General features: G+C 68.0%; 177 protein-coding genes, 2 tRNA genes and 3 rRNA genes. 89 read left to right on the top strand and 93 right to left on the bottom strand.

The genetic code is table 11. From position 1 onward, the window contains the following. Positions 1 to 148 precede the first annotated feature (148 nt). The 3 genes from QSJ30_RS14205 to QSJ30_RS14195 all read left to right on the top strand — a co-directional run bounded on the left by QSJ30_RS14205 (position 149) and on the right by QSJ30_RS14195 (position 2,425). On the top strand, positions 149 to 1,372 hold the full coding sequence (locus QSJ30_RS14205; protein WP_285610326.1) for a hypothetical protein: 1,224 nt from the start codon (positions 149 to 151) through the stop codon (positions 1,370 to 1,372). Positions 1,373 to 1,525: 153 nt separating this feature from the next. Further along, complete coding sequence (locus QSJ30_RS14200; RefSeq protein ID WP_285610324.1) at positions 1,526 to 1,966, top strand: hypothetical protein; 441 nt, start codon at positions 1,526 to 1,528, stop codon at positions 1,964 to 1,966. Positions 1,967 to 2,107: 141 nt separating this feature from the next. Continuing rightward, positions 2,108 to 2,425 carry a hypothetical protein gene (locus QSJ30_RS14195; protein ID WP_285610322.1) on the top strand — a complete coding sequence of 106 codons (318 nt, stop codon included), beginning with the start codon at positions 2,108 to 2,110 and terminating at the stop codon, positions 2,423 to 2,425. A gap of 27 nt (positions 2,426 to 2,452) precedes the next feature. Here QSJ30_RS14195 and QSJ30_RS14190 read toward each other — a convergent pair whose 3' ends face one another. Further along, positions 2,453 to 3,346, bottom strand: coding sequence for a CPBP family intramembrane glutamic endopeptidase (locus tag QSJ30_RS14190; protein ID WP_285610320.1), 894 nt, complete (start codon positions 3,344 to 3,346; stop codon positions 2,453 to 2,455). Positions 3,347 to 3,537: 191 nt separating this feature from the next. Between QSJ30_RS14190 and QSJ30_RS14185 the strand changes: the two genes are divergently transcribed. From QSJ30_RS14185 to QSJ30_RS14115, 15 genes are all read left to right on the top strand, one after another. Beyond that, complete coding sequence (locus QSJ30_RS14185; RefSeq protein ID WP_285610318.1) at positions 3,538 to 4,002, top strand: GyrI-like domain-containing protein; 465 nt, start codon at positions 3,538 to 3,540, stop codon at positions 4,000 to 4,002. Between the two features lie 151 nt (positions 4,003 to 4,153). Next, the gene (locus QSJ30_RS14180; RefSeq protein ID WP_285610317.1) at positions 4,154 to 4,453 is read left to right on the top strand and encodes a YciI-like protein; all 300 of its coding nucleotides are present in this window, start codon (positions 4,154 to 4,156) and stop codon (positions 4,451 to 4,453) included. A 310-nt stretch (positions 4,454 to 4,763) separates the two neighbouring features. Continuing rightward, positions 4,764 to 6,752, top strand: coding sequence for a M1 family metallopeptidase (locus tag QSJ30_RS14175; protein ID WP_285610315.1), 1,989 nt, complete (start codon positions 4,764 to 4,766; stop codon positions 6,750 to 6,752). Positions 6,753 to 6,839: 87 nt separating this feature from the next. After that, the gene (locus QSJ30_RS14170; RefSeq protein ID WP_285610314.1) at positions 6,840 to 7,226 is read left to right on the top strand and encodes a DoxX family protein; all 387 of its coding nucleotides are present in this window, start codon (positions 6,840 to 6,842) and stop codon (positions 7,224 to 7,226) included. Further along, on the top strand, positions 7,223 to 7,447 hold the full coding sequence (locus QSJ30_RS14165) for a hypothetical protein (protein WP_285610312.1): 225 nt from the start codon (positions 7,223 to 7,225) through the stop codon (positions 7,445 to 7,447). The genes QSJ30_RS14170 and QSJ30_RS14165 overlap by 4 nt, the downstream gene beginning before the upstream one ends. Next, the gene (locus QSJ30_RS14160; RefSeq protein WP_285610311.1) at positions 7,447 to 7,980 is read left to right on the top strand and encodes an NADPH-dependent FMN reductase; all 534 of its coding nucleotides are present in this window, start codon (positions 7,447 to 7,449) and stop codon (positions 7,978 to 7,980) included. Before QSJ30_RS14165 ends, QSJ30_RS14160 begins: the two co-directional genes overlap by 1 nt. Further along, a complete protein-coding gene (locus tag QSJ30_RS14155; protein ID WP_285610309.1) occupies positions 7,977 to 8,453 on the top strand; it encodes a YaiI/YqxD family protein in 477 nt (158 codons plus the stop codon). Before QSJ30_RS14160 ends, QSJ30_RS14155 begins: the two co-directional genes overlap by 4 nt. A 51-nt stretch (positions 8,454 to 8,504) precedes the next feature. After that, positions 8,505 to 8,696, top strand: coding sequence for a hypothetical protein (locus QSJ30_RS14150; protein ID WP_285610307.1), 192 nt, complete (start codon positions 8,505 to 8,507; stop codon positions 8,694 to 8,696). A 66-nt stretch (positions 8,697 to 8,762) separates the two neighbouring features. Next, complete coding sequence (bla, locus tag QSJ30_RS14145) at positions 8,763 to 9,629, top strand: class A beta-lactamase (protein ID WP_285610305.1); 867 nt, start codon at positions 8,763 to 8,765, stop codon at positions 9,627 to 9,629. Between the two features lie 124 nt (positions 9,630 to 9,753). Next, entirely contained in the window at positions 9,754 to 10,233 is a 480-nt protein-coding gene (locus QSJ30_RS14140) for a HugZ family pyridoxamine 5'-phosphate oxidase (RefSeq protein ID WP_285610304.1), read from the top strand. 166 nt (positions 10,234 to 10,399) lie between these two features. Continuing rightward, positions 10,400 to 10,873, top strand: a complete 474-nt coding sequence (locus QSJ30_RS14135; protein ID WP_285610302.1) for a rubrerythrin family protein — start codon at positions 10,400 to 10,402, stop codon at positions 10,871 to 10,873. Then, the gene (locus QSJ30_RS14130; RefSeq protein WP_285610301.1) at positions 10,866 to 11,429 is read left to right on the top strand and encodes a DUF3501 family protein; all 564 of its coding nucleotides are present in this window, start codon (positions 10,866 to 10,868) and stop codon (positions 11,427 to 11,429) included. Before QSJ30_RS14135 ends, QSJ30_RS14130 begins: the two co-directional genes overlap by 8 nt. Positions 11,430 to 11,439: 10 nt before the next feature. Then, a complete protein-coding gene (locus QSJ30_RS14125) occupies positions 11,440 to 11,883 on the top strand; it encodes a Dps family protein (RefSeq protein ID WP_285610299.1) in 444 nt (147 codons plus the stop codon). A gap of 105 nt (positions 11,884 to 11,988) precedes the next feature. Further along, positions 11,989 to 12,567, top strand: a complete 579-nt coding sequence (locus QSJ30_RS14120; RefSeq protein WP_285610297.1) for a Fe-Mn family superoxide dismutase — start codon at positions 11,989 to 11,991, stop codon at positions 12,565 to 12,567. A gap of 291 nt (positions 12,568 to 12,858) precedes the next feature. After that, entirely contained in the window at positions 12,859 to 13,560 is a 702-nt protein-coding gene (locus QSJ30_RS14115) for a DUF2461 domain-containing protein (protein ID WP_285610295.1), read from the top strand. A gap of 4 nt (positions 13,561 to 13,564) precedes the next feature. On the opposite strand, the gene QSJ30_RS14110 is transcribed toward QSJ30_RS14115, so the two are convergent. The 11 genes from QSJ30_RS14110 to QSJ30_RS14060 all read right to left on the bottom strand — a co-directional run bounded on the left by QSJ30_RS14110 (position 13,565) and on the right by QSJ30_RS14060 (position 20,574). Further along, positions 13,565 to 14,608 carry a prephenate dehydrogenase/arogenate dehydrogenase family protein gene (locus QSJ30_RS14110; RefSeq protein WP_285610293.1) on the bottom strand — a complete coding sequence of 348 codons (1,044 nt, stop codon included), beginning with the start codon at positions 14,606 to 14,608 and terminating at the stop codon, positions 13,565 to 13,567. Between the two features lie 27 nt (positions 14,609 to 14,635). Then, a complete protein-coding gene (locus QSJ30_RS14105; protein ID WP_285610291.1) occupies positions 14,636 to 14,866 on the bottom strand; it encodes a thioredoxin family protein in 231 nt (76 codons plus the stop codon). A gap of 143 nt (positions 14,867 to 15,009) precedes the next feature. Then, positions 15,010 to 16,080 carry a permease gene (locus QSJ30_RS14100; RefSeq protein ID WP_285610289.1) on the bottom strand — a complete coding sequence of 357 codons (1,071 nt, stop codon included), beginning with the start codon at positions 16,078 to 16,080 and terminating at the stop codon, positions 15,010 to 15,012. Between the two features lie 10 nt (positions 16,081 to 16,090). Next, positions 16,091 to 16,942 (bottom strand): arsenite methyltransferase, encoded by an 852-nt coding sequence (gene arsM / locus QSJ30_RS14095; protein ID WP_285610287.1) that lies wholly within the window; start codon positions 16,940 to 16,942, stop codon positions 16,091 to 16,093. Positions 16,943 to 17,009: 67 nt separating this feature from the next. After that, positions 17,010 to 17,345, bottom strand: coding sequence for an ArsR/SmtB family transcription factor (locus QSJ30_RS14090; protein WP_285610285.1), 336 nt, complete (start codon positions 17,343 to 17,345; stop codon positions 17,010 to 17,012). 71 nt (positions 17,346 to 17,416) lie between these two features. Next, complete coding sequence (locus QSJ30_RS14085; protein ID WP_285610284.1) at positions 17,417 to 17,842, bottom strand: arsenate reductase ArsC; 426 nt, start codon at positions 17,840 to 17,842, stop codon at positions 17,417 to 17,419. Positions 17,843 to 17,846: 4 nt separating this feature from the next. Next, a complete protein-coding gene (locus tag QSJ30_RS14080) occupies positions 17,847 to 18,329 on the bottom strand; it encodes an arsinothricin resistance N-acetyltransferase ArsN1 family B (RefSeq protein WP_285610282.1) in 483 nt (160 codons plus the stop codon). Then, complete coding sequence (locus tag QSJ30_RS14075) at positions 18,326 to 18,739, bottom strand: rhodanese-like domain-containing protein (protein WP_285610280.1); 414 nt, start codon at positions 18,737 to 18,739, stop codon at positions 18,326 to 18,328. The genes QSJ30_RS14080 and QSJ30_RS14075 overlap by 4 nt, the downstream gene beginning before the upstream one ends. A gap of 3 nt (positions 18,740 to 18,742) precedes the next feature. After that, complete coding sequence (gene arsB, locus QSJ30_RS14070; protein ID WP_285610278.1) at positions 18,743 to 19,837, bottom strand: ACR3 family arsenite efflux transporter; 1,095 nt, start codon at positions 19,835 to 19,837, stop codon at positions 18,743 to 18,745. 9 nt (positions 19,838 to 19,846) lie between these two features. Further along, entirely contained in the window at positions 19,847 to 20,188 is a 342-nt protein-coding gene (locus QSJ30_RS14065; RefSeq protein WP_285610276.1) for a hypothetical protein, read from the bottom strand. Next, on the bottom strand, positions 20,185 to 20,574 hold the full coding sequence (locus tag QSJ30_RS14060) for an ArsR/SmtB family transcription factor (RefSeq protein WP_285610274.1): 390 nt from the start codon (positions 20,572 to 20,574) through the stop codon (positions 20,185 to 20,187). The genes QSJ30_RS14065 and QSJ30_RS14060 overlap by 4 nt, the downstream gene beginning before the upstream one ends. 103 nt (positions 20,575 to 20,677) lie before the next feature. Between QSJ30_RS14060 and QSJ30_RS14055 the strand changes: the two genes are divergently transcribed. Next, a complete protein-coding gene (locus QSJ30_RS14055) occupies positions 20,678 to 22,168 on the top strand; it encodes a M20/M25/M40 family metallo-hydrolase (RefSeq protein WP_285610272.1) in 1,491 nt (496 codons plus the stop codon). A 6-nt stretch (positions 22,169 to 22,174) separates the two neighbouring features. Here QSJ30_RS14055 and QSJ30_RS14050 read toward each other — a convergent pair whose 3' ends face one another. Genes QSJ30_RS14050 through QSJ30_RS14040 form a run of 3 tightly spaced genes read right to left on the bottom strand, consistent with a single transcriptional unit; the run spans position 22,175 to position 25,701 of the window. Further along, positions 22,175 to 24,208 (bottom strand): cation:proton antiporter, encoded by a 2,034-nt coding sequence (locus QSJ30_RS14050; RefSeq protein ID WP_285610270.1) that lies wholly within the window; start codon positions 24,206 to 24,208, stop codon positions 22,175 to 22,177. 4 nt (positions 24,209 to 24,212) lie between these two features. After that, positions 24,213 to 25,202 (bottom strand): potassium channel family protein, encoded by a 990-nt coding sequence (locus QSJ30_RS14045; RefSeq protein WP_285610268.1) that lies wholly within the window; start codon positions 25,200 to 25,202, stop codon positions 24,213 to 24,215. A gap of 55 nt (positions 25,203 to 25,257) precedes the next feature. After that, positions 25,258 to 25,701 carry a PaaI family thioesterase gene (locus QSJ30_RS14040; RefSeq protein ID WP_285610265.1) on the bottom strand — a complete coding sequence of 148 codons (444 nt, stop codon included), beginning with the start codon at positions 25,699 to 25,701 and terminating at the stop codon, positions 25,258 to 25,260. A 98-nt stretch (positions 25,702 to 25,799) separates the two neighbouring features. Here QSJ30_RS14040 and QSJ30_RS14035 point away from each other — a divergent pair, with 98 nt between their 5' ends. Next, the gene (locus tag QSJ30_RS14035) at positions 25,800 to 26,801 is read left to right on the top strand and encodes a PstS family phosphate ABC transporter substrate-binding protein (protein ID WP_285610263.1); all 1,002 of its coding nucleotides are present in this window, start codon (positions 25,800 to 25,802) and stop codon (positions 26,799 to 26,801) included. A 7-nt stretch (positions 26,802 to 26,808) separates the two neighbouring features. Further along, positions 26,809 to 27,324: a hypothetical protein gene (locus tag QSJ30_RS14030; RefSeq protein WP_285610261.1), complete on the top strand. Its 516-nt coding sequence runs from the start codon at positions 26,809 to 26,811 to the stop codon at positions 27,322 to 27,324. A 13-nt stretch (positions 27,325 to 27,337) separates the two neighbouring features. On the opposite strand, the gene QSJ30_RS14025 is transcribed toward QSJ30_RS14030, so the two are convergent. Both QSJ30_RS14025 and ppk1 read right to left on the bottom strand, forming a co-directional pair. Further along, positions 27,338 to 28,372, bottom strand: coding sequence for an Mrp/NBP35 family ATP-binding protein (locus QSJ30_RS14025; RefSeq protein ID WP_285610259.1), 1,035 nt, complete (start codon positions 28,370 to 28,372; stop codon positions 27,338 to 27,340). Positions 28,373 to 28,538: 166 nt separating this feature from the next. After that, the gene (ppk1, locus tag QSJ30_RS14020) at positions 28,539 to 30,671 is read right to left on the bottom strand and encodes a polyphosphate kinase 1 (protein WP_285610257.1); all 2,133 of its coding nucleotides are present in this window, start codon (positions 30,669 to 30,671) and stop codon (positions 28,539 to 28,541) included. 172 nt (positions 30,672 to 30,843) lie between these two features. Between ppk1 and QSJ30_RS14015 the strand changes: the two genes are divergently transcribed. The 6 genes from QSJ30_RS14015 to rpsR all read left to right on the top strand — a co-directional run bounded on the left by QSJ30_RS14015 (position 30,844) and on the right by rpsR (position 34,261). Then, the gene (locus tag QSJ30_RS14015; protein WP_285610255.1) at positions 30,844 to 31,488 is read left to right on the top strand and encodes a 50S ribosomal protein L25; all 645 of its coding nucleotides are present in this window, start codon (positions 30,844 to 30,846) and stop codon (positions 31,486 to 31,488) included. 87 nt (positions 31,489 to 31,575) lie between these two features. Then, a complete protein-coding gene (locus QSJ30_RS14010; RefSeq protein ID WP_285610253.1) occupies positions 31,576 to 32,169 on the top strand; it encodes a TetR/AcrR family transcriptional regulator in 594 nt (197 codons plus the stop codon). Between the two features lie 25 nt (positions 32,170 to 32,194). After that, on the top strand, positions 32,195 to 32,824 hold the full coding sequence (locus QSJ30_RS14005; protein ID WP_285610251.1) for a DUF6448 family protein: 630 nt from the start codon (positions 32,195 to 32,197) through the stop codon (positions 32,822 to 32,824). An 89-nt stretch (positions 32,825 to 32,913) separates the two neighbouring features. Next, positions 32,914 to 33,489, top strand: a complete 576-nt coding sequence (pth, locus tag QSJ30_RS14000) for an aminoacyl-tRNA hydrolase (protein WP_285610249.1) — start codon at positions 32,914 to 32,916, stop codon at positions 33,487 to 33,489. 119 nt (positions 33,490 to 33,608) lie between these two features. After that, positions 33,609 to 33,998, top strand: coding sequence for a 30S ribosomal protein S6 (rpsF, locus tag QSJ30_RS13995; protein ID WP_285610248.1), 390 nt, complete (start codon positions 33,609 to 33,611; stop codon positions 33,996 to 33,998). Further along, complete coding sequence (gene rpsR, locus QSJ30_RS13990; protein ID WP_026853069.1) at positions 33,995 to 34,261, top strand: 30S ribosomal protein S18; 267 nt, start codon at positions 33,995 to 33,997, stop codon at positions 34,259 to 34,261. The genes rpsF and rpsR overlap by 4 nt, the downstream gene beginning before the upstream one ends. A gap of 376 nt (positions 34,262 to 34,637) precedes the next feature. On the opposite strand, the gene QSJ30_RS13985 is transcribed toward rpsR, so the two are convergent. Next, entirely contained in the window at positions 34,638 to 35,753 is a 1,116-nt protein-coding gene (locus QSJ30_RS13985; protein WP_285610246.1) for a hypothetical protein, read from the bottom strand. A gap of 290 nt (positions 35,754 to 36,043) precedes the next feature. Between QSJ30_RS13985 and QSJ30_RS13980 the strand changes: the two genes are divergently transcribed. Continuing rightward, positions 36,044 to 36,544, top strand: coding sequence for a DUF6677 family protein (locus QSJ30_RS13980; protein WP_285610244.1), 501 nt, complete (start codon positions 36,044 to 36,046; stop codon positions 36,542 to 36,544). A gap of 274 nt (positions 36,545 to 36,818) precedes the next feature. On the opposite strand, the gene prfB is transcribed toward QSJ30_RS13980, so the two are convergent. Then, positions 36,819 to 37,925 (bottom strand): peptide chain release factor 2, encoded by a 1,107-nt coding sequence (gene prfB / locus QSJ30_RS13975; RefSeq protein ID WP_285610243.1) that lies wholly within the window; start codon positions 37,923 to 37,925, stop codon positions 36,819 to 36,821. Between the two features lie 85 nt (positions 37,926 to 38,010). Here prfB and QSJ30_RS13970 point away from each other — a divergent pair, with 85 nt between their 5' ends. From QSJ30_RS13970 to QSJ30_RS13920, 11 genes are all read left to right on the top strand, one after another. Beyond that, positions 38,011 to 39,012 carry an alpha/beta hydrolase gene (locus tag QSJ30_RS13970; RefSeq protein WP_285610241.1) on the top strand — a complete coding sequence of 334 codons (1,002 nt, stop codon included), beginning with the start codon at positions 38,011 to 38,013 and terminating at the stop codon, positions 39,010 to 39,012. Next, positions 39,009 to 39,938 carry an outer membrane protein assembly factor BamD gene (bamD, locus tag QSJ30_RS13965; protein WP_285610240.1) on the top strand — a complete coding sequence of 310 codons (930 nt, stop codon included), beginning with the start codon at positions 39,009 to 39,011 and terminating at the stop codon, positions 39,936 to 39,938. Before QSJ30_RS13970 ends, bamD begins: the two co-directional genes overlap by 4 nt. Before the next feature lie 115 nt (positions 39,939 to 40,053). Further along, on the top strand, positions 40,054 to 41,043 hold the full coding sequence (locus QSJ30_RS13960) for an aldo/keto reductase (protein WP_285610238.1): 990 nt from the start codon (positions 40,054 to 40,056) through the stop codon (positions 41,041 to 41,043). Next, positions 41,040 to 41,597, top strand: a complete 558-nt coding sequence (locus QSJ30_RS13955) for a thiamine phosphate synthase (RefSeq protein ID WP_285610237.1) — start codon at positions 41,040 to 41,042, stop codon at positions 41,595 to 41,597. The genes QSJ30_RS13960 and QSJ30_RS13955 overlap by 4 nt, the downstream gene beginning before the upstream one ends. A gap of 16 nt (positions 41,598 to 41,613) precedes the next feature. After that, complete coding sequence (locus QSJ30_RS13950; RefSeq protein WP_285610236.1) at positions 41,614 to 43,038, top strand: mechanosensitive ion channel family protein; 1,425 nt, start codon at positions 41,614 to 41,616, stop codon at positions 43,036 to 43,038. Between the two features lie 34 nt (positions 43,039 to 43,072). Further along, entirely contained in the window at positions 43,073 to 43,336 is a 264-nt protein-coding gene (locus tag QSJ30_RS13945; protein ID WP_285610234.1) for a hypothetical protein, read from the top strand. Between the two features lies 1 nt (position 43,337). Continuing rightward, positions 43,338 to 44,450: a dual-specificity RNA methyltransferase RlmN gene (gene rlmN / locus QSJ30_RS13940; RefSeq protein ID WP_285610233.1), complete on the top strand. Its 1,113-nt coding sequence runs from the start codon at positions 43,338 to 43,340 to the stop codon at positions 44,448 to 44,450. Positions 44,451 to 44,528: 78 nt separating this feature from the next. After that, entirely contained in the window at positions 44,529 to 45,125 is a 597-nt protein-coding gene (locus QSJ30_RS13935) for an exopolysaccharide biosynthesis protein (protein ID WP_285610231.1), read from the top strand. Beyond that, positions 45,122 to 45,913, top strand: coding sequence for a tRNA (guanosine(37)-N1)-methyltransferase TrmD (gene trmD, locus QSJ30_RS13930; protein ID WP_285610229.1), 792 nt, complete (start codon positions 45,122 to 45,124; stop codon positions 45,911 to 45,913). The genes QSJ30_RS13935 and trmD overlap by 4 nt, the downstream gene beginning before the upstream one ends. A gap of 107 nt (positions 45,914 to 46,020) precedes the next feature. Beyond that, positions 46,021 to 46,380 carry a 50S ribosomal protein L19 gene (gene rplS, locus QSJ30_RS13925; RefSeq protein WP_243303260.1) on the top strand — a complete coding sequence of 120 codons (360 nt, stop codon included), beginning with the start codon at positions 46,021 to 46,023 and terminating at the stop codon, positions 46,378 to 46,380. A gap of 210 nt (positions 46,381 to 46,590) precedes the next feature. Then, the gene (locus QSJ30_RS13920; RefSeq protein ID WP_285610227.1) at positions 46,591 to 47,124 is read left to right on the top strand and encodes an outer membrane beta-barrel protein; all 534 of its coding nucleotides are present in this window, start codon (positions 46,591 to 46,593) and stop codon (positions 47,122 to 47,124) included. Positions 47,125 to 47,264: 140 nt separating this feature from the next. Here the strand turns inward: QSJ30_RS13920 and QSJ30_RS13915 are convergent, their stop codons facing one another. Beyond that, complete coding sequence (locus QSJ30_RS13915; RefSeq protein WP_285610225.1) at positions 47,265 to 48,734, bottom strand: menaquinone biosynthesis decarboxylase; 1,470 nt, start codon at positions 48,732 to 48,734, stop codon at positions 47,265 to 47,267. A 207-nt stretch (positions 48,735 to 48,941) separates the two neighbouring features. Between QSJ30_RS13915 and rplU the strand changes: the two genes are divergently transcribed. The 9 genes from rplU (at position 48,942) to QSJ30_RS13870 (ending at position 57,038) form a co-directional block, all read left to right on the top strand. Continuing rightward, positions 48,942 to 49,253, top strand: coding sequence for a 50S ribosomal protein L21 (gene rplU / locus QSJ30_RS13910; RefSeq protein WP_285610223.1), 312 nt, complete (start codon positions 48,942 to 48,944; stop codon positions 49,251 to 49,253). A 65-nt stretch (positions 49,254 to 49,318) separates the two neighbouring features. Beyond that, complete coding sequence (gene rpmA / locus QSJ30_RS13905) at positions 49,319 to 49,579, top strand: 50S ribosomal protein L27 (RefSeq protein ID WP_285610222.1); 261 nt, start codon at positions 49,319 to 49,321, stop codon at positions 49,577 to 49,579. 170 nt (positions 49,580 to 49,749) lie between these two features. Next, entirely contained in the window at positions 49,750 to 50,799 is a 1,050-nt protein-coding gene (gene obgE / locus QSJ30_RS13900) for a GTPase ObgE (RefSeq protein WP_285610220.1), read from the top strand. Continuing rightward, entirely contained in the window at positions 50,799 to 51,413 is a 615-nt protein-coding gene (nadD, locus tag QSJ30_RS13895) for a nicotinate (nicotinamide) nucleotide adenylyltransferase (RefSeq protein WP_285610328.1), read from the top strand. The genes obgE and nadD overlap by 1 nt, the downstream gene beginning before the upstream one ends. 17 nt (positions 51,414 to 51,430) lie before the next feature. Then, positions 51,431 to 51,805: a ribosome silencing factor gene (gene rsfS, locus QSJ30_RS13890; RefSeq protein ID WP_285610218.1), complete on the top strand. Its 375-nt coding sequence runs from the start codon at positions 51,431 to 51,433 to the stop codon at positions 51,803 to 51,805. A 12-nt stretch (positions 51,806 to 51,817) separates the two neighbouring features. Next, a complete protein-coding gene (locus tag QSJ30_RS13885; protein WP_285610216.1) occupies positions 51,818 to 53,071 on the top strand; it encodes a Glu/Leu/Phe/Val family dehydrogenase in 1,254 nt (417 codons plus the stop codon). Continuing rightward, positions 53,068 to 53,988: a DUF535 family protein gene (locus QSJ30_RS13880; protein ID WP_285610214.1), complete on the top strand. Its 921-nt coding sequence runs from the start codon at positions 53,068 to 53,070 to the stop codon at positions 53,986 to 53,988. The genes QSJ30_RS13885 and QSJ30_RS13880 overlap by 4 nt, the downstream gene beginning before the upstream one ends. Before the next feature lie 126 nt (positions 53,989 to 54,114). After that, positions 54,115 to 55,467 (top strand): OmpP1/FadL family transporter, encoded by a 1,353-nt coding sequence (locus QSJ30_RS13875; RefSeq protein ID WP_285610212.1) that lies wholly within the window; start codon positions 54,115 to 54,117, stop codon positions 55,465 to 55,467. A 2-nt stretch (positions 55,468 to 55,469) separates the two neighbouring features. Then, on the top strand, positions 55,470 to 57,038 hold the full coding sequence (locus QSJ30_RS13870; protein ID WP_285610211.1) for a serine/threonine-protein kinase: 1,569 nt from the start codon (positions 55,470 to 55,472) through the stop codon (positions 57,036 to 57,038). A 7-nt stretch (positions 57,039 to 57,045) separates the two neighbouring features. On the opposite strand, the gene QSJ30_RS13865 is transcribed toward QSJ30_RS13870, so the two are convergent. The 9 genes from QSJ30_RS13865 to QSJ30_RS13825 form a co-directional block, all read right to left on the bottom strand. Next, positions 57,046 to 57,828, bottom strand: coding sequence for an NADH-quinone oxidoreductase subunit B family protein (locus tag QSJ30_RS13865; RefSeq protein ID WP_285610209.1), 783 nt, complete (start codon positions 57,826 to 57,828; stop codon positions 57,046 to 57,048). Then, on the bottom strand, positions 57,825 to 59,339 hold the full coding sequence (locus tag QSJ30_RS13860) for a hydrogenase large subunit (protein WP_285610207.1): 1,515 nt from the start codon (positions 59,337 to 59,339) through the stop codon (positions 57,825 to 57,827). The genes QSJ30_RS13865 and QSJ30_RS13860 overlap by 4 nt, the downstream gene beginning before the upstream one ends. Next, entirely contained in the window at positions 59,336 to 60,814 is a 1,479-nt protein-coding gene (locus QSJ30_RS13855; RefSeq protein ID WP_285610205.1) for a proton-conducting transporter transmembrane domain-containing protein, read from the bottom strand. The genes QSJ30_RS13860 and QSJ30_RS13855 overlap by 4 nt, the downstream gene beginning before the upstream one ends. A gap of 3 nt (positions 60,815 to 60,817) precedes the next feature. After that, a complete protein-coding gene (locus QSJ30_RS13850; RefSeq protein ID WP_285610203.1) occupies positions 60,818 to 61,453 on the bottom strand; it encodes a hypothetical protein in 636 nt (211 codons plus the stop codon). Positions 61,454 to 61,455: 2 nt separating this feature from the next. Next, positions 61,456 to 62,382 carry a respiratory chain complex I subunit 1 family protein gene (locus tag QSJ30_RS13845; protein WP_285610202.1) on the bottom strand — a complete coding sequence of 309 codons (927 nt, stop codon included), beginning with the start codon at positions 62,380 to 62,382 and terminating at the stop codon, positions 61,456 to 61,458. A 1-nt stretch (position 62,383) separates the two neighbouring features. Next, entirely contained in the window at positions 62,384 to 64,321 is a 1,938-nt protein-coding gene (locus tag QSJ30_RS13840; RefSeq protein ID WP_285610201.1) for a proton-conducting transporter transmembrane domain-containing protein, read from the bottom strand. Continuing rightward, positions 64,318 to 66,288: a proton-conducting transporter transmembrane domain-containing protein gene (locus tag QSJ30_RS13835; RefSeq protein WP_285610196.1), complete on the bottom strand. Its 1,971-nt coding sequence runs from the start codon at positions 66,286 to 66,288 to the stop codon at positions 64,318 to 64,320. Before QSJ30_RS13835 ends, QSJ30_RS13840 begins: the two co-directional genes overlap by 4 nt. A gap of 227 nt (positions 66,289 to 66,515) precedes the next feature. Beyond that, entirely contained in the window at positions 66,516 to 67,673 is a 1,158-nt protein-coding gene (locus QSJ30_RS13830; protein WP_285610194.1) for a DUF4382 domain-containing protein, read from the bottom strand. Positions 67,674 to 67,806: 133 nt separating this feature from the next. After that, positions 67,807 to 70,296, bottom strand: a complete 2,490-nt coding sequence (locus QSJ30_RS13825; RefSeq protein ID WP_285610192.1) for a serine/threonine-protein kinase — start codon at positions 70,294 to 70,296, stop codon at positions 67,807 to 67,809. A 104-nt stretch (positions 70,297 to 70,400) separates the two neighbouring features. Between QSJ30_RS13825 and QSJ30_RS13820 the strand changes: the two genes are divergently transcribed. Next, complete coding sequence (locus QSJ30_RS13820) at positions 70,401 to 71,588, top strand: type II secretion system F family protein (RefSeq protein WP_285610191.1); 1,188 nt, start codon at positions 70,401 to 70,403, stop codon at positions 71,586 to 71,588. Positions 71,589 to 71,591: 3 nt separating this feature from the next. Here the strand turns inward: QSJ30_RS13820 and QSJ30_RS13815 are convergent, their stop codons facing one another. The 3 genes from QSJ30_RS13815 to QSJ30_RS13805 are packed head-to-tail and all read right to left on the bottom strand — an operon-like array spanning position 71,592 to position 73,934. Then, positions 71,592 to 72,731 carry a murein hydrolase activator EnvC family protein gene (locus QSJ30_RS13815; RefSeq protein ID WP_285610189.1) on the bottom strand — a complete coding sequence of 380 codons (1,140 nt, stop codon included), beginning with the start codon at positions 72,729 to 72,731 and terminating at the stop codon, positions 71,592 to 71,594. A 4-nt stretch (positions 72,732 to 72,735) separates the two neighbouring features. Next, a complete protein-coding gene (locus tag QSJ30_RS13810) occupies positions 72,736 to 73,476 on the bottom strand; it encodes a hypothetical protein (protein WP_285610187.1) in 741 nt (246 codons plus the stop codon). Between the two features lie 53 nt (positions 73,477 to 73,529). After that, on the bottom strand, positions 73,530 to 73,934 hold the full coding sequence (locus tag QSJ30_RS13805) for an arginine repressor (protein WP_285610185.1): 405 nt from the start codon (positions 73,932 to 73,934) through the stop codon (positions 73,530 to 73,532). A gap of 163 nt (positions 73,935 to 74,097) precedes the next feature. Here QSJ30_RS13805 and QSJ30_RS13800 point away from each other — a divergent pair, with 163 nt between their 5' ends. From QSJ30_RS13800 to QSJ30_RS13760, 9 genes are all read left to right on the top strand, one after another. Next, on the top strand, positions 74,098 to 75,240 hold the full coding sequence (locus QSJ30_RS13800) for an aspartate aminotransferase family protein (RefSeq protein ID WP_285610182.1): 1,143 nt from the start codon (positions 74,098 to 74,100) through the stop codon (positions 75,238 to 75,240). 14 nt (positions 75,241 to 75,254) lie between these two features. Further along, positions 75,255 to 76,244, top strand: a complete 990-nt coding sequence (locus tag QSJ30_RS13795; RefSeq protein WP_285610180.1) for an N-acetylornithine carbamoyltransferase — start codon at positions 75,255 to 75,257, stop codon at positions 76,242 to 76,244. Between the two features lie 24 nt (positions 76,245 to 76,268). Continuing rightward, the gene (argB, locus tag QSJ30_RS13790) at positions 76,269 to 77,189 is read left to right on the top strand and encodes an acetylglutamate kinase (RefSeq protein ID WP_285610178.1); all 921 of its coding nucleotides are present in this window, start codon (positions 76,269 to 76,271) and stop codon (positions 77,187 to 77,189) included. After that, entirely contained in the window at positions 77,189 to 78,250 is a 1,062-nt protein-coding gene (locus QSJ30_RS13785) for a M20/M25/M40 family metallo-hydrolase (protein WP_285610177.1), read from the top strand. Before argB ends, QSJ30_RS13785 begins: the two co-directional genes overlap by 1 nt. Continuing rightward, on the top strand, positions 78,247 to 79,605 hold the full coding sequence (gene argH / locus QSJ30_RS13780; protein WP_285610176.1) for an argininosuccinate lyase: 1,359 nt from the start codon (positions 78,247 to 78,249) through the stop codon (positions 79,603 to 79,605). The genes QSJ30_RS13785 and argH overlap by 4 nt, the downstream gene beginning before the upstream one ends. A 10-nt stretch (positions 79,606 to 79,615) precedes the next feature. Next, complete coding sequence (argG, locus tag QSJ30_RS13775; protein ID WP_285610174.1) at positions 79,616 to 80,803, top strand: argininosuccinate synthase; 1,188 nt, start codon at positions 79,616 to 79,618, stop codon at positions 80,801 to 80,803. A gap of 183 nt (positions 80,804 to 80,986) precedes the next feature. Then, on the top strand, positions 80,987 to 82,039 hold the full coding sequence (locus QSJ30_RS13770) for a hypothetical protein (RefSeq protein ID WP_285610172.1): 1,053 nt from the start codon (positions 80,987 to 80,989) through the stop codon (positions 82,037 to 82,039). Further along, a complete protein-coding gene (gene argC / locus QSJ30_RS13765) occupies positions 82,036 to 83,034 on the top strand; it encodes an N-acetyl-gamma-glutamyl-phosphate reductase (RefSeq protein WP_285610171.1) in 999 nt (332 codons plus the stop codon). Before QSJ30_RS13770 ends, argC begins: the two co-directional genes overlap by 4 nt. 79 nt (positions 83,035 to 83,113) lie before the next feature. Beyond that, on the top strand, positions 83,114 to 84,490 hold the full coding sequence (locus tag QSJ30_RS13760; RefSeq protein WP_285610169.1) for a M20/M25/M40 family metallo-hydrolase: 1,377 nt from the start codon (positions 83,114 to 83,116) through the stop codon (positions 84,488 to 84,490). 49 nt (positions 84,491 to 84,539) lie between these two features. Here QSJ30_RS13760 and QSJ30_RS13755 read toward each other — a convergent pair whose 3' ends face one another. Then, the gene (locus tag QSJ30_RS13755) at positions 84,540 to 85,328 is read right to left on the bottom strand and encodes an SDR family oxidoreductase (protein WP_285610168.1); all 789 of its coding nucleotides are present in this window, start codon (positions 85,326 to 85,328) and stop codon (positions 84,540 to 84,542) included. A 55-nt stretch (positions 85,329 to 85,383) separates the two neighbouring features. Here QSJ30_RS13755 and QSJ30_RS13750 point away from each other — a divergent pair, with 55 nt between their 5' ends. The 5 genes from QSJ30_RS13750 (at position 85,384) to QSJ30_RS13730 (ending at position 90,743) form a co-directional block, all read left to right on the top strand. Next, a complete protein-coding gene (locus tag QSJ30_RS13750; protein ID WP_285610166.1) occupies positions 85,384 to 86,130 on the top strand; it encodes an ABC transporter ATP-binding protein in 747 nt (248 codons plus the stop codon). Further along, entirely contained in the window at positions 86,121 to 87,722 is a 1,602-nt protein-coding gene (locus tag QSJ30_RS13745) for a hypothetical protein (RefSeq protein WP_285610164.1), read from the top strand. Before QSJ30_RS13750 ends, QSJ30_RS13745 begins: the two co-directional genes overlap by 10 nt. Continuing rightward, the gene (locus tag QSJ30_RS13740) at positions 87,719 to 88,522 is read left to right on the top strand and encodes a hypothetical protein (RefSeq protein WP_285610162.1); all 804 of its coding nucleotides are present in this window, start codon (positions 87,719 to 87,721) and stop codon (positions 88,520 to 88,522) included. The genes QSJ30_RS13745 and QSJ30_RS13740 overlap by 4 nt, the downstream gene beginning before the upstream one ends. A gap of 294 nt (positions 88,523 to 88,816) precedes the next feature. Further along, the gene (locus QSJ30_RS13735; RefSeq protein WP_285610160.1) at positions 88,817 to 89,377 is read left to right on the top strand and encodes a hypothetical protein; all 561 of its coding nucleotides are present in this window, start codon (positions 88,817 to 88,819) and stop codon (positions 89,375 to 89,377) included. Positions 89,378 to 89,618: 241 nt separating this feature from the next. Further along, a complete protein-coding gene (locus tag QSJ30_RS13730) occupies positions 89,619 to 90,743 on the top strand; it encodes an LPO_1073/Vpar_1526 family protein (protein WP_285610158.1) in 1,125 nt (374 codons plus the stop codon). A gap of 206 nt (positions 90,744 to 90,949) precedes the next feature. On the opposite strand, the gene lpdA is transcribed toward QSJ30_RS13730, so the two are convergent. Continuing rightward, positions 90,950 to 92,353, bottom strand: a complete 1,404-nt coding sequence (gene lpdA, locus QSJ30_RS13725; protein ID WP_285610156.1) for a dihydrolipoyl dehydrogenase — start codon at positions 92,351 to 92,353, stop codon at positions 90,950 to 90,952. Between the two features lie 57 nt (positions 92,354 to 92,410). After that, complete coding sequence (locus QSJ30_RS13720; protein ID WP_285610154.1) at positions 92,411 to 93,574, bottom strand: fatty acid desaturase; 1,164 nt, start codon at positions 93,572 to 93,574, stop codon at positions 92,411 to 92,413. A 92-nt stretch (positions 93,575 to 93,666) separates the two neighbouring features. Between QSJ30_RS13720 and QSJ30_RS13715 the strand changes: the two genes are divergently transcribed. The 7 genes from QSJ30_RS13715 (at position 93,667) to QSJ30_RS13685 (ending at position 102,017) form a co-directional block, all read left to right on the top strand. Next, complete coding sequence (locus QSJ30_RS13715; RefSeq protein ID WP_285610151.1) at positions 93,667 to 94,971, top strand: dicarboxylate/amino acid:cation symporter; 1,305 nt, start codon at positions 93,667 to 93,669, stop codon at positions 94,969 to 94,971. 120 nt (positions 94,972 to 95,091) lie between these two features. Beyond that, positions 95,092 to 96,696: a phosphoglycerate dehydrogenase gene (gene serA, locus QSJ30_RS13710; protein WP_285610149.1), complete on the top strand. Its 1,605-nt coding sequence runs from the start codon at positions 95,092 to 95,094 to the stop codon at positions 96,694 to 96,696. Between the two features lie 30 nt (positions 96,697 to 96,726). After that, complete coding sequence (locus QSJ30_RS13705; protein ID WP_285610148.1) at positions 96,727 to 97,380, top strand: HAD family hydrolase; 654 nt, start codon at positions 96,727 to 96,729, stop codon at positions 97,378 to 97,380. A 2-nt stretch (positions 97,381 to 97,382) separates the two neighbouring features. After that, positions 97,383 to 97,883: a cyclic pyranopterin monophosphate synthase MoaC gene (gene moaC, locus QSJ30_RS13700; protein WP_285610147.1), complete on the top strand. Its 501-nt coding sequence runs from the start codon at positions 97,383 to 97,385 to the stop codon at positions 97,881 to 97,883. A 158-nt stretch (positions 97,884 to 98,041) separates the two neighbouring features. Then, positions 98,042 to 99,103, top strand: coding sequence for a LysM peptidoglycan-binding domain-containing M23 family metallopeptidase (locus QSJ30_RS13695; RefSeq protein WP_285610146.1), 1,062 nt, complete (start codon positions 98,042 to 98,044; stop codon positions 99,101 to 99,103). A gap of 142 nt (positions 99,104 to 99,245) precedes the next feature. Further along, complete coding sequence (locus tag QSJ30_RS13690) at positions 99,246 to 101,180, top strand: hypothetical protein (RefSeq protein ID WP_285610145.1); 1,935 nt, start codon at positions 99,246 to 99,248, stop codon at positions 101,178 to 101,180. Positions 101,181 to 101,201: 21 nt separating this feature from the next. Then, on the top strand, positions 101,202 to 102,017 hold the full coding sequence (locus tag QSJ30_RS13685; protein ID WP_285610144.1) for a purine-nucleoside phosphorylase: 816 nt from the start codon (positions 101,202 to 101,204) through the stop codon (positions 102,015 to 102,017). A gap of 66 nt (positions 102,018 to 102,083) precedes the next feature. On the opposite strand, the gene acs is transcribed toward QSJ30_RS13685, so the two are convergent. Both acs and QSJ30_RS13675 read right to left on the bottom strand, forming a co-directional pair. After that, on the bottom strand, positions 102,084 to 104,036 hold the full coding sequence (acs, locus tag QSJ30_RS13680; protein ID WP_285610143.1) for an acetate--CoA ligase: 1,953 nt from the start codon (positions 104,034 to 104,036) through the stop codon (positions 102,084 to 102,086). Positions 104,037 to 104,319: 283 nt separating this feature from the next. Further along, positions 104,320 to 105,981 (bottom strand): MFS transporter, encoded by a 1,662-nt coding sequence (locus QSJ30_RS13675; RefSeq protein ID WP_420798798.1) that lies wholly within the window; start codon positions 105,979 to 105,981, stop codon positions 104,320 to 104,322. Positions 105,982 to 106,508: 527 nt separating this feature from the next. On the opposite strand from QSJ30_RS13675, the gene QSJ30_RS13670 reads away from it, so the two are divergent. Both QSJ30_RS13670 and QSJ30_RS13665 read left to right on the top strand, forming a co-directional pair. Further along, complete coding sequence (locus tag QSJ30_RS13670) at positions 106,509 to 107,249, top strand: metallophosphoesterase family protein (RefSeq protein ID WP_285610141.1); 741 nt, start codon at positions 106,509 to 106,511, stop codon at positions 107,247 to 107,249. 2 nt (positions 107,250 to 107,251) lie between these two features. Then, on the top strand, positions 107,252 to 108,709 hold the full coding sequence (locus QSJ30_RS13665; protein ID WP_285610140.1) for a serine/threonine protein kinase: 1,458 nt from the start codon (positions 107,252 to 107,254) through the stop codon (positions 108,707 to 108,709). 57 nt (positions 108,710 to 108,766) lie between these two features. Here QSJ30_RS13665 and rplQ read toward each other — a convergent pair whose 3' ends face one another. The 34 genes from rplQ to QSJ30_RS13495 form a co-directional block, all read right to left on the bottom strand. Then, positions 108,767 to 109,159, bottom strand: a complete 393-nt coding sequence (gene rplQ / locus QSJ30_RS13660) for a 50S ribosomal protein L17 (RefSeq protein WP_243303195.1) — start codon at positions 109,157 to 109,159, stop codon at positions 108,767 to 108,769. 9 nt (positions 109,160 to 109,168) lie between these two features. Further along, a complete protein-coding gene (locus tag QSJ30_RS13655; RefSeq protein ID WP_052571446.1) occupies positions 109,169 to 110,140 on the bottom strand; it encodes a DNA-directed RNA polymerase subunit alpha in 972 nt (323 codons plus the stop codon). A gap of 9 nt (positions 110,141 to 110,149) precedes the next feature. Beyond that, positions 110,150 to 110,782 carry a 30S ribosomal protein S4 gene (gene rpsD / locus QSJ30_RS13650; protein WP_285610139.1) on the bottom strand — a complete coding sequence of 211 codons (633 nt, stop codon included), beginning with the start codon at positions 110,780 to 110,782 and terminating at the stop codon, positions 110,150 to 110,152. Between the two features lie 15 nt (positions 110,783 to 110,797). Continuing rightward, entirely contained in the window at positions 110,798 to 111,205 is a 408-nt protein-coding gene (rpsK, locus tag QSJ30_RS13645; RefSeq protein WP_243303191.1) for a 30S ribosomal protein S11, read from the bottom strand. A gap of 12 nt (positions 111,206 to 111,217) precedes the next feature. Beyond that, entirely contained in the window at positions 111,218 to 111,586 is a 369-nt protein-coding gene (gene rpsM, locus QSJ30_RS13640; protein WP_257305869.1) for a 30S ribosomal protein S13, read from the bottom strand. A gap of 9 nt (positions 111,587 to 111,595) precedes the next feature. Further along, positions 111,596 to 111,712 carry a 50S ribosomal protein L36 gene (gene rpmJ / locus QSJ30_RS13635; RefSeq protein WP_243288424.1) on the bottom strand — a complete coding sequence of 39 codons (117 nt, stop codon included), beginning with the start codon at positions 111,710 to 111,712 and terminating at the stop codon, positions 111,596 to 111,598. Between the two features lie 13 nt (positions 111,713 to 111,725). Beyond that, positions 111,726 to 111,944, bottom strand: a complete 219-nt coding sequence (gene infA / locus QSJ30_RS13630) for a translation initiation factor IF-1 (RefSeq protein WP_026852734.1) — start codon at positions 111,942 to 111,944, stop codon at positions 111,726 to 111,728. Beyond that, the gene (locus QSJ30_RS13625; RefSeq protein WP_285610138.1) at positions 111,941 to 112,600 is read right to left on the bottom strand and encodes an adenylate kinase; all 660 of its coding nucleotides are present in this window, start codon (positions 112,598 to 112,600) and stop codon (positions 111,941 to 111,943) included. Before QSJ30_RS13625 ends, infA begins: the two co-directional genes overlap by 4 nt. After that, entirely contained in the window at positions 112,597 to 113,952 is a 1,356-nt protein-coding gene (gene secY, locus QSJ30_RS13620; protein WP_285610137.1) for a preprotein translocase subunit SecY, read from the bottom strand. Before secY ends, QSJ30_RS13625 begins: the two co-directional genes overlap by 4 nt. A 6-nt stretch (positions 113,953 to 113,958) precedes the next feature. Next, positions 113,959 to 114,420, bottom strand: coding sequence for a 50S ribosomal protein L15 (gene rplO / locus QSJ30_RS13615; protein ID WP_285610136.1), 462 nt, complete (start codon positions 114,418 to 114,420; stop codon positions 113,959 to 113,961). 3 nt (positions 114,421 to 114,423) lie between these two features. Beyond that, positions 114,424 to 114,621 carry a 50S ribosomal protein L30 gene (rpmD, locus tag QSJ30_RS13610; protein ID WP_243288428.1) on the bottom strand — a complete coding sequence of 66 codons (198 nt, stop codon included), beginning with the start codon at positions 114,619 to 114,621 and terminating at the stop codon, positions 114,424 to 114,426. A 1-nt stretch (position 114,622) separates the two neighbouring features. After that, positions 114,623 to 115,147: a 30S ribosomal protein S5 gene (gene rpsE / locus QSJ30_RS13605; RefSeq protein WP_285610134.1), complete on the bottom strand. Its 525-nt coding sequence runs from the start codon at positions 115,145 to 115,147 to the stop codon at positions 114,623 to 114,625. A gap of 9 nt (positions 115,148 to 115,156) precedes the next feature. Further along, on the bottom strand, positions 115,157 to 115,519 hold the full coding sequence (gene rplR, locus QSJ30_RS13600; RefSeq protein ID WP_257305886.1) for a 50S ribosomal protein L18: 363 nt from the start codon (positions 115,517 to 115,519) through the stop codon (positions 115,157 to 115,159). Between the two features lie 9 nt (positions 115,520 to 115,528). Beyond that, positions 115,529 to 116,065, bottom strand: a complete 537-nt coding sequence (gene rplF / locus QSJ30_RS13595) for a 50S ribosomal protein L6 (RefSeq protein WP_285610127.1) — start codon at positions 116,063 to 116,065, stop codon at positions 115,529 to 115,531. A 49-nt stretch (positions 116,066 to 116,114) separates the two neighbouring features. Further along, entirely contained in the window at positions 116,115 to 116,510 is a 396-nt protein-coding gene (gene rpsH, locus QSJ30_RS13590) for a 30S ribosomal protein S8 (RefSeq protein ID WP_026852742.1), read from the bottom strand. Positions 116,511 to 116,522: 12 nt separating this feature from the next. Continuing rightward, positions 116,523 to 116,708 carry a type Z 30S ribosomal protein S14 gene (locus tag QSJ30_RS13585; RefSeq protein ID WP_026852743.1) on the bottom strand — a complete coding sequence of 62 codons (186 nt, stop codon included), beginning with the start codon at positions 116,706 to 116,708 and terminating at the stop codon, positions 116,523 to 116,525. A gap of 18 nt (positions 116,709 to 116,726) precedes the next feature. Continuing rightward, complete coding sequence (rplE, locus tag QSJ30_RS13580) at positions 116,727 to 117,290, bottom strand: 50S ribosomal protein L5 (RefSeq protein ID WP_285610124.1); 564 nt, start codon at positions 117,288 to 117,290, stop codon at positions 116,727 to 116,729. A gap of 188 nt (positions 117,291 to 117,478) precedes the next feature. Continuing rightward, positions 117,479 to 117,754, bottom strand: a complete 276-nt coding sequence (gene rplX / locus QSJ30_RS13575) for a 50S ribosomal protein L24 (protein ID WP_285610123.1) — start codon at positions 117,752 to 117,754, stop codon at positions 117,479 to 117,481. Next, entirely contained in the window at positions 117,754 to 118,122 is a 369-nt protein-coding gene (rplN, locus tag QSJ30_RS13570; protein WP_026852746.1) for a 50S ribosomal protein L14, read from the bottom strand. The genes rplX and rplN overlap by 1 nt, the downstream gene beginning before the upstream one ends. Before the next feature lie 9 nt (positions 118,123 to 118,131). Then, entirely contained in the window at positions 118,132 to 118,389 is a 258-nt protein-coding gene (rpsQ, locus tag QSJ30_RS13565; RefSeq protein WP_026852747.1) for a 30S ribosomal protein S17, read from the bottom strand. A gap of 8 nt (positions 118,390 to 118,397) precedes the next feature. Beyond that, on the bottom strand, positions 118,398 to 118,598 hold the full coding sequence (rpmC, locus tag QSJ30_RS13560) for a 50S ribosomal protein L29 (RefSeq protein WP_026852748.1): 201 nt from the start codon (positions 118,596 to 118,598) through the stop codon (positions 118,398 to 118,400). A gap of 5 nt (positions 118,599 to 118,603) precedes the next feature. Then, positions 118,604 to 119,023 carry a 50S ribosomal protein L16 gene (gene rplP / locus QSJ30_RS13555; protein WP_285610121.1) on the bottom strand — a complete coding sequence of 140 codons (420 nt, stop codon included), beginning with the start codon at positions 119,021 to 119,023 and terminating at the stop codon, positions 118,604 to 118,606. Between the two features lie 9 nt (positions 119,024 to 119,032). Continuing rightward, on the bottom strand, positions 119,033 to 119,680 hold the full coding sequence (gene rpsC, locus QSJ30_RS13550) for a 30S ribosomal protein S3 (RefSeq protein WP_243303177.1): 648 nt from the start codon (positions 119,678 to 119,680) through the stop codon (positions 119,033 to 119,035). Positions 119,681 to 119,682: 2 nt separating this feature from the next. Beyond that, positions 119,683 to 120,039, bottom strand: coding sequence for a 50S ribosomal protein L22 (rplV, locus tag QSJ30_RS13545; RefSeq protein WP_285610119.1), 357 nt, complete (start codon positions 120,037 to 120,039; stop codon positions 119,683 to 119,685). A 2-nt stretch (positions 120,040 to 120,041) separates the two neighbouring features. Beyond that, on the bottom strand, positions 120,042 to 120,326 hold the full coding sequence (rpsS, locus tag QSJ30_RS13540) for a 30S ribosomal protein S19 (protein WP_285610117.1): 285 nt from the start codon (positions 120,324 to 120,326) through the stop codon (positions 120,042 to 120,044). Between the two features lie 11 nt (positions 120,327 to 120,337). Beyond that, on the bottom strand, positions 120,338 to 121,159 hold the full coding sequence (rplB, locus tag QSJ30_RS13535; protein ID WP_285610116.1) for a 50S ribosomal protein L2: 822 nt from the start codon (positions 121,157 to 121,159) through the stop codon (positions 120,338 to 120,340). 74 nt (positions 121,160 to 121,233) lie between these two features. Continuing rightward, positions 121,234 to 121,509, bottom strand: a complete 276-nt coding sequence (locus QSJ30_RS13530) for a 50S ribosomal protein L23 (RefSeq protein ID WP_285610114.1) — start codon at positions 121,507 to 121,509, stop codon at positions 121,234 to 121,236. Then, the gene (gene rplD, locus QSJ30_RS13525; RefSeq protein WP_285610109.1) at positions 121,506 to 122,141 is read right to left on the bottom strand and encodes a 50S ribosomal protein L4; all 636 of its coding nucleotides are present in this window, start codon (positions 122,139 to 122,141) and stop codon (positions 121,506 to 121,508) included. Before rplD ends, QSJ30_RS13530 begins: the two co-directional genes overlap by 4 nt. Position 122,142: 1 nt before the next feature. Continuing rightward, positions 122,143 to 122,769, bottom strand: coding sequence for a 50S ribosomal protein L3 (gene rplC / locus QSJ30_RS13520; RefSeq protein ID WP_243303172.1), 627 nt, complete (start codon positions 122,767 to 122,769; stop codon positions 122,143 to 122,145). A 14-nt stretch (positions 122,770 to 122,783) separates the two neighbouring features. Then, entirely contained in the window at positions 122,784 to 123,110 is a 327-nt protein-coding gene (gene rpsJ, locus QSJ30_RS13515; protein ID WP_043483643.1) for a 30S ribosomal protein S10, read from the bottom strand. A 286-nt stretch (positions 123,111 to 123,396) separates the two neighbouring features. Beyond that, entirely contained in the window at positions 123,397 to 125,505 is a 2,109-nt protein-coding gene (fusA, locus tag QSJ30_RS13510; RefSeq protein ID WP_285610105.1) for an elongation factor G, read from the bottom strand. 105 nt (positions 125,506 to 125,610) lie between these two features. Continuing rightward, entirely contained in the window at positions 125,611 to 126,081 is a 471-nt protein-coding gene (gene rpsG / locus QSJ30_RS13505; RefSeq protein ID WP_285610103.1) for a 30S ribosomal protein S7, read from the bottom strand. Positions 126,082 to 126,093: 12 nt separating this feature from the next. Further along, a complete protein-coding gene (rpsL, locus tag QSJ30_RS13500; RefSeq protein WP_243303169.1) occupies positions 126,094 to 126,492 on the bottom strand; it encodes a 30S ribosomal protein S12 in 399 nt (132 codons plus the stop codon). 179 nt (positions 126,493 to 126,671) lie between these two features. After that, a complete protein-coding gene (locus QSJ30_RS13495; protein ID WP_285610100.1) occupies positions 126,672 to 126,935 on the bottom strand; it encodes an FmdB family zinc ribbon protein in 264 nt (87 codons plus the stop codon). Positions 126,936 to 126,991: 56 nt separating this feature from the next. On the opposite strand from QSJ30_RS13495, the gene rfaE2 reads away from it, so the two are divergent. Together rfaE2 and QSJ30_RS13485 are read left to right on the top strand one after the other, a co-directional pair. Beyond that, positions 126,992 to 127,489, top strand: a complete 498-nt coding sequence (gene rfaE2, locus QSJ30_RS13490; RefSeq protein ID WP_285610098.1) for a D-glycero-beta-D-manno-heptose 1-phosphate adenylyltransferase — start codon at positions 126,992 to 126,994, stop codon at positions 127,487 to 127,489. Positions 127,490 to 127,572: 83 nt separating this feature from the next. After that, positions 127,573 to 128,163 carry an outer membrane beta-barrel protein gene (locus QSJ30_RS13485; RefSeq protein ID WP_285610096.1) on the top strand — a complete coding sequence of 197 codons (591 nt, stop codon included), beginning with the start codon at positions 127,573 to 127,575 and terminating at the stop codon, positions 128,161 to 128,163. Between the two features lie 62 nt (positions 128,164 to 128,225). On the opposite strand, the gene QSJ30_RS13480 is transcribed toward QSJ30_RS13485, so the two are convergent. Next, the gene (locus tag QSJ30_RS13480; RefSeq protein ID WP_285610095.1) at positions 128,226 to 130,385 is read right to left on the bottom strand and encodes a glutamine synthetase III family protein; all 2,160 of its coding nucleotides are present in this window, start codon (positions 130,383 to 130,385) and stop codon (positions 128,226 to 128,228) included. Positions 130,386 to 130,711: 326 nt separating this feature from the next. On the opposite strand from QSJ30_RS13480, the gene nadA reads away from it, so the two are divergent. The 4 genes from nadA (at position 130,712) to QSJ30_RS13460 (ending at position 135,665) form a co-directional block, all read left to right on the top strand. Beyond that, a complete protein-coding gene (gene nadA / locus QSJ30_RS13475; RefSeq protein ID WP_420798799.1) occupies positions 130,712 to 131,674 on the top strand; it encodes a quinolinate synthase NadA in 963 nt (320 codons plus the stop codon). Between the two features lie 60 nt (positions 131,675 to 131,734). Then, positions 131,735 to 133,303, top strand: a complete 1,569-nt coding sequence (locus tag QSJ30_RS13470; RefSeq protein ID WP_285610093.1) for a sensor histidine kinase — start codon at positions 131,735 to 131,737, stop codon at positions 133,301 to 133,303. Positions 133,304 to 133,580: 277 nt separating this feature from the next. Next, positions 133,581 to 134,306 carry a response regulator transcription factor gene (locus QSJ30_RS13465; RefSeq protein ID WP_285610091.1) on the top strand — a complete coding sequence of 242 codons (726 nt, stop codon included), beginning with the start codon at positions 133,581 to 133,583 and terminating at the stop codon, positions 134,304 to 134,306. Positions 134,307 to 134,330: 24 nt separating this feature from the next. Further along, positions 134,331 to 135,665: a class II 3-deoxy-7-phosphoheptulonate synthase gene (locus tag QSJ30_RS13460; protein WP_285610090.1), complete on the top strand. Its 1,335-nt coding sequence runs from the start codon at positions 134,331 to 134,333 to the stop codon at positions 135,663 to 135,665. Between the two features lie 17 nt (positions 135,666 to 135,682). Here QSJ30_RS13460 and QSJ30_RS13455 read toward each other — a convergent pair whose 3' ends face one another. Then, positions 135,683 to 136,396, bottom strand: a complete 714-nt coding sequence (locus QSJ30_RS13455; protein ID WP_285610088.1) for a hypothetical protein — start codon at positions 136,394 to 136,396, stop codon at positions 135,683 to 135,685. 40 nt (positions 136,397 to 136,436) lie between these two features. Next, positions 136,437 to 136,832 (bottom strand): acyl-CoA thioesterase, encoded by a 396-nt coding sequence (locus QSJ30_RS13450; RefSeq protein ID WP_285610086.1) that lies wholly within the window; start codon positions 136,830 to 136,832, stop codon positions 136,437 to 136,439. Between the two features lie 51 nt (positions 136,833 to 136,883). On the opposite strand from QSJ30_RS13450, the gene QSJ30_RS13445 reads away from it, so the two are divergent. After that, complete coding sequence (locus QSJ30_RS13445; RefSeq protein WP_285610084.1) at positions 136,884 to 137,252, top strand: thiol-disulfide oxidoreductase DCC family protein; 369 nt, start codon at positions 136,884 to 136,886, stop codon at positions 137,250 to 137,252. A 9-nt stretch (positions 137,253 to 137,261) separates the two neighbouring features. Continuing rightward, positions 137,262 to 138,608 (top strand): CPBP family intramembrane glutamic endopeptidase, encoded by a 1,347-nt coding sequence (locus QSJ30_RS13440; RefSeq protein WP_285610082.1) that lies wholly within the window; start codon positions 137,262 to 137,264, stop codon positions 138,606 to 138,608. 21 nt (positions 138,609 to 138,629) lie between these two features. On the opposite strand, the gene QSJ30_RS13435 is transcribed toward QSJ30_RS13440, so the two are convergent. Continuing rightward, positions 138,630 to 139,844 carry a serine/threonine-protein kinase gene (locus QSJ30_RS13435; RefSeq protein WP_285610080.1) on the bottom strand — a complete coding sequence of 405 codons (1,215 nt, stop codon included), beginning with the start codon at positions 139,842 to 139,844 and terminating at the stop codon, positions 138,630 to 138,632. Positions 139,845 to 139,919: 75 nt separating this feature from the next. Here QSJ30_RS13435 and efp point away from each other — a divergent pair, with 75 nt between their 5' ends. From efp to QSJ30_RS13415, 4 genes are all read left to right on the top strand, one after another. Beyond that, positions 139,920 to 140,495, top strand: a complete 576-nt coding sequence (gene efp, locus QSJ30_RS13430) for an elongation factor P (RefSeq protein ID WP_285610077.1) — start codon at positions 139,920 to 139,922, stop codon at positions 140,493 to 140,495. Positions 140,496 to 140,511: 16 nt separating this feature from the next. Next, positions 140,512 to 141,651: a ribosome small subunit-dependent GTPase A gene (rsgA, locus tag QSJ30_RS13425; protein WP_285610075.1), complete on the top strand. Its 1,140-nt coding sequence runs from the start codon at positions 140,512 to 140,514 to the stop codon at positions 141,649 to 141,651. A gap of 8 nt (positions 141,652 to 141,659) precedes the next feature. After that, positions 141,660 to 142,616: a lysophospholipid acyltransferase family protein gene (locus QSJ30_RS13420; RefSeq protein WP_285610073.1), complete on the top strand. Its 957-nt coding sequence runs from the start codon at positions 141,660 to 141,662 to the stop codon at positions 142,614 to 142,616. Between the two features lie 103 nt (positions 142,617 to 142,719). Next, a complete protein-coding gene (locus QSJ30_RS13415) occupies positions 142,720 to 143,472 on the top strand; it encodes a hypothetical protein (RefSeq protein ID WP_285610071.1) in 753 nt (250 codons plus the stop codon). Positions 143,473 to 143,482: 10 nt separating this feature from the next. Here the strand turns inward: QSJ30_RS13415 and QSJ30_RS13410 are convergent, their stop codons facing one another. After that, complete coding sequence (locus tag QSJ30_RS13410) at positions 143,483 to 144,259, bottom strand: YiiX/YebB-like N1pC/P60 family cysteine hydrolase (protein ID WP_285610069.1); 777 nt, start codon at positions 144,257 to 144,259, stop codon at positions 143,483 to 143,485. An 18-nt stretch (positions 144,260 to 144,277) separates the two neighbouring features. Continuing rightward, positions 144,278 to 145,726, bottom strand: a complete 1,449-nt coding sequence (locus QSJ30_RS13405; protein WP_285610067.1) for an NADH-quinone oxidoreductase subunit G — start codon at positions 145,724 to 145,726, stop codon at positions 144,278 to 144,280. Between the two features lie 285 nt (positions 145,727 to 146,011). On the opposite strand from QSJ30_RS13405, the gene purH reads away from it, so the two are divergent. The 5 genes from purH to QSJ30_RS13380 all read left to right on the top strand — a co-directional run bounded on the left by purH (position 146,012) and on the right by QSJ30_RS13380 (position 156,426). After that, entirely contained in the window at positions 146,012 to 147,556 is a 1,545-nt protein-coding gene (gene purH / locus QSJ30_RS13400) for a bifunctional phosphoribosylaminoimidazolecarboxamide formyltransferase/IMP cyclohydrolase (RefSeq protein ID WP_285610066.1), read from the top strand. Between the two features lie 131 nt (positions 147,557 to 147,687). Next, complete coding sequence (gene alaS / locus QSJ30_RS13395; protein ID WP_285610064.1) at positions 147,688 to 150,309, top strand: alanine--tRNA ligase; 2,622 nt, start codon at positions 147,688 to 147,690, stop codon at positions 150,307 to 150,309. Between the two features lie 62 nt (positions 150,310 to 150,371). Continuing rightward, complete coding sequence (locus tag QSJ30_RS13390; protein WP_285610063.1) at positions 150,372 to 152,708, top strand: hybrid sensor histidine kinase/response regulator; 2,337 nt, start codon at positions 150,372 to 150,374, stop codon at positions 152,706 to 152,708. Positions 152,709 to 152,800: 92 nt separating this feature from the next. Then, a complete protein-coding gene (locus QSJ30_RS13385) occupies positions 152,801 to 155,785 on the top strand; it encodes a sensor histidine kinase (RefSeq protein ID WP_285610062.1) in 2,985 nt (994 codons plus the stop codon). Further along, positions 155,782 to 156,426 carry a response regulator gene (locus QSJ30_RS13380; RefSeq protein ID WP_285610061.1) on the top strand — a complete coding sequence of 215 codons (645 nt, stop codon included), beginning with the start codon at positions 155,782 to 155,784 and terminating at the stop codon, positions 156,424 to 156,426. The genes QSJ30_RS13385 and QSJ30_RS13380 overlap by 4 nt, the downstream gene beginning before the upstream one ends. A 9-nt stretch (positions 156,427 to 156,435) precedes the next feature. Here QSJ30_RS13380 and QSJ30_RS13375 read toward each other — a convergent pair whose 3' ends face one another. The 16 genes from QSJ30_RS13375 to QSJ30_RS13300 all read right to left on the bottom strand — a co-directional run bounded on the left by QSJ30_RS13375 (position 156,436) and on the right by QSJ30_RS13300 (position 173,849). Further along, on the bottom strand, positions 156,436 to 156,765 hold the full coding sequence (locus tag QSJ30_RS13375; RefSeq protein WP_285610060.1) for a DMT family protein: 330 nt from the start codon (positions 156,763 to 156,765) through the stop codon (positions 156,436 to 156,438). Between the two features lie 3 nt (positions 156,766 to 156,768). Beyond that, complete coding sequence (locus QSJ30_RS13370) at positions 156,769 to 159,360, bottom strand: hybrid sensor histidine kinase/response regulator (RefSeq protein ID WP_285610059.1); 2,592 nt, start codon at positions 159,358 to 159,360, stop codon at positions 156,769 to 156,771. Positions 159,361 to 159,479: 119 nt separating this feature from the next. Continuing rightward, on the bottom strand, positions 159,480 to 161,120 hold the full coding sequence (rny, locus tag QSJ30_RS13365; RefSeq protein ID WP_285610058.1) for a ribonuclease Y: 1,641 nt from the start codon (positions 161,118 to 161,120) through the stop codon (positions 159,480 to 159,482). Between the two features lie 225 nt (positions 161,121 to 161,345). Then, positions 161,346 to 161,705, bottom strand: a complete 360-nt coding sequence (locus QSJ30_RS13360; RefSeq protein ID WP_285610057.1) for a cell division protein ZapA — start codon at positions 161,703 to 161,705, stop codon at positions 161,346 to 161,348. Continuing rightward, positions 161,702 to 161,938 (bottom strand): cell division protein ZapB, encoded by a 237-nt coding sequence (gene zapB / locus QSJ30_RS13355; RefSeq protein ID WP_285610056.1) that lies wholly within the window; start codon positions 161,936 to 161,938, stop codon positions 161,702 to 161,704. The genes QSJ30_RS13360 and zapB overlap by 4 nt, the downstream gene beginning before the upstream one ends. Positions 161,939 to 161,959: 21 nt before the next feature. Continuing rightward, complete coding sequence (locus tag QSJ30_RS13350; protein WP_285610055.1) at positions 161,960 to 163,882, bottom strand: phenylalanine--tRNA ligase subunit beta; 1,923 nt, start codon at positions 163,880 to 163,882, stop codon at positions 161,960 to 161,962. Next, positions 163,882 to 164,952, bottom strand: a complete 1,071-nt coding sequence (gene pheS / locus QSJ30_RS13345; protein ID WP_285610053.1) for a phenylalanine--tRNA ligase subunit alpha — start codon at positions 164,950 to 164,952, stop codon at positions 163,882 to 163,884. The genes QSJ30_RS13350 and pheS overlap by 1 nt, the downstream gene beginning before the upstream one ends. An 81-nt stretch (positions 164,953 to 165,033) precedes the next feature. Further along, complete coding sequence (gene rplT / locus QSJ30_RS13340) at positions 165,034 to 165,381, bottom strand: 50S ribosomal protein L20 (protein ID WP_243288481.1); 348 nt, start codon at positions 165,379 to 165,381, stop codon at positions 165,034 to 165,036. 192 nt (positions 165,382 to 165,573) lie between these two features. Continuing rightward, complete coding sequence (rpmI, locus tag QSJ30_RS13335; protein WP_285610051.1) at positions 165,574 to 165,777, bottom strand: 50S ribosomal protein L35; 204 nt, start codon at positions 165,775 to 165,777, stop codon at positions 165,574 to 165,576. 10 nt (positions 165,778 to 165,787) lie between these two features. After that, positions 165,788 to 166,351, bottom strand: a complete 564-nt coding sequence (gene infC / locus QSJ30_RS13330) for a translation initiation factor IF-3 (RefSeq protein ID WP_285610327.1) — start codon at positions 166,349 to 166,351, stop codon at positions 165,788 to 165,790. Positions 166,352 to 166,446: 95 nt separating this feature from the next. Beyond that, positions 166,447 to 168,360 carry a threonine--tRNA ligase gene (gene thrS / locus QSJ30_RS13325; RefSeq protein ID WP_285610049.1) on the bottom strand — a complete coding sequence of 638 codons (1,914 nt, stop codon included), beginning with the start codon at positions 168,358 to 168,360 and terminating at the stop codon, positions 166,447 to 166,449. A 79-nt stretch (positions 168,361 to 168,439) separates the two neighbouring features. Beyond that, positions 168,440 to 168,555, bottom strand: a 5S ribosomal RNA gene (rrf, locus tag QSJ30_RS13320). A gap of 187 nt (positions 168,556 to 168,742) precedes the next feature. Beyond that, positions 168,743 to 171,678: ribosomal RNA gene (locus tag QSJ30_RS13315) — 23S ribosomal RNA — on the bottom strand. Positions 171,679 to 171,885: 207 nt separating this feature from the next. Continuing rightward, positions 171,886 to 171,963: transfer RNA gene (locus QSJ30_RS13310), tRNA-Ile, on the bottom strand. 22 nt (positions 171,964 to 171,985) lie between these two features. Further along, positions 171,986 to 172,061: transfer RNA gene (locus QSJ30_RS13305), tRNA-Ala, on the bottom strand. 248 nt (positions 172,062 to 172,309) lie between these two features. Next, a 16S ribosomal RNA gene (locus QSJ30_RS13300) occupies positions 172,310 to 173,849 on the bottom strand. The 16S, 23S and 5S rRNA genes sit together here with 2 tRNA genes alongside, the layout of an rRNA operon. Between the last annotated feature and the right edge of the window lie 165 nt (positions 173,850 to 174,014).

Raw genomic sequence — 174,014 nt, 5'->3', positions numbered from 1 at the left:
CTGTGCCGTCGTCCTGCCGGCCTCGTGCTCTTTCAAGGCCAAGATGATCTGCTCCTCGGTGTATCTGCTCTTTCTCAAGGGGCCCTCCAGAGGGGGAGGACTCACATTATCCTTGGTCTAGTTTTCCGGGAGGACGTCAAGAGAACACATGCCTGTTGAGTGGAAGAAAGCCCCTCGATTCAAACCTGCCGTAATCCTCAAGAAGATTGAGGGAGTTCGGTCGATCAATCCAGAAGGGGGCGTTTCATTTTCTGGCTTTGAGCTAGAAGAGTACTTACCAACCCTGCAGTCGATGCTGGAATTTCCTGCCGCTGCGGTCGATGTTAGCGCTTCAACTCTTGTTTGGCGTGGTTTAACAAAGGTAGGAACTGAACTTACGCCTGAATCCTTTCTCGCTGCTATCAACAAAGAGTTAAAAGAACAGCTAGCAACCAAAGAGGAGTCAAATACATTTCTTACATCTCTCTCACTTGATAGTCGCAACGCAAGCCAACGGATAACTATTAATGGGTCAAAGGTTCAAATACTTTCCGGTGACTACGCAAGACGTTTTAAGTCAAGAAATGAACTCTTAAAAATGTACAGCAGAGAAGTAGAGCCGACTCCAATGTCGTATTGTAAGGTCGCTGTAAATATTAAAGCAAAATCACCTGCCGCCGCGGTAAGCAAGGCATTTCGAGTGCTGGACCTCCAGCGATCACTCTGGTGCCTCATGGGTAACTCTCGAATGCAGATGACATTCGGGAAACCCTCACTTGAGCCAATCAATGTGGTTCGGTTGGGCAGCGAGCACACGCTACATCTTTCCAGTGGCGAACCCGCATTTGATGGCATTTGGTTTGAACCTGGCTTCTCAGAAGCCTCCGTATTTCGAATGGAAAAGCCAGATGTAATAAAATTAAACTCTCGCTGGGCTAGAAGGAGGGTTGCGATATGTCCATATGGCGAACACCTTGCATCCTCATTAGTAAGGTTCGTTCGTGCACTAGACCATAGCGATGCGAATACTGCGTTCCTTAGACTTTGGGGGGCTATCGAGGCTCTCACCACGCCCGGACAGGCCGATTACGACAAGGTGGTTCGTCGCTGCTCATTTATTTTTAAAGATGCCTTGTTTCATCGACAAGTCCTCGAACATCTTCGGGAATTCCGGAATGCCAACATCCATGCAGGCGAGGAGTCCGATAGTGCTCGAACTCATTGCTTCCAACTCCAGCTTTACTATGTGAATTTAATCTGGTTCCACATACGCAATGCCACATTCTTTCGATCCTTGGATGAGGCTAATGCATTCCTAGACTCACCCTCTAACCTGAAAGATCTTACTCGGAAGATTCAACTTACTCGCAAAGCAATCCGTTTCATTGGGTAAGGGACACCTAACCTTTCGCTCAACTCGGACCCCGCCCGCATTGCCTTCCGTTCTCTCTCAACATTTCGCTATCTCGACTCCGCTCATCGACTCGGTGCAGGCGGGGCCGATTAGCTTCATCGTTAAGTCATTTATCTGAAAAGACACATATCCATGCCCACCAAACTCGCCCTCTGCCTCCTCTTCCCCGCCGCCCTGATGGCGGCCGGCCCGGCCGAGGTCCGGCCCCTGAAGACCGAAGCCGAAGCCAGGGCCCTGGTCGAGAGCTGCTTCAAGTTGTTCGTGGCGGAGGACTACAAGGCGGGCCTGGACCTGTTCAAGCCCTACTGGAAGGTCTCCATGAACGAGCTCAACACGCTCACCATGCAGACCATCACCAGCCGCGCGACGGTGAAGGAGCGGTTCGGCGCCAGCCTCGGCTACGAGTTCATCTCCCAGCAGAAGGCCGGGGCCTCCTTCCTGAGGTTCGTCGTCATCGAGAAGCTGGAGAACACCGCCATCCGCTACTCCGTGGTGTTCTACAAGGCCACGGACCGCTGGGAGATGCAGACCTTCATCTGGGACGACAAGGTGCAGAACCTGTTCGGGGACTAGCGCCCGGAGCGAAGCTCTCGGCGCAAAGACCATTGAACCGGTGATGAACTGTGATGAACGGTGATAAAGATATTTTCAATATCAATGTTCATCACCGTTCATCACCGGCAAATTTCTTTTAACCCCGGCTACCATCCCTCCATGTCCCTCCCCACCCCTGAACTCAAGCTCGGCTATGAGCTGTTCTCCAAGCTGCTGAACTGGGCGGCGGGGAAGCGGCAGTCGAAGCGGCTGGAGGAATTGAAGTCCAAGGCCTTCCAGGAGCTGCTGAAGGGCGATGCGGCGAACCTGGACCTGGTGGCCTCGGTGCTGAAGGAGATCCACAAGGCGGCGGACACCTCGGCCAAGGCCATCCGCCTGGAGACCCTGTACGACAGCGCCACCCAGCCTCCGGCCAAGCCGAAGAAGCCCGAGCGCCGGCGCAAGCCCGCCCGGAAGGGCCCGGACCCCAAGGGCTGAGGCCGCGGCCCAGACGGAGGTAGAGCTTCAGATGGAATCGGCGGCCGGAGCTTCCGTTGCCACGGCCGGGGCCGGGACCGAGCCCCGCCACCGCCACAGCAGCAGGATGCCCACCAGCGCGGCGAGCACCCCGAAGATGCTGGCCTCCAGCCCGAAGGCGCCGCCGCTCACCCACTCCGGCTTCCCCTGGAACACCGGGCGGACCCAGCCGTTCGAGACTGAGGTGCCGCTCACCCCGAAGCCCAGGACGTGGCCCTGGGCCCAGTTCCAGCCCAGGTGGATGCCGACGGGCAGGGCCAGACTGCGGGTGCGGAGGTAGGCCAGCCCCAGGAACACCGCGGCCAGGGCGATGTCGAGGGTGGCCCAGAGCTTGGTGGCGCCCTGCATGCCGGGGTTGCCCCAGTGGGCCCGGGCGAAGAAGAGCGCGAGGATCAGCTGGGCGGGCCAGGCCCCCAGGCCCGCCACCAGCCGCTGGAAGAGGAAGCCGCGGAAGAGGCTCTCCTCCCACAGGGCCACCAGCGCGAACATGCCGAAGCCAAGGCCGAGGGCCCGGAAGCTGCGCCCGGGATCCAGCTCCCAGGTGACGCCGCCCACGGCCCAGAGCAGCCCCGCCGCCAGCAGCATGACCCCGATCCCGAACAGCGTGCCCCAGGCGACCTCCCGGGCCCAGCGGCGGTCCATCCGCCAGCCGGCGCTGGCCAGGGGCTCCCCGCGGAGGCGGGTGCAGATCCAGGTGGCCAGCAGGGTGATCAGGAACAGAACGCCCACCACCCAATCGCCGCTGCGGACCCCGACCCGCTTGAGCAGCGGCGCCACGAGCTCCTGGAAACCGCTGAGACCGGTCGCCACGATGGCCAGGAAGAGGCACGCCCACCACCCGTTGCGCAGGCGCCGGCCTTCGTCGAAGAAGATGGATTTCATGGCAGGCCCCTGGCTGAAGCTGAGTTACGCCCGCGGTCGCGGATCGTTTACGGGCCCCGATGACGGCCCTGGACCCGGGGACGACCGTTCGGGGGTGAATCAAACCCCGTTCGGATCCTCTGACTTTCCCAGCCTGGCCTCCGGCCGTATGCTTCCTGCCCGGGGGTATCCCGGCCCCCGCCGGAGGTCCCATGCTCGCTGAGCCCCAGATCGTCCAGGTGACCGCCCGGCCGACGGCGGTCATCCACTTCCTCATTCCCCGGTCGGCGGTCCAGCAGGTCATGGGCCCGGGCATCGGTGAGCTGCTGGCCACCCTGGCCACCCAGGGCATCGCCCCGGCGGGCCCGGTGTTCTCCCACCACCTCCAGATGCATTCCGATGCCTTCGACTTCGAGCTCGGCGTGCCGGTCACCTCGCCGGTGACCCCCACGGGCCGCGTGAAGCCCGGGCACTGGCCCGCCGGCACGGTGGCGCGGACCGTCTACCGCGGCGGCTACGAGGGCCTCGGCCCCGCCTGGGGCGAGTTCGATACCTGGCTGGCGGCGATGGGCCACCGCCCGGCCCGGGACCTGTGGGAGTGCTACGCCGCCGGACCGGAGACGGGCCCCGACCCGGCCACTTGGCGCACGGAGCTGATCCGGCCTCTGGCCCCGTGAAGGAACCGGCGGTCCCTGGGAGGGGCCCGCAGGCGATGACCCGATGGGTGCAGTCATGGAAAAATACGAGGGCACGACGGGGTCTTTCGCCCCATCCTTGGTTCGTGAGGTGGCGCTTCCAAGGGCCCCCTCCCTCTTCTGAGGTATCTCCATGCACTTCCTCCTGATCTACGAGGTCGGCCCCGAGTATGTGGAGCGCCGGGGGGAATTCCGGAAGGAGCACCTGGCCCTGGCCTGGGAGGCCCACCAGCGGGGTGAGCTGGTGCTGGGCGGAGCCGTGGCGGATCCGGTGGACATGTCCATCCTCCTCTTCCAGGGGGAGTCCCCGGCGGCGGCCCAGCGCTTCGCGGCGGCGGATCCCTACGTCCTCAGCGGCCTGGTGCATCGCTGGTCGGTGCGGCCCTGGATCACCGTGGTGGGCGCCGACGCGGCCACGCCGGTGCATGGGTAGGCCCGGAACCAACCAGCCTCTCTCTCTGTTTCCAGAGGAGGTTCGCGAGGACCTGACCGAAGGCTCTCTGAACCACGTTGCGATGCGTTGCGAGGAATGAAAGTGGCAGCTAGATTGGGGACCATTGACGATTAAATGGTAATCTCAGCCACATCCCAATTCATCCCCATGCATTCGCGTTCGTATCGGAGAGGCGATGTCAACAACCAGGTGGTTCCGGATTCTGGGCTTAGGCAGCCTCCTGCTCGCTTGCCATGGCCTCTGGGGAGATGAGGCCACGGCCCCATTCAGCGCCCTTGAGAAGATCCAGATGGGCCCCGCCCATACAGAGACCCAGGAGGTTTCCCTCTCCGTGGGTAGCAGCGCCATCCGTTTCTCGGGTGCCTGGTCGCCTCTTCTCCAGAATGGGAAACCCGTCGGTTACTACCTGAAGGGGCAGGGGACCTTGTCCTACAGCTCCTCCTTCGCACCTGAGCACCCGGTATTCACTCGGAATCTGAAGGAGTGGACCCCCCTGAAGGCCGTCAAGAACGGCGAAACCCTCGCGGTCACCATTCCCTTCAAGGAAGCGAGAATCTTCCTGGGGGGCTCCGTCCTTCCCCCTTGGGAAGGTCCAGGGTCTGCTCCGCTGGAGGATTCTTTCAGGCAGTTCGAGCAGCGTTGGAACATGGTGGAGCACCATGTCCCCCTCCATCTGCTGGCCATGCAGGCGGCGAACGCCCCTTGGAAGACCGTGGCCAACATGGACCTAGAGGATGGCGGCCGTCGATGGATCTTCCAGCACGATGGGGTCGATCAGATGGAAGAATCCCTCAGTTGCCTGCGCAGCTATCCCAATCCCAGAGCTAACCTCAAGGGCATCTTCTTCAAGCAGCTCCTTTCCCGGCAATACCTTGGCTGGGATCCCCGGAAGGGACAGATTGCCCCGACGCACTTCCTCCTCACTGCCCTGGACGTGGATCTCCGGGCGAAGGACAAGCGCAATGCAGACATGGTGGTCCAGGAAACCATCCTCCCCCTGGAGGACGGACTGCAGGTGTTCACTTTCAACCTCTGGTCGGCCCTGGAGACCGAGGAGGATACGCGGGTCCTCCGGATCAAGGAGATTCGCGACGCTGAGGGCAACCTGATCGAATACCACCACACGAGAGACGAGGTCGCCCTGCGCCTCCCCGCCGCAGCTCGCCGCGGAGTACCCTTCACCCTCCGGGTGGAATACGGTGGGGACTTCCTCATCCAGCCCGATAACGACAACTACTGGGAGCTTCCCGTCGGTTCCGGATGGTACCCCGCGCCGAATAACATGGCGAGCGAGTGGTACTCCTTCCATGGGACGGTTCGAACACCGGGCGACTGGATCAGCTTCCTTCCCGGCGATACCGTGCGGCGAGAAAAGGATGGAGCCTGGAACCTCCTGGAAACACGCACGAAGTTGCCCATCTGCTTCGCGACAATCCTGGCTGGCAAGTACTACCTGGATGAGGAGTCCCACGACGGCCTCACCGTGCGGGTCGCGACTTACGGTTTCAAGCCGGGGGCCGCAAATACCGTTTTCAAGGCCCAGGCTTTCAATGTCATCCGGTACTACGAACGGTTCCTGGGACCTTTCCCCTTCAAGGAATTCACCATCGTCGAGAAGAACGACTGGGGCTACGGACAGGCTCCTCCAGGAATGATGTACATCACCCGGGATGCCTTCGAGCAGATCCAGTCTGCCCGCCAGCTCCAGGCCCTGGCCGATCAGGTCGAGGCCCTGAAGCGCACCGGCCGGTGGATCGGAGCACGTCCATCAATGAAGACCATGGACGTGCGCCATGTGTTCGCCCATGAAATCGCGCATCAGTACTGGGGGATCACGGTAAAAATGCCCAACCTGCTGGAGCAGTGGGTTACGGAATCCTTCGCCGACTATTGCGCCGGTCTTTTCGAGAAGGACTACAAGGGCAAGAGCCTTTGGGATCGCAACCTCGCCAGCTGGGGAGATGGCGCCGAATCCGCCAGGTTCAAGGCCCCCATTCCACTGGCCAACGACATCTCCTACACAGACACTTACGACACCTTCTACACCCGGAGAAACCTTCTTTACAACAAAGGCCCATTGCTACTGGCCGCACTGCACCAGGAACAGGGAGATCAGGTCTTCCTGACTTGGCTGAAGTCCATCCAGACGAACTTCAAAGGAAAATTCGTCACGACCAAGCAGTTGTTCAACCTGCTTGGCTACATCACGAAAAAGGATTTCAAAGACTTCTACGACGAGTACTTCTGGGATATGGGCCTTCCGAAACTGAAACGCTAGATCCCTCGGCCCTGCCCAGAAAGGGTTCTCGACCAAGGCCATCCGATCCTGGGCAGAATGTCACCACACCCACGCCCGGAGGTCCGCATGCAGTGGCTCGAGAAGTACGCCGATCACACCTACGCCCTGTTGCGCATCGTGGCGGGCCTGCTGTTCACCTTCCACGGCCTCCAGAAGATCTTCGGCATCCTTGCCGAGCAGCAGCCCGCCGTGGGTTCGCAGGTCTGGATCGGCGGCCTGCTCGAGCTGGTGGGCGGCCTGGCCATCCTGGTGGGCTTCCAGACGCGCCTGGCGGCCTTCCTCTGCAGCGGCATGATGGCCGTGGCCTACCTGCAATTCCACTGGAAGTTCCAGTTCGGCGCCGCCTTCTGGCCTGCGGTGAACAAGGGTGAGCTGGCGGTGGTGTTCTGCTTCCTGTTCCTCTACATGGCCGCCCGGGGCGGCGTGAAGTGGTGCCTGGAGAAGACCGCATGAAACCCGCATCCCTCAGATTCTTCGCAGGGCTGGCCCTCATCCTCCTGGGCCTGGCGGCCCTGATCCGGCCCGATTTCAGCTACACCAAGGACAGCCACGACGCCAAGCTGGGCCCCCTGGAGTTCACCGTGAAGGAGAAGGAATCCGTGCACATCCCCACCTGGGCGGCCCTCGCGGCCATGGCGGTGGGAGTGGCGCTGGTGTGGCCACGGAAGGGCTGATGCGCGTACTCGCCCTGTCCGGCAGCCTGCGCGCCGGCTCCCTCAACGCACGCCTGCTCCGGGAGGCGGCCCGCCTGGTCCCGGAAGTCACCTTCGAGTTCTGGGAGCGGCTGGACGACCTGCCCCACTTCAGCCCTGAGCGGGATACGGAGCCTGCGCCCGAGCCGGCGGCCGACCTGCGTGGCCGCATCCAGGCGGCGGACGCGCTGCTGGTCTGCACGCCGGAATACATCCACGCCATGCCCGCGGTGCTGAAGAACCTGCTGGAGTGGGTGGTCTCCTCCGGGGCCTGCGTGGGCAAGCCCACGGCGGCGTGGAGCGCCTCCCCCTCCTCCGAGGGCGGCGCCAAGGCCCAGGCCGCGCTGGCCCACACGCTGGAGGTGATGTCGGCGCGCGTGGTGCCGGAGGCGTCGCTCTGCCTCACGCTGGCGGCTTCCAGCCTCGACGCTGAAGGCCATCTGGCGGACCCGGCCCAGGCGGCGCGGGTGAGGACCGCCATGCAGGCCCTGGTCGCCGCCGGAGGCGCCCTGTGACGGCGGACCAGCCCGCCATCCGCATCTTCGTGGACGCGGACGCCTGCCCGGTGAAGGAGGAGATCTTCCGGGTGGCCACGCGCTGCGGCTTGAAGGTGCTGCTGGTGTCGAACGCGCCCCTGCGGGTCCCCCGCAACCCGCTGTTCGAGTCGGTGGTGGTGGCGAAGGGGCAGTTCGACGGGGCCGACGACTGGATCGTGGAGCAGATCACGGCCTCGGATATCGCCGTGACGGCGGACATCCCCCTGGCGGCCCGCTGCCTGGAGAAGGGCGCCCGGGCCCTGGATGCCAAGGGCCGGGTCTACTCGCCCGACTCCATCGGCGATGCCCTGGCCAGCCGCGAGCTGATGACGCACCTGCGCGCCATGGGCGAGCTGGGCACTGGCCCCGCTCCCTTCACCGCCCGGGACCGCTCGACCTTCCTGCAGCGGCTGGACGACCTGATCCAGGCGCTCCGGCGGACGAGGCGGTAGACTGAGACACGGGCTGGATCGGCTTCCACCTTTTTCATGATCGGACTCGCCATGGCCAGAAAGCCCAACTACAACTTCGAGAAGCGGCAGAAGGACCTGGCCCGCCAGAAGAAGAAGGAAGAGAAGCTGCAGAAGAAGGCGCTGAAGAAGGACGCCCTGGGCAACGACATTCCGGACTCCGAGGACCAGGAGGGCGTCGAGGGCCAGGACGAGGCCCCCGAGGGCGGTCCGCTGCCCGAGTAGGCGGCCGCTTCAGCCGAGGTCGAGCGCCCCGTGGCGTGGTAGAAGAGAAGCCTTTCCGGGAGTCCCATGACCTGGACCGTGCTCGCGGCCGCTCTGTTGATCCTGCCTCTCCAGGCCGCGCCGCCGGCCGCGCCGGTTCCTCCCGCCGCCGCCCGTCTGGCGGCCCTGGAAGCCCGCTCCGGAGGCCGCCTCGGCGTGGCCGTGCTCGATACGGGCTCGGGCCGCCGCCTGGACCACCGGGGCGGCGAACGCTTCCCCCTGTGCAGCACCTTCAAGGTGCTGCTGGCGGGCGCCGTGCTCGCCCGGGTGGATGGGGGCAGGGAGACCCTGGACCGGCGCGTCCCCTACGGCCAGGCGGACCTGCTGGAGCACGCGCCGGTGGCCAAGGCGCACGTCGCTGAGGGGGGCCTCCCCGTGCTGGACCTCTGCGCTGCCGCCGTGGAGGCCAGCGACAACACCGCCGCCAACCTGCTGCTCCAGACCCTCGGCGGCCCCGGTGCCATCACCACCTTCGCACGCTCCCTGGGCGATCCCGTGACGCGCCTGGACCGCACGGAACCCTCGCTGAACACCGCCCTGCCCGGCGATCCCCGGGACACCACCACGCCCACCGCCATGGTGGACACCCTGCGGGCCCTGCTGCTGGGCCCGACCCTGACTCCCGCCTCGCGGCAGCGCCTCGAGGGCTGGATGGCGGCCTGTACCACGGGCCGGGACCGGCTCCGGGCGGGCCTGCCGGCGGATTGGACCGCCGGGGACAAGACCGGTTCGGGGAGGCGCGGCACCGTGAACGATGTGGCCATCCTGCGCCCGCCCCACCGGGCGCCCATCCTCATCGCGGTCTACTACACCGGCTCCACCGCTCCGATGGACGCCCGCAACGCGGTGCTGGCCGAGGTGGGGCGCATCGTGGTGGCTGCCTTCAAGGACTGATCAGGCCGTCACGGGGCGCTCCGGGACGGGTCGGGTCCTGGTACCCGTGCGAAGCCGTCGCAAAATAACGGCATCTTGCTCTCGGAGAGATGATGGAATGCCCTGCCCTGGAAGGAGTCCTCCCATGGACCCGAACACGGAAGCGACACTCCACGCCCTGCTGACCGGCCTGCCGGTGGCCTCCCTGGGCACCCTGCATGACGGCGCCCCCTTCGTGTCCATGGCGCCGGTGGTGCCCGCCCCGGATGGCACGGGCTTCCTCATCCACGTGAGCCGCCTGGCCCAGCACACCCGCGACATGCTGGTGGATGCCCGGGTCAGCCTGATGCTCATGGTGCCCTCGGAGGAAGGCCAGGATCCGCTGGCGCTGCCCCGGGTGAGCCTGCAGGGCCGCGCCGAGGAACTGACCGCGGACGACAGCCGCCAGCAGGCGGCGGCCCGGGCCTACCTGGCCCGCTTCCCGCAAGCGGAGATGACCCTCGGGCTGGGAGACTTCTCCTTCTTTCTCATCCGGCCCACCACCGGGCGCCTGGTGTTCGGCTTCGGCCGGGCCCTGAGCCTGGATGCCTCTCAGATCGGCGCCAGCCTCTCCACGGTCCGCTGAGCGGGCCAACTCTCGACATGTCGTGGATCCGGTTCTCGGCCGGTCGGGATTCCCGTAGGATCGCGAGCCATTGGCTTTACTGAATCAATTCAATGATTTGACTTATTGCTTTGGCATGGGGATGGCTCTACCTTGATGCCGCCGAGTGCGGCCCAGAGGAGATCCCATGTCCTTCACCGATTCCAAGACCCACCAGAACCTCAAGGCCGCCTTCGCCGGGGAGAGCCAGGCCAACCGCCGCTACACCTGGATGGCCCAGGTGGCGGAGAAGGAAGGCCTGAAGGAAGTGGCCGACCTGTTCAAGCACAGCGCCGACGGCGAGACGGGCCACGCCCTGCGGCACCTGATGTTCCTGGCCGAGCAGGCCGCCGATCCCGCCACGGGCCTGCCCCTGGGCGATTCCCTCACCAACCTGAAGTCCGCGGTGGCTGGCGAGACCTACGAATACACGGACATGTATCCCGAGTTCACCCGCGTGGCCAAGGAAGAGGGCTACACCGAGATCGCGGCCTGGTTCGAGACCCTGGCCAAGGTGGAGCGCTTCCACGCCGGCCGCTTCCAGGAGGCCCTCACCAAGCTGCAGGCCGGCGCCAAGCCCGCCTTTGCGGAGCCTGCCGCCGACATCGCGAAGCATGTCTGAGCACCTGGTGACGCTCGCCTTCGATCCCGCCACCGAGCGCGCCCGCTTCCACGCACGGCAGGACTTCCTGGGCCGCCAGGCCGCGCTGCGGCTGGAGCTGGCGGAGGGCATCAGCTTCCAGCCCGAAACTGCCGAGAGCGTGGAGGACCAGATCATCGAAACGCTCTGGGCCGAGGGCAAGACGCCAAACACCGTGGAAGCGGACGAGCTGGCCGAAGCCCGTGCCTCCTTCGCCGTGCTGGCGCCCCGCCGCGAAGGCGCGGCCCGCAGCATCGCCGCCACACTGATGCTGGGCTTTCCGGACGAGGTGCGGGACCGCCGCCTGGCGCTCCTCCACACCTTCCCGGACCAGCTGCGGCTGGAGCTGTCGGATGGCTCTCTGGTAGATCCGTCCGTCGACCGCGGCACCGCCGGGCCGGACGATCGCCTGCCCTCGGTGCTGGCCCTGCGCTACCTCATTCCGGACGGCCGTGCCATCGCCGCCCTCGTCTCCAACCACGCCGAAGCCCCCGGCCGCTGGCCCGCGCCGGCTGCATGGGCGGCCTGGCTTTCCTGAGGAGAGCCCCGTGAACCGTTCCGTCGTCGACCACCTGAACACCGAGCTGGCCACCGCCTTTGTGCTGGCCCTGAATGCCAAGCGCTACCACTGGACCGTCACCGGCCCCCACTTCCGCGACTACCACCTGCGCTTCGAGGATCTCTATGCCGCCGCGGACGGCACCGTGGACGAGTTGGCGGAGCGCATCCGCATGGTGGGAGGCACGCCGATCCACGCCCCCGCCCAGATCGAGGCCCAGACCAAGGCAGCCATCTCCAATCCCGCCACCCGTCTGGATCCCGAAGCCATGCTGAAGGAGGCCCTGGCCAACGAGGAAGCCGTGGTGTCGCTCATGCATGAGGGCATCGAGCTGGCCAACGGCGCCGGCGATCCCGGCACCGCCGACCTGCTGACCCGCTTCGTGCAGGTGCATCAGAAGGAAGCGTGGTTCCTGCGGGAGATGCTTGGTTGACCCGACACATAGGGGACACACGCCTGAACATTGTGCCTGTTTCATCCAATTTCCGACTTTTTCAGTAAGCTAATCATCCGCGCTCAGCGCAGCCAAGGAGATGCCATGGCCTACACCGCGAAGAACTATGACCACCTGAAGGGCGGCGCCCTGAAAGGACTCAGCGACTCCCAGCTGGATCAGCACTTCGGCCTCTACAAGGGCTACGTCACCAAGCTGAACGAGATCGAGGAGAAGCTGGCTACGGCGGACAACACCAAGCCCAACTACTCCTACAACGAGTACAGCGAGCTGAAGCGCCGCGAGGCCGTGGCCTTCAACGGCTCCTTCCTGCACGAGCTCTACTTCGAGAATCTGGGCGCTGACAGCGACATCAGCGCCGGCCTCAAGGCCGCCCTGGACGCCGTGGGCGGCAAGGACAAGGTCATCGCCGACCTCAAGGCCACCGCCATGGGCGGTCCCGGCTGGGCCGTGCTCACCCGCAACCGCCGCGACGGCAAGCTGCACACCTACTTCGTGGCCGAGCACCACCTGGGCCTGCCCATCGAGCAGGACCTGCTCGTGGTGCTGGATTCGTGGGAGCACGCGTTCATGGTGGATTACGGCACCGCCCGCGCGAAGTACCTCGACGCGTTCGTCGAGAACATCAAGTGGAGCGAAGTCAGCAAGCGCTTCGGGAAGTAAGGCGCGAGCGGGCCTCATGGCCCCCCGGATCGCAGGCCCCGCATGGGGCCTGCTCCCGTTCAGCTTTCGCTTCGCTCGGCTTCACGGACGGGGCCCCGCTGGCACCGCCCGCGCGAAGTACCTCGACGCGTTCGTCGAGAACATCAAGTGGAGCGAAGTCAGCAAGCGCTTCGGGAAATAGGCCGCGCGGGGCGCCTCGACGCCTCTCAACGCGTGCTCGCGGTTGGGCCCCCCGAAATGGGGGCCCGCCTCATTTTGGGCGTAACCTGATGGCACCCTCCCGGAGGCGACGTGGCCGCGAAGACGACTTCCTCTGGACCAGAAAATCCGCTGGGGCCCAGCTTCTTCCGGTTCCTGAAGGACCTGAAGGCGCACAACGACCGCGCGTGGTTCCTGGAGAACAAGGCGCGGTACGAGGCCGAGGCCCGCGACCCCATGCTGCGGCTCATCGCCGCCTTCAGCGGTCCGCTGGCCTCCGTCAGCCGCCATGTCATCGCCGACCCGCGGCCCTCGGGCGGCTCCATGTTCCGGATCTACCGCGACACGCGGTTCGCCAAGGACAAGACGCCCTACAAGACCCACATCGCGGCCCACTTCCCCCACCGGACCATGCAGGCGGGCGGCGTCCACGGGCCCGGCTTCTACCTCCACCTGGAGCCCGGCGGAAGCTTCGCGGGCGGCGGCCTCTGGCACCCGGATCCCGATTCGCTGTTCAAGGTCCGCCAGGCCATCGCCGCCAGGCCCGCAGCCTGGAAGGCCCTGCGGAAGTCCGGCCTGGAGATCGAAGGCGACGCGCTCATGCGGGTCCCCCAAGGCTTTGATCCGGCCCACCCCTGCGCGGAGGATCTCAAGCTCAAGGACTTCTACACGTCCACCGGCTTCACGAACGCCCAGGTGCTGGCGCCCGATTTCGTCGACCAGGTGACCGCCGCCTGTCGGCAGGCCTCCCCGCTCGTCGCCTTCCTGTGCAAGGCGCTGGATCTGCCCTTCTGACGGCTCAGCGTCCCTGAGCGGCGCGCGAGGCCCGCAGGACGGCGCGGAAGACGTCCTCCACGCCCTGCATGTCCAGGTGGGCCTCATGGGCCCAGGCGCGGCGGGCCTGGAGCTGGGCGGTCTCGCGCTCGGGATCGTGCACGGGGAGGCCCAGCTCGGCCTTGGCGCGGCCGGCGCGGAGCACCAGCTCGGTGCGGCGGGCCAGCAGGGCCACCAGCTCCTGGTCCAGGGCGTCGATGTTGTCGCGGGTCTCCTGCAGGATCGGGGACCGCTCCCCCAAGCTGGGGATGGCGAGCTGCTGCTCGTCCGAGCCTTCCGCCACGGCTTCCGCCAGGCTCTGGTGGATGGCGGAGAGCGCCTCCAGCAGGCCCTCCCGGGCCCCGGCGGCGAAGGGGTTCTGGTTCTGGAGGGCGGCGAAGAGGTGCCCGGCGTCCTCCCGCACGGATTCCAGCGTGCGGGCGATGGCGTGGAAGGAGGGCGGCGTGAAGGGCAGCTCGGCCCCGGCGCCCACGGCCAGCAGGCCCTTGGCGATGAAGAAGGTGAGGGCGTGGGTGGTGGCCATCACCCGGTCATGGTCCTCCGGGCTCTGGCGCAGCACCTCGCAGCCGAGGCCTTCGAACAGGGTCTGCACCCGGTCGGCCGCGGCGGGATGGTGGGTCGAGGGGCAGAGCACCACGCGCAGGGGCCGCTCTGCCCGGGCCAGGCTCACGGGACCGAAGAGGGGATGCGTCCCGGCGTGGGGGATGGCCGCTCCCAGCTGGGCGTCCATCAAGCTGCAGGGCCCCGACTTCACGCTGCCCACGTCGAAGACCAGGTGGTCCGGCCGGAGGTGGGGCCGAAGGCCCGCCAGCGCGGCGGCCTGGGCGGCGATGGGCACCGCCAGCACCAGGGTTTCAGAAGTTTCCGCCAGCTCCGAAGGCCCACCCACCAGGCGTTCGGCAGGAATCTCCGCCACCGGATCCCAGGCCCGATAGGCATGGCCGGCCTCGTGGAGAAGCGCCCCCAGCGCCCTCCCGAAGCGGCCATAACCCAGAATGCCGATGCGCATGGGATTCCCCGGAGACAGAAGGAAATCCTACCGCAGCAGATCCCGGATGGCCGCCACCGTGGGCACGTGGCCCTGGCTTTTCACCACGCCGTCCACCACGAGGCCTGGTGTGGACATCACGCCCCGGGCCACGATGTCCGGGTACTCCGTGACCTTCACCAGCGTGAAGTCCACCCCCAGCTCCTTCGCGGCCTCCTCGGCCCGCTCCGCCAGCAGCTTGCATTTGGCGCAGCCGCTGCCCAGCACTTCGATCTTCATGGCATCACCTCGTTATTAACAGGCATGAAAAACACACGCAGAGAACGCGGAGGGAAAGGAGGTACGCAGAGAAGAAAGGCCAGGCTTTCTCTGCTCACCTCTGCTTTCTCCGCGCTCTCCGCGTGGGTGGTTTCCTTTACAAGTCATAGCAGCGCGTTGAACAGGAACCCCACCAGTACGATGCCCGCCGCTACAGTGCCGAGGAAGACCGCCAGCAGCCGGGGCTTGAGCACCTTGCGGAGGATGACGGTCTCCGGCAGCGAGAGGCCCGTCACCGCCATCATGAAGGCCAGGGCCGTGCCCAGGGCCGCGCCCTTGGCCAGCAGCACCTGCACGATGGGGATGATGCCGGCGGCATTGGAATACAGAGGCACGCCGATGATCACCGCCAGGGGCACGCTCCACCAGGCGGACTTGCCCATGACGCGGGCCATCAGCTCGGCGGGCACATAGCCGTGGAGGAAGGCGCCGACGCCGATGCCCATGAGGACGTAGATCCACACCTTCCCCACGATGTCCTTCGTCGCCTGGACGGCCAGCTCCAGGCGCGCGGCGAACCCCATGGGGGTGTCGGAGGCCTTGGAGGCTTCGAAGGGGATCTCCAGGATCCAGGGCTCCAGGTGGCGCTCCATGCGGAGCTTGCCGAGGATCCAGCCCGAGACGAAGGCCACGGCCACGCCCGTCACGGTGTAGAGGAGGGCGATCCTCCAGCCGAAGAGGCCGAACAGCAGGAACAGCGCCACCTCGTTCACCATGGGGGCCGACACCAGGAAGCTGAAGGTGGCGCCCAGGGGCACGCCCACCCGAACGAAGCCGATGAAGAGCGGCACGGCCGAGCAGGAGCAGAAGGGGGTGGCGATGCCCAGCAGCGAGGCCAGCAGGTTGCTCCAGGCGCCGGTGCGCTTGGCCAGCAGATCGCGGGTGCGCTCGGGGCTGATGTAGGTCTGCACGAAGCTGACGCCCAGCACCACGGCGCCCAGGAGCATGAGCACCTTCGGGGCTTCGAAGACGAAGAAGGCCACCGCCTCGCCCAGGCGGCTGCCCGGGGCCAGGCCCAGGGTCCGGAAGGCCAGCCAGCCGGCGAGGGGCTGGAGGATCAGGTAGAGCGCGATCCAGGCCGGGAGGGCGGCCAGCAGCCACCCTCCCGATTTCCAGAAGCCCCCACCCGGCGCGGGTGCGGGCGAGGCGCAGGCACAACCTTTCGATTCCACCATCTTCTCCTCCTCAGCCGCAGCAGGTGGGGGCGCAGCAGGCCTTCCCGGTCTTGGTGGCCTCCACCTGGATGCTGACGACGGAGCTGGCCAGGAGCTCCAACTCCTCCGGGCTCATGCCCGGATAGCGCTGCTTCGCCAATGCCATCAATTCCGGCGAGAGTTCCGCCAGGCCGAAGTGCCGCTCGGAAGCCACGGCCACGCCCTGGAAGCCTGCGGCGCGAATGGCGGCCAGGTAGTCGTCCTTCAGCATGGCGCCGGAGATGCAGGCGGCGTAGGCATCCATGTCCTGGACCAGCGCTTCGGGCAGGGGCCGGGCCAGCACGAGGTCGGAGACATGGACGCGGCCGCCGGCCTTCAGCACGCGGAAGGCCTCGCGGAAGACCTTGGCCTTGTCCGGGGCGAGGTTCACCACGCAGTTGGAGAGGATCACGTCCACGCTGGCATCGTCCACGGGCAGGGCCTCGATGTCGCCCTGACGGAACTCGACGTTCCCGTAGCCGTGCTTGCGGGCCAGGGCCGTGGCCCGGGCGATCATCTCCGGCGTCATGTCCACACCGATGACGCGACCCTCGGGGCCCACGCGCTGGGCGGCGAGGAAGGCATCGAAGCCCGCGCCGGAGCCCAGGTCCAGCACAGTCTCGCCGGGCTTCAGGGCGGCCAGTGCCACGGGGTTGCCGCAGCCGAGGCCCAGGTTGGCGCCCTCGGGCACGGCGGCCAAGTCCTTCGGGTCATAGCCCACGTCCAGGCTGGCGTCGCCGGGCGCGCACCCGCAGGAAGTGGACGGACCACAGCAGCTCTGATTGTTCTTCACGAAGCCGGCGTAGCGATCTCGGACGGCGGATTTCAGGGTTTCGGGTTCCATGGTGGGGCCTTTCAGATGGAGGTCTCCCGGGACACGGTCGGTATCCACATCCCAGGACGATGGAAGGTCAGTCCCTGCGGCAGCAGGGCGAAGGTTGGGGGTCGTCCGCCGCGCCGCCGGCGCAGCAGTCCTGCCAGAGGTATTCGGTCAGCGCCCGCAGCACGCCGTAGTCGGCCCGGTAGCGGAGCGTGGTGCCTTCCCGGGCCACCAGCACCAGGCCGGCGTCGGCGAGGGTGGCCAGATGATGGCTGAGGGTGGAGGCCGGGATGTCCAGGCGCAATTGCAGCTCTCCGGCGGGCGTCCCCGCCTCGGGGCCCTGCACCAGGCGGCGCAGGATGGCCAGGCGGACCGGATGCCCAAGGGCCTTCAGCCGCTCCGCCGCCTGTTCCACACGCCCGGTCATGATCTCCTCCTGGGTTAATTCTATATTTATCGAAATAGCGTGCAAGGTCTAATTTCGATTTTTTTCGAAATTCAGGAAACCCAGCCCCGTTCCCGGCCCAGAGCCTCCAGGCGGCGGGCGATCTCGTCTCGCGCGGCCCGGAAGCGGGCCCGCAGGTTCTCGGGCGTCAGTGAAGGATCGTCGCTGGCAGGATCGGCGATGGGCCAGTGCAGGCGCTCGGCCCTGCCAAGGAAGGCGGGGCACACTTCCTCGGCGCAGAGGGTGACCACCAGATCCACGGAGGGCGGGTCAATGTCTGAAACGGGCTTCGAGGTGTGCGTCGAGGCATCGATGCCCCGCTCCGCCAGGGCCTCGATGGCGTAGGGGTTCACGCGGCTGGGCCGGCTGCCGGCGCTCTGGATGTGGAAGCCCGGGAAGATCTGGCGCGCCAGGCCTTCGCCCAGCTGGGACCGGGCGCTGTTGGCCACGCAGAGGAAGAGGATCGAGGTCATGGTCATCCCTTCAGAGCAGCCGTTCCCAGAAGCCCACATCCACCCAGGCGCCGAACTTCCAGCCGGCCTCGGTCATGTGGCCCACCTTCCGGAAACCGAGCCTCTCGTGGAGCCGCACGCTGGGCGCGTTGGGGAGACTCAGGCAACCCAAGGCCGAGTGGAAGCCGCGCTGCTTGAGCTCCACCAGCAGCGCCTCGTAGAGCGCGGCGCCGCGGCCCTTCCCGTGGTGACCATCCGCCAGGTAGATGGCGGTCTCCACGGCGAAGCGGTAGGCGTGCCGGGCCCGCCAGGTGGAGCCGTAGGCGTAGCCGAGCACCACGCCATCCTCCTCCCACACGAGCCAGGGAAACGCGGCCGTCACCTTGGCGATGCGCGCCCCCATCTCGGCCACCGAGACCGCCTCCTCCTCGAAGGTGATGATGGTCCCCCGCACATAGGGGTTGTAGATGTCGGCCAGGGCCGGGGCGTCGGTGGGCAGCACGGGGCGGATCATCGGTGGCCTTTCCGGGGGCGCAGCACGCAAGGGCACTCGCCGTGAAGGAGGGCCGCGGCGTCCGTCGCCACGGGCAGGCCCTCCTGGTCCCAGAGGAGCATGCCGCCGTTGAGGCAGGCCACCTGGGTGAAGCCGCGGTCGAGCAGCCGGTGCGCGGCTTCCTTGGTGTAGACACCCGAGCTGTCCGCCAGCAGCAGGGGGCGATCCGCGGGCAGCTCGGCGAGCAGGCCGGGGAGTTCCTCGTGGGGGATGCGGATCGTCTCGGGCACCTTGAAGGCCTTCATCTCCGCCAGCTCGTCGAGGCGGAGATCCACCAGGACGGCGCCTTCGTTCAACACGGTCAGCGCGTCCTGCGGCGCCAGGAAGCGCAGCCCCTGGATCACCATGCCCCTGCCGTCGAAGATGCCCATGGCCTACCTCTTGGCGGGATCCACCGCGGGACAGCAGCCGGCGCTGGCCAAGTCCTCCGGGCTGCCCGGATACCACTTCCCCTTCAGCCAGAGGGCCACGTTGACGAGGCCGATGAGGGCGGGCACCTCCACCAGCGGCCCGATGACGGCGGCGAAGGCCGCGCCGTGGGCGATGCCGAAGGTGGCCACGGCCACCGCGATGGCCAGCTCGAAGTTGTTGCTGGCGGCCGTGAAGCTCAGCGTGGCGCTCTGGGGATAGGTGGCGCCGGCCTTCTTGGACAGCCAGAAGCTGACCAGGAACATCACCACGAAGTAGATCAGCAGCGGGATGGCGATGCGGATGACATCGAAGGGCAGCTTCACGATGGTGTCGCCCTTGAGGCTGAACATCACCACGATGGTGAACAGCAGCGCGATGAGGGTGAGTGGGCTGATCTTCGGCACGAAGACCCGGTGGTACCAGTCCAGCCCCTTGAGCTTCCCGAGGAGGAACCGCGTGAGGAAGCCGGCGATGAAGGGAATGCCCAGGTAGATGAAGACGCTCTTCGCGATCTGGCCGATGGTGATGGCCACCACCGCGCCCTGGAGGCCCAGCTTGGCGGGCAGCACCGTGGCGAAGAACCAGGCGTACACGCTGAAGAAGAGCACCTGGAAGATGGAGTTGAAGGCCACCAGCCCCGCGCAGTATTCGGTATCGCCCTTGGCCAGGTCGTTCCATACGATGACCATGGCGATGCAGCGGGCCAGGCCGATGAGGATGAGGCCCAGCATGTACTCGGGCCGATCGCGCAGAAAGAGCACGGCCAGCCCGAACATGAGCAGGGGCCCGATGATCCAGTTCTGGAGGAGCGATAGGCCCAGCACCTTCTTGTTCCGGAAGACGAGATGCAGCTCCTCGTACTTCACCTTCGCCAGGGGCGGATACATCATCAGGATCAGGCCCGCGGCCAGGGGCACGCTGGTGGTGCCCACGTTCCAGGCGTTGATGGCGCGGTTGAAGCCGGGCACGGCGAAGCCCAGCAGCACGCCGAGCCCCATGGCCAGGAAGATCCACAGAGTCAGGAAGCGATCAAGGAAGGACAGCCGGCCCGTGGACATTTCCGTCTCCTACTTGCAGTCGCAGTCGTCGCCGCAATCGCCCTTCTGGCCGCCCGCCTCCTCGCAGGCGCAGGCGCCACCGCAGCAGCCGCCGGCGCTCTCGCCGACCAGCGCGGTCTGGGCCAGGGCCATGATCTGCGAATGGGGATCGCCCTTCACCCGCAGGGCCATGTTCACGGCCTCGATCATGTCCTCCTTGGCCACGCCCAGCTCTTCCAGGCGGCTCTGATGGGCGCGGAAGGCCCGCTCGGCATTGGAGCCGATGGCGGCGCCCAGGGCGATGAGGTTGAGGGTGATCTCGCTGAGACCGGTGGTTTCAGTCTCGGGCTGGGCCTGGGTCTGGGAGGTCATGCGTGCTCCTTGGAACTGCGTGAGGGGGGACAGGCGACGGGATCGCAGGTGTCGCAGCGCAGGGCGCGGGCCTGGGCGCGGTCGCGGGAAAGCTCGGCCTCGGCCCCGGCCATGAGGGGCCACAGGGCCTCCAGCAGGGGGCGGACGGAGGCCTCGTCGGAGAGGGCCACGTGGACCCAGCGGCCCACCTTCCATTCCCGCACCAGGCCCGTCCGGCGCAGGCCCGTGAGGTGCTCGGACACGGTGGAGGGCGCCAGGCCCAGCACCTCGGCCACCTCGCAGACGCAGAGCTCCCCCGCGTGCAGCAGCGCGAGGATGCGCAGGCGCACGGGGTGGGCCAGGGTCTTGAGGGTGTCCACGAGGGGACGGAGGGGGTCTGAGGTCATTTCGTTATTTCCCGAAACATCGTCATCATACCGCCCCAGCCCCCGCTTGCCATACCTCGTTTTTTGATGTTTTCTGGAGCCAGCCTTCCCATCAGGAGTTCCCATGCCGCGGATTCCCGCCGCCCTGTTCGGGCTGACCCTGGCCGCCCTCCTCCAGGCCCAGTCGCCTTTTGCGGCCGCTCCACCGGCCCCTTCGCCCGTGCCGGTGCTGAAGGACTACCCGGACACCCCCGCCGGCAAGCTGCTGCGCGAGATCAAGGAGCACACCGAAGTGGTCGCCCGGGTGGAGCACCTGTGCGACGTCATCGGCCCCCGCCTCACGGGCTCGGAGCAGCTGCGGCAGGCCCAGGCCTGGGCCATGGCCGAGATGAAGCGGCTCGGCGCGGTGAATGTCCATGAGGAGGCCTACGACTTCGGCCTGGCCTGGACGCGCGGAGTGGACAGCGCCCGCCTGCTCACCCACAACCGCCTCCGCTTCCGGGTGGACCAGCTGGCCTGGACCCCGGGGACCAAGGGCCTCGTGAAGGGTGACCTGCTCCTGGTGGACGCCCGGAACCTGGAAGAGCTGAAGGCCTTCAAGGGACAGCTGAAGGGCCGGATCCTGCTGCGCACCAACCCCGACGACAAGCGCCCGCCCCTGTCCCGCCGCGGCGGCGGGTTCGAGACCTACCAGGCGGAACAGGCGGCCATGACGCAGTTCCTCCTCGACGAAGGCGCCCTGGCCACCCTGTCCATGTCCGGTCGGAAGAACGGCCTCAGCTTCACCAGCGGAGGCGCCGGTCGCGACCCGAAAAAGCTCGCGCTCCCCGCGGCCTACGCGCCCCAGGAGCCCTACCGGATGTTGCTGCGCCTGCTGGCGCGGAAGGAGCCGGTGACGCTCGAACTGTCCCTGGGTGGCACCTTCTCCGCAGCTCCGGTGCAGGCCTACAACGTCGTGGGCGAGATCCCCGGCCGGGAGCAGCCCGGTGAAGTCGTCGTCGTGGGCGGGCACCTGGACAGCTGGGACCTGGGCACCGGCGCCACGGACAACGCCACGGGCAGCTCCGTCGCCCTGGAGGTGCTGCGCGCCTTCCAGGCCACGGGCCTCAAGCCCCGCCGGACCCTGCGGGTGATCCTCTGGAGCGGCGAGGAGCAGGGCCTGCTGGGCTCCCGCGCCTATGTCGAAGCCCACAAGGCCGAGCTGGACGCCATCCAGGCCGTGCTGGTCGATGACATGGGCACGGGCATGGTGCAGGGCTTCACCCTGCAGGGGCGCGAGAACTGTCGTCGCCTCATGGCCCAGGCCATCGCCCCCCTGAACGACCTGGGCGTGAAGGAGCTCTCCCTCCGCGTCATGGGCAGCACGGACCATGCCCCCTTTGACCGGGCCGGGGTGCCGGCTTTCGCCGCCATCCAGGAACCCGTGGACTACTTCCTCGGCACCCACCACAGCCAGATGGACTACCCGGACCACCTGGTGCCGGACCAGCTGGTTCAGGGCGCCCAGGCCATGGCCGTCACCGCCTGGGAGCTGGCGGAGATGCCGGCCCGGCTGCCGCACGGGCGGGTGGCCCTGCCCGTCACGGGCGCCGTGAACCCTTCCGCGCCGCGCTGATCCCCGTCAGCTGGCCTGGGGTGCGCCCCCCGCCTCACGGCCCAGCAGGGCCTCGGCCTGATCCAGGGCCGAGGCCGGGCCGCTCAGGGCCAGCAGGTCCCCGGGCTGAAGCTGGGCCTCGGGCCGCGGCTCCAGGAGGTGGCCCTCCCGCAGCAGGGCCACCAGGGCCACACCGGACCCGCCGGGCAGGTCCAGGTCCCCCAGGCTGCGCCCCAGGGAGGGGCAGCGGGGGCCGATGCGGAGGGTGCGCCAGCCCCCGGCCGGAGCAGCGCCGGCGAGCTCGGGCGCGCCCCAGGGATCCCGGGCGTCCTCGCCCATCCACTCGGCACCCGCCGCCAGGTCCTTCTGGAGGCCCCGGGCCCGGCGCCAGATCAGCAGGGGGACGGCCAGGGCCGCGGCGGCGCCCAGCGCCCCCAGGGAGGCCAGGGGGATGAGGGCCAGCACGGCGGCCAGCACGGGCAGGCCCGTGAGCAGGAGCACGCCGAGGCGCAGGCCCGTGCGGAAGGCCCGGCGGGTGTCGGGCCGGGTGCCGAGCCCGCCGGGGCCCGGCAGGTCCAGCAGGCGCTCCGCCAGGACCCGGCTGCGGCGAAGCATCCGGCTCACCAGCAGGGCCACCAGGCTCGCCGCCGCCAGCAGCACCGCCCCCTGGGCCAGGGTATGTCCGAGGGTGCCACGCCCTTCGAGCCAGGCCGCGCCCAGCCGCATCACCCGCGGCGCGAGGGCGCCCACCAGGCCGATGAGGATGGCATCCAGCAGCAGGCGCAGGAAGGTCCGCCGCGCCGCGGCGCCCGGGGCCTTGCGGAGGGCCGGGGCCCGCAGGGCCGCGGCCCAGGACTGGTAGAGACCCAGGTAGGTCTTCAGGGCCGCGGGCAGGTGCCGCTCCACGAGGCGGGCCGCGGGCTCCCCGGCGGACAGCAGGGCCGGCGTGGTCAGGGCCGTGGCCACGCAGATGGCCGCGAGGAGCGCATAGCGGGAGGGATCCACCACGCCCAGGCCGATGCCGGCGCTGAGGAGGATGAAGCCGAACTCCCCCACCTGGCCGAGGGCCAGACCGGCCCGCACCCCGAGGGCCAGGGGCAGGCCCGCCAGGGTGGCCCCCACGGTGACGGCGGCCGCGTTCACGGTGATGACCAGGGCGGAGAAGAGCAGCACCAGGTGCCAGTCGCGCACCACGACCCCGGGTTCCATCAGCATGCCCACCGCCACGAAGAACATGGCTGCGAAGAGGTCCCGCAGGGGATGGACCAGGTGCTCCACCTTGCGGCCCCGGCCCGATTCGCAGATCAGCATGCCGGCGACGAAGGCCCCCATGGCCACGGAGAAGCCCGCCCAGGCCGCCAGCTGGGCCAGCCCGAAGCAGAGCCCCGCCGCCACCACCAGCAGCACCTCGTCCCGGGCATGGTCCGCCACCCAGCGCACGGCGCGGGGCACCACCAGCCGCCCCACCCCCACCAGCACCGCGAGGAACACTGCCAGCTTCAGCAGCGTGCCCGCGATGGCCCCGGCGCTGGGGCCGCCCAGGGAGGCCGCCGCCGTGAGGGCCGCCAGCAGCAGCACCGCGTGGAGATCCTCCACCAGGAGGACGCCCAGCACGGTCTCCTTCAGCGGGCCCCGGATGCCCCGCTCGTCGAAGAGCTTGGCGAGGATCATGGTGGAGGCGATGGCCAGGCTGGCGCCGAAGAAGGCGCTCTCCAGCGGAGTCCATCCCAGCAGCCGGGCCACCAGGAACCCCGCCACCAGCTGGGTGCCCACCTGGAGGGTGCCCGTGAGCAGGGCGGGCGGGCCCGCATGGAACAGCTTCGGCAGGCTGAACTCCAGGCCGATGGTGAACATCAGCAGGATGACGCCCAGCTCGCCCATCAGCCGCACATTGCCCAGGTCCGCCACCAGCGGCACGGGCACGTGGGGCCCCACGATCATGCCCGCCAGGAGGTACCCCAGGACCGCGGGCTGCTTCAGCTTCTGGAACAGCACCGAGGTCAGCGCCGCGACCCCGAGCACCATGGCCAGGTCCAGCAGGAGGCGGGCGTGCCCTTCCAAGGCCTCAGCCCTTGGCCAGCCGCGTGAGGGTCTCCAGGGCGTCCGAGGGGCCCATCACCAGCAGCTCGTCCCCGGCCTGGAAGCGCTCTTCGCCCGAGGGGTTGAACTGCAACCTCGAGCCGGGATGGACCAGGCCCACCAGCAGGGAACCCGTGGCGTGGCGCAGGCGGGCCTCCCGCATGGTCTGCCCCACCAGGGCGGATCCCGGCGCGATGGCGATGCGCTCCAGGCCCAGCTCGAACTGCTCCTGCTGGAGCACGATGTCGAAGAAGTTCATCATCTCGGGCTTGAGCAGCAGGCCGGCCATGCGGCGCCCGCCGATCTCATAGGGGCTCACGATGTGGTCGGCCCCCGCGGCCCTGAGCTGGCGCTCGGTGCCCAGCTTGGCACTGCGGGCCACCACGGGCAGGTCGGGGCGCAGCTGCTTCACGGTGAGCGTCACCAGCACGTTGTCGGCATCGGTGGTGAGGGCCGTGATGAGGCCCCGGGCCGAGCGGATCCCGGCACGCTCCAGCACGAGCTCCTCCATGGCGTTGCCGTAGAGGATCAGCTCGCCCGCGAAGCGGGGGCTGCGGCCCTTGGTCTCGTCCTGCTCGATGATGACGAAGGGGATGCCGGCCTTCTTCAGCTCCCAGGCGGCCTGGAAGCCCATCTTCCCGAAGCCGCAGACGATGATGTGGTCCTTCAGGTCGTCCAGGCGTTTCTGCATGCGGCGCTCCATGATGTAGCCCTTGAGGTCCCCCTCCAGGAGCAGGGCGGTCAGGTTCGAGATGGCATAGGTGGCTACGCCCAGGCCCACGACCAGGTAGAAGATCGTGAAGAGCTTCGTCCGGGCGTTCACCTCGCCCAGTTCCCGGAAGCCCACCGTGAACAGGGTGGTGATGGCCATGTAGAGGCTGTCGAGGGGGTCGAGGTGCGACAGCCAGTGGTAGCCGAGCCCCCCGCACACGATGACCGCCACCAGCAGGGCCAAGGTGTAGCGCAGGCGCCGCATCGGGCCGTCCTGCCGCGCGTCCCGCGCCTCGGGAAACGGCGCCCCGGCCTTCAACTCAGCCGCCGATACCGGGCTTGATGGCGAAGTTGGCGGTGCTGTGGGCCACCAGGTGCTCGCCGCAGGTGAGCCGACAGGCGAGGATGCCGCTGCGGCCGGAGATCCGCACCACCTGGGCCTCGCCGCGCACCTCGCCCCGGGCGGGCTCCAGGTAGCGGATGTGGAGGTCGGAGGTGGCGAAGGGCATGGCCCCGTCGAAGGCCGTGCTGAGGGCGAGGGCGCTCACCATGTCGGCGATGGTGGCCAGCACGCCGCCATTCACCGTGCCTCGCGTGCCGTTGATCACGGCCTTGGTAGGCTGGAGCACCATCACGGCCACGCCGGGCGCCACCGATTCGATGGTGAGCCCCCAGCCGCTGATGAGGGGCCAGGGGTGGAATCGCGTGCGCAGACGCTCCAGGAGATCCGGAGCGAGGGTCTCGGGGATCTGCGGCTTGGCCATGGCCCAGGATAGCTCCAAACTCCGCGCGTCACGACGAAGGATCCCCGCTTTCACGGCGCCGTCACCCGGCCATGGGGCAATGGTCGTGGAGGATCCCCATGTCCCTGCGCGACCTCGCCGCCCCGCTCCTGCTCCTGCTCGGACTGGCCTGCCAGCCGCCGGCGGAGACCCCCGCCAGGCCCCCGGCGGCGGCTCCACCCGCCGCGAAGGAAGTGATCCTTCCCGCCTACACGGCCGAGCACCCCGTGGCCGGCGAGCTGAAGAGCGTGGGCTCGGATTCCATGGAGCCCCTCATGGTGCTCTGGGGCGAGGACTTCAGGAATTTCCACCCCCGCATCTCCACCCGCTTCCTCTGCAAAGGCTCCGCCACGGCCCCCAAGGCCCTCATCGAGGGCAGCGCCCTCATGGGCCAGATGAGCCGCGAGATGAACGACGCGGAACTGGCGGCCTTCCAGGCCAAGTACGGCTACGCGCCCACGCGCATCCCCGTGGCGGTGGATGCCCTGGTGGTCTACGTCAACGCCAACAACCCCATCAAGCAGCTCCGCATGGAGGAGATCGACGCCATCTTCTCCACCACCCGCAAGGGCGGCGCGAAGCGCGACATCCAGCGCTGGGGGGAGCTCGGCCTCGGGGGCGACTGGAAGCAGCGGGACATCCAGGCCTACGGTCGCGACGAGAACTCCGGCACCCGCGCCTTCTTCCGGGAGCACGTCATGAAGAAGGGCGACTTCAAGCCCGGCGTGAAGGCCTTCCTGGACCAGTTCGCGGTGGTGGAGGCCCCGGCGGTGGATGGCGGCGGCATCAGCTACGGCCCGCTCCAGTACGCCAACCGCATGGTGAGGGGCGTGCCCGTGGCCTCCTTCGGCAGCGACCATGCCGTGGAGCCCACCCTCGAAAGCATCCAGAACGCCACCTACCCCCTGACCCGCTTCCTCTACATCTACGTGAACAAGGCCCCCGGCCGCGCCCTGGACCCCGCCGTGAAGGAGTTCCTCCACTTCGTGCTGTCCCGCGAGGGCCAGGCGGCGGTGGCCAGCTTCGGCGCCGTGGCCATCCCCGGCGACCTCGCGGCCATGGGCGCGGGCAAGCTGAACTGAGGCCCCCATGCTCCCGACCCTGCCCCTGCTGGCCCTCCTCCACGCTCCCGGCCCCGCACCCGCGGCGGTCCCGACCCCGGTGCCGGTGCGGAGCCTCCGCCTCCCCGAGCCGGCGAGGACCGTGGCCAGCCCTGCCGAGATCCGCCTCCGGCCGGACGGGGAGGCCTACGCCGTGCGCCCCGGCGTCCGGCTCGAGGCCCGCCTGGAGGGCGATCTGGTGGAGCCGTCCACGGATCCGGGCCGCACCCTCCTCCGCGTGACCCTGCGCGCCCCGCTGCGGGCCCAGAACGGATGGACCGTGCTCCTCCCCATCGGGACCCAGCTGGTGGGCCAGGTCCACCTGCTGCGCGGCGACTACCGCTTCGTGGACTTCCAGTCGCTGCTCCTGCCCGACGGGCGGGCCCTGGCCGCGCCGGAGGGGAGCTTCCGCCTGGGCCCGGGCCCCAGCCTGGCCCTCCAGAGCGGAGGCCCCGTGGCCCTCACGGTGGCCCGGCCCCTGCGGGTGGAGGCCTTCGGCCGCTGATCCGCGCTTCCGCTCAGAGCTTCAGCACGCCCTTGAGCGTCTCGGCCATGTCCTGGAAGACCTTGGTCTGGGGGCTGTGAGGGTGCTCCGCCACGAAGGGCTTGCCGCTGTCCCCGCCCTCGCGGATGGCCAGGTCGATGGGCACCTCGCCCAGGAAGGGCAGCTCCATGCGGATGGCCGCGGCCTTCACCCCGCCGTGGCCGAAGATCTGGGTCTCCTTCCCGCAGCCGGGGCAGATGAAGCTGCTCATGTTCTCGATGATGCCGAGCACGGGCACCTTCACCGTGCCGAACATCCCGATGGCCTTCTTGGCATCGAGGAAGGCCACGTCCTGCGGGGTGCTGACGATGACCGCGCCGTCCACCTGGGCGTTCTGGATGAGGGTGAGCTGCACGTCGCCGGTGCCGGGCGGCAGGTCGATGAGCAGCACGTCGAGATCGCCCCAGGCCACGTCCTTCAGGAACTGCTGGAGGGCCTTGTTGAGCATGGCGCCGCGCCAGATGACGGGCCGGTCCTCCTCGATGAGCAGGCCCATGGACATGACCTTGATGCCGAACTTCTCGAGGGGCAGGATCTGGCCCTCCGGCGTGCCCAGGGGCGAGTCCTTCAGGCCCAGCATCATGGGGATGGAGGGGCCGTAGATGTCCGAGTCCAGCAGGCCCACCTTGAGGCCCTGCTCCGCCAGGGCGATGGCGAGGTTCACCGTGACCGTGCTCTTGCCCACGCCGCCCTTGCCCGAGCCCACCACCACGCAGCGCTTGATGCCGGGGATGAGGTTCTTGAACTCCACCTGGGCCGTCTTCTCCCAGCCGATCTCGATGTCCACGTCCGTGACCCCGGGCTGCTGGCGGATCAGCCCCTCCAGGGCCTCCTTGATGGCCGCCACGCGGTCCCGGTAGGCGTCCATGAGCTGGAGCAGCACCGTCACCTTGCCCTCGGTGACATCAATGCCCTTCACCGCCTTCAGGTTCGTGAGTGTGGCACTGGTTCCGGGGACGACATAGGCGTTGAGGGCTTCGAACAGGGCGGCGCGGCTGATCTTGGTCATGCGTGTCTCCAGCCCATTAGTTTGCCACGGGGAATGAATGGCTGACATGTTGAAGCGCCGCACCGTTTCCTCTCTGGGCTGGTTGGAGTCCAAGCCGAGGCGAGGTCTCCTCGCCTCGGCACGGGGGTCCGGGGGTGTGCGCGCAGCGCGGGACCCCCGGAGAGCATCAAATATCCGGGTCCAACGGCCCCAGCTTCTGGGTCAGGGCGCCCACGCCGCTGGCGAGCAGGGTGTGCTCGTAGATGCGGAGCTGGCTGCGGAGGGGCGGGTCCTGGGGGTCCAGGCCCCGGCGGAGCACGTCGCCCTCGGGCCCGAGCACACGGCCCTTCAGGGTGTCGTGCAGCTGGAGCTCGACCATCTCCATCACCTGGGCCGCCAGCAGGGGATCCACCAGGGGGAAGGCCAGCTCCACCCGGCGGTCGAGGTTGCGGGGCATGAGGTCGGCGCTGGAGAGCAGCGTCTCCGGCTCGCCGTCATTGGCGAAGTGGTAGATGCGGGCATGCTCCAGGAAGCGGTCCAGGATGGACAGGGCCCGGATGTTCTCCGACAGACCCGGCGCGCCGGGGCGCAGGCAGCAGGTGCCCCGCACGATGAGATCCACCCTCACGCCCTCCCGGCTCGCCTCGTAGAGCAGCTGGATGAGCTGGGGATCCACCAGGGCGTTCATCTTGAGCACCATGCGGGCGGGCCGGCCCTTCTGGGCATGGCCGATCTCCCGCTGGATGCGGGCCTTGAGGGCCTTCTTCAGGTACTGGGGGGCCAGCAGGATCTGGTGGAACCGGGGCGGACGCGTGTAGCCCGTGAGCATGTTGAACAGGTTCGAGAGGTCCTCGCCGAACTCTGGCCGGGCCGTCAGCAGGCCCAGGTCCGAATAGAGCCGGCTGGTGCGCTCGTTGTAGTTGCCCGTGCCCAGGTGGCAGTAGCGCTTGATGCCGCCCGCCTCCTGCCGCACCACGAGACAGGCCTTGCAGTGGATCTTGTGGTTGGGCAGGCCGTAGACCACATGCACGCCGGTCTTCTCCAGGCGCCGGGCCCAGGCGATGTTGGCGGCCTCGTCGAAGCGCGCCCGCAGCTCCACGATGGCGGCCACCTGCTTGCCGCGCTCCGCCGCGCGCTCCAGGGCCGCCGCCACGGGGCTGCTTGCCGTCACCCGATAGAGGGTCATCTTGATGGCCAGGACCTTGGGATCTTCCGCGGCCTCGCGCACGAACCGCACCACGCTGTCGTCGAAGCTCTGGTACGGGTGGTGCAGCAGGATGTCGTTCCGGGAGATGGCGTCGAAGATGCTGCCGGACTGGTCGAGCTGGGGCACGGGCAGGGGCGGCAGGGGCGTGTCCTTGAGGTGGGGCAGGTCCAGCTGGCCGCAGAGCTGCATCAGGTCCGAGAAGGCCGTCAGCCCGAGGCTCGGATAGAGATCCTCGGGACTCAGCTCCATCTCCTCGATGAGCAGATCCAGCACCTTGGCCGACAGGCCGTGCTCGTACTGGAGGCGGACCACGGCCCCGCGGCGGCGGTCGCGGAGGCTCTCCTCCACGGTCTTGAGCAGGTCCTCGGAGGGGTCCTCCTCCACCGGCAGATCCGAATCGCGCGTCACCCGGATGGCATGGCAGCTCTTCACCGTGTAGCCCAGGAAGAGGCGGGACAGGTGGTGCCGCACCACATCCTCGAGCATCACGAAGCTGTGGGCCCCGGGCGCCGAGGGCACCCGCAGGAACCGCGAAGCCAGCCCCGTGGGGACGTGGATGAAGGAGAGCTCCGAGGCGGGCAGGTCCCCGTCCAGCAGGTCTTCGTCCGGTTCCAGCTCCACCACCAGCACCAGCGCCCGGTTGCCCAGGCGGGGGAAGGGGTGCCCCGTGTCCACGGCCAGGGGCGTGATGAGGGGCAGGAGGCTGCGCTCGAAGTAGTCCAGGACGAACGCCTCCTGCTGCCGATCCATGGCCCTGGGATCCAGGATGCGGATGCCCGCGGCCTCCAGCTGGGGCTCGAGGATGGCGTGGAAGAGCTCGTGCTGCCGGGCGGAATAGGCATGGATCCGCGAGGCCACCCGCTCCAGGAGCTGGCGGGGCGTGAGCCCGTCCGGGCCCGGCTGGCTGATGCCCGCGTCGATCTGCCGCCAGATGCCGGCCACCCGCACCATGAAGAACTCATCCCAGTTGCTGGAGACGATGCTGAGGAACTTGACGCGCTCCAGCAGGGGCACGGTGGGGTCCTCGGCCTCCTCCATCACCCGCGCGTTGAAGTCCAGCCAGCTCAGCTCGCGGTTGAGCAGTTCCTCGGGACGGGGGATGGGATGGAACATGGAAGCAGGATAATCCCGGCCCGGGATGGGCCGCCGGGAAGATCCCTCTTTGGTTCCGGGCCTTTTTCAGGCAGAATCGATGGTTCGGCCCTCCATGGGGAGACGCCGACCGGTCCGCCCGGACCCATCCCAACGAGAGGGCGGCAGCCCGCCGCCAGGTAGGAGGAAAGACATGTCCCAGGAAGTCCTGATCGTCCCCAAGCGTGAGACCTTCGGCAAGGCCGCCATCCGCGACCTCAAGAAGGGCGGCATGATCCCGGCCGTGGTCTACGGCCTGAACGAGGCCCCCATCGCCATCGCCATCAGCCCCAAGGCCGTGGCCCGCGTGCTGGCCAGCGACGCCGGCATGAACTCCGTGATGTTCCTCCAGCGCGAGGGCACGGACATCAAGCGCCACGTCATCATCAAGGACCTGCAGCGCGATCCCATCACCGGCCGCCTGCGCCACGTGGACTTCATGCGCGTGGACATGACCCACAAGGTGCGCGTGAAGGTGCCCGTGCGCCTCATCGGCACCTCCATCGGCGTGAAGAGCATGGGCGGCGTCCTCGACTTCGCCCACCGCGAGATCGAGCTCGAGTGCCTGCCCAGCATCATCCCCGCCCACATCGACGTGGACGTGACCAATCTGGCCGTGGGTGACAGCATCCGCTTCGAGCAGATCACCCTCATGCCCAACGTCGTCTTCATCGGCGATGCCCACCAGACGGTCTGCTCCGTCCGCGGCAAGGCTGCCGAGGAAGAGGTCGCCGCCGCTGCCCCCGCTGCCGCCGAACCCGAAGTGGCCAAGAAGGGCAAGAAGGAAGACAAGAAGTAGCTTCCCGGCTGTCAGCAAAAACGGGCGCCATGCGGTGCCCGTTTTTTTGGCCCTTGACAAAAGTAAGTGCTTACTTACAATTAACGCATGACCCGACCTGCCCTGGAACTCACCTCCAAGCGCGCCGAAATTGCGGAGGCTGCACTCCGGATCATCGAGACCCGGGGCATCGCCGCCCTGACCACCAGCGCCCTGGCCGGCGAGCTGGGCGTCAGCAGCGGCGCCCCGTTCCGCCACTTCGCGAACCGCGAGGAGATCCTGGAGGCGGTGGTGCTGCGGGTGGAGGAAAGGATCCTCACCACGTTCCCGCCCACAACGGCCCCCCCTCTGGAGCGCATCCTGGCCTTGCTCCAGGCCCGCGCGGACATGGTGGGCGGATCCCGGGGCATCGGGCGGTTGATGTTCTCCGAGCAGTTCACGTTGGCGCTGCCGGACATCGCCGCTGCACGCCTGCGATCGGTGGTCACCCGGACCCAGGCCTTCCTCTTGGAGGCGCTCACGGAGGCCCAACGGGAAGGCACCGTCCGCACCGACCTGCCGCCGCAAGCCCTGCTGGCGGTGGTCTTCGGCATGCTCATGCACCTCGTCTACTCCCAGGCCGCAGGGCATGGCCGCGCGGGCGATGCCGCCGACACCTGCGCCACCCTCCGCACCATCCTTCAACCCCCTCCCGCCCGCTGAACCGGCGGTACCTATCGGAGTTCCCATGCGAAAGCCTCTCTTCCCCATCCTGCTGACGGCCGTGCTGGCCAGCCTGGCCGCCCTGCCCCTCGGCGCCCACTGCGACGCCCTCGATGGTCCCGTCGTCATCGCCGCCAAGCAGGCCCTGGCCAAGGGCGACGTGAACCCGATCCTCGCCTGGGTGAAGGCGGAGGACGAGGCCCAGATCCGCGCCGCCTTCGCCCGCACCCTCAAGGTCGGCGCCCTGGGCCCCGAGGCCCAAGAGCTGGCCGAGGCCTACTTCTTCGAGACGCTGGTGCGGATCCACCGCGCTGGCGAAGGCGCCCCCTACACGGGCCTCAAGCCCGCCGGCATGGACTTCGGCCCGGCCATCCCCGCCGCAGACAAGGCCCTGGCCTCCGGCGACCTGAAGCCCGTGTTCGAGCTCATGCACGGCGTCCTCAAGCCGGGCCTCGAGGCCCGCTTCAAGCAGGCCCGCGCCGCCCGCAGCCAGGCGCCCTCCGATCCCGCCGCCGGCCGGAAGGCCGTGGCCGCCTACGTGGACTTCCTCCACTACGTGGACGGCGTCTACCGCGCCGCGGCTGGCGGCGGCGCCCACGCCGAAGGCGCCGAAGCGGAAGCCCCCGCCAAGCCCGAGCCCCATCACCAGCACTGATTACCCTTCCGGCACGCCGCAAGCGGGCGCCACGCGGCGCCCGCTGCCTTTCCCGAGAGCTGACAGCCGACAGCTGATAGCTTCAGACCATGTGGACCCTCGTTCCCCTCGGCAACCCCGGCCCCGAGTACCAGGACACGCGCCATAACCTGGGGCGGCTCATGCTGCAGCGCTGGATGGCGGACCGGGACCTGGCGCCCGCGCCCTCGAAGCGGTTTTCCTCGGGCACGCTCTACCCGCTCACGGACCGGCTCCAGGCCCTGGTGCCCGCCACCTACATGAACCTCTCCGGCGAGGCCTGCGCCCAGGCCGAAGCCGCGGGCCTCTACCCCCGGCGCATGGTGCTGCTCTACGACGACAAGGACCTGCCCCTGGGCACGGGCCGCTTCCGGCTCGACGGCTCGGCCGGCGGCCACAACGGCCTCCGCTCGGTGTTCGAGTGTCTGGGCACCACGGACATCGCCCGCCTGCGCCTGGGCATCGGCCCCTTCCAGCGGCCCCTGGTGGACTTCGTGCTGGAGCCCTGGACGGATCCCGAATGGGAGGTCATCGGCCGGCTGGACGCCCCCTTCGCCCGGTTCCTGGATCTGCTCGGCCAGGCGGAGGACCTGGGCGGGCTGGCCAACCTGGTGAATCCGGCGGCGTTCTGGGAGCCCGTGTCCTAGACTTTCCATTGAATTCCGGCCCTTTCCACGCGAAACTAGCTGTTCGCGTCCTCCGCTGGAGGGCGTCTTCCTTGCTCCCCGGAACCCAGTGGGGGGCTTCACATCCACAAGGAGGACAGATGCGTCACTACGAGACCATCTTCATCGCCTCCCCCACGCTGACGGACGAGCAGAGCGATGAGCTCGTCAAGCAGTACGAGGGGATCATCGCCGAGCAGGGTGGCGAGCTGCTCAAGACCGACAAGTGGGGCCGCAAGAAGCTGGCCTACGAGGTCCAGAAGTTCAGCGAGGGCTACTACACGCTCTTCGAGATGAACGCCGGACCCGACCTCATCGCCGAGCTGGAGCGCCGCTTCCGCAACAACGATTCGGTCATCAAGTACCTGAGCGTCCGCCTGGACGAGGCCGAGAAGGCCGCGGGCCGCGCCAAGCAGCGCATCGAGCGCGAGGCCAAGCGCAAGGCCCAGGCCGGCATCAAGGATCGCGCACCTGAGGAGGTGGTCGGATGAAGCGCCGAGCTGACGCCAAGAAGGGCAAGCCCAAGAAGAAGAAGGCTTTTGGGGGACGACGCGCGAAGTTCTGCAAGTTCTGCGTCGAGAAGTCCACCATGATCGACTACAAGGACGTGAAGACCCTCCAGGCCTTCACCCCCGAGCGCGGCAAGGTGCTGCCCCGCCGCACCAGCGGCGTGTGCGCCGTCCACCAGCGCGCCCTCGTGGAAGCCATCAAGCGCGCGCGGAACATCGCGCTGCTACCGTTCGCCACGGACTAGTTCCAGGCGCTGGCGGACTATCAACAAAGAGGGGGCCAACCGGCCCCCTCTTCGTTTCCGCACGAAAGCCTCCCTCGACGGGGCTCCACTGGAGCCCCGTCGCCCCTTCGGGACCGGTCGCCTTCTGCCGTCCACCAGCGCGCCTCCATCTGACGGGCACGCCCCTGGCGTGCCCTCCCACTCGCTCCGCTCGCGGAGATGGAGCCTCCGTGGAAGCCATCAAGCGCGCGCACTCGGCCCGGCGGAGCCTTCGGAGCGACCCGCATCGTCCCTCGCATCGCGCTGCTGCCGTTCGCCACGGACTAGATTCGTTCTTGAACATGCAAAAAAGCGGGGGCGCACGCCCCCGCTTTTTCGCATGACATAAGACAAATGCTCAGTCCGTCACCGCGAACACCACGCGATCGTTGCGCAGGCGCTCGGGGTCCAGGATGCGGATGGTGGCGTTCTTCCGATCCTGGGCGAGGGTCACGACGTAGTCCTTGTCCTTCTGGAGGGAGCCGGGGACCACGTTCACCTTGCTGATCTTCGTGAGCCCGACCTCGGAAGCCTGGATCTGGATCTCGGGGTTCGGCTCGTCCAGCGGAAGGTCCTTGACGAAGCGGGAAGCCACCGCCTTGGGGCCCATGCGGTCCTTCGCGAAGACCGGCACGACGATCACGCCCTCGTTCACCAGCTGCTTGCGCTGGCCGACCAGGTAGTGCATCGAGTTGAGCTTGACCTTCTGGGCCTGGCTCAAGGACGTCAGCTCGCTCACCTGGGAGGTCAGCGTGGTCTTCTCGGCGTGGAGGGCCTCCACCTCCTCCTGCACCTTGGAGCGCTCCGTTTTCAGATCCTGCACCTGGCCGGAGAGGTCATCGCGGTCCTTCTGGAGGGCGGCCCGCTGGTTGTGCAGGTACTCCGTGGGGCCCATCTCCGCCTTGCCCTGCGTGACGGCCGTGAGGTAGGCACCGCCGGCGTACTGGTGGTAGACCTGCCAGCCAGGCTGGAGCTCTTCCAGGATGTTCGCCCGGGCGGCGAGGGTCCTGGCCTTCTCATCGGAGAGGCCGCGGCCCTTCAGGTAGCGCACGGCCATGGCGAAATGGTTGTCCTTCTCCGTGGCGATCTGGGGCCTGGGCAGCTCGGCCTGGAGCCTGGCCACCTTCCGGGTGAGCTCACCGATGGCCTTGTCCCGATCCAGGATCTCCTGGAGGAGGGCCGCGGTGCTGTTGTCCTTCTCGGCCTTGACCCGGGCCTCAAGCAGCGTCCGCTGGGCCTCTGACAGCTGGATCCCGGCGGGGTTGGGCTGCACCCCCGCCTTGGCCATCGCGTCGGCCTGGGCCTTGGTGGCCCCCTGGACCTGGCCCTCGGCCTGCTGGGCCTCCACGGCCTTGCTGACGAGATCCTTGGATTCTGCGGAGGTGGATTGCGACTTCTGGTCACAGCCGAGGGTGAGACCGAGGGGCAGGACCGCGAGCGCGGCCCCGATCAGAATGGGTTTCAGGATGTTCATGGACACCTCCTTGAGGCTGGGGGAGTGCGGTTGAATCCAGAAGGGTGGTGCCCCGCACGATTTAGCGCAAGTTTAAGTATCTAGACCATTTGACCTACAAGACTCTGGTCATACTGGCCGGATCTTCGACCTAAGGACCGCCGTGTCTGCACTCAGGGGACGGGACCGGAAGGGGGACCTCCAGCGGCAGGGGATGTTTTTTTTCGCCTGGAAGCCGATCCGGCGGAGCCGGCCCCCGGTCCGGCGCGCGACCCGGCTGGCCACCCCCAAGACTCGGGTAATCTGAAGCTATGTCCGAACCCACGCCCGCGCTCAGGCTCCCCATGCCCCTCCGCCGCAAGAAGGCCCTCCAGGCCGCCTGGAAGCCCCTGCTGTTCCAGTGGCTGGTGCCGGGGGCGGGGTACTGGATGATCGGGGAGAAGGGCCGCGCCAAGGTGTTCTTCGGCGTCTGGGTGCTCTTCTGTCTGCTGGCGGCGTTCCAGCTGCAGTACGGCGCCGTCGATGGCGTGAGGGGAGGCGTCTTCGTGCCCGTGCAGGGAGCCTGGCTGCCCACCCTCGGCGCCTTCGGCACCCTGGGCGTCGGCCCGGTGTACGGCCTCTTCGCCTGGGCCTTCGGCGGGGCCGGCACCGAGCCGGTGCGCACGCTCACGCAGGAGTACGGGGCCACCTACGTGATGGTGGCCGGTCTCCTGAACTGGCTCTGCTGCTTCGACCTCTGGGACCGCATCACCGGCCGCTGGGTCTTCCGCCTCCCCAAGGACGAGCAGGAAAAGCTCGCCAAGGGCGAGTAGCCATCACGCCCTCCGGGCGGCCGCTGAGCGCGCCTTCGGCCGCGCACGCGGCTCTGGCTGCCCGCGATCGGACGTGCCACTGGCACGTCCTCCCACTCACGGAGCCTATGGCCCCGTTCGCGGAGCGGGGCCCTCGGTGGCCGGTCTCCTGAACTGGCTCTGCTGCTTCGACCTCTGGGACCGCATCACCGGCCGCTGGGTCTTCCGCCTGCCCAGGGACGAGCAGGAGAAGATCGCCAAGGGCGAGTAGCGATCAGCTGTCAGCTATCGGCTGTCAGCCCTCGGCCTTGAGCGACTTCGCCAGCAGCTGGGCACGGATGAAGGCATCGATGTCGCCGTCCAGCACCTTCTGGGTCTGGCTGGTCTCCTCGCCGGTGCGGTGGTCCTTCACCATCTGGTAGGGCTGGAGCACGTAGCTGCGGATCTGGCTGCCCCAGGCCACGTCGGCCTTGTCGCCGCTGGCGGCAGCCACCTTCTCCAGGAACTTCCGCTGCTCCAGCTCGTAGAGCCGCCCCTGCAGCACCTTCAGGGCCGTGGCCCGGTTCTTGATCTGGCTGCGCTCGTTCTGGCAGCTCACCACGATGCCCGTGGGCAGGTGGGTGAAGCGCACGGCGGACTCGGTGCGGTTCACGTGCTGGCCGCCGGCGCCGCTGGCGCGGAAGACATCGATCTTGAGGTCCTTTTCGGGGATGTCCACGTTGATGGTGTCGTCCAGCTCGGGGCTCACGTACACCGCGGCGAAGCTGGTGTGCCGGCGCTTGGCGGAATCGAAGGGGCTGATGCGCACCAGGCGGTGGACGCCGGCCTCGGCCCGCAGGTAGCCGTAGGAGAAGGGCGCGTCCACGATGAAGGTGGCGCCCTTGATGCCCCCCTCCTCCCCATCCTGGTAATCGAGCATCTCCGTGCCCCAGCCCTTGGCTTCGCAGAAGCGCAGGTACATGCGGAGCAGCATGGCCGCCCAGTCCTGGCTCTCGGTGCCGCCGGCGCCGGGGGCGATGGCCACGATGGCGCGGTTGTGGTCCAGGTCGCCGCTGAGCATCATGCGCAGCTCGGCATCCTCGACGGCCTTGCGGAGAGCGCCTTCCACCGCCTCGGCCTCGGTGAGCATGTCCCCGTCTTCCTTGGCCAGCTCCAGGCCGGTCTCCAGGTCCTCGAGGCCGCCCGTCAGGCGCTTGGCCAGGGCGATGTCGTCGGTGATCGCCCCCCGCTTCTGGAGGAGCGGCTTGGCGGCCTCCGGGTCGTCCCAGAAGCCCGGGGCCGTGGTGCGCTCTTCGATCTGTTCCAGCTCCAGGGCTTTGCGCTCGGGGTCGAGGTGGGCGACCAGCTGCCGGACCCGGGGGTCCAGCTCGTTCTTGGCCCGCACCAGGGTCTCGAAATCCATGGTTCACATCTCCCTCCCCGGCCCCCGGGGAACCTTCGAGTTTAAAGCAATCCGGCAGATTCGGTCCCCACGCTATTCTGGTGGGATGCCCGAGTTGATCCCGGTCCTGCCCGCCGATCTGGAGCCCACCGCCCGTGGGGTCCTGTCGGGCCATGGGGGCGTGACCCTGGCCTGGGCGCGCTGGGAGCACCCCCATCCCCGGGGCCGGGTGGTGATCTCCCACGGCTACGGCGAGCACGGCGAGCGCTACCGCCACACGGCCCACTGGCTGCACGGCCTGGGCTGGTCCGTGTCCAGCATGGACCACAGCGGCTTCGGGCGGTCCGGCGGCATCCGGGGCGATGCGGACGGCATCCGCGCCTTCGTGGACGACTTCGCCCTCTTCCTCCGCCAGGAGCGGCGCCACGACGCCGAGCGCACCGGCGCCACGGCCCGGGTGGTGGACGGCGTGCCCATGCCGCCCCTGCCGGTCTGCCCCCAGGTGGTGCTGGGCCACAGCTTCGGCGGGCTGGTCTCGCTGCTGACCCTGCTCTGGCATGCGGACACCCTGGACGGACTGATCCTGTCGAGCCCCAGCCTGGCGGTGCGGTCCAATTCCCGGGCCCTGGTCCTGCTCTCCCGCCTCCTGCGCTGGCTCATGCCCCACCGGCCCATCCAGCTCCACGGCGACAAGAGCCGCGTCTGCTCGGACCCCGTCCTCGTGCAGCGCTACGAGGCGGATCCCCTCTGCCACCGCTGGGCCACGGCCGCCTTCGGCGCCGCCCTGGAGGAGGGCCGGACGGAGCTCCTGCCCCTGGGCCAGGAGCTGGACCGTCCCATGCTCCTGCTGGAATCCGGCGAGGACACCGTGGTGGATCCCGACGCCTCCGAGGCCCTGTGGTCCGCCGTGAAGCCCGGCCTGCTGGAACGCCACCGCCTGGCCGGTTTCTACCATGAGGTCTTCCACGACCGGCGCCGAGCCCAGGCCCAGGCCCTGGTCGAACCCTGGCTCGAGCACCTGTGCCAGGCTTGGAATCCTTCCCTCCGACCCTGGAACCCTTCGCTCCGTCCCGCCATGTCTGAATTGCTGTCTCCGGAGTCCGCATGAAGCGCATCCTCACCGCCCTGTCCCTCACCCTCCTGATCGCAGGGCTGGGCCTGGGCTGCCGCAAGCCGAAGACGGCCGACCAGACCACGACCTCCGCCGTGCTGATGGCCACGGCGGACAAGCAGATGAAGCAGGGCAAGTTCAACGAGGCCCGGATCACCCTCCGCCACCTGGAGCAGTACCTCCCGGGCTCGCCCGAGTTCCCCAAGGCCAAGCTCATGCTGGGCGACAGCTTCTTCTTCCAGGGCAGCCCCAGCTTCCCCGAAGCCGAAGTGGAGTACACGAGCTTCCTGAACTACTTCCCCCGCCACGAACTCCGGGACTACGCCCTGTACCACCGGGCCCTCTGCCACTTCTCCTCCATCGAGAGCGCGGAACGCGACCAGACGGAGACCCGCAAGGCCCTGGAGGGCTTCCAGCAGCTGCTGGCGGAATCGCCGGGCAGCCCCTACGCCGGGGAGGCCAAGGCCAAGGTCCTCCAGTGCTGGCGGCGCATCGCCGAACACGAGCTGGTGGTGGGCGTCTTCTACGTGAACGTCTATTACTATCCCGGCGCCGAGCGGCGCCTGAAGGCCCTGCTGGAGACCTACCCCGACTACGTGGACCGCGAGCGGGCCTACTTCTACCTGGGCGAGGCCCTGCGCCAGCGGCTGGTCACCCCAGAGGAAGCGACCCAATACGCGAAAGACTACGCTGCCAAATTTCAGAAGGAAGACCTCAGAACCCTCACTGCCGAGCAGAAGGAGCAGTACTCGAAGGATTTCACAGCCTTCACGACCGAGCGCATCAAGGGCTTCCGGGACGAGGCCAGGAGCTACTACCAGAAGCTGGTGGAGAGCTATCCCGGCTCCGAATGGGCCCGCCGCGCGGCGGACCGCCTGGTGACCATGGGCACCGGCGGCGTGAAGGAAGACCTGGATAGTTGATGCTGTCCGGGGGGACCGCCTGCTCGCGATGCTCGCGATGTCCCCCCGGGCCCCCGCCGCATGGGCGGGTCGAACCCGCCCACGCAGCCCACCTCGCTCTCCTGCGGGAGGCGCCATGGAATTGAGCAGCCTCGGCCTCGGCACCTACCTGGGACCGTCCACTTCCGCCGCGGATGAGGGCTATGTCCAGGCCGCCGGGGCCTTCCTCGCAGCGGGCGGCACGGTGTTCGACACCGCGGCCAACTACCGGGGCGGCCGGTCGGAGCGGGCCCTGGGCGCCGCCTTCATCGGCCGGCCCCGGGACGGGTTCTTCGTCTCCACCAAGGCCGGCTACCTGCCCATGGGCGATGGCAGCCCCGGCGAGGATTCCGCGGCCTGGTTCCGGCGGGTGCTCGAGGCTCCCGGCATCCTCCGCGCGGACGAGGTCGCGGACGGCTGCCACGCCATGACCCCCCGCTACCTGGCCCACCAGCTGGAGGTGAGCTTGGCCGCGCTGGGGGTGGCCTCCGTGGACCTCTTCCACCTCCACAATCCGGAGCAGCAGCTCCCCCACCTCGGTCCTGAGGCTTTCCACGCCGTCATCCAGCAGGCCTTCGAGGCCTGCGAAGGGTTCGTGCGGACCGGGAGGATCCGCGCCTACGGCGTGGCCACCTGGAACGGGTTCCGGGTGCCGCCGGGACGGCCCGACCACCTCAGCCTCGAGCGCCTGCTGGCCGCCGCCGAGGCCGCCGGAGGGCAGGACCACCACTTCCGCTGGATCCAGCTGCCCCTGAACCTCGCCCTGCCCGAAGCCTTCCTGGCGCCCACCCAGGTGTTCCGTGGCGAGCGGATGACGCCGCTCCGGGCGGCCCAGGCCGCGGGGCTCTCCGTGCAGACCTCCGCCTCGATCATGCAGGCGCGCATCCTCACCCAGCTGCCCGCGGACCTCGTGGCGGCGCTGGGGGGGACGACCCCGGCGCAGGCCGCGCTGCAGTTCCCTCGCTCCTGCCCCGGCGTCACCGTGGCCCTCTGCGGCATGGGCCGGCCCGAGCATGTGGTCGAGAACGCCGCGGTCCTGGACCTTCCCAAGGTCGATCCGGCCGTGCTCGCGGGCCTCTTCGGATGATCCTCCTCGCCATCACCCCGGGGCTCGGCTTCGACCGCGCGCGCTGGGCCGCCGTGCTGCGCGCGGGCGTGGATGGCTTCCTGATCCGCGAGAAGCAGCTGGAGGCGCGGGCCCTGCTGGCGGCCGCGGCCTGGTGCCAGGACACGGCCCCGGAGTTGGCGCTCTGGGTGGCCGGCCGCCTGGACGTGGCCTTCGCCGCGGGCTGCGGCCTCCACGCGCCGGAGGCCCACCCCGAGGTGGACCCAGGCCTGGTGCCCCTCTCCCGTCCTCTGCACGCTGAGGGCCAGTGGGAGTCGCGGCGCGGCGCGGACCAGCTGCTCGTCTCCCCGGTCTTCCCCAGCCCCGGCAAGGGCGCGCCCTGGGGGCCGGAACGGCTGGCCCGCTTCCTGGACGGCCTCCCGTCCGGGGGGCCGCGGATCCTGGCCCTGGGCGGCGTGGAGCCGGCGAGCGCGGCCCGGCTCCGCCATGCCCGCCTGGCCGGTGTGGCGGCGATCCGGCCCTTCTGGGAGGGCGAGCCCGAGCGCGCCGTGGCGGCCTTCCGCGCCCTCGAATAGGCGTATCCTCTCCCCCATGTTCCGCGACTTGAGGGAGAAGGTCAGCGCGCCGCGCCGGATCGCGGCCTGGATCCTGCTCGCCCTGCTGCTCCTGGCCGCGGCCTTCGTGCTGCTCCGGATAGGCGGCCACCCGGCCCTCCATCGCACCGCGGACGTCCTCCTCTGGGCCCTGCTGGCCTACGGGGCCGTGCGCCTCGTCTCCTTCCTGCTGCTGGATCCGCTGCTGAGCCAGCGGAAGACCGCCACGCCGGGCTTCGCGCGGGACCTGATCGTGGTGGCGCTCTACCTGGTGGCCGCGGGCGGCATCCTCCGCGAGGGCCTGCAGGTGAGCCTGGGCCAGCTCCTGGGCACCGGCGCCATCGCCGCCGCCGTGGTGGGCCTCAGCCTCCAGGAGGTGCTGGGCAACCTGTTCGCCGGCATCTCCCTGCACCTGGATCCCGCCTTCCAGGTGGGCGACTGGGTGGAGATCACCGGCACACTGCGGGGCGGCCCCGGCCGCGAGACGCTCGTCGGGCAAGTGGAGGCCATGACCTGGCGCACGGTGCAGCTGCGCACCGAGAACGGCGACATGGATGTGCTGCCCAACCGCGCCATCGCCCAGGCCGTGGTGACGAACCTCTACGCCCCCTCGGGCCTGCACCGGCGCACCACCAAGGTCATCGTGGAACCGCGGCCGGACCTCCACCAGGCCCTCGACCACCTCACCCGGGCCCTGGCGGGCCTGCCGCACCTCGCCCACCACCGCCCCGAGGTGGTGGTCCACAGCTCCGACCTGGGCGGCGCCGTCCTGGAGCTCCGCTACTGGGCCCTGGGCTTCCGGCATGGGCGCCAGGCCACCTTCCAGGCCACGCGCCTGGCCGCCACCGTGCTGCCCCGGGAGGGCTTCCGGCTCATGGGGCCCCATGGCCCGAGCCCCCTGGTGACGCGGCCCGAGACGGCTCCCGACCTGGCGCTGATGCGGGACCTGGTCCGCCAGCTGGGCCTCCCGGAGCACTGGGTGGAGGATCTCCGGGGCCGCCTCCGCCTGCGGACCCTCGCCCCCGGGGAAGGCGTCATCCGCGAAGGCGAGCCCGGGGACTCGCTCTTCGCCGTGCATCGCGGCACGCTCCAGGTGGTGCGCGCGGAGGAGCGCCTGGAGCCGTATACCGGCCTCTTCTGGAAGCCCGTGGCGGAGCTGGGCCCGGGCCAGTGGTTCGGCGAGGCGAGCCTGCTGACGGGCGCCCCGCGGAACGCCACCGTGGTGGCCCTCACGGAGGCCGAGATCGCGGAGGTGCCCAAGGAGGCCTTCGAGGCGTCCCTCAGGCGCGAGCCCGAGCTCCTGGAGCGCCTGGTGGACCTGATGGAGCAGCGGGCCCACGGTGAGGCCGAGGTCGACCTGCCCAAGGAGTCCCGCCGGGCCCAGTGGACCCGGCAGGTCCGGGGCTGGTTCGGACTGGGCTAGGGGCCTCGCTGGTATCCTGGATGACGGAGGCCCCATGGATCTGCCTGAGAACCTGCATCACCTGGTGAGCGAGCTGGGCGATTCGCTGGTCAAGGCCCTGGCCGAGGACGATCACTGCCGCGACCTCACCTTCCAGATCCAGGCCCAGGGTTACGGCCTCATGCTCATCCTCGAGGCCGCGCCCATCCGGCTCCGCGGGGAGGGCCACGACGAGACCCTTCCGCAAGAGGGACCGGAGCAGCCCTTCTCCGAGGACGACAAGCGCCTCATGAAGTCCTTCAAGATCCGGATGGACTGAGATGGCCCAGCCCTGGGATCGGCCGGCCCCGGAAGCTGGCACCGCCGGGCGTCCCAACGCCGCGGGCCTGGATGCCGCGGGCCTGAAGGCCCTGATGGCGGCCCTCGGTGAGCCCGCCTGGCGGGGCGGCCAGCTCTTCGACGGCCTCTACCGGCAGCGCTGGACCCGCTGGGAGCAGTTCTCCAGCCTGTCCAAGGCCCTGCGGACGCGCCTGGAGGCCGAAGTGGACCTGACCTGGCCCGCCATCGTCCAGAGCCAGACCTCGGACGATGGCTCGACCAAGCACGTCTTCGAACTGGCAGATGGGAAGCAGGTGGAGGGCGTGTCCATGCCCTATGCGGACCGCGTGACCCTCTGCCTGTCCAGCCAGGTGGGCTGTGCCATGGGCTGCACCTTTTGCGCCACGGGCCAGATGGGCATCGTGCGCAACCTCACGGCCGCGGAGATCGCGGGCCAGGTGGTGGCCATGCTGAACCACCACGGCCACCCGGAAGGCCGCCCCGTGAACCTGGTGTTCATGGGCATGGGCGAGCCCCTGCACAACCTCGACCACCTCATGGCCGCCTTCGCCCTCCTCACGGATCCCAAGGGGCTTGCCATCCCGCCCCGGCGCATCACCGTGTCCACCTCGGGGCTGGTGAGCGGCATCGAGCGGCTGGCCGCCTTCCCGAAGCGGCCGCGCCTGGCGCTCAGCCTGAATGCAACCACCAACGCCCATCGCTCGGCCATCATGCCCGTGAACCGGGTCTGGAACCTGGAGGCCCTGGCAGCCGCCCTGGCGGCCTTCCCCCTGCAGTCCGGCGAGCGCATCACCCTGGAGTACGTGCTGCTGAAGGGCGTCACCGACAGCCTGGAGGACGGCCGCCGCCTCGCGGCCTTCGCCCGGCGCTTCCCCGCCAAGGTGAACCTGATCCCCTTCAACCCCCACGAGGGCAGCGGCTTCGAGCCCCCGGACGAAGCCCGCGTGGGCGCCCTCTGCCGCCTGCTGTCCGACGCCGACCTGCCTGTGAGCGTCCGCCGCAGCCGGGGCCAGGACGTGGCCGGCGCCTGCGGCCAGCTGGTGCGCCAGGGATCATCAAGACGCCCGCACAGACTACCGAGGACTGAAGACTGAAGACCGACGAAAGGTATCGGACGGCGCATGCACCATCCGATGAGGCCTTTTTTCAGTCATCCTGGACCGGTGCAGCCCGTGCCGAAACCCTTCTTCGAGACCCTCCACGCCCTGTTGGACGCGGAAGGCGAGATCACGCTCGGCGAGCTGCTGGATGCGGCCGGGGAGCAGACCTACGGGCTGCTGACGCTGCTGCTGTCCATGCCGAGCTTGGTGCCAGGTCTGAACCTCGGGCTGGCTCCCGTGGGGGGCATCGGCCTCATGGCCCTCGGGGCCCAGCTGGCCTGGGGCACGCCCCATCCCTGGGTTCCCCGCCGGGTGCAGGCCCAGCCCATCCACAAGGGCCGCATCAAGAACGCCCTCGCCAAGCTCGAGATTCAGATGGAGCGCTTCCGGTGGCGCAGCGCCACCCGCCGTCCCATCAACCACCGCTGGGTGGGCGCCTGCATCGCCTGGACCGGTTTCCTGCTGGCCGTCCCCGTGCCGCTGCCCTTCGGCAACCAGCTGCCCGCGGCCATCCTCTGCCTCCTGGGCGCCGCCCTGCTGGAGGAGCGCCCCACCTGGGCCTGGATCGGCGCGGCCGGAGCCGTCGCCAACACCCTGTACTTCGCCCTCAGCTTCGACCTCATCGTCCGGACCTTCGTGAAGGCCTTCCACGCCGTGGCCAGGTCATGAGAATCGACGCCCTCACCCTCTTTCCCGAGTACTTCGAGGCCGCCCGTCTCGGCATCACGGGCCGGGCCTTCCGCGAGCTGGGCCATGGCCTGCATACCCACAGCTTCCGCCCCTTCTCGGGCAACACCTTCGGCCATGTGGATGACGCCCCCTTCGGCGGGGGGCCGGGCATGGTGCTGCGACCCGAGGTGCTTCGGGACACCCTGGCCGCCGTGCCCCGGGAAGGCACCGGCCGCGTCATCCACTTCAGCCCAGCGGCACCTCCACTTACCCACGCCAAGGTGCTGGAGCTGGCCCGCCTCGACCAGCTGATCCTGGTCTGCACCCGCTACGAGGGCCTGGACCAGCGCGCCGTGACGCGGTACGTGGACGAAGAGCTGAGCGTGGGCGAGGCGGTCCTCAGCGGCGGCGAGCTGCCGGCCCTGTTCCTCATCGACGCCGTCTGCCGCTGGCTGCCGGGCGTGCTCGGCAACGAAGCCTCCGCCGAGGAGGACAGCTTCGCCACGGGCCTGCTGGACCACCCCCACTACACGCGCCCCGCGACCTTCGAGGGCCTCGACGTGCCAGCCGTGCTCCAGGGCGGCGACCATGGCGCCATCCGCCTCTGGCGCCTCCGCGAGGCCATGGCCCGGACGAAGCAGCTCCGGCCCGACCTCTGGTCCATCTATCTGAACGACCGCCTGCCCGCCCTGGACCGCCCCGCCCAGTGGTGCGCCTGGCAGGTGGAGCACCCCGAGGACTGGGACCGGCCCAAGCCCAGGGGTTGGAAGGGCTGGAAGCTCCAATAACCACTTCCCTTTCCCGTCCATTCCGATAGACTGATGGACTCCCCGTCTGGGGACTTTCGAGCCATGTCCGCCGATCTCGGTGTGGGACCGCTGGCCCAGGAGCCCACATGAGCCACATCATCGACCAGCTCGAAGCCAGCCTGCTTCGGTCCGACCTGCCCCGCATCACGCCCGGCGACACCGTCAAGGTGCACGTCAAGGTGAAGGAAGGCGAGAAGGAGCGCATCCAGCTCTTCCAGGGCATCGTCATCGGCATCAAGGGCGGTGGCATGCGCACCTCCTTCACCGTCCGCAAGGTCGCGAGCGGCGTGGGCGTGGAGCGCATCTTCCCCCTCAACAGCCCCACCATCGACAAGCTTGAAGTCGTGCGCCACGGCAAGGTCCGCCGCGCCAAGCTCTACTTCCTGCGCGAGAAGCTCGGCAAGGCCGGCCGCCTCAAGGAACGCCGCACCGAGAACGGCGAGTAGAGTCCCTCGCTTCCAACGAAAAGGCGCCCGCAGGGGCGCCTTTTCGTTGGAAATAATCGGATCACGATCGGATTCAACTCGAACTAGATCTTTATTTCTAGTTCCGTTTTTGTCACCTCCGATGAGGGGTGGAATCCCCGTTTTCATGGCACCATGGCCCCGGGCGCCCGGCCGGCCCATCCTGGGTCCGCGCGCCATTCCGGAGGAACCATGAAGATCTCGTCCCCGCTGACCCTGGCTGTCCTGGCCGCTGCCGCGCTGTCCCTCCAGGCCGAAGCCCCCCGGTACGGCGTGCAGGGTCTGGTGAACATCCCCCTGGGCGACCTGAAGGACTTCGTGGACAGCAAGCCCGGCCCCGGCGTGGGCGTCCACGGCACCTTCGACCTGGGCGACGGCCACATGCTGCGGCCCCGGCTCGACTACAGCGTGTTCCCCGAGGCCTCCTTCGGCAGCCTCAAGCAGAGCGCCTGGGACCTGAGCCTGGGCGGCGACTACCTCTACTTCATCGCGGGCAAGCCCGAAGGGCTCTATGTCACCGGCGGCCTCGCCGTCGTGCGCTGGTCCTTCGAGACCAAGGATGCCTTCTCCAAGGTGACCGCCGACACCACCAAGCTGGGCCTGGCGGCCGGCGTGGGCTACCAGTGGAACGCCACCGTCGGGACCGAGCTCCGCTACGTCTACAGCAAGATCGACCGGGGCTTCAATGCCGATGCCCTCCAGGCGGGGGTGGCCATCCGGTTTTAATATTCTCCGGGGGTTTCCCTCGCCACGCATGCGTGGCGAGGATCTAGTGTCGCGCTTGCGCGCACACCCCCGGCCCTCCGCGCAAAGCCCGGCATAGCCGGGCTTTGCTTTGCTCTCCTGAGACCCTGAGGTTGTGCGGGTCAGAGTCCGTATTCTTTCCAGCGCTTGCCGATGCGGTCCAGGATCTCCCCGGGGAAGACCAGGTCCCGCGGCCACTCGCGGGGGAAGCCGTCCCAGGGGCGGTTCTTGCGGGTGGCGTCGATGCCCACCTTGCTGCCGAAGGCGAAGCGGTCCGCGCTGTGGTCCAGCACATCCAGCGGGCCTTCGGTGAAGAGCAGGTCGCGCTTCGGGTCCACGTTGCTGGTGAGGCGGAAGAGCACCTCGTTCAGGTCGTGGGGATCGATGTCCTCATCCACCACCACGATGCCCTTGGTGAACATGATCTGGCCCGTGCCCCAGATGGCGTTCATGACCTTCTGCGCGTGGCCGGGATACTCCTTCTTCATCGATAGGATCACCAGGTTGTGGAAGGCGCCTGCGGCGGGCAGGTGCATGTCGCGGATCTCGGGCAGCACCATGCGCAGCAGGGGCAGGAAGATCCGCTCCGTGGCCAGGCCCAGGTAGGCGTCCTCCTGGGGCGGGCGGCCCACGATGGTCGCTGGGAAGACGGGGGTCTTCCGCATGGTGATGGCTTCGACGTGCAGCACGGGGTAGTCGTCGGCCAGGGAGTAGTAGCCCGTGTGGTCGCCGAAGGGGCCCTCGCGGCGCAGCTCGCCGGGGTTCACGTAGCCTTCGATGACGAGCTCGCTGTCGGCCGGAACCTCCAGGTCGTTGGTCAAGCAGGGCACCATCTCGATGCCCTCGCCCCGCAGGAAGCCCGCGAACATCACCTCGCTGAGGAAGGGCGGCAGGGGCGCGGTGGCAGCGTAGGTGAGGGCCGGATCGCCGCCGAAGCTCACGGCCACGGGCATGCGCTCGTCCTTGCCGTAGCCGTGGCGGTTCCGGGCGCCGTCGTGGTGGAGCTGGGTGTGGAAGCCCAGGGTCCGGTCATCGTAGACCTGCAGCCGGTAGAGGCCCACGTTGCGGTGGCCCGTCTGCTTGTTGCGGGTGTGGCTCATGCCGAGCGTGATGAAGGGGCCGCCATCCTCGGGCCAGGTGGTGAGCACGGGCAGGTCCGTGAGCTTCACCTGGTCGCCCTTCAGGACCACCTCCTGGCAGATCCCCTTCCGCACGGTCCTGGGCATCCAGTTGGAGACCTCGGCCAGCACGGGCAGCTTGGCCAGCTTCTCGAAGAAGCCCGTGCCGGGCTTGGGCATGGCCTCCTGCACCAGCTTCTCGATGCGGTCGGCGATGGCGTCCAGGCCGCGGGGCTCCTGGTCCACGCCCAGGGCCAGCTCCATGCGCTTCAAGCTGCCGAAGGCGTTCATGGCCACGGGCATGGCCTTGCCGGCGGGTTTCTCGAAATACAGGGCCTTGCCGCCCCCGGGCTGCTTGGACACCCGGTCGGCGATGGCGCCCATCTCCAGGAATGGATCGACTTCAGCGGCCACACGGTGCAGATCACCCGCGGCCTCGAGCTGCTTCAGGAAGGTCTGGAAGTCACGGCCCATGGGAATCTCCGGCCCCCGATCATCCCATCCCCGGGCGGGTATCTGGAACCCAATCCCCGGTGACCGCAGGCCAACTGCCCTTGGCTGCAGGAATTTCCCTTGAGGTGACAGGGCTTTCCCCGCATACTGATGGGCCTTGCCCTGGCCGTGGGCTCCCAAGTGCGTCCGATGGACCGCCGCCCCCGCGCCCCAATCAAAGAGGTTTCCATGTTCGCAATCATCAAGACCGGCGGGAAGCAGTACCGCGTCGCCGAGGGCGATATCCTCCGCGTGGAACTGCTGGAGAAGGATCCCAAGCAGGCCGTGACCTTCGAGGACGTGCTCCTCATCGACAACAACGGGGACCTGAAGGTGGGCCAGCCCACCGTGAAGGGCGCCAAGGTCGAGGCCGAGGTCATCACTCACGACCGCGCCAAGAAGGTGATCATCTTCAAGAAGAAGAAGACCACCACCTACCAGCGCACCCAGGGCCACCGCCAGGGCTACACCGAGGTCCGCATCAAGGCGATCAAGGCCTAGTCATACGTTTTTCGCCTGCGGCGAAAAACGTAGTTGAAACGCGAAAAATCTGAAGAGGTACTCTCATGGCTCACAAAAAAGGCGTCGGTTCCAGCCGCAACGGTCGTGATTCCCACTCCCAGCGCCTCGGCGTGAAGGAGTTCGGCGGGGAAGTCGTCCCCGGCGGTTCCATCCTCGTCCGCCAGCGCGGCACCAAGTTCAAGGCCGGCATCAACGTCGGCATGGGCAAGGACCACACCCTCTTTGCCAAGATCGACGGCAAGGTGCGCTTCCAGGACAAGGGCCAGGCTGGCCGCTTCATCCACATCGATCCCATCGAGGGTTGATGTTGTCCGGGGTGTGCGCTGCACGCCTCCATCTGACGCCACGCGATGCGTGGCTCCCACTCGCCCGCAGGGCTCGTGGAGATGGAGCCTCCCCCCGGAGCCCCCGCGCACAGGCCGGGCCTAGCCCGGCCTGTGCTTATTCTCCCCTGCCCAGGGGCTGAGGATTAACCGTGTTCCTTGACCATGTCCAGCTCCGCGTCGCCGCCGGCCACGGCGGATCGGGCGCCATGAGCTTCCGCCGCGAGAAGTTCGCCCCCGAGGGCGGGCCCGACGGCGGTGACGGCGGCAAGGGCGGCTCCATCTTCATCCGGGCCAACCGGGCCCTGAACACGCTCAACCCCTACCGCCACAAGCGTGATTTCGCCGCTGAGCGCGGCCGCCAGGGCGAGGGCTGCATGCGCCACGGCCGGGATGGCCTCGACATCACCCTGGAGGTGCCCCTCGGCACTGTGGTGAAGGACGGCGAGACCGGCGAGGTGCTGGCGGAGCTGCTGGCGGATGGCGAATCCGTCTGCGTGGCCCGGGGCGGCCGCGGCGGCCTGGGCAACACGAACTTCAAGAGCTCCACCAACCGCACCCCGCGCCACCACCAGCCCGGTGAGGATGGCGAGGAGCGCAACCTCGACCTGGAGCTGAAGCTCATCGCGGACGTGGGCCTGGTGGGCTTCCCCAACGCCGGCAAGAGCACCCTGGTGAGCCGCCTCAGCGCGGCCCGGCCCAAGATCGCGGACTACCCCTTCACCACCCTGGAGCCCCAGCTCGGCGTGGTGAGCCTGGACCGCTTTGGTGGCGACCTGCTCGACAGCTGGGTCATCGCCGACATCCCCGGCCTCATCGAAGGCGCCGCCGGCGGCGCAGGCCTGGGCATCCAGTTCCTCCGCCACGTGGAGCGCACCCGCATGCTGCTGCACCTGGTGGATCTCTCCGATCCCATCACCGAGCCCGCCGAGGCCATCCGCATCATCGAGGGCGAGGTGCTGGCCTTCAGCCCCGTCCTGGCGGCCAAGCCCCGCTGGCTGGTGGGCACCAAGCTCGATGCCCTCCAGGACGAGGATCGCCGCGCCGCCTTCGAAGCCATCTGCACCGACCGGGGGCAGAAGCCCGTCTTCATCTCGGGCGTCACCGGCGAGGGTCTCCGCGAGCTGGCCTTCGCGGTGGACGATGCCCTGAAGATCCTGGCCGGCCAGAAGGAAGCGGTCCCCAAGGACGAGGGTTGGTAGTGCGCGTCGGCCTGCTCGGGGGGGCTTTCAACCCTCCGCATGAGGGGCACCTGCGCCTGGCGCGCCTGGCGCTGGAGCACCTGGGTCTGGACGAGCTCCGCTTCGTGCCCACAGCCCTCAGTCCCCACAAGCCCGACCCCGGCGGCCCGGGGGCGGAGACCCGCCTGCACCTGCTGACCGAGGCCCTGCGCGCCTTCGACCCCCGCTGCCGGGTGGAGCGGGTGGAGCTGGAGCGGGGCGGCACCAGCTACACCGTGGACACCCTGGAGGCGCTGGCTTCCCGGGAGCCCGGCGCGGGCTGGATCCTCGTCATGGGCAGTGACCAGCTGGCGGACTTCGCCGCCTGGCGCCGCCCGGAGCGGATCGTCCGGCTGGCCTCCCTGGCCGTGGGCCGGCGCCCCGGCGCGGAGGCCGGACTGCCCGCGGTCCCGGGCCTGCGGCCCGCCACCACCTGGTCCGGCGGACCCGGCGAGCTGGTCTGGCTGCCCTCGACCGACACGGACCTCGCCTCCACGGACCTTCGCCGGCGTCTGGCGGCGGATCCTGCCCAGGATCCCGGGGGCCTTCCAGCCCAAGTTCTGGCTGCCATCCGCGCCGAAAACCTGTATCGTTAGCCTGCTCTGGAGCCCGCATGACCCTTGATTCCCGGCTCGCGACCGTCGTCGACGCCGCCCGGTCCAAGAAAGCCTTCCGCATCCGACTCGTGGACGTGAAGGACATCGCCAGCTTCACCGATGTGTTCGCCTTCATGAGCGGGGGCAGCGATCGCCAGAACCGCGCCATCGCGGAGGCCATCGAGGATGCACTCAAGCTGGCCGACGAGCGCCCCATCTCCCGCGAGGGCGAAGCCAACGGCAACTGGGTGCTGCTCGACTACGGCAACCTCGTGGTCCACGTCATGGACGAGGAGACCCGCCGGCACTACAACCTTGAGGGGCTCTGGAGCGCCGGCCACGAGCTGGAGCTGCCCGCCGAGACCCACCCCGCATCCGATGCCCGTCCGTAGGAGATGACCTCCATGCCGACCGACCAGACCAACGCCTTTGAAGCCATGCAGGCCCGCCTGCGGGTCGCCTCCCAGCTCTACGGTCTGGACGACGCGCTCTTCAAGGTGTTCATGGCCCCCAGCCGCTCCATGATCGTGAGCCTGCCGGTGCTCATGGACAGCGGCCACTGGGAGGTCTTCACCGGCTACCGGGTGCAGCACAACATCGCCCGCGGGCCCGCCAAGGGCGGCATCCGCTACGACATGAACGTGACCCTGGACGAGGTGAAGGCCCTCGCGGCCTGGATGACCTGGAAGTGCGCCGTGGTGGACGTGCCCTTCGGCGGCGGCAAGGGCGGCATCGTGTGCGATCCCGCCAAGCTGAGCCTGGGCGAGAAGGAGCGGCTCACCCGCCGCTACATCGCCGAGATCATGGACATCATCGGCCCCGACCGCGACGTGCCGGCCCCCGACATGGGCACGGACGCCCAGACCATGGCCTGGGTGCTGGACACCTACTCCATGCACGTCCGCCAGACCGAGAACGCCGTGGTGACCGGGAAGCCCCTGGGCCTGGGCGGCAGCCTGGGCCGCACCGAGGCCACGGGCCGCGGCATTCTCATCACCGCCCGCGAGGCCATGCAGCGCCTGGGTAAGCCCCTGGCCGGCGCCACCGTGGCCGTGCAGGGCTTCGGCAATGTGGGCAGCCAGGCGGCGCGGCTCCTGCATGAGGCCGGGGCCCGCATCGTGGCCATCGGCGACATCCAGGGCGCCGTCAAGAACGACCGGGGCCTGGACATCCACGCCCTGCTCAAGCACGTGGCCGAGGCCCGCACCGTCGTCGGTTTCCGGGGCGCCGAGCCCATGGATCCCACCGCGCTGCTCACCCATCCGGTGGACATCCTGGTGCCCGCGGCCTCGGAGAACCAGATCACGGAAGCCAACGCGGCCCAGGTCCGCGCCAAGGTCATCGTGGAGGGCGCCAACGGCCCCACCACGCCCGAGGCCGATCCCATCCTGCTGGAGCACGGCGTCCTCGTGGTGCCGGACATCCTGGCCAACGTGGGCGGCGTGACCGTCAGCTACTTCGAGTGGGTGCAGAACCGCCAGGGCTTCTACTGGCGGGAGCGCGAGGTCAACGAGCGCCTGGTGGACTACATGACCCATGCCTTCCAGGCCACCTTCGCCACCACAGACAAGTACAAGACCAACCCCCGCATCGGCGCCTACATCCTGGCCCTGGACCGCGTGGCCCAGGCCATGAAGTACCGCGGGTTCTACGCTTGATCCGGAGCTACATCCAGGTTTCCAGGAAGGCCTGGCACTACAGCACCCAGGCCTACGAGTCCCACCCTGGAGAACGGAAGAAGGTCAAACGGCATCTCCGCTGGGCCGCCTTGGCTGTCCTCCGGGAGGCCTCTGTCCACGGCTGGTTCTCTTTTCTCGATGATCCTGTTTTCCGGCCTTTCGTGGTGGCCAACCCAAGGCTGGCCTTCCGCCCGATGGGGACCTACATGTCCCGCCGATGGGGCTGGTCCAGGCGTTTCAAGGTGATCCGCGACACCTACATCTTCGCAAATGCGAAGGGTGGGGTGTTCCAGGGATCCCTGCTCCGGGAAGAAGGCCTCCTGCTGGCTCGGATCCCCCTGGACAAGATTGGAACCATGAACCTGCGGATGCGGGCCGACGCCCAGTTCCGCAAGGAAGGGGAGATCGGGGTTTTTCTGGAGATCGACGACATCCCAGGCGCCATCAGTTCGTTCGCCTACTCCCTCGAGCGCCACCCCTCCGGCTGGTCCTGCTATGTCGGCGCCCTCCAGGGGCGGAAGGGTGGCGATGAGGAGACCATCAAGGTGGCGACCAAGGCCATGCATGGCCTCCGGCCCAAGGCCCTGATGGTCTTCGTGGCCCAGGAGATCACCCGATCGCTGCGCGTATCCAGCCTGCTGGGCATTGGAAACGACATCCATGTGGCCCGCGGAAGGGTTCTCGGGCCGGCCAAGAAGATCCTCTTCGACTACGACGAGCTCTGGCTGGAGGCAGGTGGCGCGCGCCAGCCGGATGGTTGGTACCAACTGCCCCTGAAGTCGCCCCGGCGGTCCGGCGAGGAGATCAAGCCCAACAAGCGGTCGATGTATGCCAAGCGATACCTCTTGATGGACGCACTTTCGCGGCAGATTCGGACCGTGCTCACGGCCTCGTGATCAGCTGGGGGCCAAGGGCCTTGATTCCCAGTGGCCGCGGATCAGAGGCATGATGGATAGGTGAAACCTATCCATCGCTGCCCACCCTTGCTCCTGCCCTGGCTGCTCCTCGCCGGTGGCGGCGGCATGCTGTCTGCCCAAAGCCCCATCGGCACCCTGATCTCCGAGCAGTCCCGCACCAACTTCACCGTCCAGGGCGCCGGGGCCCGCGCCATGGGACTTGGGGGGGCATTCATCGCGGTGGCGGATGATGCCACCGCCGTCTCCTTCAACCCCGCAGGACTGGCGCAGCTCCTCCACCCAGAAGTCAGTTTCGTGGCCACCGGAACCCAACATTCAGTGGGCTATGAAGACTTCGAAACATCCAATCGGGGCCGCGTCCTGGCCGTGAGCGATGCCCTCGTCAGCTCCACTCGCTTCGACCCCCTATTCATCTCTGCGACCGCTCCCCTGCAGGTGGGGGGCCGGAACCTGGTGCTCCAGCTATCCGTCCAACGCGCCTTCGCCCTCACCGACCACACTCAGCGCAACCTGACGGAATCCCCGGTCGCCAGCACCCCCGGGCTTCCCACCCGAGTCACTCAGGACGTCAGTCAGACCGGGCAGATCGACCTCTACTCTCTGGCCGCGGCCTACGAGGTCTCACAGCGGATCCTGCTGGGCCTCTCCTACAATCAGTGGCGCGGGCGCTGGGATCTGGCTTCGACGAGCCTCAGCACCACGGGCACGACGAATACCGCGGTGGCCTTCCGCCAGGCCAATGCGATGGATGGCGGCAACTTCAACCTCGGCCTCATCTGGCGCTGGCCCACCTGGAGCTTCGGACTCGTCCACCGCACGGGATTCCACGCCGATTACACCTTCGCCACGCAGCTCTCCACCTACCCCGGCCAGGGCGGGTTCACCGGCGCACCGATGACCACAGGGCTCCATTGGCCCTCGGGGACCGGGGCCGGCTTCGCCTACCGCCCCTCGGACCGGTGGCTGATCACGGCGGATCTGTCCCAAACGCTCTGGTCCACCACCCGGTACATGTCCTCCTCCTCGCGGCTCAACGGCCAGAGCTTCTTCGATTTCGACAAGGGGGACCGGACCCCCAACGCCACCGATGCCCACCTGGGCCTCGAGTATCTGAAGATCACCCCGAGCGGATCGGTGATCCCACTCCGGGCGGGACTGAGCCGCGAACCGCAGCCCGTGGTCGATGCGGTCACAGGCATCCAACGCGTGATGTACCGCGCCTCCGTGGGCAGCGGTCTCAAGCGGGGGCCCGTGGGGGTGGATGTCGCCTACCGGTACGGATGGTCCAGCCGACGCGCCTCCCAGTCGCTGGACGTGGACCAGATCCTGAATCGGACGGGGTCTCCATCCGTGGGGGCCGAACACATCCGGGAGCACCGGCTGGACGTCTCCACCATCCTCCAGTTCGACCGCCGGCCTCTGGAGCGGGCGTTGCGCTACCTCTTCGTGGGAGATTGACCTTGGCTTTCCGGATTCGCGCCGCCCTGGGACTGGGGATGGCCCCCCTGCTGATGGCCCAGGCCCAGCCGACGTTCTACGCGGCCTACCAGGACGGCCTCGACGCTGAGCACCAGGGTCAGTGGAAGGCCGCCGCCACGGCCTATCGCCGGGCCATCGAACTCAGGCCCGCCTCGGCCGCGCGAGTGGTCATCTACGGCAACAACCTGCTCACCAACTATTCACCCCATACCCACCTGGCGCGGTGCCTCCTGGAGTCCGGCGATGTGAATGGGGCCCAGGCCGCCCTCGGAAAGGCGGCCCATTTCGATGAACCGAAAGCGGAGCGGGATGCCCTCCACCACGCCATCAGCCAGCGAATCCAGGCTGCGCCTCTCCCCAATGAGCCGGCATCCCGGATCACGCCTGCGGAGGCCGCTCCTCTGGCACATTCTCCTTCCCATCCACCTCCCCCACCACCGGCCACGGAACCCGCGCCTCCACCCGTCCCGCTGCAACCCGCTCCCGGAATTCGGGCCGCCACTAGCGCGGTACCGCCCTCTCCCGCCCGGCCAAAGGCCGCAAGCCCCGCCCCTGTAGAGGCACCCATCTCAACGCCAGCGCCTGCCCAGCCGCTCGCGGCTCAGGGAGAACCCACCCGCAACTGGAGGATGGTATGGCCCATCGGGGCCCTCCTGTCCCTGGCAGGGGCGCTCCTGATCCGGCGATGGCGGCGGCGCCCCCTCGAAGAATCCTCCTTCAAGGATCCCCAGCAACTCGGACCCTACCGCATCGAGCGCCTCCTGGGTCGGGGTGGGTTCGCCAGCACCTACCTGGCCCACCACATCACCACCAAGACACCCGTGGCCCTCAAGCTGCTGCATCCCTACCGCCACGATGATCCCGAGTTCCTGCGCCGCTTCCGGCAAGAGGCGAAACTGGGCACCATGCTGGATCATCCCAACCTGGTGCGGATGCTGGATCCCGGACCTGAGACCGGCCCCCCCTGGCTGGCGATGGAATATGTCTCCGGCCGGCGGCTCGATCAGGTGCTCCGGGAAGGTGGCCCCCCCTCCCTGCCGGCATTCCTCCGCATCGCGCTTCAGATCGCCGGGGCCATGGCCCACGCGCACAGCCTCGGCATCGTCCACCGCGACCTGAAACCCGGCAACGTGATCTTCGATGGCGACCAGGCCAAGGTGATGGATTTCGGGATCTCGCGCATCGTGGATTCCAACACCCTGACCACCACCTACGCCTTTCTGGGCACACCGAGGTACGCTGCGCCCGAGGCCCAGCGCAAGGCCCAGGTGGGACCTGCAGCGGACCGTTATGCCTTCGGGATCATCCTCTTCGAGATGCTGGCGGGGCATCCACCCTTCGATGGGGAAACCCCCTTCGAGATCCTCGACCAGCACCAGCGGACCCCCCTGCCGGATCTGTCAGCCCTCCGCCCCGATGTCCCCCCGGAGCTCGTGGACCTGATCGAGCGGCTCTGCCGGAAAGACCCCGACCAGCGACCCGGGGACGAAGAAGTGATCCGAACCCTCGAACAGTTTCTGCTGGAATCTCCGCCTGCCAAAGAGCCCTAGGATCCGCTCAGGCCCCCACCCGGCCCTCAGCCTCCAGCCGTCCCAGCAGCCGCAGCAGGCCGTCCAGGATGGTGAGGGGGTGGGGCGGGCAGCCGGGGATGAAGAGGTCCACCGGCAGCACGCTGGCGACGCCCCCGAGCTGCTCCTCCTGGCGGAAGTAGGGGCCTCCCGCAATGGCGCAGGCGCCCACGGCGATGACCATCTTGGGGTGGGGGACGGCGTCGTAGGTCTTGCGGACCGCCAGCTCCATGTTCCGCGTGACGGGACCGCAGATGAGCAGGCCATCGGCGTGGCGCGGCGAGGCCACGTACTGGATGCCGAAGCGCCCCAGGTCCCAGCCGAGGGTGCCCAGCACGTTCACGTCCACCTCGCAGCCGTTGCAGCCGCCCGCGCTCACCACCCGGAGCTTGAGCGACCGGCCGAAGAGCCGCTTCATCTCGCCGTCCAGGACCGCGGCCAGGCGGTACTCATCCGCAGAATCCAGGTTCAGATCCTCCCGTGTCCGGGTGGCGAGGCGGTGTTCCTGCGTGTATTCGATGGCGCCCTCGGGGCAGGCCTCCGCGCAATCAGGGCAGAAGAGGCAGCGGCCGAGATCGATGCGCGGGCCGGCGGCTCCGAAGGTGATGGCCTCCGTGGCACAGGCGTCCGCGCAGACCCGGCAGCCTTCGGGGCAGCGCTCCGGGTGGATCTCCGGCCGCCCCCGGAACCGCTCGGGCAGCGCGGGCAGCGCCTTCGGGTAGGGCAAGGTGCGGTAGCCCTGGCGCCAGCGGGAGAGCAGGATGTGGATCATAGGTCGTGCCCGCAGTAGGAGAGGTTGAAGCTCTTGTTGCACAGGGGGAAGTCGGAGACCTGCTCCCCGCGCAGGGCCAGGGCCAGCCCGAACCAGTTGTGGAAGGAGGGGTCCACGATCTTGTAGCGGGCGAAGCGGCCCTGGGCGTCCGTCCAGGCCAAGTGGAGTACCTCGCCCCGCCAGCCCTCCGTGAGCGACACGCACAGGTGTTCCGGCGCCAGGGGGGGCAGGGGCGCGGCCTTGGGCGCGGCTTCGCTCTCCGCCAGGGAGGCCAATGCCGTGGAGAGGAAGCGCGTGCTCTCGCCCACCTCCACCCAGCGCACCCAGGCCCGGGAGTGCACGTTGCCGCTCTCGGCCTGGGCCACGGGAATGGGACGGGTTCCGTACGGCCCAAAGGGGTGATCGTGGCGAACGTCCCGGCCCAGGCCGGAGGCCCGCGCCGGCACGCCCACCAGGCCGATCTCGCGGGCCCGGTCGGGATCCACGCGCCCCGCCGCCTCGAAGCGGATCATCACGGAGGCGGCACCCCACAACAACTCCACCGCATCCTTCGTGTCCGCCCAGGCGTGCTCCAGGCGCGGCCGCATCCGGGCGGCCAGGGCAGGTTCCAGCTCCTGCCGCAGGCCGCCGGGGCGCAGCCAGTCTCGGCCCAGGCGGCTGCCGCAGCCTTCGGCGCTCAGGTTCAGCCAGTCGCCGCGGATGCGCCCGCAGAACGAGGCTGTGGGCAGGAAGCCCACATCGCCCGACAGCGCGCCGAGGTCCCCCACATGGTTGGCGACGCGCTCCAGCTCCAGGGCCACGCCCCGCACCAGGTCCACGCGGGCCGGCACCTGGACGTCCGCCAGGCCCTCCAGCAGGCGGCAGTAGGCCCAGGCGTGGGCGATGCTGCTGTCCCCGCAGGCCGTCTCGGCCTGCTTCAGGCTGAGGGGATGCGGGCCGCCGAGCAGGGCCTTCTCCACGCCGCGGTGCTGGTAGCCCAGGGCGATCTCCAGGTGGAAGACGCGCTCGCCGTGGCACTGGAAGCGGAAGTGCCCGGGCTCGATGACGCCCGCATGGACGGGCCCCACGGCCACCTCATGGACCTCCTCGCCCTCCACGCGGAAGAAGTCCATCACCCCGGGGACCAGCGCTCCGTCGCGCTGCCAGGGATCGGACGCGCCGTTCCAGGGGAGGTGGAACCGCACCGGCTTGAGCCAGGGATGGCCCTCGGGGACGATGCCGGTCTGCTCGGCGATCTCGCGCTCGAAGAGGTGGGCCTGGGGGCAGTCCGGCGTGAGGGCGGGGTAGCGGGGCGCGTCCAGCTTCGTGCTCAGGACACGGAGGGCCTGCCCCGCATCCTCGGCCAGCACCGCGACGAGGCGCAGGTCGAAGTCCGCGCACAGGCAGGCGAGGCGGTCCCCTTCATGAATGCGCCGCAGGATGGCCTCGCGGAACTCGCGGATGGGCAGCTCCGGCACCTCCCGCAGGGGCAGGCGCTGGCCGTTGCGGAGGAGCGGCAGCTCGGCGCTCATGGCTGCACCCCCAGGCGGGCGGAAGGGAGGGTCTCGGCCGGGGCGGGGGCCCGGTCGACGGTGGTGGCGGCGTGCTCGAGCATGGCCTGGAGCGGCCGGGGCATCCAGACGCCCAGGATCAGGGCCAGGCCGAGCGCCACGATGAGGGGCGCCGTGGTGGCCGGCGCGTCCTTGTAGGGCGTGCGGACCCGCTGGGCGCTGGGCGTGCCGAAGACCACCTTCACCACGGTCTCGCTCATGGCCAGGAAGATGCCGCCCAGCAGGATGAGGAAGGCCGATCCGCCCAGGAGGTGGCCCGTACCGAGGGCCCCGGCGGCGATGTTGAACTCGCTGAGGAAGGGCGCGAAGGGCGGCATGCCCGTGATGGCCAGGAAGGCCAGGAGGAAGAGCCAGCCGGACACCGGCGTGCGGCGGAGGGCGCCGGTGACGAAGGGCAGCTGCTTGCTGGCGTAGCTGCGGTGGATGTTGCCCGCCGACAGGAAGAGCACGCTCTTCACCAGGGCGTTGGCCGCCAGGTGGAAGAGGGCGAACTTCGCCGCCAGTCCGCCGATGCCGATGCCGAAGACGAGGATGCCCATGTGCTCGACGCTGGAGTAGGCGAGCAGCCGCTTGATGTCCGTCTGCCGGATCATGAACACCAGGGCCCAGGCCATGGAGAGCATGCCGAAGGCCACCAGCAGCTCCCGGGCGAAGGCCCCCTCGCCCGCCGCCCCCACCACCGCGTAGATCCGCAGCAGGGCGAGGAAGGCACAGCTGGTGACGCCGCCCGCCAGCAGGGCGCCCACGATCCCCGGCGTCTCACCGTAGGCATCGGGCTTCCAGGTGTGGAGGGGCGCCAGGCCCATCTTGGTGCCGTAGCCCACGAGGGTCAGCACGAAGCCCGCCCGCAGCCAGGGCCGCGACAGGCGCGAGGCGTTCTCCATGAGCCGCGTGTACTGCAGCGGCTCATCCAGCCCGCCCATGTGGGCCGCGTAGGCGATGAAGAGCGTGCCCAGCAGGGCCAGGGCGATGCCCACGGAGCCGATGACCAGGTACTTCCAGGTGGCCTCCAGCGAACGCCGGTTGTGGTTGAAGTAGATGAGGGGCGCCGAGACCAGGGTGGTGGTCTCCATGGCCACCCAGGCGATGCCGGGGTGGCGGGCCTGCGCCAGCAGCGAGGCCAGGCCCAGGAAGCCCAGGAGGCAGGTGGAGAGCACCCGGTGGTCGCGCTCGGGGCGCAGGGCCAGGTAGGCCGGGGCGTAGAAGGCGCAGATGCAGAAGAGGACGCTGATCACCAGCAGCACCCAGCCGCCCAGGGCGTCGAGCCCGAACCAGGCCGTGGCCGGCAGGGCCCGCCAGCCGGCGAGCGCCACGAGCAGGATCCCGAGGTGGAGGACGCCCACGGCGGGCAGGATCCAGGCGCGGAGGGTGGGGGAGGAGACCGCGAAGGCCAGGACCGCGGCCAGGAGGGGGACGAGGATGAGCAGCCAGGCCATGGGTCAGTCCTTCAGCTCGGCCAGGTGCCGGGTATCGGTGGAATCGAAGGCCACGCGGATGTGGTTGATGACGATGCCCATCACGAAGATGCCCACGAAGAGGTCCAGCAGGATCCCCGCCTCCACCAGGGCCGGCATGTCCTCCACCAGCAGCAGGCCGAAGAGGTAGATGCCGTTCTCCAGCACCAGGTAGCCCACCACCTGGGTGAGGGCCTTGCGGCGGGACACCAGCAGCAGGAAGCCCGTGAACAGCGTGGCCAGCGAGGCGGGCACCAGCAGGGTGTACTCCGTGCCCGCCTTGAGCGGCAGGTTGTGGGCCAGCACCAGGCTGAGACCGGTACCCAACGCGCAGAGCATGAGCGACACGGTGTAGCCGATGTAGGGATCCACCTCGCGCTGGATGTGCACCTGCTTCAGGGCGCGGCGGAACAGGAAGGGGATGAGCCAGCCCTTCACGGTGACGGCGGCGATGGCCAGCAGGACGATGTGGAAGTGCCGGCCCAGGCCCATGGCCAGGGGCATCAGGCCCAGCAGCACGCCCTGGAGCACGGCGAACTGGATGGCCTTGGCCACGCGGCTGGTGGCCACGAGGCTGAAGTTGGACAGCATGGTGAGGGCGATGAGCAGGTCAGGCAGCATGGCTACACCAGCATCAGGAGGAAGGCGAAGCCCGTGGCCAGCACCCCGGCCACCAGGAACTGCGGGACCTTCGTCATGCGGAACCGCGCCATGGAGCTCTCCACCAGGCCCACCCCCACCGCGAGGCCGCCGAGGGCGAGGTAGAAGACCAGCCAGTTCTGCCAGGCCTGCGCCGCCCGCGGCAGGGCCGGGGTCAGGATCAGCGCCCCCAGCACCAGGAGCTTGAGGCTGGCGCCGTAGAGCACCAGGGCGAAGGGCCGGCCCGAGTGGTCGAGCACCATCACCTCGTGGATCATGGTGAGCTCCAGGTGGGTGTTCGGGTCATCCACGGGGATGCGCGAGTTCTCCGCCAGGTAGACGATGACCCAGCCCGCCAGGATGAGGATCAGCGGCCCCGTGAACCGGGTCGCGAGGCTGCCGGGGAAGACCAGCATGGTCCCCAGGGAGAGGCTGGAGGTGGCCTTGGCCAGGGCCGCGAAGCCCAGGAAAAGCGCGGGTTCCGCCAGGGCCGAGAAGGTGGCTTCCCGCGCCGCGCCCATGCCCTCGAAGCTGGAGCCCGTGTCCAGGGCCGAGAGGATCGTGAGGAAGCGCGCCAGCCCGAAGAGGTAGGCGAAGAGGATGACATCGCCTTCGAAGGAGACCGGCGCCGGGGTGTGGCCGAAGGGCACCAGGCAGGAGGCCGCCAGGCCCGCGGCCACGCCGCCCACGGGACCGGCGAGGAACACCCACGAGGTGGTGCGGCTGAAGACGGCCCGCTTGCGGGCGAGCTTGGCCAGGTCGTAGTAGAGCTGGAGCACCGGCGGCCCCTGTCGTCCCGCCATCAGGGCCTTGGTCTTGGCGATGAGGCCCGGCAGCAGGGGCGGCAGCAGCAGGACCGTCAGCCCGTGCAGCAGGGTTTGAAGGATCGTCGGGAGCAGGGATCGAACCATCTCAGGCCACCATCCAGACCAGGAGCACCAGCAGGGTGAGCAGGACATACAGCAGGTAGACGGGCAGCGCCCCGCCCTGGGCCACGCGGAGCAGGGCGGCGCCCTTGACGGTGAGCCGCAGGGAAGGCGTCGCGGCCCGGTCGAGGACCGGATCGGGCACCTGGCTCTCGTACCTCGAAGGGCGCGGGAACCAGCCCGACACCTTGGGCCGATGCACCACGGGCCAGAGGGCCCAGCGGAGCCCCCGCACCAGGCCGTCCGCGAAGGACGAGGCCGTGTACTCCATGCGCGCATCCGGGGCGGCATAGCCGCAGTCCCAGGTGGGCAGGTCGCCGGCCTGGGGAACGGGCCGAAGCCAGCGCCAGAGCAGGAGCGCCAGAAGCCCCAGGGCCAGGGCCACGCCCGAGATCGCACCCAGCCCGCCCAGGGAGGACAGACCGGCGCCGGCCGCGGGGCCGAGGGCATCCGCCACGCGGCCCAGGGCGGGCATCAGGAGCAGGGGGGCCACGCCGATCGCCAGGCAGGCCAGGGCCAGCACCCCCATGGGCAGGAGCATCACGCGGGGCGCCTCATGGGCGTGGGCCCCTGCGCCCGTCCTCGGCAGCCCCAGGAAGACGGCCGCGAACGCCTTGGCGAAGCAGGCCAGGGCCAGGGCCCCGATGAGGGCCAGGGACAGGAGGATCACCACGGGCCAGGCCTGCCGTCCGAGGCCCAGTCCCCGGAAGGCCCCCAGGTAGATCAGCCACTCGCTCACGAAGCCGTTGAGAGGCGGCAGGCCGCAGATGGCCCAGGAACCGACGAGGAAGGCCCCGGAGGTCCAGGGCATGCGCTGGCCCAGCCCGCCCAGGCGCTCCAGGTCCCGGGTGCCCGTGGCGTGCAGCACGGCGCCCGCCGACAGGAACAGCAGGCCCTTGAAGAGGCTGTGGTTCAGCACGTGGAGCAGGGCCCCGGCGTAGCCCAGGGTCTGCATCACCGGGTTCCCCAGGCTCTTGCCCAGGGTGCCGAGCCCCAGCCCCAGCAGGATGATCCCGATGTTCTCGATGGAGTGGTAGGCGAGCAGGCGCTTCAGGTCGTGCTGGCCCAGGGCGAAGGCCACGCCGAGGAGGCCGGACAGGGCGCCCAGCGCCACCAGCACGCCGCCCCACCAGAGCGGTGGATCCGGCACCCAGGAGAGGAAGCGGACCAGCCCCAGGATGCCCATCTTGAGCAGCACGCCGGACATCAGCGCCGAGACGTGGCTGGGGGCGGCGGCGTGGGCCGGGGGCAGCCAGAAGTGCAGCGGGAGCACCCCCGCCTTGAAGCCGAAGCCCAGCAGGAAGAGCGCGAAGAGGGCCGTCCCGGCGCCGGTGGCAGCCAGGCCCACCGGCAGCGCGGCGAAGCCGGACTGGCCCGTGGTCCTGGCCAGCAGGGCGAAGGCCCCGAACAGGAACAGGGTGCCCGTGTGGGTGGCCACCAGGTAGATCCAGCCGGCGCGCCGGGTCTCGGCTTCGCGGTCCTCGGCCATCACCAGCAGGAAGGCGGCGATGGCCATGCCCTCCCAGGCCAGCAGGAAGACCAGGATGTGCGAGGCCGCCACCAGCAGCACCAGGCAGGCCACCAGCAGCCCGTAGACCAGGCGCAGGGCCGGCGTGTTGCCCCGGCGCCCCTCCCAGTAGCCCAGGCCGTAGAGCGCCCCGCAGAAGGCCAGCACCAGGACGGGAATGGCGAAGAAGGCCGCGACCGGGTCGACCACCAGGAGGCCGGGCGTTCCCAGCGAGGCCGTGCGGAGGGCGAACGAGCCGCCCGGACCACCCGAGAGCACCGCCAGCGAGGCCCCCAGACCCAGCACGCCGGCCAGCCCCAGCAGCCCGACCGCCACCTCTCCGCCCCTCCGCCGCATCCACAGCCCCGGTACACCGGAAGCCGCCGCGGCCAGGAGGGCGAGCAGGTAGAGCTTCATCCCAGCAACCTCTCCCTCAGCAGCATCCAGAGGAAGACGCCCAGGAGGGTCAGCAGCACATAGAGGAGGTAGACCGGCAGGTGGCCCGGCTGGAGGCGGCGGAACCGGAGCAGCCGTTCCGCCGCCCGGGCCACCCGCGGCTCCAGGAGCACTTCGCCGAAGGGCTCCCGGAAAGCCTGCCGGAAGGAGGCTCCGCCCGGGAACAGCCCCCGGAGGTGCGGCAGCCGCGCCCGCAGGCCCGGCTGGACCGGCGCCCAGGCATCCGCGAAGGAGCTGCCGGTGTACTGGGCCCGGGGCACGGGGGCCGCGTAGCCGCAGCCCCAGGTGGGGAGGTCCTGCGGCGCGGCCTCCGGCGCGTCGGCCGGCCGGCGCAGCCAGACGAGGCCCGCCGCGACGAGCAGCAGGAGGGCGAGCTCCAGGCCCGCAAGCAGCCGCAGGTCCCCGTGAAGCCCCGCGGCGAGCAGAGCCGGGGTCCCCGGCGCCAGGGCGGAGACCGCGCGGTCCAGGAGGGGCAGGAGCAGGAAGGCGCCCAGGCCCACCACCAGGCAGAGGCCCGCCAGGACGGCCATGGGCAGGAGCATGGAGCTTGCGGGGTCATGGGCGTGCTCCGCGGCCCTGCTCCGGGGCGACCCCAGGAACAGCGTGCCGAAGAACCGGGCGAAGGCCACCGCCGCCAGGCCCCCCGCCAGGGCCAGGGCCACCAGGCCCAGGGCCGCGGACCAGGGGTACCCCCGGCCAAGCGAGAGGAAGAGGCCCCGGTAGAGGAACCACTCGCTGAGGAAGGCGTTGAAGGGCGGCAGGGCCGTCACCGCCAGCACCGCCGGGAAGAGGGCCAGGGCCGTGCGGGGCATCTTCCGGCCCAACCCCCCCAGCGCCTCCATGTCCCGGGTGCCCGTGGCGTGCAGGATGGCCCCAGCCCCGTAGAACAGGAGGCTCTTGAAGAGCGAGTGGTTCCAGACATGGAAGAGGGCCCCGCCGAAGCCCAGGGCCGTCAGCCAGGGATCGTGGGCGGCCCGACCCGTCCAGCCCAGCCCCACGCCCATGAGGATGATCCCCAGGTTCTCGATGCTCGAGTAGGCCAGGAGCCGCTTGTAGTCCCGCTGGGCCAGCGCGTTCCCCACGCCATAGAGGGCCGTGAGCGCCCCCAGGGCCAGGAGGGTGCCGCCCACCCCCCGGGGGATTCCCGGCAGCAGGCTCGACACGCGGAGGAGGCCGTAGATGCCCGTCTTGAGCATCACCGCCGACAGGATGGCCGAGACGTGGCTGGGGGCGCTGGCGTGGGCCGAAGGCAGCCAGAAGTGCAGGGGCAGCACGCCCGCCTTGAAGCCGAAGCCCGCCAGGGCCAGGAGGAGGATGCCGCCCTCGAACCAGGGCGAGGTGGCGGCCGGAAGGGGCACCCAGAGGAGCCCCCCCATCCGCTGGGCCATGAGGATGACCATGGCCGTGAGGAGGAGGGTGCCCGTGTGGGTGCAGGCCAGGTAGACCCAGCTGGCGCGCCGGACCTCCGGCTTCTCGTGCTCGGTGCCCACCAGGAAGAAGGCCGACACGGCCATCAGCTCCCAGGCCACCAGGAACACCAGCCCGTGCCGGGCCAGGAAGAGCAGCGTCATGGCCGCCACGAGCAGGCCGTAGAAGAAGCGGAGGGAGCGCCCCGAGCCCCAGGCCAGCTGGGCCGGCCAGTAGCGCTGCCCGTAGATCAGGCCGAGCCCCCCGACCAGGTGGAGGGGGAGCAGGAAGGCCGCGGACAGCGCATCCAGCTCCAGGCGGGCCGGGAAGCCCCACGCCCGGAAGAACAGGCCCGAGGGGGCTCCCCCGAGCAGGAGGTGGAGCGAGGCGCCCAGGGCCAGGAGGCTGCCCAGGAGGCCGAGGCCCGTGGCCAGGCGCTCCGGCGGCCGCGAGGAGGCGGACAGCAGGGCCCCTGCGAACCAGCATCCGGAGGACGCGAGGACCAAGGCCACATCCAGCATCTGCACGCTCCGGGTTCAGGAAACGAGCCCGGCGGATCAGGTATTGGGGGGCCCCCAGGAAAGAGGACACGTCATCAGATGGGCCGAGGTCGGTTGGGCCCATGCTACTCCCAACCCGGGCGTGTCTTCAAAGCAGATGCAAAGCACGTGATGATCGGCCGCCGACAGAGCGAGGCCCGGAAGCGCCTGGTTCCAGGGCTTCCGGGCCTCGAGGCAGAGCGTGGGACTCAGAGCCCCAGGTTCACGGTCGCGGTCACGCCCAGGGTTACGGTGGCCGGCTGGACGGTGGAGGTGGTCGTGGTGGTGGTGCCATCCAGGTTCAAGGTGGTCCGCACGGCCTGGACACTGTAGGTGCCGATCGGGACCGTCGGGAACGTGTAGGTCTCCGTGGAGGTGCCCACAGTGGCCATGTTCGTCTGGACGATGAAGGTGTGGCTGCCAGAGGAGGTGGTCAGGGACTGGAGCAGGTTGACCTGATCGCTCTGGCTGCTGGTGGCCACCGGTGTGAGGCCGCCGCCCACGCCCCCGAGCGAGGCATTCGCGGTGAACGCCGCGCTGTAGGTGAACACCGGGGTGGTGGCGCTGAGGGCGAAGGCGTCGCTGGCCTTGGCGTCATAGGCCTTGAGGGTCGTCGCCGAGCCGGTGGCGGGCTGGCTCACCACGTAGTAGGTCGAACCCACCGGGAGCAGGTCCAGGGTGTAGGCGCCAGTGGCGTCCGTCACCGTGTGGCGGGCTATCCGCGCGTTCCCGGAACCATCCAGGGTCTCCGCATAGACCGTGGCTCCCGCAATACCCGCGGAGGTCGCGGCATCTGTCAGCGTCCCGTGGATGGAGCCCGTGACGAGCTTGTCGAAGGCCCAGATCGTGGGTCGCAGGATGTACTGGCCCGACATCCCCGCCTGCACCACCTGGATGGAGTGGGCTGCGTCGAAGTCGATCCACACATCCTTCGTGGTGCCCGCGGCCACATCGAAGTTCACGATCAGCTTGATGCCGCTCTGCATGCCCGAGGGCACCTTCAGCGGCTCGACGGTGCCGTCCGCCAGCTTCACCGTGTTGCCGGAGCCGAGGACCAGCCGCATCTGCCCGTAGTGGCCCGCCGGCAGGGTGGCTCCTGCCGCGAGAGTCTCGTCCACACCGCCCACCAGGTTCAGCAGGTTGATGGTCTTGTTGGGGGTGCCGAGGGTGATCCAGCCGCTGCCGCTGGCGATCTCCACGGACTGGATGTTGACGTTGATCTCCTGGTAGCCGGAAATGGGGCCATCCACCAGGTGCACGTTCATGGTTCCGCTGCCACCGCCGGAACTCGATCCGCCGCTGCAGGCCACCAGAAGGGACAGCCCCAGGCCGGCCAACCACAGGAAGGATGTGCGCCAGTTCAGCATGTTCACCTCCGAAACCGTGCCCGGAAAAAGGCATCAGGACAGCCATCATGGTCCCGGAAGGGCGCCTCCGCAATTCAAAATTTCATATTTAAGATCAATCAAATAAATACATAGATCTTTCGATCTATCGCTCCTAGAACACCCTGAGGAGGGCCACATACCCGTTCACGGTGCGGACTCCGGCGATGTCGCTCTGCACGCCCACGCCCAGGTCCACCCGCACGGCCGTGAAGACCCAGAAGCCAGGCAGGTCGCCCGTGATGCCGACCCCGCCCATGCCGTAGGTCTTCTGGTCATCCAGGCTGCGCGCCCGGGCGTACTCGAGGCTGAGGGACAGCCGCAGGTTCGGCCCCGTGGGAATGGCCAGCGCCGTCTTGCCGTAGGTCAGCCGGTCCGCCGTGATGGCATTGGCCCGGATGCCGGCGATGCGCACCACGCCGCCCATGCCGCCCACGTCCAGGGCCTTGAAGCGGTCGAAGGCCCGGCCGGAGGCCCAGCCCGCCTCGCCGTGGAACCAGAAGCCCGGCACCACCTCCCGGTCCAGGCCCAGGCTGCCGCCCCAGCGCCGGAAGTCGCCACCTTCGGGGACCTCCTGCGGGGCCGTGGCTAGGCCGTAGGTGCCCTCGGGGCGGCGGCCCCAGCCGTGGTAGGCCCGCACCTGGAAGCCCCGGAACAGCCAGGAACCCTGGAGGGTGCCCAGCCGGGTCAGGCCCGAGGGCGGCAGCTGGTAGCCCGGCGTGCGGTACTTGCTGTCCCCTTCGCCGAAGTCGTCGTACTGGAAATCCCCCCGGCCCTCCAGGCGGAAGCCCAGGCCCAGGTCGCGGCCCAGCTCCAGGCCCACCTTCCCGAAGCGGCGGCCCACGCCCTCCTGGTCGGACAGGCGCCCGTTCAGCACGGGCCGCTCGGTGGTCTTGAGCAGCAGGGTGGTGGCGTCGGCGCTCACGTCGAAGCTGCCCAGGCCCCGGGGGATGGCCAGGCTGGCGGTGTTGAAGAGGATGGCCGTGAGGGCGTTGAGCTGCACCCCCTTCCCGAAGGCGTTGTAGTCGAAGTAGAGGAGGCCGCCCAGGGGCGCCACCGGGGGCGTGAGGCCCGGATCCACCAGCACCACGCCGGCCAGGGCCCGGCCGCTGCTCTTGGCCTTCTCCTCGATCTTCCGGGTGCCGTCGCCCTGCTTCGTGAAGTAGCGGGCGCCCTCCGGCGTCACCTTCAGCATGGTGGAGCCGGAGGCCCGGGCCGCGGCGCGGGCCGCCACGAAGCCCTCGCCGTTGACCTGGAACTCGCGGTAGGTGAAGCGCCGCTGCACCTGCACCACCCCTCCCGCGCTCACCCAGCGCTCGAAGGTCTGCACCGCGACGGGCCGCCACAGGCCCGGGGCCGCCTCGCCGTAGGTGAGGATCTCCCGTTCGCTCTTCACGGTGCCGGGCAGGTTCGTGCGTTCCCGATGCTCCACCAGGATCCGCCCCGAGGCCTCCTCCACCTCCAGGTCGCCCGAGTACAGCAGCGGGTCGGCATCCACGGGCTCGAAGCGCAGGCGCCGCCGCCCCGGCCCCGCGGGCCCGCCATCGCGGTAGCGGTAGCGTTCCGTCATGCCCAGCGCCACAGGCAGCGACATGGACTGGCGGCTCTCGATGAGGGGCAGCTGCACCTCGCCGTCGAGCTTCGCCGTCACGCCATTGAAGCGGACCGATTTCTGGAGCAGCTCCGGCCACTCGCCGGCCTGCTCGAAGTAGCCGAAGCTGAAGCCCAGGTCCCCGCCCCGCCCCGTGGGCACCTGGATGTGCAGGTCCAGCTCCGCCTTGGCCTGGACGGTGCGGACCGCCGCCCGGTTCCGCAGCTGGGTGGCCCGCACCTTGGCCAGCAGCGCGCCCACGTCATAGGCTTCCGCGGCGCTCACGGCCACCTCGGTCCGGTCCTTGGGCAGGGGCACCGGCGACCAGGCGCCCTCGGCAAAGGTCCAGCGCCGCATGGCCCCGGCCCGGTTCCGCAGGGTCAGGTCGCCCAGGCCGCCCTCCACCTCGGTGAAGCCCGCGGGCAACGCCTCCGCCAGCCGGGCTCCGGGACCGCCGGCGGGCACCACCACCCGCCCACCATCGCCCAGGAGCGTCGACACCAGGGCGCCGGGATCCGAGGGCAGCCAGAGGGTCCAGGGCCGGCCGGGGAAGGAGTCCTGGGCCCGGGTGAGCTGGGCCCGCCACTGGGCAGGGTCCAGGTTCAGGTCCGCCGGCACCAGGGCTCCGCCGTCCACGGCGCCCCAGGCCGTCTCATCCAGCAGCGGCGCGGCCAGGGGATCGAAGGCCACATAGAGGCGCTGGTCCGGCGACTGGGCCTTCAGGGCCTGGGCCGCCGCCAGCAGGAGGGGGAGCCGCCCTTCGCCGGAGGGCAGGCGCAGCCGCACGGCGGGGGCCTCCCTCAGGCCCGCCACCAGGGGCGCCCAGTGCTGCCGGGCCGCCTCCACCTGGGCCGCATCCCGGTTGTCCTTCGGCACCAGCAGGGCCCCGTCCGCCGCACGCAGGTCCAGGACCACGGGCTCCGGCACGCCGCTGCGCAGGGGCGCCACGGGGGGGGCCTGGGCCGCCAGGGTGAAGGTCAGGACAGGCAGCAGGAACAGCGGGCGACGTGGCACAGGGCCTCCGGGGCATCGTCTGAGGCTACCCGGATCCCGCCGACGGGCTCCAGCCTCCAGACTCCGGGCCCGCAACCCGCTATCCTCAAAGCTCCCAGGTGCCCATGCGATTCACGGTCCGGCTCACCCATTCCAACGGCGAGGTCCTTGTTCGGGACTTCGAGGCGGAGAGCGTCGAGGCGCTGCGGGCCCGCGTCATGGCCGAGGGCGGCTTCCCGCTGGAGATCACCCGCACCGACACGGCGTTCCGCAGCCGCGCGCAGCTGAAGACCGAGTCCCTGGTGCTCTTCAACCAGGAGCTGCTGGCCCTGCTGAAAGCCGGCATCCCCCTTCTGCAGTCGCTGGAGCTGCTGGTGGGGCACGGCAAGGATCCCCAGCTGCGCCGCAGCCTCACCCAGGTGGTGGCGCTGGTGCGTGAGGGCATGTCCTTCTCGGACGCCCTGGAGCAGGCCGGCAGCTTCCCTCCCGTCTACCGCAGCAACGTGGTGGCGGGCGAGCGCAGCGGCACCCTGCCGGACGTGCTGGCCCGCTGGCTGTCCTTCCAGAAGTTCGCCCAGCACAGCCGCCGCCGCATCATCGAGGCCCTGTTCTACCCGGCCTTCCTGGTGCTGGTGCTGATCCTCGCCCTCGGCGTGATCTTCAACGTGGTGCTGCCCCGCTTCGCGGAATTCTACGCGGGCGGCGACATCGAGATGCCCCTGATCACCAGGGTCCTGCTGGGCATGGGCAAGGTGATCAGCTCCACCCTCTGGCTCCAGGGCCTCATCCTCGTCGGACTCGGCGTCCTCGCCCGGTGGATGGCCGCCTCCGAAGCCGGCCGCAAGCTGGCGGAGCGCCTGCTGCTGATGCTGCCCAAGGTCGGGACGCTCTACCGCATGTACCACTCCAGCGTCTTCTCGCGCACCCTGGGCGTGCTGCTGTCCGGCGGCCTGCCCGCGGTGCAGGCCCTCGAGGTGGTGCAGCGCACCAGCCCCAGCGAGCGCATGAAGGCAGGCCTGGCCACGGTCACCGAGAAGGTGCGCGCCGGCAGCAGCCTGCACCTCGCCCTGGAACAGGCGAAGATCCTGGATCCCCTGGCGGTCGAAATGGTGCGCGTGGGCGAGCAGAGCAGCGCCCTGCCCGAGATGCTCGACCACGTGGCCGACTTCTTCGATCAGGAAGTGGAGAAGGCCACCACCGCCGTCACCAGCCTCATCGGGCCCATCCTGATCCTCTTCATGGGCGTGGTCGTCCTCGCCCTCCTGCTGGCCATCTACGTGCCGCTCTTCAACGCCAGCAGCGTGGTGCGGTAGGGCCTATCGGTATTTCTTCTTCAGCCACTTCTGCGGGTCCTGGGGCTGGGCCTGGTGGCGGATCTCGAAGCCCAGGCGCGGGCCATCCACGGTGTCGCCCACGGCGCCCACGGTCTCGCCGGCCTTGAGCACCTGGCCCTTGGCCACCTGGAGCCCCAGGAGGTGGGTGTAGAGGGTGAACCAGCCGCTGCCGTGCTCGAGAATCACCATGGGCCCGTAGCTCTGGTAGTAGTCCGCGTAGACCACCTTGCCGTCGGCCACGGCCGCGACCGTGGCGCCGCTGGAGGCCGCGATGAGCAGGCCGCTCTGCACGGTCTTGGTGTGGAAGCGCGGGTGCAGGTGCTCGCCGAAGCCCTGGGCCAGGGTGCCCTCCACGGGCTGGGGCAGGCTGCCATGCAGGGTGGCGAACCCCACGGCGGCCTCGAAGACCTCGCCCTTGGGCTTGACCAGCAGGCCGGCCAGCAGGCGCTCCAGCTGCACCGCCTCCTCCGCCAGCTCGGCCTGGACCTGCTTCTGGGCGGCCTCGTCCTTCTGCAGGCCCTCCAGGAACCCGTTGAGCCTCTCCTCCTGGAGCCGCAGCGCGGCCTGCAGCTGGGCGGCCTCCTTCTCCTCGTTGGCCAGACGGGCGAGCACCTCCTTCAGGGCCTTCTCCTTGCTGGCGAGATCCCCCTGGAGCCGGTGGATCTGCTCCAGGCGCTTCCGCTCCTGCAGGCGCGCCCAGGCCAGCATGCGGCCCCGCACCAGCCAGGCGTCCAGGTCCTTGAAGGAGGCGTAGAGGCCCACGTCACCCCAGGGACCCAGGGCCTGCATCCAGCGCACCTGCTTGCGGAGGTCGCCCTGGAGCTTCAGCACCTCGCCCTGGATGCGGGCCTGCTCGCGACCGATGACCTGGACCTCGCTCTGGGCCTGGTCGCGGCGCAGCCGGGCACCATCCACCTGGGCCCTGGCCCGGTCCCGCTGGAGCGAAATGCCCTGGATCTCCACCAGCACGCCCTTGCGTCGCTTCTTCAGCGCCGCGAGCTGCTGGTCCACCTGGCCCAGCCGCCCCTGGATGGTGGCGAGCTTCTGGCGCAGCGCCGCCGGATCCTGGGCCGATTGGCCCAGCAGGATCACCGGGAGCAGGAGGCCCAGGCCACGGCGCATCCGATTACTTCCGCCCCCCCGCCGGCAGCAGCATGGCCAGGGCGCCCAACACCAGGGGTCCGCCGATGGACAGGGGCAGCGCCAGCGGCGAGAAGGGATCCGAGGGCAGCTGGGCCATGGGCAGCAGCCGCACGAAGACCTCCAGCACCTTCACCTGGCCCGCGCTCCAGCCCAGGTCCTGGCCGAAATCCAGGAAGAAGCTCAGGCGGGGGCCCAGCTCCCGGAGCAGCAGGGTGAGCAGCAGGGCCAGGCCGGCGCTGGACTTCAGCAGGCGCCCGAGCAGCACCGCCCACAGCAGCATCTGGAGGCCCAGCAGGAGGCCGTGCAGATCCGCCCGCAGCAGCTCCGGCGGCCAGGCCTCGCCGATGAGGCGCCAGCTCAGCGCCCACACGGGGATCAGGGCCACCTGGGACAGGAACAAGCCATGCGCGAAGCCCAGACCGGTCCCCGCGAAGAAGCCCTTGAGCCGCTCCCCCCGGGCCGCGGCGGCGGTCCACTGGCTCACGGGGATGAAAGCACCCAGCAGCACCACCAGCGACACCAGCCAGTACATCACCCCCTGCAGGCTGCCCAGGACGTAGGCCCGCAGCGAATCGGCGCCCAGGGGCACCTGGGTGCCGAAGACGACGATCTGCGACCCCTCCGTCCCCTGCTGGCCCCGGACGCCCATGAGCATCAGCCCCGCGAGGAACAGGCAGACCAGCGTCCAGCCGATGCGCAGCTTCGAACTACCGAAACGGTCCATGGGGGCTCCAGACGATACGAGGTATCAGTCTACAGGCTGCGACCTCGAAGCCCCTACCGTCCCGCCGCCACCCGGGCCAGGTGCGCCTTCACGTCCGCCAGGCGCTCGGGCAGGACGGCCACGAACACCGTGTCGTCGCCCGCGAGGGTGCCCACCTGGCCCGGGATGGGATCGGCATCGAGGCTGAGGCCCAGGGCCTGGGCGAATCCGGGGGCGGTGCGCAGCACCAGCAGGTTGGGCGGCGCCTCGGTGATGGTGATGTCGGGGAGGATCTGGGCGGAGCCCTCCACCCGGCGATAGCGGCCCTGGACCTTCTGCACGCCGAGTCGCTTGAGGCGCCGCGAGAGGGTGGACTGGGTGAGCTCGTGGCCCTCGACCGACAGACGCTCCAGCAGATCGGTCTGATCCGCGATGGGGTGGGTCTCCAGCAGCTGGAGGATGAGCTGATCCAAGTCCATGCATGGATGTTGCATTAAATTGCATGAAATCGCAAGCCCCTGAGATCTTCACTCGCAGGAAATAGAGAAATACTTCTTGATTCTGGTGATTTCATGTGTGCATATTATGCAATCGATTGCATGGTTATGCATTCCCATGCACGCATATGCACAGGATTCCCGCATGCCTTCCACCTCCGCCGTCCCCGCCCTGCTGCCCACCTATGCCCCCTATCCCTTTCCGCTGGTGAAGGGCGAGGGCGACCGGGTCTTCGACGACCGGGGCCAGGCCTGGTGGGACTTCTACGGCGGCCACTGCGTGTGCGCCACGGGCCACAGCCACCCCAAGGTGGTGAAGGCCCTGGCCGACCAGGCCGCCTCGCTGCTCTTCTACTCCGCCGCCGCGGCCCTGCCCGTGCGGGATGCCGCCGCCGCGAAGATCACGGCCTTCTCGGGCATGGACTCGGTCTTTTTCTGCAACAGCGGGGCCGAGGCCAACGAGAACGCGCTGAAGGTGGCGCTGCTGCTCACGGGCCGGAAGCGGCTCGGCGCCTTCGACGGCGGCTGGCACGGCCGGACCACGCTCGCCCTCTCCGTGACGGACGACCCCAAGATCACCCAGCCCTTCGCGGACAGCCTCACCCCCTGCCTGCGGCTGCCCTTCGGAGACCTGGCCGCCCTGGCGGCGGCGGACTTCTCGGACGTGGCCGGCATCATCCTCGAGCCCATCCAGAGCATGGCCGGCATCAAGACTGCCACCCGCGAATGGTTCCAGGCCCTGCGCGCCAAGTGCGACGCCACCGGCACCCTGCTCATCTTCGACGAGATCCAGACGGGCATGGGCCGCATGGGCACGCCCTTCGCCGCCCAGTTCTACGGCGTGCGGCCCGACCTCCTGACCTCCGCCAAGGGCCTGGCCTCCGGCGTGCCCATGGGCGCCCTGCTGATGACCGCCAACGTGGCCTCGAAGCTCAAGGGCGGCGACCTGGGCAGCACCTTCGGCGGCGGCCCCCTGGCTTGCGCGGCCCTGCTGGCCACGGTGGACGTCATCGAGTCCGAAGGGTTGATGGGGCGGGCTTCCGAAGCCGCTGCGTGGCTTCGGAAGGAGTTGAAAGGCACGGTCGTCGAAGGCGTCCAGGGCGAGGGGCTGCTCCTCGGACTCCACACGCCCCACGCCGCCGCCTTGAAAAAGCACCTCATGGCGCAGCACATCCTCCTGGGCGGCTCCGGCGATCCCCAGGTGCTGCGCCTGATGCCGCCCCTCAACGTCAGCGACGCGGCCCTCACCGCCCTCGTCGCCGCCATCCACGCCTTCGCCAAGCCCTGAATTCGGGAGCAGACATGAAGCACTTCACCCGCATCGCCGACCTGGGCCCGGAGGGTGTCCAGCAGATCCTGGCCAAGGCCGCCGCCTGGAAGAAGACCAGGCCCGGCGCCATCTTCGCGGACCGCATCCTGGGCATGGTCTTCTTCAACCCCAGCCTGCGGACCCGGGCCAGCTTCGAGGCGGCCATGCTGCGGCACGGCGGCCACGCCATCGTGCTCGAGGTGGGCGCCGGCACCTGGAAGCTGGAAGATCGCGACGGCGCCGTGATGGATTCGGATCGCGCCGAGCACGTGCGCGAAGGCGTGCCCGTGCTGGGCCGCTACGTGGACGCCCTGGCCGTGCGCACCTTCTCCCACGGCGACGGGGACGCCATCGATGAGCTCGATCCCGTCATCAACGCCTTCCGTCGCTTCTCCACGGTGCCCGTGCTGAGCATGGAAAGCGCCCGCGAGCACCCCCACCAGGGCCTGGCGGACCTGCTCACCATCCAGGAGGCCCACGGCACCACGAAGGTGCCTGTCACCCTCACCTGGGCGCCCCACATGAAGCCCCTGCCCAAGGCCGTGCCCAACTCCTTCCTGCTCACCGCCGCGGCCTGCGGCGCCGAGATCCGGGTGGCCCACCCCAAGGGCTACGAGCTGGCGCCGGAAGTCCGCGCCGAAGCCGAGAAGTATGCGGCGGCCACCGGCGGGAAGATCCTCTACACCACCGACCAGGACGCCGCCCTGGAGGGCAGCGCCGCCGTCTACGCCAAGGCCTGGGGCCCCTCCACCAGCTCCGGCCTGGAGGCGGCGCCCATGGCCGACCTGGGCGCCTGGATGCCCACCGCCGCCCACATGCAGAAGGCCGCGAAGGAAGCCATCTTCACCCACTGCCTGCCCGTGCGCCGGAACCTGGAAGTCCACGACAGCGTCCTGGACGGCCCCTGGAGCCGCGTCGTGGACGAGGCCGAGAACCGCTTCCACGTTCAGCGCGCCACCATCGACCACCTTTTGAACGCCTGACCCCGCCCGATTCCGGAGTTATCCATGCCGCTCTCCCCCAATCCCTACGCCGCCCTCAAGGAAGCCTCCCGGTACGTCCGCCTGTTCCGCGGCAAGACCTTTGTGGTGAAGGTGGGCGGCGAGGTCATCGCCGAGCCCAAGATCCGCAAGGCCCTCTGCGAGCAGATCGCCCTGCTGTGGTCCTTCTCCATCAAGGTGGTGGTGGTGCATGGGGGCGGCGCGGAGCTGGACGCCGTCTGCGAGGCCATGAACATCCCCGTGCAGAAGGTGGCGGGGCGGCGCGTGACGAGCCCCGAGGTGCTGGACGCCGCCAAGATGGTCTTCGCGGGCCAGGTGCACATGGACCTGCTGGCGGAGCTCCAGGCCGCGGGCGTGCCCGCCGTGGGCCTCACGGGGCTGGACGCCGGCCTCCTCAAGGCCACCAGGCGGCCGCCGGTGCCCGTGGTGCCGGACGGTGCCACCGAGCCTCAGCTGGTGGACTTCGGCCTGGTCGGTGACATCGACACCGTGGATCCCCACGTTCTCAGCCACCTGCTCGAAGGAGGTTTCGTGCCGGTGGTGGCGCCGCTTTCCGGGGGGGAAGACGGCGCCATTTACAACACCAACGCCGACACCATCGCCGCCAGCCTGGCCACGGCCCTGGGCGCCGAGAAGCTGTTCTTCCTGCTCTCCGTGCCGGGTCTGCTGAAGGACGTCCACAAGGCCTCCTCGCTCGTGCCCCACGCCACCCTGGACGAGCTGGCGGCCTTCGAGGCCAAGGGCGTGATCAGCGGCGGCATGCGGCCCAAGGTGGCGGCGGTGAAGGCGGCGCTCCAGGGCGGCGTCGCCAGCGCCCACCTGGTGAGCGGCGTCGCCCCGGATGCCCTGCTGGCCGAGATCTTCACCAACGAAGGCAGCGGCACCATGGTGGTGGCCTCCCAGCCCGTGACCGGCGGAGCCAAGTGATGAGTCCGGCGGAGCTGCTCACGCTGCTCGTCGGCACGCCCAGCGTGTCCGGCGAGGAGGGCCCCATCGCCGATCTGGTGCAGAACCTCATCGCCGCGCAGGGCTTCGAGGCCCAGCGCCAGGGGCACAACCTCTGGTTCTCCTTCGGGAAGCAGGGGGGCTCCCGCCTGCTGCTCAATTCGCACCTCGACACCGTGCCCCCCAGCGCCGGCTGGGAGGGGGACCCCTTCACACCCGTCTGGCACGGGGCGCGGCTCCAGGGCCTGGGCGCCAACGACGCCAAGGGCTGCGTGGCGGCCATCCTGCTCGCGGCCTTCGAGCTCGCGAAGCAGCCTCTCGACGGTGAAGTCGTCGTGGCCCTCAGCGCGGAAGAGGAGACCGGCGGCCAGGGCATTGCCACCATCCTCGACCAGCTCGGCGCCTTCGACGGCGCCGTGGTGGGCGAGCCCACGGGCCTGCGCGTCTGCGCCGCCCAGCGGGGCCTGCTGGTGCTGAAGTGCACGGCCCGGGGCCAGAGCGGCCATGTGGCCCACGCCCAGATGCTGGGCGCCGAGAACGCCATCCACAAGGCGGCCCGGGACATCTCCAGGGTCGCGGCCATGGACTTTCCCGCCCACCCGCTCCTGGGCACCCAGAAGGCCCAGGTCACGCAAATCAGCGGCGGCCTGCGGCGCAACCAGGTACCGGACGCCTGCGAGTTCTTCATCGACCTCCGCACCGGCCCCGACCAGGACCACGACACCCTGGGCGCCGACTTCCAGCGGCAGCTCGAGAGCGAGGTGGCCATCCACTCCAAGCGCTACCTGCCCAAGGGCACGGATCCCAACCACGCCATCGTCCGCGCCGCCCTCCAGGCCGCGAACAAGGTGGGGCCCGTGGGCTCGGGCACCACCTCGGACTGGGCCTTCCTGGGCGACATCCCCGCCGTGAAGGCCGGTCCCGGCGACACCTTCCGCAGCCACCGGCCCAACGAGTACCTGACCATCCAGGAACTCGAAGCGGGTGCGGAATTCTATGCCAAGCTCGTCCCCGCGTTCTTCAAGATGCAGGTGCAGCCATGAGGCCTGAAGCCACCACCCTCTGGGCCAAGGATGTCCCGCTGGACGCGGCCATCCACCGCTTCACCGTGGGCGAGGATCCCGAGACCGACCTGGCCCTCCTGGCCTGGGACGCCCTGGGCAGCGCCGCCCACGCGCGGATGCTGGCCGCCACGGGCCTCATCCCCGAGGCGGACGCCGTCTTGCTCGTCCGCGGCCTGCGGCGCATCGCCAACCTCGCCAGGCAGGGCGCCTTCCCCATCCCGCCCCACATGGAGGACGGCCACACCGCCATCGAGGCGGACCTCACGCGGCACCTGGGACCCGTGGGCGGCCGCATCCACCTGGGCCGCTCCCGCAACGACCAGGTGATCCTGGCCCTGCGCCTCTACCTCCGCAACGCCCTGGTGGTCCTGGGCCTGCGGGTGGCGGATCTGGCCGAGGGCTTCCTCACGTTCGCCAAGGCGCACCAGGACACGCCCCTGCCGGGCTACACCCACCTGCGCCGGGCCATGCCCAGCACCTTCGGCCTCTGGGCCACGGCCTTCGCCGAAGGCCTGCTGGAAGAACTGGAGGCTCTGCAAGGGGTCTACGGTCGCCTGGACCGCTGCCCGCTGGGATCGGCCGCCGGTTTCGGTGTGCCCCTCCCCATCGACCGGGAGCTCACCGCGAAGCTGCTGGGCTTCTCCAAGGTCCAGCGCAGCCCCATCGACGTGCAGAACAGCCGGGGCCGGCACGAGGCCGCCGTGCTGCAGTGGGCCGCCTCCGTGGGCGGTGTGCTGGAGAAGTTCCTGTGGGACGTCTCGCTCTACAGCACCGAGGAGTTCGGCTTCCTCAAGCTGCCGGACGCCTTCACCACCGGCTCGAGCATCATGCCCCAGAAGAAGAACCCCGATGTGGTGGAGCTGGCCCGCGGCCGCTGCCGGGAGCTGCGCGGCGCGGCTGGGCTCCTCGAGCAGATCGCCTCGGGCCTGCCCTCCAGCTACCACCGGGACTTCCAGCTGTTGAAGCAGCCGCTGATCACCGCGCTGCGGCATGCCGACGACCTCTTCGCCGTGCTGAAGCCCCTGCTGCCCGCCCTCCAGGTGAAGGCCGAGGCCGCCGCCGCGGCCTCCAGCGACGAGCTCTACGCCGCCCACCAGGCCTATGTCCTCGTGCAGGGCGGCCTGCCCTTCCGCGAGGCCTACCGCAAGGTGGCCCAGCAGATCCAGGAGGGCACCTTCGCCCCGGACCGCGCCGCCCTCACCGCCACCCACCTGGGCGGCGCCGGCAACCTGGCCCTGGACAGCCTCGCCGCCGACCTCACCGCAGCGCGCGGCTGGATCGAAGCCAAGCAGAAGCTGCACGCCGACGCCGAAACCGCCCTCTGGACCGCCTGAAAGGAACCCCATGAGCCAGCTCGCCGTCCTCGCCTTCTCGGGTGGCCTCGACACCTCCTTCTGCGTGCTCTACCTCAAGGAGCAGGGCTACGACGTGGCCACGGTGACCGTGAACACCGGCGGCTTCTCGCCGGAGGAGCTGGCCCGCATCGAGGCCGCCTCGCCGAAGCTGGGCGCCATCAGCCACACCACCGTGGACGCCCGGGCCGGGCTCTTCGACGGCTACCTGCGCTACCTGGTCTACGGCAACGTGCTGCGGGGGCAGATGTACCCGCTGTCCGTGTCCGCCGAGCGGGTCTGCCAGGCCCGGGCCGTGGCCGAGCTCGCCAAGGACATGGGCGCCGCCGCCATCGCCCACGGCTCCACCGGGGCCGGCAACGACCAGGTGCGCTTCGACGTGGCCTTCCGGGCCCTGGCGCCGGACCTCCAGATCCTCACCCCCATCCGCGACCTGGCCCTCTCCCGGGCCGAGGAGATGGCCTACTGCGCCGACCGCGGCGTGATCTTCCCCCCGAAGACGCAGGACTACTCCATCAACGAGGGCATGTGGGGCACCAGCGTGGGCGGCCGCGAAACGCTCGACCCCTGGACCACCCTCCCCGAGGCGGCCTTCCCCGGCGGCACCATCGGCAGCCTGGCACCCAAGTCATTCGTCATCGGCTTCGACCAGGGCGTGCCCGTCTCCCTCGATGGCAACAGCATGGACCCCGTCACCCTCGTGGCCCAGCTCAACGCCATCGGCCGGCCCTACGGCATCGGCCGCGGCGTGCACCTGGGCGACACCATCCTGGGCATCAAGGGCCGCGTGGGCTTCGAGGCCCCGGCCGCGCACCTGCTCATCGGCGCCCACCGGGAGCTGGAGAAGCTGGTGCTCAGCGGCAAGCAGCTCTTCTGGAAAGAGAGCCTCGGCAACCTCTATGGCAGCCTGCTCCACGAGGGCCACTTCTTCGATCCCCTGGCCCGGGACCTGGAGGCCTTCCTGACATCCAGCCAGGACCGCGTGAGCGGCGAGGTGCGCCTCACGCTGCACCCCCGCGCTTTTGTCGTGGAGGGCGTCCAGTCGCCCTACTCCCTGATGGATCCCCGCATCGCCACCTACGGCGAAGCCAACAAACTCTGGACCGGCGCCGAGGCCGCGGGTTTCGCGAAGGTCTTCGGCGTCCAGCAGGTTCTTACGTTGAAAGCCAAAAACAACTGATCAACCGCAAAGGCAGGCCTTCAAGAACAACTCACGCGGAGGGCCGCAGAGAAAACAGAGAACGCAGAAAAAGACAGGCACGCCATCCTCCGCACTCTCTGTTGTCTCTTCTTTTCTCTGCGTGTGTTTTCCGGTTTTTGCTCTTCTCCGTCATAGCCAGGCAACGTTTCTGAAAGGCCCCCCATGCGCATCCACGTCGACAAGCTCGCCTCGGTCACCCGCAACCTGCGGCTGGGCCGCACGCTCACCCTCTCCCCGGAGATCCTGCTGGAGGAGGGCTCGGTCATCGCCTGCCGCGTGCGGGGCGAGAAGACCACCTACAACCAGCTGGAGGATCCCCACGGGCGCATGAGCACCCTGCATGACGGGGACATCCTCGTGGGGGCCCTGGGCCACCGCAACGCCCTCCAGGGCTACGAGGGCGTCATGCCCGAGTCCCTGAAGCCCGGCGACACGGTGAACCTGCTCAACATGGGCGGCGTCATCGGCCAGTGCCTCTCCCACAACCCCGATGTGGGCAAGCCCTTCGAGCTGGAGGTGCTGGGCCAGGTGCTGGTGTTCCCCGAGTTCCAGTCGCGCGCCGGCCAGCCCGCGCACATCCGCATGGGTGCGCTCAAGGGCACGGGCCTCTCCACCCACTGCCCCGTGGTGTACGTGGCGGGCACCTGCATGAACGCGGGCAAGACCGCCGCCGCCTGCGCGGCCATCCGCCAGCTCAGCCGCGCGGGCTACCGCGTGGGCGCCTGCAAGCTCACGGGCGTGTCCCTCATGCGCGATGCCCTGGCCATGCGCGACTACGGCGCCGAGGTGGCGCTGGACTTCACGGACGCGGGCATCGTGTGCACCGACGCGGGCAGCGCCGCCGGCGTGTCGCGCATCATCTTCTCGGAGCTGGCGGCCCACGGCGTGGACGTCATCGTGGCGGAGACCGGTGACGGCATCATGGGCGAGTACGGCGTCCAGGCCATCCTCGAAGACGCCGACCTGAAGGCCCTGAGCGGCGCGTTCGTCCTCTGCGCCAATGATCCCGTGGGTGCGGCCGGTGGCGTCCACCACCTGAAGAACGCCTTCGCCATCCAGGCCGACCTCATCGCCGGCCCCGCCACGGACAACCGCGTGGGCGAGCGGTTCGTGGCCACCCTCGGCCTCCCCGCCCGCAACGCCCGCGCCGATGCCGAGGCCCTCGGCACCTTCGTGCTGGGGCTCGTGGCCCCCAAGATCGCGGCCAAGGCATGAGCAAGGTCGACGTCCTCATCCTCGGCGCCTCGGGCTACGGCGGGGGCGAGCTGCTGCGCTGGCTGTCGGTCCATCCCGCGGTGAAGTCCGTGCGCGGGACGGCCCGCAGCCATGCGGGCAAGCCCTTCCACGCCCAGCATCCGAACCTGCGAGGCCTGGTGGACGGCGCCTTCGAGGCCACCCCGGACTGGACCTCCCTGGCCGACAGCGCCTTCCCCGTGGTGTTCTCGGCCCTCCCCCATGGCGAGCTGGCCAGGCTCTGGCCAGAGTTCCAGGCCGAATGGACCCGCCTGGGCCTGGCGAACAAGCTCACGGTCATCGACCTGTCCACGGACTTCCGCCTGGATCCCTCTTGGGTCTACGGCCTGGTGGACTGGAAGCCCGAGCGCATGAAGGGCGCCACCCGCATCGCCAATCCCGGCTGCTTCGCCACGGCCCTGCAGCTGGCCCTGCTGCCGCTGGCCCCCTGGAAGCCCGCCTTCGTGGCCGTCACCGCCGCCACGGGCTCCAGCGGCTCCGGTGCCGCGCCCAGCGAGACCACGCACCATCCGACACGGGCCACGGACTTCCGGGCCTACAAGATGCTCAGCCACCAGCACGAGGCCGAGGTGCTGCGCACCCTCGCCCTCGAAGGCTGGGAGGCGCCCCTCAGCTTCGTGCCCCAGAGTGCGCCCATGGTGCGGGGGATCTTCGCCACGGCTCAATTCCCGCTTCCCGCGGGAATTGAGCCTTCGGCGCTGCGCGCCCGCTACGAGGACTTCTACAAGGGCCGGTTCTTTGTGCGGGTGGTGGACGGATCGCCGCGGGTGGCGGCCACCACAGGGAGCGCCTTCGCGGACATCGGCGTGGCGGCCCGGCACGGCCACGGCGCGGTGATGGTGGCCCTGGACAACCTCGGCAAGGGCATGGCCGCCCAGGCCGTGCAGAACCTCAACCTGGCCCTGGGCCTGCCGGAGTGGACCGGATTGAGGGTGGCCGGCGGCTATCCGGGCTGACCCTATCAGCGACCTCTAGATCCCTTAATAGACAAGACTTCCGGATGTGGGATGATGATTGACCCTTTCCGGAGCGTCTATGAATCCATCCCTGCTCACCCGCGAGGCCCTGGGCCAGTTCGCCAGCGAGAGCCGCGCGGCTTTCGAGGCGGAGCTTAGGACTCTGGTGGAGATCCCCTCCATCAGCGCCGATCCGGCCCGGCAGGGCGATGTGCGGCGCGTGGCCGAGGCGGCCCGGGCCCTCTTCGAGCGGCACGGCGGCAAGGCCGAGATCCTGGAGACCAGCGGCAACCCGCTCATCCACGGGTGGTTCGGCGAGGATCCCAGCTGCTCCACCATCACGGTCTACAACCACATGGACGTGCAGCCCGCCAACGAGCCCGAGTGGACGGCGGAGCCCTTCACCTTCGTGGTGGACGGCGACACCTACCGCGGCCGTGGCAGCACGGATGACAAGGGCCCCGCGGTGACGGCCTTCTTCGGCGCCCTGGCCGCCCGGAAGGCGGGCGTGCCCCTCAACATCCACTTCCTCTGGGAGACCGAGGAGGAGATCGGCTCGCCCAGCTTCGAAGGCGGCCTGAACCGCCACAAGGACCGCCTGAAGACCGACGCCATCGTGGTGAGCGACACGGTCTGGATCACCCGCGGCAAGCCCAGCACGCCCGCGGGTCTGCGGGGACTCAAGGGCTTCCGCCTCACCCTGGAGACCGCGGACCACGACCTGCACAGCGGCGTGGTGGGCGGCGCGGCCCGCAACCCCCTGGCCGAGCTCATCAAGGTGGTGGCCGCCATGATGGACGGCGAGACCGGCAAGGTGAAGATCCCCGGTTTCTACGACGAGGTGGTGAAGCCCTCCAAGCAGGAGCTGGAGGAGTGGGCGAATGCCGGCTTCAGCGTGGAGACCTTCAAGAAGGACCACATGATCACCGGCATGCGCACGGAGGATCCCATCAAGGTCATGAAGCGCGTGTGGGGCCGGCCCACCATGGAGGTCCACGGCGTCGTGGGCGGCTACACGGGCCCCGGCATCAAGAGCGCCGTGCCGCCCCGCGCCGAGGTGAAGCTGAGCTGCCGCCTGGTGCCGGACATGGACGAGGCCAAGACCATGGACCGCATCCGCGCCTTCGTGAACAAGCACTTCCCCGATGTCCAGTTCCACGAGGAGCACGGCCTGGCCCCCTTCAAGGGCCATGTCACCGGCCCCTACGCCGAGGCCATCAAGGATGCCTACAAGTTCGCCTTCGACGCGCCCTGCTCCTTCACCCGCGAAGGCGGCAGCATCGGCGCCGTGAAGACCATGGAGGACATCCTGGGCTGCGAGGTGTTCTTCCTGGGCCTCAGCCTCCCCAGCCATGGCTACCACGCCCCCAACGAGAACTACGACTGGGAGCAGGCCGGCGGCGGCATCGCCGCGTTCGCGCACTACTTCCAGACGGTGAGCGGGATCAAGGGCTGACGGCCGTTCCTCGTGCAGAAACGCCGGCCGGATGGCCGGCGTTTCTGCGTCAGAACGTGCCTTGGACAAGCCCCCCATCCACCAGCAGGCTCTGGCCGGTGAGGTAGCTTGCGGGTGACCCGCACAGGAAGGCGATGACGGCGCCGACCTCTTGCGGGTCGCCAAGGCGGCCGGCGGGAATGGCCGCGGCGGTGCGGGCGTAGTACTCGTCCATGGAGATGCCTTCGGCGGCGGAGCGCAGCTCGGCCAGGTGGACCTGCCGGTCCGTCATGACGTGGCCCGGGAGCAGGGCGTTGACGGTGATGCCGTCCGCGGCGGTCTCCAGGGCCAGGGTGCGGGTGAAGCCCGACAGGCCGGCCCGGAGCGTCGAGCTGATGGTGAGCAGGGGCGTGGGTTGCTTGGCCACCAGGCTGGTGATGTGGACGATGCGCCCCCACCGGGCCGCCCGCATGCCGGGCAGGACGAGGCGGGACAGGCGCACGACGTTCATGAGGGTGGATTCCACCCCGGCGGCCCAGTCGCTGTCGGAGAGGTCCGCAGACCCGGCGGCCCTGGGCCCGCCGGTGTTCGTGACGAGGATCTGCACAGGGCCGAGGGCGGCCTCGGTGGCCTGGTGCCAGCGGGCCAGATCCTCCGCCTTCGCCACGTCCGCCGCCACCGTGAGGGCGGGCACGCCCAGGGCCTCCAGCTCGGCCTTCACCGCGGCGAGTGAAGCTTCGCTCCGCCCGCACACGGACACGGCGCAGCCTTCCGCCGCCAGCGCCAGGGCCGCGGCCCGGCCCAGCCCCTTGCTGCCCGCCGCCACCATGGCCACCTTGCCGCGAATGCCGAGCTCCATGTCGTCCTCCTGGGATCCAAGCATAGGAGGGTCCGGCGGTTGCTATGCTCGATGGATGGAACCTGCCCTCGAACTCGTGAACCTCACCAAGCGCTTCGGCGACAAGACGGCCGTGGATGATGTCAGCCTCGCGCTGGAGCCCGGCGCCTTCCTGGGCCTGCTGGGGCGGAACGGCGCGGGGAAGTCCACCACCCTGAAGATGGTCACGGGCCTGCTGAAGCCCACCACCGGCCGCATCCGCGTGCTGGGGCTGGATCTGGAGGCCGACCCTCTCGCCGTGAAGCGCCAGATCGGCGCCATGCCCGAGGACATGGCCCTGCTGGACATGCTCACGGGCCCCCAGTACCTGCGCTTCGTGGGCCGCATGTACGGCATGCCGGACGCCCTCATCGATGGCCGCCAGGCGGAGCTGTTCGACACCCTGGACCTGGCGCCGGGCCCCAAGACCCTCATCGCGGACTACAGCTTCGGCATGAAGAAGAAGGTGGCCCTCTGCGCGGCCCTGATCCACGGGCCCAAGGTCGTGTTCCTCGATGAGCCCTTCGAGGGCATCGACCCCGTCACCAGCCGCACCATCAAGGACATCCTCCAGGGCCTGCAGCGGAACGGCGTGACCCTGGTGCTCACCAGCCACATCCTCGAGGTGGTGGAGAAGCTCTGTCCCCTCATCGCCATCCTGGACGAGGGCCAGCTCAAGGGCTTCGGCCCCCTGGACGAGCTGCGCCGCGGCGGCGAGAGCCTGGAGCAGCTCTTCGTCGGGCTCGTGGGCGGCGCGCAGAAGGGGGCCCTGTCATGGTTGTGAGCCCCTTCCGCGCCCTGCTGGCGGCCCATGGGCAGGCCACCTGGAACCGCTCGGCCCGGGAGCTGGGGCGGCAGGGCGCCTGGGCTCTGGCGCTGGTGGTGGGGCTCCTCGCCCTGTTCGGCGCCTTCGGCCTGCTCCTGGGCGGCGGGGCGCTGGGCTGGCTCCTCGGGGGCCGCCTCGAACGGCCGGTCGTCATCACGATCCTCGGCACCCTGCTGGCCTTCCTGGGCATCGGGGGCGGCCTCATCGGCGGCGTCCTGGGCGGCGCCCGCGAGCTGGCCTGGGAGGCCTACCGGGGCTTCCCCCTGCGGCTGCGGACCCTCTATCTGGCGGAGCTGACGGCCGGCCTGGCGGACATGCTGCCGCTGACCATGGGCCTCGCCCTCACCGGGATGCTGATCGGCCTCGGCCTGGCAGCCCCCTCGACCCTGCCCCTGATCCCCTTCCTGCTGCTCGAGACGCTGCTGATGCTGCTGGCCCTCCAGCTGCTGGTGGGGGGCCTGGCCGCGGCCCTGGTGAAGCGCCTCCGCCTCGCCCTGGTGGGCCTGGGGATCCTGGCCTGGCTGGGCTCCACCCTGATGTCCGCCGGCCTGCCGAAGCGCGGCGCAGGGCCGTCCACCCGCCTCCTCCAGGCCGCCCAGATCGAGAGGGTGCAGGCCCTGGGCCGGGGGGCTGGCCGCGTGCTGGAGGCCCTGCCCACCCACGCCGCCGCCCGGAGCCTGGTCAAGGCGCAGGAAGGGCAGTGGGGCGCGGCCCTGGCCCTGCACCTCTACCCGCTGGGCCTGCTGGCGCTGGTGATGGTCCTGGGCGCCCGGATCATGGCCCGGGAGACGAACGGCACCGCGGCCGCACCGACGACCCGCAAGCCCGACCGCCTGTGGAGCTTCCGCCATCCCGCGGAGGGCCTGGGGCGGCTGCATTTCCAGACCCTCATGCGCAGCCACCTGGGCCGCTTCGCCTTCCTCATGCCCCTCATGACCGTGGTGCTGCTGAAGGGCCCCTTCGCCCAGTTCAAGGCCAACCCCCTCTGGACCGTGCCCGCGGCCTTCGCCTACCTGTCCCTGGTGGCGAACAACTTCGTGTTCAACCAGTTCGGCCTGGACCGGCACGGGGTGAAGAGCCTGCTCCTCCTGCCCGTGGGCTCGGAGGATCTGCTCAAGGGGAAGCTGCTGGGCATGGCCGCCCACCAGGGGCTCCAGGCCCTGGCCCTCGCCGGCCTGCTGCTGGCCGTCGACCACGCGGGGCCCGTCCCCCTCCTGGGCGGGATGCTGCTCATGGCCTGCATCTTCCTGGCCCAGACGTCCGTGGGGCAGTGGACCTCCACCTGGGCGCCGCGGCCCATGGCCATGGACAGCCTCAAGAACAACAACATGCCCTTCGCCCTGGGCCTGCTGAGCATGGGGACCTCGGCCTTCTGGGCCGGCCTCTTCGGCGGCGCCTACGCCCTGCTGGCCTGGAGCTCGCCCCTGCTGCTGGTGCCCGGCATGGCGCTCCTCTTCGGCCTGATCCTCACGGCGCACCTGCTCCTGCTGCCCGCGGCCGCCGCGGCTCTGGACCGGCGCCGGGAGAAGCTGGTGGAGGCCCTGGGATGAACCCGGAGGCGCTGCGGCTGGCGGCGGAGCTGGGCGGGTCCGTGCTGTCGGCCCCTGGCGGCTTCGTCCTCGTGGAGCGGATCCAGGGCCATGGCCTGCCCCAGGTCGCGGTGCTGGGCCGCACGGCGGAGGACCTGCGGGAGCCCCTGGCGGCCGTGACCGCCATCCAGGCCCGGGGCGTGGCGCTGAATGTGGTGGGGCTCCTGCCCCTGCCGGGCTGCGACCTGGCCCAGGCCCTGCAGCTCCACCGCCGCCGCCTGGGGGCCCTGGTCTGCGCCCTGGACGCCGGCCTACCCTGGCTGGACGGGAAGCCCATGCTGGTCCGGCGCCTGCCGGGCCGCATCGCCCGAGCCGTGCCCGTGGCCCTGGAGAAGGCCCCCATGGGCCCCCTGGAGAAGGCGGACCTGAAACTGTTCCTGCCGGATTGGGACAAGGCCCGCCGCAAGATGACCTTCCGCCGGCCCGAGTGGCGGGAGGCCCCGGATCACGAGCAGCACGGCGGCTTCGAGGCGGACCTCTGGCCCGGCGTGCCCCTGCCCGAGGGCGCCGAGCTGCGGGTGCCGCCCCTGGTGCTGCCGGAAGCCACGGCCCTCACGGACGCCCTCCGCACGGCCCTGCGCGCCGCCACGGGCCAGCCCATCCCCTTCCTGCCCCTGCCCGGCGACCCCGCGCCCCTCCACGCGCTGCGCACCCTCACCCTTAAGGCCACCGCCTTCCGCGGGCCCGTCCGGGCCTGGGAGCTGGCCTTCGAAGGCCTCTCCCGGCTGCCCGCGCCGCCCCACTTCTGCGCGCGGTGCTGAGGCTGGCGTGAGCCCTTTGGGGGCTCGGCCGCCCGTTCGGGGCTTGAATTCGCCCGTTCAAATGATTCCCTTGGGGAGACGAGATAAGCGTGTCTTCATGGGAAGAACCAAAAGGTCCTTGTATTCGCCGAAGACTCAGGTCATCCCTCTTTTCGACGGACTAAGCTTGCCGATTCATCTCATGATCTTGATATCTGATCAGCAGTTACACCTCAGTATTTCCAAGTCGGGCGATCTTCATCCCTCTCCACTCTGATCGTCTAAATCCTAGTTAGCCGTTTCCGAGGCCTGGCCATGTTTCAGAACGTCGTAGAACTCGTAAAAGCCCTAGCATGGCCCTTCGCGGCAGTATGGATTAGTTACCTGTTCAGGGCAGAGATACGCGGCCTATTCTCGAGAATGTCTCATCTCAAATTTCACGAGCTAGAAGCAAATTTCAATGAGGATGTTTCCAAGATTGAGAGGGAAATTCGAAGGGTCGAATCACTCAAGGCAGTTCCTCAAGAACCGAACACACCATCCTCTTTGGAAGATTCACTCCACAGAATCGCGATCGTTTCGCCAAGGGCAGCCATCCTCGAAGCATGGTTGTCTGTTGAAGAATCGCTGAGGAAAAATGGTATTGGCCAAAGTGGTTCTCCTCCAAATGCGGCTGCTCACTGGCACTCTACGAGTGATGTCACACGGAAAGAGATTTATTCTGAACTATTTGACGTAATCAGTGACATGCGAAAAGTTAGAAATTATGCTGCTCATGCCTCCGAATTTTCACCCTCCATCGCCGACGCAGAATCCTATGTCGAATCAGCAATCAAAGCGAGTCGGTTTATCAACGCAATCATCAACGCTGGCTAACCTCTCGCTCAACTCGGACCCCGCCAGCATTGCCTTCCGCTCTTTCTCTTCTTCCCGCTTCCTCGGCTTCGTTCGCCGCCTCGGCGCAGGAGGAGCCGGTTGGCTTCATTCGTTAGGCCTTACTCCCCCAAGAGGCAGTATATGACTTGGTTACTCAAAAACAAAGAATGGCTATTCAGTGGCGCTTTGATTGCCATTCCTCTTACATTGATCGGTTGGTGGCTTGCCAGGAAGTCAGGCAGTGGGTCACAAAACCAAAGAAGCGGAAAAAATTCAGTTAATCTTCAATCGCGAGGCCAAATCAATATCGGTGGAGATGTCAAAAATGAAAGATCAAAATCAGAATAGCGGCGATAACTCCACAAATATTCAAGCCGGCACCGTAAACATCCATGGGATATCTGCAATTGAGGCACGTCAAATTGCTCTAGATGTTTATAATTCAAATTTCATGAGTCTTGCTGGGATTGCGAAAGATATCGCCAGGTCTCGTGCTGAAGAAATCACAGAGGAATTCATCAACAAACTTCAGCAACAGAACCCAATTGGTTTAGAACAAGCCAAGGACCCAGATTTTCAACATGCCCTCTTCGGCGTTCAGAAAGAGTATGCGCGTTGCGGTGACAGAGAAATTGGTGAACTTCTAATTGATATACTTATCGATAGGTCCAAGCACCCGACTAGAGATATTTTGCAAATAGTGTTAAATGAATCACTTACTGTTGCCCCCAAATTAACAACCGATCAGCTTGCTGCATTAAGCATTATATTTTTGTTTAGATACACTATTAATAATGGAATAAACAGTCTTTCAACATATTATAAATATCTGGATCTTCATATTAAGCCATTCGCGAGTTCTATTAGCAATAGGCAGGTAAGTTACCAGCACCTTGAATATTCTGGCTGCGGTGCGATCAGCATCAGTTCCCTCGAACTCCCACAATTAATACGCAATCAGTACGGTGGCCTATTTTCGAAGGGTTTGGATGAAACTCAATTTGCAAGCAAACAATTCACCATTCCTCGACATAGTCCAATTTTTTCAAGATGTATTAACAATGAAAATAATATTCAGGTTAATACAATTAATGAAGAAGCAATCAAAACCGAGGCAGATAATCACAATATCCCCGAGTCAGAAATCCCAAAACTCATTGCTATGCACAATGAATCAATGATGAATCATGAAGAAATCAGGGATCTCACGATTAATGGGGCTCCATATATGTCCAATGTTTTTGAAATTTGGTCCAACTCGGCAATGAAAAACATAACACTTACTAGTGTTGGCATCGCGATCGGCCACGCCAATGTCAAAAAAGATATTGGTGAATTAACTGACCTTTCCATCTGGATTAACTGATCTGTGTCCTAACCCTACGCTCAATTCGGACCCTGCCTGCATTGCGTTCCGCTCTCATCATTTCTCTATCTCGGGGCTCCGCTCATCGCCTCGGTGCAAGCGCGGCCGCTTAACTTCATTCGTTACCGTTCACCCTCCCGCAAACCAAAAACCGCCCATCCGGGCGGTTTTTGGCATCTCGGCGCCTTCGAACAGGCTTGAACCCATCACATATTCAACGCCCGCCCGTACACCGCCCGCGCCGCCTCGGGGAACACTTCGTTGAGGCTGGGGTGGGGATACATGGTGTTGATCAGCTCATTCACCGTGAACTCGCCGCCCATGAGGGCCACGCTGGAGGCCACCAGCTCGGTGGCCTTGGGGCCGAGGATGTGGATGCCGAGGATCTCGCCGTACTTCTTGTCGGCCACGATCTTGATGAAGCCGTGGGGCTCGCCCACGATGTTGGCCTTGGCCATGGGGGCGAAGGGGAAGGTGCCCACCTGCACGTCGTAGCCCTTGGCCTTCGCGGCCTTCTCGTTGAGGCCGATGGTGCCCACCTCGGGATCGCAGTAGGTGCAGGCGGGGAAGCGGTCGTAGCGCACGGGGTGGGGATGCACATCCTTGCCCAGGCTCTGGGCGGCGTGCTCGGCGGCCACGATGCCCTCGTCGCTGGCCACGTGGGCCAGCCAGGGCGTGCGCACGATGTCGCCGATGGCGTAGAGGCCGGGCTCGCCGGTCTGCATGAACTTGTCGATGACGACGCAGCCGCGGTCCACCTGGGCCTTGGTCTTCTCCAGGCCGATGCCCTCCACCATGGGCGCGCGGCCCACGGCCACCAGCAGGTGGCTGCCCACCACCTCGCCAGGGGTCTCGCCTTCGAGGAAGCACACCACGCCGTCATCGCGCTTCTCGATGCGGGTGATCTTGGTCTTGGTGCGCACGTCCATCTTGTAGGTCTTCTTGAAGATCTTGGCCAGCTCGACGCCGATCTCCTCGTCTTCCAGGGGCAGGATCGTGTCCATGAACTCGACGAGCGTGACCTTGGAGCCCAGGCGGCTGAACACGGAGGCGAACTCCACGCCGATGGCGCCGGCACCCAGGATCACCAGGTGGCTCGGCAGCTCGGTGAGGTCCAGGATGTGGTCGCTGTTGAGCACCCGGACGCCATCCGTCTCCAGGCCGGGGATGGGCTTGGGGGCCGAGCCGGTGGCCAGGATGATGCGCTTGGCCTCGTGGACTTCGCCCGCCACATCCACCTTGCCGCCGCCCAGCAGCTTGCCGAAGCCCTTCAGCACGGTCACCTTGTTCTTCTTCATGAGGAACTCGATGCCCTTGGCGTTCTTGAGGACGATGCGGCCCTTGCGCTTCACGATGGTGGCGAGGTTGGCCTTCAGGCTCTTGGCATCCACGCCGTCGATGCCGTAGTCGTCGGCCACCTGCATCTGCTCGAAGCGGTGGGCGCTCTCCAGCCAGGTCTTGGCGGGGATGCAGCCGCGGTGGAGGCAGGTGCCGCCGAGCCCCGGATCCTTCTCCACCAGGGCCGTGGCCAGGCCCAGCTGGGCGGCGCGGATGGCGGCGATGTAGCCGCCGGGGCCGGAGCCGATGACGAGGAGGTCGAAGGAAGCCATGCTGCGCTCCAAAGAACGGGAGTCCATGATCCCACAGGGCCCGGGGCCGGGAAGGGGCTAGGCGTACACCAGCGCAGACCGCACTTCCAGGCGGGCGGCCTTCCACTCGGCCCAGGCGCTGCGGAGCTCGGCACGGTGCAGGGCCAGGGCGGCCTTCCGCTCGGCCTTGGCTTCCCGCCAGGCTTCCGCCGTGGCCCGACCCTTGGCCAGGCCCTTCGCCCGCCACTCGGCCTGCTTCGCCTGCCAGGCCTCGTGCCGGTCGTGCAGGGCGGCCAGGGCCGCGTCCAGCTTCAGGCGGGCGGCCTCCAGGCGGTCCCGCATGGGGTGGGCGCTGCCGGGGCTGGCCAGGGCCAGGCGCTCGCGCAGGCGCTTCTCCTCCATGTGGAGCCGGGCCCGGGTCATGACCGCGGCGGGCACGCGCCGGAACTGGCCCACGAGGCCCATCCAGGCCAGGACGTTCAGCAGCCACTTGGTGGTGTCCCACTGGTACCAGAGGGCGCCGTTGCGGTAGTCCCACTGCCAGAGGTGGTGGAAGTTGTGGTAGCCCTCGCCGTAGGTCAGGGGCGCCAGCAGCCAGTTGTCGCGGGCCGTGTTGGTGTCCGTGTAGGGCCGGCTGCCGAACATGTGGGCGGCGCTGTTGATGAAGAAGGTGGTGTGGTGCGTCATCACGATGCGCAGGGCCACGCCGAAGACCAGGTGGCCCAGGACGTTGCCGGTGGCGAGCCCGATCCACAGGGGGATGGTGGCCACCACGGCCCCGATGAGGAAGTGGTGCCGGTGCTGCCAGCGCACGAGGGGATCCTTCTCCAGGTCCGCGACGCCGGCCAGGGGCAGCTCCTTCGCCTCCATGACCCAGGTCCAGTGGGCGTACCAGAAGCCCTTGCCGATGGTGTAGGGATCCTTGTCGGTATCCACGTGCTGGTGGTGCACCCGGTGGTCGCTGGCCCACTTGAGGACCGAGTTCTCGAAGGCGGCGGCCCCGAAGCAGAGGAAGAGGAAGCGCACGGGCCAGGAGGCCTTGTAGGCCCGGTGGCTGAAGAGCCGGTGGTAGCCGCCGCTGATGGCGGTGCCCACGGCGAAGATCATGGCGAGGAAGACCAGCGCCTCGCTCCACCGCAGGCCGGAGGTGGCCAGGCGCCAGGGCACCAGCACCAGCGCGAGGGCCAGGGTCCCCGTCAGGAAGAGCGTGTTGAGAAGATTCCAGCGCTTGCCATGGACCATGCCATTGACTCCAAAACAGAGATTAATTCTACCGGACGCAGGCAAGCGGCGTCCCATGCCAAACTTGCCCTTTCCCCTGGCGTGAGGTTTCTGTGACCGTCAAGCGACCCTGGTACCGCTCCAGTACCTTCTGGATCTTCGTGGGCCTGATCCTGGGCGTGGTGCTGGGCGGCTTCCTGCCCCAGGACCAGTACCCCTGGGCCTACGACACCTTCCGCTTCCTCTCCAAGGCCTTCATCAGCCTCATCAAGGGCCTCATCGTCCCCCTGCTGCTGTCCACCATCATCGTGGGCATCGCCCAGACCGGGGACATCCGGGCCGTGGGCCGCATGGGGGCCAAGGCCCTGATCTACTTCGAGGTCGTCACCACCCTGGCCCTCTTCATCGGCCTGGCGGTGGCCAACTGGATCCAGCCCGGCGCGCACCTGCCCATGGACATGGGCGCCCATGCGGGCGTGGCCGCGGCCAAGGCCAAGACCGGCTGGGAGATCGCCCTCCACATGTTCCCGTCCAACCTCATCCAGCACGCGGCGGAGGCGGACATCCTGCCCGTGGTGATCTTCGCGACGCTCTTCGGCATCGCGCTCACGAAGGTGGGCGAGCGCGGCAAGCCCGTGCTGGCCTTCTTCGATGGCGTGGCCCAGACCATGTTCAAGTACACCGACTTCGTCATGCGGCTGACGCCCCTGGGCGTCTTCGGCGCCATGGCCTACAACGTGAGCCACATGGCCGCGGGGCACTCGGTGAACGGCGCGGTCATCAAGGGCTGGCCCGCGGTGTTCCACCTGCTCAAGCAGTACAGCCTGCTGGTGGGCAGCCTCTACCTGGCCCTGGCCCTGCTGTTCATCCTGGTGTTCGTGCCCGTGGCCTGGCTGGCGGGCGTGCGCATCCTGGGCTTCGTGAAGGCCATCAAGGATCCGGCGCTCACGGCCTTCAGCACCGCCAGCAGCGAGGCGGCCCTGCCCAAGCTGCTCGAAGAAGTGGTCCGCTTCGGCGTGCCCCGCCAGGTGGCCAGCTTCGTCATCCCCACGGGCTACAGCTTCAACCTGGACGGCTCCACGCTCTACCTGGTGCTGGCCAGCCTCACCATCGCCCAGGCGGCGGGCATCCACATGAGCCTGGGCCAGCAGCTGCTCATGGTCTTCACCTTCATGCTCACCAGCAAGGGCGTGGCGGGCGTGCCCCGGGCCACCCTGGTCATCATCGCCGCCACCTGCGGCAGCTTCGGCCTGCCCGGCGAGGCGGGCATCGCCATGCTGCTGGCGGTGGACGAGATCATGGACATGGCCCGCACCACCGTGAACGTCATCGGCAACGGGCTGGCCAGCGTGGTGGTGGCCCGCTGGGAGGGCGTCTTCGGGACGGATCCCGAGCCCCTGCCCGACCAGGAAACCTGAGCGATCGCTACCTGAAGTAGCGCGCGGCTCCGGGGCCCAAATCCTTGTCTTGAAAGCCTTCGGCCGGTATCGTGGTGGATTCCCAATGCGGCGCTGCATCAGGATCCGACCGGGGGCTCCATGAAGATCATCGTGACCGACGAGGTGACCGGCGAAGGTCTAGCCCTGCTCCAGCGCGACCCGCGCATCACCCTCGACGTGCGCCTCGGCCTGTCGAAGGAGGCCCTGTACGCCTGCATCGGCGAGTACGAGGCCATCATCACCCGCAGTGGCACCACGGTGGACAAGGCCCTGCTGGACGCGGCCACCAGCCTGAAGATCGTGGCCCGGGCGGGCGTGGGCATCGACAACGTGGACGTGGACTACGCCAGCTCCAAGGGCGTCATCGTCGTGAACGCGCCCTTCGGCAACACCAACAGCGCCGCGGAGCACACGCTGGCCCTGCTGCTCTCCGCCTGCCGCCACATCCCCGCCGCCAACCAGAGCCTGAAGTCCGGCGACTGGAAGCGGGCCAAGTTCACGGGCGTGGAGCTGAAGGGCAAGGTGGCCGGCGTCATCGGACTCGGGAAGGTGGGCGGTCGCGTGGCCACGCGGCTCAAGGCCTTCGAGTGCGAGGTGCTGGGCTGCGATCCCTACATCAGCGCCAAGCGGGCCCAGGACCTGGGCGTGCGCCTGGTGGACCTGGCCGAGCTCTGCCGGTCCTGCGACATCCTCACCGTGCACACCCCCCTCAACGACGAGACCCGCGGCATGATCGGCGCGGCGCAGCTGGCCCTGATGAAGGACGGCATCATCCTCCTGAACGTGGCCCGGGGCGGCATCCTGGACGAGGCGGCCCTGCTGGCGGCCCTCCAGTCCGGCAAGGTGGGCCTGGCGGCGGTGGACGTGTGGTCCGAGGAGCCCCCCAAGTCCGAGACGCTCAGGCAGCTCATCGAGCATGAGCGGATGGTGGTCACGCCGCACCTGGGGGCCAACACCCAGGAGGCCCAGGTCAACGTCGCCATCGACGTGTCCCGGGAGATCCTCAGCTACCTGGACGGCACCCCCCTGGAGAACGCCGTGAACCTGCCGCACTTCGATCCCGCGGTCATGGACCAGATGCGCCCCTACTTCAAGCTCATGGCCGTCCTCAGCGAATTCGGCCTCCAGCTCCTGAAGGGCAGCCTGGACCGCGTCACCTTCGGCTTCGCCGGAGCCATCGCCCACCAGGACTGCTCGCCCCTCACCGTGAGCGGCCTGGCCGCCATGCTGGGCCGAGCCACGGACCAGCCCGTGAACATGGTCAACGCCAACCTGGTGGCCGAGCGCATCGGGCTGGTGGTGGAGGAGCACAAGTCCACGGACGGTGGCGCCTTCTCCAACCTGGTGACCCTCACGCTGGAGGGCAGCGGCAAGACCCGCGTCCTGTCCGGCACCCTCTTCGAAGGCACCCCCCGCATCGTCCGGCTCCGCGACTACGCCATGGACTTCATGCCCGAGGAGCACATGCTCCTGCTGAGCTACCTGGACCGCCCCGGCATGATCGGGAAGATCGGCACCGTGCTCGGGCAGCACGACATCAACATCGCCTGCATGAACCTGGGCCGCCGGGAACGGAAGGGCGAGGCCATGGTGGTCCTCTCCGTGGATACGCCGGTCCCGGCCCCGGTGATCGCCGAGCTCCAACGGGCCACGGACGCCACCTTCGTCCGGGCCCTGCACCTGCCCTCGGCCGCTTCCGTATAGAGAATGCGATGATGGGGGCTGGAGGCCTCCTTGAAACTCATCGCCTGGGACTTCGACGGCACGCTGGTGGACAGCCGCCCCCTCATCGAGGCGGGCATGGCCCACGCCCTGGACACCCTGGGCCAGCCCCGGTCGGTCATGCAGGAATGGCTCAAGTACGTGGGCCTGCCTGTGGAGGCGGGCATCCGGAACACCTTCGGCCCCCTGGGCCTGGACCACGACACGGTCCTGAAGGCCTACCGCAGCTTCGGCCACGCGGAACACGAGCACCTGATGCGGCCCTTCGACGGCATCCCCGAGCTGCTGGGGGAGCTGCGGGCCCGGGGCCAGCGCATGGGCGTGGCCACCTCCAAGCGGACCGTCCCGCTCCTGCGCCAGATGGCCCGGTTCGGCTGGGAGGCCTTCTTCGACCCCATCATCACGCCCGACGACGTCACCCATGGCAAGCCGCACCCCGAAACGCTGGAGCTGATGCAGGCCCGCACCGGCCTGGCCCCGGAGGAGATCCTCATGGTGGGCGACACCCCCTTCGACCTGGACATGGCCCGGGCCGCCGGGGTGCCCAGCCTGGCCGTGGGCCATGGCTTCTATCCCCAGGAGGCCCTGGCCGCCTGCGGCCCCCGGGCCTACGCGCCGGACACGGCCGCGCTGCGCGACATCCTGCTCGCCTGGGTGGAGGACTGACGATGGCTGAGCTGACGCACCTCGATCCCGAAGGCCGGCCCAAGATGGTGGACGTCTCCGCCAAGGCCGTAACCCGGCGAGTCGCCGTGGCCGCGGGCTACCTGGAGCTGGATGCCCCCGCCGCGGAGGCCCTGTCCAAGGGGGGCGGCCCCAAGGGGGATCCCTGGTCCGTGGCCCGGCTCGGGGCGGTGGGCGGGGTCAAGCGGACCTCCGACCTGATCCCCCTGGCCCACCCCCTGGCCATCGAGGCCGTGGATGTGGTCCACCACTGGGACCCCGCCACCCGCCGGGCCTGGCTGCGCGTGCAGGTGAGCTGCGAAGGCCGCACGGGCATCGAGATGGAAGCGCTGGCGGGCGTGACCGTGGGCCTGCTGGTGCTCTACGACATGCTCAAGGCCGTGAGCCACGGCATGGCCCTCGGCCCGGCCCGTCTCCTTCGGAAGGAGGGCGGCCGGCGGGGCACGGTGACCCTGCCCTGGGCCGGATGCCCCTGGGAGCCCTGAGGGCGGGGCCCTAGTTGGAAAACATTTGCATATGCAAGGTTCCAGGACCCCGGTAGGATGGGGTTTGGACTGTTCCTCATTCATCGCGAACCGGGGTCACGACCCCCTCAAGGAGGCCTAGCGAAGCAGGCTTTTCCGTTCCAGCCGGGAGTTTACCCATGCGTTTTGCCGTCTTGACCCTCGTTCTCGCGTCCCTCAGTGTCGGCCTCCAGGCCGCTCCGAAACGGACCTCCAAGAAGATCGCCTCCAGGCCCGCCGATGATGGTGCCGTCCACATCGTGCGCAAGGGTGAGACCGCCGCGGCGGTGGCCCGGGTCCACGGGATGAGCCTGGCCGACCTGGCCGCCCTGAATCCCGGCCGGAAGCTGTCCAAGCTCTCCGTTGGCATCCGCCTGAAGGTGCGTCCCTCCAAGGCTGTGGCCGCGGCCTCCGAAACGGAGGACGCTCCCATCCAGGCCCTCCCGGCCACGCCCCGGCCCGCGCTGGCGGCCCTGCCCACGCCCGCGGTCGTGCCCCCGGCCCCCATGCCGCACCTGGAGCGCCTGCTGCCCTACCAGGTCCGGGCTGTGGTTCCCGCCCCCAGCGGCACGGCGGCCTCCGGCCACCTGGAAGCCCACCTGGCTCCCGGCACCCCGTCCCAGCTCCTGGCCCGGATGCAGCCGGTCATGCCGCCGGTGAGCGAAGCCGAGCTGAACGCCCTGCTGCCCACCTTCACCCCGGCCGACCCGGACCGCCTCGACCTGCTCTGGCCCGTGGAGACGCGGACCATCAGCTCCGCCTGGGGCCCCCGGATGCGCACCAAGACCGTCCGGGTGAAGAACCAGCGCAAGAAGCGGGTCCGCTACAAGGGCCGCCACCGCGGCATCGACCTCACCGCCCCCACCGGCACCGCCGTGTTCGCGGCCCTGGACGGACAGGTGGTGATGGCCGGGAAGCACAAGCAGTACGGCAACTTCGTGGTGGTCGACCACGGCAACGGCGTCGCCACGCTCTACGCCCACCACAAGCTGAACCTGGTCCATGAGGGCGACATCGTGCGCCGGGGCCAGAAGATCGCCGAGGTCGGCCGCACGGGCAACGCCACGGGCCCGCACCTCCACTTCGAGCTCAAGGTGGATGGCGTGCAGCGGAATCCCCTGCCGGTCCTCAACGACGAGGAAGAGGTCTCCGCCGAGCTCGCCGCCCAGAACGCCCTGCTGGGAGTCGGCGCCCGACGCTGACGCGCAGTCCCCGGACCTCATCTGGCGTGCTGAACCTCCGCGCCACCCGCGGCACTGGAAGGAAGCGCCCCACCGTGTCCCGGCGCGGGACCGGCCGCGGACGCCATGCTAGACTTGATCCTTTCGCCGTTCTGAGGTGGTCATGCCGCTGTACCGAGCTTCCCTCCGGGCCCTGGGGGCCGTTGCGCTTCTGGCTGCGGCGTTGGCCTGTGGGGGCAAGAAGGGCGGGACCACGTCTGCCCCCTCCACGACCATCTCCCTCTCCGGATCCGTCACCTACGTCCGGGTGCCCCTCGCCACGGACGCCAACGGCGTGCCCACGGGGCTGGCGGACAGCACCGTCGCCACGAACCTGAAGACGCTGCCCGCCCGGGGTGTGCTGGTTCGCACCTATCAGCGTCTCGACCAGCTCAACCCGGACGGATCCACCAAAACCCCTGTCTGGTTGGTCGCCAGCGAGGTGTACACGGACTCCACCGGCCACTACTCTACAATCGTGGACAAGGATAAGCCACTGATGGTTGAGCTGTTGAGCAGCTTCAACGGCGGAACCGGAAGCCCGCTCAATCTCATCGGTGACCCCGCCGGCATCAACAGCACAGTCATCCAGGCCAATCGCTACCGCTATGCCATGCGCAAAGCCATTGATGGCACGGCTCCATCTGGAAATCCGGCTCCGGCCACCATCCCCGCAGGGGACAGCGTCGTCGATTTCGCCGTCGGGCTTACGGATCCCTGGTGGCTGGTCAATGCCAATTACCTCCCCGGCAATCGGCTGGCCCCCGAAGCCGACGATGCCATCCTCGAGACCACCCTCCCTGGCCGGACCATCGGCACTGGCAGCCGGATCCTCGCCATCGGCGATACCGCCGCCAGCTTCCTGGCTGTTTACGGCACCGCGACACCTGGGGCCGCCTTGGATCTTCACTACGCCCCGGGGGTATCCGAGGCCCGGGGATCCTTCGTGGAATATGACCGCACCACCTACCCTCTCGCCTACGACGCTTCCTTCGGAAGCCTCCACTATTTTGGATCCCTCCAGGGTGGCCCGACCAACGACGATGCCTGGGATGAAGGCGTCATCCTTCCCCTCCTTTCCCGGGGCGTACTCTTCTCTCGGAATCTCGGACGCACCTTCGGCTTTCCCTTAGCCCCACTCTTCCCTGTCGCGATGCCTCTCCCGGATCTGAGCCCGGATTCTGCACGGGTCGAGGGCTTCGCCGATGCCATGGCCGCCAACATCCTCAAATCCCCCTATCTGGCGGACACGCAGGGGACGACTCTGGCGACGCCGGTGCTGGACATCAGGGATGTCAGCAGCCTAGCCACCACGGAGCTCACGCCTTATTCCGCACCGGCCATTCGTGCACTCAGTTGGGAAGTCATCCTTAAGGCGAACAGCGTGGCCGCTCCTGGAGGTCCAGCGACCTGGTCCACCCTCAATCCCCTTGCTGCGGGGCGTTTCTTCAGTTCCCCCTCCTTGACGAACGGGGCCACGGACTCCACCGCCCGTGATATCGAACCACTCAACATCTACTCGCAGCTCGCCCGCCTCAAAGAGGCCCGATCGAGTTCGGAACCTGTCGATCTTGCCCCTATCTTCACGGATGCAGTACTGACGCCTCTGACCGCCCCCTACGGCATTGTGTGGCCCCGGCCCACCACCGGAACCTACGCTTCCTTCGCGGCGAACTGGGGCACGGATCCCAATGCGCTCACCACCCCGCTGGCCCCCTTTACCCTCAGCATGGGCAAGGCCGTCCAGGTGCGGGGTTTCTATCCCAACCAGTCCGAGGGCGAGGTGTTCTACAGCGGCTTCAGCCTGAGCGCGGACAAGCGCTACGTGATCGGCGTGACCATCTCCCCCGCGCTCGCGGCCGGAGGCGAGCTCGACCTGGACCTGCCTCTGCTCGGCCGGACCTTCACCTTCTCAGGCTCCGGCGGAACTACACCTGCCACGATCCTTACGGTGAGCACCACCGCCCCGGTCTACCACCCGGTCCGGGTGCGGCTGAAGAGCCCGGCCGTCCTGCAGCCGGATGTCGCCGTGACCGTGAGCTTCACGCCCAGTCTCTAGTCCACCGATCCTGGAGCCGCCATGACCGCCTCCGCCGCCCTCCAGGCCCTGCAGGCCCGGGCGCCCTTTGTGCCCGACCTCGCCATCGTCCTGGGTTCCGGCCTGGGCGCCCTGGCTGAAAGCCCCGAGGCGAAAGCGGGCGTGGCCATCCCCTTCACGGACCTCCCCGGCTTCCCCGCCCCGACCGTGGCCGGCCACGGGGGCCAGCTGGTCTTCTGCGAGTTCGAAGGCCGGAAGGTGGTGCTCCAGGCGGGACGCTTCCACTTCTACGAGGGCCATCCCATGCCCCTCGTGGTCACCCCCATGCGGCTCTACGGGCGCCTCGGCGTGAAGGCCGTGCTGCTCACCAACGCCGCCGGCGCCCTCAACCCGGCCTTCGGCGTGGGCGAGCTCATGGCCCTCACGGACCACATCAACCTCTTCGGCACCAACCCCCTCATCGGCCCCAACGTGGAGCCGGGCCCGCGGTTCCCGGACATGACCGCCGTCTATGACCCGGCCTTCCGGACCCACCTGGCCAGCTGCGCCGCGACCCTCGGCCAGACCCTCCGCCAGGGGGTCTACCTGGGGCTCACGGGGCCCAGCTACGAAACGCCCGCCGAGATCCGCGCCTTCCGCGTGATGGGCGCCGATGCCGTGGGCATGAGCACCGTGCCCGAGGCCATCGTGGCGCGGCACGAAGGCATGCGCGTGGCCGGCATCTCCTGTCTCTGCAACATGGCCGCCGGCATCCTGCCCCAGGCCCTCACCCACCAGGAAGTGCTCGAGGCCGGCGCCGCCGCGGCAGGCCGCTTTGAGGCGCTGGTACGGGCGTTCGTGAGAGACCTTCCGCTGTAGTCCCATCCTTACCCCGGCGCAGAAAAGCCCGGCGTTGCCGGGCTTTTCTGCGCAGGGGTGAAAAGCTTAGTGCTGGCTCTTTTGATGTTCTTCGATGAGCCGGCTGACCACATCCGGCTCGGCGAGGGTGGAGATGTCGCCCATGCCGTCGTACTCGGAGGAGGCGATCTTCCGCAGGATGCGCCGCATGATCTTGCCGCTGCGGGTCTTGGGCAGGCCCGAGGAGATGTGGATGACATCGGGGGCCGCGAAGGCGCCGATGACCTGCCGCACCTGCTCCTTGAGGGCGCCGATGAGCTGCTGGCTACCCTGCTCCGTATAGCCGTGGTTGAGCAGGACGTAGCAGTAGATGCCCTGGCCCTTGATGGGATGGGGGTAGCCCACCACGGCGGCCTCGGCCACGGCCTCGTGGGCCACCAGGGCGCTCTCCACCTCGGCCGTGCCCAGGCGATGGCCGGACACGTTGATGACATCGTCGATGCGGCCGGTGATCCAGTAGTAGCCGTCCTCGTCGCGTCGGGCGCCATCCCCCGTGAAGTAGTAGCCCGGGTACTGGGTGAAGTAGGTGTCCCGGAACCGCTTGTGGTCGCCATGCACCGTGCGGGCCTGCCCCGGCCAGGGGGCGCCCAGGCAGAGGGCGCCGGACACATCGTTGCCCTCCAGGGGCACGCCGGTGGCGGGGTCCACGATGACGGGCTTCACCCCGAAGAAGGGCAGGGTGGCCGAGCCCGGCTTGGTGGGCGTCACGCCCGGCAGGGGCGTGATGAGGATGCCGCCCGTCTCCGTCTGCCACCAGGTGTCCACCACCGTGCAGCGGCCTTCGCCCACCACGTCGTGGTACCAGCGCCAGACTTCGGGGTTGATGGGCTCGCCCACGGTGCCGAGGATGCGCAGCGACTTGCGGCTGTATTTCTTGATCCAGCTGTCGCCGGCCTGGGCCAGGGCGCGCAGGGCCGTGGGGGCCGTGTAGAGGATGGTCACGCCCAGGTCGTCCACGATCTGCCAGTAGCGGCCGGCATCGGGATAGAGCGGCGTGGACTCGAAGATCACCGAGGTGGCGCCGTTGGCCAGGGGCCCGTAGACGATGTAGCTGTGGCCCGTGACCCAGCCGACATCGGCGGCGCAGAAGTAGATGTCGTCCGGGTGGTAGTCGAAGACCAGCTTGTGCGTGAAGGCCGCGTAGGTGAGGTAGCCGCCGGTGGTGTGGAGCAGACCCTTGGGTTTGCCCGTGCTGCCGGAAGTGTAGAGGATGAAGAGCGGGTCCTCCGCGCCCATCCACTCGTTGGTGCAGGTGGAGCGCTGCTTGGCGGTCTCCTCGTCCAGCCAGAGGTCGCGTCCGGGCTGCATGGGCACGTCGCCGTCCGTGCGCCGGGCCACCAGCACGGTCTCCACCAGGGACATGCCCTCGATGGCGCGGTCCACGGTGCGCTTGAGGGGCACCCGCTTGCCGCCCCGCAGGCCCTCGTTGGCCGTGACCACCACCTTGCAGTGGGCGTCCACGATGCGGTCCCGCAGCGACTCCGCGGAGAAGCCGCCGAAGACCACGGAATGCACCGCCCCGATGCGGGCGCAGGCCAGCATGGTGTAGACCAACTCGGGGATCATCGTCATGTAGATGCAGACCCGATCGCCCTTCTGCACGCCGTTGTGCAGCAGGACATTGGCCACCCGCGCCACGTGGTGCTTGAGGTCCCGATAGGTGATGTGGGTGTAGACGCCCGGCTCATCCTGCGCCCAGATGAGGGCGGTCTTGTCCCCCAGGTGCGGCAGGTGGCGATCCACGCAGTTGAAGCACGCGTTGAGGCGCCCGCCGGAGAACCAGGAGAAGTCCACCTCCTTGTAGTCCGCGTCGAAGACGGACTGCCAAGGGTGGAACCACGTGAGGGACTTGGCCTGCTCCCCCCAGAACCACTCCGGGTTGTCCAGGGACAGCCGGTACAGGCGCTGGTACTCCTCCATGGTCTTGATGTGGGCCCGCTCCCGGATGTGGGGCTTCACTGGGAAGAGGTCTTCGGACATGGGTCGTCTCCGTGCCAGGGGTGAAGTGGATATGGAAGCGGCGGAGGAGCGTGTGGATGGCGGTGGAGGCCTGGATCTCCACGCAGGTCCGTCAGGCTGGGAAAGGCGGTTGGGGGGTGGGGGTGGCGATCATTCTCCGGCCCCACCCAACCCTTGTCCAGTACTCGTTACCCCAGGTAGAGGCTCCAGGCCCATGGCCGGAATCCAAAGGGGCGGGGTCGGGCGGAGTTCCCTCCGCCCGACCCCTTCAGCCTTCCGGCGGCAGGACCGCCGGGAAGTCGGATCAGTGCTGGTAGGTGCTGATGTCCCGGTCCTTGGTTTCCTTCAGGAAGAGGGCGCCGATCACCACGGTGACGAGGGCCACGATGATGGGATACCAGAGCCCATAGTAGATGTTGCCCTTCAGGGCCACGATGGCCGTGGCGATCAGGGGCAGCATCCCGCCGAACCAGCCGTTGCCGATGTGGTACGGCAGCGACATGGAGGTGTAGCGGATGTTGGTGGGGAAGAGCTCCACCAGGAAGGCCGCGATGGGCCCGTACACCATCGTCACGTAGATGAGCATGACGAACAGGATCAGCAGGGTCATGGGGTAGTTGACCTTGGACTTGTCGGCCTCCTTGGGATAGCCGAGGTCGGTCAGGGCCTTCTTCAGGGCGGCTTCCGAAGCCGCGCTCCAGCCCTCGACGCGGGTCGTGGTGAACTGGCCCGTCGTGGGGTTCTTGCCCTCGATGGTGGCGACCACCATCTTGCCGGCCTCGGGCGCGACCTTGTTGAAGTTGAGGCCCTGCTTCCCGAAGAAGTCGTTCACGCGGTCCAGTTGGGAGAACTTGCTCCAGGGGCCGACGAAGAGGTTGAACGTCTCATCCTTGGGGTTCCCGGCCACCGTGATCACCGTGGTGTTCTGGAAGGTCTCCAGGGCGGGGTTCACGTAGTGCGTCAGGGCCTTGAACAGGGGGAAGAACGTGAGGGCGGCGATGAGGCAGCCCGCCAGGATGATCTTCAGGCGGCCGATCTTGTCCGACAGCCAGCCGAAGAAGATGAAGAAGGGCGTGCCCAGCAGCAGCGAGGCGCCGATCATCATGTAGGTGGTCTGGTAGTCCAGCTTCAGCGTGATCTGCATGAAGAAGAGCGCGTAGAACTGGCCGGTGTACCACACCACGCCCTGGCCTGCGGTGGCGCCGAGGAGGGCGAGCAGCGCGTACTTGTTGTTGGGGTACTTCAGGAAGCTGTCGCTGAGGGGCGCCTTGGAGGTCTTGCCCTCGGCCTTCATCTTGGTGAAAACGGGGGATTCGTGCAGCTTCAGGCGGATCCAGACGGACACGGCGAGCAGGAAGATGGACATCCAGAAGGGAATGCGCCAGCCCCAGGAGGCGAAGGCTTCCTTGGTGAGGGCCGCGCGGCAGGACAGGATGATCCCGAGGCACAGGAAGAAGCCGACGGTGGCCGTGGTCTGGATCCAACTGGTGTTGTAGCCGCGGCGGTCATGGGCGGAGTGCTCCGCCACGTAGGTGGCCGCGCCGCCGTACTCGCCGCCCAGGGCCAGGCCCTGCAGCAGGCGCAGGGTGACCATGATGATCGGGGCCCACCAGCCGATGGAGGCGAAGGTGGGCAGGAGGCCGACGCCGAAGGTGGACAGGCCCATCACGACGATGGTCACCAGGAAGGTGTACTTGCGACCGATCAGATCCCCGATGCGCCCGAACACCAGCGCGCCGAAGGGACGCACCAGGAAGCCGGCCGCGTAGGCCGCGAAGGCGGAGAGCAGGGCGGCCGTGTCGTTCCCCTTGGGGAAGAAGAGGGTCGCGAAGAAGGGCGCCAGCGTGGCGTAGAGGTAGAAGTCGTACCACTCGAACACCGTCCCGACGGACGATGCCACGATCACCATGCGTTCTTCCTTGGTGAGTGGCGTTCTTGCTGCGACTTGTTCGGTTGCAATGGCCATGTCGTGTTGCCTCCTTGGATGTTCCTTCAGGTTGAAGCCGGGCGCTCAGTGCTTCTTCAGTGATCGGGCCGGATGGCACATCAGATGTGGAACCTTTCGAAATCCCCCCTCTGGATACCGGCCAGGGCCGGGGCGGTTGTAGAAGTCACGCCTGGATGACTCCAGGCCCGAATGCGACGAATCGTTATGGGGTTCACGGCGGGCATGCCCAGCGGAACAGGTTGGAATGGGTTGGCTGACCACTAGCTAACGCACTCCTTTCCTCCGGGTCAAGCAAGTCGATGTCCGGAGAGGCATTTTTTTTGAAGAGGGAAAAAATGGCCTAAGTCCAGATCTAAAACGACCATGCGATCGCCTTCCTGCCCAGCGGCTCCGTCCGGAATGGGAGATCGAGGACTCCGCTGAAACAGGTTTGGCAGATTCCGGTCCCCCGCGACCTTCCCGGCACCCTCCCGAGCAGGCGCCCGCGTCCCGGGGAGCCCCCTGCCCCTATCATGGTCCCTGACCCTCCACCTTCCGGGACCCCCATGCGCATCGCCCTCCTGGCAGACATCCATGCCAACCGGCTCGCGTTGGAGGCCTGCCTGGAGCACGCCCGGACCCAGCGCGCGGACCGGCTCGTGTTCCTGGGCGACTATGTGGGCTACGGTGCCCAGCCCAACGAAGTGGTGGAGCGGATCATGGCCGAGGCCGCCCGGGGCGCCATCGCCGTCGCGGGCAACCACGACCAGGCCGTGGCCAACGACCGGGAGGCCATGACGCCCGATGCGGAGACCGCCATGGCCTGGACCCGCGGCCAGCTGGGCCCCGAGGCCCGGGACTTCCTGGCCAGCCTGCCCCTGCGCTTCGAGGATGGGACCCGCCTGTACGTGCATGCCAGCCCGCAGACCTATCCGCCATGGATCTATATCCGCGAGAGCCGCGACGCCCTCCGCGCGCTGGAAGCCAGCCGTGCCCAGATGGTCTTCTGCGGGCACACCCACCTGCCCGCCCTGCATGGGATCACCGCCACCGGGCAGCTGGTGTCCTTCCAGCCCGTCCCCGGCGCTCCCGTGCCCCTGCCGCCGCACCGCCGCTGGCTGACCGTGGTGGGTGCCGTCGGCCAATCCCGCGACGGCAATCCGGCCGCGGCGTATGCTCTGCTGGACACCGCCACCTCCGAGATCACCCACTTCCGGGTGCCCTACGATGTCCAGGCTGCGGCCACCGCCCTCCTGGAGGCCGGCCTTCCCCCGGCCCTGGCGGCGCGGCTCAGGAAGGGACTCTGACCATGCCGCAGACCACGATCATGCCCGGGACCTCCCTCGACGGCTTCCTCGTCGGAGAGCGGATCCACCGGGGCGGCATGGCCTCGCTCTGGGCCATCTCGCACCCGGATTCCCCGCTCCCCCTGCTGGTGAAGGCGCCGACCCTCTCGGAGGGCACCGATCCCGCAGCCATCGTCGGGTTCGAGATGGAGCAGATGATCCTCCCGCGCCTGACCGGTCCCCATGTGCCCAAGTTCGTCGCCCAGGGTTCCACCGGCTTCCAGCCCTACGTGATCATGGAGCGCATCCTCGGCCCCACCCTGCTGCCGAGGCTGGCCGAGCTGCCCCTCCCCTGGGCGGAGGTGGCGGCCCTGGGCGCCCGCATCGCCACGGCCCTGGACGACCTCCACCGCCAGCATGTGGTCCACCTGGACGTGAAACCCTCCAACCTCCTCACCCGCCCCACGGGCGAGATCGTGCTCGTGGACTTCGGCCTGTCCCACCATGACGAGCTGCCCGACCTGATGGGCGAGGAGTTCCGGCTGCCCTACGGAACCGCGCCCTACATGGCTCCGGAACAGGTCCTCGGCCTCCGGAAGGACCCCCGCAGCGACCAGTTCGCCCTGGGCGTGCTGATGTACTTCTTCACCACCGGCGTGCGCCCCTTCGGCGATCCCCAGCGCCTCTCCGGCCTGAAGCGCCGCATCTGGCGGGACCCGGTGCCGCCCCGCCGGCTCCGCCCGGACTGCCCGCCCTGGTTCCAGGAGGTCATCCTGCGCTGCCTCGAGGTGCATCCGGCCTGGCGCTATCCCACCGCCGCCCACCTGGCCATGGCCCTGCGTCACCCGGACCAGGTGAAGCTGACCGCCCGCTCCGAGAAGCTGCAGCAGGATCCTTTCACCACCGTCCTGCGGCGCCGCTTCGCGGATCCCCAGCTCACGGTGCCCAAGGGCAAGGTCCCCACGCGGCACGACGGAGACGCCCCGATCCTCGCCGTGGCCGTGGACCTCTCGCACGAAGCGGCCCCCATCGCCGGCACGCTGCGCAGCATGGTGGCCCACATGCTACCGGCCCTGCCCGGCGCCCGGGTGGCCTGCCTGAATGTCTTCAAGCAGGGGCGCATCACCCTGGACCAGACGGTGGACGAGCAGGGACGGAACATCCACCTCCAGCGCCTGGTAGAGCTCCGCCACTGGGCGGAGCCCCTGGGCCTGGAGGAGGGGCGGATCAGCTTCCACGTGCTGCAGTCGCCGGATCCCGCCTCGGCCATCCTCCAGTACGTGAATGCCAACCATGTGGATCACGTGGTGATCGGGGCCCGCGCCAGCTCCCTGCGCCGCTCCCTGCTGGGCAGCGTGTCCAGCCAGGTGGCCGCCCAGGCCCCCTGCACGGTGACCGTGGTGCGGTCCCGCCGCCTGCGGCAGTCCGATTTCAAGGACGAGCCCGAGGACAAGACCGAGAGCACCTGGACGGTGGGCTGATTCCGTACATGGAAGCGCCCCGGGCGAACCGGGGCGCTTCCATGATCGTGACGGATTCTACTCCGCGTCCTCGGCCTTGGGCTCGGGGAGGGTGTAGTCCACGAACTCGATGAGGGCCATGTCAGCCGCGTCGCCGAGGCGATGGGCCATCTTGAGGATGCGGGTGTAGCCGCCGGGGCGGCTCTCGAAGCGCTTGCGGAAGTCGGCGCCGAAGAGCTTCTGCACGGCGTCCTTGCTTCCGAGGCGGGCCATCGCCAGACGGCGGTTGGCCACGGAATCGGTCTTCGCGAGGGTGATGAAGGGCTCCACATAGGTGCGGAGTTCCTTGGCCTTCACGAGGGTGGTCTCGATGCGCTCGCTCTGGATCAGGGCGGTCGCGAGGTTCTTCATGAGGGCCTTGCGCTGGTTGGTGGTGCGGCCCAGGCGCTTGCCGGCAACGTTGTGACGCATGGGGGCTCCTTACACTTCCTGCTCGAGCCGCATGCCGAGGGAGAGGCCGATACGAGCGAGCTCGTCCTTGATCTCCTGGAGCGACTTCTTGCCGAAGTTCTTGGTTTTCATCAGCTCAGCCTCGGTCCGCTGGACCAGCTCGCCGATGGTGGTGATGTTGGCGTTGCGGAGGCAGTTGTTGGCCCGCACGGAAAGTTCGAGTTCCTCGACGGACTTGCCCAGCCAGGTATTGGCGGCTTCGGCACCCAGGGTCGCGGAACCCATCTCCATCTCGGTGAAGTCCTCGTCCTGACGGGCGAACACGAGGAAGTGGTCGCGCAGGATGAGGGCCGCGTCGGAGACGGCTTCCTTGGGGTTGACGGCGCCGTTGGTCCACACCTGGAGCGTGAGCTTCTCGTAGTCCGTGCTCTGGCCCACGCGGGCGGGTTCGACGATGTAGTTCACGCGGATGATGGGGCTGTGGTTCGCATCCATGGGGATGAAACCCAGGCCCAGGCTCTCGTCATGGTTGTGGTCGGCGGTCACGAAGCCGCGGCCCAGACGCACCACCATCTCGATCTCCAGCTCACCTTCCTCGCCCAGGGTGGCGATGTGGATGTTGGGATCCACGACCTCCACGTTCTGGTTGCAGCGGATGGCGGCCGAGGTCACCGTGCCCTCGCCCTTGGCGGAAATGGTGACCGTCTGGGGTTCGGTGCTGTGCAGCTTGAACGGCACTTCCTTGAGGTTCAGGAGGACGTGGGTGATGTCCTCCCAGACGCCGGGAAGGGTGGTGAACTCGTGCATGACGCCCTTGATGCGGACGTTGGTGACAGCCGCGCCCTGGATGCTGCTGAGCAGCACCCGGCGCAGGCTGTGCCCCACGGTCGTGGCGAAGCCACGCTCGAAGGGGTAGGCCACGAATTCTCCGTAGGAGTCCGTGAGGGACCCGGGGGTCACCTCCGCGAATCGCGGCCTCTGGAAATCGCTGAGGTTCAGCATCCTGCCCCCTTACTTGGAATACAGTTCAACGATCAGCTGCTCGTTGATGTCCAGGGTGATGTCCTCACGGGTCGGCGCGGCAAGCACCTGACCCTTGAAGGCGGTGGCGTCCAGGGAAAGCCACTTGGGAATCCCACGGCCGGCGGAGGTCTCGACGGAGGACTTGACCCCGTCGTTCTCGCGGGCGCGGCTACCCAGCTCCACCGCCTGCCCAGGCTTCACCTGGAAGGAGGGGATGTCGACCCGCTTGCCGTTGACCAGCACGTGACCGTGCATGACCATCTGGCGGGCGGACGAGCGGCTGGGCGCGAAGCCCAGACGGTAGATCACGTTGTCGAGGCGACTCTCGAGGAAGCCGAGCAGGTTGTGGCCGGTGACGCCCTTCTTGGCGTCGGCCTTCTCGAAGTAGTGGCGGAACTGCTTCTCGAGCACACCGTAGATGCGCTTCACCTTCTGCTTCTCGCGAAGCTGCAGGGCGTAGCCGGTGGGCTTCTTGATCTTCCCCGCGCCGTGCTGGCCGGGGATCTTGCCCTTGCGGGTCTCGAACGAGCACTTCTCCTTGAAGCAGCGCTCGCCCTTGAGATAAAGCTTCATGCCCTCGCGGCGGCAGAGGCGGCAAACGGCGTCTGTGTAACGTGCCATGTCTCTCCTCCTCTCTTAAACCCGGCGCCGCTTGGGCGGCCGGCAGCCGTTGTGGGGGATGGGGGTGACGTCGCGGATGCTGGTCACCTGGATGCCGGCGGCGTTGAGGGCGCGGATGGCGCTCTCACGACCGGCACCGGGGCCCTTGACGCGGACGTCCACCGAGCGCACGCCCTGCTCCTTGGCGGCCTCGGCAGCGATGCCGGCGGCCACCTGGGCTGCGAAGGGCGTGCCCTTGCGGGTGCCGCGGAAGTTCTGGTTGCCGCTGGAAGCCCAGCAGAGCATGTTCCCCATCGGGTCAGAGATGGAGATGATGGTGTTGTTGAAGGACGCCTGGACGTGAGCCACGCCGTGGGGGACGTTCTTCTTTTCCTTCTTCTTGACCACCTTCTTGCCGGCGGTCCGGGTCTGGGTCTTTGCCATGGGTTCCTCGTCCTACTTCTTCTTGCCGGCCACGGTGCGTCGCTTGCCCTTGCGGGTGCGGGCGTTGGTGTGCGTGCGCTGACCACGGACGGGGAGGCCCTTCCGGTGGCGCAGGCCGCGGTAACAGCCGATGTCCATGAGCCGCTTGATGTCGAGGGAGATGTTCTTGCGGAGGTCACCCTCCACGGTCTCCTCGGCGGTGATGACGCGGCGGATGCGACCGACCTCGTCCTCGGTCAGATCCCGGACCTTCGTGCCGAAGTCGACCTTCGCGCGGGTCAGGATGCTGTGCGCCTTGGCGCGCCCGATGCCGAAAATGTAGGTGAGCGCGATTTCGATGCGCTTTCCGATGGGCAGATCAATGCCTGAGATGCGTGCCATCGTTTCTCCTTAACCCTGACGCTGCTTGTGCTTGGGGTTCTTCTTGCAGATGATCCGGTTGATGCCTTCGCGCCGGACCACTTTGCAGTGCTCGCACAGCTTCTTGATGGAGGGCCGTACTTTCATGGTGTCCTCTCGTTTACTTGAATCGGTAGATGATGCGGCCGCGGGTGAGGTCGTAGGGCGTTACCTCGACGAGCACCCGGTCACCGGGAAGGATTCGGATGAAGTTCTTGCGCATCTTCCCGCTGATGTGCGCCAGCACCTGGTGCTTGTTCTCCAGTTCGACCCGGAACACCGCGTTGGGCAAGGCCTCGACCACTGTGGCTTCGAGCTCAATGGCTTCTTCTTTGCTCAAGCGCGTTCTCCGAAGACGTGACGCAGCGATTCAAACACCAGCTCCGGCGCGCGATTGCCATCCACGCTCCGGAAGGTCGGCCGATGCTTGTAGAAGCCCAGGAGCGGCTGGAAGGTCGAGTGGAACTCGCCCATCCGGCTCCGGAAAGCTTCAGCGGTATCGTCGGACCGGTGCTTCAGGGGACTTCCGCACAGATCGCAGATACCGGCCTGCTTGGAGGGCTTGGACTCCAGGTGGTAGATGGCGCCGCAGGCATTGTTGCTGCAGACGCGCCGGCCCACCACGCGGGCTTCCAGCACCTCCTGGGGGACATCGACCAGTACCACGTGCCCGACCTTCATGCCCTTGGAGGAGAGGAAGTCTTCCAGGGCCTGAGCTTGCTGAAGGGTGCGTGGGTAGCCGTCGAACAACACGTCAGAGGTCTCGTCCAGCAGCCGCGCGAAGACCAGGCCGTTGACGGTGTCGTCGTCCACCAGTTTTCCCTCGGCCATGATGGCTTTCGCCCTCAGGCCGATCTCCGTCCCTTTCGAAACGGCATCTCTCAGAATGTCACCGGTTGAGAGGTGAGTCAAAGAGAATGTTTCCACCAGGCACTTGGCCTGGGTGCCCTTCCCGGAGCCCGGGGCCCCGAGGAGGATGTTGGCGATGAGGCTCATGAGCCCCCCCCTCGGGTGGAACGGCCGCGGATGCGGCCCTTCTCGAGGAAGCCGTCGTAGCGGCGCATGACCAGCAGGCTTTCCAGCTGGGCCGCGCTGTCCATGGCCACGCCCACCACGATCAGCAGGCTGGTGCCGCCGAAGTAGAAGTTGAGGCCCTGGATGTTGTTCGTGATGAGCAGGGGCACCAGGGAGACCAGGGCCAGGTAGATGGCGCCCACGAAGGTCAGCTTGGACAGGATGCTGTCCATGAAGATGCTGGTCTCCTTGCCGGGCCGGATGCCCGGGATGTAGCCCCCGGACCGCTTCATGTTCTCGGCGGTCTCATCGGGATTGAACACGATGCTGGTGTAGAAGAAGGCGAAGAAGATCACCACCCCCACGAAGACCGGGGTGTAGATCCAGAAGTGGGTCTGCGGATTGAGGTAGGCCGCCGCCTTGGCCAGCCACTCCCAGCGGGTGAACTGGGCGATGGTGGCCGGGAAGAAGATCACCGAGCTGGCGAAGATGACGGGCATCACGCCGGCGGTGTTCAGCTTCAGTGGCATGTAGGAACTGCGCTGGCTGGACATGCCGGCCGAGTCGGCCCGGCGGGCGTAGTGGATGGGGATGCGCCGGTAGGCGTTTTCCACCAGCACCACCGCCAGCAGCACCACGATCATGGCCCCGATGAGCAGGATGAAGATGCCCGGGGGCGGGACGTTGGGAGCGTTCTGCAGGGACTGGGTGATCATCACCGTCAGGGTGGTGAGGGCCTGGGGCAGGCCGGCCACGATGCCAGCGAAGATCAGCAGGCTGATGCCGTTGCCGATGCCCCGCTCGGTGATCTGCTCGCCGATCCACATGACGAACAGGGTGCCCACGGACAGGGTGAAGGCCGCCAGGAACCGGAAGGCCGTCGGGGAGATGGCGTTGGTCACCACCTCGAGGCCGGGCGCGTTCTGGCTCTGGGCCAGGGACGCGATGCCCATGCCCTGCACGAAGGCCAGGCCCACGGTGAGATAGCGTGTCCACTGGTTGATCTTCTGCCGGCCGGCTTCGCCTTCCTTCTTCTGGAGGTTCTCCAGGTAGGGGACCACGGCCCCCATCAGCTGCAGCACGATGCTGGCGGTGATGTAGGGGGCGATGCCCAGGGCGAAGACGGAGAACTTCTTGAACGCACCACCGGAGAACAGGTCAACGACGTCGAAGAGCCCGCCGCCGCCGCGCTTGAGCGCGGCGGCCAGGTTCTCGGCGTTCACCCCGGGCACGCTGACGTGCACCCCCAGGCGGTAGATGGCCAGGAGGATCAGGGTGAAGAGGAGCCGCTTGCGCAGCTCCGGGATTGCGAAGAGGTTCCTGAGGCGGTTCATCGGCCGTTACTCGGCAGACTTCGCGACGGGCTCCTGGATGGTGCCTCCCTTGGCCAGGATGGCTTCCCGGGCGCCCTTGGTGATGCGGTCGGCGACGACGTTCACCTTGGTGGTGAGTTCGCCGCTGGCCAGCACCACGATCTTCTCCACGCGGGAGTTGACCAGCTTCTTCTCGCGGAGCGCCTCGAGCGTGACCGTCTCGCCATCCTTGAAGTGGATGGAGATGAGGCTGAGGGTGATCTCCTTGGTCTCGGGAGCGAAGATGTTGGTGAAACCGCGCTTGGGCAGGCGGCGGACCAGGGGCATCTGGCCGCCCTCGAAGCCGCGCTTGCTGCGGTAGCCGGACCGGGACTTCTGGCCCTTCTCGCCGCGGCCGGAGGTCTTGCCGAGGCCGGAGCCCTTGCCACGGCCCAGGCGCTTGCGGGACTTGGTGGCGCCCTCAGCGGGGCGGAGTTCGTTGAGCTTCATGGTCTACCCCTTCACCTGAACGCTGATGAGATGGGGCACGAGCTTGACCATCCCATGGACGTTGGGGGTGTATTCGCATTCGCGGGTGTCGCCGGGGCGCTTCAGACCAAGGGTCTGCATGAAGGCCCGGTGCTTGGGAGTGGTGCAGATGATGGAGCGCTTGAGGGTCAGCACCACCTGCTTGCCGATGAACTGCGACATGTTAAACCTCCGCCTGATCCAGGCCCCGATTGGTCAGGACCGTGTAGGGATCCATGAGGTCCTTCAGACCCTCGAACGTGGCGCGAACCACGTTGTGGGGGTTGGAGGAGCCCAGGCTCTTCGTCATCACGTTATGGATGCCGGCGGCCTCCATGATCGCGCGCACCGCGGCGCCGGCGATGATGCCGGTGCCCTCGGGGGCCGGCTTCAGCAGCACGCTGCCGGAGCCGAAGATGCCGGTCACCGGGTGCGGCAGGCTGCCGTTCGAGGTGACGGGGACCTTGATCATGTTGCGCTTGGCGCTCTCGATGCCCTTCTTGATGGCGGAGGGCACTTCGAGGGCCTTGCCGAGACCGAAGCCGACCTTGCCGTTGCCGTCGCCCACGACCACCAGCGCGGAGAAGGAGAAGTTCTTGCCCCCCTTCACCACCTTGGTGACGCGGCCCACGTAGATGACCTGGTCCTTGAATTCCCCGGCTTCGGAGTTGCGGGTTTCCTTGTTGTCCTTGAGCTCTGCAGTCGCCATGGTCATCCCCTAGAACTGGAGCCCGGCTTCGCGGGCGCTGTCAGCCAGCGCCTTGACGCGGCCGTGGTAAACGTAGCCGTTCCGGTCGAACACCACGGATGTGATGCCCCTCTCCTTCAGGCGGGCGGCGATGCTCGCACCGACGGCCTTCGCGGCCTCGATGTTGGCGCCGTTCTTCAGCGAAGCGCGGAGATCCTTCTCCAGGCTGCTGGCGGACGCCAGGGTGATGCCCTGGGTGTCGTCCACCGCCTGCACGTAGATGCGCTTCAGGCTCTTGTAGATGGTGAGGCGGGGCCGCTCGGGCGTCCCGCTCACGCGGCCGCGGATGCGGGCCTTGGTCTTGTCGCGTCGAATATTGATATCGTTCGCCATGGGTTCCCCTTACTTCCCGGTCTTGCCGGCCTTGCGGCGGATGACTTCGCCGGTGTACATGACACCCTTGCCCTTGTAAGGCTCGGGCTTGCGGAACTTCCTGATGTCGGCGGCGACCTGGCCCACCAGCTGCCGGTCGATGCCGGTCACGACGATATGGGTGGTCTTCTCGACGGCCATCTGGATGCCAGCGGGGGCCTCGTACTTGATGGGATGGCTGTAGCCGAGCTCGAGGTTGAGCTTGGCGCCGTCCATGGCGGCCTTATAGCCGACGCCGACGATGTCCAGTTCCTTCTTCCAGCCTTCGGTCACGCCGGTGACGGCATTGCCGAGCAGGGCGCGGGTCAGGCCGTGATAGGCACGGGTCTGGGCTTCATCGTTGGCGCGGGTGAGGCTCACGGAGTCGGCCTGGACGTCGAGCGTGATCCCCGCGGGGATCGGGCAGGTGAGCTTGCCCTTGGCGCCCTCGACGACGGCCTCGGACCCGGTGACTGTGACCTTCACGCCCTTGGGCAGCGTCACGGGCTTCTTTCCGATTCGAGACATGGTGGATTCCTTAGATGAGGGCGGAGGATCCGCCCATTTCAGGATTGGGTTACCAGACGTGGGCGAGGATTTCGCCGCCGACGTTCTGCTTCTTGGCGTCCTTGCCCGTCAGGAGACCCTTCGGGGTGGACAGGATGGCGATGCCGAGGCCGCCGTGGACCTCGGGGATCTCCTGCGCGCCGGTGTAGATGCGCAGGCCGGGACGGGACACGCGGCGCAGGCCGTGGATCACGTTCTCCTTGTCCTTCACGTACTTCAGATTGACGATGAGATACACGCGGTTCTCATGCTCGACCTGCTTGAAGGAGTGGATGTAGCCCTCCTGCTTCAAGATGCCGCAGAGACCGGCCTTGATCTTGGAGGCGGGCACCACCACGGCATCGTGACCGGCCATGATGCCGTTACGAATGCGGGTGAGGTAGTCAGCGATGGGATCGGTATGCATGGTCCCCTCTCCTTACCAGCTGGACTTCTGGACGCCCGGCAGCTCGCCGTTGAGGGCGAACTTGCGGAAGCACAGACGGCAGAGTTCAAACTTGCGCATGAAGCCCCGGGGCCGGCCGCAGCACTTGCAGCGATTGCGGTGCTGGGTCGAGAACTTCGGCTTGCGCGAATCCTTGACGATCTTCGAAATCTTGGCCATCGGTATGATCTCCTTAGCCTATTTGCGGAAGGGCATACCGAGGTGGGCCAGCAGGGCCCGCGCTTCGGCGTCGTTGGCGGCGGTGGTCACGAACGTGATGTTCATGCCCTTCATCTTGTCCACGCGGGAGTAGTCGATCTCCTGGAAGATCAGCTGGTCCTTGAGGCCCAGGGTGTAGTTGCCGCGGCCATCGAAGGACTTGGTGGGCACGCCGCGGAAATCGCGGACGCGGGGAAGGGACAGGGTCACCAGGCGGTCGAAGAACTCCCACATGCGGGGACCGCGCAGGGTCACCATGCAGGCGATGGGCATGCCGGCGCGCAGCTTGAACTGGGCGACGCTCTTCTTGGCCTTGCGCACGACGGCCTTCTGGCCGGCGATGGCGGTGAGCTCGTCCACGGCCACGTCCAGGACCTTGATGTTCTGGATGGCATCGCCGACGCCCATGTTGATGACGATCTTCTGCAGGCGGGGCACCTGCATGGCGGAGGAGAAGGCGAACTCCTCCTTGAGCTTCGACACCACCTCCTGGTGGTAGCGAGCCTTGACGCGGGGCTCCGCGTGGTCCTGCTTGGCAGTCATGGATTCCTCCATTTCCGTGGGGCGGCTATGCCCCAGGGGTTCGGGAGAGCGGGGGGGCTTGGGAACGGCGGTCCGGCCCGTTTCCCCCCAACCTCAGTTGTCATGGCGCGGGATGCGCCGTGGTGCTCCGCCCCGCGCACGGGGCAGAATGACCATCCTCCCACGAATGCGGGAGGATGGAAAGCGGTTTACTCGGGGCGCTTGCGGGTGCCCTTGCCGGTCTTGGGGTCGAGGATCATGACGTTGGAGGCGTGGATGGAGGCCTCCTTCTCGATGATCCCGCCACCCTCGCCGGTCTGCGGATTGGGCTTGGTGGCCTTCTTGATCATGTTGATGCCGGCGATGACCACGCGGTTGGTGGCGGGGCTGACCTTGGAGATGGTCCCGGTCTTGCCCTTCTCCTTGCCGGCGATGACGACGACCTGGTCGCCCTTCTTGAGCTTCATCTTGGTGGTGGCTTCCATTACAGCACCTCAGGGGCGAGGGAGACGATCTTCATGTACTTCCGCTCGCGCAGCTCGCGGGCCACGGGGCCGAAGACACGGGTGCCGACGGGCTCGCCATCCTTCTTGATGATGACGGCGGCGTTCTCGTCGAAGCGGATGTAGGAGCCGTCCTTGCGGCGGTAGGCCTTGCGCTGGCGGACGATCACGGCCTGGACGACGGCCTTCTTCTTGACCGTGCCGCCCGGGATCGCTTCCTTCACGGAGGCGGTGATCACGTCGCCGAGCTGCGCGATCTTGCCCACACCGCCGCCCAGGGGCAGGATGCAGCAGATCTTCTTGGCGCCGGAGTTGTCGGCGACGGTGAGCATGGTTCCCATCTGGATCATGTGAGCTCCTTACTCGCCGGCCTTCTGGACGATCTCGAGGACCGTCCAGCGCTTGCGCTTGGAAAGGGGGCGGGTCTCCACGATCTTGACCACGTCGCCGATGCCGCAGGCGTTGGTCTCATCGTGAGCCATGAACTTGGCGGTCTGCTTGACCGTACGGTGGTAGAGCGGGTGCTGGAACTTGCGCTCCACCTTCACCACCACGGTCTTGTCGGCCTTGTTGGAGACCACGACGCCGTTACGAATCATCTTGTTTTCGAGGCTCATGGGATCTCCTAGGCCAGCTTCGTCGCCAGGGCGGTTTTGACACGGGCGAGCTCACGGCGAGTCTTGCGGATCTCGGCGGTGTTCTCGACCTGGCCCACGGCGTGCTGGAAGCGGAGGGTGAAGCGCTTGGCGGCCAGTTCGGCCTCCAGCTGCGCCAGCTCCTCGACGCTCTTGCCGGTCAAATCGGAAAAGGGGTTCTTCTTGGTCATGGCTCTCACTCCTCCGGCGGCGTGCGGCTGACGAACTCGGACGCGACGGACAGCTTCATCTGGGCCAGGCGCAGGGCTTCGCGCGCGATCTCCTCGGTCACCCCCTCCATCTCGAAGAGGATGCGGCCGGGGCGGATCACCGCCACCCAGCCGTCCGGAGCCCCCTTGCCGGAGCCCATGCGGGTTTCCGCGGGCTTCGAGGTGGTGGGACGGTCGGGGAAGATGCGGATCCAGATCTTGCCGCCGCGCTTGATGTGGCGGGTCATGGCGATACGGGCGGCCTCGATCTCACGGTTCGTGAGCCAGCAGTGCTCGATCGCCTTGAGGCCGTAGTCACCGAAGGCGAGATCGTTGCCACGGGTGGCGACGCCGCGGGTGCGGCCCTTCTGGGTTTTGCGGTTCTTGACCTTCTTGGGCATCAACATGGATTCACCTCAGCGCTTCACGGTCTCGGCAACCTGGTCGCCCAGATTCACCCAAACCTTGATGCCGATGATCCCGTAGGTCGTGCGGGCCTCGGCGAAACCGTAGTCAACACCCGCGCGGATGGTCTGCAGGGGCATCTGGCCGGAGAGGTAGTCCTCGGTCCGGGCGATCTCGGCACCGTTCAAGCGGCCCGAGACCTTGATCTTGAAGCCCTTGGCGCCGAAGCGGATCGCGGCCTCCTCAGCCTTGCGCATGGCACGGCGGAAGGCGATGCGGCGCTCGAGCTGCTGGGCCACGCCCTCGGCCACCAGCTGGGCATCGACCTCAGGCTTCTTGATCTCCTGGATGTCGACGGACACGGGGCGGTTGAGGCGCTTCTGGAGGTCTTCGCGCAGCTTGTCGATCTCCGCGCCCTTGCGGCCGATCACGATGCCGGGGCGGGCGGTGAAGATGCGCACGGTGACCTTGTCCGCGGCGCGCTCGATGTCGATCTTCGAGATCATCGCGTTGAGGCTGTGCAGCTGCTTCTTGAGTTCGCGGCGGAGCTTGATGTCCTCGTGGAGCAGCGAAGAGTACTCGCGCTTGGAGAACCACTTGCTGCGCCAGTTCTTCTGGTAGACGAGGCGGAACCCGTACGGGTGGACTTTCTGACCCATGACTACTCCTCCCCGGCCGCGGACGCGAGCTGGATGGTGATGTGGCAGGTGCGCTTCTGGACCCGATAGGCGCGACCCATGGGCGCAGGACGGACGCGCTTCATGCGGAAGCCCTCGTCCACGAACGCGGACTTCACCATCAGCTCGTCCGGATTGACAGAGGGATTCTTGTCGATGGCGTTGGCCACGGCGGAATCCAGGAGCTTGCGGATGGGGGCGGCGGCGTACTTCTTGGCCTGCGCGAGCACCCACTGGGCCTCGCCGACGTGCTTGCCGCGGATCATGTCCACCACGAGGCGGGCCTTCTGGGCCGAACCGCGCAGGTGGCGAACGGTGGCGCTGGAAACGATCTCAGCCATCGCTACTTCCCCTTCGCCTTGGAATCGGACTTGCCGGCGTGACCCTTGAACGTGCGGGTCAGCGAGAATTCGCCGAGCTTGTGACCGATCATGTTCTCGGTGACATAAACAGGAATGAACTTGTTGCCGTTGTGCACGGCGAGGGTCAGTCCGATCATCTGCGGGATGACCGTCGACCGGCGGGACCAGGTCTTGATCACGCGCTTGTCGTTGGCCGCCTGGGCGACTTCCACCTTCTTCTGGAGGTGGGCGTCAATGAACGGGCCTTTTTTCAGGGATCGTGCCATTGTCGTGTCTCCTAGTTGATCCGCTTGACGATGAACTTGTCCGTGCGACGGTTGCCACGGGTCTTGTAGCCGCGGGTCGGCTGACCCCAGGGCGTCACGGGGTGACGGCCACCGGAGGTGCGTCCCTCGCCACCACCGTGCGGGTGGTCGACGGGGTTCATGACCACGCCGCGGACGGTCGGGCGGATGCCCTTCCAGCGGGTGCGGCCGGCCTTGCCGATCTGGATGTTCTCGTGCTGCAGGTTGCCGACGGTGCCGATGGTCGCGTAGCACTCGAGGTGGATCTTGCGGATCTCGCCGGAGGGCATGCGGAGCTGGGCGTAGTCGTCTTCCTTGGCCACGAGCTGGGCGAAGGTGCCGGCGGCGCGGGCGATCTGGCCGCCCTTGCCGGGCTTCATCTCGATGTTGTGGACGGTGTTGCCGACCGGGATGTTCCGCAGGGGGAGCGCGTTGCCCACCAGGATGTCGGCGTTCTTGCCGGCCACCACGGTGCGGCCCACTTCCAGGCCGTCGGGGGCCAGGATGTAGCGCTTCTCGCCGTCGGCGTAGACCAGCAGGGCGATGCGGGCGGTGCGGTTGGGATCGTACTCGATGGTCGCGACCTTGGCCGGCACTTCCAGCTTGTTGCGCTTGAAGTCGATGATGCGGTACTGGCGCTTGTGGCCACCGCCGATGTGGCGGGTGGTGATCCGGCCGGTGTTGGAGCGGCCTCCAGTGCGGTTCTTCTTGGCAATCAGGGAACGCTCAGGCGTATCCGTCGTGATTTCCTCGAAGCCGAACTTGGACATGCCGCGCTGACCGGGGGTCGTGGGCTTGAGCTGCTTGATGCTCATGGTTGTCCTCTTGCCTCAGGGTTGAAAGGGGCGGGCGATAGTGGGCAAAGCTTTTCCGTCCGCCATGGATCGCCTTACTCGGACGCGGGTGCGCCCGCGGCGAGTTCGACATAGGCCTTCTTGCGGGGGCTGGACGTCCCCACGAAACGGCCCAGACGCTTGGTCCGGCTGGGGATCCGCACGGTGCGGATGCCCTTCACCTTGGACTGGAGCAGGAGCTCCACGGCTTCCTTGATCTGGTGCTTGGTGGCCCAGGTGGCCACCTCGAACACCTGGATGTTCTTCTCGCGCAGGATCTGACCCTTCTCGGTGAGGAGGGGCTTGCGGATCACGTCGAAGATCTTGGTCATGGCTTCACCACCTCCTGGAGGGCCAGGACGGCTTCCTTGGAGAAGATCACCTGGTCGTACTTGAGGAGCTCATAGACGTTGACGCCCAGGCTCTCGATCGTCTGCAGCTTCGGGTTGTTGCCCGCGGCCTGGGAGAGCTTCTCGCTGGCCTCGGCACCCACCAGAAGGGCGGAGCCGGTGACGCCGAGCTTGCCCAGCGTCTGGACCAGGGCCTTGGTCTTGTGGGACTCGACTTCCCAGTTCTCGACCACCAGGATCTGGCCGCTGGCCAGCTTGGCGGACAGCGCGTTGCGCAGGGCCGCGCGCCGGGCCTTCTTGGGGAAGGCGTAGTCATAGGAACGGGGGTGCGGACCGTGGGTGGTGCCGCCGCCCTTCCACAGCGGGCTGCGGATGGAGCCCACGCGGGCGCGGCCGGTGCCCTTCTGCTTCCAGAGCTTCTTGCCGGAGCCGCTGACTTCCCACTTGTCCTTGGTCTTGGCAGTGCCGGCGCGGCGCTTGGCCAGGAAGTGGCGGACCGCTTCCCAGATCAGGTGCTCGTTCAGGTCCTCGAGCTTGAACACCTCGGGCAGGAGGTCGACGGTGCCGACCTGCTTGTTGTCGAGGTTGACGACGGGGTGCTGGAACGCTGCCATCCTAGGCCTCCTGCTTGATGACGATGTACCCACCCTTGGGGCCGGGGACGGCGCCCTTGATGAGCAGCAGGTTGTTCTCGGCGTCCACCTTGGCGATCTCCAGGTTGCGCACGGTCACCTGGGCGTCGCCCATGTGGCCGGCCATGCGCATGCCGGGGAAGACGCGGCTGGGGTAGCTCGACTGGCCGATGGAGCCGGGAGCGCGGTGGAACATGGAGCCGTGGGTCGCACGGCCGCCCGCGAAGTGGTGCCGCTTGATGACGCCGGCGAAGCCCTTGCCCTTGCTGATGCCGGTGACGTTCACCTTGGTCTTCGCCTCGAAGGCGCTGGCCAGGACGCTGTCGCCGGGCTTGGCGGCGTCGGAGGCGTCCACCTTGATCTCGCGGAGCACGCGGACCGGGGCGACACCCAGCTTCTCGCAGTGGCCCTTCTCGGCCTTGGAGGCGCGCTTGCCGCCATTGGGGTCGACGAAACCGATCTGGACCGCTTCGTAGCCGTCCTTGGCGGAGGTCTTGCGCTGCACGATCACGCAGGGGCCGGCCTGGATGACCGTCACGGGGACGATCTGGCCCTGCTCATTGAAGATCTGGGTCATCCCCAGCTTCTTGCCGATGATTCCTTTGGACATGTCTTCTCCCCCCTCTACCTGTTGCCCTGACGGCTGAAGACCTTGATCTCCACGTCGACGCCAGCGGGCAGATCCAGGCGCATGAGGGTGTCCACGGTGTTCTGGGTCGGGTTCAGGATGTCGAGCAGCCGCTTGTGCGTGCGGATCTCGAACTGGTCCCGGCTCTTCTTGTCCACGTGGGGGGAACGGTTCACGGTGTACTTGTTCGTCCGGGTGGGGAGGGGGATGGGCCCGGCCACCTGGGCGCCCGTGCGCTTGGCGGTGTCCACGATCTCGCGGGTGCTCTGATCGAGCAGACGGTGGTCGAAGGCACGCAAACGGATGCGGATGTTGTCTTTCATGCTCACTCCATTGGGACGGGAACCGTCCATAGACGTGGGGCGCTGACCGCCCATGTAAATCCGTCCCAACGACAGGGACAGGGCTGATCAGCATAACAAAAGCCGCTGTAAATTCAACGGCTTTTTGAGAGAACGCACGACCTCCCGGAGGAGGAAGCGGTGGATCAGGAGGCCCGGCAACCCGAAGGTTCGAAGGATGACCTCACCCCGAGAGGGGCTAAAACAATCAACTAAAGGTCTTGCTTAACTCCAAAACGGGCAAAGCCCGCTTTGGAGCTGGGAACAACTACTTGGCACCCTTCACTTTGGCCACGATTTCTTCGGCCACGTTCCGGGGAGCCTCTTCGTAGTGCGAGAACTGCATGGTGTAGTTGCCGCGGCCCTGGGTCATGCCGCGGAGGGTGGTGGAGTAGGCGAACATCTCGGCCAGGGGCACCTTGGCGGTGACGACCTTGGAGCCGGCCCGGTCCTCCATGTTCTCGATGCGGCCCCGGCGGCTGTTCAGGTTGCCGATGACGTCACCCATGTAGTCCTCGGGGACCACGACCTCGACGGCCATGATGGGCTCGAGGATCACGGGGGAGGCCTTCTCGCAGCCGGCCTTGAAGCCCATGGAGCCCGCGATCTTGAACGCCATTTCGTTGGAGTCCACGTCGTGGTAGCTGCCGTCGTAGATGGTGACCTTGATGTCGACGCAGGGGTAGCCCGCGAGGACGCCGGACTGCATGGCCTCCTGGATGCCCTGGTCCGTGGGCTTGATGTATTCCTTGGGCACCACGCCGCCCTTGATGTCGTTGATGAACTCGTAGCCCTTGCCGGACTCGTTGGGCTCGATGATGAGCTTGACGTGGCCGTACTGGCCGCGGCCGCCCGACTGGCGCACGAACTTGCCTTCGGCCTCCACGCGCTTCCGGATGGTCTCGCGGTAGGCCACCATGGGCTTGCCCACGTTGGCCTCGACCTTGAACTCGCGCATCATGCGGTCGACGATGATCTCGAGGTGCAGCTCGCCCATGCCGGCGATGATGGTCTGGTTGGTCTCGGGGTCGGACTTCACCTTGAAGGTGGGATCCTCCTGGGCCAGGCGGCTCAGGGCGACGCCCATCTTCTCCTGGTCGGCCTTGGTCTTGGGCTCGATGGCCACCTGGATCACGGGATCCGGGAAGTCCATGGACTCGAGGATCACGGGGTGGTTCTCGTCGCAGATGGTCTGGCCGGTCAGCACGTCCTTGAGGCCCACGGCGGCGGCGATGTCGCCGGTGCGGACCTCCTCGATGTCCTCGCGCTTGTTGGCGTGCATCTGGAGGAGGCGGCCGATGCGCTCACGGCGGCCCTTGGCGGCGTTGTAGACGCCCGAGCCGGCGCTCAGGACACCGGAGTAGATGCGGATGAAGGCGAGCGAGCCCACGAAGGGGTCGGCCATGATCTTGAAGATGAGGGCCGCGAAGGGCTCCTTGTCGTCGGCCTTGCGCTCCACCTCGTTGCCGTCGGCATCGACGCCCTTGATGGCGGCGATGTCCAGGGGCGAGGGCATGTAGCTCACCACCGCGTCGAGCATGGGCTGGACGCCCTTGTTCTTGAAGGCGGAGCCGCACATCATCGGCGTGAACGCCAGGCTGATGCAGCCCTTGCGGATGCCCGTGCGGATCTCATCCTCGGTCAGCTCTTCGCCGCCCAGGTACTTGTCCATGAGCGAGTCATCGGTCTCGGCGACCATCTCGATCATCTTCTCGCGCCACTCCTTGGCCGTCTCCACGAGGTCCGCGGGGATCTCGCCGTAGATGACCTTGAAGCCCTTGTCGCCCTCGTCGAAGGTGAGGCCCTTCATCAGCACGAGGTCCACCACGCCCTTGAAGTTCTCCTCGGCGCCGATGGGAACCTGGATGGGCATGGGCCGCGCCTTGAGGCGGGTCTTCATCATCTCCACCACGCGGAAGAAGTCCGCGCCGGGGCGGTCCATCTTGTTCACGAAGGCCATGCGGGGCACGCCGTACTTGTCGGCCTGGCGCCACACGGTCTCGGACTGGGGCTCCACGCCGCCCACCGCGCAGAACACGGCGCAGGCGCCGTCCAGCACGCGCAGGGAGCGCTCCACCTCGGCCGTGAAGTCCACGTGGCCGGGGGTGTCGATGATGTTGATGCGGTGCTCCACGTCCTTCAGCTGGCCCGTCTGGGGGACCCAGGCGGCCGTGATGGCGGCGGAGGTGATGGTGATGCCCCGCTCCTGCTCCTGCACCATCCAGTCGGTGGTCGCCGCACCCTCATGCACCTCGCCGATCTTGTGGATCTTGCCGGTGTAGTAGAGGATGCGCTCCGTCGTGGTGGTCTTGCCGGCATCGATGTGCGCCATGATGCCGATGTTCCGGTAGCGCTCGAGGGGGGTCTGACGGGCCACAGCGGCCTCCTGAAAGGATCAAAACGGAATCGGAGTCGAGGGTGCTTCAAAGACCTTCGCGGAAGGAGCCGCCGGATCGGCGGCTCCTTCCGGTCGGACGGGCTACTACCAGCGGAAGTGCGCGAAGGCCTTGTTGGCCTCGGCCATCTTGTGGACGTCGTCCTTCTTCTTGATCGCGGCGCCGCGGAAGTTCATGGCGTCCAGGATCTCGCCGGCCAGCTTGTCGCGCATGGTGCGCTCGCCACGGGAGGCAGAGTAGGTCTTCAGCCAGCGCATGGCCAGGGACTGGCGGCGGTTCTGGGGAACCTCCACGGGCACCTGGTAGGTGGCGCCGCCCACGCGGCGGGACTTGACTTCCACCGAGGGCTTGATGTTGTTGAGGGCCTTCTGGAAGGCCTCAAGGGCCTCCTCACCGGACTTCTTGGCGACGATTTCGAGTGCACCGTAGAGGATGCGCTCGGCGGTAGCCTTCTTGCCGCGCTCCATGAGGATGTTCACGAACTTGGAGACGGTGAGGCTGTTGTAGACGGGATCCGGGAGGATCTCACGCTTGGCGGGTGCGTTGCGACGGGCCATGTTTCACCTCCCCTACTTCTTCTTGGCCGGCGCGGCGCCAGCCTTGGGGCGCTTGGCGCCGTACTTGGAACGGGACTGGTTGCGGCCCGCGACGCCAGTGGCGTCCAGGGTGCCGCGGACCACGTGGTAGCGCACGCCCGGCAGGTCCTTCACGCGGCCGCCGCGGATGAGCACGATGCTGTGCTCCTGCAGGTTGTGGCCCACGCCCGGGATGTAGGTCGTGCACTCGATGCCGTTGGTGAGGCGCACGCGGGCCACCTTGCGAAGCGCGGAGTTCGGCTTCTTCGGGGTGGTGGTGAACACGCGGGTGCACACGCCGCGCTTCTGCGGGCAGGCGTCGAGCGCGGGGCTCTTGGTCTTGTTCTGGAACGTCTTCCGCCCAATGCGGATCAACTGATTGATGGTAGGCACACCATCCTCCAAGGAAGGCGCCGGGTTTTCCGGGCCTGGGCCCGAGAGGTTCGCCGCGTTGGAGGCTTCGGGGAACGTCGGACGGATGAAATCCTGCGCCGGCCCACGGGGCCGGAACCATCTAGGCTAACGGAATGGCCTGGAAAGTCAACGCGCCAAGCCAAAACAAGAGACCGGCATCACCCGGCCAGGGGGCAGCCGCAGCCCCCGGCGGCGCAGCCATGGCCGCTCTTGGGGGTCTCCGGGGCCGATACCGCGGGCTCGGAGGCCGCGCTCTTGTACCAGCCTCCCCCGGCCAGGGTGAAGCCCGCCACGGAGACCTGGCGCCGCATCCCGCTCGCCAGGCCGCAGGCCGGGCAGGCGTGGACCTCGGGCGCGGACATGCTCTCCAGCTTCTCCTCGGACCGGCCACAAGCTTCACAACGGTATTCATAGAGCGGCATGGCAGACTTCTCCCGGGACTTCTCCCTGAACCGATCATTTTATCCCAGCTGGTTAGATGCCGTCACCGATCCGTTTCTTCCAGAGCCCTGAAGCCTTCCTCGCGGCCGTTCCCCGGCCGGGGATCCTCTGCTTCACCAACGGCTGCTTCGACCTGATCCATCCGGGCCACGTGCAGTACCTCGCCGAGGCCCGCGCCCTCGGCGACTTCCTCGTAGTGGGCCTCAACAGCGATGCCTCGGTGGCCCGGCTCAAGGGCCCGAGCCGCCCCCTCCAGGACGAGGCGGCCCGCGCCGCCATCCTGCTGGGGCTGCGGAGCGTCGACGCGGTCATCCGCTTCGATGAGGACACACCGCTGGAGCTCATCACCGCCCTCCGGCCGGATGTGCTGGTGAAGGGCGGCGACTACACCCCTGAGACCGTGGTGGGCCGAGAGATCGTGGAAGGTAGGGGCGGAAAGCTTGTGCTTCTGCCCTTCCTCCCGGGGCACAGCACCTCCCGCATCGAGCAGCGGATCCGCAGCGGGCGCGGTGTCACGCTTGAACCGCACGAATAGACCGTTCGGATGATCCGGTTGTGACAGTTACCCGCTAGGCTGGGACCGGCCTTGCTTCGAGGCCCGTTTTTGCCGGAGGTTCCATGCGTCACCACGTTGCCCTCACGCTCGCCCTGCTGGGCTTGCCCCTCGCCGCCCAGGACATCACCGGCGGCCTGCAGACAGGTCTGTCACTACCAGTCGGGGATCTGAAGGACAAGGATGGCCTCGGTACCAACCAGTTCTTCGGCGCCCACGTCGGCGGCCACCTCGACTTCAACATCACCCCGCACCATCAGGTCCGCGCCCAGCTGACCTACCACAGCCTTCCCGGCTCCGGCTGGGGCGGCTTCTCCGACGATCAGAACGACTACAAGATCCTGCAGGTCGGCGCCGACTGGGTCTACAACTTCCAGAGCCCGAACCAGGGCTGGTACACCATCGCCGGCGCCTCTATCAACAGCGTCAAGGACGAGTGGGAGTTCACCAATGGGAACGGCTTCCGGATCAGCGGCAGCGCCAGCCAGAGCGGCAAGCTGGGCCTCCGCGGCGGCGGTGGCTACACCTTCAATCGGATGTTCTCCCTGGAAGGCACGCTGAACCAGGTGTTCGTAGACAAGAACGGCAGCGACGGCCTTGGCTTCGACACCGCCACCTGGGCCCAGGTCAGCGCCGTGTTCCGCTTCGGGCGATAGGCTTTCTTCCACTCACGAAAACGGGCCGCAATCGCGGCCCGTTTTCGTGAGAACCGGAAAAGCTAAAGCAGCGGAGACAGCAGCTGCCAGTACTTGGGCAGGGGCCAGAGGTCCGCGTCGCAGGCCTCTTCCAGGTGGTCCAGCACCTCCCGGAGGGCGTGCTTGGCCTCATTGACCTTCTTGCCGAAGGCCTCGGTGCGGGCGTGCAGGTCCTCAAGGGCGTCGGCCTCGGCCAGGGCCGTCTTCATCGCGGAAAGACGCGCCTGGGCCTCGCCGGCCAGGGTGGCCTGGGCCTGGAGGGCGGCCTTCAGGGTCTCGGGCACCGCGATGCCGACGGCAGCCAGCCGCCCGAGGCTCTTGGCCCTGGCCCCGAGGTCGGCGGTGATGGAGGGCAGGATCTGGGTCTCCGCCATCTCGCGCAGGACCTGGGTCTCGATGGCGATGGCCTTCTGGTACTGCTCGTGGCGGATGTGGATGCGGGACTCCAACTCGCCCTCGGACAGGATGCCCGGCTTGGAGAACACGGCCTTGGCCGCGGCGGCCTCCCAGATGTGGAGTGCGGCCACGGTGTCCTTGGCGTGGGGCAGGCCGCGGCGCTCGGCCTCGACCTTCCACTCCTCGGCGTAGCCGTTGCCCTCGAAGCGGATGGCCTTGGTCTCGATGATGGCCTGGCGCACGACGGACAGGACGGCGGCCTTGTGCTCCTTGCCGGACTTGATCTCGACGTCGAGCTTGGCGTTGAGGCCTTCAAGCGCCTCGGCCACGGCGGCGTTGATCACGGTCAGGGGCAGCGCGATGGGCTGGCTGGAGCCCACGGCGCGGAACTCGAACTTGTTGCCCGTGAAGGCGAAGGGACTGGTGCGGTTCCGGTCCGTGGCATCCTTCTCGATGCGGGGCAGGTTGCCGATGCCGAGATCGAGGATACGCTGGGTGGAGGCATCCGCCGCGTCCCCCTTCTCGATGGCGTCGAGGATGTGGCTGAGCTGGGCGCCGAGGAAGGCGGACATGATGGCCGGCGGCGCCTCGTTGGCGCCCAGGCGGTGGTCGTTGCCGGCGCTGGCGATGGCAGCGCGGAGCAGGCCGCCGTGGGTGTGGATGGCCTTCAGCGTGGCGCTGAGGAAGTAGAGGAACTGCAGGTTCTCCTCGGGCGTCTGGCCGGGCTCCAGCAGGTTCTGGCCCTCGTCCGTGGCCAGGCTCCAGTTCACGTGCTTGCCGCTGCCGTTGACGCCGGCGAAGGGCTTTTCGTGGAGCAGGATGGCCAGGCCGTGCCGCTCACCCACGGACTTGAGCAGCTCCATGAGCAGCTGGTTGTGGTCGCTGGCGATGTTGGCGGCCTCGTAGATGGGCGCGATCTCGAACTGGTTGGGGGCCACCTCGTTGTGGCGGGTCTTGGCGGGGATGCCCAGCTTGAAGCACTCCAGCTCGACCTCCTGCATGAAGCCGAGGACGCGCTCCTTGATGCTGCCGAAGTAGTGGTCCTCCAGCTCCTGGCCCTTGGGGGGCTTGGCACCCTGGAGGGTGCGGTTGGCGAACATGAGGTCCGGCCGCTGCTGGGCCAGCTCCAGGTCCACGGCGAAGTACTCCTGTTCGGGACCGCACTGCGCAATGACGGAATTGGCCTTCACGCCGAAGTGGGCCAGGCCCTCGACGGCCTGCCGGGACAGGACGTCCATGGAGCGCAGCAGGGGCACCTTGTGGTCCAGGGCCTCGCCGTGGTACCCGACGAAGGCGGTGGGGATGCAGAGCGTCTTGCCCAGGGGCCCTTCCATGAGGAAGGCCGGGCTGGCGGGATCCCAGGCCGTGTAGCCGCGGGCCTCGAAGGTGGCGCGCAGGCCGCCGCTGGGGAAGGAGCTGGCGTCGGGCTCGCCCTGGATGAGCTGGCCGCCGCTGAAGCGCTCGATGACCTGGCCCGGCTCGTCCCAGGCGATGAAGGCGTCGTGCTTCTCGGCCGTGGCGCCGGTCATGGGCAGGAACCAGTGGGTGAAGTGGGTGCAGCCCTGCTCCAGGGCCCAATCCTTCATGGCCTGGGCGACGCTCTTGGCCACTTCGGGCGACAGGGCCTCGCCGCGCTTCAGCGCCTGGCGGTAGGCCTTGTAGACATCCTTCTGCAGCCGGTCGCGCATGGTGCGCTCGCTGAACGTGTTGCAGCCGAAGTACTGGCTGATCTTGAGCTGATCCAGCCGTGAGATGCTGGAAGTGTCTGGCGCCGGCGCCTTGGCCATGTGTCCCCCCTTGGACGTTGAACGATGAAGGTAAATAAAAATAAACCGATGTCCGCCCCTCGGGGGCAGCCATCGGATTCCCACATCCAACTGGATCCTGCGATCCAAGCACAGGATACAGGAAACCCGCTTGTGGCAACAGGGGTTTCCGCGCCCGAGCGCGCCCTTTCCCTCCTCGGGGACCTCCGGCGCCACCAGGAGAGGGTGCCTAGCCCCGCCGCCCTGGCCTGGGAGCGGGCGGCCTTCGCCGAGGTGTTCGACCATGAGGGGCCGGGCGAGCGCATCCGCGGGTTCCTGGAGAAGGAACTAGAATGAGTGCCATGGACATGACCGCCCCCTACGTCCCCGACCTCGAGAGCATCCCCGCGGGGATCGACCTGCCCGCCGAGATCCGGCGGCTCAAGGCCGAGCGGCGGGCCGTGCTCCTGGCCCACTACTACCAGGAGCCCGAGATCCAGGACCTGGCTGACTTCGTGGGCGACAGCCTCCAGCTCAGCCAGCAGGCCGCCAAGGCCGACGCCGACGTCATCGCCTTCTGCGGTGTCCACTTCATGGCCGAGACCGCCAAGATCCTCAACCCCGCCAAGACCGTGGTCATCCCCGACATGGACGCGGGCTGCAGCCTGGCGGACCGCTGCCCGGCGGACTACTTCGCCGAGTGGCTGAAGCAGTACCCGGATCACGACGTCGTCAGCTACATCAACTGCTCGGCAGGCGTGAAGGCCCTCAGCACCGTCATCTGCACCAGCAGCAATGCGGTGCGGGTGGTGGAGAGCCTCCCGAAGGACCGCAAGATCGTCTTCGCACCCGACCGCCACCTGGGCAAGTGGGTCATGAAGCAGACCGGCCGCGACATGGTGCTGTTCCCGGGCTTCTGCATCGTGCATGAGCAGTTCACGGCCAAGCGCCTGGCGGCCCTCAAGGCCCAGCACCCGGAGGCCAAGCTCATCGCCCATCCCGAGTGCGACGCCACGGTCAGCCAGCTGGCGGATTTCGTGGGCAGCACGGCGGCCCTGCTCAACTTCGTGGCCAAGGACAGCGCCAGGGCCTTCATCGTGGCCACCGAGGCGGGCATCCTCCACCAGATGCGCCAGCGGCGGCCGGATGCCGAGCTGATCCCCGCCCCCGCCGACAGCGGCTGCAACTGCAGCCTCTGCCCCTACATGAAGCTCAACAGCCTGGAGAAGCTCTACCTCTGCCTGCGGGACCTGAAGCCGGAGATCCACCTGGACGAGGCCGTGCGGGTGAAGGCCCTCAAGCCCCTGGAGCGGATGCTCGCCCTGGGTTAGGCCCCCCGGAAGGGCCCGGCGGCCGCTAAGCTGGCTGTCACCCCCTTCCGCCGAGCCCCCATGTACCGCCACCGCGCCTCCCGGTTCCGCCTCATCCACCCCAGCCTGGGCCTCTCGCGCTGGCAGCGCCTCCAGCAGCAGAGCGGCATCGCCCTGCTGGTCCTGGCCGGCCTGGTGGTCACGGCCCTGCTCATGGCCGCGCCCCGCTACTACCTGAATGACCAGGTCAGCACCGCCCAGCAGGCCTACATGGATGCCCACTGGGTGGACCACGAGGCCGTCGAGCGGCACTGGAAGAGCCTCCCGATCCTCCACAGCGTCCGCCGGGGCGACGAGGAGGATGTGCGCCGCCTCCTCGAGGACCAGCCCCTGGTGGTGGCCCTGCTGGACCGCTTCGAGGGCCGCCGCCTCTGGGTGCGCGAGGGGGACCGCCTGGTGGTTCCCAAGGACGCCGCCCTGGCCCAGCAGTACCTGGGCTGGATGACCCACGCCGAGACCGCCCAGCGCTTCGAGTGGAACCCGCCGCGGGAGCAGGACCCGGATTTCGGGAAGGTCGCCACCGTGGTCCTCCTCTCCGACCGCTGGCTGGTGATCAAGCGCTGGCGGCCGGGCGCGCCCGAGGTGGAGCGGGAGCTGGGGATCGCCCTGGCCCCCCGCCGGGCCCTGCGCATGGGCCTGCTCCGGGAATCGGACGCCAACCGGCGGGACCTGAAGCCCCAGCCCTGGGGCGCCCAGCCCAACCTCCAGGCGGACCCCCAGCGGCTGGTGACCCTGCCCCTGGGCTCCTCCACCAAGACCAACGCCTTCGGGGATGGGTGGTACCTGGCGGGAGTCGCCTTCGACGAAGAGCAGGTCACCTTCCGGAAGTCCCTGAAGTATCAGAGGCGGCTGATCTCCGGCGCGGCCCTCTCCGTGGGCTTGGCCGTGCTGCTCGGCCTCTGGCTGCGCCACCGGGCCCGCCGCAAGGCCGAGCTGGACGCGGACCGCATGGCCTCCATGACCCACAGCCTCAAGACCCCCCTGGCCATCCTCAAGTTCCGCTGCGATTCCCTGCGCCTGGGCCGCCTCGATCCGGACCGGGCCGACGAGGAGCTGCTGAAGATCAGCGAAGAGGTGGACCACCTCACCACCATCATCGAGACCGGCCTGCGGGTGATCCGCGGCAGCGGCGCCTCGGGCCCCCGGGGCCAGGCCAACCCGGCCTGGTTCCAGGAGGTGGCGGAGGATCTCCGCCCGGGCTTCGATGCCGAGGGCCGCCCCCTCGATTTGAAGCTCGCCCCGGAGGCCGGCCACGCCCCGCTGCCCTCCCTGCGGGCGGCCGTGCTCACCCTGGTGGAGAACGCCCTGGCCCACGGCAAGGGCCGCGTCACCCTGGAGACCTGGCGGGCCCGTCGCCGGTTCTGCATCCAGGTCAGCGACGAGGGCGGGCTCGATCCCCACCAGCTCAAGGTCCTCGGCAAACCCTTCCAGAGGATCCGGGAATCGGGCAAGGAGGGCTTCCTCCGTGAAGGCCAGGGACTGGGCCTGAGCCTCCTCGTCCAGGTGGCCGACCAGGAAGGCTGGGGCCTCACCTTCGCCTCCGGCCCCGGCGAGGGTTTCTCGGCCCTCCTGGAGATCCCGGCCGCCTGAGGGGCTCATCCAGACCCCGGTGAGGCCACGCTTCCCACCACCCCCCGATCGGACGCGCCATCAAGGCGCGTCCTCCCGCTCCCGCGGCGCCTCCGGCTTGCGATCGCGGAGGGGGTCCCGTGGCTGGGGCCTCACCTTCGCCTCGGGCCCCGGTGAGGGTTTCTCGGCCCTCCTGGAGATCCCGGCCGCCTGAACCTTGGAAATTGCAGCCAATCCCGCTTGCCCTTCCAAGTCAATACGTGCATCTTGGGAGGATCCGTTCCTTGAGTGAGCCGCCGTGATCCACATCCTTGTGGTAGAGGACGAGCCCTCCCTCTGCCAGCTCCTCGTCAACAACCTGGGCTTCGAAGGCTATTCCGTCGAGGCGGTGGGAGATGGTGTGCCCGCCCTCTCCGCGCACACGGCCCGGCGGGCAGACCTCATCGTGCTGGATCTGATGCTGCCCCAGCTGGATGGTTTCGAGGTCCTCCGCACGCTCCGGGAGCGCAAGGACGAGGTTCCCGTGCTCCTCCTCACGGCCCGGGGCGAGGAGACCGACCGGGTGAAGGGCCTGAGCCTGGGGGCGGACGACTACCTGGTGAAACCCTTCTCCGTGCTCGAGCTCATGGCCCGCGTGAAGGCCATCCTGCGCCGGACCCGCCCCGTGGACCGGCCGGCCCGGCTGCGCTCCGGCCCGTTCCAGTTCGACCTCCCCCGCCTGGAGGCCCGGCGCGACGGGAAGACCCTGGAGCTGACGCCCCGGGAGTTCCGGCTGCTGGAGATCCTCATCTCCCACGCCGGCCGCACCCACAGCCGCAAGGAGCTGCTGCAGCTGGCCTGGGAGCCGGATGCCCGCCCCAGCGCCCGCACCGTGGACGTCCACATCGCGAACCTGCGGCGGAAGCTTGGCGAGGAGCTGGGCTCGCCCTGGATCACCACCGTGGGCGGGGAGGGCTACCGCTGGATCACCCCCGTGGAACCGGACCCGGGCGCCGGGCCTGGTGGGGCGGCGGAGCGGGGGTAGACTGGTCCCTCGCCCCGAGGTCCGATGTCTCCCTGGAATCCCCACAGCTGGCAGCGCTTTCCTGCGATGCAGCAGCCGGACTACGCCGATCCCTCGGAGCTCGAGGCGGTGCTGGCCCGCCTGCGGCGCATGCCCCCACTGGTGGTGCCCGAGGAGGTGGACCGCCTCCGGGGCCTCTTGGCCGAAGCCGCGGCCGGGCGCCGCTTCCTCCTCCAGGGCGGCGACTGCGCCGAGCAGTTCAAGGACTGCACGCCGGAAGCCATCGCCGGCAAGCTCCGCGTGCTGCTCCAGATGTCCGTGGCCCTCACCCATGGCGGCCGCAAGCCCGTGGTGCGCGTGGGCCGCATCGCCGGCCAGTTCGCCAAGCCCCGCAGCAAGCCCACCGAGACGGTGCGCGGCCGGGAGCTGCCCAGCTACCGGGGCGACCTCATCAACAGCCTGGAAGCCGATGCCGCCGCCCGTCGCCCCGACCCCGGCCGCATGCTGGAGGCCTACTTCCACGCCTCCGCCACACTGAACCACCTGCGGGCCCTCACGGCCGGGGGCTTCGCGGATCTGCATCACCCGGAACGCTGGGAGCTGCCCGGCGGCACCGGCCAGGTGCCCGAGTACCGCCGCACCCTGGATCAGGTGCGCGAGTCCCTCGACTTCCTCGAGGCCCTGGGCGGTGTGCAGCGGGACGTGCTGGAGCGCATCGACTTCTACACCAGCCACGAAGCCCTGCTGCTCCCCTACGAGGAGGCCCTCACCCGCTGGGTGGGCGAGGCCTCTGCCTACTACAACCTCGGCGCCCACACGCTCTGGGTGGGGGAGCGCACCCGCCAGTTGGACGGTGCCCACCTCGAGTACCTGCGCGGCCTCCGCAACCCCATCGGCGTGAAGGTGGGACCCAGCGCCACGCCCGGGCACCTGGTGGCGCTGCTGGATCACCTCGATCCTGACCGGGAGCCCGGGCGCATCACCCTCATCTCGCGGTTCGGCGCCACGAAGATCCAGGCCGCCCTGCCTCCGCTCCTGGAGGCCGTCCAGGCCACGCGGCGCCCCGTGCTCTGGAGCTGCGATCCCATGCACGGCAACGGCGCCGAAAGCGCGGGGGGGCTCAAGACCCGGGACTTCGGGGCCATCCTGTCCGAGCTGCGCCAGGCCTTCGAGCTCCACCGGGCCCACGGCTCGCACCTGGGCGGCGTCCACATCGAGCTCACCGGCGAGGCCGTCACCGAATGCACCGGCGGCAGTGAGGGCCTGTCCGAGGCGGACCTGGCCAAGGCCTACGAGACCGGCTGCGACCCGCGCCTCAACGGCACCCAGAGCCTGGAGATGGCCTTCCTCATCGCCGAGATGATGCGCGCTGCGCCCTGAAGCCGGCTAATGCCCCGCTAATGGACGGTGGGATGGATCCCCTCGGGCCCGGCCCGGAGGACCAGGGTGTCGAAGGCCCCGCCCACCGCGACCTCGGCCCCCGGCAGGAGTTCCTGCAGCGCCTTCAGCTTCGGCGCGGGCAGCAGCAGGACCCCGCCGGGACGGAGGGAGGGCAGCTCCAGTCCCTCCCAGGCCCCAAGGGGCGTGCTGCGCCGGGCGGACCCGGCCCTCAAGTCCAGGCTCCCCTCCGGCCAGGCATCCACCATCCAGGCCCCCAGGACGGCGCTGCCCGAGTCTTCCAGCGCCAGGCAGAACCCCGCGATCCCGCCCCCGGCCTGTCCCAGGACGGCCAGGCACGGGCGCGGCAGCTCCATCAGCTCCGCTCCCGGCCCCCGGACCCCGAAGCGGTCGAGGGCGCTCCCATCGGGCCGGTGCAGCGCCGCGGGCCTCGGCAGGCAGGGCATCAGATCCGCCGCCTCCGGAAAGGGCGCCAGGGCCTCCGGCAGGGTGCCGCGACGCTCCCACTTCTCGGCGTAGGCCAGGGCCTGCTTGGCCCGGGTCAGGGCCCTGGGCCCGCCCTCGAGCAGGCGGCGGAGGCTCCCGGGCACCAGCGCCTCCGCCAGCCGCTCGGGATCCCCTTCGCCCAGCTTGCGCAGGCGGATGGCCTCGATGCGGTTCAGGTCCGCCAGGCGGCCGGAAGCCAGCCGGCCCACGAGGGCGCGGCGTTCCACGGGGCCCTCGGACCAGGCGGCGGTCCCCAACAACACGGGATCAGCCCTGCGCTTCCAGCCACTCGCGGGTGGCGGGGGCCAGGGGCTTGGGGCGGTTGGTGGCGAAGTCCAGCATCACCTGCACGCTCCGGCCCTCCGCGAACAGCTCGCCGCCCAGTCCCTTGGTGAGGCGGTAGCTCAGGTCGAAGGAGCTGTTGCCCACCTTGGTGCAGTGCAGCTCCACGCGCACGTCGTCGCCCAGCAGGATCGGCATCCGGTAGTCCACCTCGATCCGGGCGATGAGGAAGCCCTCCTCCTGGAACTTCCGGCCGCCCAGGAAGCTGCGCCACCACTGGAAGCGCCCCTGCTCCATGAAGCTCACCACCACGGCGTTGTTCACGTGGCCCATGGCGTCCAGGTCGCTGAACCGAACCTCGATGGGATGGGAAAAGGGCATGGGGCCTCCGGAGCCTCAACCTTACCGCCATCCCGTGGGATCATGCCTCCGATGGCCGCCCCCCTCCTGCTCGCCTACGACGCGTCGTGCTCCCTCTGCAGCCGGGCGACCCTCTGGCTTGCGCGGCAGGACCGGCGGGGACTGCTGCACATGGTCCCGCTGCGGGATCCCGACCTGCTGGCCCTGGCCCCGGAACTGGCCGGGAAACCCCTGGAAAAGGAGATCCACGGCATTGACCTGGCCACCCGGGAAGTCTGGGCCGGGGCCGACCTGCTCGGGCCCGTCGCCCGCCGCCTGCCGGGGTGGCGGTGGGTGGCCCCGCTGCTGGCCCTCCCCGGCCTGCCCCGCCTGCTGAACCACCTCTACCTGTGGGTGGCGGCCCGGCGCTTCCGGCGCACCGGACGCCCGCCCTTCGCGTAGCCTGGGTCCATGGATTCCACCCCCCCGAGCCCCTGGCACCCTGACCGCCGCTGGGCGGATCCCCTCATCGCCCTCCTGGCCCTCATCGCCCTGATGGCCGCGGGCCTCACCCTCCGGACCCGCCAGGCGGGCAACCACCGGCCCTCCGCCCGGACCAGCCTCCAGGGGCAGATCCTGGAGGCGGCCCTCGCAGGCCCGCGCCTGCTGGGCGGCGCCAGAGTCACACCCAGGGAATGGACCAGGGCCCGGACCCAGCTGGCGGATCCCTGGGACCGGGCCCTGCTCGCAGTCCTCATGGCGGAGCTGGGCGATCCCGCCGAGGCCCGCGGGGTTCTGACGGAGGAGGGCCCGGCCGGGCTCGGCGGCGAGCGGTTCCGGAGGGCCTTCGCGGCGGCCTACGGCTCCGACCTCATCCCCGACGCGGCCGCCCGTGAGGACGTGGGGAGGCGCCTCGGAAACGGCTATGCGGCCTCGCTGCTGGAGGCCAGGCTCTGCGACCGCGAAGGGGGGCCGGCCTCCGGCGAGGCGCTTCGCGCCCGGGCCCGCAGCGCCCTGCTCACGCGCCTGGCGGTCCTCGGCGGCTTCGGGCTGCTGGTGATGACCTTCGCAGTGGGGGGCCTCGCCGTGGGGGTCTACCTCTGGGTCACCCGCCGCCAGCCGCCGGTCCGGCCCCTCCCGGCCTGGGGCCTGTCGGGCCGGGCGGCGACCCTGGTCTTCCTGGGCTGGTTCATGGCCTTCTTCGCCGCCGGCAACCTCTCGGCGCTGCTGCTCACGCCCTGGCCCTCCCTGCGCTGGGCCGTCGTGCCCCTGGGCACCCTCTTCCATGCCGGCATCGGCGTGCGCCTGCTCTGCTGGGCGGAGGGACTCACCTTCCCTGAGCTCTGGCGGCGGCTGGCGCCGGGAACCGCCCGGCGGAACCTCGCCTGGGGCGCGGCCTTCCTCGCCCTGGCGGTGTTCCTGGTGCTGACCGTGGCCATGGCCACGAGCCTGGTGCTGAAGCCCGACCAGAGTCCCCAGCGGGACCTGCAGGAACTGCTGCGGGGGCTGTCCGGCTGGGGCCCCTCCCTGGCCATGTTCGCCGTGGTGGCCGGTGTGGCCCCCTTCTTCGAGGAGCTGCTGTTCCGGGGCTTCCTGTTTCCCGTGCTGGCCCGGCAGGGCCGGATCACGCTTGCCTTGTTCGCCTCCGCCCTGCTCTTCGGGGCCATCCACCTGCAGCCCGCCGGCCTGCCCATCCTCGGCACCCTGGGCCTGGTGCTCGCCCTGGCGGTGCGGCAGACCGGGAGCCTATGGCCCGCCATCCTGGTCCACGCCTGCTGGAACGGGTCGCTCTTCCTGCTGATGCGGGCCTTCGCCTGACCATCCCCGGTCCGGGCCGGCCTAGAACTGGAGGTGCGACAGGGCGGGCGCCAGCCACCAGAACAGCTGGAGCACCAGGAACACCAGGACGACCCATTTCATGATCCGGCCCCAGTCCGTCGCTTCAGGTCGAGGCTGGTGGAGCGATGGCCGCCGGGTGGAGAGGTAGGTTTCCACGGGATCTTCCGCCAGGGTGATCTTCCCGGGCCCTGTCTTCCGGAGGCGGGAATCATGGGTGCCGGAAGCTTCCGGCGGCGCCGGTTCGGGCAGGCGGAACCGCGCCGTCGATACGCTGCCGGTGCCGTCCTCGTCCTGGCCGAGGAAGGTGAAGAGCCGGGCCCGCATGCTGACGGGGCCCGGGAGCGCGTCGATCAGCTCCTCCATGAACTCCGGGAGGGTGGTGTGGCGGTCATCGGGATCCGCCGCCAGGGCCCGCTTGAACACGGCGGCCATGGCCGGGGGCAGGTCCGCCGGAATGGCCACGGGCTCCTGGAGGATGTGGAGGATGATCTCCGTGAGGCCGCCGCCCGGATGGGGCAGCTTGCCGGTGAGGAGCTCGAAGGCCGTGGCCGCGAAGCTGTAGCGGTCCGACGCCGGCGTCCCCTCGCCGCCCCGGAGCACCTCGGGGGGTGCGTAGGCCGGGGAGCCCAGGAAGTCGCCGGAAGACGTCAGGCGGAGGGCCAGCGTCTGGGCCAGGGCCGCGCCATCCTCATCCACGGGGGCCAGGTCCAGGGACTGCTCGGGGCTCAGGCTCATGTGGCCCAGGGTCCGGGCGATGCCGAAGTCCATGAGCTTGGCCCGGCCCTCCTCGCTGAGCAGGATGTTGTCCGGCTTCACGTCGCGGTGCACGATGGCCCGGCGGTGGGCGGCCCGCAGGGCCCGCATGGCCTGGATCAGCACCCGGGCGCTGGTCTCCGTGTCCAGGTCGCGGTCCTTGATGTGCCGGCCGAGGCTCTTGCCCTCCACGTATTCCATGGCCAGGAAGGGCCCCAGATCCTCCTCCACGCCCACGTCGAAGACCGTCACCAGGTTCGGGTGGTTCAGCTGGGCGCTGATCTCGGCCTCCCGGCGGAACCGCAGCGTGGCCTGGTGCCGCGCGGCGCCGGTGACACGCACCACCTTGATGGCCACCCGCCGCTTGAGCAGGGGGTCCTCCGCCAGGTAGACGGTCCCCATGCCGCCCTGTCCGATGGGGCGCAGAATCTGGTACCTGCCGATGGTTCTGGGATCTGCCATGGAACTGAAATTCTAACCACGAGATCTCCCTCCCAAGCCGGGCTAGAATGGAGGATTCGACATTCCGGAGTCCCCATGGCCGCCCTTCTCGAAGCCATCGAAATCAAGCGCAAGATGTTCTTCGAACTCGAAGAGACGCCTTTTCACTGCCTGGATGTTGAGATTTCCACGCCCACGGCGCGGGGCGGCCAGACCCTGGTCCGCATCAAGATGCGGAACCTCCTCACGCGCGCCGTCTTCGACAAGACCTTCAAGGCCGGCGACAAGTTCAAGGAGCCGGACCTCGCCCTCGCCCCCGCCAGCTACCTCTACAGCGATGGCGACGGGTCCCACTTCATGGACCAGGAGACCTACGAGACCCACACCCTGGGCGAGAGCCTCATGGGCGAGGCCCTCGACTACCTCACCGAAGGTCTCATCGTGCAGATCCAGAAGTACAACGGCAACCCCATCGGCCTGCAGCTGCCCAGCCAGGTGGAGCTGGCCGTCACCTACACGGAACCCGGCGCCCGCGGCGACACGGCCAGCGGCAACGTCACCAAGCCCGCCAAGCTGGAGACCGGCATCGAGATCAAGGTGCCCCTCTTCATCAAGGAGGGCGAGAAGGTGAAGGTCAGCACCGAGACCGGCGAGTTCGCTGGACGGGCCTGATGCCGAGAGCCGCCGCATGACTCGCAAGTTCCGCCTCGGCCAGAGCCGGGAGGCCCAGGATCTGGACCACCGGGAGGCCTACTCCCGGGAGCGGGGCGGAGAGAGCAAGCGGCGCCAGCGTCATGCCGAGCGGCTGGAGACCGGCATCGAGTCCCATGATGCCGACTCGCTCCTGCGGCTGCCGGATCCCGCCCCATGGATGCACCTGCCTGAGGCCACCCTCATCCAGCGGCACAGCCAGTGGGTGGACCTGGAGCTGGCGGATCGGACCGTCATGCGGGCCACCCTGGGCGGCAAGCTCAAGGGCGTGCGCCTCGTCTGCGGCGACCGGGTGCGCTACTCCGCGGTTCCCGTCGAGCCGGACGACCCCAGGTTTCCCGCCCACCTCCCCGTGCGCGGCGACGGCGGCTCCCCAGAGGCCCAGGTCGTGGCCGTCATGCCGCGGAAATCCCTGCTCAAGCGCGGTGGCATCGACGACCGCGAGCCCTGGCAGCTCATCTGCGCCAATGCCGACGAGCTCTGGATCTGCGCCGCCGTCGTGGATCCCCCCCTGCGGCCGGGCCTGCTCGAGCGGGCCCAGGTCCTGGCCCTCGATGCGGGCCTCACCTTCCGCATCCTCATCACCAAGCGGGACCGGGCCTCGAAGAAGGACACCCTGCCGGAACTGGATCCCCTGCGCGAACAGGGCGTCCCCATCCACGAGACCTCGGCCCTGAAGGGCGAGGGCCTGGAGTCCCTGGGCAGCCTCCTCCAGGGGAAGGTCGTGGTGCTGCTGGGTCACAGCGGCGTCGGCAAGAGCACCCTGGTGAACGCCCTCCAGCCCGAGATGGCCCTGAAGACCGGGGGCCTCACCAAGTTCGGCACAGGCAAGCAGACCACCACCGCCGCCCGCTGGCTGCCCCTCGGCGCCGGCGGCACCCTGGTGGATACGCCGGGCATCCGCACCCTCAGCGTCCGCGGCTTCGACCGCGCCCTGCTGGGCACCGTCTTCCCCGAGTTCCCCGCCGACGTCCTGGAGGATCCCACAGCCTTCGATGCCGATGACGAGGAGACCCTGGACCGCCTCGACCTCGCCTACCCCGAGCGTCTCCAGAGCCTCCAGCGCCTGTGGCTGGAGATGGAAGACCGCAACCCGAACCAGAACGTGTGGCGTTAGGAGTCGGGATGCAGGATCGCATGCAGTCCGACTCCAGGCTCCTCGGCCTCGTCTACGGGGCCGTCTTCGGATCGCTGTTCCCGCTCTTCTTCTTCGCCGCGAGGTCCTTCGCCCGGCGGGAGCGGGCCCACGAGATCGCGGACCAGGTGGCCGACGCCTTCATGACCCTCCGACCCAGGTACCTGGCGGCCATCCTCGGCAACACGGCCCGGGTGCTGGGCCTGCGGGAATCCCACCCCGACGTGGACCGCACCGCCCGGGAGATGGTGCGCCAGCACGCCCGGGCCTGGGTGGACTTCTTCTGGTACGGCCAGCGACCCGTGGAGGAGGCCCTGGCCCAGTTCGCGACCATCGAAGGTCTGGAGCACATGGACGCGGCCATGGCCGAGGGCCGGGGGGTCATCCTCCTCACCGCCCATGCCGGCAACTACGAGCTGGGCGGCCTGCTGCTGCGGGCCCGGAACCTGAAGGTCCACGCGGTCTACAAGCCCGACCGCTTCGAGGCGGTGGAGCGCCTGCGGGAGCGCCTGCGGGCCCAGGGGGGCGTGGTGGGCCTCCCGGTGGACGGCGTGGGCTTCTCCACCCTGCCCCTGGTGAAGCTCCTCCGGGAGGGTCGCCTGGTGGGCATGCAGGGGGACCGGGACTTCAGCCTGAACGGCGTGACCATGCCCTTCTTCGGCCGGGACGTGCCCTTCCCCCGCGGGCCCTGGGAGCTGGCAGCCATGACCGGCGCCCCCATCGTCACCAGCTTCTTCTACACCGACGCGGACCGCCGCTTCCATGCCCGGTTCAGCGAGCCCATCCGCGTCCAGGGCGGCCGCGGCGAGCGGATGGCGGCCATCGAGACCGGGATGCGCGCCTACGTGGCCGACCTTGAGGCCCTCATCCGCGAGCAGCCCAGCCAGTGGTACTGCTTCTACCCCTTCTGGGACGACCCCGCGCGGGCCCCCGGCCCCCGGCCCTAGGGAAATACCACCACGATGGGGCCTTTGTCGACGGTCATAGGCCTTTGGCCTTAAGCTTCAGGGTCCCGTGGCCTCTTCCCGGTCCCTACAAGGAGTCCCATCCATGCGCGGCGCCCTTCCCGTCCTGCTCATCGCCTCGGCCATCGTCGGCTGCAATTCCAACAAGTCCCAGGCCCCCGTGGTCGCCGCCCCCATCCAGGGCCAGGCTGCCGCCCCGGCCGCAGCACCCGCCGCAGGCCTGTCCGTCACCGGCAAGCTGATGGAGCGCGTCGCCGCCACGCCCTACTCCTACCTGCGGATCCAGACCGCCCAGGGCGAGGTCTGGGCCGCCGTGCCCGAGACCAAGGTCGAGAAGGGCGCGGAGGTCACGGTGACCGGCGCCATGATCATGCGGGACTTCGAGTCCAAGACCCTGAAGCGGACCTTCCCCGAGATCTACTTCGGCACCCTGGCCGGCAGTGGCCCCGCCACCGCGCCAGCCGCCGATCCCCACACCTCCGCCGGGCAGCCCGCCGCGGCCGTGGAAGTGGGCAAGGTCGAGAAGGCCACCGGGGCCGACGCCCGCACCGTGGCCGAAGTATGGGCCCAGAAGGGCAGCCTCAAGGGGAAGACCGTCACCGTCCGCGGCAAGGTCGTGAAGTACAACGCCGGCATCATGGGCAAGAACTGGCTGCACCTGCAGGACGGCAGCGGGGACGCCAAGGCCGGCACCAACGACATCACTGTCACCAGCAACGACGGGGCCGCCAAGGGCGACACCGTCACCGTCACGGGCGTGGTGCGCACGGACAAGGACTTCGGCTCCGGCTACTCCTACGCGGTCCTCGTCGAGGACGCCAAGGTGGTGAAGAAGTAGGCTCCGGGCTTCAACCCTCGGGAAGCGGGCGCCCCCAGGCGCCCGCTTTCTTGGGTGGGGCCAGGTTGACCTTGAGCACCTCGAAGTTGGCGCTGAGGTCGAAGTCCCTGGGCATGATGTAGCTCGGGTGGCGGGCGATCACGGCATGCGGGCCCGGGTCGGCGGCATCGTTGACCAGGGGCTGCACGGGGAAGCCCACCCGGTAGAAGGCCTTGGCGATGAGGGCCGAGCAGATGACCTCGCGGCTGCTGGAGCTGCCCAGGTACAGGGGCCGCCGCCGCCAGCGGGCGGGCAGCAGCTGGACAGGGGTGAGGTAGCGCCCCAGGTCGAAGATGTTCCGCCGGTCGTAGCGCAGCCCCAGGTGCCGCAGCATCTCCGCGACGACCTCCTCCAGGTCCCCGGTGGAGAGGCCCTGGGGGCGGCAGACGCGCAGGTTGTGGTCCGCGTACCACGCCACGGGCTTCACGCGCACGCCCTCGGCCATGTCGCTCTCCAGGACCAGGTGCGCCGCCTCGATGCCGAAGGCCTCCAGGGCCTCCTCCGCATGGGGCCCGCCCCAGCGCAGCAGGGCGTCGCCGATGTACATGCCCGCGTGGCTCCAGGAACTCTGGCTGAGGGTCATGATCATGCGGCTGATGCGGGACTTGCCCTCCACCAGCACCACGTCCCCGGGGCGGAGCCCCGCCCGGAGCCGGTCCACGTCGTTGGGCACCCGCCGCTGGTAGCTCGGCAGCTCGGCCGTGAGGTAGCGCACCAGCCCTCGGGTCAGCGCGTCGTGGAGGAACATGGGTCCCTCCCCTCTCCGCTAGACGGCTGCGGGTACGACGGCCAGTTCCTTCACCCAGGCGGGGACGGTGCGGACGCCCTTGGGCGCCTGCAGGGCCTTCTGGTAGCGGCGGAGCTCGCCCTCGTGGTTGATGATGAAGTCGCTCTCTTCGGCGTAGTTGGTGATGGGCAGCCAGGCCGTGGCGGCGCGGCCCAGGTCCGAGGCTTCGGCTTCGAAGGCCAGGCTGAAGGCCGCGGCCTTGAGGATCTGGCCCAGCAGCTCCGCTTCCTTCGCGCTGGTGAAGGCGGCATCGTGCAGCAGCACGACGGCCTTGACCTCGCCCTTCTGCGCCTTGGCCAGCAGCTCCTCCAGGACGCCGAAGCGGAAGCCCCGCTCCGTGAAGCCGCGCCGGTTGAGGATGCCGTCGGCGCTGGTCTGGTACTTGGGCAGCACCACGGGGATGGTCTTGTCGCCGCTGCCGAAGCGCAGGTCTGGCGAGGCGGCCAGCTCGCCCAGCCGCTGGGCCGTGTCGCAGCCGAAGGTGCCCTGGCCGATGACGGCCGCGGGGCCCGCCGACTGCAGCGCCTCGCGGATGGCCTCCAGGCTGGCCGGGGCGCCCTTCAAGGTGGGGACCGGGGCCTGGCCCGAGCGGTTGTACTGCACGTAGGCGTGGCGCTCCGCGTCGCTGATGAAGTGCGTGGTCTCCTTGCCCTCCAGGGGCCGGGGGCGGAAGCGGTGGATCTGGTTCCCCTCGTGGTCGATCCAGATGGGGTTGCCCAGGGCCGAGTGGCGGCTGATGGAGGGCGTGTTCTTGAGGTACCAGACCCGCTTGCGGAAGCGGAAGTCGCGGCTCGTGAGGGCGCCCACGGGGCAGAGATCCACCACGTTGCCCGCGTAGGGGTTCTGGTCCAGGGACTTGCCCGTGTAGGTGGTGACCTCCAGGCGCGAGCCGCGGTTGGCCACGATAAGCTCGCCGCCGCCGCTGATCTCGCGGGTGAACCGGACGCAGCGGGTGCAGTGGATGCAGCGGTTCTTGTCGATGACGATCTTGGCGCCCAGGTCCTCGTAGCGGTAGCGGCGCTTCACCTCGGCCATGCGGGAGTCGCCGCTCCCGTAATTGTAGGAGTAGTCCTGGAGCTTGCACTCGCCGGCCTGGTCGCAGATGGGGCAATCCAGCGGGTGGTTGATGAGCAGGAACTCCATCACGCCGGCCCGGGCGTCGGCCACGGCGGGCGTGTTGGTGAATACCTCCATCACCACCGCGTCGGGGTTGTCCTTGGGCGCGGGTGGAACGGTCGTCGTGCAGCTGGTGGCGAGCTTGGGCTGGCCCTTGATCTCCACGAGGCACATGCGGCAGGTGGCCACGGGCGTCAGCGCCGGGTGGTAGCAGTAGTGCGGGATGTCGATGCCCACGGTGCGGCAGGCATCCAGCACCAGCGTGCCGGGGGTCACGCTCAGTTCGACATCGTTGATCTTGATCGTCGGCATGGGCCCACTCCAGGCCTTCCAGGATGGGGCTTGGGGCCCTGGAGGTAAAGGTGGGCAGCCCCGTCCCTTCCGGCGGCGCCTCCTCCACCCAGGGGCCTGAAACCCGGGGAATCCGCCAGATCCGGCGGGTCCCGGCCCCCTGTGGCGGGGATCACATTCAGGCTGGCCGTCGGCGTCCGCGGGCCCGCCGGCCACTCCAGGCTCCCCGCCGGTTTTGCACCGGGGACATCCGACCCTTCCGAAAGGGTCCAGGGCATGGAAAAATCAAGGGTTCAGGGGGCGGACATGCCGACGGCATTGATCTCGGTGTACGACAAGACGGAACTCATCCCCCTGGCGGAAGGCCTGCTGGCCCTGGGCTGGCGGCTCCTGGCCACGGGCGGGACCTTGCGCGCCCTGCAGGAGGCGAAGCTGGAGGCCCAGGAGGTGGCGGCCTACACGGGCGCCCCCGAGTGCTTCGACGGCCGGGTGAAGACCCTGCATCCCCGCATCCACGGCGGCCTCCTCTACCGGCGCGACCTGCCGGAACACGCGAAGGACGCCAAGGCCCAGGGCATCGACCCCATCGACCTGGTGGTGATCAACCTCTATCCCTTCGAGGCCACCATCGCCCGGGAGGGCGTGACCCCCGCCGAGGCCATCGAGCAGATCGACATCGGCGGCCCCAGCATGATCCGCAGCGCCTCGAAGAACCACGCTTCGGTGACGGTGCTGACGGACCCGGATCAGTACGGGGCCTTCCTCGACAAGCTCAGGGCCGGCGCCTGGGGCCTGGAGGACCGACGCCGCTGCGCCCTGGAGGCCTTCCGGCGCACCGCCGCCTATGACGCCGCCATCTCCGGCTGGATGGAGCGGGAACTGGCCGCAGGCAAGTCCTCGGAGCTGCCGCACCACCTCTGCCTGAACCTCGTGCAGAAGCAGGGCCTGCGCTACGGCGAGAACCCCCACCAGGCCGCCGCCTTCTTCGTCGAACCCGGCCGCAAGGTGGAGGGCATGGCCGCCTGCCAGCAGCACCAGGGCAAGGAGCTCAGCTTCAACAACCTGCTGGATGCCGATGCCTGCGCCCGCCTGGTCTGGCAGTTCCCGGCCCCCGCCTGCGTCATCGTCAAGCACAACAACCCCTGCGGCGTGGGGCAGGGCCCCCATGCGCTGGAGGCCTTCATGCGCGCCCAGGCGGGCGATCCCGTCAGCGCCTTCGGCGGCATCGTGGCCTTCAACCGGCCCGTGGGCGTCGAAGTGGCCCGGGTCATGGCCCAGAACTTCTGGGAGGTGATCCTGGCCCCCGCCTTCACCGGGGAGGCCCTGGAGGTCTTCGCTGCGAAGAAGCAGCTCCGCATCCTCCAGACGCCGGACCACTGGCCCCAGAGTGCCGAGGGCCTGGACGCCCGCTCCATCGGCGGCGGCTACCTGGTCCAGCGGGCGGATGACGGCTTCGTGCCCTTCGAGGACTGGGAGGTGAAGGCCACGGGCCCCGGCACCAAGCCCCGGGCGGAGGACCTGATGCTGGCCCAGCGGGTGGCCAAGGCCGTGAAGTCCAACGCCATCGTGTTGGTGAAGGACGGCGCCACCGTGGGCATCGGCGCCGGCCAGATGAGCCGCGTGGATTCTGTGGAGATCGCCTGCCGCAAGGCCGGCACCCGTGCCCGCGGCTCGGTGCTGGGCAGCGACGCCTTCTTCCCCTTCGCCGACGGCCTCGAGCTGGCCGCCAGCCACGGCGTCACGGCTTTCGTAGAGCCCGGCGGCAGCCTCCGCGACAACGAAGTCATCGCCGCCGCCCAGAAACTCGGTGTCTGGCTCTTCTTCACCGGCATGCGTCACTTCAGACATTGAGGAACTACACTCGCAGAGGATCGCAGAGATGGCGGAGGGCCGCCGAGACATGCTCTTGAATACGGCAATCTCTGCGCACCTCTGCTTTCTCGTCCTTTCTCTGCGAGCGTTTTTTCTTTTTGGACACACCCATGAAGACTTCTGAACTCCGCCAGCGATTCCTGCAGTACTTCGAGCGCCAGGGGCACCGGCGGGTGGCTTCCAGCGCGGTCATCGGGCCGGCGGACGATCCCACGGTGATGTGGACGAACTCGGGCATGATCCAGTTCAAGGATGTCTTCCTGGGCAAGGAGAAGCGCGACTACAGCCGCGCCACCACCAGCCAGAAGTGCCTGCGGGCCGGCGGCAAGCACAACGACCTGGACCAGGTGGGCTTCACGGCCCGCCACCACACCTTCTTCGAGATGCTCGGCAACTTCAGCTTCGGCGACTACTTCAAGGCCGACGCCATCCGCTTCGCCTGGGAATTCGTCACGGGCCCCGTGGACCAGGGCAACCTCGGGCTGGATCCCGCGCATCTCTGGGTCACGGTCTTCGAGGGCGCCGACGGGGTGCCCGCCGACACCGAGGCCGAGGAGCTGTGGAAGGCCGCCGGCGTGCGGCCCGACCGCATCATGCGCTTCGGCAAGAAGGACAACTTCTGGCAGATGGGCGACACGGGCCCCTGTGGGCCCTGCTCCGAGATGCACTACGACCGCGGCGCCCACCTTCCCGGCGATGCCACACCCAACGGCGAGGGCGACCGTGTCATGGAGATCTGGAACCTGGTCTTCATGCAGTACGAGCGCGACGCCAAGGGCGTCCTCACGCCGCTGCCCCGGCCCAGCATCGACACGGGCATGGGCCTGGAGCGCACGGCGAGCATCCTCCAGGGCGTGGACACCAACTACGAGATCGACCTCTTCGAGCCCATCTTCGAGGCCATCTGGAAGGCCGCCAAGGTCAAGCCGGAGGACCGCCGGGAGCACACGAACCGCACGGCCTCCCAGGTGATCGCGGACCACATCCGTGCCGCCACGTTCATGTGCTTCGACGGCGTGGTGCCCAGCAACGAGGGCCGCGGCTACGTGCTGCGCAAGATCGTGCGCCGGGCCCTGCGCTTCGGCCGCAAGCTGGGCATCGAGGGCCTCTTCTTCGCGGATCTGGCCCCGGCCGTGGCCCAGGCCATGGGCGACCAGTACCCCGAGCTGCTGGGCGAGCTGCCGCGCATCCAGAAGTCCCTCCACCGCGAGGAGCGCCAGTTCAGCCAGACCCTGTCCACGGGCCTGAAGGTGCTGGAGGCCAGCGACGTCTCCCAGGGGCGCCTCGCGGGCTCGGACATCTTCCGCCTCTACGACACCTATGGCTTCCCCGTGGATCTGGTGGAGGACTGGTGCCGGGAGCGGGGCATCGCCGCCGACCTGGAGGGCTTCCAGCAGGAGCTGAACGCCCAGCGCACCCGCGCCCGGGCCGCCATGAAGGCCCACGACCTGCGCCTGGCGGGCGACCTGGCCGTGCTGGCGGACCTGCCGCCCACCACCTTCACGGGCTACGACCACCTCGAAGGCCAGGCCCACGTGGTGGCCCTCTTCGACGCGGCACACCGCCGGGTGAAGCAGCTCTCAGGCGAAGGCTACGTCCTGCTGGACCGCACCCCCTTCTACGCCCAGTCCGGCGGCCAGGTGGGCGACACGGGCCAGCTCCGCTTCGAGGGCGGCCATGCGGAGGTGCTGGACTGCACGGCGCCCGCCCAGAAGCGGCACCTGCACAAGGTCGAAGTCGCCGGCCTCCTGCTGGAGAATGCCTCAGTCAACGCCCTGGTCCACCCCATCCGCCGCCGCCGGGTCCGGGCCCACCACACGGCCACCCACCTGCTGCATGCCGCCCTGCGCGAGGTCCTCGGCACCCACGTGAAGCAGGCGGGCAGCGTGGTGGATGAGAACCGCCTGCGCTTCGACTTCACCCACTTCGCGCCCCTGGAACCCGAGCAGATCGCCGAGATCGAGCGCCTGGCCTCCCGGCAGGCCCTGGCCTCGGTACCCACCCGCGTGAACGAGATGGACATCGAGGAGGCCCTGGCCTCCGGGGCCATGGCCCTCTTCGGCGAGAAGTACGGCGACGTGGTGCGCGTGGTGCAGGTGCCGGGCTTCTCCACGGAGCTCTGCGGCGGCACCCACGTGGCCAACACCGGCGAGATCGGCGTGGTGAAGATCGTCTCCGAGGGCGCCGTCGCCGCCGGCGTCCGCCGCATCGAGGCCGTGGCGGGCGAGATGGCCCTGGACCTGCTCCAGGCCGACGAGGCCATGATCCACGGCCTGTCCCGCCAGGCCAACGCCGCCCGGGAAGCCCTGCCCGAGCTGCTGACGGCCAAGGATCAGCGCATCGCGCAGCTGGAGCGGGAGCTCAAGGAGGCCAAGCTCAAGGCCGCCAGCGGCGGCGGCAGCGCCGAGCAGGTGGAGCAGGTGAAGGGCATCACCCTGGTCACGGCCGCCGTGGAAGGGCTAGAGGGCAACGCCCTGCGCGAGTTCATGGACCAGGTCCGCACCCGGCATTCCAGCGCCATCATCGTCCTGGCCTCCAAGGCCGCCGAGGACAAGGTGGCGGCCCTGGTCTCGGTGTCACCGGACCTGGCCTACGACGCCGGCGCCCTCTTCAAGACCATGCTGCCGGCCCTGAACGGCCGGGGCGGCGGCAGGAAGGACCTGGCCCAGGGAGGCGGCACCAACCCCGCCGGCCTGCCCGAAGCCTTCGCGGCCCTGCGCGCGGCGCTGTGATCCACACCCGGCTCGCGCTTCCGGCAAGATAGGAGGCATCCCTCTCCGGAGTCACCCGCCCCATGCTCCCCATCCGCCGACTGCTCCTGCGGGATCTCCTGATCCTCATGGTCGGCTTGTCCGCCCTCCTCCTCGGCCTGTCCTGGTGGAGCCGGCAGCAGGCCCTGGAACGCCAGGCCAAGGCCCGGTCCCAGGCCGCCCTGCGCCATCTCGACGAGGCCCTCAGGATCGACCTGGGGGCCTCCCAGGCCCTGGGCAGGGCCATCCAGGAATGGTGGCTGGGGGGAACCCTGGATCCCACCCGGCCCGAGCAGGCCGCCCAGCTGATCATGCCCGCCCTGACCACCCAGCGCAGCATCACCAGCCTCAACCTGGCGCAGACCGACGGCCGCTCCCTCCTCTTCCTGCGGTCTGACGGCGCCTGGTCGCTCCGGGAGCTGGAGCGGGCCGGAGCCGAGGCCCGGATCCGCTGGTGGCATCTGGCTCCGAGCGGCCAGATCCTGTCCCAGGAACCCTGGGCGCCCATGGCCTACGATCCCCGCGACCGGCCCTGGTACCAGGCGGGAGCCGGGGCTCCCGCCCCCGCCTGGACGCCACCCTATGCGTTCTACACCACGCAGGATCCGGGCATCACCTACACGCTGCCCGTCCGCGACGCCGCCGGCCTCCGGGGTGTGGCGGCCCTGGACTTCATGCTGGATGACCTGACACAGCTGGTCTGGTCGGCCCAGCCCACACCGGGCAGCCGCGCCCTCATCCTCGATCCGCAGGGCCGGGCCCTGATCCTCCCGCGGGATCCGGCTTTCGCGACCTACGACCGCCGGCGCCAGGCCTTCCTCAAACCCCTGGAGACATCCTTCCTGAGCCCCGAGGCCAGCCACCTGCCGGATGATGCCGCCGGAGGTCTGCCCCGCCGGATCGTCACCCAGGGGGGGCCGGCCATGGGGCTGGCCCGGGACTTCGAGGGCCTTCCGGGGCTGCATTGGCGGCTCATCCTGATCATCCCGGAGGACGACCTGCTGGGGCCGTTGAAGTTCCGGGCAGGGAGCATGCTGGGTCTGGCCATTCTGGGCATCGGCCTGGCGGCCTTGCGCATCCGGGCCATCGCCCGGCGAGTGGCCGAGCCCATCGCCGCACTCGGATCCCTCGCCGAGTCCCTGGGGCAGGGGAGGCCGGCCCCCACCATCCATTCGGACATCCAGGAAATCTGCAGCCTGGAGCGGGCGCTGCTCCGGGCGGAGGAGAGCCTCTCGGAGCAGACCCGGCTGAAGAGCCAGCTGGAGCACAGCCAGCGCATGGAGACCGTGGGGACCCTGGCGGGGGGCATCGCCCACGACGTCAACAACCAGCTGGCCGCGATCCTGGGCCAGCTCCACCTCAGCCGGGAGCTGCTGCCGGAAGGCCATCCCGTCCTGGCCCGGATCCTCCGCGCCGAGGAGGCCACCCGGCGCTGCGCCCAGACCACCAAGGCCCTGCTCTCCTTCAGCCACGAGTCCCGGCCCGAGCTCAAGCCCCTCGACCTGAACGACCTCGTCCGCGACACGGCGGAGATCCTCGGTCGCCTGCTCGGGGGCCTCATCCGCGTCCAGCTTTCCCTCCAGGGGGAGCTGCCGCCCATCTCCGGCGACTCGGTGCAGCTGGAGCAGGTCCTCATGAACCTGGCCGTGAACGCCCGGGATGCCATGCCATCCGGGGGCAGCCTCAGCCTCCGCACCTTCCGGGACGAGGACGGGCACGTCTGCGTGGAAGTCCAGGACACCGGCACCGGCATCCCCGAGGATCTCCTGCCGCACATCTTCGAGCCCTTCGTCACCACCAAGGACTTCACCAAGGGCACCGGCCTGGGACTGGCCATGGTCTTCGGCATCGTGAAGGCGCACCAGGGGCAGGTCCGTGCCGAGAATGTCCCCGGCGGCGGTGCCCGCTTCATCGTCAGCCTCCCCCAGGCCCTGCGGGAGGAGGCCGTGGCGGCCCCGCACCAGCCGGACGCCGCCGCGGAAGGCGATCTCCTGGCCGGGCGGCGGATCCTGGTGGCGGAGGACGAGGCCATGCTGCGCGACATGCTGGCAGATGCCCTGACCCTGGAGCGGGCCCAGGTCACGACCGCGCCGGATGGTTGCGTGGCCTGGCAGGCCTGGCAGGCGGGGGACTTCGACCTGGTGCTGAGCGACCACCGCATGCCGGACTGCACGGGCCTCGAGCTGCTGGAGCGGATCCGCGCCACCGGCTCCCAGGTGCCCTTCATCCTGGTGAGCGGCCAGGGACTGGAGGGCATGGAGGCGACCCTCGCCAAGGTGCCCGGAGTGCGGCTCCTGCCCAAGCCCTTCGAGCTGTCCCGGCTCCTCGCCCTGATGACGGCGATGCTGCGCGATCAGAGGCGCGGCGGCTCCAGGCCCTGAGCCCGGCTCGGAAGCGGTTCGGCGCGGCGGATTGGCAGGCAGGTCCAAGTCTTCGTTGCCCACAGCCGGGCGATGGCCTAACCTGCTGCTCCATGACCATGGGCAGACTTGGGTTCCACCGCCTCCACCGGGGCTGGACGGGATGGCGATGTGCCGTCGCCCTGTCGCTATGGGCAACCCTGGCCCTCCCTCCCGCGGCCCGGGGTTCCGACCGACCCCAGCCGAGGGCCACGGTCCACCGGATCTGGCGTGGCGAGTCGGGGCTCGCCCAGGACACCGCCACAGCCCTCCTGGAAAGCCGGGAGGGATTCCTGTGGATCGGCACCGAGGATGGCCTGATCCGTTTCGATGGCGCCCGGTTCGACCGGTTCTCCCGGACCGAGGCTCCCGTCTTCGCCCACAACGATGTGCGCTGCCTGGCCGAGACCTCCGATGGCAGTCTCTGGATCGGCACCTCCCAGCCGGGCCTCTTCCGCATGAAGGACGGCGTCTTCACGGGATTCGGCGCGCCCGAGGGCCTGCCCGACAGCCCCATCCTCCGCCTGCTCGTGGATGCCCGGGGCACCCTCTGGGCGGCCCCGGCGGAGGGCCCCCTGTTGCGGCTGGCCGGGGGGCGCTTCGAACCGGTCGCCTGCGACGCGGCCCGGCTGCGGATCCAGGCCATCGCCACGGACCGCGAGGGCACCCTCTGGGTCGGCACGGCCGGCTCCGGCCTCTGGCGCCTGAAGGACCAGCGCCTGGAGCTGGCGGCCCTCTCGGCAGGGGACATCACGGCCCTGGAGCTGGATGCGGCGGGAACGGTGTGGGCGGGGACCCGGGCGCAGGGTCTGCTCATCCTCGCGGAGGGCCGCCTGGAACCTTCGTCCGGGGCCGGGGTCCTGCCGGCCAGGCCCATCACCGTCCTCCGGGCGGACCGGGATGGGGGGCTCTGGATCGGTACGGAACAGGCGGGCCTCTACCACCGGACCCGCGATGGCCGGATGGAGACAGCGCCCGGGGGACCCCAGGTCCGCTGGACCGTGCTGGACCTCCTGGAGGACCGCGCGGGCACCCTGTGGGTGGGCAGCGAAGATCGCGGCCTTCGCGCGATCTATGCGGTCCCGTTCCAGGCCGTGCCCGCGAAGGGACCGGAACCCGAGGAGGCCGGCCGGATGGTCTGCCAGGATTCCGCCGGCACGGTGTGGTGCCTGACGGGGGACCAGTCCCTCGGCCAGGTCCGCGAGGGCCGCATCGAGCCCGTGAGCCTCGGCGGAACCGTGGGCCCGGGACCCATCTCCGCCCTGTGGCCCCGGGGCAGCGGAGGCCTCTGGCTGGGCACCCGGGGCGGAGGGCTGTTCAGCCTTGAGCACGGCCGGGCCCAGGGGGTGTCCTGGCAGGGCGGCCCGCGTCCTGACGGGATCCTCGCTCTCTTCGAAGATCCCTCCGGCAACCTGTGGATCGCCACCCCCCACCAGGGGTTGCTGAAGGTCCCCTTTCCCGGTGCGCCCCAGGTCTTCCCCCAGGCCCGGGACGTGGTCGCCATGGCCGGAGGGGGTTCCGGCCCCCTCTATCTGGCCAGCCTCTCCCAGGGTCTCGGGAGGCTGGACGCCGATGGCCTGCGCTGGTTCGGCCCAACCCAGGGGCTGGGGTCCAGCGGCGCCCAGGCGCTGCACCTGGATGGCACGGGCGCGCTCTGGGTCGGCACCGCCGATGGCCTGCGCCTCTTCCGGAACGGCTCGTTCCGGCGGTTCACCGGCGCCGAGGGCCTGCTGAAGACCAGCATCCACGCCATCCTGGAGGATGCAGGCCAGAACCTCTGGCTCAGCACCGGCCAGGGCGTGCTGCGGGCGCCCCGCTCGGCCCTGCTCCAGGGACTGCCGGCCTCCGGCCCCTCCACCCTCGCGGTCTTCGATCACTGGGATGGCCTGCCGGCCCGGGAGACCCATGGCGGGACCCAACCCGCCGCCTGGCTGACCCGGACCGGGGAGCTCTGGGTTCCCACCAGCCGGGGCATGGCGCAGGCGGACACCGGCCGTCTGGCGCTGCCCCCCCGCCCCCTCCGCCTGCGCCTCGTGAAGGTGCTGAGCGACGAATCGGTGCTCCCGGTCCGGGGCCCGCTGGACCTGGCTCCCGGCAGCCATCGCCTGGAGATCCACTACACAGGCATCAGCCTCACCGGCGCCGAGAAGGTGCGGTTCCGGTACCGCATGGAGGGCGTCGATCCGGGCTGGAATGAAGTGGGGGACCGGCGTTTCGCGGTGTATTCGAACCTGCCCCCGGGGAGCCGCCGCTTCCTCCTCCAGGCCTGGCGGCCCGGGGAAGCTGGACCGCCCCAGGAGGTGTCCCTGGAGGTGGCGGTCCAGCCCTTCTTCCACCAGCGACCGGTGTTCTGGTTCCTGTGCGCCGCGGTCGCCGGACTCTTCGGGTGGTGGCTGCTGCAACTCCGGCTCCAGCAGGTGGAGGCCCGCTCCGCCGTCCTCGACGAGCGCAACCGCATGGCCCGGGAGATCCACGACCACCTGGCCCAGGGCTTCACCGGGGTCCTCCTGCAGCTGGAGGCCGCCGAGGCCAGGCTGGCCCGCATGGAGGGCGACCCCGAGCCCGTGCTCACGCGCCTCGGCCACGCCCGCGAGCTGGCCGCCGCCAGCCTCCAGGAGGCCCGGCGCTCCGTCATGGCCCTGAGTCCCCGCAAGCCCGAGGGGACCGACCTCCTGGGGGCGCTCCGCATCCTCTCCGATCGCCTCCTCGCCGGCACGGGCATCCAGGTGGAGCTCGCGCAGACGGGGCAGCCGAAGCGCCTGGACCACCGGCTGGAGGAGGAGCTGCTGCGCATGGCCCAGGAGGCCCTCACCAACGCCCTCCGTCACGGCAAGGCGAAGTGGGTGCGCGTGACCGTCCAGCACGGCGCTCGCCAGGTGGGCCTCTGCATCGAGGACGACGGGCGGGGCTTCGATCCCGCCGCCGGCGCCGCGGGCTATGGTCTTCGCAGCATCCGTGAAACCCTAGGGAAGCTCCGGGGCCATATCGACATCGACAGTGGACCTGGCCGGGGAACCCGCATCACCATCATCCTGCCCCTCCGGAGGTGGCGCCCATGACCACGATCCCTTCCGCCCCGATCCGCCTGCTCATCGTGGACGACCACCCGGTGGTGCGCGATGGCCTCGTCGCCATCCTCCACCAGGCGGAGCCTGATCTCGAAGTGGTGGGTGAGGCCGGCGACGGCAAGGAGGCCGTGACGGTCTGGCGCACCCTTCGCCCCACGGTCACCATCATGGACCTCCAGCTGCCCGGGCAGTCGGGGGTGGAGGCCATCGCCGCCATCCGGCGGGAGGACCCGGACGCCCGGGTCCTGGTGCTCACCACCTTCGATGGCGACGCGGACATCCAGCGCGCCCTGGAGGCCGGGGCCCGGGGCTACCTGCTGAAGAGCATGCGGCGGGGCACCCTCATCGAGGCCGTCCGCGCGGTGGCCGCGGGCCAGCGGTACCTGCCGCCCGCCACCGCCGCGAAGCTGGTGGAGGGCATGGAGTCCGAGCGGCTCACCGCCCGGGAACTGGATGTCCTCAAGCTCCTGGCCCAGGGGCACCGGAACCGGGAGATTGCCGATGCCCTCGGGCTGGCGGAGCCCACCGTGAAGATCCACGTGAACAACCTGCTGCGCAAGCTCCAGGTGAAGGACCGCACCGAAGCGGCCATGGTGGCCCTGCGGCGGGGCATCATCCACATGGAGCGCTGAGCGGCTCCGTCATTTCCGGAACGTGAAGAAGACCGCGCCCACCAGGCAGAGCCCCGCCCAGAGATGGTTGAGGTGCAGCCGCTCGCGCATCCAGGTCGCCGTGAACACCGCGAACACCAGCAGCGTCACCACCTCCTGGATCACCTTCAGCTGCGGCAGGCTGAAGCGCCCGTAGCCGGCGCGGTTGGCGGGGACCATCAGGCAGTATTCGAAGAAGGCGATGCCCCAGCTGGCCAGAATCGCGAGCCAGAGCGGGCTGTCCCGGTGGTGCTTCAGGTGCCCGTACCAGGCGAAGGTCATAAATATGTTGCTGAGGACGAGCAGCAGGATGGTGCGCACAGATCACCTCTCCAAGCCGTCCTGGATCTTGGCCAGCAGCTCCCGGGGGCCGTAGGGCTTCTGGATGAACCCCTTGAGCCCCTTCCCCATGAAGCGGCTCATGGCCTCGACTTCGTTGTAGCCCGAACTCAGGACCACGCGGATGTCGGGCTGGAGCAGCCGCATCTCGCGGAAGGCCTCCTCGCCGCCCATCCGGGGCATGGTCATGTCCAGGAGGACCAGCCCGATGGCCGAGCCGCGGGCACGCACCTGGTCCACGGCCTCCAGGCCGTCCTGAGCCTCCAGCACCTGGAAGCCCTTCATCTCCAGGGCCTGTCGCGCCACGCTCCGCACGGTCTCGTCATCGTCCACCACCAGGATGAGACCGCTGCCGACCCAGGGTGGCTCCTCCGCTGCGCCGGCCTCGGCCTCGAGGCCAGCCCCCACGGCCGGCAGCAGCACCTTGAAGGTGGTCCCGTGCCCCGGCTCCGAATAGACGCGCAGGGCCCCCTTGTGGCCGCGGACGATGCCCATGATGGCCGAGAGTCCCAGCCCCCGCCCCGTGAACTTGGTGGTGAAGAAGGGCTCGAAGATCCGGCTCAGGGTGTCCTGGTCCATGCCGCAGCCGGTGTCCGCGATCTCGAGGTACACGTAGGGGCCGGGGGGCACATCCTGGCCCACGAGCATGGTCCGGGCGGCGCTCTCGGTCACGTGCTGGGCACCGGTGGCGAGGGTGATCGTCCCGGAGGCATCGCCGATGGCCTCCGCGGCGTTGATCACCAGGTTCATGATCACCTGCTGGAGCTGCGAGGCATCCGCCGTCACCGCCGGCAGGCCCTTCCTCAGGCCGAGGTTGAGCACCACGGTCTTCGGGAGGCTCACTTCCAGCAGATGGAGCATCTCCTCCACCTGGGCGCTCAGGTCCAGATTCCGCACTTCGAACTGCCCGCGGCCGGAATAGGCCAGCATCTGGCGGGTCAGGTCCGCGGCCCGCTGGCCCGCCTTCTGGATCGCCTCCAGGTTGCGCTTGACCGGATGCAGGGGGTTGAGCTGCTCCAGGGCCAGCCCGGCGTGCCCCAGGACGCCCATGAGCAGGTTGTTGAAGTCGTGGGCGATGCCGCCCGCGAGCACGCCGAGGCTTTCCATCTTCTGGGCCTGGAACAGCTGCCGCTCGAGGGCCGCCCGCTCCGTCTCGGCCCGCTTCTGCTCCGTGAGGTCGCGGAACACGGCGTGGTAGATGTGCTGGGGGCCCAGCAGGTACTGGGTGATGGCCACATCGCAGGGGACCTCGCGGCCACTCGCATGGAGGAAGGTCCACTCGAACCGGTTGCGGGTTCCCGCCTTCACCTCGGCCAGGAAGGCCATGGCCGCCGCGCGGCTGGGGGTGCCTGAAGGCTGGAGGGCGGGGCTCATCTGGATCGGATCGAGCCCCAGCATGGCCAGCCGCGGGTACCCGAGCAGCTCCTCGGAGGCCTTGTTCACATCCAGGATCAGCCCGCGGGCCAGGAGGGCCGTGGGGTCCGGGGACTGTTCGAACAGCAGGCGGAACCGCGTCTCCTGAGCCGCCAGGTCCTTCCGTGCATGCAGGCGGTTCAGCACCAGGCCCGCGGTCTCGGCCAGGCTCTGCAGGGCCTCGAACTGCTCTTCGGAGATCTCCACGTGGCCCTGGTCCCCGTACGATCCCCCGCTGAGCGACCCGGCCAGGCTGCCGGCATGGGCCAGGGGCAGGCCAACCCAGGTGCGGAGGGGCCCCGGCCAGGCCTGCCTTCCCGGGAAGGCAGGAAGGTCCGCCCAACGGCGGATGTGGACCGCCTTCTGCCGGAGGTAGACCCGCTCGAGGATGGGATCCCCCTCCACAGGGTCGGGCCTGCGGATGGCTTCCACCGTGCCGAAGGCCTCCAGGCCGGGGGTCCAGTGCGTGGTCCGGCAGGTGCGGGCCGACGGGTCGTAGCGGTTGAACCACCACTCCGGAAGCGGGGCCAGCCGGGCCGCCCATTCAAACAGGTGCGCCACCAGGACGTCCTCGTCGGGGGCTTCGGCCAGGTCGTGGACGGCCCGCGCCAGGTCCCGGAACAGGAGGGCCGTTTCCGCCAGGCGGGCTCCCACCTGGATGCGCTCGAGGGCGAGGGCGGCGATCCGGGCCAGGTTCTGGATGACGGCCAATACCTCCTCGCCGGGGTGCGCAGCTGGTTCGTCCCGGAACCCGGCCGCGAAGAGCAGTCCCAGGATGCGCCCCTCGAAGACCAGGGGGACGCCAAACAGGCTCCGCAGGCCCGTGGCTTCCACCACGGATGGGGGCGCCAGCCCCGGGGAGGCCGCGACCTCCGCGACCCAGCAGGGGCGGTGATGGTCGCAGATCTCGCGCACCGGCCCCAGGTCGAAGAAGGGGAACCCGGGGCCCTGGACTGCGGCCCCCAGCCGCGTCTTCAGGGTCGGGGTCGCGGCCATCAGCTCCGCCTCCCTGCGGCCCTCCCGCTCCCGGACCTGCCCCAGGAACCAGTGGAGCTCCGGCAGGAGCTCCGAAGCCCGGCCCAGGAGCACCCGGAAGACCTCCTCGCGGGTGCGCGCGAGGCTCAGGGCGTAGACACCCTCCGCCAGGTGGCGCCTGAGTTCCACCTCCCCCGTCGCCATGCTGGAACGGGGGGGATCAGGAGGCTGGGGCGGGTGCGAGTCCAAGGCTGATACCAGACCAGGTAGGGTTAGGATGCCTGGACTGTATCAGACGCGAACCCTTCCTACCTGGCGATTTCCACCGCGCGCAGCTCCCGCATGACCGTGACCTTGATCTGGCCGGGGTACTGCATCTCGGACTCGATGCGGCGGCTGACGTCCTTGGCGATCCAGTAGGCCTGGTCGTCGTTGACGGAACCGGCGTCCACCAGGATGCGGATCTCGCGGCCCGCCTGCATGGCGTAGCTCTTCTGCACGCCCTTGTAGCTGCCGGCGATCTCCTCGAGCTTCTCCAGGCGCTTGACGTAGGTCTCCAGCATCTCGCGCCGCGCGCCGGGCCGGGCGGCGCTGAGCGCGTCGGCGGCCGTGATGAGCATGGCCTCCACCGTCCGGGGTTCGAAGTCCCCGTGGTGGCAGCTCATGGCGTGGATGACCTCTTCCTTCTCCCCGTAGCGCTGCATCAGCTGCATGCCGATCTCGATGTGGGTGCCCTCCACCTCGCGGTCGATGGCCTTGCCGATGTCGTGGAAGAGCCCCGCGCGCCGGGCCAGCCGGGCATCCGCCCCCATCTCACCGGCCATGTACTCGGCGATGCGCGCCACTTCCTTGGTGTGCTCCAGCACGTTCTGGCCGTAGGACGTGCGGTAGTTCAGGCGGCCCACCAGCTTGTGCATCTTGGGATGGACATCCGGGAAGCCCAGCTCGATGCAGGCGGCCTCGCCGATCTCCTTGAGGTGCTGGTCCATGTCCACCTTCACCTTCTCCACCACCTCCTCGATGCGGGCGGGGTGGATGCGGCCGTCGGCCAGGAGCTTGAGGATGGCCTGGCGGGCCACCTCGCGGCGGATGGGGTCGAAGCTGGAGACGACGATGCTCTCCGGCGTGTCGTCCACGATGAGGTCGCAGCCCGTCGCCTTCTCCAGGGCCCGGATGTTGCGGCCCTCGCGGCCGATGATGCGGCCCTTGAGGTCGTCGCTGGGCAGCTGCACGGAGCTCACGGCCTGCTCGGCCACCACGTCCGAGGCCACCCGCTGGATGGCCGCGCCGATGGTCCAGCGGGCCTTCTTGGCGGCCTCCTCCTGGGCCTCCTCGTCGATGCGCCGCACCAGCTTGGCGGCATCCATCTTCGCGGCGTACTCGAGCTGGGAGATCAGCTCCTTCTTGGCGTCCTCGCGGGTGAGACCGGCGACCTCCTCGAGGCGCTTGGCCTGGGCCTCCACCAGCTGTTTCGCCTCGGTCTGCTGGGCCTCCAGCTTCTCGAGCTCGGCCTTCCGCTTCTCGGTCAGCCCCTCGAGATCCTTGGCCTTCTGCTCCACCTGCTGGAGTTTCTTGTCCAGGCCCTCCTCCTTGGACTGGAGGCCGGCCTCCTTCGACTGGATGCGCTGTTCCTGCTTCTCCAGGTTGGCCTGGCGCTCGGCCAGCAGCTTCTCCGCCTCCTGCCGGGCATGGAGGGCCTGCTCCTTGGCCTTCAGGTCGGATTCCTTGCGGAGGGCCTCCGCCTCCTGCTCACCGCGCTCCCGGAGCCGCTGGGCCTCGCGCCTGGCCTCTTCCAGCAGCTTCTCGCGCTGGACCTTGACGTCGGCTTCGGCACGGGCCTGGGCCTGGGAGGCCTCCACCGTGGCCTTCTGCGCCCGCAGGGCCATCAGCAGGCCGACACCGGCCGCAGCGAAGAAGAGTAGAAGAAAAATCCAGCTGATCAGGTTCATGGGCGACTCCAGGGAATAGGGATCCGAAGAGCCACCAGCACCAGAATGTGAAAGAAGATCCCCGCTCAGTCGTGGAGGCTTGCCGAGTTCCCTAGCTGGTAGGGGGGAAACCAGGATCCCTGTCTAAGGCGCGCCGACGCGCGGAACGCACAGGACAGGGGGAAGGTCTCCCAGGTCGACTTACGGAACAAGCGCTTGGCCATGATCACGGGCCTCGCAGGGAAATCAGTCTCCGTCCTCGGCGAGGAAGGGCACGGGGGCGGAAGGTTCGTCCGGAACATCGTTCAGCAACTTCGAAAGAGTCTGTTCCAGGTTCTGGGTGTGCTGGTTGGCTTCCTGCTCGAGGCGCGCCACGCGGTGCGCCAGGTTCAGGGCGCCCAGGAGGTACCAGGACGGAGTGTCGAGGCCCTTCGGGACGCTCCCCCATCTTAGCTGGCATTGCGAGTCCATGTCGCGGAAGGTGTCCTCCAGGATCCGGGCAGCGGCCGCCAGGGTCTCGGGCCGGTCCGTCTGGACCTGGAGCTCCCGCCCCAGGACCGAGACCGTGGCGGCCCGGACCCCCGGCAGGGGCGGCTGGGGCTTCATCCCAGGGCCTCCAGGGCCTGCAGGATGGCGGCCACCTGGGCCTTCACTGCTTCCCGGTCCTTCTCGAGAGCCGCCTTCTCGGCCAGGGCGTCCTCCAGCCGGGTCCGGAGGGACTGCAGCTCCTGCTCTCCGGCCGAACCGGCAGACTTCAGGGCATCCAGCTCTTCCTTCAGCTGGTTACGCTGCTGGACGAGGGACTGCATCTTCGATTCGAGCTGCTTCAGAAGGTCCATGGATGCCTCAAAGAACCCATCTTACGCCCGGAGCTTCGCCCCGAGGGACTCCGCCGCGGCCAGCGCCGAGGCCATCCAGCCATCCACCTCGCTCCCCACCAGGGTGCGGTCCGCCTGGAACCGCAGGCGCATCAGCCAGGCCTGGCTGCCTGCGGGCAGGCTCTTGTGGCGGAACACGTCCACGCAGCGCAGATCCTGGAGCAGGTCCTGGGGCAGCGCCGCCCGCATGGCCGAGGCCAGGGTCTCGTAGGACTGGCCCAGCTCCACCAGGAGGGACAGGTCCCGCTCCACCGCGGGGAAGCGGCTGAAGGGGCGGAAGGCCGGGATGATCCGCGCTCCGGCCGGGGGCAGGGCGGAGACGGGGAGCTCGAAGCCGAAGAGGCCCTCGCCCAGAGAACGCACCTCGGGGGCCGAAGCCAGGCCGAGGTCCAGGGCGATGCCACTGAGGTCGGCCTCCTGCACGCGGCGGGCGGGGCTCAGGTAGTCCTCGCCCCCCAGGGTGCCGCCCCAGACCAGGCCCAGGGTGAAGCACTCCACGGGCCCGCCGGGACCGCTGGTGTACGTGGGCGCCACCTCGAAGAGGCGGATCTCCCGGGCGCCCTGGCGGAGGTTCTGCTCCGCAGCGGCGCGGAGGCTGGACAGGAGGGTGCCGCGCAGCACGGAGTATTCCTGCCCCAGCGGGTTGACCAGGGTGCGGCCTCCCGGGGCGTTGTCCGGCGCCGCGTAGGCGGCATCCGCCTCCGGGCTGATGAAGCCGTAGGTCACCGTCTGGTGGAAGCCCAGGTGGGCCAGGCGGCGGGCCAGGGCCTGCCGCTGGAGGTAGCCCGGAGCCAGCGGCTGCGGGGGGCCCTCCAAGGGCGGGAGCACCGACTGGATGGCCTCGTACCCACGCAGGCGGAGGACCTCCTCGGCCAGATCCTCCGGAATGGTCAGGTCGTGGCGCCAGCTGGGCGGCTGGACGGCCAGGGCCTCCGGGCGCACCTCCACGCGGCAACCGAGCCGCCGCAGGGCCTCGGCGGCCTCACCCAGCTGCAGGGGTTCCCCGGCCACCCGGCTGAGCAGGGCCTCGGGCAGGCTCACCGAGCCAGCGGGCGCCGGCAGGGAGCCGGCAGTCCAGGCTCCCTCCAGGGAAGCACCCGCCCAGGCCTGGAGCCGCTCCACCAGGAGATCCCGCGCCACGGTCGCCATGGCCGGATCCGCGCCCCGGCCGAAGCGGTGTGAGGCGTCCGTGTGCAGGCTGTGGCGGCGCGCCGTGGCGCGCACGGTCTTGGGGTCGAACCAGGCGCTCTCCAGCAGCACACGGCGCGTGGCCCCTGTGACCTTGGTGCCGTCCCCACCCATGACACCCGCCAGGGCGATGGGGCCGGTCTCGTCGGCGATGACGAGGTCCTGAGGGGTGAGGGTGCGCGTCACGCCATCGAGCGTGACCAGAGTCTCCCCGCCCTTCGCCCAGCGCACCGTCACGGCGCCCTGGATGCGGTCCGCGTCGAAGGCATGGGTGGGATGGCCGTAGCGGTGCAGCAGCTCGTTGGAGGCGTCCACGGCGGGCAGGCCCTTGGGCGAAGACTCCAGGGCGCGCAACAGGGCCTGGGGCTCCGGCGGCGTGCCGCCCGCCCCCAGGCTCAGGAGCGCCGTGGCATAGAGGGGGCAGGCGGGGCTCTCCAGGCGGACCTCGACCCTCGGCGCACCTTCGGCCAAGGGCGCTGGCGCCAGGGGCGCCAGGGGCTGCTGCAGCTTCGCCGCCACCTCCCGGGCCATGCCGCGGTGGGACATGGCATCGCCGCGGTTGGCGGTGATGTCCACATCCAGCACATCTGCACCTTCACGGGAGGCCACGCCATCCACGGGGAAGCCGAGGGCTGCCAGCAGCTCGCAGAGCTGGCGCGTGTCCAGGGCCGCGGCGGCGGGAATCTCGGCGGCGAGGGCCTTGCGTTCGATCCACATCAGTCCAGCCCTCCCATGGCCTTGAGGAAGCGCTGATCGTTCTCGAAGAACAGGCGCAGATCCGGTGTCTGGCTCAGCATCATGGCCATGCGCTCCACGCCCATGCCGAAGGCCCAGCCGGACCACTCCGCCGGGTCGATGCCCGCGTAGCGCAGCACGTTGGGATGGAGGAGGCCCGCGCCCAGGATCTCCACCCAGCCCGAGCCCTTGCACACGCGGCAGCCCTTGGCGTCACACAGCGGGCAGCTCACGTCCACCTCGCAGCCCGGTTCCACGAAGGGGAAGTACGAAGGCCGCAGGCGGATCTCCGTGTGGGGGCCGAACAGCGCCCGCAGCGCGTATTCCAGGGTGCCCTTGAGGTGCTGCATGCCGATGTCGTGGCCCACGAGCATGCCCTCCACCTGGTGGAACATGGGGCTGTGGGTGGGATCGATCTCATCCTTGCGGTAGACCCGGCCCGGCGCCAGGAAGCGGATGCCGCCGTGCTGCTCCAGGCTTGGCGCCACGCGGAGGAGCGTGCGCACCTGCACGGGGCTGGTGTGGGTGCGGAGCAGCAGCTCCGGGTGGGCCGCGAGGTAGAAGGTGTCGGAGGAGGCCTTGGCCGGATGGTCCTCGGGGATGTTCAGGCCGTCGAAGTTGTGGGCCTCGGTCTCCACCTCGGGCCCTTCCTCCACATGGAAGCCCAGGGGGCGGAAGACCTCCACCAGGCGGTCCACGAGGCGGTTCAGGGGATGCAGCGCGCCGTGGGCCGGCACCGGCGGCGGCAGGGAGGAATCCCAATTCGAGGCCAGCGCGTTCAGGTGCTTCTTCGCCGTCTCGAGTTCTCCCTGGCGGGCCTTCAGGCCTTCCTCCCACTGCTGCTTGAGCCCATTGATGGCCGCGCCCAGGTCGCGCTTCTGCTCCTTGGGCGCGGCCTTGAGCAGCTCCATGAGCCGCGCGGCATGGCTGCCCTCGCGGCCCACGTAGGCGCCCTTCAGGCGCAGCAGGGCATCCAGGTCGCCGCAGGCGGCCAGGGCCCCCGCGAAGGCGCGATCCGCCTCGAGAATCTCAGCTGGAAGCAGGTGGTCCATGAAGCCCTCTGGACAGGTGTCTCGAAACAAAGAAAGGCCGCTCACGCGGCCTTTCGGGTGTCTGCGATGGTTGCTTCGCGATCAGCCCTTGGCCACGGCCACGAGCTTGGTAAACGCTTCGGGATTGCGCACGGCGAGGTCCGCGAGGATCTTGCGGTCCAGATCCACGGAGGCCTTCTTCAGGCCGCCCATGAACTTGGAGTAGCTGGTGCCGTTCTGCGTGCAGGCGGCGCTGATGCGCACCACCCAGAGGCGGCGGAAGTCGCGCTTCTTGACCTTGCGGTCGCGGTAGGCGTAGCCGAGGGCCTTCTCGACGGCTTCCTTGGCGGAGCGGTACAGGCGGGACTTGGCGCCGTAGAAGCCCTTGGCGAACTTCATCATCCGCTTGCGGCGCTGGGCGCGCTTGAATCCGCGTTTTACACGAGTCATGTGCGTTCCTTTCCTCGAGGCAGCTCAGAGCGAGCGTTTGAAGGCCTCATCGGGGGTGGCCTCAGCCACCGGGTTGAACCTTCGATCCTAGGACCTCAGGCCTTGGAGAACAAGCTTCGTGCAGGCTTTGCCTGCGCGAAGCGCGGGGGCCAGGGGGTGTGCGCGCAGCGCGGAACCCCCTGACAACATCAATCAGGCGTAAGGCAGCATCGCGGCCACGGCCTTCTGGTCGGCCTTGGCCACCATTCCGCCCATGTCCAGCTGCCGCTTCCGCTTGGCCGTCTTCTTGGTCAGGATGTGGCGCTGGTGCGAGCAGCCGCGCTTGAACTTGCCGCCGGCGGTCTTCTTGAACCGCTTCTGGGCGCCCTTGTGGGTCTTGATCTTGTAACCGGCCATGGGTTCCTCGCTAGATTTGAGCTTCGGTTGCTGGGGTTTCAGGTGTGGCGGGCTTGGACTTCTTGGGGGCCTTGGGCACTTCGATGATCCGGGGGGCGAGGATGGCGTGCATGTCACGCCCGTCGATGCCGGCCCCCTTTTCGACGATGGCCTTGTCCCCGACCCGCTGGATGACTTCCTCAATGATCCGGTAGCCGATGTCGCGATGGACGACTTCGCGTCCGCGGAACATGACCACCACCTTGACTTTGTCTTCTTCCTCCAGGAACCGCAGGATGTGCTTCACCTTGAAGTCGAAGTCGTGGTCATCGGTCTTGGGGCGGAACTTCACTTCCTTGACCACGATGTTCTTCTGCTTGGCCCGCGCCGCGTGTTCCCGCTTCGCTTCCATGAACTTGTACTTGCCGTAGTCCATGATCCTGCAGACGGGCGGGTTGGCGTTTCCTGCCACTTCCACCAGGTCGAGACCGCGTTCTTCGGCGATCCGGATGGCCTGGTTTGGGGGCATCAAGCCGAGCTGTTCGCCATCTTCGGAGATGACGCGGACCTCGGGGGCCCGGATGCCGTCATTGATGCGGGTCTCGTTAGGACGAATGGTTCCTCCCCTAGTTGCACAAGGACAAAAAGTCTACCACTTGGATGGATTCACGCCAAGCAAGGAAAATGGTTTCAGCGCTGGCGGTCCCGGACCTCGGCGGCGAGCGAGGTGAGGAAGGCCCCGCATTCCTGCACCCCGAGGTCCCCCCGGTGGCGGTGCCGCACGGACACCGTGCCCGCCTCGGCCTCGCGGTCCCCGATGACCAGCATGTAGGGCACCTTGGCCAGCTGGGCCTCGCGGATCTTGGCCTTCAGGCTCTCATTGCGCGAATCCAGCTCCGCCCGGAGCCCGAGCGCCTTCGCCTGGGCGGCCACCTCGGTGGCAAAGGCATTGGCCCGGTCGGTGATGGGCAGGATGGCCACCTGGGCCGGGGCCAGCCAGGCCGGGAAGGCCCCGGCGGTGTGCTCGACCAGGATGCCCATGAAGCGCTCGAGGCTGCCGAGGATGGCCCGATGCAGCATGACGGGCCGCCCCTCGGTGCCATCGGGCTTCGTGTACTTCAGATCGAAGCGCTCCGGCAGCATGTAGTCCACCTGGAGGGTGCCCAGCTGCCAGGGGCGCTTGAGGGCATCCAGGATCTGGAACTCGATCTTGGGGCCGTAGAAGGCGCCCTCGCCGGGGTTCAGGGTGTAGGGCATGGCCGCTTCGTCCAGGGCCTCGCCCAGGGCCTGCTCGGCCGCGTCCCAGATCTCGTCCGAGCCCAGCCGCTTCTCGGGGCGGGTCGACAGGGCCACCCGCATGCCCTCAAAGCCGAAGGTGTCGTAGACCTCCTTCAGCAGGGCCAGGAAGGCGGCCATCTCGGTCTTGATCTGCTCGGGCGCGCAGTAGATGTGGGCGTCATCCTGGCAGAAGGTCCGCACCCGCGTCAGCCCGTGGGTGACGCCGCTGCGCTCATAGCGGTGCAGGCGGCCGAAGTCCGCGTAGCGGATGGGCAGGTCGCGGTAGCTGTGCTTCTGGCTGCCGAACAGGATGCAGTGGCCCGGGCAGTTCATGGGCTTCAGCGCGTACTCCCGCTCCTCGGCGGTGGTGAAGTACATGTTCTCGGCGTAGTTCTCGTAGTGGCCGCTGGTCTTCCAGAGAGCCACGTCCAGCACCTGCGGGGTGATCACCTCGTCGTACCCGTACTTGAAGTACAGCTCCCGCATGTAGGTCACCAGCTCGTTGTAGACCTGGGTGCCCCTGGGGTGGAAGAAGGGCGAGGCGGGCGCCTCCGGGTGGAAGGAGTAGAGTCCCAGCTCCTTGCCCAGCTTGCGGTGGTCGCGGGCCTTGGCCTCCTCCAGCCGCTTCAGGTGCTCGTCGAGCTCCTTCTGGGTGTGGAAGGCGGTCCCGTAGATGCGGCTGAGCATCTGGTTCTTCTCGTCGCCCTTCCAGTAGGCGCCCGCGATGCTGAGCAGCTTGAAGGCCTTCAGCTTCGAGGTGTTGGGCACATGAGGGCCGCGGCAGAGGTCGTAGAAGTCCCCCTGCTTGTAGCCGCTGATGATGTCCCCGGCGGGGATCCCCGACACGACCTCGACCTTGAGGGGCTCGCCCATGGCCTGGAAACGCGCCACGGCGGCATCCCGGCCGAGATCCTCGCGCTCGACCTCGACCCCCTCGGCCACGATCTTCCGCATCTCGGCCTCGATGACCGGCAGATCTTCGGGGGTGAAGGGCTTCTCCACCCAGAAGTCGTAGTAGAACCCATCCTCGATGGTCGGACCGATGCCCACCCGGGCCTCCGGATAGAGGCGCTTCACCGCGTGGGCCAGGAGGTGGGCCGTGGAGTGGCGGATCAACTCCAGGCTCTCCGGAGTCTTGCTGGTGACGATCTCCACCTTGGCGCCATCGGCCAGGGGGGATTTCAGGTCCGCCAGGCGGCCATCCACCTTGATGGCCAGCGCAGCGTCCAGGAGACGGGCCCCGATGCCGGCCGCCAGATCGGTTCCAGTCGCCCCCTCGGGCAGCTGCCGGAGGGAGTCGTCAGGAAGTCGGACCTCGATGGGCATGGGTTCCTCGAAATAGGAGAAGAATTTTATCAGTAAAACAACTCCGGGCCATCAATGGTGATGGCCCGGAGGGGATTTAACGTCGCAGCGACCTACTTTTCCACTCCTGTGAGGAGCAGTATCATCGGCCCTCCAAGTCTTAACTGCCGTGTTCGGGATGGGAACGGGTGTGACACTTGGGGAAAAGCCACGACGAAGGGTTAAGAAGGGTTGAGAAGGGTTAAGGCGAAGCTCCGTAGAGCGTTCGTGGGTATTTCGGTCGGCAATTCAAGGCGCTCACCATTCCAGTCTCGGGCTCTGCCCGGCCTGGCCTGGTTCACTTGACGGCTTTTCCTATCGGAAAAGCCTACTTGAATTGCACTTGAATGCAATTGATTGATGAAAGGTCAAGTCGATGGACCGATTAGTATCGCTCAGCTGAAGCCGTCACCGGCCTTGCACATGCGACCTATCAACGTGGTGGTCTACCACGGGTCTCATAGGGAGATCTCATCTTGAGGGGTGTTTCGCGCTTAGATGCTTTCAGCGCTTCTCACTTCCCGACGTAGCTACCCAGCATTGCACCTGGAGGCACAACTGGAACACCAGAGGTCAGTCCATCCCGGTCCTCTCGTACTAAGGACAGGTCCTCTCAAATCTCCTGCGCCCACACTAGATAGGGACCGAACTGTCTCGCGACGTTCTGAACCCAACTCACGTACCACTATTGATCGGCGAACAGCCGAACCCTTGGGACCTGCTTCAGCCCCAGGATGTGATGAGTCGACATCGAGGTGCCAAACCTTGCCGTCGATATGAACTCTTGGGCAAGATCAGCCTGTTATCCCCGGCGTACCTTTTATCCGTTGAGCGATGGCCCTTCCATTCGGGACCACCGGATCACTATAACCTGCTTTCGCACCTGCTCGTCGTGTCTGACTCGCAGTCAAGCTCCCTTATACTATTGCGCTCTGCGGCTGATTTCCAAACAGCCTGAGGGAACCTTCGTACGCCTCCGTTACGCTTTAGGAGGCGACCGCCCCAGTCAAACTACCCGCCTGACATTGTCTTCCACCCGGATCACGGGTGCGAGTTAGAGATCAGCGTTAAACAGGGTGGTATCTCAACGTTGGCTCCACCGACCCTAACGAGCCAGTTTCATAGCCTCCCACCTATCCTGCACAGTCCAACGCCAACCTCAATGTCAAGGTGTAGTAAAGGTGCACGGGGTCTTTCCGTCTAAGTGCGGGTAACCGGCATCTTCACCGGTGCTACAAGTTCGCTGAGTCTCTGCTGGAGACAGTTCCCAGATCGTTACGCCATTCGTGCAGGTCGGAACTTACCCGACAAGGAATTTCGCTACCTTAGGACCGTTATAGTTACGGCCGCCGTTCACCGGGGCTTAAATTCGCAGCTTCGCTTGCGCTGACCGCTCCTCTTGACCTTCCGGCACCGGGCAGGCGTCAGCCCCTATACCTCCTCTTTGGAGTTTGCAGAGACCTGTGTTTTTGTTAAACAGTCGCCTGGGACATTTATGTGCCACCACCTCGGGCTATGAACCCTACCGTGGTACCCCTTCTCCCGAAGTTACGGGGTTAATTTGCCGAGTTCCTTCAGCAGAGTTCTCTCAAACGCCTGAGGATTCTCTCCTCGACTACCTGTGTCGGTTTGCGGTACGGACACAAGCACCTCTCCTTAGCAGCTTTTCTCGGCAGTGTAGGATCAGGACTTTTCGTCAGAAACCTTGGACTTGTGGCACCCGGACTTCCCTAAGCACCATCCTTGGATCCTTTCGCAGAACATTCCATAGCTCTGCGTCCCTACCTTCCTGCGTCCCTGCATCGTACAAACGAGATGCTCATGGTGCTGGAATATTAACCAGCTTTCCATCGCTTACGCCTTTCGGCCTCAGCTTAGGGCCCGACTAACCCAACGCGGATTGACCTTGCGTTGGAAACCTTAGTCTTACGGCGGACAGGGTTCTCGCCTGTCTTTACGCTACTTATGCCGACAGAGTCTCTTCCCATGTCTCCAGCTGTCCTTACGGTCAACCTTCACAGACGTAGGGAATGCTCCCCTACCACTTACGTTCGCAGCTTCGGTAACATGCTTTAGCCCCGTTGAATTGTCGGCACAGACCCGCTTGACCAGTGAGCTATTACGCTTTCTTTAAAGGATAGCTGCTTCTAAGCTAACCTCCTGGCTGTCTAAGCACATCCACATCCTTTTCCACTTAGCATGTATTTTGGGACCTTAGCTGGCGATCTGGGTTCTTTCCCTCTCGACTACGGATCTTATCACCCGCAGTCTGACTGCCGGACTTCACGGCGTGCCATTCGAAGATTGGTTGGATTCAGTAAGCTGGTAAGCCCCCTAGTCCATTCAGGTCTCTACCTGCACGACGAAACATCCGACGCTAGCCCTAAAGCTATTTCGGGGAGAACGAGCTATCACGGAATTTGATTGGCCTTTCACCCCTATCCTCAACTCATCCAAGCGGTTTTCAACCCACACTGGTTCGGACCTCCATCCGGTGTCACCCGGACTTCATCCTGGTCAAGGATAGATCATCCCGTTTCGCGTCTATTTCCAGCGACTGTCGCCCTATTCAGACTCGGTTTCCCTACGGCACCGCCTCTTCGGCTTCGCCTCGCCACTGAAAATAACTAGCCGGCTCATTATGCAAAAGGCACGCGGTTCCTCTGGTAAACCATAGAGGTTCCACTGCTTGTAGATTGACGGTTTCAGGTTCTATTTCACTCCCCTCATCGGGGTTCTTTTCGCCTTTCCCTCACGGTACTGGTTCACTATCGGTCAGATGAACATATTTAGCCTTACCGCATGGTCGCGGCAAATTCTGTCAAGGTTTCTCGTGCCCCGACATACTTGGGAACACCACTCAGAGTCCTCGTAGCTTTCGCATAAGGGGCTATCACCCTGTATCGCCGGCCTTTCCATGCCGTTCCGCTAACTAGAGGTTTTGTAACTCTGTGCCAGGGGGCAGCCCTGACCTGTAGGTCCCACGACCCCCCATACGCAACGCCTGCCGCTTACACGTATGAGGTTTGGGCTCTTCCGGTTTCGCTCGCCGCTACTCCCGGAATCACTGTTGTTTTCTGTTCCTGTGGGTACTGAGATGGTTCACTTCCCCACGTTCGCTTCTCAAAGCCTATGAATTCAGCTGAGAGATGACTGAGCTTTCACCCAGCCGGGTTTCCCCATTCGGACATTCCCGGATCACCGTTCGCGTGCAACTCCCCGAGACTTTTCGCAGCTTACCACGTCCTTCATCGCTGTCATCTGCCAAGGCATCCACCGTCAACCCTTTGTAACTTGGCCTTCCATCAATGAATTACATCGACTTCAGACCCACGAGAGTTAATTGTTTCGCTAAACTTGCCTCGCCTTAAGCCCACAGCGCCACTTCAACGCCATGGATCACCCTTCTCTATTCCTTCTATTCAACTGTCAAACAACTGCTGTCTTGTTCAGACGCCAACCCTTGAGCTGGATTCAAATCCCTCGGGATCTCAACTCAACTCAAATTGGTGGGCCTAGGTGGATTCGAACCACCGACCTCACGCTTATCAGGCGTGCGCTCTAACCAGACTGAGCTATAGGCCCCTGTTCGTGCTCCAGCAGGCGCTGGTGGACCCGACCGGGATCGAACCGACGACCTCCTGGATGCAAACCAGGCGCTCTCCCAGCTGAGCTACGGGCCCGAATGTTGTCCGGGGGGACCGCCTGCTCGCTTCGCTCGCGATGTCCCCCCGGGCCCCCGCTGCTCGCGCGGGAAACCCGCACTCGCAACCTGCCCGCGAGACCACCACTTGCGATCGCAGAACCACGACCCCAGGCATGGACGCCCAAACACGCTCGTCAAAGATTGCCCGAGCGTCTTTAAAAACCGGATAGAAATTTCGATCGGAAGCGTTGACCTTTCGTCGCTCCTAAAAGCGACTCTCCTTAGAAAGGAGGTGATCCAGCCACAGGTTCTCCTACAGCTACCTTGTTACGACTTCACCCCAATCACCAAGTTCACCATTGAGACCTAGCCCCCTTGCGGGTTACCACAGCCTCTTCAAGTGCTCCCGGCTTTCGTGATGTGACGGGCGGTGTGTACAAGGCCCGGGAACGTATTCACCGTATCATTCTGATACACGATTACTAGCGATTCCACCTTCATGTAGTCGAGTTGCAGACTACAATCCGAACTGAGGACGACTTTCTCCGATTAGCTCCATCTCGCGACTTTGCAACGGTTTGTATCGCCCATTGTAGCACGTGTGTAGCCCTGGACATAAGGGCCATGAGGACTTGACATCATCCCCACCTTCCTCCCGGTTAACCCGGGCAGTCCCCGTAGAGTTCCCGCCATGACGCGCTGGCAACTACGGGTAAGGGTTGCGCTCGTTGCGGGACTTAACCCAACATCTCACGACACGAGCTGACGACAGCCATGCAGCACCTCTGCAGCAGTTCTTGCGAAAAGGCACATCTCTGCACCGGTCCACTGCAGTTCAAGCCCAGGTAAGGTTCTTCGCGTTGCGTCGAATTAAACCACATGCTCCACCGCTTGTGCGGGCCCCCGTCAATTCCTTTGAGTTTCAGCCTTGCGACCGTACTCCCCAGGCGGAACACTTAACGCGTTAGCTCCGGCACGGAAGGGGTCAACTCCCTCCACACCAAGTGTTCATCGTTTACAGCGTGGACTACCAGGGTATCTAATCCTGTTTGCTACCCACACTTTCGCGCCTCAGCGTCAGTTACTGTCCAGGTGGCCGCCTTCGCCACTGGTGTTCCTCCTCATCTCTACGCATTTCACCGCTACACGAGGAATTCCACCACCCTCTCCAGTACTCTAGCCTTCCAGTCTCAGATGCAGTTCCCAAGTTGAGCTCGGGGATTACACATCTGACTTAAAAAACCGCCTACGCGCCCTTTACGCCCAATAATTCCGAATAACGCTTGCCCCCTCTGTATTACCGCGGCTGCTGGCACAGAGTTAGCCGGGGCTTCCTCTCCAGGTACCGTCAAGCATAAGAGCTATTAACTCCCATACCTTCGTCCCTGACGACAGGGTTTTACAGTCCGAAGACCTTCATCACCCACGCGGCGTTGCTGCGTCAGACTCTCGTCCATTGCGCAAAATTCCCCACTGCTGCCTCCCGTAGGAGTCTGGACCGTGTCTCAGTTCCAGTGTGGCCGATCACCCTCTCAGGCCGGCTACTGATCGTCGCCTTGGTGGGCCATTACCCCGCCAACTAGCTAATCAGACGCAGGATCCTCTTTTTGCCCCAGGCCTTGCGGTCCCCAGGTTTCACCACAGCCATCCCAGGCCGCGGTCTCATGCGGTATTACCACTCCTTTCGGAGCGTTATTCCCCACAAAAAGGTAGATTCCCCACGCGTTACTCACCCGTCTGCCATGCACCTTGCGGCACATCCGACTTGCATGTGTTAGGCACGCCGCCAGCGTTCATTCTGAGCCAGGATCAAACTCTCAAGTTTCATTCTGAACTCTCACCCTCGGGTTCCCCCTCGGGCCAATGTTCTGGTCGAAAAATTGTTCTGAATCCCATGCACCGTCCTTAGACGACACACGGAACCCTCAAAGGCTTCCTATCTTCTATCCGGTTTTCAAAGACGCCCACCACGCTTCCGCATGGTCCGAAG

This window comes from Geothrix edaphica, assembly GCF_030268045.1.
Classification (GTDB): domain Bacteria; phylum Acidobacteriota; class Holophagae; order Holophagales; family Holophagaceae; genus Geothrix; species Geothrix edaphica.
Note: the sequence above shows the minus strand (reverse complement) of the source record. Positions and strands in the feature narration are given on the sequence as shown.

Bases quoted from the DNA above. Each gene is read 5' to 3' on its own strand.
- QSJ30_RS14205 (WP_285610326.1), top strand. From the start codon at position 149: ATGCCTGTTGAGTGGAAGAAAGCCCCTCGATTCAAACCTGCCGTAATC.
- QSJ30_RS14200 (WP_285610324.1), top strand. From the start codon at position 1,526: ATGCCCACCAAACTCGCCCTCTGCCTCCTCTTCCCCGCCGCCCTGATG.
- QSJ30_RS14195 (WP_285610322.1), top strand. From the start codon at position 2,108: ATGTCCCTCCCCACCCCTGAACTCAAGCTCGGCTATGAGCTGTTCTCC.
- QSJ30_RS14190 (WP_285610320.1), bottom strand. From the start codon at position 3,346: ATGAAATCCATCTTCTTCGACGAAGGCCGGCGCCTGCGCAACGGGTGG.
- QSJ30_RS14185 (WP_285610318.1), top strand. From the start codon at position 3,538: ATGCTCGCTGAGCCCCAGATCGTCCAGGTGACCGCCCGGCCGACGGCG.
- QSJ30_RS14180 (WP_285610317.1), top strand. From the start codon at position 4,154: ATGCACTTCCTCCTGATCTACGAGGTCGGCCCCGAGTATGTGGAGCGC.
- QSJ30_RS14175 (WP_285610315.1), top strand. From the start codon at position 4,764: ATGGGCCCCGCCCATACAGAGACCCAGGAGGTTTCCCTCTCCGTGGGT.
- QSJ30_RS14170 (WP_285610314.1), top strand. From the start codon at position 6,840: ATGCAGTGGCTCGAGAAGTACGCCGATCACACCTACGCCCTGTTGCGC.
- QSJ30_RS14165 (WP_285610312.1), top strand. From the start codon at position 7,223: ATGAAACCCGCATCCCTCAGATTCTTCGCAGGGCTGGCCCTCATCCTC.
- QSJ30_RS14160 (WP_285610311.1), top strand. From the start codon at position 7,447: ATGCGCGTACTCGCCCTGTCCGGCAGCCTGCGCGCCGGCTCCCTCAAC.
- QSJ30_RS14150 (WP_285610307.1), top strand. From the start codon at position 8,505: ATGGCCAGAAAGCCCAACTACAACTTCGAGAAGCGGCAGAAGGACCTG.
- bla (WP_285610305.1), top strand. From the start codon at position 8,763: ATGACCTGGACCGTGCTCGCGGCCGCTCTGTTGATCCTGCCTCTCCAG.
- QSJ30_RS14140 (WP_285610304.1), top strand. From the start codon at position 9,754: ATGGACCCGAACACGGAAGCGACACTCCACGCCCTGCTGACCGGCCTG.
- QSJ30_RS14135 (WP_285610302.1), top strand. From the start codon at position 10,400: ATGTCCTTCACCGATTCCAAGACCCACCAGAACCTCAAGGCCGCCTTC.
- QSJ30_RS14130 (WP_285610301.1), top strand. From the start codon at position 10,866: ATGTCTGAGCACCTGGTGACGCTCGCCTTCGATCCCGCCACCGAGCGC.
- QSJ30_RS14120 (WP_285610297.1), top strand. From the start codon at position 11,989: ATGGCCTACACCGCGAAGAACTATGACCACCTGAAGGGCGGCGCCCTG.
- QSJ30_RS14110 (WP_285610293.1), bottom strand. From the start codon at position 14,608: ATGCGCATCGGCATTCTGGGTTATGGCCGCTTCGGGAGGGCGCTGGGG.
- QSJ30_RS14105 (WP_285610291.1), bottom strand. From the start codon at position 14,866: ATGAAGATCGAAGTGCTGGGCAGCGGCTGCGCCAAATGCAAGCTGCTG.
- QSJ30_RS14100 (WP_285610289.1), bottom strand. From the start codon at position 16,080: ATGGTGGAATCGAAAGGTTGTGCCTGCGCCTCGCCCGCACCCGCGCCG.
- arsM (WP_285610287.1), bottom strand. From the start codon at position 16,942: ATGGAACCCGAAACCCTGAAATCCGCCGTCCGAGATCGCTACGCCGGC.
- QSJ30_RS14090 (WP_285610285.1), bottom strand. From the start codon at position 17,345: ATGACCGGGCGTGTGGAACAGGCGGCGGAGCGGCTGAAGGCCCTTGGG.
- QSJ30_RS14085 (WP_285610284.1), bottom strand. From the start codon at position 17,842: ATGACCATGACCTCGATCCTCTTCCTCTGCGTGGCCAACAGCGCCCGG.
- QSJ30_RS14080 (WP_285610282.1), bottom strand. From the start codon at position 18,329: ATGATCCGCCCCGTGCTGCCCACCGACGCCCCGGCCCTGGCCGACATC.
- QSJ30_RS14075 (WP_285610280.1), bottom strand. From the start codon at position 18,739: ATGGGCATCTTCGACGGCAGGGGCATGGTGATCCAGGGGCTGCGCTTC.
- arsB (WP_285610278.1), bottom strand. From the start codon at position 19,837: ATGTCCACGGGCCGGCTGTCCTTCCTTGATCGCTTCCTGACTCTGTGG.
- QSJ30_RS14065 (WP_285610276.1), bottom strand. From the start codon at position 20,188: ATGACCTCCCAGACCCAGGCCCAGCCCGAGACTGAAACCACCGGTCTC.
- QSJ30_RS14060 (WP_285610274.1), bottom strand. From the start codon at position 20,574: ATGACCTCAGACCCCCTCCGTCCCCTCGTGGACACCCTCAAGACCCTG.
- QSJ30_RS14055 (WP_285610272.1), top strand. From the start codon at position 20,678: ATGCCGCGGATTCCCGCCGCCCTGTTCGGGCTGACCCTGGCCGCCCTC.
- QSJ30_RS14045 (WP_285610268.1), bottom strand. From the start codon at position 25,202: ATGCGGCGCCTGCGCTACACCTTGGCCCTGCTGGTGGCGGTCATCGTG.
- QSJ30_RS14040 (WP_285610265.1), bottom strand. From the start codon at position 25,701: ATGGCCAAGCCGCAGATCCCCGAGACCCTCGCTCCGGATCTCCTGGAG.
- QSJ30_RS14035 (WP_285610263.1), top strand. From the start codon at position 25,800: ATGTCCCTGCGCGACCTCGCCGCCCCGCTCCTGCTCCTGCTCGGACTG.
- QSJ30_RS14030 (WP_285610261.1), top strand. From the start codon at position 26,809: ATGCTCCCGACCCTGCCCCTGCTGGCCCTCCTCCACGCTCCCGGCCCC.
- QSJ30_RS14025 (WP_285610259.1), bottom strand. From the start codon at position 28,372: ATGACCAAGATCAGCCGCGCCGCCCTGTTCGAAGCCCTCAACGCCTAT.
- ppk1 (WP_285610257.1), bottom strand. From the start codon at position 30,671: ATGTTCCATCCCATCCCCCGTCCCGAGGAACTGCTCAACCGCGAGCTG.
- QSJ30_RS14015 (WP_285610255.1), top strand. From the start codon at position 30,844: ATGTCCCAGGAAGTCCTGATCGTCCCCAAGCGTGAGACCTTCGGCAAG.
- QSJ30_RS14010 (WP_285610253.1), top strand. From the start codon at position 31,576: ATGACCCGACCTGCCCTGGAACTCACCTCCAAGCGCGCCGAAATTGCG.
- QSJ30_RS14005 (WP_285610251.1), top strand. From the start codon at position 32,195: ATGCGAAAGCCTCTCTTCCCCATCCTGCTGACGGCCGTGCTGGCCAGC.
- pth (WP_285610249.1), top strand. From the start codon at position 32,914: ATGTGGACCCTCGTTCCCCTCGGCAACCCCGGCCCCGAGTACCAGGAC.
- rpsF (WP_285610248.1), top strand. From the start codon at position 33,609: ATGCGTCACTACGAGACCATCTTCATCGCCTCCCCCACGCTGACGGAC.
- rpsR (WP_026853069.1), top strand. From the start codon at position 33,995: ATGAAGCGCCGAGCTGACGCCAAGAAGGGCAAGCCCAAGAAGAAGAAG.
- QSJ30_RS13985 (WP_285610246.1), bottom strand. From the start codon at position 35,753: ATGAACATCCTGAAACCCATTCTGATCGGGGCCGCGCTCGCGGTCCTG.
- QSJ30_RS13980 (WP_285610244.1), top strand. From the start codon at position 36,044: ATGTCCGAACCCACGCCCGCGCTCAGGCTCCCCATGCCCCTCCGCCGC.
- prfB (WP_285610243.1), bottom strand. From the start codon at position 37,925: ATGGATTTCGAGACCCTGGTGCGGGCCAAGAACGAGCTGGACCCCCGG.
- QSJ30_RS13970 (WP_285610241.1), top strand. From the start codon at position 38,011: ATGCCCGAGTTGATCCCGGTCCTGCCCGCCGATCTGGAGCCCACCGCC.
- bamD (WP_285610240.1), top strand. From the start codon at position 39,009: ATGAAGCGCATCCTCACCGCCCTGTCCCTCACCCTCCTGATCGCAGGG.
- QSJ30_RS13960 (WP_285610238.1), top strand. From the start codon at position 40,054: ATGGAATTGAGCAGCCTCGGCCTCGGCACCTACCTGGGACCGTCCACT.
- QSJ30_RS13955 (WP_285610237.1), top strand. From the start codon at position 41,040: ATGATCCTCCTCGCCATCACCCCGGGGCTCGGCTTCGACCGCGCGCGC.
- QSJ30_RS13950 (WP_285610236.1), top strand. From the start codon at position 41,614: ATGTTCCGCGACTTGAGGGAGAAGGTCAGCGCGCCGCGCCGGATCGCG.
- QSJ30_RS13945 (WP_285610234.1), top strand. From the start codon at position 43,073: ATGGATCTGCCTGAGAACCTGCATCACCTGGTGAGCGAGCTGGGCGAT.
- rlmN (WP_285610233.1), top strand. From the start codon at position 43,338: ATGGCCCAGCCCTGGGATCGGCCGGCCCCGGAAGCTGGCACCGCCGGG.
- trmD (WP_285610229.1), top strand. From the start codon at position 45,122: ATGAGAATCGACGCCCTCACCCTCTTTCCCGAGTACTTCGAGGCCGCC.
- rplS (WP_243303260.1), top strand. From the start codon at position 46,021: ATGAGCCACATCATCGACCAGCTCGAAGCCAGCCTGCTTCGGTCCGAC.
- QSJ30_RS13920 (WP_285610227.1), top strand. From the start codon at position 46,591: ATGAAGATCTCGTCCCCGCTGACCCTGGCTGTCCTGGCCGCTGCCGCG.
- QSJ30_RS13915 (WP_285610225.1), bottom strand. From the start codon at position 48,734: ATGGGCCGTGACTTCCAGACCTTCCTGAAGCAGCTCGAGGCCGCGGGT.
- rplU (WP_285610223.1), top strand. From the start codon at position 48,942: ATGTTCGCAATCATCAAGACCGGCGGGAAGCAGTACCGCGTCGCCGAG.
- rpmA (WP_285610222.1), top strand. From the start codon at position 49,319: ATGGCTCACAAAAAAGGCGTCGGTTCCAGCCGCAACGGTCGTGATTCC.
- rsfS (WP_285610218.1), top strand. From the start codon at position 51,431: ATGACCCTTGATTCCCGGCTCGCGACCGTCGTCGACGCCGCCCGGTCC.
- QSJ30_RS13885 (WP_285610216.1), top strand. From the start codon at position 51,818: ATGCCGACCGACCAGACCAACGCCTTTGAAGCCATGCAGGCCCGCCTG.
- QSJ30_RS13875 (WP_285610212.1), top strand. From the start codon at position 54,115: ATGCTGTCTGCCCAAAGCCCCATCGGCACCCTGATCTCCGAGCAGTCC.
- QSJ30_RS13865 (WP_285610209.1), bottom strand. From the start codon at position 57,828: ATGATCCACATCCTGCTCTCCCGCTGGCGCCAGGGCTACCGCACCTTG.
- QSJ30_RS13860 (WP_285610207.1), bottom strand. From the start codon at position 59,339: ATGAGCGCCGAGCTGCCGCTCCTCCGCAACGGCCAGCGCCTGCCCCTG.
- QSJ30_RS13855 (WP_285610205.1), bottom strand. From the start codon at position 60,814: ATGGCCTGGCTGCTCATCCTCGTCCCCCTCCTGGCCGCGGTCCTGGCC.
- QSJ30_RS13850 (WP_285610203.1), bottom strand. From the start codon at position 61,453: ATGCTGCCTGACCTGCTCATCGCCCTCACCATGCTGTCCAACTTCAGC.
- QSJ30_RS13845 (WP_285610202.1), bottom strand. From the start codon at position 62,382: ATGGTTCGATCCCTGCTCCCGACGATCCTTCAAACCCTGCTGCACGGG.
- QSJ30_RS13840 (WP_285610201.1), bottom strand. From the start codon at position 64,321: ATGAAGCTCTACCTGCTCGCCCTCCTGGCCGCGGCGGCTTCCGGTGTA.
- QSJ30_RS13835 (WP_285610196.1), bottom strand. From the start codon at position 66,288: ATGCTGGATGTGGCCTTGGTCCTCGCGTCCTCCGGATGCTGGTTCGCA.
- QSJ30_RS13830 (WP_285610194.1), bottom strand. From the start codon at position 67,673: ATGCTGAACTGGCGCACATCCTTCCTGTGGTTGGCCGGCCTGGGGCTG.
- QSJ30_RS13820 (WP_285610191.1), top strand. From the start codon at position 70,401: ATGCGATTCACGGTCCGGCTCACCCATTCCAACGGCGAGGTCCTTGTT.
- QSJ30_RS13815 (WP_285610189.1), bottom strand. From the start codon at position 72,731: ATGCGCCGTGGCCTGGGCCTCCTGCTCCCGGTGATCCTGCTGGGCCAA.
- QSJ30_RS13810 (WP_285610187.1), bottom strand. From the start codon at position 73,476: ATGGACCGTTTCGGTAGTTCGAAGCTGCGCATCGGCTGGACGCTGGTC.
- QSJ30_RS13805 (WP_285610185.1), bottom strand. From the start codon at position 73,934: ATGGACTTGGATCAGCTCATCCTCCAGCTGCTGGAGACCCACCCCATC.
- QSJ30_RS13800 (WP_285610182.1), top strand. From the start codon at position 74,098: ATGCCTTCCACCTCCGCCGTCCCCGCCCTGCTGCCCACCTATGCCCCC.
- QSJ30_RS13795 (WP_285610180.1), top strand. From the start codon at position 75,255: ATGAAGCACTTCACCCGCATCGCCGACCTGGGCCCGGAGGGTGTCCAG.
- argB (WP_285610178.1), top strand. From the start codon at position 76,269: ATGCCGCTCTCCCCCAATCCCTACGCCGCCCTCAAGGAAGCCTCCCGG.
- QSJ30_RS13785 (WP_285610177.1), top strand. From the start codon at position 77,189: ATGAGTCCGGCGGAGCTGCTCACGCTGCTCGTCGGCACGCCCAGCGTG.
- argH (WP_285610176.1), top strand. From the start codon at position 78,247: ATGAGGCCTGAAGCCACCACCCTCTGGGCCAAGGATGTCCCGCTGGAC.
- argG (WP_285610174.1), top strand. From the start codon at position 79,616: ATGAGCCAGCTCGCCGTCCTCGCCTTCTCGGGTGGCCTCGACACCTCC.
- QSJ30_RS13770 (WP_285610172.1), top strand. From the start codon at position 80,987: ATGCGCATCCACGTCGACAAGCTCGCCTCGGTCACCCGCAACCTGCGG.
- argC (WP_285610171.1), top strand. From the start codon at position 82,036: ATGAGCAAGGTCGACGTCCTCATCCTCGGCGCCTCGGGCTACGGCGGG.
- QSJ30_RS13760 (WP_285610169.1), top strand. From the start codon at position 83,114: ATGAATCCATCCCTGCTCACCCGCGAGGCCCTGGGCCAGTTCGCCAGC.
- QSJ30_RS13755 (WP_285610168.1), bottom strand. From the start codon at position 85,328: ATGGAGCTCGGCATTCGCGGCAAGGTGGCCATGGTGGCGGCGGGCAGC.
- QSJ30_RS13750 (WP_285610166.1), top strand. From the start codon at position 85,384: ATGGAACCTGCCCTCGAACTCGTGAACCTCACCAAGCGCTTCGGCGAC.
- QSJ30_RS13745 (WP_285610164.1), top strand. From the start codon at position 86,121: ATGGTTGTGAGCCCCTTCCGCGCCCTGCTGGCGGCCCATGGGCAGGCC.
- QSJ30_RS13740 (WP_285610162.1), top strand. From the start codon at position 87,719: ATGAACCCGGAGGCGCTGCGGCTGGCGGCGGAGCTGGGCGGGTCCGTG.
- QSJ30_RS13735 (WP_285610160.1), top strand. From the start codon at position 88,817: ATGTTTCAGAACGTCGTAGAACTCGTAAAAGCCCTAGCATGGCCCTTC.
- lpdA (WP_285610156.1), bottom strand. From the start codon at position 92,353: ATGGCTTCCTTCGACCTCCTCGTCATCGGCTCCGGCCCCGGCGGCTAC.
- QSJ30_RS13720 (WP_285610154.1), bottom strand. From the start codon at position 93,574: ATGGTCCATGGCAAGCGCTGGAATCTTCTCAACACGCTCTTCCTGACG.
- serA (WP_285610149.1), top strand. From the start codon at position 95,092: ATGAAGATCATCGTGACCGACGAGGTGACCGGCGAAGGTCTAGCCCTG.
- moaC (WP_285610147.1), top strand. From the start codon at position 97,383: ATGGCTGAGCTGACGCACCTCGATCCCGAAGGCCGGCCCAAGATGGTG.
- QSJ30_RS13695 (WP_285610146.1), top strand. From the start codon at position 98,042: ATGCGTTTTGCCGTCTTGACCCTCGTTCTCGCGTCCCTCAGTGTCGGC.
- QSJ30_RS13690 (WP_285610145.1), top strand. From the start codon at position 99,246: ATGCCGCTGTACCGAGCTTCCCTCCGGGCCCTGGGGGCCGTTGCGCTT.
- QSJ30_RS13685 (WP_285610144.1), top strand. From the start codon at position 101,202: ATGACCGCCTCCGCCGCCCTCCAGGCCCTGCAGGCCCGGGCGCCCTTT.
- acs (WP_285610143.1), bottom strand. From the start codon at position 104,036: ATGTCCGAAGACCTCTTCCCAGTGAAGCCCCACATCCGGGAGCGGGCC.
- QSJ30_RS13675 (WP_420798798.1), bottom strand. From the start codon at position 105,981: ATGGCCATTGCAACCGAACAAGTCGCAGCAAGAACGCCACTCACCAAG.
- QSJ30_RS13670 (WP_285610141.1), top strand. From the start codon at position 106,509: ATGCGCATCGCCCTCCTGGCAGACATCCATGCCAACCGGCTCGCGTTG.
- QSJ30_RS13665 (WP_285610140.1), top strand. From the start codon at position 107,252: ATGCCGCAGACCACGATCATGCCCGGGACCTCCCTCGACGGCTTCCTC.
- rplQ (WP_243303195.1), bottom strand. From the start codon at position 109,159: ATGCGTCACAACGTTGCCGGCAAGCGCCTGGGCCGCACCACCAACCAG.
- QSJ30_RS13655 (WP_052571446.1), bottom strand. From the start codon at position 110,140: ATGCTGAACCTCAGCGATTTCCAGAGGCCGCGATTCGCGGAGGTGACC.
- rpsD (WP_285610139.1), bottom strand. From the start codon at position 110,782: ATGGCACGTTACACAGACGCCGTTTGCCGCCTCTGCCGCCGCGAGGGC.
- rpsK (WP_243303191.1), bottom strand. From the start codon at position 111,205: ATGGCAAAGACCCAGACCCGGACCGCCGGCAAGAAGGTGGTCAAGAAG.
- rpsM (WP_257305869.1), bottom strand. From the start codon at position 111,586: ATGGCACGCATCTCAGGCATTGATCTGCCCATCGGAAAGCGCATCGAA.
- rpmJ (WP_243288424.1), bottom strand. From the start codon at position 111,712: ATGAAAGTACGGCCCTCCATCAAGAAGCTGTGCGAGCACTGCAAAGTG.
- QSJ30_RS13625 (WP_285610138.1), bottom strand. From the start codon at position 112,600: ATGAGCCTCATCGCCAACATCCTCCTCGGGGCCCCGGGCTCCGGGAAG.
- secY (WP_285610137.1), bottom strand. From the start codon at position 113,952: ATGAACCGCCTCAGGAACCTCTTCGCAATCCCGGAGCTGCGCAAGCGG.
- rplO (WP_285610136.1), bottom strand. From the start codon at position 114,420: ATGAAGCTCAACGAACTCCGCCCCGCTGAGGGCGCCACCAAGTCCCGC.
- rpmD (WP_243288428.1), bottom strand. From the start codon at position 114,621: ATGTCGCAGTTCATCGGCAAGCAGGTGGTGCTGACCCTCAAGCGCTCC.
- rpsE (WP_285610134.1), bottom strand. From the start codon at position 115,147: ATGGCGACTGCAGAGCTCAAGGACAACAAGGAAACCCGCAACTCCGAA.
- rplR (WP_257305886.1), bottom strand. From the start codon at position 115,519: ATGGCGAACGATATCAATATTCGACGCGACAAGACCAAGGCCCGCATC.
- rplF (WP_285610127.1), bottom strand. From the start codon at position 116,065: ATGTCTCGAATCGGAAAGAAGCCCGTGACGCTGCCCAAGGGCGTGAAG.
- rpsH (WP_026852742.1), bottom strand. From the start codon at position 116,510: ATGCATACCGATCCCATCGCTGACTACCTCACCCGCATTCGTAACGGC.
- QSJ30_RS13585 (WP_026852743.1), bottom strand. From the start codon at position 116,708: ATGGCCAAGATTTCGAAGATCGTCAAGGATTCGCGCAAGCCGAAGTTC.
- rplE (WP_285610124.1), bottom strand. From the start codon at position 117,290: ATGACTGCCAAGCAGGACCACGCGGAGCCCCGCGTCAAGGCTCGCTAC.
- rplX (WP_285610123.1), bottom strand. From the start codon at position 117,754: ATGGAAGCCACCACCAAGATGAAGCTCAAGAAGGGCGACCAGGTCGTC.
- rplN (WP_026852746.1), bottom strand. From the start codon at position 118,122: ATGATCCAGATGGGAACCATGCTCACCGTCGCCGACAACTCCGGCGCC.
- rpsQ (WP_026852747.1), bottom strand. From the start codon at position 118,389: ATGAGCCTCGAAAACAAGATGATTCGTAACGGCGTCGTGGTCTCCAAC.
- rpmC (WP_026852748.1), bottom strand. From the start codon at position 118,598: ATGACCAAGAAGAACCCCTTTTCCGATTTGACCGGCAAGAGCGTCGAG.
- rplP (WP_285610121.1), bottom strand. From the start codon at position 119,023: ATGTTGATGCCCAAGAAGGTCAAGAACCGCAAAACCCAGAAGGGCCGC.
- rpsC (WP_243303177.1), bottom strand. From the start codon at position 119,680: ATGGGTCAGAAAGTCCACCCGTACGGGTTCCGCCTCGTCTACCAGAAG.
- rplV (WP_285610119.1), bottom strand. From the start codon at position 120,039: ATGGCTGAGATCGTTTCCAGCGCCACCGTTCGCCACCTGCGCGGTTCG.
- rpsS (WP_285610117.1), bottom strand. From the start codon at position 120,326: ATGGCACGATCCCTGAAAAAAGGCCCGTTCATTGACGCCCACCTCCAG.
- rplB (WP_285610116.1), bottom strand. From the start codon at position 121,159: ATGAGCATCAAGCAGCTCAAGCCCACGACCCCCGGTCAGCGCGGCATG.
- QSJ30_RS13530 (WP_285610114.1), bottom strand. From the start codon at position 121,509: ATGACCAAGATCTTCGACGTGATCCGCAAGCCCCTCCTCACCGAGAAG.
- rplD (WP_285610109.1), bottom strand. From the start codon at position 122,141: ATGGCAGCGTTCCAGCACCCCGTCGTCAACCTCGACAACAAGCAGGTC.
- rplC (WP_243303172.1), bottom strand. From the start codon at position 122,769: ATGTCCAAAGGAATCATCGGCAAGAAGCTGGGGATGACCCAGATCTTC.
- rpsJ (WP_043483643.1), bottom strand. From the start codon at position 123,110: ATGAAAGACAACATCCGCATCCGTTTGCGTGCCTTCGACCACCGTCTG.
- rpsG (WP_285610103.1), bottom strand. From the start codon at position 126,081: ATGGCCCGTCGCAACGCACCCGCCAAGCGTGAGATCCTCCCGGATCCC.
- QSJ30_RS13495 (WP_285610100.1), bottom strand. From the start codon at position 126,935: ATGCCGCTCTATGAATACCGTTGTGAAGCTTGTGGCCGGTCCGAGGAG.
- rfaE2 (WP_285610098.1), top strand. From the start codon at position 126,992: ATGCCGTCACCGATCCGTTTCTTCCAGAGCCCTGAAGCCTTCCTCGCG.
- QSJ30_RS13485 (WP_285610096.1), top strand. From the start codon at position 127,573: ATGCGTCACCACGTTGCCCTCACGCTCGCCCTGCTGGGCTTGCCCCTC.
- QSJ30_RS13480 (WP_285610095.1), bottom strand. From the start codon at position 130,385: ATGGCCAAGGCGCCGGCGCCAGACACTTCCAGCATCTCACGGCTGGAT.
- nadA (WP_420798799.1), top strand. From the start codon at position 130,712: ATGACCGCCCCCTACGTCCCCGACCTCGAGAGCATCCCCGCGGGGATC.
- QSJ30_RS13470 (WP_285610093.1), top strand. From the start codon at position 131,735: ATGTACCGCCACCGCGCCTCCCGGTTCCGCCTCATCCACCCCAGCCTG.
- QSJ30_RS13460 (WP_285610090.1), top strand. From the start codon at position 134,331: ATGTCTCCCTGGAATCCCCACAGCTGGCAGCGCTTTCCTGCGATGCAG.
- QSJ30_RS13450 (WP_285610086.1), bottom strand. From the start codon at position 136,832: ATGCCCTTTTCCCATCCCATCGAGGTTCGGTTCAGCGACCTGGACGCC.
- QSJ30_RS13445 (WP_285610084.1), top strand. From the start codon at position 136,884: ATGGCCGCCCCCCTCCTGCTCGCCTACGACGCGTCGTGCTCCCTCTGC.
- QSJ30_RS13440 (WP_285610082.1), top strand. From the start codon at position 137,262: ATGGATTCCACCCCCCCGAGCCCCTGGCACCCTGACCGCCGCTGGGCG.
- QSJ30_RS13435 (WP_285610080.1), bottom strand. From the start codon at position 139,844: ATGGCAGATCCCAGAACCATCGGCAGGTACCAGATTCTGCGCCCCATC.
- efp (WP_285610077.1), top strand. From the start codon at position 139,920: ATGGCCGCCCTTCTCGAAGCCATCGAAATCAAGCGCAAGATGTTCTTC.
- rsgA (WP_285610075.1), top strand. From the start codon at position 140,512: ATGACTCGCAAGTTCCGCCTCGGCCAGAGCCGGGAGGCCCAGGATCTG.
- QSJ30_RS13420 (WP_285610073.1), top strand. From the start codon at position 141,660: ATGCAGGATCGCATGCAGTCCGACTCCAGGCTCCTCGGCCTCGTCTAC.
- QSJ30_RS13415 (WP_285610071.1), top strand. From the start codon at position 142,720: ATGCGCGGCGCCCTTCCCGTCCTGCTCATCGCCTCGGCCATCGTCGGC.
- QSJ30_RS13410 (WP_285610069.1), bottom strand. From the start codon at position 144,259: ATGTTCCTCCACGACGCGCTGACCCGAGGGCTGGTGCGCTACCTCACG.
- QSJ30_RS13405 (WP_285610067.1), bottom strand. From the start codon at position 145,726: ATGCCGACGATCAAGATCAACGATGTCGAACTGAGCGTGACCCCCGGC.
- purH (WP_285610066.1), top strand. From the start codon at position 146,012: ATGCCGACGGCATTGATCTCGGTGTACGACAAGACGGAACTCATCCCC.
- alaS (WP_285610064.1), top strand. From the start codon at position 147,688: ATGAAGACTTCTGAACTCCGCCAGCGATTCCTGCAGTACTTCGAGCGC.
- QSJ30_RS13390 (WP_285610063.1), top strand. From the start codon at position 150,372: ATGCTCCCCATCCGCCGACTGCTCCTGCGGGATCTCCTGATCCTCATG.
- QSJ30_RS13385 (WP_285610062.1), top strand. From the start codon at position 152,801: ATGACCATGGGCAGACTTGGGTTCCACCGCCTCCACCGGGGCTGGACG.
- QSJ30_RS13380 (WP_285610061.1), top strand. From the start codon at position 155,782: ATGACCACGATCCCTTCCGCCCCGATCCGCCTGCTCATCGTGGACGAC.
- rny (WP_285610058.1), bottom strand. From the start codon at position 161,120: ATGAACCTGATCAGCTGGATTTTTCTTCTACTCTTCTTCGCTGCGGCC.
- QSJ30_RS13360 (WP_285610057.1), bottom strand. From the start codon at position 161,705: ATGAAGCCCCAGCCGCCCCTGCCGGGGGTCCGGGCCGCCACGGTCTCG.
- zapB (WP_285610056.1), bottom strand. From the start codon at position 161,938: ATGGACCTTCTGAAGCAGCTCGAATCGAAGATGCAGTCCCTCGTCCAG.
- QSJ30_RS13350 (WP_285610055.1), bottom strand. From the start codon at position 163,882: ATGTGGATCGAACGCAAGGCCCTCGCCGCCGAGATTCCCGCCGCCGCG.
- pheS (WP_285610053.1), bottom strand. From the start codon at position 164,952: ATGGACCACCTGCTTCCAGCTGAGATTCTCGAGGCGGATCGCGCCTTC.
- rplT (WP_243288481.1), bottom strand. From the start codon at position 165,381: ATGACTCGTGTAAAACGCGGATTCAAGCGCGCCCAGCGCCGCAAGCGG.
- rpmI (WP_285610051.1), bottom strand. From the start codon at position 165,777: ATGGCCGGTTACAAGATCAAGACCCACAAGGGCGCCCAGAAGCGGTTC.
- thrS (WP_285610049.1), bottom strand. From the start codon at position 168,360: ATGCCCATCGAGGTCCGACTTCCTGACGACTCCCTCCGGCAGCTGCCC.